This window comes from Vibrio cholerae, assembly GCF_008369605.1.
Taxonomy (GTDB): domain Bacteria; phylum Pseudomonadota; class Gammaproteobacteria; order Enterobacterales; family Vibrionaceae; genus Vibrio; species Vibrio cholerae.
In genome coordinates, this window is sequence record NZ_CP043554.1 from 1,856,957 (window position 1) to 2,087,642 (window position 230,686).

The window sequence follows — 230,686 nt, forward strand, 5'->3', positions numbered from 1 at the left end:
CTCTAGATTTTTGCCCTCTTCATAGCCTTTGGCTTTCAATCCATCGAGTAGCCCTTGACGTGTCGCATCTAAAGCGGGGTGTTCCACAATTTGTGATACCGCGACTTTGGCTGTTTTGGCCATGATACTCTGGGAAGACAGTAGTGCAGCTCCGGCTAGAACGGCGGTAGCAATAACTTTGCCTGCTCTCATCTTAACTCCTTGATATAAAGCATAGTTTTTATGATGTTGTGTGTGGGTGTAGCTTTAATAGTTGTTATTGGACACTTAGGGTGTCGCTGACAACATTATTACCAGTAACTTTAGGCAAAGGGAAGTAGGATTTAACAGTTAGATAACAGAAAAAAGCTCAGAATTTGGTCAATGTCGAAAATGGAAGTGAAGTTAACTATCTCTCTTCTCAAACGACGTGGAACGATAGAGGATGGTAGGCAAGTTCACTCTCATGAACCCAGATAAACGCTATGATTAAGGTGACCCCATAAAAGATGATCCCCATAACAGATAACCATAGGGATGTAAGATCAACTCTGCTAGAATGCGCCGCCGCGCAGGGATCAACAAGTACATGGCTCATCTCTGCCAAATCTTGGTATACCTACTCTATTTACCCTTAGGAGCCGATAATAATGATGACCGATCAAGAAAGAATCGAACTACAAAAAAATAACCCATTGCACGGCCTTAAGTTAGAAACCTTACTGCAAGAGCTGGTGGATTTTTATGGCTGGGATATTTTAGATACAGCAATGCGCTTTAACTGCTTTCATACCAAGCCTTCGATTGCCAGCAGCGTTAAATATTTAAACAAGACCGAGTGGGCACGAGAAAAACTAGAAAATTTTTATCTCTATCGCTTTAAACGCATGCCTCGCGCTTCCAGTGAAGAGTTTACTCTCCCGCCACGCGCAAGAACTTTCCCTCACGGCCTACTGCCTAAAGAGCCAATGCCATTGACGGTAGACTCTATTTTGAAATCTCAGGCGAAAGCGGCCTCTGCTCATAAAGAAAGAACGTCTCGCGGTCGCTACACTCAGCGCTAACTGATCTTGATCTAATGGGATAGGTTGACTTGGCACACGGCAGTTTCTGTGACCAACTATTCGATATGCTATTCGATATTCGTTGGTCACACTGATGGGACAAATAGCCTACGCGGCAGCATTAAAACCAGCGTTCTAGCGCAGTATCATCCAGTTGCCGAAACGCACGATTCAACACTTGCGCAAGCTCTTTATAGCGCGGTTTGCTTTTGATCGGCTCCAGTGCAAAACCGGTTTCGACGATCTTCATATAGAGTTCGCGATACCAGCTCGCAAGCGCCGGAGGCAATTGGGTATTGGCACGGTGACCGAGCCACCAAATGCCTTGCAGTGGCAAGCTCATAGCAAATAAAGCGACCACAATCGCTTGAGGCATGGCTTGCGTGTTGGTAAACACCATTTGTGTCAGCACGCTGATCGCCGCAACCGCAGGCATCACTTTAATCGCAAAGCGTGTGGCTTTAATCACGCGTTGCTCAGGGAACAGTGGATTTAACTCTTTGCGCATCGGCCAAATATCCATGTACTTCTGGCCATCCTTTAGGCTATGCACTATGCCGACTTTATTATTCATATCCACTTCCTCGCTGCTCTTTGCTCAACCCACTAAAATTTAGTTGAATGATTCAACAAAAGACGCAAAAATTTGACAAAAGCTAATATTGATTCAAATTTTTTTTGTTATATTTGTCCATTATCGCTATGCTTTGCGGACTCTCAATCTCATTGTTGCCCTTATTTACAATTTAGGCAACGTTGAGACGATTCCTGCACGGATTGCATCGACGACTTATACTGACTTTGTCACGTCTTCACGATACGGAAATTGACGTTTTATTGACCGAGATTAGGGCGCATTCATCGAGGCGTCATCTACTCTTGGTACTGATTTTTTTATCCCAACCGATTATTACAGGTAGTCACTCATGTCTAAGCTGGTTTTAGTTTTAAACTGCGGTAGTTCTTCACTTAAGTTCGCAGTTGTTGACGCTCAAAGCGGTGAACAACATCTTTCAGGTCTTGCTGAATGTTTACACCTTCCTGAAGCTCGTATCAAGTGGAAATTGGACGGCAAGCACGAAGCTCAACTGGGCGAAGGCGCTGCACACGATGAAGCTCTGTCTTTCATCGTTGAAACTATTCTTGCTTCTAAACCAGAACTGGCAGCTCAACTGAAAGCGATCGGTCACCGCGTGGTACACGGTGGTGAGCAGTTCACTCAATCTGCACTGATTGACGACGCTGTACTGAAAGGCATCGAAGATTGTGCAGCACTCGCTCCACTGCACAACCCAGCACACATCATCGGTATCAAAGCGGCGCAAAAAGCGTTCCCTGAGCTGAAAAACGTTGCGGTATTCGACACTGCGTTCCACCAAACAATGCCAGAAGAAGCGTACCTGTACGCTCTGCCATACAACCTGTACAAAGAGCACGGTATTCGTCGCTACGGCATGCACGGTACGTCTCACCTGTTCATCGCACGTGAAGCGGCTGAGCGTCTGGGCAAACCGGCAAACGAACTGAACATCATCAACTGCCACCTAGGCAACGGTGCTTCTGTTTGTGCGATCAAAAACGGCCAATCGGTTGACACATCTATGGGTCTGACTCCACTGGAAGGTCTGGTGATGGGTACTCGTTGTGGTGATATCGATCCTGCGATCATTTTCCACCTGCACGACACGCTGGGTTACTCAGTTGAGAAAATCAACACCATGCTGACCAAAGAATCGGGTCTGTTGGGTCTGACTGAAGTGACTTCTGACTGCCGTTTCGTTGAAGACAACTACGGCCAAAAAGAAGAAGCAACTCGCGCAATGGACGTATTCTGTCACCGCCTAGCGAAATACGTTGCTGGCTACACAGCAAGCCTAGACGGCCGTCTGGACGCGATCACCTTCACTGGTGGTATCGGTGAAAACTCTGCGCCAATCCGTGAAATGGTTCTGAACCGTCTAGCGATCTTCGGTATCACCGTTGACAGCGCAGCAAACCTGAAAGCCCGTTTCGGCGGTGAAGGTGTGATCACCACTGCAGACAGCCGTATCCCAGCGATGGTTATCGCGACTAACGAAGAGTTAGTGATTGCAGAAGATACCGCTCGTCTGACGAACATCTAATACGACTTACACTGGCTAACTCAGGTTAGCCAGTGTCATTTAGGGGCTCAGCGTAAGCCTGTCCTGCGTTTGAGCTTTGTCACTTTCAATCTAAGCACCTTAGATTGGTATCAATAGTGTTGAGGTACTTTACCAATGTCCCGTACTATTATGCTTATCCCAATCAGCGCTGGCGTCGGTCTGACCAGCGTGAGCATGGGTCTCCTGCGCGCCATGGAGCGTAAAGGGGTTAGCGTTTCTTTCTATAAGCCTATCGCGCAGCCACGTACTGGCGATGATCAACCTGACCTGACGTCTACTGTCATGAGCCGCAACAGCGACATCAAGATCGGCCAGCCGATGAGTATGTCTGCCGCCGAGACTCTGATCGGTAGCGAGAAGATGGACGTTCTGCTGGAAACCGTGGTTGAGCGTTACAACCAGATCAACAAAGATGCAGAAGTGACTCTGATCGAAGGTCTGGTTCCAACGCGTAAGCACCCTTTTGCTAACCAAGTGAACGCGGAGATCGCCAACACTCTCGGTGCAGAAATTGTGTTCGTTGCCACTCCGGGTACTGATAACCCAACGCAACTGAAAGAGCGCATTGAAGTCGCGTGCTCTAACTTTGGTGGCACCAAGAACAAGAGCATCTCTGGCGTTATCATCAACAAGCTGAATGCCCCTGTTGATGAAGCTGGCCGTACTCGTCCTGACCTGTCAGAGATCTTTGATGACGCTGACCATGCGAAACAAGCTAATCTTGAAGTGATGCAGATCTTCAACACCAGCCCAATTCGTGTGCTGGGCTGTGTGCCATGGAGCATCGACCTGATTGCGACTCGTGCTATCGATATGGCGAAGCACCTGAAAGCTGAGATCATCAACCAAGGTGATATCAATACTCGTCGTATCAAGAGTATCACTTTCTGTGCTCGCTCTATCCCGAACATGATTGAGCACTTCAAACCAGGCTCACTCCTAGTAACCTCAGCTGATCGCCCTGACGTGATTGTGGCTGCGGCACTCGCAGCAATGAACGGTGTGGAAATCGGTGCAGTACTGCTGACTGGCGGCTACGACATCCCACGTGAACTGGTTAGCCTATGTAAGCCTGCTTTTGACACGGGTCTGCCCATTTTCAAAGCGCAAGGCAACACTTGGCAAACGTCGCTGAACCTACAAAGCTTCAGCCTTGAAGTTCCAGCCGATGACAAAGAGCGTATCGAATTCATCAGCGAACACGTGGCAAGCCACATTGACGGCCCATGGGTAGACTCACTGACTGAGGGTGCGCAAGCGTCTCGTCGTCTGAGCCCACCCGCCTTCCGTTACCAGCTGACTGAATTGGCTCGTAGCGCGAACAAGCGTATCGTACTGCCAGAAGGTGATGAGCCACGTACTGTGAAAGCAGCTGCTATCTGTGCTGAACGCGGTATTGCACAGTGTGTACTTCTGGGTAACCCAGAAGAGATCAAGCGTGTTGCTGCTCAGCAAGGTGTTGAACTCGGCTCTGGTATCGAAATCATCGATCCAAAAGTGGCACAAGAGAAATACGTAGCACGTCTGGTTGAACTGCGTAAGAGCAAAGGCATGACTGAAGTGGTGGCGCGCGAGCAACTGGAAGATACCGTTGTTCTCGGCACTATGATGCTTGAGCGTAACGAAGTTGACGGTCTGGTTTCTGGTGCGGTTCACACCACAGCAAACACCATTCGTCCACCACTACAAATCATCAAGACTGCGCCGAATGCGTCTCTGGTTTCATCGATCTTCTTTATGCTGCTGCCTGATCAGGTACTGGTATACGGTGACTGTGCGATCAACCCAGATCCAAACGCAGAGCAACTGGCTGAGATTGCTATCCAGTCTGCCGACTCTGCAGCGGCCTTCGGTATTGAGCCTCGCGTAGCGATGATCTCTTACTCGACCGGTACTTCTGGTCAAGGTGCAGACGTTGATAAAGTGCGCGAAGCAACTCGCATCGCCAAAGAGAAACGTCCAGATCTCGTGATTGATGGTCCTTTGCAATACGACGCAGCAATCATGGAAAACGTAGCGGCTTCTAAAGCACCTAACTCGCCAGTGGCAGGTAAAGCGACCGTATTCGTATTCCCAGATCTGAACACAGGTAACACGACTTACAAAGCGGTACAACGTTCAGCGGATCTAGTGTCTATCGGTCCTATGCTGCAAGGTATGCGTAAGCCAGTTAACGACCTGTCTCGTGGCGCATTGGTTGACGATATCGTCTACACCATCGCCCTGACGGCTATCCAAGCGGGTCAAGAGCAGAAATAAGCGCTTGTCTCAGTAAGCTTTTCTGGTGACCAATAGGCAAAAGCCCCCGACATTCGGGGGCTTTTTTATGCGCTTTATAGATTGCTATCTACCCTTTTCAACCAATTCGTTCACGCTGGTGTGGACTGAGTAGATCCACTTGCGGGCCGACTGGCACAACTTGAGTGGGGTTGATCGTGGTATGACTGAAATAGTAATGGCGTTTAATGTGGTAAAAATCGACCGTCTCTTGGATGCCGGGGACTTGGTATAACTCCCTTAAATAGCCGCTCAGATGTGGGTAATCCGCAATACGCTGGCGGTTACATTTGAAATGCCCGACATACACCGCATCAAAACGCACTAAGGTGGTAAACAAACGCCAGTCCGCTTCGGTGATTTGGTTTCCCGCTAAATAGCGATGCGTTGCCAGATGCTGATCAACTTTATCTAGCGCCGTAAACAGCGCTTCAAACGCTTCTTCATAGGCTTTTTGCGTGGTCGCAAAACCACAACGATACACCCCATTGTTGATGTTGGGATAGATGAACTCATTCCACTCATCAATCACTGTGCGCAGCGCTTGAGGGTAATAATCGGTTTGATTGCCCGTTAACTCATTAAATGCACTGTTGAACATGCGGATGATTTCGGAAGATTCATTGCTCACAATCGTGTGAAGTTTTTTATCCCACAACACAGGCACCGTGACTCGTCCGGTGTAATCGGCTTTAGCATGGGTATAAAGTTGATGTAGTTGAGTGTAGCCGTACAGCGGCTCTGGTATACCAAACTGCCAACCATGTGAGAGCATATCCGGACAGACAATCGTCACATCAATATGCGCTTGCAGCCCTTTGAGAGCACGAAAAATCAAGGTGCGATGTGCCCACGGACACGCCAAAGAGACATAGAGATGATAACGGCCAGATTCTGCAGCAAATTGCGCATCAGGCGTCGCTTTCACCCAGTCACGAAACCCTGCATCTTCGCGTATAAATTCGCCATCATGTTGTTTGGTGTCGTACCAAACATCGTGCCATTTGCCTTTAATTAGCTTGCCCATCTTGCCCCCAAATTCTCATCTTTTAGGCATTATAAGCAACTGGGCACGCCACTTAACCCAAGGCGATTGGTCGTGTTGTTCAAAATATTCGAATACAAAAAAAGCGCGATCCGAACGAGGAATCGCGCTTGGCCCGTCACAGGCTGAATTTATGCCTCAGCGTATAAACAAGAGACTGAGTGAATATCCGAACCTTTAATCACTGGTTTCGTCTTCGCACACTCTGCCGTGGCTTGCGGGCAACGAGTACGGAACACACAACCTGAAGGCGGGTTCATCGGTGAAGGCAGATCCCCTTCCAACATCTGAATGGTCTTATTGCGCTCGATGTTGGGGTCAGGAATAGGCACTGCAGACATTAATGCCTTGGTATAAGGGTGTTTAGGGTTGGCAAACAGTTCTTTAGAGACGCCTAACTCTACCGCATTACCCAAATACATGACCAACACGCGATCTGAGATGTGCTTTACCACCGAGAGATCGTGCGCGATGAACACCAGACTTAAACCGAGCTCTTTTTGCAGCTCTTTGAGAAGGTTAACGACCTGAGCCTGAATCGACACATCCAGAGCGGAAACCGGTTCATCACAGATGATCATCTTAGGTTTGAGGATCAGCGCGCGAGCAATACCGATACGCTGACACTGACCGCCTGAAAACTCATGCGGATAACGGTTGATCACGTTAGGCAGTAACCCAACCTTGGCCATCATCTCTTTTACCCGATCTTTCACTTCTTGCTTGGAAAGCTCGGGATAGAAGGTTTGCAGTGGCTCAGCAATGATATCACCGACCGTCATTCTCGGGTTTAACGATGCCAGAGGGTCTTGGAAGATCATTTGGATTTGCTTACGCGTTGCACGGCGTTTGACTTCCTGCATACGTGTTAAATCCTGACCTAACCACACCACTTCACCGTGAGTCGCTTGCACCAAACCAATAATGGCGCGTGCAAACGTCGATTTACCACAACCAGACTCACCCACTACCCCTAGGGTTTCGCCTTCATACAGACGCACGTTAACCCCATCGACCGCTTTCAAGGTAACGGGTTTGGTCCATGGCCATGCCGATTTCGGGGTAATGTTGAAATGGACTTTAAGATCTTTAACGTCCAGTAATAATTTTTTCTCTACGCTCATTTTGTCCAAGCCTCCCAATCAGAAAAACACGCACGTTGACGGCCGTTACCAAACGGCAGCAAGATCGGAGCTTCTCGCTTACAGCGATCCGTCACGCGATGGCAGCGTTCTTGATAAGGACAGCCGACAGGCAAACGCAGCAAGTTAGGTGGGTTGCCCGGAATTGTCGGCAACACTTCCCCTTCGGTATCCAAGCGCGGGATCGCGCTCAGCAAACCTTCTGCGTAAGGGTGGCTTGGGTTATAGAAAATATCGTTTACTGAACCGTACTCCATTGTACGGCCGGCATACATCACCAGCACTTTATCGCAAGAGCCAGCCACCACCCCCAGATCGTGGGTGATCATGATGATTGCGGTATTGAACTCACGTTTCAGTTCGTTAAGCAGTTCCATGATTTGCGCTTGAACAGTAACGTCAAGTGCGGTGGTCGGTTCATCGGCAATCAGCAGTTTCGGACGACACAGCAAAGCCATCGCAATCATCACACGTTGACGCATACCGCCTGAAAACTCATGCGGATACATGGTGATACGCTTACGCGCTTCTGGGATCTTTACCGCTTCCAGCATGCGTACTGACTCTTCAAACGCTTCCGCTTTCCCCATACCTTTGTGCAGCATCAGCACTTCCATCAGCTGATCGCTCACTTTCATGTAGGGATTGAGTGAAGTCATTGGGTCTTGGAAAATCATCGCGATTTGCTCGGCGCGCACTTTATTCAGTTCACGCTCTGGCAAGTTGAGGATTTCTTTACCCTCAAATTTCGCGCTACCGGTGATTTTGCCGTTTTTGGCGAGTAGCCCCATGATGGCAAATACGGTTTGTGATTTACCTGAGCCGGATTCACCCACAATACCTAAAGTTTCTCCCTGCTTAAGAGAGAAATTGAGATCGTTCACTGCGGTGACAATACCGTCTTGGGTAGAGAATTCTACGCGCAGATCTTTGACATCTAATAAACTCATCATTGCTTCCTTTTTATTCTTCTTGGTTTATCTGTCTTTTGGATCGAGCGCGTCACGCAGACCATCGCCGACATAGTTAAAGCAGAACAAGGTCAACACCATGAATGCGGCGGGGAATAGCAGTTGCCAAATAGCCACTTCCATTGTGTTAGCGCCCTCTTGTAACAGCGCGCCCCAGCTTGTCATCGGCTCTTGAACACCAAGACCAAGGAAAGAAAGGAAAGATTCGGTCAAAATCATGCTTGGGATCAGCAGGGTGGAGTAAACCGCTACAATGCCCAATACGTTTGGCACAATATGGCGCGTAATGATGTTCCACTTACTCACACCACACACATGCGCCGCTTCGATAAACTCTTTGCTACGTAGGCTCAAGGTTTGGCCGCGCACAATACGCGCCATATCCAGCCATGCGATTGCCCCAATCGCGACGAAGATCAGTACGATGTTACGACCAAAAAACGTCACTAATACAATCACCAAGAACATGAATGGGATAGCGTACAGAATTTCCAGAATACGCATCATCACACGGTCAGTTCGGCCACCGATAAAACCTGAGGCCGCGCCATACAAAGTACCGATCAGTACTGCGACCAATGCCCCCATGATGCCGACCATCAGTGAGATACGACCACCCACGAGCGTGCGCACAAAGAGGTCGCGACCAAGAGCATCAGTACCAAACCAGTGCTCCGCTGAAGGTCCGGCGTGCATGGCATACCAGTCCGTATCTTCATAACTGTAAGCGGAAAACATCGGCAGAAAGACGACTGCCAGGGTGATTAACATCAAAACAAACAGGCTGACCATCGCGGCTTTGTTACGCATAAAGCGAATACGCGCGTCTTGCCACAGGCTGCGACCTTGAATCTCAAGGTTTTGTGAGAAGTTTTCAATCGCCGCTAAATTTTCTTTTTTCGTCAACATTATCTAAGTCCTATTAGTAGCGAATCTTCGGATCGATGTAAGCGAGGAGAATATCGACAATCGCGTTAAACAGAATAAATAGGAAACCGATCAGGATCGTTACCCCCATCACCAGAGAATAATCCCGGTTGAAGGCGGCGTTAACGAAGAGCTTGCCAATGCCGGGCAAACCAAAAATCGTCTCAATAACAACCGAACCTGTGATGATACCGACGAAAGCGGGTCCCATGTAAGAAACCACAGGTAGCAGTGCAGGTTTTAACGCATGCTTGACCACGATATAGCCATAGCTCAAACCTTTCGCACGTGCAGTACGAATGAAGTTACTGTTCAAGGTTTCAATCATCGAACCACGAGTAATACGCGCAAATGTCGCGACGTAGAGCAGTGACATACCCAAAACTGGCAACGCCATATACTCAAACCCACCGTCTTGCCAGCCACCGGCAGGGAATAAACTAAACTGGATAGCGAAGATATATATGAGTACTGGCGCTAACACGAACGAGGGCATCACCACCCCTAACATGGCGGTCGACATGATGGTGTAGTCTATCCACGTATTCTGCTTCAAGGCGGCAATGGTTCCGACCGTTACCCCCATGATCACAGTAAACACAAATGCGGCGAGACCAATTTTCACGGAAACAGGCAGTGCACTGGCGATAAGCTCATTCACCGTATAGTCTTTGTACTTAAACGATGGACCAAAATCACCCTGAACAATGTTGGTCAAATAGGTTAAATACTGTTCAGAAACGGGTTTATCTAGGCCATATTTGGCATTGATGTTGGCCATCACTTCTGGCGGCAGAGGGCGTTCTGAAGAGAATGGGTTACCTGGCGCGTAGCGCATAAGAAAGAAAGATATAGTAATCAACACCAACATCGTTGGAATTGCTTCAAATATCCTTTTTGCTATGAATTTAAGCATAAGCTCACTCTTTCAATCTGTGACAAGGAAATGCAAAGACCCTGCACGTGAATTTCACATGCAGCGTCTACGTTATTTATAGTTTTGTCCCCGACGAATGAAGTTGCAGTCATCACTGCAACTTCAACTCGTTAGGAATATGGCTCTATTATTGAGCTTTGATGTAAAGATCTTTGGCGTAGATCTTGTCTTCCGCGTTATTCGATGGGTAGCCACCGACGGTTGGAGAAACAAGACGCGATCTTACGTATTGGTAGATTGGCGCGATTGGCATATCACGAGCCAACAACTTCTCTGCATCCGCATAGAGTTTTTGACGCTCTTCTTCAGAAGTTGACGTTTTCGCTTTTTCAATCACGGCGTCGTATTCAGCACTGTGGTACTGCGGATCGTTTGAAGTGTTGCTCGACAACATCAGAGTCAAGAAAGAAGACGCTTCGTTGTAGTCACCACACCATCCCGCACGAGTCACATCAAAGTTGCCTTGACGACGAGTATCTAGGTAGGTTTTCCACTCTTGGTTTTCCAGTGAGATATCAACGCCCAGAGAAGTTTTCCACATAGATTGGATCGCAGTTGCAATCTTCTTGTGGTTTTCTGAGGTGTTGTACAGCAGAGTGAATTTCAGAGGGTTAGATTTGTTGTAACCCGCTTCTTCCAGCAGTTTCTTCGCTTCTGCAATACGCTCTTTCTGAGTCATTTTGCCGTAAGCTGGCATTTCTGGGCTAAATCCTGCGGTGATTTCCGGAGTCAGGAAGTAAGCCGGTTTTTGGCCTTGGCCTAGAATCGCATCAGAAACCACATCACGGTCAATCGCGTAAGAAAGGGCTTTACGTACGCGAACATCGTCAAATGGTGGCTTTTTGTTGTTGAAGCCATAGTAATAAGTACAGAGTTGGCCTTGTACTTGAACAGATTCTGGATGCTCTTTTTTCAGACGTTTGAAGTGCTCAAGTGGCAGTTCGTTCGTGATCTGAATTTCGCCCGATAGGAAACGGTTCATCTCTGCCACTTGGTTTTCGATGGGCAGATAAGTCACTTTATTCAGAACAGTATTTTTGTCGTCCCAGTATTGAGGGTTACGCTTGAGCTCTAAACGCTCGTTAACCACCCACTTGTCGAGAACGTAAGCACCGTTACCGACAAAGTTTTCAGGTTTGGTCCACTGATCACCAAATTTTTCTACTGTCGCTTTGTGAATCGGTTTCACCGTTGTGTGACCCATCATCATCACGAAGTAAGGAACGGCAGTCTCCAACTCAAAAACCAGAGTATGATCATCAACTGCTTTCGCACCCAGTGTTGATTTGTCTTTCTCTCCGGCAATGATTTCTTTCGCATTCTTCATCTTGGTGTATTCCATATACCAAGAGTAAGGAGAAGCGGTTGCAGGATCGACAGCACGTTGGAAGCTGTAGACGAAATCGTGTGCAGTAACAGGGTCACCGTTAGACCATTTCGCATCTTTACGAATATGGAAAGTAAAGGTTTTGTTGTCTGTCGTTTCCCAGCTTTCAGCGACACCCGGAACCACGTTACCGTTAGCGTCTTGGTTTACCAGACCTTCTAACAGATCACGAATCACGTTGGACTCAGGAACACCTTCCGTTTTGTGCGGATCAAGAGACGCGACTTCAGTACCGTTACCACGAACCAGCTCTTGAACAGGAGCAAGTTTGGTACCAGCAGGAACATTCGCTGCAAAAGAGGTGAATGACGTGGTAGCCACCGCTAAACCAGCACCTAACAGCAGTGCCTGGGTGATTTTGTTCTTATACATGCATAAACTCCAAGTTTTAGTATTGCATCCATGACTTCCATGTCAGGTATTCAGAACGGCTGATTGTTGTCGTTTGTCGTATAAGTTTTAAACAAAAACAACTTACACCTGACAGGGATTGCGGCACACATTAGCAATCATTGAATTAATTTGCCATAAAAATGTCTTAAAAACAGACTATCCTCTTTGGTTTTCTCAGACATTAGTAAAAAACTTCACCACTCATGATTATCTCTAGCGGATTAGAGCGTGGAAGCTGACCTAAACAGACAATGTGCCAGATTATCTAGTGCGCCCTCAATGTACAGCGCATTATGCTAGATAACTCTGATCTATTTAACATTTTGTACACAAACACACCAACTCTTAATGACAATGCGCTATCTCACAACACAAAAACGTGAGCAATATCAAACCTACGTTTCAAGCAATCGTTTGGTATAAGACGACGGATTTTGAGCCTCCTTCAAGCCTATCAATCTGTATTGAGTAAAAACGTAAATTTTGCTGAACAGATAGAGCAACACTTATTCATCACTTTTCTTTACCAGAAAATAATCACCAAGCTGATCAACCATTTTCTATACTTACCCCATTAGTATTAGAAACCCAAAGGTAACTTTATGCGCTACGGTTGGTTTATATTCATCTGGTGTGTTTCATCATTTACTTGGGCCTCCCCCCTCTCTTTTGGCGTCGTCCCACAACAATCCCCTGAAGAATTAGCGAAGCGTTGGGTGCCGATTCTGGAAAATCTTTCTGAAACGACAGGCTTCTCTATTGAGTTTCATACCGCGTCGACTATTCCTGAATTTGAACAGCGAGTGCTAAATGGCGAGTATGATTTGGTGTACATGAATCCTTATCACTACACCTTCTTTCATCAACAGCCGGGGTATGTCGCGCTGGCCAAGCAAAAAGATCAGAAGCTACAAGGCATCATAGTGGTTGCCCAAGAGAGCCCGATAAAGTCCATACAAGATCTCGATGGAAAAAGTCTCGCCTTTCCCTCTCCTGCAGCCTTTGCTGCCACCATCATTCCTCAAGCGCTGTTAAAAAAAGAAGGGATAAATATTGAGTCTCAATATGTCTCCTCACACGATTCCGTTTACTTGAATGTGGCGAATGGCTTTTTTGTCGCAGGTGGTGGTATTAAACGCACGTTTAACAATGCCCCAAAGGCCATCACCAGCCAACTCAGAATATTGTGGGAAAGCCCCAGCTTTACGCCGCACGCTTTCGCCTATCATCCAAGATTGCACTCAGATCAGGTGTCCGCTGTGCAAAATGCATTAGTCAACCTTGATCAGACCGAGAAAGGCCGTTTGCAGCTTAAAGCGATTGGGTTTTCCGGCATTGAAGCCGCTCAAGACAGTGATTGGGACGACATCCGTGAATTAGATATCCAAACCCTCTCTCATCTGCTTAAGGAATAAGCGATGTCGATACGCTTAAAGACCATGCTTGGTGTGGCGTTGATCGAAGCTTTGTTGCTGACGATTTTGATCACCTTCACCCTAAGCTATCTTGAGTCCACCAACTATGATGGATTACAAAAGCGCGCCCAAACGACCATTGCTCTATTTGCCACTATGGTGAAAAATCCAGTACTGGCTTACGATCTGGCCAGTATCGATTCTGCCGCCACGTTAATGATGTCCAATCAAGACATCGTCTATGTCGCGGTCGAAAATCCCCATGGAAAACTCTTAACCTTTAAAGGCAACCGCGATTTATTCGAGGCTTACCATACGATTAACGATCAAGATTTTTCTAAACTCCAATCCATCTATCCCATCACCGATGTTATTGAGGTGAGCGGCACTCTGTTTGGTACCGTATTTATCGGCTTTGATCTCTCTTATCTCGAGCAACAACTCGCTCACGCCCGTAAATGGACACTACTGATTGTGCTAGGGGAAATGGGCTTAGTCGCCCTGTTCTCTTACTTGTTGGGGAATGCCTTGACCCGACGTTTAACGGAACTCAAAACCGCAACCGATCAAATCACCTTCGGCAATCGTGAAGTCCTGCTTGAAATCCAAGGTCATGATGAAATCAGTCGCGTCGCCCACTCTTTTCAACAAATGGTGCAATCGCTGCGCCATTCAGAAGCGACCATGCGAGATTACCAACATCAACTTGAGCAGTGGAATTTGGAGCTTGAAGATAAGGTTAACCAGCGTACGGAAACCCTACTCGCAAAAAATCAGCAACTGGAAGAGATGAATACCAAGCTCACTTTAATGAAAGATAAGCTGGTTGAAACCGAGAAAATGATTTCGATTGGTACACTGGCTGCAGGCTTTGCTCATGAGATTAACAACCCTAATGGCGCACTGAAAAGCCACTTGCAGCTACTCCAACAAGACTTTAATCAACTTAAGGTGGGATTTGAACAGATTGATATTCTGCTAAGCGGAAGTGATTTTCATGGCAAGTTCACCCAAACCAAAAATGCGCTTTATCTCGAAGAGAGTTTTTCAGGGATTGAGGAAAGCCTTAGGGATGCGCTGCACTGTGTTGACCGAATAAAAACGATTGTCGATAAAGTTCAGCGTTGCCAAGCCGAACCCGCGCTCCATGACAGCAGTTGGGTTTCTCCACTCAGCTTAGTGGAACAAGCCATTCAAATTTGCGGATTACGAGAGTGGGTAGTCTGGAAAGAACAAACCCTCTATCCACCGTTGATTTATTGCTACAGCAACGATTTCGTGACCGCGTTGAGTGCGATTTTAAATAACGCCTATCAAGCTTACGCCTCCGATGACCCGATGCTCCGTATCGAACTTTCGCTGCGTCATGATCATCAACAGTTAGAAATTGAGGTGCGCGATTTTGGCCGCGGTATGAGTATCGAAGAAAAACAGCACGCTTTTGACCCCTTCTTTACCACTCATGATGTGGGTAAAGGTGTAGGCCTCGGTTTAACCGAGGCCTACAGCAGCATCAAAAAATACGATGGCGACATACAACTCTTTAGTGAACTGGGACAAGGCACCCGAGTGTTAATTACTCTGCCGTTAGCCCCCAACAAACCGTAACGACCTGACGAATCCTTATCCTATATAAACGGGGATCGGCATATTCATCTCTTGCTCTAACTCTTTGAGTTTACGTAATAAAGGCTCACTCATTGCGTTGCCAGCCGTTAGCATTAAATTGCCATTGGGTAGATAGATATCACGTTTGATAACCATGCCCGGACGTACTTCGCTCAGGCTGACACACAGCTCCATACCCTCTTCAATTCGAGTCACTGCACTCACAATCGTAATAAAGGCTTCCACAACTTTAGGATCGTAATAGACTTCGGACTGCTGACGCAAATAGCCTTGCGCACTTTTGGTGTGCATGCGTCTTGGGTTATTCGCCCCCGCAACGAAGAAGTCATAATCTTTGACGACTTTTATGATCCGCGCGCCAATCGGAATTTGCTCACCACGTAAATGATCCGGCTTCCCTGTACCATCATACAGCTCATCTTGATGACGGATAATTTCCATCAGCGGTTCAAAGCGCTTAATTCGGCCCACAATTTCTGCACCCAAAATTGGATTCACGTTCGGGGTAATGGGGATCTCCGAATCCTGATGCACCTTGACCACTTTCCAGTCATTACTGGTTTCAGCAATCAGGCCGATTTGATGCATAAGCCCACATAAATAAACATGGCTGGCAACGGCCTCTGATAATTTCAGTTTAAGAGCGACCGATTTGGCCTGATTCGCGATCCGCTCTGCATGATCCGCAGGGAACCCCGTACGATGCTGGATAATCGCGGTCACCATAGCCAAAATATCTTTAAACGTTTTATTGCGTGAAGCAAGCAAGGATTCTAAGCGCTTGTTACTCTCTTGTAAGGCGACGGTACGCTCTTGTACTTTCGCCTCCAATTCTTGATTAAATTGCGCAAGTTTATGGTTATTCTCAGCTAATGCCTGATTCGCAACTTCCAGTTCTTTATTGCGTTCTTCCAATTCAATAGTCAGGCGCTCTTTATCCCGACTTAAGCGATAAAACTCGGCGGCTTTTCCTACAATGAGCTTGAGGTTTTCGTTGTCCCAAGGTTTGCTGATGTAGGTATGAATCCCTCCTGCGTTAACCGCACGTACTGTCGATTGAATATCCGCATATCCGGTGAGCAGCAAACGCACCGTATCCGGCTGCATTTCTCGCGCTTTGGCAAGAAAATCTGCACCATCCATCTCTGGCATACGCATATCCGAGATGATGATGTGGATTGGGTTTTCCTGCAGATATTCCAACGCATCAGCGCCGTTATCGAAGGTCACTACGTTGTAATCCATCCGCAACACACGGTTAAGCGCTTTCAAAATATCGTTTTCATCATCAAGTAACAGGACGTTTAACTTCTCATCGTGCATGTTATCCATTTGCATAGCGCTCCCCTATTTTTTATGGAGATGGTTTGTTATGGAGATAGTTCAGGACTTGTTGTGGTGAAATAGCCGGGCTAACTAAATAGCCTTGCACCATGTCACATCCCATCTCTTGTAAAATTTGATATTGCTGAACTGAGTCGACCCATTCTGCAATCACCTGCATAGACAAGGATTTAATGCTAGAAATCATCGATTGTAAAATGACCGTACTTGATTCCGCCTTGCCCAAACTTTGAATGTATCGCCCATCAATTTTCACTACATCAAACGGAATTTCACACAAGTACTCATAACCAGAATATCCCGTACCAAAATCATCTAACGCGCAGCGTATTCCTAATGATTTTAGCTTATAAATCTCATGTTTAGCGGCATCAAAATCCGCAATCAAATCGTGTTCCGTGATCTCAACAGAGAGTCGATGCAACGCATGTTGCGCTTGCTTCTCCTCCGCTACGCTCAGTAACAAACGATAAAAACTGCCGTCAGTGAGCATTTTTCCCGGAATATTTACCCCTATGGTGATGTCTTGTAAGACCGCATCTTCCGTCGTTAAAAAGGTCAAAATGTCGCGCACCATGACTTCAGTTAACGTCGGGATCAAATGGTACTTTTCCAAGATCGGGAAAAAACGATCGGGCATTTCATACAATCCTTTGCCAATCACTCGTCTGGCTAAGGCTTCAAACGCTACGACGCCCCCAGAATCGATGTGCTTTTGAGGCTGATAGAAGGCACAAAAATGGCCGAGTTGGAGGTCACGATAAATATTCAATAGCTGTTTAATTTCCAGCGTCTCGTCCGCATTGCCCAACCCAAAGATAGGGAAATGATCAACCAACGCGCTTTTCTCACATGGCGGATTGACTAACTTCAACTCAACATCAGGCCAAGACTCAATATCGGCAATCCACCAATGCGGCGGCTGAGCAATATCAAAGGCCGCATTATCTGAAGGTGCTGGGTTCTGAAAGCTATCAATTAACTTAAATAATGTTTGATACCAAGGCGTTAAGCGGTGAGTAACCCAAAACCAACGTGCTCCATCTTGATAGATGTGCTCAGTTTCTGGAAGTTGCTGGATCACATGTTGCGAAATGGCTTGTTTTTGCAGGTCCTCCAGCGGCGCCGTCCACTCCATGATCAGCACAAGATAGGGGTGGTCAGCCAGTGACTGTAATAATGAGATCTGTTTGTTGAGTGCTTGCCATGTTTTCAGTCCGGAAACGGTATCAAACTCTTCACGGCGCTCTTTTTCACTAAAACACTGCAAGATAGTTTGCAACAGATAATTTCGCTCCCAAGGCTTGAGCAAAAATTTGTACAGATCGCCTTCATTCAAGGCTCGCGATAATCCATTCATATCCGCCTGCCCAGAGAGGATAAGCGACATGATGTGCGGATAGCGGCGATTAATCTCTATCACCAAATCCGCACCATTCATGCCCGGCATCCGATAATCGGAAATCACCATCTGTACTGGATGTTGCTTTAAAAGCTCTAACGCTTCTTGCGCACAAGTGGCGGTATGCAGATGGGGGAAATAAGGACGCAGCTCGCGCTTTAAGGCATTCAACACCGCAGGTTCATCATCCACTAGCAGAATTTCACGGTTGCTTTGCATCAGAAGGCTCCTTGAGCACGCACCGCTTGTGGCAGTGTCACAAAGACTCGCGTTCCGACCCCTTCTGTCGAACAGAGCTTTATTTTGCCATGGTGTTCTTCGATGATTTCACGTGCCACGGATAACCCCAAGCCCGCTCCGTCACCGACTTTTTTAGTTGTGAAAAAGGGATCAAACACTTTTTCAAGGTGCTCTGCACTGATCCCTTTGCCATTGTCTTCAATCAGCACTTGTACGCGTGGAATGCCTTCTCCCGGCCAACGGACTTCACAGAGTTCAAGACGCACGACCCCTTCTTGGGTTGCAGAGACGGATTGCACCGCATTAATAATCAAGTTGATAAACACTTGTTGCAGCTTGTTGTAGCTGCCACGAATGTAATAAGGCTTTTCTGGTGCGGGATACACAAACTGAGCTCGGTATTTCAGATCACCAATAATCAAAGCCAGTGCCGAACTCAGTACGTCACGCATATCAATTTCTGCCATATTTTCATGCGTATGTGAGTACACATTGAGGCTCGAAACGATATTTTTGATCCGCGACAGTCCCTCTAAGCTCTCCATCAAGATCGCTTCACTATCGGCGATCATCTCATGAAGCCTAGGGTCGGCTATCGGTTGAATTTGTGGATGCTGCCTTATCTGAGCAACGTATTCATTCAGGAAACTGAAGTTACTCATCACAAACCCAAGCGGGTTATTGATTTCATGGGCGACACCAGCGGCTAACTTACCTAAAGACGCCAATTTTTCTTCTTGCTGAACCTGATGCTTATCGATAACGGTTTTGCGAAATTGCAGCATGGAGTAAAGCGCACTTTTGGTAACATCAAATAGCGCATATAACTCATCGCGTTGTGAATGATTAAAACCATCCAACATCGGCTGCATAATCAGCAGGAGATAATGATTCTCGGCGGTGTGAAACTTCGCCGCTAAGGCGCTCTGACAGTCAGGAAAACAGTGTGCGTAATGCTCTCGCCACACCCTTTCCGTTTGCACATTCTGCATGCAGTACCACTCATCTTCAATAAATGGAGGTAATGCGGTTTTGAAGCGAGTCTCCACTGTCAAGCCACTGGTTTGAATAATACGCAAGTGCTCGTCGGATTGACGTTCAAGTAACGCAATCTGACACCCGGGCACTAAATCGCTGATGGTGGTCATTAAACTATCGAACTTACGCTTTGGCTTTACATTGGAAAACAGCACCTTGATAAAGGCCAACAGAGCAAAAGGAATATGGCAATCATTCTCTTGTTCTCGCATAGCTGCGCCAGAAGTGCGTAGTTTGTCTACCATAATGCCCCCATTTACATCGCTTTGGCATCGGTATTGTCTACCGCTTCGGCACTGGGATTCACCGGTAAACGAATGGTGAATTCGCTCCCCTTACCGACTTCGCTGGTGACGCTGATCGTACCATTGTGCTTATTGATAATGCCGTAGGAGACAGATAAACCTAATCCGGTCCCCGAACCGACAGGTTTTGTGGTAAAGAAGGGTTCAAAAATACGCTCGCGGATCTCCTCCGGAATACCGCATCCCGTGTCTCGAATGTGTATTTCAACAAAGTCGTCCCCCGCAGATTGTAAGGTAATGGTGATCGTCCCTTCGCCTTTGATGGCATGGCTGGCATTCACCAATATGTTGAGTAACACCTGATTGATCTGCATCGGCTGGCAAAAAACATCGGGCACATTGGCCGCGTAGTGTTTCTCCAACGTGATGTTGTACTTGATCTCGTTATTGATGATTTTCAACGTCGATTCGATACAGTTTTCTAGATTGGCGTAACTCCACTCTGAACGGTCAACGTGTGAGAACTCTTTGAGGTTTTTTACAATCGACATGACGCGTGAAGAGCCTTCGAGAGATTCGGTAATCAACTCCGCCGTGTCTTCCAAAATAAAATCTACTTGTCCTTGTTTAAGGATCTTCTGACAAGCTTCATTGAGTGCCGTGTCTTTACTCTGACCAATCGTCTGGGTAATGCTTTTCAGAACTTTCTCTAAGCTATTAAAGTAGTCGCTTAACGTTTGTAGGTTCGAGGTAATAAAGCCTACTGGGTTATTAATTTCATGGGCGATCCCCGCAGAAAGTTGACCAATTGAGGCCATTTTTTCCGATTGAATTAATTGCCCTTGTGCATCTTCCAGTTTCTTGATTAACACTTTTTGGGATTGATGCTCTTCTTCAAGCTTTTGCGATACTCGCTTAAGTTCCTGTTGCTGGCTCGCTTGAATCGTGACGTCATACACACAGAGACAGACATGCTCTATCGTCCCATCTTCACTGTGGATCGGGATCACTTCGAGGTTTTGATACATCTGCTCTTCTTCGCCCGACACTGGGCGAGAACTTTTGAAAGGCAAAAGATGCGGTTTCTGCTCCCAACTGCTGAAACTGGAGGATTCAATCACCAGCGCCGTATCAATTTTGCGCTTTAAATAATCGGCGGATTCAGGAAATAGCTCTAGGATGTTCTTCCCTTGCATGGTTTCCCCATCAAAAATGACACGTGATTCAAAATATTCATTCACTTTGACGATCACATAGTCATTACGCACGATACAGAGCGCAAAAGAGAGTTGATCCAGTAGTTCAGAGAGCAATAAACGACTCTTTGCCATACTCGTATCCTTACATCAAGAGTTCGTCGAGATGGGCAAATACCTTATCTAACTCTTTATCAGCAAAACAGATGATGGTTTTGGCAGAAAAAGAGGCCTTCTCAACCAGAAAATTGATTTCCATAATCAAAGACAGACGCCATTGCAAAATTGGCAAAGGCTGATGGGTCGGATCAAAGATGACTGGTGGTTGAATTTTGGTTTTCAATTCAATCTGTTGACATAGACCTTTTAAACTCGCCCCAGAAAGGATGTTGGAGATATCCAAAATGCTCTCTTCAATACTGACTAATCCATCCGCCATACCTTTCGAATGGTTAAGGTCATTGACCACTTGCTCACAACCGCAACGGCTCATTAAGGTGATCAGCTCTCCATCCATTCCGCCGTAGAAAGATTGTCGGGTGTAATAATAATCAGCGGCATAAGACTGCAGCGCACGCATATCTTCCTCTGTCGCGACCCGAATGTTGGGAACGGAGATGGTGACGTGCAAATTAAGCAAGGTCGCAAGCTTACTGGCGGCTCGACCCATAGAGATGTTCATGAATTCCTGCAATGCGTCTTTGTGATCTGCGGAAAGTACAATGCTCATAGCAACCCTGCCTCATGAAGTGTTTGTTCCAGTTGCGCTGGATCGAGTGGCTTTTGCAAAAAGTTCAGCGCGCCCAACTCTCGAACTCGTTGCTGAACCAAGGGTTGAATATCCGCACTAATCACGATAACTAAGCATTTCGCATCAATGCGGTGAAAGTGTTCCAAGACTTGTATCCCATCCATTTCAGGCATGGTGAGGTCGAGAAACATCACATCAGCAAGGCCATTGTTATAGTTCTCTACGGCTTCCTTTCCATTTTGAGCCTCGGTTATCTCTACATCCCAACCGGCAGGAATCGCCCTAATCACGGACTTGCGTGACATCTTTGAATCATCAGCTACCGTTAGTCGAATCGCCATAAACTCACTCCCTTAAAATTCAGTATTTCACTGACTAAGCTGGAAAAAATTGAGTTTCCAGTTCCTTGAGCGCACCTTGTATTGAGTCTGGTGCTTCTTGTACAAGCTGTCGGTATTCATTGATTTGCTTGCAATTTTCAATTCTATTCGCCAGACATGAAAGACTGCCTAGCTGCTCTAAATGCTCACCGCTAAACGAGGTCAATCTTTGGTTGAGAATGATATCCCCTATATCAATATCGTAGCCCCACATAATCAGTATGTATGCCGATATCACATCACAATCGGCATACCCAGGCTGTAAGTGGTAGTAATCCAAAAACTCTTTTTTACTTGCACCATCTTCGAGCAGCAGAATTTTGCCAATTGAGGTCAGTAAATTCGCCACAAAAATCCGGTCTTGATCCTGACGCGGAAAACCCAACTCTCTCACCAATGCTCTGGCAATGGAGCTGGATTTGAAGGCGCAATCTGCCACCCATTGATGATCTTCCGCTGAGTTCACATTACTGGGATGAATTGCGAGCAAAGAGATGGCGATAGACTCCACCAAAACCGCGCCCAAACGCGCAACCGCTTCATGCAGCGAATCGGTATTACGCCGAAAACCAAAGTAGGATGAGTTGGCGATTTGAATGATTTTGGCCACCAATACAGGCTCATGAACTATGGTTTCCGCAATCGCGTCCATACTGCAATTTGGCGAAGCAATCACTTGTTGTAACTTACGAACGGAGTTAGGCAGGATCGGAATTTCCTCTAACGCCCCCAGTCGCTTGCGGCATTCAATATTGAACGGCATTCGATACAGCCGTTCGACACATAAGAAAAGATGTTCAAAATCTTCGTGAGTAAAAGGTTTAGGAAGCACAAATTGCGCATAGGTGTGCGCTTTACGAGGCAATTCTTGGGTCGTATCTCCGGTTAACAGTACCCGCATAGTCTCTGGACAACGCGCACGTAATTCCGTCAGCAAGGCTTCACCATTTTTCCCCGGCATCAGCAGATCGGAAATCACCACGCTAGGCGCGTGCTCTACATCCACCACCCAATGGTTAGCATCTTCAACTAACTCAATCTCCCAATCAGGTCGCATGCGGCGAATCATACGTCCTAACGCTTTGAGCATAAAATCGTCGTCATCGACGCAAACAACTTTCATCGCTTCTACTGTCATCGATTACTCACTTTTTGCTGTTCTAGATAGATGGTGACTTGTTCAAGGACATCGCGACTTCGCTGGCATAATTCTTCCACTTGCCGCACATAGTCACTATGCCACTCTGGGTCGGCGGCCGTTTTCATCTCAAGTTGAAAACAGAATTCGGACAGAGCATCACTACCAATGAACCTTGCCGAGGATTTCATGCTGTGTGCCAAGCGATGCAGCTCACTGACGGACTGCGTTGCAACAATCGTGATTAATTTCGTCAACTGAGCTTGCGTGTTCTCTTGATAGCTCACCAACATAGGCTCTACCAGATCGCTGCCGACCATTTTGGCGATTGTCGAAATGTTAAATGCGACACTCTGCTCCATCTCTTTTTCATTCCAATGTTAGGGTTGCGATATAAACCAATACCTTAACCTCAGTGTAGTTCATTATCGGATATGTAAACGGTAGCGGTGCACACTTTTAGTTTTAAAGTTATCGATAAACTCCATACTAAGGTTTATCGTTCAAAAGCATTCTTGAGTAGGGATCTGGGTCAAATTTTGTTAGAATGCCGCCCTTCAAAACACCGGACACCCTTTCATCGGTGAATGGATGATGCGAGTAAGTTATGCCGAACCACGGAGATTTTTTGTTGAATACCCAACAGCTTTCAGCGATGACACCTGCTGATATTGAATGCGCAGCTCAGTTACTTAAGCAAGGCCAACTGGTTGCGATACCGACCGAAACCGTTTATGGACTGGCGGCCGATGCCACCCAACCTGAAGCGGTGAAGCAGATTTTTAGTGCCAAAGGTCGCCCAGCGAATCATCCGTTGATCGTCCATCTCGGGTCGGCAGAACAACTCTCTGAATGGGCGACCGATATTGCGCCAGAAGCGTATCAACTTGCCGAAGCTTTTTGGCCGGGGCCTTTGACGCTCTTGCTCCCCAAAGCCAAGCAGGTTTCACCTGTTGTGACTGGCGGTTTAGAATCGGTCGGCATTCGTGTTCCCGCTCATCCTGTCTTGCTGGATATTTTGAAGACGCATCGCTTAGCGGTGGCGGCACCTTCGGCCAACCCCTACAAAAAACTCAGCCCAACCTCAGCCCAGCAGGTGCTTGATGGTTTGAATGGCAGACTCGCCGCAGTCTTGGATGGCGGTGAATGCCAACACGGTTTGGAATCCACGATTGTCGATTTAACCAGCAAACCTTTTCGTGTACTGCGCGCAGGCCCGATAACGGCCAGTGAACTTAGCGCGGTATTGGGTCAAGAAGTACTGCAGCCACAAGTTCATCAAGTTGCGGTGCCGGGAAATGTCGATAGCCACTATCAACCGAAAACGCGCCTACGGGTGATTGATGACCTAGCCCGTGAGCTTGCCACTCAATCGGATGAGCTTCGCATCGCGCTACTTAATCTCTCTGCGCTGCAAGCCAGCGAGCAGCGTTTACTCAAGCCGATGCCGCAAGAAGCCAAAGCCTACGGCCAAGCCTTGTACCGCTCTCTGGCCGAAGTGGATAAATGGGGCGTAGATGAAATTTGGTTAGAGCGTCCACCACAAGGTGAAGCGTGGCTTGCCGTGCATGATCGGCTGCGTCGCGCAGCCAGCTAAGCCAATACCCACGCCGAGTACAGAGAAGAAAGGTCACCATTTTTGTGAGCTCACGCAGCAAACTAGACAACCAAACTGAGATGTCTGCAGATATCAGCTTGGTTTTGTCGATGTACATCCCCATTGATGTTCACAAAGCTGGTGAAAAAAACGTGCTTTTCAATCGCCCTTTCAATAAAGATTGATGCACCGCAATGCGCCGACTCGGCAGCCAGATTAATTAATAGCTTCTGTTTCGAAGCGCCACCGATAGGATTTGTAAGATGTCTGATGTTTCTACCACCGTCGATTTTGCCACACAAACCGTACAACCTGTAGTTGAGTCAAGCGGCTCCATTTGGGGTTATGTGGTCGGCGGGATCGTCATCGTGATTGCTGCGGGTTATTTTGGTTTTAGAAAAATTAACAAACCTGCGTTTATGATCAAGCAACTGCGTAAACGTAACCAAAAAGAGATGAAAAAGAATGGCGTGGAAAGTGCCGAAGCCATGAACGACCTCGATCTTGTGCTGGATGCCGTTGAAGCGTACGCCACTGAGAAAAAAATGAAAGGCACGGAAATGGTGAAATTGCTTGCGCCACTCAATGACGCCACCAAGATTAAATCTGCCAGCGATTTCTATCATGCGATGTCTTACATCGCCAAAAGCATTGATAACCAAACGTTAGCGAAAAATCTGCTCAACAAATCTAAGCAAGTGAAATCGAGCTCAGCGTTGATGGCAGGCCTTCTAAAGCGCGCGGGCATTTAATCTCGGTAATCCAATCCATAGTTCAAGAGCCACCTAAGGTGGCTCTTTTTATTTTTCCGGCTTATCCGTAATGGTTTGTAAATACTGATAAGGCGTAAGCCGATACTGCTGCTTAAAGCGCGCCGAAAATCGAGTCAATGATTGATACCCACAAGCCACCGCGACCTCCATCAAAGGACGTAGCTCTTGTAGCAGCGCAAGCGCGTAGTTCATCCGCACTTCACTGAGCACTTCTCGAAAACCCGTACCTTCCGCTGCCAAATGTCGAGCCAAGGTCGCTCGACTCATCGCAAAATGCGCCGAAACCGTTTCAATATTGTGTTCATCACCGGGATTAACACTTAAATAACGCGCTAAACGCTCTCGCATTGAGGCATTATCGCTTGGAAATAGGAGATGTAGCGCTTTCTCATCCCGCAGCTGCGCGTAAAAACCCAGCACAAACTGGCGCTGTGTCTCTTCACTGAGCGATTGTTGGTTCATCTCGTAAAGCAGCTCAAAACAGTAGGCCAGCTCAGCCGTCACTCTCACTCTAGGTTGTTCATTTCGCTCATATTGACTTGATTGAGTTATCCACTCTACAGGTGGCGCTTCATGTAAGGTCAAGGTGCGTGAATAAAACTGCGCCTGCTGCGGTACATTCACAAAGGTAAGATACTGATTGGCTGGCAACATCAGCCAATCAGCAGAATGAAAATTGAGCGTCGTGTCATGCCACCAGAGCTGTTTATTTCCATGTGTTACCCAAATAATGGTGGGCGCATAGATCAAGACATTATGCAGAGGCTGTTTACGCAAACCTTTAAACTGCCCAGTCTGCACGATCACTTTGCTCATTTCTCTTCCTTATTATTCATTCACATAGGTTGCGGTTAGCGTGGCCTGCTCAAGCGCATTAGCGCGCAGCATAAAACCCACTAAAGCATTAGAAGCCCCTTGTGGGATCTCCATTTTTTCAAACGGGAGTGCCCAAACCGTAAATTGATAACGGTGCATACCGTGACCTTGTGGAGGGCACGCACCACCAAAGCCGCTAAAGCCGTAATCGTTGTTCAGTTCACGTACGCCTTTAAGTTGCTTAGCTGCGCCACGCGCCACATTATGTTGATCCGCCGCGATATCCAGTGCTACCCAGTGCCACCAACCACTGCCAGTCGGTGCATCGGGGTCATAAGCGGTAATGGCAAAACTTTTGGTGCCTTTCGGGGCATTGTTCCAGCTCAGTTGTGGCGACAAATTATCACCGCTACAACCAAAACCATTAAACACAAAATGCTTCGCCATTCGTGAACCTTCTTGAATGTCTTGGCTAGTGAGCGTCATGACAGGGCTGCTCAGCGCAGGAAAAGTGATCGCGGCGGCGAGTACAGGTAAAAGATGACGTGCTTTCATTGAGATTCTCCTCGTTAAGTTGACGTGAATAATTTACCTTCTTCAATCACTCAATAAGCAACAATAAAACTCAAAAAACACTCAAGATTCGTTACTTTTGAGTTTTATCGTTACATTCAATCACTGTCAACGTGCAAAAAAGGCTCACGGTATAGCTGTTCAACAGGTTTAACCAGTAAGAAAGCCTGACTTCGTGGCTTGTCCTTGCTCGCTTAGCACGTCATTATCCCTGCCTTAAATACCTCAAGCTCTTGAAGCAAGAGGAAATAAATAGGATATCAATATGTTACTTTCTGCATCCGCTTTGCTTTGGCTACCGCTGGCCTTAGCGATCATGGCGGGCTTCGCTCGTTATCACCGCGTTAGTTGGGGACTACTGATCATCACTCTGCTCAGTGCATTAGGAAGTGGTTACCTCACCTTCGTTGGCGCTGGAATCATCTGTGTTGGTTTTGCCCTGGCGTATCTGGCTGCGAATGGTCAATCACACTGGCGCACGACCGCTTGGGTTGCTTTGCTGCTGTGGTGTTTAGCGCTATTTCTCCATTGGCTACCCGGTTTTTCTAACCTCAAAGTGCTGGATAAAGTGATCGCCAGTGCGCACAGTACCCCTTTCAGCCTTTATCTGAATTTAGATAAACCGCTGGTGTTTTTTGCTCTGTTACTCGCGTTTCCAGCACTACTGGGTCAGTCTAAAACTGCGAACATCAAGGCCACACTGCTGACCTTAGTGCCTTTATTTGCTCTCTTGCCGATCGCGGTTTGGTTAGGCGCGCTGGCATTTGAATGGTCACTACCGGAGTGGTGGTGGATTTTTGCCCTCAACAATTTGCTATTTACTTGTGTGGCAGAAGAAGCGCTATTTCGTGGTTTGATTCAGCAAAAAGCTCAGCAGCAGTTTGGCGCCATTGCCGGACTTTTGATCGCCAGTGCGCTGTTTGGTATGGCCCATTTTGCGGGTGGTCCATTACTAATGATCTTCGCCGCCCTTGCGGGGCTTGGCTATGGTTTGGTGTTCCATTTTACCGGGCGTCTTTGGGTCAGTGTTGGCGTGCATTTCTTATTTAACTTCGCTCACTTGCTGTTTTTCACCTATCCCATGCTGGCGCGTTAAACGCCTTTTCCATTTTTCTTATCCCTTTTTCCAAGCATAGAAAAGCCCAGCCAAATGGCTGGGCTTATGTTTCATGAACGGTAGTTAACTTAGATTTTGCACACCGCTTTCCATGATGCATCGGCGCTGGATGGTGTACTGTTCGTCCACCAGTTGGCTTGCCATACAGAACCATTGTGGATCAGTTGGTCACCGCCTGCCGCGTGGTCGCCACGTGGAAACTCTGGGTACACTTTCAAGCCATTAGGGTTGATGCCGGCATCGGCACAAGATTGACCCGCACCGCCTTCGTTCCCATTGCCGCCATCGGTGGCACCTTCAAACGCTGGCAATGTTGGGAAGTCTTTCTTCAAGCCGACCGTTTCGTTACCCACGATAAAGCGCACGCCGTTAGCCACGCCAGAGACTGGGGTGTAGTACACCATATCGACGCTGTACTCACCGCCCGCAGGGATCGTTTCGGTTGAGCGCAGTGTCACGGCCACTTTGTGGAACAGTTTCTTCTCACCATTCACCGAGAAGTTGCTGCCGGTATGACCGCTTTCAATCACTTTCAGACCAGCACCGCTCCAATCTTTGACGATATCACCGGTTGACGTTGGCATCAGGAACTCAATCGTAGAACCACCCGGAATCGCCACATTTGAGTGGTTGGTAAACACCAATTTCGGGTTGATTGGGTAGTTGCTATCGCCTTCTGGCCATTCTGTGGTCGATACCGTAACGTCAATCACCGAGTCTGGTTGTGGCAGATCGTTATGACGAATATCCATCGGCTTCGCCGCGGCAAACACTTCATGGGCATAAGAAGTCATGTCAGAACCGATCACGTATTCGCGTTTCACCGCATCATACGAGTAGTCACCCGCCATCTCCCAAATCATCATGCCGCCTAAACCGTTATCGACGATGTAATCCAGTTTTGGCTTCAGTGAGTCTTTATCTTCAATGCTCAGGAATACTTTTTTGGTGTCGTTCCAAAGCCATGCCGTTTGCAGCTCTTGACTCCACACACGCTCGTATTTGCCTTCAATCAGGTGTTTCGGGTTGTTTGGATCCATACCCCACGCTGGGCCGTAACTTGGCATACCGTCAATACCCAATTTTTCAGCGTGCATCAGGTTCATCGCGTGCCACATGGGTACCACACCGGCTTTGATTTCGTTACCGTTGGCATCCACATCATGCCAGATGTTATCGGTACCTTCCGCGCCCCAACCACAAACAGTGGTGCCTTCTGGACATGACGATTGGTTTGGCTCAACCGCACGACCCCATAGACCTTTATCGCCGCCGCTCACGCCTTGCCAGCCACGGGTGTAGTAAGGAATCCCCATGTTGATTTGGCTTGGTTTAAAGGCGCCACGGAAGAAGTGGTGCGTCCACGCTTGGTTTAAGTAGCCAATGCCTTGATACTCTGCGGCTGTGTACACGCCCCATTTGGCAAGCTCAGCATCTTTACCATCATCAAACAGTGCGGCTTGTGGGCCGACAAACTCGTTCCACGTACCATGCAGGTCGTAAGACATGATGTTGACGTAATCCAGTACATCTTGCATCGCGAAGTCTTGCATACCACGCAGCAGGTAAGCTGATGAAGGTGACGCGATGGTCAGCATGTAACGACGGCCATCTTCTTCGCCCGCTTTATCCAGCGCTTTGCGCAGTTCGGTCATCATCACCATGTAGTTATCCCACAACTGGCCACGACACTTGTTCGACTGCTCGAAATCGACCGGATTACCGGAATCTTTCATTGATGATGGGTATTCGTAGTCGATATCCACGCCATCAAAATCGTATTGACGAATGAAATCGACCGCCGATTTGTTGAACGCCTTGATGCCTTCCATATTCACTGAACAGGAAGCCAGATCCGTCGTCATTGGATAGAAACCACCGGTTTCCGCCCAACCGCCAACAGAAATCAGCGTTTTCACATCGGGGTACTGTTTCTTAAACTTGCTCAGCAGGTTGAAATGACCTTGGTATGGCAGTGAGGGATCCATCTCGGCACCCGGTACATTTTCCCACGTCATCTTGGTCGCGGAATCATCCACTTGCATGCTGAAATCAGACTTGTTGATGCTGGCGAACGCGTAGTTAATGTGGGTCAGTTTTTCCCAAGGCAAATCGCCGGCGAGGTACGCTGGCAGACCATTTTTACCGGTACGCCATGAGGTGTAGTAGCCGATGATACGGCGCGGGTGATCGTCACCCATACACTCAGTGCCATCTTCACGATAGATCTGTTTGATATCACAGCTTAGGTTGCCCGTGCCCATTTCTTTGGCGTTCACTGTCACCATTGGGGTTTGCGTTTGGTGCCCTGCCGCATCGTAAGCGATCGCTTCAATGGCGTATTGACCCAAAGCCATCGGAGTCCAAGCCATTTGATATGGAGCTTGCGTAACACGGCCAACCGATTCGCCATTCACCCAAAACTCAACTGCGGTGAGATCATTATTTTCGTCTGTCGCATTCGCAGCCAGTGTGGTGACTTTACCCAAAAATACGCTTTGCCCGTTACGTGGATTGGTCAACTCAATCACAGGTGCAACAGGAACTTCAGGCTCAACCGGTGGATCAATTTCTTCGGCCTTGACGGTAATACGTACCGCTTGCTCTTTTAGCAAACCCGAAGCATCTTCCACGATGGCTTTGATGGAGTGAGCACCCTCACCAGCCGCAGTCCAGTTCGCTTGGAATGGCGCTTGCTCAAGTAGTGCAATCTGCTCACCATCCACCAAGAACGTGACGGTTTTTACTGTCGTGTTGGTTGCCGTAACGTTAGCCACAATCGCAACGGTTTGGCCTTCAATGAACTCTGCACCTTGAACGGGTGAAGCCAGCTCTAGCGAAATTTCTGGCTGACCTGGCTCCACTTCACCATCAGTTTCCAGTGCGATCGTGCTTTGCAGCAGGCTCAGGTCAAGCACACCACTGACGCCTAAGGTAAGATCAATGCTTGCCCCCGGCAGCAGTTGCGTTTTTACCCAACTGCCTTGATCAAAGCTCAGCGCTAAGCGGTTGCTAAACACTGAACCTTGCGCGTTGCTGCTAAAGCTCATGCTTGGGTAAGAGATGCCTTGTGCCGACCAAGAAGGTGTTGAAAGTGAAAGGTTGGTATCAAACGCAATGCTCGCATCACGCAGTTCAACTGGCTGATTGCCGTTGTTAGTGAGCGTCACTTTGTAGGTATTCCACCACTGGCTTTCAGTGCCAACAACAGAAGCGTCACTATTGATTGCCGCCTGCGCTGCAGGCATCGCCATTCCCACTGCTAATGCAAGAACGGTCGGCATTAAAGTTAATGCTGATCTTTTCATTATTTCGAGACTTATTTTATTGAACAAAATTTATGTCTCATTATAGAAAAGAAACTGTTTCAGTCTGTTTCAAACGGATGTAAGAAAATGTAACGCGACTTTCATAATTTTAAATAAACTCATTGAGTTCTTGAAAACAATCAGAAAGAAATAATTCATAAAATCATTGAGATCACGGTTCAATAAAATTATCGCTCGCTAGAAAGAACTATAATTAAGATAAATACCCAAACAACAAAATAGGCACAAGATCAATACCACCCCTTTAAATTCAATGCACTAAACCTTAATCAATACAAATTTCAGTCACACTTAATTACATTTAAGGTCAATAATCACTCACGCCAAATAAGTCAGTCCCTTTATTTTTGATCATAAATAAAAAATCAGACAATACTGATATACAAAAACAACATGTTTTTATAAAGATAGCCGCCAAGTCATTAATCCCAGAGTCAGAATAACCTCACACAATAAAAAGTCGCCAATAAACATTTCCAATAAATAATTATCTGTGCATTCCCGTAAAAGCGGATTGGTAAATTATTGACTAGAGGTACATATCGACTACAAAAAATCGACCAAGCTCATTATTTCAGATTCACTTGTGACGTATACACACGATTCGGCAGCCAAAATGAGATCAGCGTCGTCAGCACTAAAAATCCGAAAGAGACCCACAAACAAGCTGCCAGCCCCCAAAGCTGGAAGACCCAGCCGGATAATATCGTGCCGATTAAGCGCCCCATCGCATTCGCCATGTAGTAGAAGCCGACATCAAGCGACACGCCATCGTCTTTGGCGTAGCTGACAATCAGGTACGAATGCAGTGAAGAGTTCACCGCAAATACCGCGCCAAACAGCATGAGTCCTCCGATGATCACCACTTCTGGGTGCCACTGTATCTGCACACCGTAAGCGATCAGCCCCGTGACCAAGGACAGTGCTAATGCCCAGCCAATAGCGGCTCGCCCTGCTGGTGGATTCTCCGATTTGCTGCCTGTGATTTTCGGCGCGAATCCTTGAATAACGCCGTAGCCAATCACCCAAAGCGCCAGAAAGCCCCCGACAGCACTGTGATCCCAGCCAAACACGCTGCCTAAATAGATAGGCAGTGCGATGACAAACCACACATCGCGCGCGCCAAACAGAAAGAGCCGTGCCGCCGACAAGATGTTCACACTCGCCGATTTAGAGAAAATATCGGAAAACTTGGGCTTGTTCTTGGCCTTGCCGAGATCGGATTTCAAACTCATTACGCTGCCAATGAAAACTAATAGCAGCACAACTGCCATAGTAGCCACCGCGTACTGGAAACCGATCAAAGACAACAACGCGCCGCCCAAGAAAAATCCAGCACCTTTTAAGGCATTCTTTGACCCCGTCAGGATCGCAATCCACTTAAACAACGCGCCTTGTGCATTTTCTGGCACTAAGGTTTTGATGGCGCTTTTGGCACTCATCTTATTGAGATCTTTCGCGATCCCCGACAGAGCTTGCGCGGCCATTACCCAAGGAATGGTCAGCCAGCTTGCTGGCACTGCCAGCATCAAGAGTGCGATGATTTGCAAACCAAGCCCGATGTTCATGGTGCGATTCAGCCCAAGCCAAGCTCCAAGCCAACCGCCAATTAAGTTGGTCACCACACCAAAAAATTCATAGAACAGAAACAGCGAGGCAATCGCTAAGCTGGAATAGCCTAAATCATAGAAATAGAGCACCACCAACATACGCAGCGCCCCATCAGTCAGGGTAAAGTTCCAGTAGTTGAACGTCACGAGCATGTACTGGCGAACATGGGCATTCAGTTGGGACAACATAAACACTCTCTTAAAAAGAGCCGCTTATGCGGCCCTTGATCTGGTTATGGTTTGACGATTTGGTGCACGTACTGCACTTGCACTTCTTTGGTAAATGCACCCGGCCTTAATGCTTGCACCTGAGTAATGATGCTTTCCAGCGGCCAGCCTTTTTCCAGCAGCAGATGCGCGGCCAGTAAACCAGTACGACCCGAACCGCCCATGCAATGCAAAGCGACTTTTTCACCGCGGCTGAGTGCCTGATGCAAAGCGGGTGAGCACTGTTGCCAATCTTGCGCAAAGGCGGCATCCGGCGCGCAATCATCTTCAATCGGCGCATGAAACCACTGTAATCCGGCTTTTTCGACTTCCTCAGGTAGCTCACCGACACCATGCTGCTCCATTTCTTCATGGCTCAGCGCCGTCACTACAGCCGAAACCCCTTGCGCTTTCAGTTGGGCAATGCTTTCCGACAGTGGTGTGCCTTTGGTTCCCGGACAAGGCGTGAGCACTAAGCTCGCCTGATTGTCAGCTACCGGTAATTCCCAAGTTGGATGCGTCATTTTTTACTACTCCTTATGCCAAACCGACTTTACGAGCCAATTCCGCGGTGCGCGTGGCGTAACCCATTTCGTTGTCATACCAAGCGTAGATTTTCACCATTCGCTTACCAACCACCATAGTGGAGAGCGCATCCACAATCGTTGAACGTTGATCGCCTTGGTAATCAATCGACACCAGTGGACGCTCTTCAAAACCCAAAATACCCTTAAGCTCGTTTTCTGAGGCTTGTTTTAACAGCTGATTGATCTCTTCCACCGTCGTATCACGCTCCACATCAAAAATGATGTCGGTTAACGAGGCATTCGCCAGCGGCACACGCACGGCGTGTCCATCAATCTTGCCTTTCAGATCTGGGAAAATTTCGATAATCGCTTTGGCAGAACCTGTCGTAGTGGGGATAAGGCTCATACCGCAAGCACGCGCACGGCGTAAATCTTTATGCGGTGCATCCAAAATGGTTTGCGTATTGGTTAGGTTATGGATGGTGGTAAAAGAGGCTTGCGCAATACCCAGTTTTTCGTGGATCACTTTCACCACAGGGGCAATACAGTTGGTGGTACAAGAAGCAGCAGTAACAATGCGATGTTGTTCAGGATTGAAGATATGGTCGTTCACCCCCACCACGATATTGGCGATCCCCTCTTCTTTGACAGGCGCTGAAACGACGACGCGTTTTACTCCTTGTGCCAAATACTGGTTCAAGAACTCGCCTTTACGGTGCTTACCCGTAGCCTCAATCACCACATCACAGCCCGACCAATCCACTGCATCAATCGCTTTTTCTTGTGTTGCGCGAATGCGTTTGCCGTTGATCAGGATCGCATCCGCTTCACTGCTCACGGCATGGTGCCAACGACCTTGTACCGAATCGAACTCCAAAAGGTGTGCCAATGTTGCAGTATCGCCCGCCACATCATTGATCTGTACAAATTCAATCTCAGGCCAATCAAACGAAGCTCTTAAAGCCAAACGCCCGATACGACCAAATCCATTAATTCCGACTTTAATTGCCATCTTCCTTTTCCTTTAAACTTGCTTTTATTCCTTCCCAACTAAGTAGCGACCTTGGCTGCAACGCTAAGCCATTGGGAGATAACTCAACTTGGTTCTCTACACACAGCACTGTGGGCGAGAGGTCATCTCGGCGAGGCGCTGAATATCTTGCTGGTATTCCTGTTTAAGACAGTTGGATTCCACCAACCCTTGGATCTGTTTGCGCATCCATCCCGGCAGTTGATCGGAAATACGATAAAACACCCACTGCCCCTGACGGATATCGACCACCACGCCGCTGGCACGCAGCAACGCCAAATGGCGAGAAATTTTCGGCTGACTCTCATTCAAGGCTTCGGTAAGTTCAGCCACACAAACCTTCTCTTCCCGAGCAATCATCAGTAAGCAGCGCACCCGCGTTTCATCGGCGAGTAATTTGAAAAACTGGTGGGGTAACATAATCAAACTCCAATATATGTGGATATGCAAATATCTTATTGAAGAAAAAATCGATGTCAATCAGTGTTTGATGTATTGGATAAAAATAAATCAACGATGACTGCAACATCTGTCATCAAAAATTAATAAAACCATGAGTAAACAATGAGGTAAGACAAATTGTGCTTGGATAAAAAATCATTCAGGCTAGAAAAATGAGTAGAACCGAGGGTAGGAAGTAGCAATAGCTTAGACTAGGTCAACTTATCCCTTGAACAAGGAAGCTCACAGAATTATTGGGGAAGAATTGGATTTTTAGAACGTCAGATGGGCGGAGACCCCAGCCACATCCCGGCACACACATCATCCGCTGTGGCTGCTTCCTTCCGGATCTGACCAGGTTCACGAACTAGTGTTGCGGGAGGACCAGGGCCCCCATCGATTTGAGTTTGGATTGCTCCAAAGCGGGTGCGATTATTAAACATCGACTTAGGCAATGCAAGCGATAATCCTGATTTACCCCCACATTGCTCATCAACCGAACAGCATTTCACCAGTTTGATTAAACGATGTGTAATCCTTTTACCTTGCTGGCAGCCTGAAATGGCGATTGCGTCGATTCCGCCTTAGCGCGATACATCGCAATATCCGCTTGGTGCATCACCTCATTGAGTGATTCGGTCCGCTCACGATTCTTAGCAATACCAATCGCCACACTCACTTCAAAACTGACATCGCGCTCTGAATCCACAAACATAAAACGTTCACATTGCGCAACCACATGTTCAAGCCGCTTAGCAGAACATTCACCGATTAAAATAAATTCATCCCCACCAATCCGATAGCTGCGCCCACGCCATACCGCTTCGATGCGCTGAGCCAACTGCTTAAGGACTTTGTCACCCACTTCATGTCCATACTGATCGTTGATCGATTTAAACGTATTCACGTCAAGATAAACCAAGCTTAGGCGAGGCGATAACCCGCGGCGGTATCGGTTATACAAAGCGCGACGATTGCGCAGCTTAGTAAGGTTATCGGTATGTGAGATGCCATGTAGGTAAAACGCCACCATAAACAACACGATGAAAGCCATGGCAAAAAGCCATTGAGTACTGCGCTGATATTTCTTTTCCGCAAGTAATGTGGCTCGCCAATTTGGCTGATAATCATAGGTATGTATGATCTGTTCGGTATTGAGCATTTTAATTGCCCGAGAGAAAAGAGGTGCCAGTGTTGCACCAAGTGGATTTTTAGCAAAACCTATCGCAATGTCATATTGGTAGAAACTGCCAATCATGGTGTCTTCTACAATCGGTAACATCTCCGTTGACTCGCGAAGCAAGAGATTAAAATTGGCTCGATTGAGCACTATGTAGTCCACCTCTTTATTCAGTAAGGCTTGAACTTTCTCTTCCTGACTTGCGTAGCTGAACAAGATCTTGTTCGGCAGCATCTGCTGTAACAGCTCTTCAAAAAAATCGTCTTTGATGACGCCAATACGTTCAGCCACCAACTCAGACACATTGCTATACACATCGTCTTTATAGTGTTCACGTTTGACCAAAATCGCTTGTGGGTGGTAGTAGCTTTCACTGAAGTAAGCGAGGTTTTTACGCTGCTGAGAAACCGTGACAGGAGCCAAAATATCGATGCTTTTATCCTGCAAATCATCAAACATGCTCTCCCATGTTTCTTGACCATTACTGACCAATTCGCATTTCAGCAGTAGCATCTCACAGGCCTGAAACACAACATCAGCACTGATCCCACGAACCGAACCGTCTGGCTGATAAAGTGCATATTGCGGGTTGTTCTCTAGCTTAACACGCAATACACGCTGCACGTTGAGTCCGCTCTCAACCACGGATTGACGCAGAGCTTGCTTACGGATGTCCAATTGATACTTTTGGATCGATTCACGCAATAAACGTTGTACGTGAGCCGAATGCGCGTATTTTTCAATCTTGCCCAATAGCGCTGAGTGTTTGCCTTTAGGCGTCACAATAGAAACAGGCTGAATCGGTAATTGGTCGTTAAGGAGTTGTACATCAAGCCCTTTCAGTAGCATAGGTTTGAGCTGATTGATCGCATCAACCACTCCGTCTACTCGGCCACTTTCCAGCAAAGTGAGCGCTTCTAAATGGCCTTCATACTCAACTTGCTGGATATAGGGGTAGTGTTCTTTTAACAAGGCCCCGTAGATGGTTCCTTTCGGGATACCCACGAGGCGCAACTCGGGTAAACGTAGGCCACCATAACTGTAGAGATAGGTGTACTCGATGTTGGTTGGTCTTGAAAAATCAAAACGTTGAGCACGCAAATCAGTGTAAGTAATGTTGGCAGCAAAATCGGCATTGCCAGTCTCTATCGCCACCAGAATATCGTTAAAACTGGGGTAGTTGACGTATTCAATTTCAAGGTTGAAGTGGTGAGCAATCGAATCAAAAAGCACGCGAGTCACCACGTCATCCGCTTCGGTGGCGACCTTATACGTCGTAGATGTTGCGGCTAAACTGCTGGTGGAAATCAATAGCCAACCTAGCCAAAGTAAGACTCGGCGTGAAAAAGCGTTAAGTAGCATAGACGTTGAATAATGGTATGTTGTATTTTTTGCTGCGCATTTTATCGTAAATACCCCCACCCCACTATCAACTTTAGGTAATAAATTTCATAGAGCCACCGATGCTTTATTAGGCTCTCATCTGGCTATTTGATGCACTCAATGGACTATTCGTGCGCTTCCTCTGTGCTTTTCAATACATAGTCTGTGGTCCAAGCTGTGACCAAAATGCAGATCCATACCACAAAGACCGGATTGGGCACTTCTGTCGCGGGTGAAACGACTAACGCAGCAAAACTGACACAAGGTAGGCTCCATCCCAACAAGCTTCCCCAGTTTAAGGAAGGGGTTGCTTTGGGGATCAGGTTTTCGCACGCAGCAATAATTCCGGTTATCAGTAACGCTAAGGTGACCGCATAAAATTGCTCGGCCACCCAGAGCGGAATCACTAAAGCCAATGCCCACCAACTGTGAGCATGATTTGGTTTCCAACCTCGAGCTGCCCACCAGATCAACATCACCATAACTATCTGCACCACAGTCACCATAGGTGAGCCTTCCAGTTTGCCCGCCGATTGCGTTACCATGATGCCCACTTGCAAAGTGAGTACAATCAAAGCACTGACTAAGATCACTCCCCAGTTACTACGTGGAGAAAACGCCACCATCAGCAGCGGAATAAGCACCCACTGACTGATAGACAACGCCACCGGTTGGAGTGGTAAGGTAAGGCCAAAGATCCCCATCGCGAGCAACATGACAACGCTGGAAAATCCTGATTTAGGCAATAGCCAGAGAGCAGGGATCAAAAATGCGATGATCGGAATATCGCCCTCACTCAAACCTGCCACATACGCAGCAACAATGGAAAACAGAATCGCGATGAGAAATTGTAAGGCAGACAGTATCATGCCAACTCCCTATACCTATCCTTGGTAAACTTGTTTCGGGCACTTGTATTATGGACCAGTTTTTACAACAGATCTTTGTCGTGATTCACCAAATTCCGGTTGGTCGGGTTTCGACTTACGGCGCTATCGCCAAAATGGCCGGTTATCCGGGCTATGCACGCCATGTGGGCAAAGCGCTGGGTCATTTACCTGAGGGGAGTCAGTTACCTTGGTTTCGAGTCATCAACAGCCAAGGCAAAATTTCACTACAAGGGGAAGATTTTGTGCGCCAGCGGCAATTATTGTTAGCCGAAGGGATAGAGGTGAGTGACACCGGGAAAATATCGCTACGTAAATATCAATGGCAGCCGTAATGGCTGCCATTGTGCAATCGAAAAAGCTTAACGCAATAACGCCTTATCGCGAGTTATTCGCCATGCACACCAATCAGCATCATAGGTACGTGTTTAGTTGCTTCAGGATCGGTGATCACACCGTAATGAGTATCCGTGATGAAACGTAGCTTACCATCGACTTCGATACGCGCACTCACACTGTAACGATGACTCGCTTTGATCTTGCGGCTGTCATACGCTAGGTTGAACTCAAGTGGTACTTGCATACCATTAGTGATGAAGTTCTGTTTTGCGATAACCGTCGCTGGCGCATCAGCCAAGGAAACGTCTTGTAGGTAAACTGTCACCACCGCATTATCCGGCAACGCAATGCGTTCACGGTATGCCACACTCCCCGTAATCGATTGGATTTTATCTTGTGTCTTGTTGGATTCATTCATTTGGCAGCCTACGAGTACAGAACCAAACAGGATAGAGATAACAATAAGTAGAACCTTTTTCATAGCGCCTCACTACACAACTGGGAAACATCACATTAGAAAACCAGCAAATTATATGCCACCACGGTATTTGTGTCATTGGACAGCAGGATTATTGACAAATGTCTGACTAACATCACAAAATCATCAAACTACAAAAGAGGGTCCTAAGTCATGAGTAAACCGTTAGACGAATTATTAAGTCTGCTGCAATTGGAGAAACTGGAAGAGGGGCTGTATCGCGGTGCCAGCGAAAATTTGGGGCTTCCTCAAGTCTATGGCGGACAAGTGATTGGCCAAGCCTTGTCGGCAGCTCGCTACACGGTCGAGTCAGATCGCACTGTGCACTCTTTCCATAGCTATTTTCTTTACCCTGGCGATCCAGAAAAACCGATTATTTACGATGTAGAAAATCTTCGTGATGGCAAAAGCTTCAGCACTCGCCGTGTTAAAGCGATCCAAAATGGTCGGCCAATTTTTTATCTGACTGCGTCCTACCATGGTGATGCACCGGGATTTGAGCACCAAAAAACCATGCCTGTGGTTCCAGGGCCTGAGAACTTTGCTTCCGAATCCGAACTCGCGGCGCAGATTGCGCATTTCTTACCAGAAAAACTGCAAAAAGCGTTTTGTGGTGAAAAACCGATTGAGATGCGTCCCGTTACTGTCATCAACCCCTTGAAGCCAGAAAAAGCGGAGCCTAAGCAGTATTTGTGGATCCGAGCCAATGGCGATATGCCCGATGACCAGCTCATCCATCAGTATTTGCTTGGCTACGCCTCTGACTGGGGCTTCTTAGTGACCGCCTTGCATCCACATGGTGTTTCTCTGATGACACCAAAATTCCAAGTGGCAACTATTGACCACTCTATCTGGTTCCACCGTCCGTTTAAGATGGATGACTGGCTACTGTTTGCCATCGAAAGTCCTACGGCGAGCAATACACGCGGTTTAGTGCGTGGTGAGATTTATGATCGCCAAGGTAATTTGGTCGCAACAGCCGTCCAAGAAGGCGTGATGCGCTTTTTAAGCTGATCTCACCCTTAGAGCGGCAACTGAGTCGTGTATTTAAGTGACTCCATCGCAAAGGTGGAGGTCACTTTGTTCAACCCTTCGATACTATTGACCAGTTTTTTATAGAATCGGTCAAAACACGGCATATCTTTGACCTGCACCTTCATCATGTAATCGTATTCTCCCGCCATGCGATAAAACTCCATCACTTCGGGAAACTCTTCCACGGCAGTCACAAAGCGGCAGTACCATTCATGGGAGTGGTTATTGGTCGTCACCATGACAAAGGCCGTGAAAGAGAGGTCAAGGGCTTGCGCATCAAGCAGTGCGACTCGCTCGCGAATCACGCCACCTTCTTCCATTTTTTTCAAACGCTTCCAGCAAGGCGTAGTGGTTAAATTGACCGCTTCGGCTAATTCATTGAGTGACACGGTGCAGTCTTGTTGCAAAATGGCCAAGATTTGCCGATCAACTTTGTCGAGCAACATACAAATCGCCTTTTTTAGAGAAAATTTTTCTACAAAACTACAAAAGCATAGGCAAAATGGCAAAGTTTTTCTCTCTAAGCCTAGCTAAACTGATTCGGTAACCTAAGGGAGAAACTGGATTATGTGTACCGACCATCAGTGGATTAACAGTGCAATTCGTAAAATTGAAGCAGACTATCAACGCTCCGCCGACACCCATCTGATTAAACTCGATTTACCTTGCGTCTCTGGTGTCGATATCTATCTGAAAGATGAAAGTACCCACCCCACCGGTTCTCTCAAACACCGCCTCGCCCGTTCACTGTTTTTATATGGACTGTGTAATGGCTGGATTGGCCCAGAAACTACCATTATTGAATCCTCATCTGGCAGTACTGCCGTATCGGAAGCTTACTTTGCTCGCTTGCTTGGCCTACCCTTTATTGCCGTGATGCCAAAGTGCACCGCGCGTAAAAAAATCGAACAGATCCAGTTCTATGGGGGCAAGGCGCATCTTGTAGACCGCTCCGATCAAATTTACGCAGAATCTCATCGTCTCGCGAAAGAGCTGAAAGGCCACTACATGGATCAGTTTACTTACGCCGAACGAGCGACCGACTGGCGGGGCAACAGCAACATCGCTGACAGTATTTTTAGCCAGATGCAGATGGAACAACACCCCGTTCCAAGCTGGATTGTGATGAGCCCGGGGACGGGAGGCACCTCAGCCACTATCGGCCGCTTTATTCGCTACCAACAATACAACACCAAACTGTGTGTGGTTGACCCGGAAAACTCGGTTTTTTATGACTACTACCGCACGCGAAATGCCGAGCTAACCCGTGACTGCGGCAGCAAGATTGAAGGTATTGGCCGTCCAAGAGTCGAGCCCAGTTTTATTCCTGATGTGGTGGATGAAATGCGTGCGATCCCTGATGCCGCGAGTGTAGCGACCATCTACTGGTTGGAGAAAATTCTTGGCCGTAAAGCTGGCGCCTCCACCGGCACTAACCTGTATGGCGCGCTGCAACTCGCCTGCGAAATGAAGCGCCGCGGCGAGCAAGGTTCGATTGTCACGCTCTTGTGCGATAGCGGTGAACGCTACCTTGATACCTATTACAACTCTGAGTGGGTCAAAAACAACATTGGCGATTTAAGTAAATATCTGCACAAGTTGGAAACATTCTCCGCGACAGGCTGTCTGGATTAAGTACTTACTCCATGCAAACCATCCCAGCGCAAAAAGCGATGATTTAGGGATGACCATGAAAAAACGCGCTTAGCAAACTAAGCGCGTTTTTTCATTACGGCAACGAACAGTAAACCAATCAACCTTAAACCAAGGGACGTTGGCCTCGACTGATCAGTTTCAGCAACACATTGTCGGCGGCATCACCGGCCACTCCGGCCAGTTTATCGGCCAGCTTTTTCTTTTGCGTATAACGCAGCAGAAGTACGGTTTTGCTCTTGCACGCGGCAACAATCAAATCATCGGACGTTTGAATCTCATCGACCAACCCCAGTGCTTTGGCTTGCGTGCCAAACCAGTGTTCACCTGTCGCGACTTTATCGAGATCCAACGCGGGGCGATGCTCGCGGATAAAGTCTTTGAACAGTTGATGTGTTTCTTCCAGCTCTTGCTTGAACTTTTCACGCGCTTTATCGGTATTTTCACCAAACATGGTTAAGGTGCGCTTGTATTCGCCCGCCGTGAGCTGTTCAAACTCGATATCGTTCTTTTTCAGCAGTTTATGGAAGTTTGGTAACTGAGCCACCACACCGATAGACCCGACAATCGCAAATGGCGCACTGACAATTTTATCGGCGATGCAGGCCATCATATAACCGCCGCTAGCCGCAACTTTATCTACCGCAATGGTCAGCGGTAAGCCAGCTGCTTTAAGGCGATCCAGTTGTGATGATGCCAAACCATAACCATGCACCATGCCGCCACCAGTTTCCAAACGCAGCAGCACCTCATCACCCGCTTGTGCCACCGCCAAGATCGCGCTCACCTCTTCACGCAGTGAAGCGACTTCTTTCGCATCAATACTGCCGTGAAAATCAAGCACAAACAGATGCGGATCGCGTTTGCTTTCCAATTCACCTTCTTTCGCCGCTTGCTTAAGCGACTTTTCACGACTTTTCTGCTCAGCTTTTTCTTTCTTCTTATCCGCTTTATCGCGCGCTTTTAAAAACGCTTCGTCATGCAGATAAGCCTCTAAACGCTCAACCGTCTCTTTATGCTGTTCGGTCAGATCGGTGATTTCCAACTCCCCTTTGGCACCACCACTGCGTCCGCCCAATGATTTTACTATCACTAGTACTGCGACCAATGCGACTACCACAGTCACAATCTTGGCCAAAAACAGGCCGTAATCTAACAAAAACTCCAAGTGACTCATCCTTCTTGAATACGAATTGGTGTATTGTAACCACCTTGTCACGAAGACTTAAAGCAAATCCTCTTCCAACTCGACTAACCTTGGATTTTTGACACGCCTCAGCCAGAGTTTGCCAGCAGGAAGAGCTAAAAAATAATAAGGAATAAGACGTGAATTATTCAGTCTCAACAGACGCTTTGAAAGAGAAAGTGATTTTAGTCACCGGAGCAGGTGATGGTATTGGTAAGCAAGCGGCGATCAGTTTCGCGGCGCACGGCGCGACCGTGATTTTACTTGGCCGTACCGTGAAAAAGCTCGAACAAACCTATGATGCTATTGAAGCAGCGGGTTATCCGACACCGGCGATTGTTCCTTTAGATATGAAAGGCGCAACCAAACAAAATTATCTGGATATGGTCGATACCATAGAAGATCAATTTGGCCGTTTGGATGGCGTATTACACAATGCCAGCTTGCTTGGCGTACTCAGCCCCTTCGATCAAATTGGCGAAGACAGCTTCGATGAAGTGATGCAAGTGAACGTGAAAGCACAGTTCCTTATGACTCAAGCGCTGCTACCGCTGCTGCACAAATCAGCCGATGCTCGAATTGTGTTTACCACGTCTAACGTAGGTCATATTGGCCGTGCTTTCTGGGCAACTTACGCGATTTCTAAGTTTGCGACTGAAGGTATGATGCAAATTCTGGCCGATGAATTGAGTGAAAGCACCATTCGAGTCAATGCGATTAACCCGGGCGGCACTCGCACCGCGATGCGCGCGAAAGCCTACCCAGCAGAGGATGCAGACAAGTTAAAAACACCGCTCGATATTATGCCACTCTATCTGTACTTGATGGCTCCAGAAGGCCGTGAAGTGCACGGTCAATGTATTGATGCCCAGCCAAAGAAATAACGCGGTTTAGTTTTGGCTTTTACACAAAGACAAACGCCTTGCAAGCAGCAAGGCGTTTAAGCTTTTATAAAAAACCAATCGATATTTCAAATACAGCTAAGATTATCTGTGACAGCCACCACAACCGCTACTACCGCTGCTGCTACCGCCATGACTACTAGAATTGCTAGAAAATGGAGATGGAGTAATCATTGGCGGTTTATTATTATTAGGAAATGGTCTAGGCAGAATAGTTGGTGGCTTAGATGTTATATTTCCTGTTACATCAATTGATGTTAATGGCGGACGAGGCTGACCTGCATTACTATTTATATTCTCAGTTATAGCAGAAGAAACCGCTGGACCAACAATTAGTGCAAGTGGTCCGCTGGCTACACCTACTGCAGTACCAAGTATACTTCCAATGACAACTGGAGCAATCTGAACATCATCACCTCCAGCAGCGGAGGTACCTGCCGCTGCACTCAGATTCTGTACAACTGCCAAACCTATATCCTTTAGTGGTTTTAAAGAACGTTTAGTCCGTTGTATCGGAGCATCATATATATATAACACCATTAACTTCTACTAAGTAAGAGTTTTGAAATGATGTAATCCTAAAAACTTTAGGCACCTCTAATATTTCACCTGGATATAAAATTTCAAAAACTGTTTTATCAAAATTAGAAACTTCTACAACTCCCAGACTATCTTCAGCACCATACATATAAATTGATTGATATTTAGTTTCAAGACAATACTCAACACCACTCGAAAGAAAATAGATATGGCTAGGTATAGCATCTAAGCACACTGATGCATTTGACGATAACGGAAATAAACACAAAAATAACAATAGCCTTGACATTTATAAGAATCCAAATAAAAATAAGAATAGTTATTATTAATAATGGACTGTATAATGTCAACATATAGAATCATCCAATACTTATTCGCCACTATAATGTCTTTTATCACAAGCTATCTGATAACTTTGTTATTTAAACATCAGAATTATTGGGGAATGGAAGAGCATGCTTCAACTATACATGCAGCTATAAATAGTTTAATTGCGATCATAGCAATAAGAACTATTGCTTATTTTGACAATAAAGAAGATAGTAAATGAAGGCTTAATAGTGATTGTTTACGACAATAAATAACCGCTTTGCTACGTAAAAATAATTCACTTATCCATTTACTCCCCAAGCGATGATAATCCACTAAAGCCTATCACTTGGTAGACATATTAAGTAAACGAAGAGTTTTATTATGAATTGATACACAATTCTTCGTGAGTTCCTTGCTACGCAAAAGCCCATGAGAACTATATTTTTATTAATAAACATTAGATCAGGACGATCGCACTTGTGTTTAATATTTGCGCTAATAGAGTGACTTGCTTGTCAAAGGTTTGATAAAAGAGCATATTGCGTTCAAATACCACTCACTTCTTGCTCAAAATATGGACTTAAGTTGGGCAAATAACCTCCATTCGTTCACCTTGGATATTAGAAAGCTTAATCTCGACTCATCAGCACAATGTGATCTTCCCAATCAATCACATCCACTTCATAAACGATCTTACCGCGCACACTTTCATCGGCGGCATGCATGGCGTCTTTCGACCCGGTCAGCAAAGGATGCCATTCTGGAAGTGTTTGACCATTACCAAGCAAACGGTAAGCGCAGGTATCAGGCAGCCAGTTAAACTCTTCAATCTTGTCGCGAGTGAGCTTTAAACACTCTTCACCTGAGCTAAAACGATTGGGGTAATCTTTACAAGAGCAGGTGTCGCTATTGAGCCAGCTACACGCCACATTGGTGTAGTAGATTTCATCCGTATCTTCGTCCATGAGTTTGTGCAGGCAACATTTACCACAGCCATCGCACAGCGATTCCCACTCGGCTTCGGTCATTTGGTCTAACGTTTTACTTTGCCAGAAGGGTGTACTCATTGCAGTGTCTTACGGTTTATCTATCGGGGGGACGATTTATACTCTTTACATCGCTAAAGTGCAAGAAAAGCGCAAGTCAGTGCATCCTATCGAGCTTTCTGTTAGGATGGCCGCCCATTTTTCCAGCGCAAAGAGATTATGATGGATTGTCGATTAGGCTGCGGCGCTTGCTGCATAGCGCCAAGCATCTCCTCCCCGATTCCAGGCATGCCGAATGGCAAACCTGCTGGAGTGCGCTGTGTTCAGCTTAATGAGGATAATTTGTGCCAACTATTTGGCCGCCCTGAGCGCCCAAAAGTGTGTCACGATTTCAAAGCCTGCCCTGTCGTGTGTGGAAAAACCAATCAGCAAGCCTTGGCTAACTTAACCGAACTTGAGCGATTAACTTAAGCATAACGTGGATTCCGCTACGCGACTTCGCCTCCGAACACAGATTAAAAGACAAGTACAGATAAAAGAATGCCGCTCATCGAGCGGCATTGTAATTTTTGAGGCTGAGTTAAAACAGTTTGTGACGGCCCAACAGCGAATGCGATAAGGTCGTGCCATCCACCAACTCAAGTTCGCCGCCCACGGGAACACCATGTGCAATGCGGCTTGCGGTGACTTGATGCTCACGACACAACTCGGCAATGTATTGCGCGGTCGCCTCACCTTCCACCGTCGGGTTAGTGGCGAGGATCACCTCACTGATATCACCGCGTTGCAAGCGATAATCCAGCGTATCGAGGCCAATATCGCTCGGACCAATACCATCCAGCGGTGATAAGTGCCCCATCAACACAAAATAGCGACCAGAAAATTGACCGGTAGCTTCTAGCGCCGCAATATCTGCTGGGCTTTCAACCACACACAACTGACCATTTTCTTTACGTTTTGGGTTGCTACAGATGTGGCAAACATCCTGCTCAGTAAAAGTTCGGCACTCCTGACAATGGCCGATTTCGACCATCGCCTGACTCAGTGCCTCAGCCAGTTGTAAACCACCTTTACGATCGCGCTGTAACAGATGGAATGCCATACGCTGCGCTGATTTTGGGCCAACACCCGGCAGGCAGCGTAATGCTTCCATCAAATGTTCCAGCATGTGACTGGTACGCATAAATTCAGCTCAGATTAGAATGGCATTTTCATGCCCGGAGGCAGTTGCATTCCACCGGTGATTGAAGCCATTTTTTCTTTTTGCGTCTCTTCGATACGACGAGCGGCATCATTGAATGCGGCAGCAATCAAATCTTCCAGCATCTCTTTGTCGTCTTCCATCAGACTTTCATCGATGTTGACACGGCGCACGCTGTGGCTGCCCGTGACGGTCACTTTCACAAGGCCAGCACCGGACTCACCGGTCACTTCCATGTTTGCGATCTCTTCTTGCAGCTTTTGCATACGCTCTTGCATTTGTTGGGCTTGCTTCATCAGGTTGCCCATTCCGCCTTTACCAAACATCTTTATCTCTCTGGTTATCGTTGAATGTTTCACATAGTGTGGGGGTGAGACACTTAGGTTTCAACCCCATTTAAATGGGTCGTACGCTGTCACTATCGAGCTGCGCATTAAATCGACGCTCAATAAACTGCACGTTGGGATCAGTTTGTAAACTGTGCAGCGCAGAAGTGAGTTTCTGCTGGTAGAGACGCTCACGTAGCTCAAGGGGGGTTTCACCCTCTTGCCCGACGGTAATGTTCAATGAACAAGCTTCACCAAGCACATGATTCAATGCCTGTTCTAACTCTTGCTGCGCTTTTTCGTTGTGCAGATGGGCATGACTTGGACGCAACGTTAGAGAAATCTGATCGCCTTGACGAACAAAAGCGGAATTCAGCGCCAATTGCTCAACCATTTTGGCAGTCTCTAGCCGTTGAACCAATGCCGACCACGCGTCTTGCGCGACCGCTTCTTCAATCAACTTCGCTACCATTTCCGGCGTTTTTTCATGCTCTAACGCTTTTTTCAGTTGCGTTGGCGTGACTTCACTTTTTACCGCCACTTCGATAGGTTGCATTGGGCGCCATTGATAGATTTCCTCTTCGGGCTCCAACTCATCTTCATCATTGCGTTCTGGCGACACCTGCACTTGTTGTGCTCTCTGCGCAATACGCTCTAGCGCCGACGCTGGAGTAGCAGATGTCGCGTCAGACTTTTTTCCATCCGCGCCTTTGTTTTGTACTTCTTGTCGCTTAGAGCGCAGTTGATGACGCAACCCTGCTAGGGCTGGCATGCTGGCTTGACTCTGCGTGTCGGTATTGGTGACAACAGAGACTTCTGGAGCGTTTATCGAGTGTGATGCTTCTCGCTGAGTGACTGACACCGCGCTTTCCACCACCGGTTGTGCTGCCATCATTGGCGGTGCGACAGGGTGAGGTATCGCTTGCGAGGCAGGTTGCGATACGTTTGACTGAGCAACAGGTTGTGATTTCGGTGCTGAAGCCGCCGTTTGAGAAGTCGGTGCCGCGATCGTGGGAGCAGTCACTGCCGTATTGGGTGGCAAAATTACACTCGCCAAGGAGACGTGAGAAGGACGAAACGCCATCATACGCAGCATCAACATTTCAATGCCAATTCGCGCCGTGGGTGACAGTGGTAAATCTTGTCGACCTTTGAGCGTAATTTGGTAGTAAAGCTGCACATCTTGCGGCGCTAAGGTTTTGGCCAACGACTCAATACGCGATGCCTCTGGCAGCGATTTATCCAAGGTGGCAGGCAACGCTTGGTACATAGCAATTCGATGCAGTTGAGTCGAAAGCTGTTGCAGCAATCCATCCCACTCTACGCCATTTTGGGCAAGCGTTTCAATGCAATCCATGACTGCTTGTGGCGTTTGCAGGCTGATGGCTTGCAAGAGATGTAGAGCATGATCCGTATCTAGCGTGCCGAGCATGTGCGCGACGATGTCACTTTTCACTACGCCATTGCCCAACGCAATCGCTTGATCGGTCAAGCTAAGAGCATCGCGCATACTGCCATCCGCAGCATGGGCGAGCAGATTGAGTGCTTTGCTGTCGCTCGAGATCTGTTCGGCGTGCAGCACTTTATCGAGCTGCTGCTGGATATTTTCTACACTGATCGGTTTGAGATGGAACTGCAAGCAGCGCGACAAGATGGTCACAGGCAGCTTTTGTGGATCAGTGGTTGCCAGCAAAAACTTCACATACTCAGGCGGCTCTTCAAGCGTTTTCAGTAGCGCATTGAAGCTGTGACGCGAGAGCATATGAACTTCATCGATCAGGTAAACTTTGAAGCGTCCACGCGCAGGTTTGTACTGCACGTTGTCGAGCAATTCGCGCGTATCTTCCACTTTGGTGCGTGATGCAGCGTCAATCTCGAGCAGATCCACAAAGCGTCCCTGATCAATTTCTTGACAGGTTGCACACTGGCCGCAAGGCGTAGCCGTTATGCCCGTCTCGCAGTTGAGCCCCTTCGCAAACAAACGACCTATGGTGGTCTTACCCACGCCTCGAGTGCCACTAAACAAGTACGCATGGTGCAAACGGTTTTGCGCCAAAGCGTTCTCTAAAGCGGTTAAAACATGGGATTGTCCGACCACTTCGCTAAATCGTGTCGGACGCCATTTGCGTGCTAAAGCAAGATAACTCATTCCAATATCCGTTGTCGGTTAGTGACCTTCAAATTCACAGATGCTGTAAACCTGCAAGCCTAACCCTTCAAGGCGCTTATCACCACCAATTTCTGGCAAGTTAATCACGAAAGCAGCGTGCTCGACTTCTCCCCCTAATTGACGGATAAGCTTAGTGGTCGCTTCAATCGTACCACCGGTCGCCAGCAGGTCATCCACCACCAGTACTTTGTCGCCCGGTTTGATCGCATCCACATGAATTTCCAGCGTATCAGTACCGTATTCCAGCTCATAAGATTGAGCGACGGTTTGACGCGGCAATTTACCCGGCTTACGCACAGACACAAAGCCGACACCAAGTTCTAGTGCCAGAGGAGCACCAAATAAGAAACCACGCGCTTCTGTGCCCACAACCTTGGTAAAACCCATGTCTTTGTACTTTTCAACCAGAAGTTGAATGGTCGCTTGGTAGGCTTGGGCATCTTCCAGCAAGCTGGTCACATCACGAAACAGAATGCCTTTTTTCGGGTAGTCAGGAATACTTTTGATGCTGGATTTGATCAGTGAAAGAGTTTCAGTTGTCATAGTTACTTTAACTTCAGTTGCTTCATCACCTTAGGTGATGACAGAACAATTTCGGAGCCGTCTGCCACAAGGGAACGACAGCACTGAAAAAACAAAGCCCACTCGAAGAGTGGGCACACTTCCCGCTAATGCTAGTGATTTTCTTGTTGGTTAGCAACCAGCTCATGGGTTGGTAAACGGATAAACCAAGTGATCAAAAGCACAAGCCAGATAAACAGCGCAACCTTGAGCCACAGCCAAGGAACCATCCAGATCGAAAAGGCAAAACTCAGCACGATAAAGAGTGTGGCACGCTTTTTCACCACTTTACTGACCGCGCCATGTTGTTGCCAGTTTTGAATCATAGGGCCAAATGTCGCATGTTGATTCAACCAGCGATAGAACCGAGGACTGCTGCGTAAAAAACAAGCACTAGACAGTAAGATAAAGGGTGTGGTGGGCAGAAGAGGAAGAAATATGCCCAGTATCCCTAGGCATAGACTGGTTATTCCAATAACACTGAACAAAAAACGTGGTAAGGATGAACGCATTAAAATCCAGCGTACCCGTTAAATACACGAATCCAAGTCAGTGTCGCAGGCAGAGTCGGGATCAGCAGGACTGCAACCACGCCTAGAAAGTAGTAGATATTGAAGGGTTCTTTGAACTCTTGGTTTGCCATTGTAATTTTCTCTTTTGGGTGACTTTAAACTGGGCAACTCTAAGGTAGCCTCATTAATTTTGTGGTCGGAACTATAACGAAAGCGAGCTGCAACAAACACTGACAATGTATAAGGTTATTAGCAGCTCGATGCAAAGTTACAATCACACTCACACTTTAGGCGGAAAAATCACCCCTCACAACCTTGATAGAGATCCAAAGTAAAACTGTAGGCACTGGGTTTACTTAAACTGATTTGACAAGCAGCACGAATCGGCAAATCTTTGGTGATGAAATTGCGTAGGCTATTATCACCTAGCTGAACACCAGAAGTAACCCGATTGTGTACGTAGCCGTTTGACCACTGGCAATCAAGCCCCGCAGGTAATAGTGACAAAGTACCATCGGCAAGATCAGCCACCCCAAACAGAGCAGAAACTTTACCAATACACTCAGAACAATGGATTCCCCGTTCGATGATTTCGGCAAGATCTTTTAGCTCGACACTAAAGTTACGCAGATTTCGCAAATAATCATGGAACAAGGCGCGCACCAGCAATGTAGAAGCTGCCCCACACTCACGATGGCTCGCGGCATCAACCACATAGAACACAAATTGACCGTTCATAAGCCAAGCGTAGTCAAAAACCAGTGGCATCAATTCAGCGGACTGTAGTAATCGATAGCTGCATTTCCAGCTCCCGAGCTGAGAATCCTTTTCTGGTAATAGTGCTTCGAGCAATTCTTTGGCAGCATTGGGGTTGTCTTTCAAATATTGTAAATGCCAATGCAACTCTTGCTCTTCAGGGATACTCCCTTGGCGATCAGCACCATACCAACAACTTGCAAAATCTCGTTGATGATCATCATTCGCCAACACTTTTTCTATTGCGCTCGCAAGATGCGAATGATTGGTGATCGGTTTGGGTAGAAAATCTTTAATCCCAAAGCGCAGCGCTTTAGCCACATCGGCCATTTCTTCGGTGGCTGAGACAACAACCAGAGGCCAAGAAGGATAGGACGAACTGACCTCCTCAACGAACTCAATTCCGTTAAGCACAGGCATGGACAAATCACACAGAATCAAGTCTGGCTCGTGATCACGCAATTTTCGCAAACCATCCAAACCGTTTTCAGCTTCGATCACTTGATAGCCATATTTTTGAAGATAGCCTTTGGTCATTCGTCGGAAAACAGGATCGTCATCCACCAGCAAAATCAGCTTTGCTGCCGTTATCTGCGCTTCTTCTTCGCAGTCTTCCGGGATGTGAGATTTATACATAAACATCGACCTCACTAGTAAAGTCTACCGCACAAGTCACCATTAGCTTGCGGCGGAAAAGTTGAATTATTGATTAATTAAAAAGTAGCCGCGAACTGGGCATTACACAAACCGTGGGGCCTGAAATTTAATCAATCACAAGATGTATGGTTTTCAATAAATCATCTTACAAGTTGACATCACGCAAAATTTATCGGCTTATATGTGTATAAATTAGCGATAGTTGCAACATAATGTGTCAGAAACGATGAAACTAGATGACCTAAACCTCTTTCGACTGGTTGTCGAAAATGGAAGCTATACCTCAACTTCAAAAAAAACCATGATCCCTGTGGCAACGATCACAAGACGGATTCAAGCCTTGGAGGATTCCCTAAACCTTAGGTTGCTCAATCGTCACGCTCGTAAACTGACTCTGACCGAAGCGGGCGAACGTTTCTACAAAGATTGCTCTCCCCTGCTGGAGCGTCTCGCTTCAATGACAGAAGAGATCACCGATGAATGTCGTGGTGCGTCGGGGCGCATTCGTATTTCTGCACCATCCAATCTGACAAAACGAATGATGATGCCGATGTTCAATGCCTTTATGGAAAAATATCCCGATATTCATATTGAGCTGATGATGAGTAACCAAGCCGACGATCTCGACCCCACTGAATGGGATGTGATTTTCCGAGTTGGCCCACAGCGTGATTCCAGCTTGATAGCTCGTAAAATCGGTGAAGTGAAAGACATTTTGGTTGCCAGCCCTCAATACTTGTCGAGCCATCCGCAACCGACTCATGCTGAAGAGTTGCATCAACATCAGTTGCTCAAAGGTTATCCATTGCTCAAATGGCAACTGACCAACAGCCAAGGTGAAACTGTCGTCAACAGTGATCGCGGCCGTTTTCAAGCCAGCGCACTGAATGTTGTTCGCAGCGCATGTTCAGAAGGTTTAGGCATTACGCTCATGCCCGATGTGATGCTGCGTGAATTTCTTGAGGATGGCAGTTTGGTACAAGTGCTGTCGGATTGGAGCTCAAATCCGCGGGATATCTACATGCTGTATAACCACAAAGATCACCAGCCAGAAAAAGTGCGCCTGTTTATTGATTTTGTGATTGGCTACCACCTGCAATAAACACTCGTCTTTTTATAAAGCATTTCAATAGAAAAAGGGCTTCGCGCCCTTTTTCTTTACTGCCAGAACTGCGTATTTAGAGATACTCCACGTACTTACTAAGCTCACGTTCGGGCACTTTAGCTGCAGTAGTCCCTGGAGTCCCAAGATAGAGAAAACCGACAATTTGGTCTTCGCCTTGTACATTGAAAGCACGACGGACAACCGGATTGAACATCCAGCTTCCAGAGCGCCAAATTCCCTGAAACCCTTGTGCTACGGCCGCCATTTGCATGGCTTGTACTGCACAACCGGCGGATAGATGCTGCTCAAACGCAGGGATCTTTTCACTGTGAGTGACTTTAGCGATCACGGTGATCACCATGGGTGCGCGAAAAGGCGCATTTTTCGCTTTACTGATCACCGCTTCATCACTGCCGTTGGCAATCTCCGCTTGCTCTAAAATGGCGGCAAGTTTGGCTAACCCTTCACCTTGTGCAACCACAAAACGCCATGGAGTCAAAGCACCATGATCTGGAGCGCGTAAACCCGCGCGCAGAATATTATCCAATGCCTCATTTTGTGGTGCTGGCGCATCCAATTTGGCAATTGAACGACGGTTGAGCAATAAATCGAGCGCTTCCATTTTGAATTCCTTGTTACTTCTTGATTTTATGTTTCATCCTAGCACAGATTTTTGAGAATCACTCGCAATAAGAAAGAGGCACTCGGCCTCTTTCTATTAGTGATAAGGGGATAGTCTCACCGGATACTAGGGGTAGAACTTCTCGCCCAATCCCGCTCTGGTCAACAAACCGTCACATGGAGCAAACCGCTCTCCATATTTCTCAGTGTGTTGGTTCATCATTTCCACCACTTTGGTTAAACCAAGCGTGTCCATGTAACGGAAAGGCCCACCTAAGAACGGCGGGAAACCGATGCCAAAAATCGCGCCCATATCGCCATCACGTGCACTGCGAATAATGCCTTCATCGAGACAACGAACCGCCTCATTGAGCATAGGCAACAAGCAACGCATCGCGATTTCTTTGTCGTTTAGCTTAGATTCCGGGGTTAACTTCAGCAGTTTATAAACGGATTTATCGACTTCTTTCTTCTTGCTGCCTTTGTAGGTGTAGAAACCTTTACCGCTTTTCCGGCCTTTACGGTTATCTTTCAACAACACATCAAACACGTCCGGTCCTTGGAAACGCGGCCCAAGCTCTTTAACCAAAATCGGCATGATCTTGGCTCCGATATCGACCCCTACTTCATCAAGCAAGGTGATAGGCCCCACTGGGAAACCAAAATCCAGTAACGCAGCATCGAGTTTTTCGATAGGTTCACCCGCCATCAGCACTTGCGCGGCTTCATTCATATAAGGCGCTAAAATGCGGTTGACATAAAAACCGGCACAGTCTTTAACAACAATCGGTGTTTTGCCCTGCTTACGTGCCAATGTCACCACGGTCGCAATGGTTTCATCCGAGGTGGTCGCGTGAGGAATCACTTCCACCAACGGCATTTTTTCAACTGGGCTGAAATAATGTAAACCCACAATATTTTGCGGACGCTGCGCTTGGCTCGCGATCTGATGGATCGGCAACGAGGATGTGTTGGTCGCAAAAATCGTTGTCGGTTTGGCATTCGCTTCAATATCCGCCACCATTTGTTGCTTAAGTTTCAGGTCTTCAAACACAGCCTCTATCACTACATCACAGCGATCAAAACCCACAAAGCCAGTCCCACCCGAGAGCTGCGACATCTGCGCTTGCACCTGTGCTTTAGTCAAAATCTTGCGCTGTCTCTGCTTATCAAACAGCTTGTAGTTGTAATTGAGGGCATTGAGCACACCATCATTCGCCACATCTTTGATGCGCACCGATGTTTTGGCTTTCGCCACAGTAACATGACTGATGCCAGCCCCCATCAAACCACCCCCGAGCACGCCCACAGCTGCCACAGGTGCGGGTTTGGCATTCGCACCGAGATCTTTTTTCATCTCTGTGGTCGCAAAGAAAATGGAGCGCAGTGCTTTCGATTCTCGGGTCATCACCAGTTCAGCGAAACGCTTGGCTTCATATTCCAAGCCAGCATGCATCCCTTTTTCTAGGCCATACTGAATGACCTCTAAAATGGCTTGCGCTGCGGGGTAGTTGCCACGGGTTTTCTGCTGCGTTTTCTTGGCCGCTTGGTCAAAAATCAACTTACGCCCCAAGCCGGTATTGACGAGCAGTTTTTCTTTGATCGGTAACGTAACTTGAGCGCGCTTTTTGTGCCCTTTTTCTTCTAGAAGACGTTTGGCCACATCCAACAGTACTGAGTGCGGAACACATGCATCAACCACACCCAATTTCTTGGCCTTTTTGGCACGCAATTGTTTGCCCGTTAAGATGAGGTCCAGCGCAGGCAGTAAACCAATCAAACGTGGTAAACGCTGTGTCCCGCCAGAGCCCGGAAGCAAACCCAACATCACTTCTGGTAAGCCTAGACGTGTTACCTCATCTTCAGTACAGACACGATAATCACACGCCAGAGCCAATTCTAAACCACCGCCTAAGCAAGGGCCGTGAATCGCCGCGACCACAGGGAAAGGTAAATCGGCAAGCTGCTGGAACATCTGTTGCCCCTGCGAGGCTAACGCTTGTGCTTCATGTACCGATTGGCAAGCTTCCAACATGCGGACATCCGCGCCCGTAATAAAGTTATCCGGCTTAAGAGAGTGGATAATCAGCCCTTTGATCTGTCCTCGCTTTTCATTGAGCGTTGCAAAAACGGCTTGCATCTCTTCTGCAAATGCCGCTTGCAGGGTATTCATTTTTTCGCCCGGGACATCAATCGCCAGCCAAGCGTAATGCTGCTCATCAAACGAGAGCTGAAATGCATTGTTGTTATCCATTATTCCACCTCCAGAATCATAGCAGCGCCTAAGCCACCCGCAGCACAAGCCGTATTTAAGGCTAAACCACCGCCACGGCGTTTTAATTCACGCAAAGTTTGAGTGATCATACGCGCACCTGTCGCCGCGAATGGGTGACCATAAGCCAGTGAGCCACCCAGCACGTTAAATTTACTCATATCCACTTCACCAATCGCTTGTGCGCGACCTAGCTGCTCTTGAGCAAACTTGTCACTGGCGAACATCTTCAAGTTCGCTAAGGTTTGCGCGGCAAAGGCTTCGTGCATATCAATCAAGGTGAGATCATTTAAGGTGATGCCTGCGCGATCCAAGGCTATCGGAGTGGCGTAAGAAGGCCCCATCAGCATATCTTTTTCTACGCCAATCGCGGCAAACGCATAAGAGCGGATATACCCCATGATCTCAAGACCAAGCTCTTTCGCTTTACCTTCACGCATCAACATAATCGCGGCGGCGCCATCCGTCAGTGGGGTTGAGTTTGCTGCGGTCACCGAACCGTATTGACGGTCAAAGGCAGGACGCAACTTTGCATAGCTCTCTAGCTTGGAGTCCATGCGAATGTTGTTATCCATATCCAGCCATTTTTTGTATGGCTCAGGAAAAGCCGTCATCACTTCATCGCGAATTTTGCCCTCTGTCCATGCTTGAGCCGCTAAAGTATGTGAACGATGTGCTAACGCATCTTGCTCAGCGCGCGAGATCGCATAACTTTTGGCCATCTGCTCAGCAGTTTGCCCCATCGAAAGACCCGTTGAATATTCCGCGACCGCAGGAGGTACGGGCATCAAGTCTTTAAAAGAGAGGTTACTGAGCAGTTTAAGTTTCTGCCCGACCGTCTTAGTTTTACTCAAGGCTAATAAAGAAGCCGCCAGTTTTTTAGAAACACCAATCGGCAGAACAGAAGAAGAATCCGCACCACCTGCAATACCAATATCTATGCTGCCAGCCATGATACTTTCGGCCACATTGACGGCGGCTTGAAAACTGGTGGCGCAAGCGCGAGTAACGCTGTAGGCATCCGTGTTAATCGACATTCCGGTACCTAGTACAATTTCTCGAGCAATATTCGGCGCTTCTGGCATCTGTACCACTTGGCCAAACACCACTTGCTCAATTAATTTAGGATCGATAGCGGTGCGCGCCATCATCTCTTGCACTACCATTTTGCCGAGATCGACTGCGGGTACTTGACCAAACTCGGTGCTTTGACGCGCAAACGGCGTACGTAGCCCGGCCACAATCGCCACTCGTTCTCCAGAACGAGTCCTGACTTCCTGTTTGCCCATGATTTCTCCTTCGAATAAGAGGTCTGACCTGGCGCATTGTAACGAGAATGTTAAACAAATCAAACAGCCGTTTAAATAATCGTGATTTAAACATTCCTTTCGAGATGAAAAACACTGGCAAACCGGTGTTGGTAGGATTTTTTGCAAAAAAAAACCACACAGAACTGCGTGGTCGGAATGGGTAAAGCAATTAACTTACGCCAATTGAAAAATCAGTTTCCTGATTAGGAGAAAGTAAAGTCAGCCTTCAAAAGGAAGTGTCATCTTTGCTCAACAATGTCAGTCGTAATGACTAACGAGATGACAGGAGCTACTATAACGGCTTCAGAGTATGAGATTTTGAATTAGATCAAGTTTAATGCGATTAAACGACTTGTTGAGGTAGAGAGCCATAACGCGCTGAAACTTCATAAGTCGTGAACTCCTTCGCATAATTTCTGTCCTATCACCATCTTCGAGTCAAACTGCATAGCGCAACAGGAATTTGGCAAAATGAATTGGAATAACACGACGCATACAGGGAGTCCTTGGTGTCGATATTGAATCTGTTTGGAAAGAAAGTTTCCCAACGTCCGGTCAATAATGACATGGACAGACAAAGAAAATACGAAGCACTGGTGCGAGCTTATCATCGCGACCTTTACCGATACGCCTATTGGTTGTGTAAAGATCGCTCGATTGCCGAAGACTTAGTGCAAGAAACCTGCTTGAGAGCGTGGAAATCGCTCGATAGCCTGCTGGATGAAAAAGCAGCCAAAGCTTGGCTAATTACGATTTTGCGCCGAGAAAATGCTCGCCGCTTTGAACGTAAACAGTTTGACTTAGTCGATATCGACGATCACGACTACGAAGCCAAATATAGCGATGATGAGCACCATCAAAATGAGTGGCTGCAAAGGCAAATTTTGAAGTTGGATGTCGAATATCGCGAGCCCCTCTTTTTACAAGTAGTGGGCGGATTCAGTGGTGAGGAGATCGCAGACATCCTTTCACTGAATAAAAATACGGTGATGACCCGTTTGTTTAGAGCACGTAACCAACTTAAAGAGATGATGGATGGTTCAGAACACTACCCGGAGCAGCAAAATGGATGAACTGGAATTTCGCCGCAAAGTCATGTCTGATCCTAAACAGCGCGATAACGACACACTGGATATGATGACCTCAAGTGAGGCTAACGCTAAGTTTGTCGATGATGTACTTCAGCTCGATAAACAGATCGCTCAGGCCTTCAAAGTCGATGTGCCGGATGATTTGGCCGATAAAATTTTATTCAAACAAACGACTTTAGTGGAAGATGAGAAAGTCATCCGCCCGCAGTTTGTTCGAAAAGCCATGGCGATCGCGGCATCGGTTGCCTTTACTGCTGGGCTGCTTGTTGGACAAATCCAGTGGGGCAACCTTTTGATCTCTCCCGCGCAAGCCAGCCTGTCTGACATGGCGGTGCAGCATGTCATCCATGAAGAAGGGTTCGTCAACCGGTTGGATGAGCAAGCAGACATGCAGCAAATCAATGCCAAGATGCGGCCTTTTGCCTACAAAATGGAAGGCGATTTTCCTTATCACGTCTATTACCTCAACCATTGTGGTTTTGGTAAAGACAATGCCGTACATATGGTATTTCAAGGTGAAAAAGGCAAAGTAACTCTGTTTTTTACGCCCATCCACAGCGCACAAAGCAGCTTATTCAAGCAAGATGGGATGGCAGGTATCATTGAACCCGTCGGAAATGCCAGTTTGATCTTGGTCGGCGAGAAGGATGAAAACCTGACCAACATTGCCAATAAGCTCATGCCCATGATCCAATCATCCATCTGATTTTTGCATACTCAACATGACACTGACGCATTGTTGTGAATAGTTAAAATAGAGCGAAAACTCTAAGTTTTAGAGTTTTCGCCTAAATTCCTGCCAAATAGCCATCATTTCAGTAATTTTCTCGCTCAATTAGACAATGGTCGGATTTCTATCTCCTATACTAGCGTCTAGGATCAGCCACCACTGAGCAATTGCTCAAATAAAGCAAAAGCTCATACAACAACGCCCATAAGAGGCGAAACCAAAAAGGAAAAGTCTAATGAACAACATGCGTCTGTTTAAAAAATCCCTGCTTGCCGTGACGGTAACGCTAGCCACACAACAAGCGTTTGCAGCAGGTTTCCAGCTCAACGCACAATCTGCTACCGGCCTAGGTCGCGCTTTTGCGGGTGATGCCGTTATCGCCGATAACGCAGCCGTAATGTCTCGCAACCCAGCGGCGATGGCACTATTTGATGAGATGGCGCTCTCTCTTGGTTTTGAAACTATTACCACCATGATTGACGTTAAAGATGCCAAATATAATGGTGTAAATATTTCAGATACAGATGATGTCGGTGGCACGTCCGTTGCTCCAAATATTCATCTGATAGTTCCAGTCAATGAACAGTTTGCTTGGGGTGTTAACGCTTATTCAAACTTTGGCACAAAAACAGAGTTTGCAGATAACTACCCTGCATCTGAATATGGCGGTCTTACGGATGTTAAAAGCTTTAACTTAGGCCTTTCAGGCTCGTATCGAGTAAATGAACAACTCAGCTTCGGTGCTGGCTTAGATCTTATCTATGGTCAAGGCACTATGAAACGTTTTGCCAGTGCACAATTAGCTGCTGGTTTATCTCAGAAACTAGGTACTACAATTCCAGCTGGCACAGCACTTCTTAACGTTGATAAAGCGGATGGTTGGGCGGTAGGTTTTAATTTGGGCACGGTTTACGAAATGGATGAGAATAACCGTTTTGGTTTGTCTTACCGTTATAGCCCAGAATTTAAAGCTAAAGACGATTACGGTCAGGAGATCACGCTACCACTACCGGATATTGCTGAGTTCTCTGGTTTCCACAAAATCGAAAATACTCAGTTTGCCGTGCACTATAGCGTACAGTGGATTGGCTGGAGTGCTTTCGATAAGATAGATTTTGAAAATCTAAGCTCTTCTCGCTCAACTATTGCAGCGCTTCAAGCTAAATCAACGGGTGGCGTCTTTGGTAAAAAATACGAATGGCAAGATGGCTGGCACTACTCAATTGGTGGTACCTATTATCTGAATAGTGATTGGACTCTACGTGCAGGTTATATGTACGACACTAGTGCGCAAGACTCACTAACGTCAATCTCTGTTCCTGATTCAGATCGTCAATGGCTCTCAGCTGGCTTCACCTATAACATCGATGACAAATCTAATGTTGACTTTGGCTTTACTTATCTAATGGGCAAGGATGTAGGAGTCAAAGAAGATTCTGCAGGAACTTTGTTAACTGCAACAACCCACGCAGACGCAATCCTGTTGGGCTTACAATACAGCCGTACGTTTTAATTAAAACGTCACAACCTATCGTTACTAAGGGGCTGATTTATCAGCCCCTTTCTTTTGCTCACTGCCTAGTTTTGCTTAATGTCAGCGTACAAGCGTGCTATTAACCACCTCAATATCACTACATCTGTACGCTGAACCTTTAATAACCTTTGTTTAATAAATAGAAATATCATCTATAAAATATCAATTTTACAGGTTAAAACTTCAAATCCTACACTTTCATTGATTTGAAGTTTTAAAGCAATTGCTCTAGCCGTAGACTTGCCGCAACAAAAACCAGCAAATTTCAGCGAACAATCCCAATGAAAACCAATAAGACTCTCCTCTCCTGTGCTGTGGCTTTCGGTTTAGCCAGCGTTTCTACCTTTACTCAAGCGGCGGGCTTCCAGCTTGCTGAGTATTCAGCAACAGGTCTTGGCCGTGCTTACGCCGGTGAAGCCGCGATGGCAGACAATGCCAGCGCACAATGGCGCAACCCTGCAATGCTGACCTATTTAGAGGGCACTCAAGTTTCTGCCGGCGCAATTTACGTGAATCCAAACGTGGATGTTGAGGGTACAGTAAACCACGCACAACTAGGTAAAACTCACGCATCTTCAAACGATTTTGCCCACGATGCCGTGATTCCGAATTTCTATCTGTCACACCAGTTAAACGAACAAATGGCACTGGGTTTTGCTCTTGGTACTAACTACGGTATGGAAACCGATCTGGGTACTGATTTTGCAGCCTCTCACTTTGGCAACCAAGCGAGCGTGATCAGCAAAGAAGCGAACCTCAATATTGCTTACCAAATCTTGCCTCAATTGAGTATTGGTGGTGGTGTGCGTTATGTGATGGGTGAAGGTCATTTCGGTGCAACTGCGCCAGCAAAAAATCTGATTCGTCATCCTGTTACTAACAACGTCATGACTTTACCTAAAGGTACAACCTTAAAATATATGGAAGGTGAAGATAACTCTTGGGGTTGGCAAGTAGGCAGTGCATGGCAAATCAATCAAGATCACCGCGTAGGTTTCGCCTATAAATCGGAAGTGGTGATGGATTTTGAAGGCCATGCAGAAGGAGTCAGTTACGGTAGTTATAAACCCGGCATGATGTCTGTGACTCTACCGGCGACGGCTGAACTGGCAAGCTTCCACCAACTCAATGACCAATGGGCGATTCACGCTAGCATTAACTGGACAGATTGGAGTTCATTCAAAGAGTTGACAGCTGTGTTCCCAGAAAAATCTGACCTCATCAAATCAGAAAACTGGGAAGACAACTACCGCTTTGCTTTGGGCACAACGTATCAATACGATGCTAAACTCGCTCTGCGTGCGGGCGTCGCATACGACACATCAGCGGTAGACGATAAAAACCGCACAGCAACCATCCCGGAAACAGACCGTACTTGGGTAAGTGTCGGCGGTAGTTATGTTGCAACGCCACAACTGACTCTCGATGCCGGTTTTACCTATATCTTTGCGAAAGATGCCACCATCAACGAACCTCGTGACGCTTCAGACCAAACTGCAGCCGCAATCGGTGGTGCATTTACGGGCAATGTATCAGGCAATGTATGGCTGATCGGTGTTCAAGCGAACTACCGCTTCTAAGGTCATTCTACTTTATCGAGGCCAGCTTAATGCTGGCCTTGCTGTTTTAGTTTCAGTAAAAACTGCTCTGCCGCGTCTTCAACCAAATCGAGCACCAGCTCAAAACCGCGTTCGCCACCATAGTAAGGGTCCGGAATTTCTTGGTATTCCGAGTCACTGTGGCTGAGCATCAATGACAGCTTATGTTGATGGGATTGAGGGCAGCGAGCTTTCAGCTCAGCTAAATTCTCTTTGTCAGCGGCTAAAATCCAATCAAATTTCACAAAATCTTCATCGCGGATCTTTCGCGCTTTGATGCCAGAAAATGAGTATCCCCGCTTCTCACCTGCCGCTTTTGAGCGTGCATCCGGTGGATTCCCTTGGTGATACCCAATCGTGCCTGCTGAATCGATTTCTACATCAACCTTGAGTTGTGCCGCCTTAGCACGCAATACCGCTTCTGCGGTCGGAGAACGGCAAATATTGCCCATGCACACCACAAGTACCTTCTGCATCTTATATCCCTATTTTTGTTTGGTGTTTGCCACTGACGAGTTGGGCTATCATAGCGACAAGTTTCAGATTGAAAAAGGATTTGCCATGTCCGGCGATGAAATCAAACAAGAGCGTCACAAAGCTCGTCAACAAAAAGTCAAAGAGCAAGTGGATGCCAAAATTGCCGCCGCTCAAGAAGAAAAAGGGTTACTGCTGATTATTACTGGCAATGGTAAAGGAAAATCTACCTCAGGTTTTGGCACCATTGCGCGCGCGGTAGGTCACGGTAAACAGTGTGCGGTGGCTCAGTTTATCAAAGGCACTTGGGAGAATGGCGAGCGTAATCTTTTAGAAAAGCTCGGCGTTGAATTTCAGGTCATGTCGACTGGCTTTACTTGGGAAACCCAGAACCGCGACAGCGATACCGCAGCGGCACAAGAAGTATGGCAACACTGCAAACGCATGTTGCAGGATGAATCGCTGGATGTGGTGCTGTTTGATGAGCTCACTTACATGGTGAGCTACGGTTACATCGAGTTGGATGAAGTGGTCGAAGCACTCAATCAGCGCCCGAAAATGCAATCGGTGATCATCACGGGGCGCGGCGCACACCGCACTTTGATTGAGATGGCCGATACGGTTTCTGAAGTGAAAAACATCAAGCACGCTTTCGAAGCCGGCGTGAAAGCCCTTAAAGGGGTCGATTGGTAAAACAATTAAAAAAATCAATAAGAAAGGGCTGATATTCAGCCCTTTTTAGTTTCATTAGCGATGCATAACCATCAGTTAAATAGACCTTTCAACAACCCATCCACCGCTTTTTTGGTGTCTTCATCTTTGATTTTATCGGTCAGTTTTTCCACGCCGCGATCCACTTCTTTCTTGGCTTTTTGTTTGAGTACATCATCAAATACCAAACGGAACTTCGGAGCACTCCACGCACCTGAAATATTGATCGGGATAGTCACATCGCGCAGCTCATCTAAACTCTTACCGCCCTGACCTTCCAAGGTTCCAACAATCGAAGTACGCACCAGAAAATCAACATTTTGCTGTAGGTAATTGGCTTTACCTTCACCATGAATGCGCAGCAATGGCGATTGCATCTTAAGATCGTTGGTCGTTACTTCACCTTTATTGAGTTTCAGCGTCGTCGTCATCGCACTAAAGTCGGTTTTCTTTACCGCATCCGCTTCTTCGACATTTTGGCCTTTGATCTTGGCGTAGTGGGTACGAATCAGGTGCGCCACGTTAATGCCCTTGACCGCACCATCGGCAAAGTTAATCGCCACAGTACCAACCAGATTTTTCTGGATGCCGCTTGGTGTTAAGCTCTGGCCTTGCACATTCACATCAATATTGCCTGTCCCTTCTAGCATTTCGTTGTTCAGCACATCTTTTAGTAAAGGCTTAACCTGTACCCCTTTGATCTGCTTCTTCACACTGTAAGTCGCGGGCGTTTTACGCGCATCCACTTGCGCGCTAGCTTGCACGGATCCTTGATACAGATTCGCGGTGAAGGATTTCAAATCCACCACACCACGATTGACCGCAAAAATCGCTTTTACATTTTGCAGATGGGCGTTGCTGGCTTTGAATTTATCAATACTGATCTCACCCGCCACATCCAAGGCGTTGAGTGCCGACAAGTCCGGTTCCACTTCTGCTGGGGCATTTGTCGCGGGTGCTGACGATGAGGATGCAGCCGCTTCCTTGGCTGGCGCAGGTTGCGACTCTTGAGCTTTCGTGCCTAAGAAGGCATCCAAGTCAATCTCAGGGCTGTGCAAGTTGAAACGCACTTTCGGAATATCTGCGAGGGTGACATCCGCTTTGCCATCGAAACTCAGCGCATTGGCCGTCAGTTTGTTGAGCAGCACACTAAGATGGTTTTGTGTCAAATCGAAAGCAATTTGCGAGTCTAAACTTAACTTCATCGGTGATTGCGGTAACGCAGCCCCTTCCAGTTCGGCTTGCAGTTTCAGCGCATCCAAACCAACTTTGCTGATCGCTTGATTGACCATCAGTGATGCAGAACCTTGCGCATTAAGCTTCATATCTGCCGCTTTACCCGCCACAGAGAAGGTCAGCGCATTGGCTTTATCAAACTCAAAGGTGTCGAGTTTCAGTTTGACTGAATCGATTTGGTTACTCGGATCACTAAAGCTCGCATCAAGCTTAATGTCACGCAGCGCATACTGCTTGAAATCCGCCGATAGGCGCACTTCCGCTTCACCTTGCGCGGCAAACTTTTGCTGATCTTTATCGCCTTTCGCGGCAAAGGTCGCTTTCGTCCAGCTGTCTGGCACAAACTCAGCAACGCTCAGTTGAACGTCATACAACTTGGCATGCGAACCCGCTTTTTTATCCGTTATTTCCAACACCGCATTGGAGACAGAAACACCCCCTAATTCAATACTCCACGCCGCGGCTGGCTCGCTTGAGCTTGGCTGAGAAGCAGGTGCAGAGTCAGTTGTCGCTAGCGCGGACGCGGACGCGGGTTTAGATTGCGCTTGCGTCAAGGCATCCAAATTGGAGCGACCATCTTTAAGCGTTTCCAGATGGAATTCTGCGCCATCCAAACGGATGTTGCCGATTTTGAGCTGTTTATCGAGCAGTGGCATCACTGAGACATCAATACCCACACTCTCAACTTTAAACAGGTTTGGGCTAGCAAAACCTTGCGGGTTTTTCAGCTCGGTTTTGCCTAACTCAAAACCGATAGATGGGAAAAATTGCCAGCCAATATCGCCTTCAATCACCAAATCTAAGCCAGTTTGTTTTTTGGCTTGCTCTACGATTAAAGGTTTAAATTGGTTGGGGTTAACCAACAACACTAAGGCCAGCAGTGCGCCAACAATCAGCACAACTAAACCGAGAAGAGAAATAAACAGTTTTTTCATCTGCTTTTCCTTGCTTGACGAGAAAAAGAAAGTGGCACTTAAAGTGCCACTTCTACTTTGAAAAATAAAGCTAAGCGATGCAAAGCTCTGGTCAAAATTACGATTTGAGCAATTTTGCGATATGCGCTTTGAGAACATCAATCGCGATACGGTTTTTACCACCACGCGGCACAATGATGTCTGCGTACTGTTTAGACGGCTCAATAAATTGCATAAACATAGGGCGTACCGTCTCTTGGTACTGCTTCAGTACAGATTCCATGGTGCGACCACGCTCTTGTACATCACGCTTCACACGACGCAGCAAGCAGATATCCAGCGGCGTATCCATAAATACGGTCGCGTGCATCAAATCTCGAAGACGTGGATCAGTCAGAAGCAGGATGCCTTCCAGAATGATCACTTTCTTCGGCGTCATGGTGGTGGTTTGCTCGGTACGTGTGTGCTCAGTGTAGCTGTATTCTGGCACTTCAACCGCTTCGCCACGCGCCAGCATTTGCAAATGTTGGCAAAGGAGATCGTGGTCTAGCGCACTTGGGTGGTCGTAGTTGGTTTTAACACGTTCTTCCATGCTCAGATGGCTCTGATCTTTGTAGTAGCAATCTTCCGTAATCACACCGATTTGATGGTCACCCACTTTGGCGCGTAGCTCATTATAAATCGTGCTCGCAATGAGACTCTTACCAGAAGCAGAAGCGCCAGCAATACCGACGATGACACATTGATTATTCTCAGACATGGTTATGCACCCGAACATGGTTGTGAGGAATGAAGGTAAACCGCCTGATTATAGGGAGAATGTGACCGAGATACCAGTTTGCATTAGGCAAAAACAGCCACATACATGTCGGATGGATAAGATTAAACCAGAGCAAACGATTACATTCACTCTGGCTGTTAGAGCAGGATGCTACTTTAATTAACCCACTGGATTTGAATGCTCTCCGGTTTGGCTTTGCCTTGCCAAAACAGCGAAGCACACACACGCTGCGCCAACGCTAAATAGCGTTCGGTATGCTCGCTATTGGGACGCGCCACCACAGTCGGAACTCCCGCATCAATATCCTCTCGCATGTCAATATGCAGCGGAATTTGTGCCAGCAGGGATAAGCCAAATTCAGCGGCAAGAGTTTGCGCTCCACCTACGCCGAAAATATGCTCTTTTTCGCCGCAATGACTACAGATGTGGTAACTCATGTTTTCCACCAGCCCAATCACGGGCACGTCTACTTTGGCAAACATCGCCGCGCCTTTGCGAGCATCGGCTAAAGCTAAATCTTGCGGTGTGGTTACAATCACTGCGCCGGTCACCGGAATTTGCTGCGCGAGGGTGAGTTGGATATCCCCCGTGCCCGGCGGCATATCGATCACCAGATAATCCAGATCCGGCCACTCGGTTTCATTGAGTAACTGTGCCAGCGCCTTAGAAGCCATTGGTCCACGCCAAATCGCCGCATCCGCCTCATCCACCAAATAACCAATCGAATGCGTGGCAATGCCGTGCGCCTCAATTGGCTGCATCCATTTATTGTCACGCACTACTGGTTTAGCTTTGGTTTTACCGAGCATCAGCGGTACTGAGGGGCCGTAAATATCGGCATCCAATAGACCGACTTTGCCTCCTGACTTCGCAATCGCGAGTGCAAGGTTTACCGCCGTGGTGGATTTACCCACGCCACCTTTGCCTGACGTCACCGCAATAATGTTTTTCACCCCTTTGACTGCCGCACTTACGCGAGTTTCCAGCACTTGAGGTTTCACTTGAATGTCAAAGGTTACTGGCGCAATCGCGCCGCTTGCCTGCTGCTTGGCGATCCAGTCACTCAATTCATTGATAAGAGTGTTCGCAGCAAACGGTAGTTGAATCGTGACTTGCTGATTGGGCGTTATCGTAACGACAGACGGTGACATTGCCCAATCTGCAATTAAATCGGGATGCGAAAATTGACTCAGCCATAGGCAGAGATCCTGTTTGGATTGAATAGATTGCATAACTTCCCCTTTTTTACCCATGCTATCACCGCTCAGCCTGCGACTGAACCCCGAAAAAGATAGGGGAATCAACTGTTGCGCGCCTTGGCGTGACTGCGTGCTTAGGGTAGTATTATCGCTTCAATTTGGTCCCTATCAAGAAAAGCGAATATTAAGTATGGCAAACGATCCAAGAAAACTTCTGGTAACTTGTGCCCTGCCTTACGCGAACGGTTCAATCCACCTTGGTCATATGCTTGAGCATATCCAAGCTGACATTTGGGTTCGTTATCAGCGTCTGCGTGGCAATACAGTAAACTTTATCTGTGCGGATGATGCGCACGGCACACCTATCATGCTGAAAGCACAGCAAATGGGTATGACACCAGAAGCAATGATCGAAATGGTGAGCGAAGAGCACCAACGCGACTTTGCTGGCTTCGATATTAGCTTTGATAACTACCACAGCACGCACAGCGATGAAAACCGCGAGCTGGCTTCACACATCTATCTGCAACTGAAAAAGAACGGTTTTATTTCAAGCCGCACCATTTCTCAGCTGTTCGATCCTGAAAAAGAGATGTTCTTGCCGGATCGTTTCGTAAAAGGCACTTGCCCGAAATGTAAATCGGAAGACCAGTACGGCGACAACTGTGACGCGTGTGGTGAGACTTACAGCCCGACTGAGCTGATCAATCCAAAATCCGCCGTCTCTGGTGCGACGCCAGTGATGAAAGATTCTGAGCACTTTTTCTTTGACCTGCCTCAGTTTGAAAGCATGCTCAAAGAGTGGACACGTTCAGGCTCTCTGCAATCAGAAACCGCCAACAAAATGCAAGAGTGGTTTGAAGGCGGCTTGCAGCAGTGGGATATTTCCCGCGATGCACCTTACTTTGGTTTTGAAATCCCGGGCGAGAAAGACAAATTCTTCTACGTATGGCTAGATGCTCCGATTGGTTACATGGGTTCATTCAAAAACCTGTGCGACAAGCGTGGCGATTTGAACTTTAACGAATACTGGAATAAAGACAGCAAAACCGAGCTTTACCATTTCATCGGTAAAGACATCGTTTATTTCCACAGCTTGTTCTGGCCTGCCATGCTCGATGGCTCTGGTTTCCGTAAACCGACCAACGTGTTTGTGCATGGTTATGTGACCGTCAATGGCGCGAAAATGTCTAAGTCGAAAGGTACGTTTGTGAAAGCCAGCACTTACCTGAATCACTTGGATCCAGAGTGTCTGCGTTACTACTACGCGGCAAAACTGAATAACCGCATTGATGATCTCGATTTGAACCTCGAAGACTTCACCCAACGTGTGAATGCGGATGTGGTGAACAAGATCGTAAACCTTGCGTCACGTAATGCAGGTTTCATCACTAAACGTTTTGATGGCAAGCTGTCTGCACACTTTGCGGAGCCTGAGCTGTACGCTGAATTTGCTGGCGCAGCCTATCGTATTGCTGAGCTGTTTGAAGCACGTGAGTTTGGTCGTGCCATCCGTGAAATTACTGCATTGGCAGATAAAGCCAACCAGTATGTGGATGAAAAAGCCCCTTGGGTTGTCGCGAAACAAGAAGGCCAAGACCAAGCACTGCAAGACATCTGTACGGTAGGCATTAACCTATTCCGCGTACTGATGACTTACCTCAAGCCAGTGATGCCTGCGTTGGCAGAGCGTACTGAAGCTTTCCTTAACCAAGAATTGACTTGGGAAGGCGTGGCAACTCCGCTAACAGATCATGCGGTTACGCCATTCAAAGCACTGTTCAACCGTATCGATCCGAAACAGGTTGAAGCTATGATTGAGGCGTCGAAAGCCGAGGCGGCAGCCGAAAAAGCCGCAGCAGATGCCGCAAAACCAAAGAGCGCAGAAACCGAGCTGAGCAAAGATCCGCTAGCGGCAGAGATTGAGTTTGATGATTTTGCGAAAGTGGATCTGCGGATTGCTAAGATTCTTTCTTGTGAAGCGGTCGAGAAATCGGACAAGCTGCTCAAGTTTGAACTCGATATCGGCGGTGAAACCCGTCAAGTCTTCTCTGGCATTAAGTCTGCCTACCAACCAGAAGATCTGATTGGTAAATACACTGTCGTCGTAGCAAACCTCAAACCACGTAAGATGAAGTTTGGTCTGTCTGAAGGCATGATCCTCGCTGCCGGCCCTGGCGGTAGCGACCTGTGGTTGCTTGAACCGCATCAAGGCGCTCAAGCGGGTATGCGTGTGATGTAATTATTGCGTCTTGATTAGCAAGCCAACACCTGAAAAGCCTTTGCAACTGCAAAGGCTTTTTTGTCATCACCCGCTTTCTCAAGCCAAGCATTTCTTTTCTTATCCAGCATGACTCTCTTTACCATTACACGGTCTAGCTCACATTTTTTGCGCATTATGCCCCATAAATGTGCATACCCAATCAACCAAAAACAATAACTTATTGATTTTTAATCATTAATTTTTTGGCATTCAAACTGCAATACTACTCTGTACCCTTCCACATAGGAATGGGATGGTCCAACACCAACACGGAGGTGGCTATGTTTGTGACAATTTCTCTGGTTCTGTCTTTAGCAATTCTTGGCTTGATCTATACGCTCTCTCAGCGGAAACATTCAACACAACAGCGTAAATTTGAACTGCTGATCTGTTTGCGCGAAGTGTTGGCGCTGTGCCGCCAGCACCGTAGTCTCACTCATCAAACACTCAGCCAACAAGAGACGCATTCGCAAACTGAGCACGATCTTTCCAAGCTGCAAAAGCGTTTGTTAGAAAAGTCGGAGCAACTGATCCAGATCGCCCACTTTGACAACAAACCCTCCTATCGAATTTTGCAAAACTCGTTGAAAACGGTGTTAAACGAATGGGAGCAAGCCAATGTGGGGAAAAATCAACGCTTACACGGTAAGTTAATACGCCACTGCATGTATTTGATGGATGATGTGGTGCTCGCTTGGCTTGCGGAATCAGGACGAGAAGAATTGAGTGATGAGTACCACATGAACTGGCAACAAATTTTTGATGCGATGGAAACACTCACCCAATTGCGCTTGTGCATTGATGACTCTCGAAATGAAAACAATGACTTACGTATTCGCCACTATTGTGAGCTGATGCAACGTAAGCTCAATCAGTTAGCGCTGATCAGCCCTTTAACGCTGGGATCACCAGTCTGCTCATCCGCGATGCGCCAATTGAACGAAATCACCGACAGCAGTGACTTAATGCCAGAGAGCCATAAACTCTATCAGTTAAGCACTGAACTTTCGGCCACCATTGCGCAGGTATACGACCATATGCTCAATGATTTGGTGGAAAGCCTCTATCACCCGTTACCACAGCTTGTTGTGGCTTAAACAGGCAGGTAAAAAATATAGGAAATAGAAAGCGCCACATCAAGTGGCGCTTTTTAATTCAGTGAAGAAGATATGCCGCTTATTTCAGCATCTTACGTGCAGCTTCCACCACAACTTTGATAGAACGCGCTTCGGTTTCTTTCAACGTCGCGTGATCTGGGATCTCTTTTTGAGTACGGTTGATGATCACACCCGCCACACAGCCCGCTTTCAAACCAGAGCTCGCGCACATGGTCAGCAGAGTTGCCGATTCCATTTCAAAGTTGAGCACGCCCATGTCTTGCCACTCTTTCATCGAGCCTTGGAAACGACGCACTACGCGACCAGTGAAAGTGTCGTAACGCTCTTGACCTGGGTAGAAGGTATCGGAGGACGCTGTCACACCCATATGGACTGTTGCACCGCTTTCTTGTGCTGCCGCTTTCATTGCGGTCGCCACATCAAAATCCGGTACCGCTGGGAATTCCATCGGCGCAAAGTGCAGACTTGCACCATCCAAACGCACAGAACCGGTTGTGACAATCATGTCACCGACATTCACATGAGGCTGGATCGCACCAGTTGTACCAACGCGCAAGAAAGTACGCACGCCTAATTGTGCTAACTCTTCAACCGCAATCGATGTTGAAGGTCCACCGATACCGGTTGAACACACCACCACAGACTGGCCATCCAGCTCTGCGCGGTATACGGTATATTCACGATGGCTTGCGAGGAAAACAGGGTTATCCATCAGCTCCGCGATTTTCTGCACACGAGCAGGGTCGCCCGGAATAATAGCGAGTGTGGCACCGTTTAAATCTGCTTCAGTCACACCAAGGTGGAATACGGTTTTGGTCATAGGGGGCTCCTTCAATTGCGTCTATTCAGCGCACTTATCATTTAGGGTACGGAGTTACTCTACCCGATAGCTTCGCGCAAATAAGTGACAGCAATCACACCAAAGACAGCAATAAGCATCAAACTTTCATAATTAATCGATTTGCATCACAAACAAATGTATCTGTAATGCAAGTCGATTCCTATTACAGAGAGATACCTCTATCCCCTTCCTACTTGAAGCTGCAGCGGTGTTGGCTACGTTCGCTCACCCCAATCACACTGTTTATCTATGCTCATGGGGATTATGAGAGCCATCCTTGGCTCTCACCAAAGGCCAGCCGATGGCTGTGCAAATTTGTTCCAGACAAATTTGTCACTCTCTTGCCGCCTACCTGCAACTCCAAGTAGTTTTGGTATAGTCGTTGAGACTTGAAACACATACGGAAAAACTAGGAGGCGAACCTCCTAGTTAAATGACCTTATTCCGAAGTCGAAGAGCGGAATTTAAGCAGACGCAGTGCATTGAGCGTGACCAGTGCGGTTGCACCGCTGTCGGCCAATACCGCCATCCATAATCCGGTGATGCCAAGTAAACTGGTGACTAAGAACACCGCCTTAAGTCCCAAGGCTAAGACCACGTTTTGGCGAATGATGGCCAACGTAGCACGAGACAGCTCAATCATCCCCGCCAACTCAATCAAGCGATTGTGAGTCAGTGCTGCATCGGCGGTTTCTAGCGCGACGTCGGTGCCGCCGCCCATTGCGATACCAATACTCGCCTCTTTCATGGCTGGGGCATCGTTAATGCCATCGCCCACCATGGCGACACGTTGATGTTGCGCCAACTGCTGAATGTAGCCGACTTTATCTTGCGGCAATAAACCTGCCCGAAAATCCATATTCAGTTGCTGGCTCATTGCGGCCGCGCTGCGTTCGTTGTCTCCCGTCAGCATCAAGGCGTTAATCCCGAGTTGATGTAAGGCGGCGACCGCTTGACGTGCATCACTGCGCAGCGTGTCTTGCCAAGCAATCACACCAACCACCGCGTCACTTGCCAGCATCACAACTACGGTTTTACTTTCAGCTTCAAGCATTTCGACATGCTGTTTCACCACGTCGGGCAATTTGGTTTCGACCCGATTTGGCGCAAGCAGACGATACTGAACACCATCAATCTGGCCGCTAATGCCTCGCCCAACCAAGGCGGTACGCTCTTGCGCTTGTCGGATGGTCAGTTGCTCCGCCTGCGCTTTTGCCACCAGCGAGGTCGCTAAGGGATGATGTGAGCCCATCTCAATCGCAGCAGCCCGAGCTAACAAGGTCGCGCTATCCCAACCTTGCAGCGGGATAAGGTCTGTGACTTGCGGTTTACCTTCGGTCAAGGTGCCTGTCTTATCAAAGGCAATGGTCTCGATTTTTCCCAATTGCTCTAATGCCGCACCACCTTTAATTAAAGCCCCACGACGCGCCGCCGCCGCTAAACCCGAAGTGATCGCCGCAGGTGTGGAGATCACTAGCGCACAAGGACAAGCGATGAGCAGCAAAGCAAGGCCACGGTAAATCCAAGTCTGCCAATCGGCACCAAACGCTAATGGCGGGACCACAATCACGGCGAGCGCGACCAGCATCATCAGCGGGGTATACCAACGACTGAATTTATCTAAAAAACGCTCCAGTGGTGCTTTGCGCGATTCAGCCTCTTCAATCATATGCAAAATGCGGTCGATGGCGTTTTCACCTTGTTTCGAGGTGATTTCAATCTGCACCACCTTATCCACGACCACACAACCTGCAGAAACCCGCTCCCCTGCTGTTAATTCTACAGGTAAGGATTCGCCCGTTAACGCACTGTTATCCAGACTGGCGGCGGCAAGTAAGCGCCCATCCGCTGGTAAACGACCTCCGGGAGCCACTTCAATGACATCGCCCAGTTGCAACTGCGCGGCAGGAACGGTGACACGCTCTCCATTTTCTATACGAATCGCCGTTTCTGGCACCAGCGCCATCAAGGCTTGTACGCCCGTACGTGCCCGAGAAGCGGCATAAGCCTCCAAGCGCTCACCAATCAAAAACAGCAGTAATACCATGGCGGCTTCTAAGGTTTCCCCCAAATAAAGCGCGCCAATTGCGGCAACCGACATTAAGGTTTCAATCGAGAAAGGAGAACCCGATTTGGCAAGACGCCAAGCTTGTTGAAGGATGGGGAACAGCCCCAATAGACAAGTCAGCGTATAAATCCAGCGGCTCATCTCGCTGGAGTTGACTAAGGCACCTATTGCCATCAGCGTAGCGATACCGATAATTCGTGCGTTTTCACTCTGCCAGAGGGGCGGCTTGGATTGGGATGGTGTTGCCGCTGAACTGGCGGCTGGGTTTAGGCTAAAACCGCTGTCGCGTACTGCTTGTTCGATAAGCGGCGCGGTTGAGGGTTGATTAAAGCCAACCACCAATTTCTGAGTAGCGAACATTACCTGCACTTGAGTGACATCACCCAACTGCTTAACGGCTTTTTCAATTTTTTGTGCGCAAGAAGGACAATCCATTCCTGCGATATACCAACTCTGCTGATAGTGTGATGAACGTGGTTCGTGACGTCGCTCGGGGTCTTCTTCCAACGTCGCACCGCCACCACCATCACTGGTACAGCAACTATCACCGTCACAAGAAGCGCTTACGCCTGCCGCACGAATGGCGACAATTTTGGGGCTTCCGTCACAGCTCGTTTGGTGGCTGTGCATAGGTTGAGTTAACGATTTTGAACGACAAGCATGGTGTTTAGTACACATATTTCCATCTCCTTTTTGTGTGCTGTGATCAGCTTACACCTTGGAGTCAACTTCAAGGTCAAGCGGATTCAAGCACAAAAGCATAAAAAGTTGGACATGCTCATCGGTCACATTAAACCGGATGTTGAAAACAGTTGGTTAAGGTTTTGCTCAAGGCTCGTAGCACATCACGCCGCGTGATCACACCAACCAATTTGCCATCACTCACCACAGGATACATTTTCGGTTTTCCGACCTTCATCATCGCCGCAAGCTCAATAATGGAAGTCTCTGGCGCAACCGAGAGCACCTCTTTGTGCATACAATCACTCACCAAATGGGCATCTTGGCAGTGATAACTGGCATGCACCAGCTTATCCAACAAATCCTGTTCGGATAAAAAGCCAATCACATGCCGCTGCGCATCAATCACAGGGCCGCCCATGTTGTCTGAACGCACCACTTTTTCGAGCGCCGCACTGAGCGACATATCTGGACTGAACGTTACCGCTTGTAGGGTCATATAATCGCTGACTTTCAGTGAGTCCATCCTGTTCTCCTTTATTAAACCCATCTCACGCTGATTGAGTTAAGTGTTGTTCAAAATGAGCCATTTATCCTGTTTCATTTTGTGGTTGCACCACACAATTTCCAAAAATTCATCCTTTTTTATGAACATGAGCTTTTGAGAATGAATGTGACGGCCTACCCGTATCCGTTCTGAGTAAGATCATCTATAAATAGAGTAATAAGCGATCACTCATTAGGAATCAGGTCGGTGACTTCTATTTTTTCCTCGACGATTATTGCCAATCCTGAAATTCTGCAGTTTATTTTTCAATCGCTGCCTGAACCCACTTTTCTTATTAATAAGCAAGGGGTGTATATCGAAGCATGGGGAGGAACAGACAGTGAACGCCATCACAACCCCTCTTATCTGGTCGGTTTAAACCAGTATGATGTGTTGCCGGCAGCACAGGCTGCTTGGTTTACTGACGTCATCCAACAAGCGATCGAGCAGGGCTGTGCCAAAGAGTTGGAGTATGAAATTGATCCAACCCAACTGCCCTGCTTTGAACAAGTGCCAGGCCCAACGAACAAGCAGTATTTCTCTGCATTGGTGATCCCTCTTCCCAACACAGACATGGTGTTGTGGACCGTGCGTAACATCTCTGATTACAAGCACACGGTTGAAAAACTCGCGCAGCATCAGCTGGAACTTGAGCACCTGACTCATATGGATCATCTGACCCAAGTGTACAACCGTTACGCAATGGATTCGTTGCTGCCGCAAGCACTGGACATCGCCCGACTCGATCGGGTCAGCAGCGCATTATTGATGATCGATATTGACTGTTTCAAAGAGTACAACGACGGATATGGCCATATTCAAGGCGATGATGTCCTGCGCAAGGTCAGCCAAACGCTGCGTCAATGGAAATCGAATCTCGATCTCTGCTTTCGCTACGGCGGGGATGAATTTTTGATTTTTATGACCAGAGTCGATGCAAAGCAGAGCCAGCAACGAGCCGAAAAACTGATGGCGATGATTCATGAGCTGAACATCCCACACCTGAGTTCTCGAGTGGCGGATCATGTGACGATTACCATAGGTATTCGCCACTGTGATCAAATAGAGAAAGAAATGACCGCGGAAAAGCTTGTGTTAGTGGCTGATAAAGCGCTGTTTCATGCCAAACATGAGCAACGTGGCACCATTCATATGTTTAGTAGTACCACTTGGCATGAATAGCCTTGTTACTCCCCTTATTCCCAGCGCTGCGCGGCTTGATGATCGCTGTCGCGTGAATCAATCCAGCGACTCGCTTCGGTCGTCAGCTCTTTTTTCCAAAATGGCGCGCGGGTTTTCAAGTAATCCATGATGAACTCGCACGCTGCAAACGCAGCATTGCGGTGCGCACTGCTGACACCAACCAACACGATTTGATCGCCGCTGAGCATATCGCCGATGCGATGAATAACGCGAACGCGTTGTAGAGGCCAACGCTCCTGAGCCATATCGCAAATCTCCAGCAAGGATTTTTCCGTCATGCCCGGATAGTGTTCAAGGTGTAATCCCACCACATTATCGCCCAAGTTCATATCTCGCACTTTGCCGACAAAAGTCACCACAGCGCCCGCTTGAGTCCCTTGCGCTAACGCTTCATATTCTTGAGCAACAGAGAAATCTTCCTTCTGCACCGATACGCGATGATCCATACTAGCCTCCGGTCACTGGTGGGAAAAAGGCCACTTCATCGCCATCGTTTAACTCTGTATCGAATGGCACAATCGATTGATTAACGGCCGCCAATAGCTTACCCGGTTCAAGTGCCATATCCCACTTACCCGGCTGCTGCGCTAAATGTTGGCGCAAGGCTTCTACCGTTGCAAAAGCGTGGTCAACCACCAGACTATCGCACTCCACCAACTCTCGAGTTTGGGCAAAAACAGCACCTTAATCATGCATCCACCTTAAAGTGTCCTGATTTTCCGCCCGATTTTTCAAGCAATCGCACGTTATCAATCACGATGTCTTTCTGGACCGCTTTGCACATATCGTAAATGGTCAGTGCCGCCACCGATGCCGCCGTCAGCGCTTCCATTTCCACTCCGGTTTTACCACTGAGTTTACACAGAGATTCAATGCGTACGCTGTTTTGTTCTAGCAAGGCTTCAAGCTGTACTTCCACCTTGGAAAGCAGCAACGGGTGACAGAGCGGAATAAGCTCCCACGTACGTTTCGCGGCTTGAATGCCCGCAATACGCGCCGTGGCAAACACATCCCCTTTATGGTGCTGGCCAGAGAGGATGAGTTGCAGCGTTTCGGGTGCCATGCGCACATAGGCCTCGGCACGAGCTTCACGGACAGTATCGGCTTTATTCGACACATCCACCATATTGGCTTCACCCGAAGCATTAATGTGAGTGAGTTGGCTCATCAAACCTCCCCTATACCGTTAGGTGCGGCATAAAGTTACATGGGCGATGGGAAGCATCCAATTGCTGTTTAATGATTTTTGTCCAACCGGTGCGGCATGCGCCAGTCGAACCCGGCATAGCAAAAATCACCGTGTGGTTAGCAAACCCCGCAACCGCGCGCGATTGAATGGTCGAGGTGCCAATCTCTTCAAAAGAGACCATGCGAAACAGCTCGCCAAAACCTTCCACTTCTTTATCAAACAGAGGCTTAAGTGCTTCAGGTGTGCTGTCACGTGACGTAAACCCAGTGCCACCGGTGATCAGAATCGCTTGAATGGTTTCATCCGCAATCCACTGTGAAACCACCGCACGGATTTTGTACATATCGTCAATCACGATCTGTTTATCTGCCAGTGTATGGCCTGCTTCTTGAAGCTGCTCTGCCAAGTAACGGCCTGAGGTATCGTTTTCTTCCGTGCGCGTATCTGACACGGTTAAAACGGCGATGTTTGCTGCTTGAAATTTGCTTTCTGCGTGACCCATTTGTTCACCTTTTCAAAATGGTTAAACCTCAATGGTGAGGTCAGATTATCGGTAGAAACTCAGCCGCCAATCGAGGCTAAATGCGGCGTCACACCCGAATTTCCATCATGTAGGAAGTGGGTTTCCGCCTTGTTGTGCAACTGAGTTTGAATTCGTTCAATCAATGCGTTTTCTTGGTGATCGTCTTGCAAAAGATCGCGTAGTTCGATGCCTTGTTCGCCAAATAAGCACAGATGCAGTCTGCCAAGTGCTGACACCCGAAGGCGGTTACAGCTGCGACAAAAATCTTTCTCATAAGGCATGATAAGGCCAATCTCGCCTTGGAAATCCGGGTGGATAAACACCTGTGCTGGGCCATCGTTATCGGCTCTGGCTTTGAGTAACCAGCCGTTACCGAGAAGATAGTCGCGGATCGAAATGCCAGAAACATGATGGCGAGCAAACAGCGCGTCCATTTCTCCGGTTTGCATCAACTCAATAAAACGCAGTTGGATGGGGCGAGTTTTAATCCACGCCATAAATTTGGGCAGTTCAAGGTGGTTAAGATTTTTCATCAGTACCACGTTGACTTTGACTTGCTCGAATCCAACTTCAAAGGCGCGATCGATGCCGGACATCACTTGCAGGAAGCGGTTTTCACCGGTGATTTGCGCAAACATACGCGGATCTAAGCTATCTACGCTGACATTCAGTTGAGTCAACCCCGCTTCGCGCCACTCACCAATATGTTTGGCTAAACGGTAGCCATTAGTGGTCGTCGCGACTTTTTGAATGCCGGGAGTTTGCGCTATGGTATGAATGATTTCGCCAAAATCTTTGCGCAGTGAAGGTTCACCGCCGGTAATTCTGACCTTGGAAGTGCCACAATGGGCAAACGCACTCACCACTCGGCGAATCTCATTCACCGTCAGAAAAGAGGCAGGGCGATCCGCTGATGGCTTGTAACCATCAGGTAAGCAATACGTACATTTGAAATTACAAACGTCGGTTATGGATAGACGTAAATAGTAAAATTTACGCTGAAATCTGTCTTCGAATTGTTGCGCCACAGAACACCTTTCCAAATACGGGAGGCAAAATCATTTCCAATTCTGCCCTTGTGACAAGCGGTCACTGGCTTACAACGCATATTTAAAGGTTTAAACTTAGCGCGGTAAGCTCGGAGTTAAGGCCAAGCACTATGATGTTGCCATCTCTTTAGCTCAGGCTGCTGGTAAAATACTTAATAATTGTACGTGATTCTAGCCTTAACCAGAAAAAAATGGTTACCTTGCAGAAATTAGCCCTAAATGGGTACTCATTATGAACCAAGTTAGCTAAATTGCTGCGAGTTATGAAAAAATAAGAAAAAACTTATGTCTCTATACGAAAACAAAAAAGTGGTTGCGATTGGCGGCGGCCACGGTCTTGGGCGAATGCTGGCAGCGCTCAAAGTGTTTGGTTCCAATGCCACAGGCATAGTCACCACCACAGACAACGGCGGCTCAACAGGACGCATTCGTCACTGCCAAGGTGGGATTGCTTGGGGAGATACCCGTAACTGCATCAACCAGTTGATTACCGAGCCGTCGATCAGTTCAATGATGTTTGAATACCGCTTTAAAGGCGCAGGGGAGCTCAACGGCCACAACTTGGGCAACCTAATGCTCACCGCATTAGATAACCTTTCGGTGCGCCCATTGGATGCGATCAATCTTATTCGCAACATGCTCAAAGTCGATGTCAATATCCTACCTATGTCTGAACATCCATCCGATCTGGCAGCCCTCGCTATGGATGGCAAATGGGTCACCGGTGAAACCAGCGTCGATGAGATGACTCAAGATTTGCGAAGACTTGACCTTGCGCCTGAAGTCCCGGCCACCAAAGAAGCGGTAACCGCTATTCAAGACGCAGACTGCGTGATTCTGGGCCCCGGGAGCTTTTTAACCAGCGTAATGCCTCCTCTTCTGCTGCCAGAATTGGGCAAGGCGATTGCTCGTAATCAAACTGCGAAAGTCATTTTTGTCGAGAACCTATCGCCAGAATATGGACCTGCAGGACGAATGAGTTTAGAGCAAAAATTGGAATGGTGTGAACGCGCCTGCCAAGGGCGCAAAATTGATGTGGTATTGGGCCATCACCCTCATCCAGAGTTAGAACAGCGTTGGAATTTTGTTACCCGAGATTTGGCTTCCGCCAACCGCGACTGGCGTCATGATCGGCAGAAGCTGAGACAAGCTATCGAAGAGCAGTTAATGAACTAAATCGGAGTAGCATTGATGCGTCTGCTTCAGTAACTCAAGCATGTGTTCCACCTCTAGCGAGATGTCCATCATCTCGCCAGATTTGGCGCGACTATCTAACTCCACCGCTTTGGCGCACAAGCGATCAGCCCCAAAACTGGCCGCACTGCTTTTCAGCGCATGGCTGATTTCCTTGAGATACCCGAGTTTGTCCGCGACCGTATCACTGACTAACTTACTTTGGTAATCATTGAGTTCACCAAGAAAAATGTTGACCAAGATCGGCACGTTTTCTTCACCGATCTCCTTCGCCAGTAAGTCGATTTTGCTTTGGTTGATCCATTCTCTCATCGCTTACCGTTCCTTCTCTTTTTCTTTCACTTTTTCATTCCAAGTTTGCAGCTTGCGATAGATGGTTGACGGGCTGACATCCAGATAGGTTGCGGCGCGAGGAATGTTGCCATCACACGCTTCGATGGCTTGTTCAATGGCTTGTTTTTCGGTCATCCACAGCGGAAAAATCTCATGCACGGATACTTTATTCTCATGCGCAAGCGGTAAAGCCCGATTGATCGGCGCGGACATTTGATTAAGAGGAGGAGGCAGCATATCTAGGGTGATTTCACGACCTTCATTGAGCACAACCACGTTGCGCAAAACGTTTTGCAATTGACGCACGTTGCCCGGCCACTCGTATTGGCGAAAACGCTCCACCACTTCAGCCGACAAACGGACAAAATCTTTGCCCTCTTCCTTGGACATAAAGCCAAGCAGTGAATAAGCAATCTCGATCACATCATCACCGCGCGCGCGCAATGGCGGTAAATGCAGCGGGATCACATACAAGCGGTAGTACAGGTCTTCACGAAAACGCCCTTCTTGCACTTCCTTCCACGGATCGCGGTTAGTCGCACACACAAAACGCACATCCACGCTTTTCATTTTGGAAGAGCCGACTTTTTGGAATGTCCCTGTCTGAATAAAGCGCAGCAGTTTGGTCTGCAGATCCAGATCCATTTCGCACAATTCATCCAAAAAGAGGGTTCCCCCATCAGCCGCTTCTGCCGCGCCTTGACGCTCAGTCGCCGCCCCAGTAAAAGCCCCTTTAACGTGACCAAACAACTCACTTTCAATCAGATCTTTCGGAATGGCCGCACAGTTGATGGCGATAAATGGCTTATCTCCACGCTTGCTCGCGGCATGAATCGCCTCCGCGCACACTTCTTTACCGGTACCACTTTCGCCGGTAATAAAAATACTGGCTTTGCTGCTCGCCGCAGAGTCAATGGTGCGGTACACCGCCTGCATGGTTTGACTGCTACCAATAAAGCCTTGATAGTTTTGGTTTTTATTATCAACATCGTTTTTGAGTTTCGAGGCTTTGCGAATCGCATTATTCACTGTGACCCGCAGTCGGTCCGCTTCACACGGCTTGATCAAAAAGTCTTGCGCACCATGACGCATGGCTTCAACCGCCGTATCAATCGAACCATGAGCGGTCATAAACACGATAGGCACATCCGGTGATTTCTCTTTCACTGCATAGAGTACGTCCATCCCCGTCATATCTGGCAAACGTAAATCCAGCAGGATTAAGTCAGGCTCGCGACGACCAATACTCTCGATGGCATCGCGTCCGGTACCCACGATATTGATATCAATATCCAGCGGTGTGAGGTAAGAACGATACAGCGCCGCCACCGATGCCGTGTCTTCTACCATGAGGACATATTTTGTTTTCTGCAAAGATTGATTATGTTGCATAGCCTAGCCATATTATTTTGCATTTTGCTGTAATAATTGCATTTAGAATTGCATTTTGCAAATTTGAATTAAAATTTCTTGATAAATGATGCCAAACATCACACATCTAGACCGATTTGAGTTGGCACGATATGTGCTTGATTACTACTGACCCGCAAGGGTCACCTAGCCAACTGACGTTGTTAGTGAATAATCAATGTTCACAAATAACAGCCAATAGACTCATTCTATTGGCTATTTTTTTATCTGCGTGTTTGAAATCGGTGTTTTTCTCTTCCTAAACACTTGCTCAGTGGCGCCTGATTTATCCCTAATTCACATAAAGATACCTATGATTGGCGAACACTGTCGTGTTATCGCGCAGCTTCCTTTAAAAATGAAAGCAAGGCTAACTATTGGCGATAAACTGCTGACGCAACTGATGAATTTCATCACGTTTTTGCGCCGCTAACTCAAACTCTAAGTTCTGTGCATGCTGATACATTGCGGCTTCTAATTTACTGATCTCTTTTTCAAGCTGCTGAGGAGTCAACACTTGGTAAGCCGCCGATTCTTCAGCTACTTTCGCCAATGGCACCACTTTGCTGTTCTTCTGTTTACGCGATTTCGCAATATCGCCCAGCTCCATGATGTCTTTAACGCTGCGTTTTAAAGGCTGCGGCGTGATACCGCGCTGCTCATTATAAGCCAGCTGCTTCTCACGGCGACGCTCGGTTTCATCGATCGCTTTACGCATGGATTTGGTGATCGAGTCGGCATACAAAATTGCTTTACCATTCACGTTACGTGCTGCACGACCCATGGTCTGAATGAGTGAACGCTCGGAACGCAAAAAACCTTCTTTATCAGCATCCAAAATCGCCACTAAAGCGACTTCTGGCATATCCAGACCTTCACGTAGCAAGTTGATCCCCACCAACACATCAAATACGCCTAATCGTAAATCACGAATAATTTCTACCCGTTCGACGGTATCAATGTCCGAGTGTAAATAGCGAACTTTCACACCATGCTCATGCAGATATTCGGTTAAATCCTCGGCCATGCGTTTGGTTAAGGTAGTCACCAAAATCCGCTCATCATTGGCCGCGCGAATGCGCGCTTCAGAAAGCAGATCATCCACCTGAGTGGCGACCGGACGTACTTCAATGATCGGGTCTAACAAACCGGTTGGACGCACCACCTGCTCGGCCACTTCACCACCCGATTTAGTGAGCTCATATTCACTTGGTGTTGCTGACACAAAGATGGTTTGCGGTGCTAATGCTTCAAATTCATCAAACTTAAGTGGGCGGTTATCTAAAGCTGACGGCAGGCGAAAACCGAACTCCACCAGCGTTTCTTTTCGCGAACGATCGCCTTTAAACATCGCGCCAATTTGCGGCACGGTGACGTGTGATTCATCGATGATCAGCAAGCCATCGTGAGGCAAGTAATCAAAGAGCGTTGGAGGCGGCTCGCCTTCTGCACGACCACTTAGGTAACGTGAGTAGTTTTCGATCCCTGAGCAGAATCCCAATTCGTTCATCATCTCAATATCAAACTGAGTTCGCTGAGAAATCCGCTGCTCTTCCAGCAATTTATTGTTATCCAGCAAATATTGGCGACGGACCTGTAACTCGCTCTTAATCTGCTCTATCGCCTCAAGAATGCGCTCGCGTGGGGTGACATAGTGAGTTTTGGGGTAAATCGTAAACCGAGCTAAATCGCGTAACGTAATCACGCCCGTCAGCGGGTCAAATAAGCTGATGCATTCGACTTCATCATCAAACATTTCCACTCGAACAGCTTCTTGATCCGATTCGGCAGGGAAAATATCAATCACTTCTCCGCGTACCCGGAACTGACCGCGCTCAAATGCCATATCATTGCGTGAATATTGCAGCTCCGCCAAACGACGCAACATGTCGCGTTGGTTAATCACATCACCACGACGCAAATGGAGCATCATTTTTAGATAAGAGTCCGGATCGCCCAGACCATAGATGGCAGAAACCGAAGCGACAATCACCGCATCTTTGCGCTCAAGTAAGGCTTTAGTGGCCGATAAGCGCATCTGTTCAATATGAGCGTTCACGGACGCGTCTTTTTCAATAAAAGTATCCGTGGTCGGCACATAGGCTTCTGGTTGATAGTAGTCGTAGTAAGAAACGAAATACTCCACCGCATTGTTGGGAAAAAAGGCTTTCATTTCGCCGTACAATTGAGCCGCCAGTGTCTTATTAGGCGCAAGTATAATGGTGGGACGCTGCGCGGTGGCAATCACATTCGCTAACGTAAAGGTTTTACCCGACCCCGTTACCCCAAGCAGAGTTTGATGAGCCAAGCCCGCTTCCAACCCCTCCAGCAATTGCTTAATCGCGGTAGGCTGATCACCAGCAGGTTGATAGTCTGAAACCAATTCAAATGCTTTGCTCATTGCATCCTCGTCACGCTTTTGTGTTGAGCGCTATTGTGGCGGGATGCTGACCGGATGATCAAGCACTTCTTCTCTCGCTTTTTGCCACGTACAACGTGGTGTAAACAGATTTCGTAGTTCCTGTGGGGCAGATCTTAATCTTCGTGAAAATATTCCTAGCTTCCTCAATAGAGGTTTGCTAACATCCTCAGCCCTACATCGGCCTAGCGCCACTCTTGATCCAAAAAATAATCCACCTGTTTTCCCCAGATTTTCTTCTGAACGCATTTTCTTGTCTGTAATTCATCGACCTACTGAGCTGAGTTACCACTGTGGAAAAGCTGGAAATTCCCAACAAAAGTAAACACTTAACGAAAATACCACACCAAAATCAAACTGAGTATTTACTCAAGACTTATTCGCTCAAACATTAACTCAAGATCCATCAACACACTTATCCACAATTTTGGTGGATAAGTGAACACAGCTCAATAGCGGTAAGGGATACAAAAAAGTAAACCCTTTACGACATAAAAAAGTGCGCTTTTTTCATTGAAAATCATTGACACTCACTAGCTGGGTCGTTAACATCCGCGCCGAAACTATTCCTCCTTAGTTCAGTCGGTAGAACGGCGGACTGTTAATCCGTATGTCGCAGGTTCGAGTCCCGCAGGAGGAGCCAAATTTAGAGCCCAGTCAGCAACCACTGGGCTTTTTTATTGATGTTTTTCTCTGCAAGATTCCCGTCAAGATCTCTTATCAATCCCTGCCATTCGCATCCCATTTGCCACTTATTGCGTATAATTTATCTCCATCTACCTAAAACCTTATCTTTCCTTGGTTGTTATTGCTTTGGCAAAGCAGGATAATGCCAGGATCGGAAGCAAACATTTATATAACTATGACCGAATATCTTTTGTTGTTAATCGGCACCGTGCTGGTCAATAACTTTGTACTGGTGAAGTTTTTGGGCTTATGTCCTTTTATGGGCGTATCAAAAAAACTAGAGACCGCCATTGGCATGGGGTTGGCGACGACGTTCGTCCTCACCTTAGCTTCGGTGTGCGCTTATCTGGTGGAAAGTTACGTATTACGTCCGCTCGGCATTGAGTATCTGCGCACCATGAGCTTTATTTTGGTGATCGCTGTCGTAGTACAGTTCACCGAAATGGTGGTGCACAAAACCAGTCCGACACTCTATCGCCTGCTGGGCATTTTCCTGCCACTCATCACCACCAACTGTGCGGTATTAGGTGTTGCGCTGCTCAACATCAACGAAAATCACAACTTTATTCAATCGATCATTTATGGCTTTGGCGCTGCGGTTGGCTTCTCGCTGGTGCTCATCTTGTTCGCTTCGATGCGTGAGCGAATCCATGTTGCCGATGTCCCCGCTCCCTTTAAAGGCGCATCCATTGCGATGATCACCGCAGGTTTAATGTCTTTGGCCTTTATGGGCTTTACCGGATTGGTGAAACTGTAATGAGTACCATCGTCATCGCTGTTATTGCGCTGGCGGCATTGGCCGCCGTGTTTGGAGCCATACTCGGCTTTGCTTCGATTCGCTTTAAGGTAGAAGCCGACCCTATCGTGGACCAAATAGATGCTATCCTGCCACAAACCCAATGTGGCCAATGCGGCTACCCCGGATGTCGCCCTTACGCCGAAGCCATTGCTAATGGGGATGCGATTAACAAATGCCCTCCGGGTGGCCAAGCGACCATTGAAAAACTTGCAGATTTGATGGGTGTCGAAGTGCAAGACTCCGCCCACGATCTGGACAACAAAGTCAAAATGGTCGCCTTTATCCATGAAGACATGTGTATCGGCTGCACCAAGTGTATTCAGGCTTGCCCGGTCGATGCGATTGTGGGCGGTAACAAAGCCGTACACACAGTGATCAAAAATGAGTGCACGGGTTGTGACCTGTGCGTCGCGCCTTGCCCGACCGACTGTATTGAAATGATCCCGGTACAAACCACACCAGAGAGCTGGAAGTGGCAACTCAATGCCATCCCTGTGGTCAATGTGACCGATTCTGCGCCTGCTGCGCAGAAAAGTGCGAATTAAGGATGGGTATGTTGTCATTAATCGAACAAATCAAATCAGGTAAGCTTTGGGACTTCCCCGGCGGCATTCATCCGTTTGAAAATAAACACCAATCCAACCGTCAGCCGATTATCAATGCGAGCATTCCGAATGAGCTGGTACTGCCGCTCAAACAGCATATTGGTAAGGCCGGCGATCTACTGGTGAAAGTGGGCGATCGCGTTTTAAAAGGCCAGCCGCTGACGCAATATACGTCGACCTTCATGTTGCCGATTCATGCGCCGACTTCTGGCGTCATTAGCGCTATTGAGCCGCGCACTGTCGCTCACCCTTCCGGTTTGAGCGAGCTGTGTATTGTACTGACACCAGACCAACAAGAAGAGTGGTTTGATTTACAGCCGCAGCCGGATTTTCGGCAGTTGTCCCCTGAAACACTGTTGGAGCTGATCCGTCAGGCTGGTATTTCAGGCATGGGCGGCGCAGGCTTCCCGACCGCGAAGAAACTGCAATCTGGGCTATCACGCACTGAAATCTTGATCATTAACGCCGCCGAGTGTGAGCCTTATATCACCGCGGATGATGTGTTAATGCGTCAATATGCCCATGAAATTATTCAGGGAATCGAGATTGTTGAGCACATTCTAAAGCCTAAACTCACCATCATCGGGATTGAAGATAACAAACCGGAAGCCGTTGCAGCGCTGCAACAAGCCGCGCAAGACAAACCGATGGTGATCCGCGTTATCCCAACCAAATACCCGTCTGGTGGTGAGAAACAACTCATCAAAATCCTGACTAACTTGGAAGTTCCGAAAGGTGGTATTCCTGCCGATATCGGTTTAATGGTGCAAAATGTCGGTTCATTGCAGGCGATTGCGCGCGCGATTGTACATGGTGAACCGCTGATCCGCCGTGTAGTGACACTCACCGGCGATTGTTTCCGTAAACCACGTAACGTTTGGGCATTGCTCGGCACGCCTGTCCAAGCGCTGCTCAATGAGTTTGGCTACAAAGCCGATAAAAAGCTGCCGCGTCTCATCATGGGCGGCCCGATGATGGGCTTCACTCTGCCCCATGCGCAAGTGCCGATCACTAAAACCGCTAACTGTATTCTTGCGCCAACACGCAATGAGTTAACCAGTAGTGATAATGAGATGGCGTGTATCCGCTGCGGTCAATGCGCCGAAGCCTGTCCGGTATCGCTATTACCACAGCAGTTACAGTGGCACGCGAAAGCCGAAGAATTTGATAAGTGCGAAGAGCTCAATCTAAAAGACTGTATTGAATGCGGCGCTTGTGCTTATGTCTGCCCGAGTGAAATTCCGTTGGTGCAGTACTATCGCCAAGCCAAAGCAGAAATTCGTACCCGCAGCTTAGAAGCGGAAGCCGCTGAACGAGCAAAAGCACGCTTCGAAGAGAAAAAAGCGCGTATGGAGCGGGATAAAGCGGAGCGTGAAAATCGCTTCAAGCAAGCGGCGGAAGATCGCCGCAAAGAGATGCAGCAGCAAGGTGGCTCCGATGCGATTGCGGCGGCCATTGAACGGGTTAAAGCGCAAAAAGCGCAGCTTGAGCCAACCGATAACAGCGTAAAACCGGCTATTGCGGCTGCGATTGCACGCGCTAAAGCCAAACAGGCAGAAGCAGCGCAAAGTGGTGCCAGTGAGCCTGATAATAGTGAAATGGCTAAACTGCGTGAAGAGCGCAAACGCCAAGCTCGGGAACGCAAGGCACAAAAAGGTGAAGTAACTGAAGCATCAACCAATGATGATGCGGACGATAAGCAATCGGCTGTCGCTGCGGCCATTGCTCGCGCTAAAGCACGTAAAGCGGAGCAGCAGGAAACCGAAAGCACAGCTCAGCCAGCAGCCACACCAAGCAGTGACGATGCTGACCCGAAAAAAGCTGCGGTCGCTGCAGCGATTGCTCGCGCTAAAGCGCGTAAAGCAGAGCAGGAAACCGAAAGTACAGCTCAGCCAGCACAAGCCACACCAAGCAGTGACGACGCTGACCCGAAAAAAGCTGCGGTCGCCGCCGCCATTGCTCGCGCTAAAGCGCGCAAAGCAGAGCAGGAAACCGAAAGCACAGCTCAGCCAGCACAAGCCACGCCAAGCAGTGACGATGCTGACCCGAAAAAAGCTGCGGTCGCTGCCGCGATTGCTCGCGCTAAAGCGCGTAAAGCAGAGCAGCAGGAGACCGAAAGCGCAGCTCAGCCAGAACAAGCCACGCCAAGCAGTGACGACGCTGACCCGAAAAAAGCCGCGGTCGCCGCCGCCATTGCTCGTGCTAAAGCGCGTAAAGCGGAGCAGCAGGAAACCGAACGCGCAGCTCAGCCAGCACAAGCCACGCCAAGCAGTGACGACGCTGACCCGAAAAAAGCTGCGGTCGCTGCGGCCATTGCTCGCGCTAAAGCGCGTAAAGCAGAGCAGCAGGAAACCGAAAGCGCAGCTCAGCCAACTCAAGCTACGCCAAGCAGTGACGATGCTGACCCGAAAAAAGCTGCAGTGGCCGCCGCGATTGCTCGCGCCAAAGCACGGAAAGCCGCCCAACAATCATCATCTAATTTAAACGCTGAGGAGAAAGACTAGTGGCCTTCTTTATTGCTAGCTCCCCACATTTACGCAGTAAGCGCAGCACGGCTGACGTTATGCGTTGGGTATTAGCCTGCGCACTGCCCGGCCTGATCGCTCAGACCTACTTTTTTGGCTACGGCACACTGATCCAGCTACTGCTGGCCATCTCGGTCGCGGTGGCACTCGAAGCAGGCATTATGCTGCTGCGTAAACGATCACCAATCTCAGCACTGCGCGATTACAGCGCGGTGGTTACCGCATGGTTACTCGCGGTCGCTATCCCGCCCCTCTCACCATGGTGGGTCGTCGTGATCGGTCTGATTTTTGCGATCGTGATTGCCAAACATTTGTATGGTGGACTTGGGCAAAACCCTTTTAACCCAGCGATGATCGCCTACGTAGTGTTGTTGATCTCCTTTCCGGTTCAGATGACCAGTTGGATGGCGCCCATCAAGTTAACCGCCGAACCCAGCTCACTGGTAGACTCGTTCTCACTGATCTTCGGCGGTTTTGACAGTGATGGTCTATCGCTACAGCAAATCCGTACGGGCATCGATGGCATTACCATGGCAACCCCGCTCGATGCGATCAAGACCTCGCTCAAAGCAGGACACACGATGAGTGAAACCTTGACCCAGCCTCAGTTTAGTGGCTTTGCGGGTATCGGTTGGGAATGGGTCAATATTGCCTATCTACTCGGTGGCCTGATTCTGCTGAAACTGCGTATTATCCGTTGGCACATTCCAATGGCAATGCTGGCAGGTTTGGTTTTCACAGCGTTACTGGCACAACTTTTTGCACCGGGAACAACCGCGTCCCCCATGATCCATCTACTCTCGGGCGCAACCATGCTGGGCGCATTTTTTATCGCGACCGATCCGGTCAGCGCCAGCACGACGGATAAAGGCCGCTTGATTTACGGTTTCTTCATCGGTGCAATGGTGTTTCTGATCCGTAGTTGGGGCGGCTTCCCTGATGGTGTCGCCTTTGCCGTACTGCTCGCCAACATGTGCGTACCGCTGATTGACTACTACACCAAACCGAGAACTTACGGACACTAAGAGCGCGACTTATGCTGACAGCAATTCGAAAAAATGGCCTGATTCTCGCCGTCTTTGCCTGTGTTTCAACGGGTTTGGTGGCGCTGACTTACGCCCTCACCGCAGAGCAAATTCAACAACAAGAGCAAAAGCAGCTACTGCAGGTTCTCAACCAAGTGATCCCACATAAGTATCACGATAACCCTCTGGCGCAAGCCTGTACTTTAGTCAATGATGACAAACTCGGTACAGCCAAAACCATGCATGCTTATCTGGCGCAACGTGACGGCCAGCCCACAGCCATTGCGATTGAGACCATTGCCCCCGATGGTTATAACGGTGAAATAAAATTGATCGTCGGGATCGCTAATAACGGCACCGTGCTTGGTGTGCGTGTACTTGCCCACCAAGAAACACCGGGGCTAGGTGATAAGATTGATTTACGGATCAGTAATTGGGTATTAGGCTTTAACGGCCAACAAGTCACCGCCGATAATCAGGATGACTGGAAAGTACGTAAAGATGGCGGTCAGTTTGACCAATTTACGGGTGCAACCATTACTCCTCGCGCTGTCGTACTGGCGGTCAAAAAAGCCGTGGAGTATGTCAACCAACATCAACAACAGCTGCACAATCAGCCGAATCCGTGTGAGGGTCAATAACATGAGTGAAAACCGAACTCTGATGTTAAATGGCATGTGGAATAACAACCCAGCCTTAGTGCAATTACTGGGATTGTGTCCGCTGCTCGCCGTTTCCTCCACCGTGACCAATGCCCTCGGATTAGGCATCGCTACGCTTCTTGTTCTCGTCGGCTCGAATGTCACCGTCTCTCTCGTGCGTGATTATGTGCCGAAAGAAGTCCGAATTCCGGTGTTTGTGATGATCATCGCTTCGCTGGTGACTTGCGTACAGTTACTGATGAACGCCTACGCTTACGGGCTTTATCTCTCGCTCGGCATTTTTATTCCGCTGATTGTGACCAACTGCATCATCATAGGTCGTGCTGAAGCGTTTGCTTCAAAAAATGATGTGCTCCCAGCCGCGTTAGACGGATTTTGGATGGGATTGGGGATGACCTCAGTACTGGTTGTGCTCGGATCACTGCGCGAAATCATCGGCAATGGCACGCTGTTCGATGGCGCGGACCTGCTACTCGGAGAATGGGCTAAAGTTCTACGCATCGAAGTGTTTCACTTTGACAGCGCCTTTTTGCTGGCACTGTTGCCCCCCGGAGCCTTCATCGGGGTGGGCTTTTTGATCGCCGCCAAAAGTGTGATTGATAAACAGATTGCCGCTCGCCAACCAAAACAACAAAAGCAAGCCATAGAGCGTGCACGCGTGACCAATGTCTAACCTGATCAAGGAAGCCAACCCGTCTAATGAATAACGCGAAACGGATTGAAATTTTAGAACGGCTGAGGGCTCACAACCCCAAACCCGAAACCGAATTAAACTGGAACTCCCCCTTTGAGTTGCTGATTGCGGTGCTGCTCTCCGCGCAAGCGACCGATGTCAGCGTCAACAAAGCTACCGATAAACTGTATGCGGTGGCCAATACGCCACAAGCCATGCTTGATCTGGGTGTGGATGGCGTCAAAGAGTATATAAAAACCATTGGCTTATTTAACTCTAAAGCCGAAAACGTCATCAAAACTTGCCGTATTTTGCTTGAAAAGCATCAAGGTGAAGTGCCGGAAGATCGTGAAGCATTAGAAGCGCTGCCCGGCGTTGGGCGTAAGACCGCCAATGTGGTGTTGAATACCGCCTTTGGCTGGCCGACTATTGCGGTCGATACGCACATCTTTCGCGTCTCCAATCGCACCAAATTTGCGGTCGGCAAAAACGTCGACGAAGTAGAGCACAAGCTACTCAAAGTCGTACCTAATGAGTTTAAACTCGATGTGCACCACTGGTTGATTCTGCATGGCCGTTACACCTGTGTCGCGCGCAAACCACGTTGTGGCAGTTGCATTATCGAAGATCTTTGTGAATTCAAAGATAAAGTGTACCCAGAAAGCTAATTTCCCAAAAAACCGTTATCCGGAAAGTAAGGAGCTCTTAATGTCCAACCATCGTATTTTGCACACCATGCTACGCGTCGGCGATTTGGATAAATCGATCGAATTCTATACTCAAGTGATGGGTATGAGCCTGCTGCGCAAAAATGAGAATACTGAGTACAAATACACCCTCGCCTTCTTAGGTTATGGTGATGAATCCCAAGGTGCGGTCATTGAACTGACCTACAACTGGGGCGTGGCGGACTATGAGAAAGGCAACGCATACGGCCATATCGCGATTGGGGTTGATGATATTTATGCGACTTGCGATACCATCAAAGCGGCGGGAGGCATTGTAACCCGTGAACCAGGCCCAGTGAAAGGCGGGACAACTCACATCGCTTTCGTGAAAGACCCTGATGGTTACATGATTGAGCTTATCCAAAACAAGCAAGCCCATGCAGGTCTTGAAGGCTAATCGCCGATTCTGATGCATGATGCCGTCTTATGGACGGCATTTTTTTGCGCGCTGTTCTTTCCCCCTTTCTCTGCAATGCGTAATTCCCACACAATTCCTGTCATTTACATGATAATAATTATCAATTAATCTGAGGCAACAGATAATCAAGGAGAAGGTGTGATGAATATAAAAGAGTGGGAAAGGCATACCCTATTAGCCGATATCGCTATGCAGGAGTCAGACCACCTGCGCAGCATTCTTCACTATCAACAAGCGCTCACCGTCAGCCAACAGTTGGATGAAAGTGAAGAGATTGACATGGAAGATCGCATGATGATCTCGGTTATCTCTTGCCACAACATGGCCAAGTTTTGGCGCACCATAGGCGATAACCAATACGAGCTTAAATACCTACAACTGGCCTCAGAGCGCGTCCTCACGCTCATCCCTCAGTGCCATAAACCGGGTTGTGAAGCTTTTGTTGACTCTCTAGGCTGCTGCCGTAAAGCGCTGCTCGATTTTATGAAGCGCCACCCTAATCCAGAGATCGCACGCATGGTGCAACATATAGATACCGCCTCAAAATGCGAGATTATTGCTCAGTTTCGCCTCAATTAACGGTATCACCCAACCAATGCGCTCTCCCAATTCAGGTGTGACTCGCTATCACACCTGAGTGCGGCCTAGTGAAATCACCACGCGGCGGTTTTTGTCTTTACCAATCGGCGAAGCGTTATCGGCAATCGGCCGCCGTTTGCCATAGCCCTGCACTTGAATGCGATCTTCCGGCAACCCAATCGATTTAAAGTATTCGCGCAGCACCTCAGCCCGTTGTTCCGACAGATTTTGGCTATTGTTATTGGTGTCTGTTGAATCGGTATAGGTGGAAACCAGAACCAAATCAATATCTTGATTATAGCGTACATATTCAGCGATCTGTGCCAAACGCTTTTGTGACGCCTTATTCAACTCAACACTGGTGCCTTGGTCGTAGTGTAAAATCGTAAACGAGATGTCTTCAAAGCTGTAAGGCAATAGCTTGGAAATACAGTCACTAAATTCATTGTAGGGTTGCTGAAACAGCACTGAAGAGAGCGCAACCTCAATACGTTGATCGCGGCTTTGCCAATCTTGATAACTGAAGGTCGGGTAGCGCCCCTTTTCCAGTTCACTGAGTAACGACCACGCGGTCTGTCCACCAATATAACCATCAAACTGTTTGAAAAACTGCAGATTCGTGATGCGATCTGCGCCTTCCCCCGGCCGCCAAACCGGAGGCATAGAGACTAAGCTGACATTACGGGTATCCCCCATTGGGCGACGCATTTTTAATTCAAAGTCGAGATTGATTTTCTTGCCAGCGCGAGACGAAAACTCGGCGTCACCATAGTTGGGGATCGGGTGCACAAGGCGGCATTCCAACGGAGTATTGGTTGCCATTTGCCACGTAGACTGTTGTGGTGTTGCCATATAACGCACTTCCAACGCCGAAGCGACAGACGCTGATAAGGTGCTTATGGCAAACAAACTTGTGATAACCCATTTATTCATAAATACTTTTTCTCACTACTGATACTGCATGCTCAGGCGATAATTTGCCGCCTGCGAGACTTGGTGGAGTTGATGCAAAAATCTAGCCAGCACGATACTGGCATGACGGTACCCAAACAACTTGCTTGCCGCAAAACAGCCTTGAATGAATCCCTTTCAACCTTATCGCTTCTCTTTATTGAACAATTAATTGCCGCGATTTAGATAAGCTAGGTTTTGCTCCACCGCAGAATCTGCAATAATGCCAGCCTTATCACATAATTTAGAACCCGCATGACTGATAAAAATGACGCGCTAACCTTGAAAAAACGCTTTCGTGGCTATTTTCCTGTGGTTATCGATGTAGAGACCGCAGGATTCAATGCGCAAACCGATGCGCTTTTAGAAATTTGTGCTGTCACCTTGAGTATGGATGAAAACGGCGATTTACACCCAGCAAGTACTATCCATTTTCATGTCGAACCCTTTGAAGGCGCGAATCTCGAAAAAGCCGCACTAGAATTTACCGGCATTTACGATCCGTTTAGCCCACTACGGGGGGCGGTGAGTGAAGATCATGCATTAAAAGAGATTTACAAACTGGTTCGCAAAGAGCAAAAAGCCGCAGATTGCAGCCGCGCCATTATTGTGGCGCATAACGCGCATTTCGATCACAGTTTCGTGATGGCAGCGAGCGAACGTTGTAAATTAAAACGTGTTCCTTTCCATCCCTTTGCCACGTTTGACACGGCAACGCTAAGTGGTCTTGCTTTCGGGCAGACCGTGCTGGCTAAAGCCTGTAAAACTGCTGGGATGGAATTTGACAATCGCGAGGCACATTCCGCCTTGTACGATACCCAAAAAACTGCAGAGCTGTTCTGCACCATTGTCAACCAGTGGAAAGCTTTAGGTGGCTGGCCATTGGTCAATGATGATGAGGACAATAACAACGATGCCGATTTAAATTGAAGCTCGTTCTACCCATGAACCGCTTTAACCAATCAGGCCCATCCCTACCCTTCTTGCTTCTTCAAGTGGGCTGGGGATACACAACATCCCGAGAAAAAATATGAATCCAGTAGTCATTTCCGTTTGTGTCATGCTGCTGCTAGCCCTGATGCGGGTGAACGTCGTGGTTGCTTTGACGTTCAGTGCCGTGGTCGGTGGTTTAGTCGCTGGTATGAGTTTGAATGAAACCGTTGCCGCGTTTGAAAGCGGTTTGGGTGGTGGCGCTACGATCGCCCTGAGTTACGCCATGCTTGGCACTTTTGCGGTGGCCATTTCGAAATCGGGGATCACCGATTTACTGGCGCAAAGCGTGATTCGTCGCATTCACGGCCAAGAAAGCCACGCAGCATCAACCGGGTTAAAATACCTCGTACTCATCTCTTTGCTGCTGATGGCGATGGCCTCACAAAACGTCATCCCCGTCCACATTGCGTTTATCCCCATTTTGATTCCGCCGCTCCTGAGTGTCTTTGCTAAGCTGAAACTCGACCGTCGCTTAGTCGCCTGCGTCCTCACTTTTGGCTTGATCACACCTTACATGGTGCTTCCTGTCGGTTTTGGGGGCATTTTCCTCAACAACATTTTGCTAAAAAACCTGCATGAAAATGGTTTGGAAAGCATCACCGCAAGCCAAGTTCCCACGGCGATGATTTTGCCCGCTGCAGGGATGATTTTTGGTCTGTTGCTGGCGGTACTTTTTAGCTATCGCAAACCTCGTGAGTATCAAGAAACGGAATTGACCGTAGTGCAACAAGAAAGCTCGTCGATCAATAAACAGCATATCGCGATTGCGGGTGTCGGCATTGTGGCTGCATTAGCGGTGCAATTGTTGACGGGGTCTATGATCATCGGCGCACTAGCAGGCTTTATGGTATTCACTTTTGGGGGCGTGATTGCGTGGAAAGAGACGCATGATGTGTTCACAAGAGGCGTGCATATGATGGCGATGATTGGCTTTATCATGATTTCTGCGGCCGGTTTTGCCGCAGTGATGAAAGCCACTGGCGGCGTTGAAACACTGGTCACTTCGCTTTCCACCAGCATTGGTGACAATAAAGCTCTAGCAGCTCTGCTGATGTTAGTCGTAGGCTTGTTGGTGACTATGGGCATCGGCTCGTCATTCTCGACCATTCCGATCATCGCAACCATCTATGTGCCGCTGTGTCTTTCGTTTGGTTTTTCCCCAATGGCCACCGTTGCTCTGGTCGGTACCGCCGCTGCGTTAGGAGATGCAGGATCTCCTGCGTCCGATTCAACCTTAGGCCCAACATCCGGCCTCAATGCGGATGGTCAGCACGAGCATATTTGGGAAACCGTTGTGCCAACCTTTATTCACTACAACCTGCCACTCATCGTATTCGGTTGGATTGCCGCCATGGTGCTGTAACCTCCGCTAACCAAGAGTCCAACCATCACCTCATCCCCTCACCAAAGCGTAGCGGTCGTGAGGGGGATAACGAAAAAGGCTTCCCGCAGGAAGCCTTTTTGATGATTATACGAACCCGTTTTTTGCTTAAGCGCCTTCGTTATGCAGCTCAAGGTTAGCCAGATCTTGTTGAATTTCACGCTGCACTTTCGCGTCATCACTGCGCATCGACTCGAGAAAATCTAAGTACTGCTGATCGATGTCACCCGTCACGTATTCGCCATTAAAGACCGAAGCTTCAAACTTGACGATATCAGGGTTGCCACAGCGAACCGCTTCCACCAAATCCTCTAAAGTTTGGAATATCAAGGCATCGGCACCAATCTGCTTACAGATAGCATCGTTATCACGACCATGAGCAATCAGCTCATTGGCACTTGGCATATCAATACCATACACGTTCGGGAAGCGAATCTCAGGGGCAGCAGAGACGATGTAGACTTTCTTCGCCCCAGAATCACGAGCCATCTCAATGATCTGCTCTGAGGTAGTGCCACGCACGATAGAATCATCCACCAGTAGTACGTTTTTATCTTTAAACTCTGAGCGAATCGCATTGAGTTTACGGCGTACCGATTTCTTACGTTGTTGCTGACCCGGCATGATAAAGGTTCGGCCAACATAGCGGTTTTTAACAAAGCCTTGGCGATATGGTTTATCAATCGCCTGTGCAATTTGTAGGGCGATATCACAAGAGGTTTCGGGAATCGGGATGACTACATCGATATCGAGATCGCTGTAATCATTTTTGATGCGCTCACCTAAACGCTTACCCATCTCTACACGAGCGCTGTAAACGGAAATCTTGTCGATAAACGAATCTGGGCGCGCAAAGTAGACAAATTCAAAGATGCATGGGTTGAGTGCTGGATTATCGGCACACTGTTTGGTGTATAGCTCACCATCGAAAGTGGCATAAATCGCTTCACCGGGCGCGACATCTCGCACGAAGTCGAACCCAACCGCATCCAGTGCGACCGACTCAGAGGCGACCATGTATTCGAGCTGACCATTGACTTCACGCTTACCGAGACACAATGGGCGAATACCGTGTGGGTCACGAAACGCAATCATACCGTGACCAATGATCATCGCCGCCACCGCATAAGCACCACGAATGGTACGGTGAACATTGCTGATTGCACGGAACACATCTTCGGCGGTGACATTGCCCTTTACGGTATCAATTTCATGAGCCAGGACGTTGAGCAACACCTCTGAATCCGAAGTGGTATTCACATGGCGACGGTCTTTTTCAAACAGCTTTTGACGCACTTGGTTCGCGTTGGTCAGATTACCGTTGTGAGCAAGTGTGATACCGAAAGGAGAGTTGACATAGAAAGGTTGAGCTTCTGAGGCGCTAGAGCTACCTGCGGTGGGGTAACGCACATGGCCGATCCCGACGTTGCCTTGCAGGCGTTGCATGTGTTTCGCTTCAAAGACATCCCTGACTAATCCGTTTGCCTTACGCAGACGAAAACGATTGCTTTCTATGGTACAAATACCCGCGGCATCTTGGCCACGATGCTGCAAGACCGTCAAAGCGTCATAAATTGACTGGTTTACAGGCGTTGTACCCACGATTCCAACAATACCACACATGTCCTAATCCTCGATTTCAACCGTCTCCGGCGCTAAATCGCGCCAGAGAGAAAACTTGATGTTGCTTTTAGGTGTTCAAAGAACGGAGCAATAACGCGACTGAATTCAGGCACTAGCTGCGAGCTTTTCCACCACTCTGTGTTTGGAAATGCGGTAAACGCATCCATGAAGAACAGACCTGCTGCGACAATCAACACTCCACGTAGTGCACCAAACACCACACCGAGAATTCTGTCGGTTCCTGATAGTCCTGTTTTTTCGACCAGTTGGGCAATCACGTAGTTAACGATAGCACCGACGATCAATGTCGCCACAAACAGAGCCGCAATCGCCGCTCCATTGCGAAACATGTCATCTTTAATGTTGGTGAAATACACCGCCAGTTTGGCGTAGTACTCCGAAGCGATATAAAACGCCCCAAACCAAATCACTAAAGATAAGGCTTCTTTGGCAAAGCCACGAACAAGACTGATCAGCGCAGACAAGCCGATCACACTTAAAATGACAATATCTAACCAGTTCATGAGTTCTTACATCTTAAGTTGGCGCGCATTTTAACAGAAAAAAACGCGACGCAAACGTTTTCTTATGGGTTTAGTGGTTTAAATTTGAGCAATTGACCTTTGGCACCGGTAATTTTTTCTAATTCCACGAGTTGGGTTTCTAACTTAGATTTTGAAACATCAGGGCCAATAATCACTCGGGTGAAATCATTCTCTTGTTTGACATGCGCTTGGTAACCACGCTTTTGTAAGTCAGCCACGAGATTGCGTGCATTATCGGCATTTTTCAGTGCCACTAACTGAATGATCCACGCGGAATCTTGGTATTCATTCGTTTCTGGAACCTCTGTGACCGTCACGGGCACAGGCTGCTCTGCTGCCACTTTGACTGGCGTACTGTTTTTCACCACCGTCGGCGTTACTGGTGCAACACTGGCTTGATTATCCTGACCGGTCTGAGTGACGGAAACCGGCGCTTCAGGTAAGGCAATGTCATCTTGCACCGGATCCAGCACTTCAAACTTTTCTACCTCGCCTTCCGGCTGCGGTTTAATTGGGACGCTGGCAATCTCTTCTTTAAAATGCGTTTTCTTACCATCAAGCACATCGGGCAGCACAATCACGCCGATGGCGACCAACACTATGGTGCCAACTAAACGGCTTTGAAATTTACTGGCCATTTATTCCCCTCTCTTTTGCCAATGTTCAAGCACTTCACCTACCGTATGGAAAGAGCCCGCAACTACAATGACATCTTGTGCCCCAGCCTGTGTCAACGCGGCTTCAAATGCCGACACTGGATTGGCATATTGAGTAATATCCGCAGGTAAATACTGACAGAGCTGCGCCGCGGTAGCCGCACGAGGGCCAGACAACGAAGCGGGATACCAATGCGTCACCGCCGGGCTTAACTCGGCCACCGTTGAAGCAATATCTTTGTCATGCAACATCCCAAACACCAGATGAATGGTGCGCTCTGGGTAGCGTTGTGTCAGTTGCTGAACCAGATAATGGGCTGAGTGCGGGTTATGTGCGACATCAAGCACTATCGTAGGTTGATGGCTAATCACCTGCATTCGTCCCGCTAATTGGGCATTCCGTAGCCCATCCACGATATTAATATCGCTGATGGCAAGCCCAGAGCAACCAAGCGCCATTAAAGCCGTTGCCGCATTCGGTAACGGCAGAGATGGGACAGGAAGATCGGTCAATTCAAAGCGGCCACTACGCCAATTCCAAGTCGTTGCTGAGGTTTTCTCATAACTAAATTGGATTTCCACCTGATGCAGTTTAGCGCCGATATCATCGGCATGCGCAGCAACGGTTGCGGGTGGCTTAGGCTGCCCACAAATCGCAGGCTTTCCTGAACGAAAGATGCCCGCTTTCTCATAACCAATCACAGCGATGTCATTGCCAAGCCAATCGGTATGATCCAGCGCTAAGCTGGTGATGACACTGACATCGTGATCGACAACGTTGGTCGCATCTAAACGGCCACCCAACCCCACTTCAAGCAGCAACACATCGACTTTCTGCTGCTCAAAAAGATAAAGAGCGGCGAGTGTACCGAATTCAAATAGGCTTAAGCTTATGTCACCGCGCTCTTGCTCAATATGCGCAAACGCTTGGGTGTGCATCTCATCGGCAAGATCTTGGCCATTGATGCGTACACGCTCGTTATAGCGAATCAAGTGCGGAGAACTGTACACGCCAACGGAATAACCCGCTTGCAGTAGAATCGCTTCCATTAATGCACAGGTGGAACCTTTACCATTGGTGCCCGCCACCGTGATAACGGTGGGCGCTGGTTTGGTGAGTTTGGCTTTTTGAGCGACGGCTTGAACACGTTCTAGGCCGAGATCAATGGCGGAAGTGTGTATGTGGGCTAAATAATCAAGCCACACCGCGAGTGGAGATGTGGCTTGAGGAACAGGCTTTTGAGTCATCTAACGTACAACCATAGAATCCGTTGGTTTAGTTAGCGCTTACTTTACCCTTTTTTATTGGCTTCTGGTACCGCATAAGGCGCTTCATTTGGCGCGTCGTTCACAGAAACTACGAGAGGAGACGCTTGGCCAGTCATTTTCGCCAGTAAGCTAGCGACACGCTGACGCATGTCTCGACGATCAACGATCATATCAATCGCCCCATGCTCTAGCAGGAACTCACTGCGTTGGAAACCTTCCGGAAGCTCTTCACGTACGGTTTGCTCAATAACGCGACGACCAGCAAAACCGATCAATGCTTTGGGCTCACCGATATTAATATCGCCCAGCATCGCCAAACTCGCTGACACCCCGCCCATGGTTGGGTCGGTCATCACGGAAATGAAAGGTAAGCCTTTATCCGATAAACGCTCTAGCGCGGCACTGGTTTTGGCCATTTGCATCAGAGACATTAATGCCTCTTGCATACGCGCACCGCCGCTGGCAGAGAAACAGATTAATCCGCAGTTGTGTTCAATCGCCGCTTCAACCGCACGCACAAAACGAGCACCAACCACAGAACCCATTGAGCCGCCCATAAAAGAGAACTCAAAGGCACACGCCACGACAGGAACACCAAGCACAGCACCTTTCATGACGACCAGAGCATCCTTCTCACCACTGGCTTTTTGCGCCGCAGCAAGACGCTCTTTGTAGCGTTTAGAATCTTTAAATTTCAGTTTGTCTTGTGGCTCGAGCTCTTCACCCAGCTCAACACGCTCACCTTGATCCAGAAACGTTTCCAAACGGCGACGCGCTTTCATGCGCATGTGATGATCACACTTAGGACAAACTTCTAGGTTACGCTCCAACTCCGCGTAATAAAGCACTTGTTCACACGATGTACACTTAGTCCAAACGCCTTCTGGGATAGAGGCTTTGCGTGAACTGACGATGTTGCTTTTCTCTAAAATCTTTTCGAGCCAACTCATGGAAGACCTTTTACTCTCAATCTCCCGCCATCAGCAGGAGAGATAAATTCGACAAAAAATGCGTGTGGATTAAAACACAGAAAATGCCAACTGTAGACAAAAAACTGGTTGTACCTATTTCTACGCTTTAGCCAAAGCACAATATTGTTTATTTTTGAGTCAATTACTAGCTGTTAGTTCAAATTATCAGGCAAGAAAAGTGGCCCAATTGGCATTTCGGGCAACCCAAAATGCGCAGGGTAATCGACAGAAACCAAGTAGAGCCCCTCCGCTTTGGCCGTCGCCGCCGCTAAGGTGCGATCTTTTTGTGCCAATAACCATTGAATCCACTCTGGCTTCTGCTCACCACGCCCGACGACTATCAAGCTACCCGTGATATTGCGTACCATATGATGCACGAACGCATTGGCTTTAATATCAATCACCACATAACGACCGTGACGCGTCACATTCAGATGCATGACGTTACGCCAAGGACTACGGGACTGACAATGCACCGCACGAAATGAGGTGAAATCATTTTCCCCCAGCAAGTACTGCCCTGCTTGCTGCATTTTTTCAACATCCAGCTCGTCGTGGTAATGGCTGACACCAGAATTCAAAATCCCCGGGCGATAAACATGGTTGTAAATGACATAACGATAACGGCGTGCAGTGGCACTGAATCGTGCATGAAATTCATCAGGAACCGCCATCGCCCAGCGTACTGCAATATCCTTCGGCAAATTCGCGTTGGCGCCCATGGTCCAAGCGACCATCTGCCGTTCGGCGGTGGTATCAAAGTGCACCACTTGCCCAGTACCATGTACCCCCGCATCAGTTCGCCCAGCACACTGCACTTCCACTGGATGGTTGGCAATCTTACTCAGCGCCTTTTCTAACGCTTCTTGGACACTTTTGACTTCTCTCTGGCGCTGCCAACCGTAGTAGTGAGTCCCGTCATACTCAATACCTAACGCGATTCTCATGCTGTTTGTCTCAATAAAAATGGGTCGGGAAGTATAAACAGTTTGCCAGTAAATTTCTAATCACTACAAAAGTAAAAGGCAGCTAAGCTGCCTTTTAAAGTGTCGAAAGAATCAGAGGGAGCTACACTCGCCCATTCAGCACATCGATCAGCCGTTTAGCTTGTTGGCGAATCTCATCATCGCCGTCAACAATCGCCTCTTCGAGCAGTTTAATCGCCCCTTTCTCATCGTTCATTTCAATGTAGATTTTGGCCAAATCCAGCTTACCTGCTGCTTCCGCACCACTATCCACATCAATATCTCGAATATCGCCAATCACATCAGGGAACTCATCCAGACCCACATCAAGCTTAAGCTCCTCTTCATCAGGGTTTAAGCCTTGCTCTTCCGATTCTACCTGTGCCATGAGCTCGTCGATGGTCATGTAGCCGTCACGCTGTGGGTCGAAATCCAGCAAATCCTCTTGCGATCCCCAGTTTTCAGGCTTCGCTTGCGGCTCTGGTGTTTCACTCGCCCAAATCGCTTGCTCATCCTCAGGTACATCATCCGGCAACTGCGCTTGCTGATCTGGGGTTAGGTGGAAACCATTCCAGTCTTCGCCGCCCATTTGCAACATGGCATCAATATCCATGCCCGCGCTATCAATCGTTTTAGCATCAAGTGGACGATCAAAGCTAAACGGTTTTTCACCATCGGGATTATCACTCAGCCAATCGTGCAGCGCTTCTTCATCAAATGCCTTGTTAGCCAAAGATTGTGTCGGTGGCACATCTTGAGTCGCGTCCAAAAGTTCAGGCTGAACCTCGTCTACTGCGCTTTCAACACTGGCCAGTAAATCCTCATCGGCAACCAGCGCATCACTTTCTGTCTCTTGTGCTAGCGTTTCTGTCTCATCACCGAGCTCTGGCTCAACTTCTGATTCAACGGCAGGCTCTAACTGCGCATCCGCCAAGGCATCTTCTTCGGTGTACTCAGGCAAATCGAGCTCATCAAGCTCGGTAAAGGCTTCTTCCTCTTCGAGATCGCTTGCCAGATCAAGCTCGGGTTCAACTTCCGATTCTGCAACAGGCTCTAACTGCGCATCCGCCAAAGCGTCTTCTTCGGTGTACTCAGGCAAATCGAGCTCATTAAGCTCGGTAAAGACTTCTTCCTCTTCGAGATCGCTTGCCAGCTCAAGCTCGGGTTCAACTTCCGATTCTGCGGCAGGCTCTAACTGTGCATCTGCCAAGGCATCTTCTTCGGTGTACTCAGGCAAATCGAGCTCATCAAGCTCGGTAAAGGCTTCTTCCTCTTCGAGAACGCTTGCCAGCTCAAGCTCTGGCTCAACTTCCGATTCGGCGGCAGGCTCTAACTGCGCGTCTGCCAAAGCGTCTTCTTCGGTGTACTCAGGCAAATCGAGCTCATTAAGCTCGGTAAAGGCTTCTTCCTCTTCGAGATCGCTTGCCAGCTCAAGCTCTGGCTCAACTTCCGATTCTGCGGCGGGCTCTAACTGTGCATCTGCCAAGGCATCTTCTTCGGTGTACTCGGGTAAATCGAGTTCATCAAGCTCGGTAAAGGCTTCTTCCTCGGCCGGCTCACTTGCTAGCTCAAGCTCTGGCTCAACTTCCGATTCTGCGGCAGGCTCTAACTGCGCATCCGCCAAGGCGTCCTCTTCGGTGTACTCGGGCAAATCGAGCTCATTAAGCTCGGTAAAGGCTTCTTCCTCGTCGAGATCGCTTGCCAGCTCCAGCTCGGGCTCAACTTCCGATTCAACGGCAGGCTCTAACTGTGCATCCGCCAAGGCATCTTCTTCGGTGTACTCAGGCAAATCGAGTTCATCAAGCTCGGTAAAGGCTTCTTCCTCGACTGGCTCACTTGCCAACTCAAGCTCGGGCTCAACTTCCGATTCTGTGGCGGGCTCTAACTGCGCATCCGCCAAGGCGTCCTCTTCGGTGTACTCGGGTAAATCGAGTTCATTAAGCGCAGTAAGGTCACTTTCATCATTAGATGCTTCTGCAGCCAACGGCTCCGACTCAGGCTCAATTTCGGTCTCAACTTGTTGTTCGTCGAATGCAGAAGACGGAGTGACTTCAGCCAATTGAGGCTCATCATTCTCTTCTGGCAGCTCCAAATCGTTAAGAGTGAGAGACTCCTCGACAGACTGAGAAAGCGCGTCAGGGGCTAACGCATCATCAGACGTATCCACTGTATTTGATTGCGGCTGCGCAGCCAAATCTGCCAGTAATTCATCCGCCGTTTCATTTGTGGCGGTAGTCTGCTCTGGCAAATCATCCTCAGCCGAAGATAGCTCAAGCTCAGCATTACCCTCTAAAGTTGGTGAGGAGTCATCCTCATCAAATACCCAATCCTCATCTTGAGGAGTACCAAACTCATTGGCGGGTAGCGCACTTGGCTGCGGTAAGTCGTCTTCCAGACCACCTTCAATTTCAGGATTGAAATCAAAATCATCCGCTTGTGCGAAAGCTTCATTTTCATCGAGTACAGGTTCAAGTAACGGATCTTTTGCGGGTGCCGAGTTGAGTAAGTCGTCAATGAAGGTATCGCTATTAAACTCATCTTCGGTTGCCAACTCCGGGAGTGATTCTGCTGGCTCTGGATGCTGCTCAATTTCAAGCAACTCATCAAAAAGCTCAGTACCATCTTCTACACTGAGTTTTTCCGGTGCCACTGAGAATTCTGTAGCTTCGATGGATTCATCATCCAAGTCCAGATCATCCAGTAATTCATCCAAAAGCTCAGTGCTGTTTTGGTCAATTTCAAGCCCAGAGGCAAGCTCTTCGGGCACGGGTTCCCCCAACACCTCATTGAGTAACTGAGTGCTATCTTCCTCTAAATCTAAAATGGGCTCTTCAGGTTGAAGAAGATCCGCAGTTTGGGCATCAAACTCATCGTTTTCTGGCTTATCAAAATCATCTAACAACTCATCTAAAAGCTCGATACTCTCTTCGCTCAGAGGAGCATCTTGTTCAGCGAGTATTTCATCAAGTAATGCCGTTTCATCTATCGCTTTGGCTTCAAGTTGCTCAAGGTCAGCTTGCTCTTCGATAGAGGCAAACAGGTCATCCAAATCTTGGTCACCCGCTACGCCTGCACCGCTGAGATCAAATTCGTCATTATCCTCTTCACTGAGCGACGCCAGCTCATCATTGAGTAGCGTATCCAAGGTTTCGGTATCTTGGATCGCGGGTTCATCATCTAATGCGTCGAGTTCACTGGCGAGTAAGTCATCCAGCAGCGATTGATCCACTTTGCCATCGCTAAGCAGCTCATTCTCTTCATCACCGGATAACAGCGCTTCGATGTCATCCTCCGACATTTGATTTTCATCAGCCAAGTCAAAAGAATTCAGATCATCGTTGTCGGTTGGTTCACTAACATCATTTAGTGCGCGCTCCATCTCCTCAAGTCCGAGCGCTTTATCATCAGCGTTAACAGAAATGCCGTTGGCACTTTCATTTAGAGCATCAAATTCGGTATCGAGATCGCCATCATCATCAATTCCTACAAACAGATCATCGCTGTCCTGTCCATCAAGATTGAAATCAAGATCGGTTTCGTTCAGATCGGCGAAGACATCATCTTCATCCGAGAACGCTTTTTCAGCGTCATTTTCTTCTTTGTCGTCGGTGGTACTGAAGAGGTCATCATCCAACAGCAGGTCATCACCAATATCTTCCGTCTGTTCTGGACCTAAAGTGACAGGCGCCGCGGTTGGCATTTCAGAAGTGATATTGTTTTGCGTTGGATTCTCTTGCTGAGCACTTGAGCGACGGTTAAGCAGCAGAAGCACTACGATAGCAATAAGCAGACCGGGGATTAGCGCTAACAATGCCACTAACCAGCCATTAGAAAGCAAATTATCTAAAGCTGATGGCGCAAGACGCGAAGCTTCTTCCGCTTTACGGCGTTCTTCTTCCAACAATCTCTCGACTTCACTGCGGATGCGGTTCTCATCACCCAGTTCTTCTTTGAGAGTGCTGACTTCCGATTGCACTTGCGAAAGCATCAAGCGCAAGGTGTGATTCTTCTCTTCCAGAGCCATCACTTCAGCATCTGTTGATTGGCTGGGTTTAGCGGGTGTCTTGAGCTCAGTAGGCGCTTTCTCTTGCGGCGCGGTCGTAGGGGTGACTTGAGGTGGCGTTTGCGCGACCGCTTCTACTTTTGGCGTTGCAACAGGAGCAGGACGAGGAGGAGCCACAGGCCTCACTGGCGTATCGGGTGTTTGGTTTAATTTTGCTTGGTGAGACGCCATGATGTTGACAGCGTCTTGAGTACTATTGCGACTGATTTGTGCCAGTGACGGAACACGTAGAGTACTACCTGGGATCAGAGTGTGAATATTCTGATTTTCAAACGCCTGAGGATTGAGCTGATAAATGGCCAATAACGTTTGTTGCACCGTGACGCTGGAAGAAGGCCGTAACTGGCTGGCTATCGACCACAAAGTCTGGTTGGCTGAGATCGGCCCGAAAAATCGACCGGGTTCATTATTAGCCGAATTGCGAACAATATTTTCACTATATTGGGGCGTGGGTTGTACTTGGCCATCAGGGCCAACAAGACGAATGCTTTCTGCACTGACGAAAGAAGTCTGAGTCACGACCATTACTGCCACTGGCAGCAGGAGTCGTTGGAAAAATCGACGCATAAAAGGCTCAGTATGTGCTTTGAATTTTGAAGTACGGAGATTGGTTAAATATATCGGATCCACCTAGCAAAACTATAGACTGGCTGGCAAAAAATGTGTCACGACCGGAATAATCGCAGGAATCTCACACAAATTTCAGTCCTAGCGTGAGGCAACACCGCTTTCTCCACGCCTAAAAACAAAGCCAGCACGTTGGCTGGCTTTGCATTTTACTCTCGTTTTTCGGCTTACTCTTCGTCAATTTTGGCGAAACTATCGCGCAAACCAACAGTGCGGTTAAAGACCAAAGCCTGCGGGCTAGAGTCTTTGTTATCGGCACAGAAATAGCCCATACGCTCAAACTGATAACCAAATTCAGGTTTTGCTTCCACTAAGCTTGGCTCAACATAACCTTGAACTTTTACCAGAGATTCTGGGTTAATGGTTTCGGCAAAGTTATCCGCCGCACCTGGATTGGGTACAGTGAACAGACGCTCGTAGAGACGAAACTCAGCAGGAACGCCTTTTTCAGCAGATACCCAGTGAATAACACCTTTCACTTTACGACCATCGGCTGGGTTTTTACCCAAGGTTTCAGGATCGTAAGAACAGAAGATTGTGGTGATATTACCTTGTTCATCTTTTTCGATGCGCTCAGCTTTGATGACGTAAGCACCACGCAGACGCACTTCTTTGCCTAACACCAAACGCTTGTATTTCTTGTTGGCTTCTTCGCGGAAATCTTCGCGTTCAATCCACAACTCACGGGTAAATGGCACTTCGCGATCGCCCATCTCAGGTTTGTTCGGATGGTTAGCCAGCGTCAAAGTTTCCACTGTGCCTGCGGCGAAGTTCTCAATCACCAGTTTAACCGGATCCAGAACGGCCATCGCACGTGGCGCATTTTCGTTAAGATCATCACGAATACAAGACTCTAATGCACTGTATTCAATCATGTTTTCTTGCTTAGTCACACCAATGCGCTTACAGAATTCACGAATAGCGCTTGGCGTGAAGCCACGGCGACGCAGGCCTGAAATGGTCGGCATACGTGGATCATCCCAACCTGTGACCAATTTTTCGGTCACTAGCTGGTTCAGTTTACGCTTAGACATCACGGTATATTCGAGATTTAAGCGGCTGAATTCATACTGGCGTGGATGGCATGGAATCGTGATGTTATCAAGAACCCAATCATACAGACGGCGGTTGTCTTGGAATTCCAAAGTACAAATAGAGTGCGTAATGCCTTCGAGCGCATCAGAAATACAGTGTGTGAAATCGTACATCGGATAGATGCACCACTTGTCACCCGTTTGGTGGTGTTCAGCAAAACGCACACGGTACAAAACAGGATCACGCATTACGATAAAAGACGATGCCATATCGATTTTTGCACGTAGACAAGCTTGACCTTCTGCAAATTCACCCGCACGCATTTTTTCAAACAGCGCTAGGTTTTCTTCTACGCTACGATCGCGGTATGGGCTGTGCTTACCAGGCTCAGTTAGAGTGCCACGGTATTCACGAATTTGCTCAGGCGTCAGTTCATCAACATACGCCAAGCCTTTTTGAATCAGCTCAATCGCGTATTCATACAACTTGTCAAAATAGTCAGAGGAGTAACACACCTCACCTGACCAATCAAAACCTAGCCAAGTCACATCTTTTTTGATCGACTCAACATATTCAAGGTTCTCTTTTTCTGGGTTTGTATCATCAAAGCGCAGGTTGCACTGCCCTTGATAATCCTGAGCAATACCGAAATTCAGACAGATTGACTTGGCGTGACCGATGTGCAGGTAGCCATTCGGCTCCGGCGGGAAACGAGTATGCACGGTCGTGTGTTTACCATCCGCAAGATCTTTATCGATAATTTGGCGGATGAAGTTCGATGGACGAGCCTCAGCTTCACTCATCTATAGCACCTCAAAATTCATTTAGTATTGTCAGAAAGCGTTTCTGCTTCTTGTACCATCAAGGCTAGAAAACAGAAAATATTGCCGCTAATCATCCACAATTCTTGCGGTGGGCACAATAAAAACTATGGATTTCTTGTGATTATTTCTACGGTTCGATGCTTATATCGCCACTTATCAAACGGGAAATAAGTAAAAAGCCTTCGCTTTCGCGAAGGCTTTGATTCAGGCTAGGGTTTAAACTCGATTAAGGCAGTTTAACGTCAGAAAGATCTTCTTTCGGGCTGATGGCTTTCATCTCACCCGCGACGATTTCTGCTAGAGGGCCAAGGATAACTTGCAGGTTATTTTCACCCAGTTTCACAACACCTTTCGCGCCCAGTTTCTTCAGTACCGCTTCATCTGCAACAGAGCGGTCTTTCAGAGTCAGACGTAGACGTGTGATACACGCATCGATAGATGTCAGGTTTTCATGACCACCCAGTGCTTTCAGGTATTGGCGAGCCAAATCACCTTTAGATGCATCAGCGGAATCTGTTTCTGTTTCCACTTCTTCGTCTTCACGACCTGGAGATTTCAGGTTGAACGCACGAATGGCGAATGTGAACGTAAAGAAGTACAGAGCAAAGAACGCTAGACCAATCACAAACAGAGTTGCAGGTTTCGTTGCTAGACCCCAGTTCAACAGGAAGTCGATAAGACCTGCTGAGAAACCGAAACCATGCAGTGTGCCAAACATGTTAGCCACAACCAGTGACAGACCTGTAAATACCGCATGCATTGCATACAGCGCAGGTGCTAGGAACACAAACATGAACTCTAGAGGCTCAGTGATACCTGTTAGGAATGAACAGAACGCAACAGAGAACAGTGCACCACCCACTTGGTGACGACGCTCAGCTGGAGCGGCTAGGTACATAGCAAGTGCAGCACCTGGTAGACCGAACATCATGACAGGGAAGAAGCCGTTCATGAATACCCCTGCGCTCTTATCGCCGCCGAAGAAACGGTGTAGGTCGCCAGATTTAACCACTTCAGTCACTTCTTTTACCACAGCTGTGATTTCAGGCGTTACTGCATTTTTGAACGCAAAAGTATGCTCTTGACCCACAACTAGGGTTTTCGCTAGAGCTGGATCCACACACAATTTTTCGAGTGCAGGCAGTGCTTGACCAGCGGCTTGAGCACCTGAAACTAGGATCTCTTGACAGGTACCCATGCCGAACCAGAAGTAAGAGTTCAGAACGTGGTGTAAACCTACAGGGATCAGAGCACGGTTCAGAGTACCGTAAACAAATTGGCCTAAAGCACCTGATGTAGAGACGGCATGCGCCAGCGCATCTAATCCACCTTGAATTGATGGCCAGATAACGCCAGAAAGCGCACCAGCAACCAGAGCGAACAGACCCGCCATAATTGGCACTAAACGCTTACCAGCAAAGAATGCTAGCCACTCTGGCAGACGTGTAGCATGGAACGCGTTGTAAGAGTGCCCTGCGATGATACCTGCGAAGATACCGCCGAAGAAAGACATGTTGATTGAAGCATCAATCGTTTTTGCTGTTGCAGTCAGAACAAAGTAAGCTACTGCACCCGCTAGACCTGCGGCGCCAGATCCATCTTTCGATAAACCAATGGCAATACCTAAACCAAACAGTAGTGGCAGTTGGCTAAAAATTGCATCGCCCGCTGCAGCCATGAATGGAATGCCTAACAGGTCTGGTTGACCTAAACGAAGTAAGAGCGCCGCTACAGGTAGCGTAGCGATAGGTAGCATCAATGCTTTACCTAACTTTTGCGCATATCCAAGAATATTCACCTTAAGTTCCCCCTATAGGATTTTTGTATAGTATTGAGAGACTTTTTTTAGTCGCCCAATTTAGTCCTGGTCAGTTTATGACATTAATTTTGCTCCGCAAATTAAAACCTCATCATTTGTGATCCTAATCACCCGTGGTTCTAAGAACGAAATGATTTTGCTAGCCAGATCATAAAACTTATTTTATGATGTAAAAAAACAACTTTTGGACGCTAATATTACAGCGTTTGTTGGTCAGACAGTCACCGTGTTACACTCGTTAACATAGTGCATTTCTCTTAATGCCCTTAGGTTAAACACCGCGAAGAGTGGATTGACCAATGACTTATTTTTAGCCGCAGTTGCTGTGGCCTTTTGCACAAAAGATAATTCGCGACCTGATTGAAGTGAAGCAGCTTGCGCTTTGGCTGTAACCTCGGTGAGTCGCTAAAATGAATCTAAAAATATCGACAAGAGGATTAGCTGATTATGTATGCGCTAACGAACTGCAAAATCTACACAGGCAATGATGTGCTTGTGAAACATGCGGTAATCATCAACGGTGACAAAATTGAAGCCGTTTGCCCTATCGAATCTCTTCCATCTGAGATGAATGTGGTCGACCTAAACGGTGCAAACCTCAGCCCTGGTTTTATCGATTTACAGCTGAATGGCTGTGGTGGCGTGATGTTCAATGATGAAATCACAGCGGAAACCATTGATACCATGCACAAAGCTAACCTTAAATCGGGCTGTACCAGCTTCCTTCCAACGCTGATCACCTCTTCCGATGAGAACATGCGCCAAGCAATTGCCGCCGCTCGCGAATATCAGGCGAAATACCCAAATCAATCGCTTGGTCTTCATTTAGAAGGGCCTTATCTGAATGTCATGAAAAAAGGGATCCACAGCGTTGACTTCATCCGCCCCTCTGACGATACGATGATTGATACGATTTGTGCCAATAGTGATGTGATCGCCAAAGTCACTCTCGCGCCAGAGAATAATAAGCCTGAACATATTGAGAAGCTGGTTAAAGCTGGGATTGTTGTTTCGATTGGACACACAAACGCGACCTATAGCGAAGCACGTAAAAGCTTTGAATCCGGCATTACCTTTGCGACCCACCTCTTTAATGCAATGACCCCGATGGTAGGTCGTGAACCAGGAGTGGTCGGGGCGATTTATGATACACCTGAGGTGTATGCGGGCATCATCGCCGATGGCTTCCATGTTGATTACGCAAACATCCGAATTGCCCACAAAATTAAGGGTGAAAAGCTCGTATTAGTGACCGATGCCACAGCTCCTGCAGGCGCTGAAATGGATTACTTTATTTTTGTCGGTAAGAAAGTATATTACCGAGATGGCAAATGTGTTGATGAAAATGGCACGCTTGGCGGTTCAGCCCTAACAATGATTGAAGCAGTTCAAAATACGGTTGAGCATGTCGGTATCGCTTTAGATGAAGCTCTGCGAATGGCTACTCTGTATCCAGCGAAAGCAATCGGTGTTGATGAGAAACTCGGTCGTATCAAGAAAGGTATGATCGCCAACCTGACTGTTTTTGATCGTGACTTCAACGTAAAAGCGACGGTAGTTAACGGACAATACGAGCAGAATTGATAATGAATGGCGGACAGATTGGTAACGTAGATTTAGTTAAACAGCTAAACAGTGCGGCGGTTTACCGCTTGATTGACCAACAAGGCCCAATCAGTCGGATTCAAGTCGCTGATGTAAGCCAACTGGCTCCGGCCAGTGTTACCAAGATTACCCGCCAATTGCTTGAACGTGGATTAATCAAAGAAGTCGCGCAACAAGCTTCTACAGGTGGTCGGCGAGCCATTTCGCTGACCACAGAAGTCAAGCCGTTCCACTCTATTGCCGTGCGTATCGGACGTGACTATATTCAACTCAGCCTCTATGACCTAGGTGGAAACTCACTGGTTGATGAGCATCATGAATTTCACTACAACACGCAAGACGTGTTGATGTCGAGCCTGATTAAACAGATCAAACAATTTATTCAACAACACACCGCATTAATTGATCAGTTGATTGCGATTGGTGTGGCCTTACCCGGTTTGGTAAATCCAGAAACAGGTGTTGTTGAGTACATGCCTAATGTCGCGATCAATGAATTACCTCTCGGCGCAACCATTCGTGATGAGTTCCATGTTGAATGTTTTGTGGGTAACGACGTTCGTGGTATTGCCTTAGCGGAGCACTATTTCGGAGCCAGCCAAGATTGCCAAGACTCCATACTAGTCAGTGTACACCGTGGCACAGGTGCAGGGATTATCGTTAACGGTCAAGTCTTCTTAGGCTATAACCGCAACGTCGGTGAAATTGGCCACATCCAAATCGACCCTCTTGGTGAGCAATGTCAATGTGGCAACTTTGGTTGTCTAGAAACCGTTGCGACCAACCCTGCTATCACTTCTCGTGTGAAAAAACTGATCGCTCAGGGGTATGAATCTTCGCTCTCTACTCTCGATACGATTACGATTGATGATGTCTGTGAGCACGCAAATGCTGGGGATGAACTGGCGAAACAAGCGTTGGTTCGTGTAGGTAATCAGTTGGGTAAAGCGATTGCGATTACCGTAAACCTATTCAACCCACAAAAGATCGTGATTGCTGGGCAAATCACCGCCGCCAAAGAGATCGTATTCCCCGCGATTCAACGCAACGTAGAAAATCAGTCACTGAAAACGTTCCACCAACATCTGCCGATTGTGTCTTCACAAGTCTACAAACAACCCACTATGGGCGCTTTTGCTATGATCAAACGTGCGATGTTAAATGGGGTTCTGTTACAAAAATTGCTTGAAGACTGAGCTTTTTAGTTAAGCTTACGCAACCGATTGACCTATAATGACGGTGGTATTTTTATACCACCGTTTTTTTATTATTAAATTAAGAACATAGCTCATGGATTTGATACTTCTTTCTGCCGCATTTTTAGCAGGTTTTATCGCTTTAAAATGCCATTTACCGCCACTGGTTGGTTTTTTGATTGCAGGTTTTGCGCTCAATGCCTACGGATTTACCAGTAATGACACCCTTTCTCTGCTCGCCGACTTAGGGGTAACTCTACTTCTTTTTACTATTGGTTTAAAACTGGAAGTCAAAACTTTACTCGCCAAAGAGATTTGGGCAGGGTCAACCATTCATAACTTGCTCTCTACCGCACTGTTTACGCTTCTCTTACTCATTTTTAAGCAGTTAGGGCTCGATAGTCTGGCGGATCTTTCTTTTGATAAACTCATTTTGATCGGATTTGCCCTATCCTTCTCTAGTACCGTATTTGCCGTCAAATCGCTGCAAGAAAAAGGGGAAATGAATGCGACCTATGGCACCTTAGCCATTGGTATTCTGGTTATGCAAGATATCTTTGCTGTGGTGTTCTTAACCGCATCGACCGGCAAACTCCCAGAATGGTATGCGATAGGCTTATTTGTACTCCCTTTACTCCGTCCGCTCTTTTATGAGTTATTGGATTGGGTCGGCCACGGCGAGATGTTGGTTCTGTTTGGGATTTTCTTTGCATTGGTTGTGGGAGCCGGATCCTTCCAGCTCGTCGGAATGAAACCCGATCTTGGAGCACTGATCTTAGGGATGATGCTCGCCAGCCACCACAAAGCCTCTGAATTATCGAAAGCACTATTTAATCTCAAAGAGCTGTTTTTAGTCTGCTTCTTCCTGAACATCGGGCTTTCTGCTCACCCGACTACCACAGGAATTATGCTCGCTCTACTGCTCCTGTTACTGCTACCAATAAAAGGCGTGCTGTATTTTTGGGTCATCCACCAGTTCCATTTCCGTGTCCGCACGTCACTACTGGCCTCGCTATCCCTATTCAACTTTAGTGAGTTTGGCCTGATCGTGGGTGGACTTGCTTTCAAAATGGGCTGGATAAACAGTGACATTCTGGTGGCTCTCGCCGTTTCCGTCCCCTTATCGTTTATCTTAGCCGCTCCGATTGAACGTAAAGGACATGCCATTTATCAACGTTCGGCCAAATGGCTGAAAGAGCAAGCGGCTGAATCCTTACACACCAGGGATCGCCTAATTGATCCTGGAGAAGCGCAAGTTCTTATCTTAGGTATGGGACGTATCGGCCGCGGCGCCTATGAAGAGCTCACTTCACGTCACGGGGAAATCTGCCTTGGGGTAGAAATTCGTGAAGAGGCGGCCAATAGCCATCGTGAAGAAGGCCGTAATGTGATTTCTGGCGATGCAACCGACCCCGATTTTTGGGAACGCATTTTCGATACCGGCAAAGTCAAGCTGGTGCTGCTGGCTATGCCTCACCATCAAGCTAACCAAATTGCCCTTGAGCAACTGCAAAAGCGCCACTATCAAGGCCAAATCGCAGCCATTGCAGAATACCCGGATCAGATAGAAAGCTTGCTTGAGCATGGTGCTCACGCAGCATTCAACATTTACAGTGAAGCGGGTACGGGTTTTGCTCGCCATGTATGCGAACAGCTCAAACCAAACTTCACTCGCCGCTAAAAGATAGGGCGAATATCGCCCTATCGTTTCTTTTTTCACCACTTTTTAAAGCTCATTTAAACAACACGAAGATTAAATAGAAAATTTCCAATCAAAATCTTTTTATTTAAAATAAAACTCAGCATGGGGTTGAAGTTTTTAATCAGAATGGCAAATTAAGTCCAACAGATTAAAAAACATTTAAAAGGAATTCATATGTGCTCTATCTTTGGCATCTTAGACATTAAAACTGATGCAGCAACGCTAAGACCTATCGCCCTCGAAATGTCGAAAAAACTGCGCCATCGCGGTCCAGACTGGTCAGGTATCTACGCTTCTGATAAAGCGATTCTGGCCCATGAGCGTCTGGCCATCGTGGGTTTAAATAGTGGCGCACAGCCTCTTTATAGCCCAGATCGTAAGCTCATCCTTGCCGTGAATGGTGAAATCTATAACCACAAAGAAATTCGTGAACGTTACAAGGGTCAATATGAATTCCAAACCGATTCTGATTGTGAAGTTATCTTGGCACTATACCGCGATAAAGGAGCTGATCTCCTCGAAGAGCTCAATGGTATTTTTGCTTTTGTTCTCTACGATGAAGAGAAAGATGAATACCTGATTGGACGCGACCATATCGGCATCATTCCTCTTTATCAGGGTCATGATGAACACGGTAACTTCTATGTAGCGTCAGAGATGAAAGCACTGGTTCCTGTGTGTAAAACATTGAGTGAGTTTCCTCCTGGCAGTTATTTGAGCTCAAAAGATCAAGCGGTGACACGCTACTATGTGCGTGATTGGAATAGTTTTGATGAAGTAAAAGATAACGTCAGCAGCAAAGAGGAGTTAACTCAAGCCTTAGAAGCTGCCGTGAAACGCCAACTGATGACAGATGTTCCTTATGGCGTACTGCTATCTGGTGGCCTGGATTCATCGATTACCTCTGCGATTGCGAAGCGTTTTGCCGCAATGCGTATTGAAGATGATGAGAAAAGTGCGGCATGGTGGCCACAACTTCACTCTTTTGCGATCGGCTTAGAGGGAGCTCCAGATCTTAAAGCCGCTCGTGAGGTTGCAGAGAAAATTGGTACCGTGCACCACGAAATGACTTACACCATTCAAGAGGGACTTGATGCGATTCGTGATGTGATTTACCACATCGAAACTTATGATGTCACTACGATTCGTGCTTCTACTCCCATGTTTTTGATGGGGCGTAAAATCAAAGCCATGGGCATCAAAATGGTGCTTTCTGGTGAAGGAGCAGACGAAATTTTCGGTGGCTATCTCTACTTCCATAAAGCGCCAAACGCTAAAGAGTTTCACGAGGAAACCGTACGCAAACTGCTGGCGTTGAACTTATTTGACTGTGCGCGTGCCAACAAATCGCTGGCAGCATGGGGGGTAGAAGGTCGTGTGCCTTTCCTAGATAAAGAATTTATTGATGTTGCGATGCGCCTCAACCCAGCCGATAAAATGTGTGGTAATGGCAAAATGGAAAAACACATCCTGCGTGAGTGCTTTGAGCACTATCTGCCCGAGTCGATTGCATGGCGTCAAAAGGAGCAGTTTTCTGATGGCGTAGGTTATGGCTGGATCGATACGCTAAAAGCTACCGCAGAAGCGAAGATCAGTGATCAACAAATGGAAACTGCGAAATTCCGTTTCCCATACAATACTCCAACCACCAAAGAAGGTTATGTGTACCGGGAAATTTTTGAGGAACTATTCCCACTTGAATCTGCGGCACGCTGCGTACCGGGAGGCCCTTCCGTCGCTTGCTCTTCAGCCAAAGCGATTGAGTGGGATGAGTCATTCAAAAACTGTATTGACCCATCAGGCCGCGCGGTGAAAGCCGTCCACAAACAAGCCTACTAAGACTTGAAGTTCTAGCCAGCAGCGCTGCTGCTTCAAGTAGGGCGAGTATAGTGATTAAAAAAGCCAGAGTGATGACTCATTCTGGCTTTTTAATTCCTTCATCACCCGATGATTCATCAACAGAAAAATCAAGACGGTAAAGATAAGATTAGGTGACTTCCCAATCGGTATTTTCAATACTCATTGGTACTTGCTGACTGATCATCTTCACCAGCATGATCGAGCGAGTATCACCATCCGGCTCTAAATAAATCGCTTCAATGCCCGCAAACTGACCTCTTGCGACTCGAACGGTTTGCCCTTTTTCTGGCAATTGTTTGGTGGTGTGCTTCAATTGCTCACAATCAAGCTGTTTCAATTGATAAATCAAATCGCCTTGCAGTTCACGTGGATGAGGCCCCAAGCGGACAAAATCTACGACACCACGCGTAGAACGTACGGTCGTAAATGAAGGTCCATTTTCGAAATCGAAACGCACAAACATATAAGAAGGGAATAACGGCTCCTGAACCATTTGCCGCTTACCACGTAGAATTTTTTCAACGCACACTTCGGGGTAGAAGCATTCAACACTTTGATTTTCTAAGTGCATCTTCGCGCGCTGCTGCTCGCCTCGTTTGCAGTAAAGTAGATACCAACGTTTCATTTATATTCTGTTATGCCAACCTTTTTCGGCATGCTACCACACCCACAGAGCAAATATGAAATGCACTCTTGTAAAAAGCGTTGAGTCCCCCGCACCTGATTTAAATGCATAAATTAGCTTAATCTGTGCATTTTCCAAGCAAACATCCAGTAAGAAATCACCTACCAAAACAATAAAAAATACAAATTAATCATATCGATAGATTCAAAAAACCCATCAAATGGAGCATTCACGCCCAAGTTTGATGACAAGTCCTTTTTATGAAAAATTAGTTTACGCAACAAAAATCACGATTCATTTCTAGGAAGTTTTATTAATTTTCATTGAGTTACATTTATTTACAACTGAATCCTGAGAAAACCTGTATTGCTCATCATTTATTTTGAATGTATAGGTATCAGCCGAATAAAAAACTCTCATGGATGAGTTGAATAAATATAATGTTTGACGGTTGGAGCTTCACGACAGACTTCAACCATTGCACTGCACAATGATACAGGAATGCTTATGTCCAACCTTAATATCTTTAAACAACCGAATGCCTTCTATTTGATCTTCTCTATCGAATTTTGGGAACGATTTGGCTTCTACGGTATGCAAGCCATTCTGACGGTTTACATGGTCAAAATTATGGGCATGGATGAGTCCGCTTCTTTCGTACTCTTCGGTGCCTTTTCAGCGTTAGTGTACGGCTTTGTCGCAATTGGCGGTTGGATCGGCGATAAAGTCATTGGAACAAAACGTGCTATTACTCTCGGCGCGATTGTCATGATGGTCGGTTATGTTCTGCTTGGACTCTCCACCGCAGATCATCCGCTTGTTGGGCCAACGTTAATCTACATCGCGATGGGCTTTATTACGGTTGGTAACGGCTTGTTCAAAGCAAACCCTTCGAGTCTACTTGCAAAAATTTACCCAGAGAATGATCCTCGCTTAGATGGTGCTTTCACCATGTACTACATGGCGATCAATTTAGGCTCTTTCTTCTCAATGATCATTACTCCACTCGTAGCAATCAAGATGGGCTATGGAATGGCATTTGGGGTGAGTGCAGTCGGCCTTGCCATCACTGTGGTGAACTTCCTATTTTGCTTACGCATGTTAAAAGGCACAGGCTCTCCAGCCGACCTTATGCCAGTGAACAAAATGTATCTGGTTCTTGTCGCCGTGGGTTCTATCATTGCCAGCCTAGTGTGTAGCTACTTACTACAAAACCTCACCCTAGCACACGCTATTTTAGTTGTTGCGGGCCTGTTTATTCTGGGATGTTATTTTAAAGAAGCGTTCTCTATGTCTGGGATTGAACGCGCCAAAATGCTGGTTGCCTTCATCTTGATGCTGCAAGGAGTCGTGTTTTTCGTACTCTATTTCCAAATGCCAACTTCACTGAATTTCTTTGCTATCAATAACGTTGAGCACCATATCTTTGGTTTTGATGTCGCGCCAGAGCAGTTTCAAGCACTCAATCCGTTTTGGATTATGATTGCTAGCCCTATTTTGGCGGCGACTTACGGCAAACTGGGCGATAAATTGGCGATGCCTTTCAAGTTCGCTTTCGGGATGGCTTTATGTGCGCTCTCCTTCTTAGTATTAAGCTGGGGAACCTTGTTTGCTAACGAACAAGGCATCATTAGCTCAAACTGGCTTATCGCAAGTTATGCTTTCCAATCCATCGGTGAACTCCTAGTCTCTGGTCTTGGTTTAGCTATGGTCGCGCAATTGGTACCACAACGTATGATGGGTTTTGCAATGGGTATGTGGTTCCTCACTTCGGCCTCTGCCGCGGTCATTGCAGGTTGGGTCGCTAGCCTGACTTCAACGCCGGCTAATGTGTCTGGCGCCACCGAATCACTGCATGTTTATGGTGAGGTATTTGCGCAAATTGGTTATGTGACTGCCGGAATTGCCATCGTCACCTTCATGATTGCACCTAAGCTGACTCGCATCTGCCGGGGTGAATCAGAGCCGTTAGAGCTGGTGACGCAATAAAGATTGAATCATAAATACGCCGTAAAACTGAAAACAGCGCCGAATGAGGCGCTGTTTTTGTATGGCGGCTTTATGCATGACTCGCTCACGTTGAAGCTTAACAATGGGCTTTAACCAGCGCGGCCATCAGCTCAATGTGGCTCTGACTGTCATTCAAACAGGGGACATAGTGGAACGCTTCGCCACCACTGTGCAAAAAGATTTCTTGGTTCTGCTCAGCAATTTCTTCCAGCGTTTCTAAGCAGTCCACTGAAAAGGCAGGGCAAATAACATCAAGCTTTTTAATGCCTTGGCGAGGAAGCGCTTCCATCGTCTTGTCCGTGTATGGCTGCAGCCACTCTTCCTTACCAAACTGAGATTGGTAAGTCATCATGACTTTATCTTGAGGCAATCCTAATGCTTGGGCCAGTAACTCTGTGGTTTTTTGGCAATGCTCTGGGTAGATATCGCCATTTTGCGCATAACGTTTGGGAATACCATGGTAAGAGCAGAGTAACAGATCACCTTGTCCATTTTGTTGCCATGAAGCACGAACGCTTTCCGCGAGGGCTTGGATATAGAGTGGATGGTCATGATAATCACGAATAAAGTGCAATTCAGGGACAACAGGTAACTGACGCAACGCTTTGGCGAGACCATCAAACACCGCCGCCGTTGTCGTCGCGGAATATTGCGGATAAAGCGGCAGCACCACTATCTGTTCAACACCTTGTTGCTGCAACTTGCGTACACCCTCCAATAAACTCGGCTCTCCGTAGGTCATCCCTAGCTCAACAGGCCGTTGGCTAAGCTCTGCCAATTTATCGCGTTGACGTCGAGAGTAGACCATCAAAGGCGACCCCTCATCCATCCAGATTGATTGATACAGCTTAGCCACCTTAGGCGATCGCGTTGGCAAGATAATACCATGTAAAAGTGGGCACCATAGCCAGCGACTCATGTCTACCACTCGCTGATCATGCAGAAATTGGCTCAAAAACGCTTTTACCGCTTGAGAGGTTGGCGCTTGCGGAGTACCTAAGTTGGCAAGCAAAATGCCAAGTTTTTTATGATTATTCATGGCTTCCTTCAAAATGCACTGTTGAATACGTTATTACGTCTCTTTCTGGTAAAAAGTTTATAAAAAAAGCGGCTTTACTGCCGCTTTATTTCACCTATCAATGCAATCAGCACATCACAATAATGATTAAGCCAACGCTTTAGCAATATCAGCACTCACTTCGCTCACTTGCTTAGTGCCGTCAAACTTCAGGTATTGAGTTTTACCTGCAGCCGCTTCTTTACCGTAGTATTCGATAAGCGGCGCAGTTTGGGTGTGGTAAACATTCAGACGCGCACGTACGGTTTCTTCTTTGTCATCTTCACGGATCACCAGGTCTTCACCCGTTACGTCATCTTTACCTTCAACTTTAGGTGGATTGTACACTACGTGGTACGTACGGCCTGAAGGTAGATGAGCACGACGACCCGCCATACGCTCAACAATCACATCATCCGCTACGTCAAATTCAATCACATAGTCAACATTGATACCCATCGCTTTTAGGCCATCGGCTTGTGGAATCGTGCGTGGGAAACCATCTAGCAGGAAACCTTTCTCACAGTCAGCCTGAGCAATGCGCTCTTTGATAAGGCCTAAAATGATGTCATCCGATACCAATTGTCCTGCATCGATTACCGCTTTCGCTTGCTTACCGAGCTCAGTGCCCGCCTTAATGGCTGCACGCAGCATGTCACCAGTAGAAATTTGTGGAATACCAAATTTTTCCATGATGAATTGAGCTTGTGTGCCTTTACCTGCACCCGGAGCACCGAGAAGAATGATGCGCATGTTTTATCCTCATACTAATTGATTTTTATACCGAAGCTCACAGCGCTTGCCAATACTCACGGTAAGTTTCGGTATAACAGACAGAACAGCCCGCACAGCGAGCTGGCGTGCAAAAATACACGCGTTAATGACCACATTCAAGTGCCGCATTCTATCACAGAAATCGTTTGGCATACCGCTCTAAGACTAAAGAATGTGATGGGTAAAATTGAGATAGACCTCATGATACTGACGCAAAACAGCCATTCACCTGTTTAGTCACTAATCCGTCCTTCGATAACTTAAAGGCAGAAAAAAGCCCGCCGAAGCGGGCTTGAGATACGATAAGGAATTAGTGGCTAGGTGCAAGCAGTTGGTTCACCGCACTTAAGAATTGTGATGGATCTTCCATCGAGCCACGTTCGGCAAGCATAGCTTGACCCAGTAGCACTTCCGCCCAACGGCCAAAAGTTTGCTCATCCGCTTCATCAGCCATGCGTTTTACCAAAGCATGTTCAGGGTTAACTTCAAGGATGTACTTCACTTCAGGCACAGGCTGGCCAGCTGCAGCCAATAGTTTTGCCATTTGGGTACCCATTTCATAATCATCGGTCACCACGACTGCTGGTGTGTTAGCCAGTTTGAATGTGGTACGAACCTCTTTCACTCGGCTACCTAAATAGCCTTTGAGGCGTTCAACCACAGACTTAAATTGCTCTTCCGTCTCTTTATGTTTCTCTTTTTCGGCTTCATCTTCGAACTGGCTGAGATCCAAGCCTGCTTTGGTGATGGACTGGAACGCTTTACCCTCAAACTCTGGCAAATAATTCATCAACCATTCGTCAATGCGATCAAACATCAGAATGACTTCAATCCCTTTTGACTTAAACTGCTCCAAGTGTGGGCTGTTTTTCGCAGCGGTATAGCTGTCTGCCGTCAGATAGTAGATCTTGTCTTGACCTTCTTTCATGCGCTCGACATAAGAAGCAAGGCTGATGGTTTGCTCTGCCGAATCGACATGAGTAGAGGCAAAACGCAGCAAGCTAGCGATTTTCTCGCGGTTCGCAAAATCTTCTGCCGGACCTTCTTTCATCACCAAGCCAAACTCTTTCCAGAATTTCTGGTAATTGTCAGAATCATTGCTCGCCATGCGCTCAAGCATGGTCAATACGCGCTTAGTACAAGCTTGGCGCAGTGACTGAGTGATCTTGTTATCTTGCAGAATTTCACGCGATACGTTGAGCGGCAGATCGTTTGAATCAATCAAACCACGTACGAATCTGAGGTAAGAAGGCATGAATTGCGCCGCATCATCCATAATAAAGACGCGTTGCACATACAGTTTTAAACCATGCTTATGTTCACGATTGAACAGATCCCAAGGCGCTTTCGCAGGAATGTAAAGTAAGCTGGTGTAGTCATTTTTACCTTCGACTTTGTTATGACTCCACACGAGTGGATCAGCAAAATCGTGTGATACATGCTTGTAGAACTCTTTATATTCCTCATCGGTAACTTCCGATTTAGCACGCGTCCACAGAGCTTGAGCCTTGTTGATCTGCTCCCATTTGGTTTCTTCTGTCGCTTTCCCTTCTTCATCCATCACTGAGGTTTGGATATAGACAGGAATACCGATGTGATCAGAGTATTTGGAAATCACATCGCGCAAACGCCATTCGGACAAAAACTCTTTACCTTCTTCACGCAGATGCAAAATGATGTCGGTACCACGAGACTCTTTATTGATAGTTTCAACCGTGTACTCGCCCTCACCTTTTGAGTACCACTGTACTGCATCTGCTGGTGCACTACCTGCAGCGCGAGTCCGCACCGTCACCGCATCCGCCACGATGAAAGCCGAGTAAAAACCCACCCCAAACTGACCAATGAGCTGCGAGTTTTTAGACTGCTCTTGAGAAAGTTTTGAGAAGAATTCAGCCGTACCCGATTTAGCAATCGTACCTAAGTTTTCGATGACTTCATCACGGGTCATACCGATCCCGTTATCCGAAATGGTCAACGTATTTTTGTCTTTATCAAAAGAGAGTTTTACGCCTAATTCAGCGTCGCCCTGATAGAGTTCAGGATGAGAAAGTGCTTGAAAACGCAACTTATCAACGGCATCGGAGGCGTTAGAAATCAACTCACGCAGGAAAATTTCTTTGTTGGAGTACAAAGAGTGAATCATCAGGTGCAGCAGTTGTTTAACTTCCGATTGAAAACCACGCGTTTCTTTATTAGTGGTTGCAGTCTCGCTCATAATCGCTCCGTTTACTTCTGTTTCAAACAATTGATCCATTGAGACTCAATGGAATTACCTTGATGTGCAAGTGAGATATGGACAAAAAATGTAAATTCAAGGTCAAAACTCATAAAAACACTGTTTTTTGATCAAGATTGGATTATTCTAAGTCTGCATTTTTATCAAAGAAGATAAAAAAACCAGTAAAGTCTGAGTGTTGGGACAGGGAGATGCTGGGACATTAGATGTTCGGATTAGGACACAACTCAAAAGAGATATCGATGAGTCATATTGGTACTAAATTCATTCTTGCTGAAAAATTTACCTTCGATCCCCTAAGCAATACTCTGATTGACAAAGAAGATAGTGAAGAGATCATTCGATTAGGCAGCAACGAAAGCCGAATTCTTTGGCTACTGGCCCAACGTCCAAACGAGGTGATTTCTCGCAATGATTTGCATGACTTTGTTTGGCGAGAGCAAGGTTTTGAAGTCGATGATTCCAGCTTAACCCAAGCCATTTCGACTCTGCGCAAAATGCTCAAAGATTCGACAAAGTCCCCACAATACGTCAAAACGGTTCCGAAACGCGGTTACCAATTGATCGCCCGAGTGGAAACGGTTGAAGAAGAGATGGCTCGCGAAAGCGAAGCTGCTCATGACATCTCTCAACCGGAATCTGTCAATGAATACGCAGAGTCAAGCAGTGTGCCTTCATCAGCCACTGTAGTGAACACACCGCAGCCAGCCAATGTCGTGGCGAATAAATCGGCTCCAAACTTGGGGAATCGACTGCTTATTCTGATAGCGGTCTTACTTCCCCTCGCAGTATTACTGCTCACTAACCCGAGCCAATCCAGCTTTAAACCCCTAACGGTTGTCGATGGCGTAGCCGTCAATATGCCGAATAACCACCCTGATCTTTCAAATTGGCTACCGTCAATCGAACTGTGCGTTAAAAAATACAATGAAAAGCATACTGGTGGGCTCAAGCCGATAGAAGTGATTGCCACGGGTGGACAAAATAACCAGTTAACGTTGAATTACATTCACAGCCCTGAAGTTTCAGGGGAAAACATAACCTTACGCATCGTTGCTAACCCCAAAGATGCCATCAAAGTGTGTGAGTAGGATCTTGCTATGCAAAATAGACACATCGCCATGGGTATTCTTCTGCTCTCTCTGCTGCTCAGTAGCTGGTTATATTGGGGGAGTGACTTCAAACTTGAGCAAGTGTTAACCTCTCGAGAATGGCAGTCCAAAATGGTCTCTCTGATTAAGACCAACAGCAACAGTCCGGCTATAGGGCCACTCAGTCGGGTAGACGTCACTTCCAATGTGAAATATCTGCCTAATGGCACTTATTTGCGGGTTTCAATCGTAAAGCTATTTTCCGATGACAATAGTGCAGAAAGCGTTATTAATATCTCCGAATTTGGTGAATGGGATATCAGCGATAATTACCTTTTGGTTACGCCAGTCGAGTTTAAAGATATTTCGTCCAACCAAAGCAAAGACTTTACTGACGAGCAATTGCAGCTGATTACTCAACTGTTCAAGATGGATGCGCAACAAAGTCGTCGAGTCGACATTGTTAACGAAAGAACCATTCTCTTTACCAGTTTAAGTCATGGTTCTACCGTACTGTTCAGTAATTCTTAACCTGACTGAACGTAGAATAGGACATAACAAGGACGTCACCATGAACAAAGCCCAAATCGAGATTTATTACTGCCGCCAATGCAATTGGATGCTGCGGTCTGCATGGCTGAGTCAGGAGCTACTGCATACCTTCAGCGAAGAGATTGAGTATGTCGCCCTGCACCCCGATACGGGCGGACGCTTCGAGATTTTTTGTAATGGCGTGCAGATTTGGGAACGTAAACAGGAAGGGGGATTTCCAGAAGCCAAAGTGCTGAAGCAAAGAGTACGTGATTTAATTGATCCTGAGCGCGATCTTGGGCATGTTGATCGCTCCTCTTCTACGCAAAGTTAAGCGATTCCCAAACGACTCGGAATAAAATACGGCCAACATCGCTCAGCTTCAAGTCGCAAGGGGATGTCGAACTTTAGATTTATTGAAGGAGGCAACTGGCCAGCGTTTCGCCAGCAACCGATATCACCTTCATTGTATCGCCTTCCAACACGCCATAGCTCGCGGCATAATCACCGCGGGGAAACGTCATAGAACCCGGGTTAACTAGGTATATTGAGCCAACTTGTTCGGCCACAGGAATGTGCGTGTGGCCATGCACCAAAACATCCCCATCGCTAAGCGGCGGCAGCTTATCTTTATGGTAAAGATGCCCATGAGTTAAAAATAAGCGTCGCCCTGAACTTAACAGTACCCATGCTGAGTCACTCATCATAGGAAAACTCAACAGCATCTGATCGACCTCACTATCACAGTTCCCACGCACAGCAATGATCTGCTGAGCAAACTGATTCAATTTTTCAGCGACGGCTACGGGGTTGTACCCTTGCGGGATAGGATTACGTGGCCCGTGATTTAATACATCGCCCAATAAAATCAGAGATTGCGCCCCCGATGCTTGATAAAGCGCAAGTGCTTGTTCGGTCGCAGGTAAAGAACCATGCAGATCTGAGACAAAAAATAGTTTCATGGTTAACCTCTTAAAATACACTGCGTAATTGTAAGGCTTTCTTTTCTACCGTGCACCGTTGTTTTGTCACCCAACTCACCGTAAACAAACTCTATCTTAGGATGAATAAACCTAGCCAACAGCACTACGATCTTAAATAAGGAACCGATACCGCTTCAAATTGAGCAGGATAAACGGGTAGATGCCCGCATAACCCATGAGCCAGATTTGACAAAGCCCCCTTTCACTCTTCACTATTTCAATACTGCGTTATACCCAAACGACTTGGAGTTGCAGGTAGGCGGCAAGTGAGAAATCACCATCAGCATAGATAAACTATGTGATTGGGTGAGCAAGCGTAGCCTGCACCGCGGCAACTTCAAGTAGAAAAGGTATAGTTCGAATCACCGAACCCGCTTCACACAAGGAGTCACCATGAGAATTTTAATTACGGGAGGAACCGGATTTGTCGGTTTTGAGCTGATAAAGTTGCTCAGTAGTCATGAGCTGCTGGTTCTCACGCGTGACCTAACCAAAGCCGCTCAGCGCTTTGCGCACATTCCAAGTCAGAATCTTCAATTACTGCGCTCGTTAGACGAGCTCTCTGATTTCAACGGGATAGATGCCATCATCAATCTTGCCGGAGAACCGATTGCCGATAAACGCTGGAGCAAAAGTCAAAAGCAGCGTATTGCCCGTAGTCGCCTAGACATCACGGAACAATTAGTCGAGAAAATTCACGCTAGCGCTCACCCACCCGCCGTATTTTTAAGTGGATCTGCCGTGGGTTTTTATGGCGACCAACAACAGCATGCCTTTGATGAAAGCCTTCAGGTAAGAAGTGACCATTTTTCTCACCAAGTTTGCCAGCAGTGGGAACAGCGCGCCCTCAAAGCACAATCTGAACAGACGCGGGTCTGTTTATTACGTACAGGAATCGTGCTAGCACCGGAAGGTGGGGCACTCAAAAAAATGCTCCCCCCTTATCGACTCGGGTTAGGAGGGCCGATTGGAGATGGGCAACAATACATGCCTTGGATCCATATGCAGGATATGGTGCGCGCCATCCTTTTTCTGCTTGAAACCGAACACGCTCAAGGTCCTTATAACCTTTGTGCCCCACATCCTGTGACCAATGCCGAATTCAGCCTCACATTAGCCACCACATTGAAGCGTCCGCACCTTTTTAAAACGCCGCAATGGCTCATAAAAATGTTATTGGGTGAAGCCTCTGAATTGCTGCTCGATAGCATTAGAGCCAAGCCGAAAAAACTGACCGACCTTGGCTTTCAGTTCCACTATTCACGCATTGATCGAGCCTTTAATCAGCTCCTTACGGCATCACAATAAGCCATAACGGACACAAGCAAACGCATACATAATAGGATTGCGATGACCAAATCGATTTTCATTACTGGCTGCTCAAGCGGCATTGGTTACATGGCGGCGAAACAATTGCAGTTACGGGGTTATCAGGTGATAGCATCATGTCGTGATGCACAAGATGTTGCGCGCCTATCCCAAGAGGGTTTGACCTGCATTCAACTGGATCTCACCTGTGAAGCCAGCATCAACCAAGCGGTAGAGCAAGCGCTAGAACTTTCCAACCATCGGCTTTATGCACTGTTTAATAACGGAGCTTATGGCCAACCGGGCGCTTTGGAAGACTTACCCGTACAAGCTATGCGCGAACAGTTCGAAGCCAATTTTTTTGGCTGGCATCATCTGACGACCCGCTTGCTTCCTCACTTTCGTCGTCAAGGTTACGGACGCATTATTCAAAACAGCTCTGTACTCGGCTTTGCCGCCATGAAATATCGCGGTGCTTACAATGCCTCCAAGTTTGCCATCGAGGGCTGGACAGATACCTTAAGACTGGAATTGCAAGGGTCGGATATTCATATCAGTTTGATTGAACCTGGTCCGATTGAAACTCAATTTCGCGCCAATGCCTTACACGCCTTTAAGCGCTGGGTAAACATCGAACAAAGTGTTCACCACCTCGCCTACCAACAACAAATGCAACGTTTGAGCAAAACGCACTCCAACAACCGCTTTGTCTTACCGCCAGAGGCTTGTCTAACACCCCTTTGCCATGCTCTGGAAGCACGCAAACCGAAGATCCGTTATCGCATTACGATGCCAACCAAAGTCTTTGCAGTATTAAAGCGACTTTTACCCACACGCTGGCTAGACAAATTATTATTTAAAGCCGCATAAATTATTTAATTGTCATTATTTGGTAACAATTGCGCGGCAAACTTCATAATGCTCACTGGATTAATTCCTAGACATTGAGTAAAAATATCAATATTTATCAAGCGTTGCATGTGGTTCGACAAAAAATGACATTAAACCAATGGAATTGGATCGGTGTCGGTGTTGCGCTGACCTTATTTATACTGCTTTAAACACCTTTGCTTGCTCGCTCGTAAGAGCCACAAAATCACCACCTTCGGGTGGTGATTTTGTTTTAATCCTTGCATACACCAACCTCTTGCATCACTGTTCGACGACTCAGTTCAAACAAGAGAACCGATCCCATCACGCGATCACTTTATCTAGGAAGGAACTTACCTAGGCTTGAGTTTTGAAGCCTTCATCCCCATAGTTTATTCAGCGATGTGCCATCCAAACCAAGGATTTGCTATGCAAGCAGCCAAGATTATTGACGTTTCTCAACATAACTTTCACCAAGTGCTCCAACACTCCACCCTCTCACCAGTACTTTTTTATTTTTGGGCTCCAATAAGTCATGAGAGTGCCGAGCTGTTACCCGCGATTGAACAACTCACAGAACGTTATCAAGGAGCCTTTGTTCTTGCACGCTTAAATTGCCAAGAAGAACAAGGGATTGCTGCGCAGTTTGGGATCCAAGCGATTCCGACCATTGCGCTGTTTATTGAAGGTAAACCCGTCGATGGATTAGGCGGCCCCCAGCCAATTGAAGCGGTTGAGGAAATGCTTAAGCGTCATTTGCCAAGCGATGAAGAGCGCCTCATGTACCAAGGATTCGAGCTTGCAGAGCAAGAGCAATTTAGTGAAGCATTATCTCTGCTCAGCACATTGAGTGATGAGTGGCGCAATAAAGGTGAGGTCAAACTCACTCTAGCTCGCTGTTATCTAGAAACCGGCGCAGTAGAAGCGGCGCAAACCGAGCTGGCCAACATGCCACTTGAATACCAACAAGGTGAATACAAAACGCTGATCGCGAGACTCGAATTACATCAACAAGCCGCGAATAGCCCAGAAATTATCGCTCTTGAGCAAGAGTGGAATAGTGACCCGCAGAATCCCAATATTGCTATAGAGCTTGCCAAACAATATCACCATGTCAAACGCGACGAGGAAGCCCTCTCCTTACTCTGGTCTTGGCTCAGTAAAAATCTAAACACCTTAGATGGTGAAATGAAAAAAACCTTTATGGATATCCTAACCGCCCTAGGTCAAGGTCATCCATTAGCGAATCAGTATCGTAAAAAACTCTATTCACTTCTTTACTAACCCAAGTCCAACCGATTCACGACGTGAAGCATACAGCCAACACTGCGGCTGCTTGAAATAGGAAAAGACATATGGCGCTCTAATATGAGCGCCATATTTATATCCTCAAACGACTTGAAGTTGCAGGTAGGCGGCAAATAAGTGAATCCCCACCAACACTGGTACACGAAGTAATTGGGTTGAGCGAATACTGCCAACACCACTGCAGCTTCAAGCAGGAAGTATAATCATCAGCTATAAAATTGATTGTTAACCCTTCTCTAGGATAGTAAATAGCATTAGTTGCTGTTAACTTAGTCACAAGTCACTGATTGGGAACGTTTTCGGCTATTTTTTTAGGCAAGAGGCGCTCATTCTTAGCTGACTAAATATTCGCTCATCGCTTTAACGGCAAGTAGCAAGCTATTACTTTAAAAAACAAGGATACGTCATGGCTATTGATTCATTGATCACTATCGCAGTTCTCGTACTGGCTGTGGTTATTTTCATCTCCTCTGCAGTAAAAACCGTGCCTCAAGGTAATAACTGGACGGTCGAAAGATTTGGGCGCTACACACAAACACTCAAGCCCGGACTCAACCTAATCATCCCTTTTATTGACCGTGTTGGTCATAAAATCAATATGATGGAACAAGTTTTAGATATCCCAGCTCAAGAAGTCATTTCCAAAGACAACGCGAATGTTGTGATTGATGCGGTCTGTTTTGTACAAGTCATTGATGCAGCGAAAGCCGCTTATGAGGTTAGCCAACTGCAACATGCTATCCGTAACCTCACCCTCACCAATATGCGTACCGTATTAGGTTCAATGGAGCTGGATGAGATGCTCAGTCAACGTGACATGATTAATACCAAGCTGCTGTCAATTGTTGACCATGCCACCAGCCCGTGGGGTGTAAAAGTGACACGTATTGAAATCAAAGATGTACAGCCACCTGCTGATTTGACCGCTGCAATGAATGCTCAGATGAAAGCTGAACGTAACAAACGGGCTGAAGTCCTTGAAGCTGAAGGGGTGCGCCAAGCGCAAATCTTACGTGCGGAAGGTCAAAAACAATCCGAAATATTGAAAGCTGAAGGAGAAAAGCAAGCCGCTATTTTACAAGCTGAAGCGCGCGAGCGTGCTGCCGAAGCGGAAGCCAAAGCAACCACTATGGTTTCAGAAGCCATCGCTAAAGGTGATATGCAAGCGGTCAATTACTTTATTGCTCAAGGCTATACCGAAGCGCTGAAAGCCATTGGTCAAGCAGAGAATGGTAAGATCATTATGCTGCCACTTGAAGCAACAGGCCTAATGGGTTCTGTCGCAGGAATTGCAGAAATGTTTAAATCATCACAAACCACTAAGTAGGTGCCCCGTGGTAGAGCTACTCTCACAATTGAATTTCTGGCATTGGTTGGCCTTGGGCCTACTTCTATTAGCCGCTGAGCTACTCGGCACTGCAGGTTATTTTTTGTGGCTTGGCCTATCAGCACTATTAGTTGGGGTATTGCTGGCCGTAATGCCTTTTGGTTGGCAACTGCAGTGGCTAGCTTTTGCGAGTTTTTCTCTGGTCACGACTTGGCTTTGGTGGCGACGTCAATTTAGCCGAGATAAAAAGCAAGATACAGAACGCGACCTTAACCAGAAAGAAAAACAGTTACTCGGACGTATTATTCCGATAACCGAAGATACCCCAGCAGGAGAGTTTCAAGTAACACTGGGTGATACGGCTTGGACAGCGCGCTGCGATCAGCAGCTTGCGGCTGGGAGCCGTGTTTCTGTCGTTGCTGTGGATGGGATTATCTTAGTCGTCCAACCTATCGAAAAGTCTATCATTCTGTAGGCAACTTCAAGTCGGAACTAAGACCCTACGGGGTCTTAGTTTTATTGTTTGAACAACAATGTCCCTTCAACTGTTCTATGATTGGGCAATCGCTGCCTTGATCTCCGGGACAAGAGGCAATCCACTCTTCTAGCTGCTGCTTAATCATGGTGAGCTCGGAGAGTTTTCTCGAGACTTCTTGCCACTTTTCTTGCGCTCGCGCGCGCACCGCTGCGCTCGTTCGGTTTGGATCATTGGCAAGAGTGAGCATGGCTTTACACTCATCCAAACTAAAACCGACTCGCCGACAGCGAGCAATCAGCAGTAAATCATCCACATGCTGCTGAGTGTAAGTGCGATAACCACTTTCAGAGCGCAATGGAGGGGTGATGAGACCTTTCTCTTCGTATAGACGAATCGACTTGGCAGTCAGCGAGGTGAGTTTGGCAATCTGGCTAATATTCATAATGACACCTCTTTATTTAGCAAAAATAAAAACCAATATTTCAGAAAGCTATTTCACAATATACCTACTAATCACTAAGCGTATTAACCACTTGCAGGAGGAGGCGATACATCATGTGTTGCCCATCAAGAGAGAAGATTGGGCATACCCAAGAAATATACACCAATAAAAAAACCAGTCAGATTAACTGACTGGCTTTAGCCGCTAAGGATCTATTAATAGGCGTTATTAATGGAAGCTGTAAGGGATGATTACTTGTAGACGTAAATCTGTTTCATCTGCATCAGATGCGCCCTCAAATTCATCACGCTCTAAGATTGTTCCATGCAGACGAACAGTTGTACCCTTTAACGCACCAGCTTGAACAGAATAAGCAACAGTAGCATTTACTGCATATTCACTTTCGTAATCCCAATCACCGGATGCGCCACTCGCAGCTGAGTCAGAGCCCGTACCAAAGCCAAACCCTAAGTAGTAGCTCCAACCATTACCTTGATCGTAAGATACACGGTTGTACCATGCAACTTCACCTGATTTGTTCCAATCAGACAATGCATCCCACCATTGAGACCAGTTACCATTATTCATACCATAAGTATGAATTGTACGAGGAACAAAGTCAGAACGATTGTCTGTATCTGTATACATCAACTCAGACATCCATGAAAATTGTCCGAATGATTTGTTTAGTGATAGACCTGTATGGAAACCTAAGCCATCATATTTGACTTCATCATCAACACCATAGAAGTCAAATGCCACTGTTGTAGTATCGTTAACAGTGTATTTTAAGTAGGCTTTATACGATGTATTATCTGTTTCAGCGTGATAACTAGTAACCTTACCAGCACCCCAATCAACATTGTTTGCGTATTGAACACCTGTCGCCTGACCTACACCTAACTGCATAAATAAACTGTCAGTGAGGTTGCCATTTAAGCCCAGCGAATGCAAATAACTCCAAGAAGTATCAGACCATAATGCAGGCGCGTAATCGTCTTGGCTTAAAAGCCATGGTGCAGTAAATTGGTCCGCTCCAAAATACGTTAGATTGAAATTACCAATTTTTCCATTTAGTTCAAAACCACGGTATGTACCAGGTACAAAACTCCATACGTTACCAATAGTGCCATTACCATTGGCTTGAATCATACCAAAACGACCATCAAAGTTTTCGTTAGCTTTAAACTTCAAAGCAGCCTTGTAAATTTTTAATTGTTGGCCGTCACCAGCCCCCCAATCAAGGTTATTACAGGTGGAAATTTCATTACAAAGATACCCTTCACTATCACTATAACGGCTCTCGTTGTACAAATCGCCGGAATAATAACCAGCAATATCTGCACCTAGCCATCCATCATGATAACCAGAAGTGAAATCTAGAATAGCGTTATAAGACGAATAATTTAATCGACTCCAGCGATCGCCATTTTCACCACCTGGTTTCCCAGTAGTCCGTGTACGTGAACGAGTATCTACAATGAATGCAGCATTAAGACTCGAGTCTTGCATAAATTCATTTACTTTCTCTACATACTCACCACCGCCAGCAGATTCAGTGTTTGCTGAAGCGGGAGCAACAGCAACAACACCAAACATGGCTGCTGTTAGCGCAGATATCTTGAAAAATTTGTCCATGGATAACTCCTAAAAATGGATATAGCTGTTTTTTGAGTTTCTCCCTTAAGTTGGCCGCCGAAGGGAGAAGTCATTTCCTTTTCGAGTATCGAAACCGATTCTCTTAGTTGTTGGCACACTGACCGTGTATCCATATCCGTAGACTAACTCTCGGTTAGAAAACATCAATCAGAACTTAATTTTTATCTAAAAAAATATGAGCCACGGCAAACTTCTGGGGAGTAAGTGATCGAGATCCAATTATTACTAGCACAAAGCCAGAGCAAACCTAAATAACTGATAAGTATAAATTTTTATTATTGGTCAATGTATTTTATTTGAAATGCGTCGAATAAAAACAAAATGAGGGATGACTTTTAAAAACAATAAAAGTCCTGAACTTGATATAAATTGGCGAGTTGTTTCTGAGCAAAAATAAACCCCAGCACAGGCTGAGGTTTAGACTTGGGATGAGCAAGAAGTTCAATCTATTTATAAAAAATGCAGCAGATCCAACATGAAACATACCGAATCGAGTTGGAATTGTAGGTAGGCTGCAAGTAAATTCATCCCTATAAGCATAGGCAGGCGATGTTGGAGTGAACACACATCGCCAACACCACTGCCGCTTCAAATATTAAGTGAATAGGCTTATTTCAAAAATTCGATTAATGCTTGCTCATCGAAAACTTGGATACCCAACTCGGTCGCTTTGGCTAGCTTAGAGCCCGCTGCTTCTCCTGCAAAAACAATATCAGTATTTTTTGATACGCTCCCCGTCACCTTAGCACCTAAAGCTTGTAGTGCGGCTTTCGCATCATTACGAGACAATTGAGTAAAACTGCCGGTTAACACAACAATTTTGCCCGCTAGAGCAGAGTCTACCGCCACGGGCGCAGCCGTTAGCGCCGGCCATGTGATGCCTTGTTCTAGCAATTCATTGATCACTTGTTGGTTACGGTCTTGCGCAAAGAAGGCCTGTAAATGGCTTGCAACAACCACTCCGACATCGGGGACTTCGATAAATTGTTCTAAACTCGCTTGTTGAATCGCTTCCAAACTTAAAAAGTGCTGAGCCAAGTTGAGTGCGGTAGCCTCGCCGACTTCACGAATACCCAGTGCATATAAAAACTTAGGTAATGTGGTTTGCTTCGCTTTATTGAGAGCATCAATCACATTCTGCGCCGATTTGGGGCCCATTCGCTCCAAAATCGTGAGCTCTCCCGCTCTTAACCGGAATAAATCAGCAGGTGTACTCACCATTTCTCGGTCAACCAGTTGCTCAATCACTTTATCGCCCAAGCCTTCTACATCCATGGCCTTGCGAGAAACAAAATGCTTCAATGCCTCTTTGCGCTGAGCTTGGCAAATCAGTCCACCGGAACATCGAGCAACCGCTTCTCCTTCAACCCGTTCAACATCCGATTGACAAACTGGGCAACGAGTAGGAAATACAATAGATTTTGCATTCTCAGGGCGTCGCTCTAATACCACCGAGACGATTTGTGGGATGACATCCCCAGCACGGCGGATCACCACCGTATCTCCGACCATCACTCCCAAACGCTCAATCTCATCGGCATTATGTAATGTGGCATTACTTACCGTAACACCACCGACAAACACAGGTTCCAACTTAGCAACAGGGGTAATCGCGCCAGTACGACCTACCTGAAATTCAACATCATTGAGCAAAGTAAGCTCTTCCTGCGCAGGAAATTTATAGGCAATCGCCCAGCGCGGCGCTCTAGCCACGAACCCCAATCGCTCTTGCAACTGGATATCGTCAACTTTAATGACGACGCCATCAATCTCATAAGCCAAAGACTGGCGACGTTGCAAAATGTCTTGATAAAAAGCTTTGACTTCGGCGAGAGAAGTTACCAGTTTGGTTTCTGGACAAATCGGCAGCCCCCAGCCCTTTAATTGTAAAAATCGTTGATAGTGGCTGGTCGCTAACTCTCCGCCTTCAATAACACCAACACTGTAAGCATAAAAAGCCAGTGGACGTTGAGCGGTAATTTTAGAGTCGAGTTGACGTAGGCTCCCCGCCGCGGCATTACGAGGGTTCACAAACTGCTTTTCACCTTTTTTAAGCGCTCGTGCGTTAAGTGCTTCAAACCCCGCTTTAGGCATAAACACTTCACCGCGCACTTCAAGACGAGTTGGAAAATCTGCGCCTTGCAGGCGTAAAGGGATTGATTTAATGGTACGTACATTTTCTGTGATGTTTTCGCCGGTCGTACCATCACCACGAGTCGCCGCGCGGGTCAGAACACCATTTTCGTATAGTAAACTGACCGCCAAGCCATCCAGTTTCGGCTCACAACAAAAGGCACTATGCTGTACCGCCGGGATCCTATCCGTCATACGGCGATAAAAGCTTTCTAATTCACCATCATCAAAGGCGTTATCGAGCGATAACATCGGAATTTCATGCACGACAGATTCAAATGCATCAAGCGGACGTCCTCCGACTCGTAAACTGGGCGAGTCCGAGCTCATCAATTCCGGGTGAGCCGCTTCCAATTCCAGCAGCTCGCGCATTAAGCGATCGTATTCTGCATCCGGAATGCTGGGGGCATCTTCTACGTAATAGCGGACACCATGCTCATGCAAGGTTTTTCTTAATTCTGTTAATCGTTGCGCGACATCTGACATCGTAATTCTCTCGGATGATGAAAAAAGGCTCCGCTACGGAGCCCTTTTAGTATAACTAGGGATATCTCTATCTTGTTACTGACGAAGTAAAGCAGCGCGCTATCGCGTGGTGCTTGAATGAATACCCAAAACTTAGGCTTGAGCGGCTCGAACTTTAAACTCTTGAATTTGCTTACGATAAGCATCAAGTCGGTTCGGAGTCATTAAGTTACGAGCATCGTCCAACACATGCCCACCAAGATCATCGGCAATTTGTTGAGCGGTTTTTAGCATCAACTTGAAGTTTTGCTCAGGATCGCCAAAACACGGCAGTGTCATAAAAAAGGAGATGCCTTTGGTTGAAAAGTCCGCAGGATCATCATGCATCAGCGTACCAGGTTGCATCATATTCGCGACACTAAACAACACTTTCCCCGTTCCAGAGAGATCCGCATGGCGATGGAAAATATCCATCTCACCAAACAACAAACCATTTTGCTGCATGCTATCGAACAGTTTGGTTCCGATAAAAGGCTGGTTACCAGCGCAGTGTACATTGAGCACAATCACATCCAGCTTTTCTTCCTGCGGCTCTTGTACCTCAATCTCGGTCACCGCTTCAGGTTGCCCCTTAGCCATTGGCACGTTTGGCACAACTCGAGGCATCTCAACCTGAGGTTGAACCTTTCTAGGTTGAGGTTGGGATTGAGGCTGAACCGGAATGCGCGCTTCCTCATCCTCTTCTTCATCCAGCTCATCATGGGCCGCGAAATCAGAGATCAGAGGATCATGCTGTTGATTCGGAATGCCAAAATCAGGCTCTTTGCGTTCCTTGCGGATGATTTCGAAATCGTCTTCCGCCGCAAAGGCACGCGAAGGCGGATCATCACTTTCGACTTTCATCTTGCGCAGAGGTTTATCACCAAACTTGGACTTTCCCTCTTTTTTGCTGGTCCACAGACCATGAAACAGCAACGCCGCTATCGCCAACGCGCCAACAATTATCAATACGAATCGCAGTTCCTGCATCTTAAACTCTCAGTATCCCGTTTGATGTTCTGAGCTCTAGCGCCCGACAGGACGTTTATCAGGGTGTGTTTTTGACTTGTCGGGGTACTTTACCAAAACTCTCGTTGAATTTAGAACAACTTAATGTGAGAAGTTGAAAAGATGACGCGTTTTTTGCAGTTTCGTCATTTCACTTCAGTATCAATCAAGTACAATCTTCACTCGGTTTATCAAGGAGAATACCGTTTTTATGCAGATCAGCTCACGTTCCGGGTTCGGCTACTTCTCTTACGGCATACGTTTGGCTTTAACGCCAGGCATACGTCGGTTCGTTGTTCTTCCGCTACTGGCTAACATCATCTTAGTCGGCGGTGCTATGTACTACTTATTCAGCCATTTAGACACTTGGATCAGCGAGTGGATAGGACAATTACCTTCGTTTCTCTCTTGGCTAAGTTATGTACTTTGGCCGCTGTTAGCATTAACCATTCTCGCTACTTTCTCCTATTTTTTTAGTACCTTAGCCAACTTTATTGCCTCGCCATTTAATGGTCTATTGGCCGAAAAGGTGGAGCAGCATCTATCAGGTGAACGCATCGGTGAGGAAGGTGTCTGGGCACTGGTCAAAGACGCTCCTCGAATCCTTAGTCGAGAATGGCGTAAACTGCTTTACGTGCTTCCCAAAGCACTTGGCTTATTCCTGCTATTACTGATCCCAGCACTTGGGCAAACCCTAGGCCCTATTGCTTGGTTCCTGTTCACGGCTTGGATGTTGGCTATACAGTATTGCGACTATCCCTTCGATAACCACAAAATCAGCTTCCATGACATGCGTAACACTTTGAAACAAAATCAAAGTAAGGCCTATGGATTTGGTATGCTGGTCGCTTTTTTCACAAGCATTCCGATTGTGAACCTCTTCATCGTCCCAATTGCCGTGTGTGGCGCGACGGCGATGTGGGTGATGGAATTTAAGACACAACACTCCCCTGTGCGCCAATAACAAGCACCACATAAGTTATAACTTTTTAATCCTTTTCGCTTAGTGAATATGAACTTATTCTCTGTCCATATTCACTAAGTATTCACGCACACTCACTGCGTAACGAATGAAGGAACATCGCCATGAGCAAAATCTACGAAGACAATTCACTGACTATTGGTAACACTCCACTAGTGCGCTTAAACAAAGTCTCTAACGGCAAAGTGCTGGCTAAGATTGAAGCACGCAACCCAAGCTTCAGCGTAAAATGCCGAATCGGCGCCAATATGATTTGGGAAGCTGAAAAGCAAGGCAAACTCAAGTCTGGCGTTGAATTAGTAGAGCCAACAAGTGGTAATACTGGTGTTGCCCTAGCGTTTGTTGCTGCAGCTCGTGGATACAAGTTAACTCTGACCATGCCTGAATCGATGAGTTTAGAGCGTCGTAAGCTACTCAAAGCACTTGGCGCCAATTTAGAACTGACTGAAGCAGCAAAAGGCATGAAAGGCGCGATTGCGAAAGCAGAAGAGATTGTTGCCAGCAACCCAGAAAAATATTTGCTCCTCCAGCAATTCAATAACCCAGCTAACCCGCAGATCCATGAAAAGACGACAGGCCCAGAGATTTGGGATGCAACAGATGGTCAAATTGATGTGTTTGTTGCTGGTGTTGGTACTGGCGGTACATTGACGGGTACCAGTCGCTACATCAAAGGCACTCAAGGTAAAGCCATTCTTTCTGTTGCGGTTGAACCGGCTGAATCACCGGTCATCACACAAGCACTGGCGGGAGAAGAAATCAAACCTGCTCCACATAAAATTCAAGGTATCGGTGCCGGTTTTATCCCTGGTAACTTAGATTTAAGCTTGATTGATCGTGTTGAGCGTGTCACCTCAGATGAAGCGATTGAAATGGCGCGTCGCCTAATGGAAGAAGAAGGCATTCTCGCGGGGATCTCTTCTGGTGCTGCGGTTGTTGCCGCTAACCGAATCGCACAATTGCCTGAATTTGAAGGAAAAACTATAGTCACTGTGTTACCAAGTTCAGGTGAACGTTACTTGAGCACAGCTCTATTCGCAGGCATTTTCACTGATAAAGAAAACCAGCAGTAATACGTGGTTAAATCAAATTTTCGTTTAAAAAAGCCCCAGTCAGGGGCTTTTTTGTTGATCCCTGCCTCACCTTTGGTAATATCGGCATGTTTTATTTTTAGCTTCAAAATAAAGAAGCAGACGGTTTACGCTCAATTGATCAAATTGCAAAAAATAGCAAAGGCAATTGATAAAATTTTGACCAGCCTTAGTTCTAACACGAAAAGCCTGTGACAGTGCTAGCACAAAGCAGTTTATGCGGTTAAGCTAAATCTGGTTAACAAACTTACAAAAAATAAACTCATTGGGGTATAAAACATGTACGAGAAGCAAGTAGAAATCACTGCAGAAAACGGCCTTCACACTCGTCCTGCTGCACAGTTTGTTAAAGAAGCAAAAGCCTTCGATGCAGACATCACTGTGACTTCTAACGGTAAAAGTGCAAGCGCGAAAAGTCTGTTCAAGCTGCAAACGCTAGGTCTGGTAAAAGGTACTGTCGTGACTATCTCTGCCGAAGGCCCTCAGGCAAAAGAAGCTGTTGAGCACCTAGTTGCTCTGATGGACCAACTTCACTAATCCGGTCTTCCTTTCAAAGCCATTTTGTTCACGCAAAATGGCTTTGTTGGAAATAACCCGAGAAATACGCTAAACGTTACGGTTAGCGATTGTCCACTCTCCCGTTTACAGTTGACCAGTTTAAGGTAAGGCTATGATTTCAGGCATTCTAGCATCTCCAGGTATTGCTATTGGTAAAGCATTACTTCTTCAAGAAGATGAAATTGTCCTAAACACAAACACCATTTCTGACGATCAAGTAGAAGCCGAAGTTGAGCGCTTTTACACTGCGCGTGATAAATCTTCTGCGCAGTTAGAAGTGATCAAACAAAAAGCACTTGAAACTTTTGGTGAAGAAAAAGAAGCCATCTTTGAAGGCCATATCATGTTGCTTGAAGATGAAGAGCTAGAAGAAGAGATTTTAGCCCTCATCAAAAAAGAAAAAATGTCTGCCGATAACGCAATTCATACCGTTATCGAAGAGCAAGCCACTGCGCTTGAATCTTTAGACGATGAATATCTCAAAGAACGTGCAACAGATATCCGTGATATCGGTACACGTTTTGTGAAAAACGCTCTGGGCATGCACATCGTATCGCTGAGCGAAATCGATCAAGAAGTTGTCCTTGTTGCCTACGATTTAACGCCTTCTGAAACTGCGCAGATTAACCTGAACTACGTTCTCGGTTTTGCATGTGATATTGGCGGCCGTACCTCTCACACTTCTATCATGGCTCGCTCTCTAGAGCTGCCAGCGATTGTCGGTACTAACGACATCACTAAGAAAGTGAAAAATGGCGACACATTAATTCTGGACGCAATGAACAACAAGATCATTGTGAATCCAACTCAAGCACAAATTGAAGAAGCCAAAGCGGTTAAAGCGGCTTTCCTAGCGGAAAAAGAAGAGCTCGCTAAGCTGAAAGATCTTCCAGCAGAAACGCTAGACGGCCATCGCGTTGAAGTGTGTGGCAACATCGGTACCGTGAAAGACTGTGACGGTATCATCCGTAACGGTGGTGAAGGTGTCGGCCTATACCGTACTGAATTCCTGTTCATGGATCGTGATGCCCTGCCAACAGAAGAAGAACAGTACCAAGCCTACAAAGAAGTCGCGGAAGCGATGAATGGCCAAGCGGTTATCATCCGCACCATGGACATCGGCGGCGACAAAGATCTGCCGTACATGGATCTCCCAAAAGAGATGAACCCATTCTTGGGTTGGCGTGCCGTGCGTATCAGCTTAGATCGCCGTGAAATTCTACGTGACCAGCTACGCGGTATTCTGCGTGCTTCTGCACACGGCAAACTTCGCGTTATGTTCCCAATGATCATTTCAGTAGAAGAAATTCGTGAGCTGAAAAATGCGATTGAAGAGTACAAAGCTGAACTGCGCACCGAAGGTCATGCTTTCGATGAAAACATCGAAATCGGTGTGATGGTAGAAACGCCAGCTGCAGCAGCGATTGCTCATCACTTGGCAAAAGAAGTCTCTTTCTTCTCTATCGGTACCAACGATTTAACTCAGTATACCCTAGCGGTAGACCGTGGTAACGAGATGATCTCTCACCTCTACAACCCACTCTCTCCAGCGGTTCTGACCGTGATCAAGCAGGTGATTGATGCTTCTCACGCAGAAGGCAAATGGACTGGTATGTGTGGTGAATTAGCGGGTGACGAGCGTGCAACGCTACTCCTACTCGGTATGGGTCTGGATGAGTTCTCAATGAGCGGCATCTCGATTCCAAAAGTGAAGAAAGTGATCCGTAACGCCAATTATGCGGAAATCAAAGCGATGGCTGAAGAGGCGCTTGCCCTGCCAACGGCTGCAGAAATTGAAGCTTGCGTAGATAAATTCATCGCAGCGAAAGCGTAATTATCGGTTGATACCAAGGAGATAGGCGATGAAAATAGTCGTCTATCTTTAGCGATTGGTATACTATACTTCGACAGAACAAATTTAAAACGTTAGGAGCATGACACAATGGGTCTGTTTGACAAACTTAAGAAGCTAGTCTCTGACGACAGCGCTAACGCAGGTGCAATCGACATCATCGCACCTCTTTCTGGTGAAATTGTAAACATCGAAGATGTACCAGATGTGGTTTTCGCTGAGAAAATCGTTGGCGACGGTATCGCGATCAAGCCTGCTGGTAACAAAATGGTAGCTCCTGTTAACGGTACTATCGGCAAAATCTTCGAAACCAACCACGCGTTTTCTATCGAATCAGATGACGGCGTTGAGCTGTTTGTTCACTTCGGTATCGACACGGTTGAGCTGAAAGGTGAAGGCTTCAAGCGTATTGCTGAAGAAGGCCAATCAGTGAAAATCGGCGATACTATCATCGAATTCGATTTGGCACTGCTCGAAGAGAAAGCAAAATCAACTCTGACTCCTGTTGTTATCTCTAACATGGATGAAATCAAAGAGCTGAACAAACTTTCTGGTTCAGTGACCGTAGGTGAAACACCGATCCTACGCGTGACCAAGTAATCGCTTGGTTCGATTTAAAACGTTCGATGTAAAAAACGCTGCCGAGTGCAGCGTTTTTTGTTTTTACGGCCGAGTCTTTTGACATAGCCAATAGCGCCTAACTAGCGCTCATCTCAAACAACATTCAATTCGTAAAACCAAGGGCATAACGCAGCACTTGCGTTTTCAGTGGGCCAGAACGCTCAGCCAATGCCAACGCAGCATTACGCAGAAACTTCACTGGTGTCATTGAGTTACTGAAGGTTTTGTAGAACAAGTCCATCCCTGTTTGCATCAGTAAATTATCGGGACGACGGCAGCGTTCATAGCGTTCAAAAGATGCCTGATTTAACGCCTGCTCTTGAGTTTGCGCCAGCAACACGGCCACATCTTTAAAGCCCAAATTGACGCCCTGCCCTGCTAATGGGTTTATGGTGTGTGCTGCATCCCCAATCAAAATACAGCGATTTTTCACATACTGCTGAGCATGACGGCGCGTTAATGGGAAAGCACCGTGTTGCAACACTTTAATATTCCCCAACTCGGCCGGAAAATACTGCAGAATTTCGCTACGCAATTGCTCCGGATTAAGACCGCTGAGCTTGCGAATACGCTGCGGTGTGTCATACCACACCAAAGACGCCTGATTGCCGCCCAAAGGTAAGTAGGAGCGCGGCCCTGTTGGAAAAAATTGCTGCCACGTGGTTTCTTGTTGGATCTGCTCCGTCTGCACATTAATCAACATACAGTGTTGACGATAATCCCACGCCGTTACACCGATATGCGCCAGTTGGCGCACCTGGGAATTTGCGCCATCCGCACCGATTACCCAATCACACTCAATTTCAGCGCCCGATTGCAAGGTAACACGGCATCCCTCTGCACTCACATTCAACTGCGCCAATTGTTCGGGACACATTAAGGTCAACTGCGGATAAGCTGCAAATTGCTGCCATAGTGCTAATTGAATGACTCGGTTTTCTACCATGTAACCTAATTGTGGCAACCCGAGCGACTCACAAGAAAAATGCGTTCGACATTCTGGGTGTTCCCACGTTTCTAAGTGACGATAAGGACAAGCACGCATACCAACAACACTTGACCAAGCACCCAGTTCTTCTAGCAGTGCTACCGAGGTTTGCGAAATCGCAGAAACACGCACATCCATAGGCTGACTGGGCTCAAAAGCGTGCGGCGCGCCAGAATCAATTACCGCAACCTTGCGTCCTTGGCGAGCAAAGCCCAGTGCAGCAGCCGCGCCCACCATGCCGCCCCCCACCACGAGGATGTCAAATTTGTTGCTACTCATACCTTTTCCCACCCAGTATTTTCTCTTCACGGCATTGTACGGAGTAAGGGAAATATTGCGACATTTTTTACGTTAAATCCTTGCTCGTAATAAGGTAAAAAGCCAATCACAACAAGGGTTACAAGAGAATTCCGCCAATTACTAGTCAGTCGGTTTTTAAAGCAGTACAATACGCCGCTTACCGCCGAGAGGGCGGCTAGAATGTGAGCTACAGCTCAAATGATTGAAGAACTATTGAACGAGCGAAAGTGAGATGAGTAAGAAACTGCTAATTAAAACTTGGGGCTGCCAGATGAACGAGTACGATTCATCGAAAATGGCTGACCTGCTTAATGCTGCAAACGGCTATGAGCTGACAGAAATACCCGAGGAAGCTGACGTTTTACTCCTAAACACCTGTTCGATTCGTGAAAAGGCACAGGAAAAAGTCTTCCACCAACTCGGTCGTTGGAAAACCCTGAAAGACAAAAAACCCGGAGTCGTGATCGGTGTCGGTGGCTGTGTTGCCACTCAAGAAGGTGACTCGATTCGCGATCGTGCACCTTATGTGGATGTCATCTTCGGCCCACAGACACTCCATCGTCTGCCTGAAATGATTAAACAATCGCAAACCAGCGACGCGCCCGTGATGGATATCTCTTTCCCTGAGATTGAAAAATTCGACCGCCTGCCTGAGCCACGTGCGGAAGGCCCAACTGCGTTCGTTTCAATCATGGAAGGCTGCTCAAAATACTGTACTTACTGCGTAGTGCCTTACACACGCGGTGAAGAAGTCAGCCGTCCTATGGACGATGTCCTGTTCGAGATCGCTCAGCTTGCCGAGCAAGGGGTGCGTGAAGTTAACCTGCTGGGTCAAAACGTCAACGCTTACCGTGGTGCCACTCACGATGGCGGCATTTGTTCTTTCGCTGAATTACTGCGTTTGGTCGCCACCATTGACGGCATCGATCGTATCCGCTTTACCACTAGCCACCCACTCGAATTTACGGATGACATTATTGCAGTGTACGAAGACACGCCTGAGCTCGTGAGCTTCCTGCACTTGCCAGTACAAAGTGGGAGCGATCGCATTCTGACTATGATGAAGCGTCCACATACGGCGATTGAGTACAAATCCATTATCCGTAAGCTACGTAAAGCACGCCCAGATATTCAAATCAGCTCTGATTTTATCGTTGGCTTCCCTGGGGAAACCGACAAAGATTTCCAAGACACCATGAAGCTGATCCGCGATGTCGATTTCGACATGAGCTTTAGCTTTATTTTCTCACCTCGTCCAGGCACACCCGCCGCTGACTATCCTTGCGATCTGTCGGAAGAAGTGAAGAAAGAACGTCTGTACGAATTGCAACAGCAGATCAACAGCCAAGCTATGCGTTATTCACGCCTGATGCTGGGTACTGAACAGCGTATTTTGGTTGAAGGCCCATCGAAAAAAGATCTGATGGAGCTGCGTGGCCGTACTGAAAATAACCGTGTAGTGAACTTCGAAGGCTCACCGGATCTGATCGGTCAATTTGTTGATGTGAAGATCGTTGACGTTTTCCCGAACTCACTGCGCGGTGAACTGCTGCGTACCGAACAAGAGATGAATCTGCGTATCGCGACCTCTCCCTCTGAAATGAAAGCGAAGACTCGCCGCGAGGATGAGCTTGGGGTTGCTACATTTACTCCTTAATCTCGTATACACTGTCAATAAGCGTCCGGTCAAAATCGGACGTTTATTGACATACTGAGAGGCAAATTTGAGCAATAAAATCATAACCTTAGAAATTAATTTAGAACCATCCGATAACCACCGACTCGCCAGCCTATGCGGTCCTTTTGATGACAACATCAAGCACCTTGAACGTCGCTTGGGTGTCGAAATCAACTACCGCGGCAACTTCTTCACTATCGTGGGTCAACCTCATACTGCCGCTGCTGCACTCGACATCATCAAAACACTTTACGTTGAAACGGCTCCGGTGCGTGGTCAGATTACCGATATTGAACCTGAGCAAATTCACCTTGCCATCAAAGAATCCGGCGTGCTTGAACAACACAGCGAATCCAGCATTGCTCACGGCAAAGAAGTGTTTGTCAAAACCAAAAAAGGCGTGATCAAACCGCGGACACCGAATCAAGCTCAATACTTGATGAATATGGTGACCCATGACATCACCTTTGGTGTTGGTCCTGCTGGTACCGGTAAAACTTACCTTGCGGTCGCGGCTGCTGTGGATGCGCTTGAGCGCCAAGAAATTCGCCGAATTCTATTGACTCGTCCAGCGGTTGAAGCGGGCGAAAAGCTCGGTTTTCTGCCGGGCGATCTAAGCCAAAAAGTCGACCCTTATTTGCGCCCACTTTACGATGCTCTATTCGAAATGCTTGGTTTTGAGCGGGTAGAAAAGCTGATTGAGCGCAATGTGATTGAGGTCGCTCCGCTGGCGTACATGCGTGGTCGTACCTTAAACGACGCGTTTATTATTCTCGATGAAAGCCAAAACACGACCGTTGAACAGATGAAAATGTTCCTGACGCGGATTGGTTTTAATTCGCGCGCCGTCATTACTGGTGACGTGACGCAAATCGACTTACCGCGCGGCGCAAAATCCGGTCTGCGCCATGCGATTGAAGTGCTCAATGAAGTCGATGAGATCAGCTTTAACTTCTTCCAAGCTGACGATGTGGTGCGCCACCCTGTGGTTGCTCGTATCGTTAACGCTTATGAAAAGTGGGAAGCGCAAGATCAAAAAGAGCGCAAAGAGTATGAGCAGCGTCGTCGTGAAGAACGTGAAAATAAATTACTCGAAATGCAGCGCGCGGAAATGACGCTAAGCCACAACAATGAGTCAAATCCCTCATGAGTATTGAACTGGATTTGCAATTGGCAGTCGAAAATGAACATGGGCTACCAAGCGAAGCGGAGTTTGCGTTGTGGCTCACTCGAACCATCACACCGTTTCAGCCACAAGCTGAGGTGACGATTCGGATTGTCGATGAAGCAGAAAGCCATGCGCTGAATTTGAACTACCGTGGTAAAGATAAACCGACCAATGTGCTGTCTTTTCCATTTGAAGCTCCTCCGGGGATGGAAATGGATCTGCTTGGCGACTTGGTGATTTGCCGCCAAGTCGTTGAGCGTGAAGCGATTGAGCAAAATAAGCCTTTGCAAGCACATTGGGCGCATATGGTTGTACATGGCAGCCTGCATCTGCTAGGTTATGACCACATCGAGGATGATGAAGCCGAAGAGATGGAATCTCTCGAAACCGAAATTATGCAAGAGATGGGATTTACCGACCCATATCTGGCAGAAAAAGAGTAACCCTTATCCTTTTAGATAAGGCCTATGTGAGCTATCACACATCTGATAGCGTTAGTGAATTGAGACATAATGAACGAAGACAATTCTCAGAATTCGGAAGGTCCGAGTAGAAAGTCCTTCTTTGAACGCCTAAGTCAACTTTTTCAGGGAGAGCCGAAAGATCGCCAAGAGCTGGTCGATGTGATTCGCGACTCTGAAGTCAATGACTTGATTGACCATGACACCCGCGACATGCTCGAAGGTGTGATGGAAATCGCCGAAATGCGCGTGCGCGATATCATGATCCCACGCTCACAAATGGTCACTATCGATCGTACTCACAACCTAGATGCTTTGGTTGCCATCATGACAGATGCGCAGCACTCACGTTATCCAGTGATCAGCGAAGATAAAGACCATGTGGAAGGTATTCTGCTTGCGAAGGACTTACTCAAATATCTAGGCTCTAACTGTGCCCCATTCAACATCCAAGAAGTGATCCGCCCTGCGGTCGTGGTTCCGGAAAGCAAACGGGTTGACCGTCTGCTCAAAGAATTCCGTGAAGAGCGTTACCACATGGCAATTGTGGTGGATGAGTTTGGCGGCGTATCTGGTCTAGTCACCATTGAAGATATTCTGGAAGAGATCGTCGGCGACATCGAAGATGAATTCGACGACGAAGAGCAAAAAGACATTCGCCAACTGAGCAAACACACCTTCTCGGTGAAAGCGCTCACCACAATTGAAGACTTTAACCACACTTTCGGCACCAAATTCAGTGATGAAGAAGTGGATACGGTCGGTGGTTTGGTGATGACGGCATTCGGCCACTTACCCGCGCGCGGTGAAGTCGTAGATATTGCAGGCTACAACTTCAAAGTGACGGCGGCGGATAGTCGCCGAGTGGTGGCTCTTCAAGTGACCGTTCCCGATCTGGAAGCCCTTTCGCACGTTGCGGAAGAGTAGTCCCCACTCTCTTACTAAGTAAGAGTAAAGAAAAGAGACGATGAACAGCGTATTATCTCATCGCCTAATGCGGCCGCTTGCGGCCGCTTTTGTTGGCGTCATAACTCCTCTGGCTTTTGCCCCGTATCAATTTTGGCCTTTGGCTCTACTCAGCCCATTTATCCTACTGCTTCTGCTCCACCAACAAAGCGCCAAGCGAGCGGCTTTGATTGCTTATCTCTGGGGGATTGGCCAATTTGCGGTGGGTATCAGTTGGGTACACGTCAGTATTGATACCTTTGGTGGCATGCCCAAAATCGCTAGCCTGTTTTTAATGACTCTATTGGTCGGCTATCTGGCGCTTTATCCAAGCCTTTTCGGCTGGCTACTTAATCGCTTGTTTCCGAACAACTCACGCAGTAAATGGCTGTGTGCTGCCCCAGCTTTGTGGCTGATTACCGATTGGCTACGTGGTTGGGTGATGACGGGTTTTCCTTGGCTGTGGCTTGGTTACAGTCAAATTGATAGCCCTCTTGCCAACTTTGCCCCCATCGGTGGCGTAGAGCTCATCACTCTGTTACTGCTGTTTTGTGCAGGTAGCTTAGCTTATGCCGTGCTTAATCGCCGTTGGCTGATGGCTTTCATCCCTCTTGTGGTTTACGCAACCGGTTATGGCCTCCAAGCCATGCAGTGGGTCACCCCACAAACTGAGCGCACAGCCTCACTGGCCTTGATTCAAGGCAATATCGAACAGGGATTGAAATGGCTGCCTAGCCAGCGCTGGCCAACCATCATGAAATACACCGATCTTACTCGCGAAAACTGGGATGCCGATGTAATCATTTGGCCAGAAGCAGCGATCCCCGCTTTTGAATATGAAATCTCCTCATTTCTGCATAATCTTGATGCTGCAGCTCGTATGAATCAAAGCGCGGTGATTACTGGCATCATCAATCAAAGTGAAAATAAGCAGTACTTCAATAGCGTGCTGACCGTCGGTGATACGCCTCATGGCGAATACCGTTATGACCTGACCCAGCGCTATCATAAGTACCACTTGTTGCCTTTTGGCGAATTCGTGCCGTTTGAAGAGATCCTGCGTCCATTAGCACCCTTCTTTAATTTGCCGATGTCCTCCTTTAGCCAAGGGGCTTACGTGCAACCGAATTTGATTGCAAAGGGATTCGCATTTGTCACCGCACTCTGCTACGAAATCATCTTCAATGAGCAGGTACGCGATAATGTGACGCCGGAAACCGACTTCCTACTGACGCTTTCGAATGATGCTTGGTTTGGTCGTTCGATAGGCCCATTGCAACACATGGAAATCGCTCGCATGCGCGCCTTAGAATTGGGCAAGCCGCTGATCCGCGCCACCAACAATGGAGTGACGGCCGTCACCGATGAGCGTGGACGCATTATGGCTCAACTGCCACAATTCGAAACTGGCGTGCTAAAAGTAACGGTCACCCCGACTCGCGGTAGTACACCTTACTTCCTATGGGGCACAACGCCACTCTATCTCTGGGTAGGCTTAGCGATTGGGTTCGCTTTCTGGCGCCAGCGCCGGGCTAGATAAGTAAAAGCAAAACGGGAAGTTATCTTCCCGTTTTTTTATTCTAACTAGGGTTTGAGAGGTTGGCGGCTAAACGCTTTACCGCCACATTGCGAACAGGGTTCAATTTCCGTTGGATGATTAAATTCGGTTTTATGACCGCACTGGTCACAGATCAACACGCCCAAACCAATCATTTCTCCCGCCTGATACAGCCCTTGGTGTTCTAAATCAGCAAACAGCTCGACCCATTCCACTTTGGTGCGGTCGGTAATATCCAGTAGCCCCTGCCAGATAGAATTGGTGATCATCAGATAGAATGGGCTGCTTTTGCTTTGCTCAAAACTTTGCGAGAACTCTTTAAGGTCAGCTTTTACATAAGCGGAGATCAGCGCAAGCTCATCCTTGGTCAAATCATTCGCCGCATCAACGTATTTCGCAGAGGATTCAACGATCTCATTCACGCCATCTGGGCTGTGTTTGAGCGTTTCTACGACCTCTTCCAGTAAGGCTTCATAACTTGCTTTCTGTTTTGGCATCTCTCACCTCTCTCAAGCCTGATGGCTGCCGGATTAGCTATTGTTGTAACCCCCTGCTTTCTGTATTCTATGCCGAACCGAAAGACTTCGTTCCTACTGAACTCACAAATTCCAAGATGGATGTCATCGATGCAAGAGCAATACAACCCGCAAGATATTGAACACAAAGTTCAACAGCACTGGGACAACAACAAAACCTTCGTTGTAAGTGAAGACCCAAATAAAGAAAAATTCTACTGTCTTTCCATGTTCCCTTATCCAAGTGGCCGACTGCACATGGGTCACGTGCGTAACTACACCATCGGTGATGTAGTCTCTCGTTTCCAACGTCTGCAAGGCAAAAACGTACTGCAACCAATCGGTTGGGATGCGTTTGGCCTGCCAGCTGAAAACGCAGCGGTAAAAAACAATACTGCGCCAGCACCTTGGACATACGAAAATATCGAATACATGAAAAACCAGCTCAAGCTACTGGGTTTTGGTTATGACTGGAATCGTGAATTCGCGACTTGTCGCCCTGAGTACTACCGCTGGGAACAAGAGTTCTTCACTAAGCTGTTTGCAAAAGGTTTAGTGTACAAAAAAACCTCATCAGTCAACTGGTGTCCAAACGACCAAACGGTTCTGGCTAACGAACAAGTGGAAGATGGCTGTTGCTGGCGTTGTGACACTCCGGTTGAGCAAAAAGAGATCCCACAGTGGTTTATTAAGATCACCGCCTATGCTCAAGAGCTGCTTGACGATCTGGATAACCTAGACGGTTGGCCTGAAATGGTTAAAACCATGCAGCGCAACTGGATTGGCCGCTCTGAAGGTGTGGAACTGAAATTTGCCGTTAAAGGTGAAAACACCGACCTTGAAGTGTACACCACGCGTCCAGATACTCTGATGGGGGTTACTTATGTCGGTATCGCTGCAGGCCACCCTCTAGCGACAAAAGCGGCAGCGAATAACCCAGCCCTCGCCGCCTTCATCGATGAATGTAAAAACACCAAGGTTGCAGAAGCTGAAATCGCGACCATGGAAAAGAAAGGCATGGCGACAGGCCTAACGGCGATCCATCCTCTCAACGGCCGTGAAGTACCTATCTATATCGCGAACTTCGTGTTGATGGATTACGGTACTGGTGCGGTAATGGCTGTGCCTGCGCACGACCAACGTGACTTTGAATTCGCGACCAAATATGGCCTAGACATCATCCCTGTGATTAAGCCTGCCGATGGCAGCGAGCTGGATGTCTCTGAAGCGGCTTACACTGAAAAAGGTGTTCTTTTCGCTTCTGGCGAATTTGATGGTTTGGATTTCCAAGCTGCCTTTAATGCGATTGCTGCCAAATTGGAAGCAGAAGGCAAAGGTAAGAAAACCGTTAACTTCCGTCTGCGTGACTGGGGCGTGTCTCGTCAACGTTACTGGGGGGCTCCAATCCCAATGGTGACCACTGAAGATGGTCAAGTACACCCAGTACCAGCAGACCAGCTGCCCGTTATCCTACCAGAAGATGTGGTGATGGATGGCGTGACTAGCCCAATCAAAGCCGATAAAGAGTGGGCAAAAACCACCTTTAACGGTGAGCCGGCCCTGCGTGAAACCGATACCTTCGACACCTTTATGGAGTCTTCATGGTACTACGCGCGTTACTGCTCACCACAAGCGGATGACATTTTAGATCCAGAGAAAGCCAACTACTGGCTGCCGGTTGATCAGTACATCGGTGGTATTGAACACGCGTGTATGCACCTGCTCTATTCACGTTTCTTCCACAAACTGCTGCGTGATGCAGGTTATGTGAAGAGTGATGAACCGTTCAAAAAGCTACTGTGCCAAGGCATGGTACTGGCGGATGCGTTCTACTACACCAATGACAAAGGTGGTAAAGAGTGGGTGTCGCCAACTGAGGTTAAAGTAGAACGTGATGGCAAAGGCCGCATTGTTTCTGCAGTGGACACCACTGGTCGCCAAGTTGAACACTCAGGCATGATTAAAATGTCTAAGTCGAAAAACAACGGCATCGACCCACAAGAGATGGTCGATAAGTACGGTGCTGACACAGTACGCCTGTTCATGATGTTCGCTTCACCAGCAGACATGACATTGGAATGGCAAGAGTCTGGTGTGGAAGGTGCAAACCGCTTCCTGCGCCGCGTATGGAAACTGGTGCGTGAGCACACTGAGCTCGGCCAAGCTCCAGCTTTAGATGCTTCAGCACTGAATGCAGACCAAAAAGCACTGCGCCGCGATGTGCACAAAACCATCGCTAAAGTGACCGATGACGTAGCACGTCGCCAAACTTTCAACACGGCGATTGCGGCAATCATGGAGCTGATGAACAAGCTGACGAAAGCGCCGATGACTGAAGCGCAAGATCGCGCGATTCTGGATGAAGCACTCAAAGCCATCACGCTCATGCTTTACCCAATCACACCGCATATCTGTTTCGAAATGTGGGTGGCACTGGGTCAAAGCAATATCGATACAGCAAGCTGGCCGACGTACGATGAAGCCGCACTGGTCGAAGATGAAAAGCTGATCGTGCTGCAAGTCAACGGCAAACTGCGCGGTAAACTCACTGTTGCTGCCGATGCTACTCAACAACAGGTTGAAGCGCTCGGTATGCAAGATGAAAACGTACAGAAGTTCATTGATGGCCTCACCGTACGTAAAGTGATTTACGTACCGGGCAAACTGCTGAACATCGTTGCCAATTAACTCACATTTTATCGATGAGTCACTAAGCCATGAGAACACTCGCTGAACTGATGGCTTATTTTAATGTCAGTAAACAGGGTTCGCCCTGTTTACTTATCTCAGCTTATCGCACAGCAAGTTTTCGCTCTTGGTGAGCTGAGATAAGTATTTTGCCTAATAACGAGACTGAAGCATCCATGCGTAACACTCTTTTCCCTACTTTGAAATGGTCACTCTTGGTTCTGATGACAAGCTTACTCACGGCTTGTGGTTTCCACTTGCGCGGTGATTACGATATTCCCCAAGAACTCTCTCGTATGTCACTGACCAGCTATGACCAATACAGCACCTTTACTCGTATGGTGCACCGTCAGTTACGTTTGAATAAAATCGATCTTCAAGCTCCAGCTGAAGATCTACCTAATCTACATCTACTCAGTGAAAGTACTGGTGAACGCACCCTATCGCTTTATCAAAACACGCGTGCAGCCGAAATTGAGCTGACCTTTGTCGCAAGCTATCGCGTCACCGTACCTGAGCTGGGCAGCCGCACCTTTACCACTAGCGTAACACGCAGCTACTTAGATAACCCACTGACTGCATTAGCAAAATCCGTTGAGCGCGACATGATTGAAGATGAAATGCGCAAGCTAGCTGCCAGCCAAATTGTGCGCCAGATGGCACGTTTAAAAGCAGACTTTGCACGTAAAACGTTGGATGATGAAAGTATTGAAGACGAAGGGATCACTGACTATCGCGTTGATACGCAAGAAGTAGCCAACCCAGTGTCAACAGAAGGCAGCAGTGAGTAGTTTCGATGCGCATTTACGCTGAAAAACTGGCTGAATCACTGCACAAAACGCTCTATCCGATTTACCTCGTATTCGGTAATGAGCCACTGCTGCTCCAAGAAGCCAAAACCGCCATCGAAAAAACGGCACAAGCGCAAGGTTTTTTGGAAAAACACCGATTTAGCGCGGATGCCGGGCTCGATTGGAGCGCGGTGTATGACTGTTGCCAAGCTCTGAGTCTGTTTTCATCTCGCAAACTTATCGAAATTGAGATCCCAGAATCTGGGGTCAATGCTCAAACGGCAAAAGAACTTAGCGCACTGGTAGGCCAACTTCACCAAGACATTCTCTTGCTGGTGATTGGCCCCAAACTGACTAAGGCGCAAGAGAACGCAGCTTGGTTCAAAACGCTTGCGCAGCAAGCCTGTTGGGTTAACTGCCTCACGCCAGAATTGAGCCGTTTACCTCAGTTTGTTCAGCAGCGCTGTTTTGCCCTCGGTTTAAAACCGGATGCCGAAGCGGTACAAATGTTGGCGCAGTGGCATGAAGGTAATCTCTTTGCATTAGCCCAGAGTCTCGAAAAATTAGCGTTACTCTACCCCGATGGTCTACTGACTTTAGTGCGCTTGGAAGAGTCGCTGAGCCGCCATAACCATTTCACGCCTTATCACTGGATGGATGCGCTATTAGAAGGCAAAGCCAACCGAGCTCAGCGTATTTTGCGCCAGCTCATGCTCGAAGAGAGTGAGCCAATTATTCTGATCCGCACCGCGCAAAAAGAGCTGATCCAACTGCTTAAATGGCAACAAGAGCGCCAACAGCTAGGTAATTTGGGGAGTCTTTTTGATCGCTATCGTGTCTGGCAGAATCGAAGACCACTCTACTCTGCCGCTTTACAGCGCTTACCGAGTCGCGCCCTACTTCGGTTGGTCGGAATATTAACTCAGGCTGAATTACTGGCAAAAACGCAATACGAACAGCCAGTATGGCCAATCTTGCAGCAACTAAGCCTTGAATGCTGCAATCCTCAGGCAAACCTACCTTTGCCTCACTAAAAGCGTGATATACTGCGCCCTTTTAAGCGAAAGCTGTATTTTATTGATGATTTTCAGAGGACATTCTCTTGCAAGGTGAAGCACTTAAAGACTTTCTTTTCGACAAAGCTGACGACATGAAGGCGGTCGATATCGTAACTCTAGATGTAAAAGAGAAATCCAGCGTTACTGATTACATGATTGTCTGTACTGGCACATCCAAAAGACATGTCGCCTCTATCGCTGAACACGTGGCCAATGAAGCCAAACTTTCTGGCCTGCAACCACTGGGTATGAACGGCGAAAATGAAGGTGAATGGGTCGTTCTGGATATGGGTAGCGTAATGTTGCATGTGATGCAAGAAGCGCCACGCGAACTCTATCAATTGGAAAAACTCTGGGGTTAAGTGTGAAGATTCAACTGATCGCCGTCGGTACTAAGATGCCTAAATGGGTCGAAGAAGGCTTCCAAGAGTATCGTCGTCGCTTCCCTCATGATATGCCTTTGGAATTGGTAGAAATTACCGCCGGTAAACGTGGTAAAAATGCTGATATTGCGCGTATCTTACAAAAAGAGGGCGAAGCGATGCTGGCCGCAGTGCCCAAAGGCAATCGAATCGTCACCTTAGATATTCCCGGCAAACGTTGGGATACGGAAGAGCTCGCAGTACAGTTGGAAAGCTGGAAACTGGATGGGCGTGACGTGTCGATCCTGATTGGTGGACCAGAAGGCCTTGCGCCCGCCTGTAAAGCCGCGGCAGACCAAAGTTGGTCTCTTTCTCCACTGACCTTGCCTCATCCACTAGTGCGCGTGGTGATGGCAGAAAGTTTATACCGTGCGTGGAGCATTACTACTAACCACCCTTACCACCGAGAATAGAGTGACATGTTACGCCAGCATACCCCTATCCGCGACCATCAAGCCGAAACGCATCTGTTTCGTAATCGTGCCATCGTCTCTTTTGTCGGGATCTTGATCTGCATGGGTCTGCTGGTGACCAACTTGTACAATATTCAGATCAACCAATATCAAGACTACAAAACGCGATCCAACGATAACCGCATCAAAGTCGTTCCGATTGCGCCTAACCGCGGGCTGATTTTTGACCGCAACGGTGTGCTTCTGGCGGAAAACCGTCCGGTATTCAACTTAGAAGTGATCCCAGAAAAAGTGCCAAATATGGAAGAGACCATTGCGCGCTTGCAACAACTCATTGAGATCAGCCCAGAAAAGCTTGCCGCCTTTGAAAAGGAACGCAAACAGACTCGCCGCTTTAATTCTGTACCGCTGCTGACTCAGCTTACCGACGATGAAGTGGCGAAATTTTCCGTTAATCAACATAAATTCCCCGGCGTTTCAGTCACCGCGAACCTCAAACGCTATTACCCCTATGGCGAAGTGCTGACCCACGTGATTGGTTATGTATCGCGGATTAACGATAAAGATCTCGAACGCTTGGACAAAGAAGGTAAAAAAGCCAACTACCAAGCCACCCGAGACATCGGCAAACTGGGGATTGAACGCTACTATGAAGACTTACTGCACGGTACCGCTGGTTATCAGGAAGTCGAAGTCAACAGCCGTGGACGTGTCATTCGCACCCTTAAATACGTCCCCCCCATTCCGGGAAAAGATATCGTGCTCAATCTCGATATCGAACTTCAGCTCTATGCCTACAAGCTGCTCGAAGGTCGCCGCGGCTCGATTGTCGCTCTCGATCCTAAAGATAATGGTGTGCTCGCCATGGCATCGAGCCCAAGTTACGACCCCAATGCATTCGTGCATGGTATTTCAGGTAAAGCCTACAGCGATTTACTCAATGACAAACGTCGTCCATTAGTAAACCGCACCACGCTTGGCATTTATCCGCCGGGGTCAACCGTCAAACCGTTTATTGCGGTGTCCGCACTGCAAGATGGGATCATTACACCCAATACCACCCGTAATGATCCGGGTTACTGGCGCATTCCCAATACCGATACTCGGCCTTTCCGCGACTGGCTACGTTGGGGCCACGGCCGGGTAGACATCATTAAATCTCTCGAAGAATCGGTAGATACCTTCTTCTATCAAATCGCCTATGACATGGGGATAGATAAACTCTCCAGTTGGATGATGCGCTTTGGCTTTGGGGATCTGACGGGGATTGATATTTACGAAGAGAGTAAAGCTAATATGCCAACACGCGAGTGGAAAATGGCACGTCACAAAGTGCCTTGGTATCAAGGTGACACCATTCCGGTTGGGATTGGACAAGGCTATTGGACTGCCACACCGATGCAAATTGCTAAAGCGACGTCGGTTTTAGTTAACCACGGTAAAGTGATTGCCCCGCATCTGCTGCGTGCCACCATAGATAACGGTGAACAGTTCTCAACCCAAAAAGAGACCGAGTACACCACTTACCCACCGATTGATGGCGTGCCGAAAAAGTATTGGGACATGGCTATCCATGGCATGTATCTGGTTAACCATGGTGCTAAAGGAACCGCACGTCGCGCCTTCCAGAATATGCCTTACGAAAGTGCGGGAAAATCAGGGACAGCGCAAGTATTTGGTCTGGCGGAAGGCCAAAAATATAACGCAAGTGAGTTAGCAGAGCACTTACATGACCATGCTCTGTTTACGGGCTTTGCCCCCGTCAAAGATCCCAAAGTCATCGTCACCTTCGTATTGGAAAATGGCGGTGGCGGCTCCAGTAATGGTGCGCCAGTCGTGCGACAAATTTTCGATCACGTGATTTTGGGCAAAAAAGAAGAAGAGCCAAAAGCAGAATCAAAAGAAGAGGTAATACAGCCATGAAGATGGATCCTGCAACCGGACAAAACCGGGCGCTGTTTGAGCGTTTTCATATTGATCTGCCTCTACTGCTTGGCGTTCTTGCCCTAATGGGATTTGGCTTAGTGGTGATGTACAGCGCCAGTGGTCAGAGCCTAGCGATGATGGATCGCCAAGCCATGCGCATGGCCATGGCTCTCATCATCATGGTGATTCTGGCGCAAATTCCACCGCGTACCTATGAGAGTGCTGCGCCTATCCTATTTTTTTGCGGCGTCATATTGTTGGTGTGTGTACTGCTGTTTGGGGAAATCTCCAAAGGCGCGCAACGTTGGCTAGATCTCGGTTTTGTCCGTTTTCAGCCTTCAGAACTGCTCAAACTCGCCGTACCTTTGATGGTGGCACGTTACATCGGCAAACACGCCCTGCCACCGTCGTTCAAAACCTTATTCGCCTCGTTGGTAATGGTGTTCGTTCCAACCATTTTAATTGCGAAACAGCCCGACCTTGGCACCTCAATTTTGATTGCAGCCTCGGGCATTTTTGTAATCTTCTTGGCGGGCATTAGCTGGAAGCTGATTACTGCAGCGGCCGTGGCCATCGGCGCTTTTGTGCCTGTGCTGTGGTTCTTCCTGATGCACGAATACCAAAAAACCCGCGTGCGTACTTTGTTTGATCCTGAATCTGACCCTCTTGGCGCTGGCTATCACATCATCCAAAGTAAAATTGCGATTGGTTCAGGTGGCTTGTCAGGAAAAGGCTGGTTACACGGCACACAATCACAACTTGAATTTCTTCCTGAACGACATACTGACTTTATCTTTGCAGTCATTGCCGAAGAATGGGGTATGATCGGCATCTTAGTCCTACTCAGCCTCTATTTATTTATTATTGGTCGTGGACTTTATCTCGCTAGCCATGCACAAACGTCCTTTGGGCGTATGATGGCTGGCAGTATCGTATTGAGCTTCTTTGTTTATGTGTTTGTGAACATAGGCATGGTGAGCGGAATTTTACCTGTGGTGGGTGTTCCACTACCACTGATTAGTTATGGTGGAACGTCGATGGTGACACTGATGGCCGGTTTCGGTATTTTGATGTCCATCCATACGCACCGCAAAGCGTTTTCGAAGACGATTTAATGAACCGAATTTATTTATACTTACTGCTCGTTTTAATCCTCGCTGGATGTAGCTCTCCGGGGGGGCGCTATGATATGTCTGACGATCAAGCACCCGATACACCACTGTCTGTCGAACATATTGAAGATGCACATCCGCAATATGAACCGTACAGCTTCGGGGGTAATAAAGATTACAATCTGCGTGGTAAGAGCTATCGCATCATTAAAAACCCTAAAGGATTTACCGAAAGTGGCAAAGCCTCTTGGTACGGCAAAAAATTCCATGGCCACCTCACCTCAAACGGTGAGATTTACGACATGTACTCGATGACGGCAGCGCATAAAACGCTACCGATCCCCAGTTATGTCAAAGTGACCAATACGGACAATGGCAAATCGACCGTGGTAAGAGTCAATGACCGTGGGCCTTTCCATGATGGAAGAATCATCGACCTTAGCTATGCAGCCGCCTATAAAATTGGGGTGGTCCAAGCAGGAACCGCCAATGTGCGCATTGAAGTGATTACCGTCGATAAACCCACTAAACCGCGCCCGAAAAGTAAAAACAACGCCCTCGAATATGTGATTCAGGTAGTTTCATCACAACATATCGAACGCGTGCGAACTTTAGCGCAAAACCTCGGTCAGAACTTATCGGCACCGAGCTTCGTCGAGAGTACAAATAATACGCATCGCTTATTCCTCGGGCCATTTACTGACGATGACCTGACGCAGACTTTACTTGAACAAGTAAAATCCGCAGGCTATGACAGCGCATTTATCAAGACGATTAATAAACGTGCTAAATGACCACTCAAACCTGACCTGAGTCTATCTGGTCTGGTTTGAGACGTTATTTTTGTTAAGATTACGGACACTTAAGTAGAACTAAGCATTCACCATGAAAAAATCAATCCTCAAATCTGTGTTAGCGTCTTCTATTACGCTTTCTATCACGCTAAGCAGCACTGCTTTCGCCTCTCCTATCGTGACACCAGACGCACCACAAATTGCCGCTAAAGGCTATGTACTGATGGATTACCATTCAGGAAAAGTGTTGGCTGAAAAAGAGATGGATACCAAACTCTCTCCTGCCAGCCTAACCAAGATGATGACCAGTTACGTGATCGGTCAAGAAGTAAAGCGTGGCAATATCTCGCTGAATGACGATGTCGTGATCAGCAAAAATGCTTGGGCGAAAAACTTCCCTGATTCTTCGAAAATGTTCGTTGAAGTCGGAACCACGGTTAAGGTCAGCGATCTCAACCGCGGCATCATCATCCAATCGGGTAATGATGCGTGTGTAGCGATGGCAGAGCACGTCGCAGGGACTGAAGATGCGTTTGTTGACCTGATGAACGCTTGGGCAAGCTCACTTGGGATGAAGAATTCGCACTTCACTAACTCTCACGGTTTGGACGATCCTAATCTTTACTCTACGCCATACGATCTGGCTTTACTTGGCCAAGCTCTGATCCGTGATGTTCCTGAAGAGTACGCGATCTACTCCGAGCAAAAATTCACCTACAACGGCATCACTCAATACAACCGTAACGGTTTGCTTTGGGATAAAAGCATGAATGTGGACGGCATTAAAACCGGCCATACGAGTGGTGCTGGCTATAACCTCGTGAGCTCTGCTACAGAAGGCAACATGCGCTTGGTTGCGGTGGTGATGGGTACTGACAACGAAAACGCGCGTAAAGCGGAAAGTAAGAAGCTACTGAGCTACGGTTTCCGCTTCTTTGAAACCGTGGCACCACACAAAGCGGGTGAAACTTTCGTGAATGAAACCATCTGGATGGGCGATAAAGACACGATTGCACTCGGTGTTGATAAAGATACTTACGTAACTTTGCCACGCGGACAGGCCAAAGATCTCACCGCCAGCTTTGTACTTGAAAAACAATTGAAAGCACCGCTGAAGAAAGGCGATGTCGTCGGCACACTTTACTATCAATTAGCTGGTAACGATATTGCTCAATACCCATTGCTCGCACTGGAAGATGTGCAAGAAGGCAGCCTATTTAGCCGCCTATGGGATTACTTGGTTCTGCTGTTCAAAAGCTGGTTTTAAACCGTTCACTCAGTAAAGCCAATACTGTCTAAAGAGATTTATCTCCCCAAAAGCCGCTGCGTGCGGCTTTTTTGTGAGCTTGAGATCACGCCCGAATGGCTGTAGTATTTCGTCCCGTTTTTCCAATGCTCAAACTGGAGTTTCACCATGCTGAACATCAACTCTGATGCGAAATTAAAAGATCTGCTCGAATTCCCATGCTCCTTTACCTACAAAGTGATGGGACACGCTAAGCCTGAGCTGCCAGAACGTGTGTTGGAAGTGATTCAACGTCATGCTCCTGGTGACTACAGCCCGCGCGTTAAACCCAGCGCTAAGGGTAACTACCATTCGGTGTCGGTGACTATTCACGCGACCTCAATTGAACAAGTAGAGATCCTTTATAAAGAGCTCGGTGAAATCGATATCGTGCGTATGGTTCTGTAAAACCACGCTATTATTTTATTTATTCAAATATTTTTGAAAGCAGCTTCGGCTGCTTTTTCTTTATTTTTCAAAAAATTAATAAAACCACCTTGTTATCAGGGTCAAAAAGTTCCCCCTGATGTGTAGTTCATTACAGGTAAGCAGTTTATAATCGAAAAACTTTATATATCTCTGGCGGATGACAATAATGGAAAACCAGCTGTTGGTGAGACGCCTTGGCAGACAGGACTACACTCCCGTTTGGCAGGCAATGCATCAATTCACTGATCAACGTGACTCCACAACGCGTGATGAAGTGTGGCTTGTCGAACACAACCCCGTGTTTACTCAAGGACAAGCCGGCAAAGCTGAGCACCTCCTCAATACTGGAGATATTCCTGTTGTACAAAGTGATCGGGGTGGGCAAGTCACCTACCACGGACCGGGGCAATTAGTCGCCTATTTTCTGATTGACTTACGCCGTAAAAAGCTCGGCGTCCGTGAATTAGTGACACACATTGAAAATTTGGTTATTCACACCTTAAAACATTATCAAATTGAGTCAGCCGCACGACCCGATGCCCCCGGAGTTTACGTAAAAAATAGAAAAATCTGCTCTTTAGGTTTGCGTATCCGTAAGGGATGCTCTTTCCACGGACTCGCACTCAATATTCAGATGGATCTTGCTCCATTTTTACGTATTAACCCTTGTGGGTATGCTGGAATGGAGATGATTCAAGTGAGTGACCTGCATCCGGTCAGCATGGAACAGGTTGAAAAAGTATTAATCCAAGAACTCGTTACTCTACTGGACTACGAGCAAGTCGAATTCAGCACAGAAGCATACAATCATGAGTAAACCAATTCAGATGGAACGCGGCGTTAAATATCGTGACGCCGACAAAATGGCTTTGATTCCCATCAAGAACATGCCGACAGAGCAGAAAGAAGTTCTGCGCAAACCAGAATGGATGAAGATAAAGCTACCTGCGGATAGCCAGCGCATTCAAGACATCAAGGCCGCCATGCGTAAAAATAATCTTCACTCAGTCTGTGAAGAAGCCTCCTGCCCTAACTTGGCTGAGTGTTTTAACCATGGTACGGCGACCTTTATGATTTTAGGTGCTATCTGTACCCGTCGCTGCCCATTCTGTGACGTTGCCCATGGCCGCCCCAATGCACCAGAAGCGGAAGAGCCGAAAAAGCTTGCACAAACCATTCACGATATGAAGCTCAAGTACGTGGTGATTACTTCGGTGGACCGTGATGACTTGCGTGATGGTGGTGCACAACATTTCGCCGATTGTAACCGTGAAATTCGCGCTTTGAATCCGCACATCAAGATTGAAACCTTAGTGCCTGATTTCCGTGGTCGTATGGAAGTGGCTCTTGAGGCCTTAAAAGACAATCCGCCCGATGTGTTCAACCACAATTTGGAAACCGCACCACGCCTGTATCGTAAAGTGCGCCCAGGCGCTAACTATAAGTGGTCTTTAGAACTGCTGCGTCAATTTAAAGAGCAGCATCCTCATGTACCGACTAAATCCGGTTTGATGATGGGTTTGGGTGAAACTAAAGAAGAGATCGTCGAAGTATTGAAAGATCTCCGTGCTCATGGCGTCACCATGCTGACTCTTGGCCAATATCTCGCACCAAGTCGCCACCATCTGCCGGTTGAACGCTACGTGCCCCCCGCAGAGTTTGATGAGCTGAAAGAGATTGCTCTAGAACTCGGCTTTACTCATGCAGCCTGTGGACCCTTTGTACGTTCCTCTTACCATGCTGACTTACAAGCCAAGGGTTTAGAAGTCAAATAAGCTTCCTCATCAAGCCTGCACCTCGCAGGCTTGATGCTTTTCACGGGGATGAGATCCTTCACCATAATCTCAACCAATTCCCTGATTTAACCTTGAATCCTACGCTTGGCTTCTATAGGCTTAGGCTAAAGTTTCGATTAATTTTCGCTCGCCCGATGGTGCTTTTGAGTGAATCCTGACCACAAGGAAATAATAATGAATCATATCGGCTTATTTGCCCTCACTGCTGCAGCGCTATTGGCTGGTTGTTCATCGAATACCCAGCAAGATAACTATCGTGAAGCCTCTTTTGAGCTGTGTAATACCGAAGTGAACATTTACTCAGTCAGCGATGATGGCCAAGTACGCATTGTGTGCGCTGATGGCGCGAAGTTTGCCCTGAAAACTGAGAAAACTCTCGATATCATGCGCGATATCAACGTGGATTATTGTGATGGGGAAGGCTTAGGTAAGTTTACCGAAAGCAACAAGTACTACATGTTCAAGTGTAAATCCGGCACCATGATCAGCGTCAGTAAGTAAATACTGACGCGATTGACCAAACAATCACCGCCACTAAAAGCGGTGGTTTAGGGATGACAAACAAAAAAGCCTGCGAACTTCGCAGGCTTTTTTATCAGGACAACCTACCCAAAGAAAGTTGCAACCATAGCGTTGCAACTTCACATGGTTGGGTTTTAGCGCTTAAGCGTAAACAGGCAGACGTTGACAAATCGCCAATACTTTTTGTTTCGTCGCTTCAATCACACCTTGATCATTGATGTTGTCTAGAACATCACACATCCAGTTGGCGAGATCTTTTGCGTCTTGCTCGGTAAAACCACGGCGAGTGATCGCTGGTGTACCGACACGGATACCTGAAGTCACAAACGGGCTGCGTGGGTCATTTGGTACCGAGTTCTTGTTAACCGTGATATTGGCAGCGCCCAGAGCGGCATCGGCTTCTTTACCTGTGATGTTTTTATCAATCAGATCAACAAGGAACAAGTGGTTTTCCGTGCTGTTAGAGACGATCTTGTAACCACGTTCTTGGAACTGCGCCACCATGGCTTTGGCGTTTTTCACCACACGCGCTTGATACTCTTTAAACTCAGGCTCCATCGCTTCTTTGAACGCCACCGCTTTAGCCGCAATCACGTGCATCAAAGGACCACCTTGGCCGCCAGGGAATACTGCGGAGTTCAGCTTCTTGTACATCTCCTCACCGGCATTTGACAAGATCAAGCCACCGCGTGGACCTGCCAACGTTTTATGCGTAGTGGTCGTGACAACGTGTGCAAAAGGCACTGGGCTTGGGTAAACACCCGCCGCAATCAGACCCGCAACGTGCGCCATGTCAACAAACAGGTAAGCACCCACTTTATCGGCGATTTCACGCATGCGTTTCCAATCCACGATTTGTGAGTAAGCCGAGAAGCCACCGATGATCATCTTTGGCTTATGCTCCAGTGCTAAGGCTTCCATTTCATCGTAGTTAATTTGACCCGCTTCATCGATACCGTAAGGGATCACATTGTAGTGCTTACCCGAGAAGTTAACCGGTGAACCGTGAGTCAAATGACCACCGTGAGCAAGGCTCATACCTAGCACGGTGTCACCTGGGTTGAGCAGCGCCATGTACACAGCACTGTTCGCTTGAGATCCAGAGTGCGGCTGAACGTTCGCGTATTCACAGCCAAACAGTTGGCAAGCACGATCAATCGCTAAAGCTTCTGCTTTGTCCACGTACTCACAACCACCATAGTAACGCTTACCTGGATAACCTTCGGCGTACTTGTTGGTCAGTTGAGAACCTTGTGCTTGCATTACACGCGGGCTGGTGTAGTTTTCTGAAGCAATAAGTTCAATATGTTCTTCTTGACGAAGCGTCTCTTCCTGAATGGCAGCGTATAGCTCCGGATCGTAATCAGCGATGTTCATATCACGCTTAAGCATCTGTATCTCCTGACTCAGATTGACTGAAATTGCAAAAAAACCACACAATGACTTCACGCAAACGTTTTCGTCATCACTTTATGGCGCGCATTCTACATAATTTGATCTTTATCATAAAGCCCAAATTCATGAATTTATCATGCAGTTTTTTCATAACCACTACGACAGTATTCATGCTCTAGGTATAAAACCTATCTAAACAACAAAACTGTCAATTTTTTGCTTTACACCCTGTAAAGCGGATGTGACATAGGTTTACCTCAATTTTCCATCCCTAGCTACCGAAAATATCCGCTTTTCATTAACATCCGCGCCATTCTCTCTCCTGATAACGGAATTTATGGAAAAACATTCACATAAAGAAGATTGGATCGCGATTCTGACTGGGACATTTCTTGTCGCACAGGGCGTCTATTTTCTACAAGCGGGACAACTGCTAACCGGAGGAACCACAGGATTAGCGCTGCTAATGACCCAATTTTTGCCGCTGACCTTTGGCGTGCTCTATTTTCTCTCGAATTGCCCATTTTATCTGTTGGCTTGGAAGCGCTTTGGTGCTCGTTTTGCGTTTAATAGCGCGATTTCTGGCGCTTTAGTCTCGATCTTTGCCGATCACCTGGCCATGTTGATTACTCTTGAAAAAGTGAATGTGGTTTATTGCGCGGTAGCCGGAGGGCTATTGATGGGCTTAGGGATGCTGATTTTGTTTCGTCATCGCTCAAGCCTTGGCGGCTTTAATGTGCTGTGCCTCTTTATTCAAGACAGATTTGGCATCTCAGTCGGGAAAAGCCAGATGGCGATTGACGGTTTAATCTTGCTCGCCTCGTTCTTTTTTGTTTCTCCACTGACCATAGGTTTATCGATTTTGGGGGCGTTTTTACTCAATATCGTGCTGGCAATGAATCACAAACCGAGCCGTTATCGCGTCATCTATTAGTCTGTTCTGCTAGTTATACCAAAACTACTTGGAGTTGTAGGTAGGCGGCAAGAGAGTGGATCCCCATGAGCATAGATAAACTATGTGATTGGGGTGAACGAACACAACCACCACCGCTGCAGCTTCAAGTAGGTATAGTGAAAAGAGAGCCTAATAAGGCTCTCTTTGCTTACGTTGCAGTAAACCCGCGAGCATAGTGTTGATCACACTCGCCAGTGTCACCCCAATGAAACTGGCTAAGATGTCTTGAATAGAAAAAGTGCGAAGTGGTGTGAAGGCTTGCATACCTTCATCAATCAAACAGCAAATCGCCACCAACAAACCTGTGAATACGACCGGCTTATAGCTGTGGCTCGTGGCAGAAAGCACTCGATACAGCGCCAACGTCAGCAACATGGCTAATAGGCCATGCAAATGGGTGTCTCCACCCACTGCCCTTTCTAATTGGTAAATATAATCGGCATGCCAGCCGGAAGATTTCAACCAAGAAGCCAAAGCCGTTGACAAGGCTAACAAGCCAAACAACACCAAAGAAACTGGACGCTGTTGATAGATTTGACGGCCTATTTTAAGACGCTTTCGCAAATGGAAATCTCTAATTTGGGCTCACGGCGTGAGGCTAAAGTGCAAGCCAGTTTGAACTGATGCGCCGATTTTAGGTAATCCGCCAAAAGGTGTCGACTGTTTTTGCCGTCTAGTCCGCGCGCCAGATGTTCAATCACCAACCACTTTTGTTCACTATCCCACTGTTTCCAGTGTGCTAACCCCACCTGCGAGATGGCAATATTCACGGCTGGTGTATACGGCCCATACCGGTCAGCATTGCGCATAAATTTATCGAGAGAGTCCTTGCTCGAATGAGGCTGCGTTGCATCGTGAGCAGATAACTGAGCTTCAATCTTTAACAATTCAGCCCAAGTGTCAGGCCAAGTTGGGCGCCGCTCGGCGCTGTACAGAAACGCGGTTTTAGCCGCATGCAACGCTTGCTGCGTATCTTGCTCCTGAGCAAGATACGCTTGCCACTGAAAAATCCGTCCCTGTAAGAAATAATACTGCGGATGTTCAGGGCTATACTCAATCGCACTCTGGATAGCCTTGTGCGCATCATCCACGGCCGAGAGCGTCGCCGGAGAATGATTCCAAGCTAGCAGAGCCTTCTCAGCGGTAACACCATACAAGGAGGCGATCCCTTGCTGGAAGGCGAAATAGATCACCCACAACGCAGAACTCGCCACCCCGACACGCCATCCATACTGAAAAAAAGCGTTCACTTTGCCGCGCCCGATTTCGTCTCTTCGCCATAGTAAGCTTGGTAGTGATAATAGCCGCTGTAGCGTGAAGCCTTTTTCGCATTAAGACGATTGAGTATCACACCATCAATACGACTGCCCTGCTGAGTCAATTTACCCACCACATCCCGCACGACTGGCGTTCGAGTATGGTTGGCATCAATCACCAAAATCACCGAGTCCACGTATTGCGCCAACATAAAGCTATCGCTCACTGCGAGACAGGGTGGTGTATCAATCACAATACGTTGATAGCGAGTACGTAAATCGGCCAACAGTTCACTAAATTTGCTTGAAGAGAGCAGCTCTAACGGGTTGGAGGCATAAACACCCGCAGTGAGAATATCGAGCCCGGATTGCTCATCATGGTAGACGCAATCTTCTAAGCTTTGCGTGCCATTGAGTAAATTGGTGACGCCCGGTTGTGAGCCAGAAATGCCAAAACGGTGCGCAATCGCCGGTTTGCGTAAATCACAGTCAATCAGCAAGGTTTTTTCCATTTGCGCCAATGACAAGGCCAAGTTCAGGCTAGATGTCGTCTTCCCCTCTCCGGGTAGACAAGATGTAAGCATCACGACATGCTGATCTTGATTGACATGCGCAAGCAGATAGCTGGTCCGTATCGTACGCACCGCTTCGGTTAGCTCACGCAGTTTCTCATCAAAATAGGCTTTCGCATCCAGTTTGCCACGCTGTTTACGTACCACAGGAACAACGCCCAATAAACTCAGTGCCAGCTGTTTCTCGACCTGTTTGATGTCGGCAAAGGTATCAGTCATCGCATCAGCGATAAACGCCACTACACAAGCAAAACCAAACGACACCACAAAGGCAAGCAATACAATCAATTTTTTATTGGGTTTACTCGGCGCTAACGGTGCACTGGCTTGGTCAGTAAAGCGAGCGATCGTGGTATTAAAATCCCCCGAAGCACTGGTCTCTTTTTGACGCGCTAAAAACAGGTCAAACAATTCACGGTTAGTTTGTACTTCGCGCTTCAGCTCAGAATACTTAGCATTTTTTACCGTCAGGGTCTGGAACTCAGATTTACGCTGATTAAATTCCGTTTGTAATGACCGCTCAGACTGTTTGGCCGCTTGCAGCTCGTTATTGATACCATTTAACAGCTGTCTCAGCTCTGCACGCAGATTTTTACGCACCGCTTCTAACTGTGCTGATGCCGATTTCAATTTCGGGTGTTTAGGGCCGTAACGCTTAGAAAACTCAGAGACTTTCCGCTCAGCATCCACTTCAGCGACTTTCAAATCACGGATGGTTGGGTGATTGGAAATTTCAGGAATCGACGACAAAGCCGTCAAGTCACTGTCATTTTTACTGTAGCTGTTCGCCACTTGATACAGGGTTTCCGCGGCCACGCGGCGATCACGCGCTTTGTTCATCTGCGAAGTCAGCTCTTCCAACTCTTGCGTTGCGAGCCCTTCAACACCTTGCACATCAACCAAACCTTCCGCTTGCAAAAACGCTTGTAACTTAGCTTCCGATTCTCGTAATTGAGTACGCAGCTCTTCCATACGGGTATTTAGCCAAGTATTCGCCTTTAGCTCTACCTCTAACTTGGCTTCCAAATGGCTGTCCATATACACCCGCGCAATCTCATTCGCGATTTTCGCCGCCAACTTAGGATCACCTGCGGTGTAGTAGATATTCACCAACTGGGTTTTGCGGATCGGGCTAATCTCCATTCCGCGTTTGAACTTATACAAGATCAGCCGATTTTGGCGATACGCTTCCAAATCAGGATCGGCGACAGTCTCTTCCTGCTTAAATCCCTGTAGGAATGGCATCCACTCTACCAAGCGTTCTTTTAAGCTTGGAGAAGCGTCGCTCTCTGGGCTTAAGTCGAATTCAGGATCGGAGGCTAAATCAAGCCGTTCAATGACTTCTTGAGCGATCGTGTCAGATTTGAGGATCTCAATTTGGGTCAGGTAATACTCCTGACTTTTGGTATCGAGCCCATACACTTCTTCAATGGATACCGCTTTCGCTTGCGTCGATTCAATCAAAATAGTCGCACGCGCTGTGTATTCTGAGCGCATTGAGAGCACGAACAGTAAGGTGATCGCCGTCACCATCACGGAGAAAAGTAAGATGCGCCACTTATAGTTAAGTAGCACATTAAAATACTGACGAATATCGATCACTTCTTCTTGAGTGAATTGTTTGCCTGTCATCTTGTGTACCGTTACACCCTAAAATTAAAAGAAGCTTTCGGCGACTGTCAGTATGTCACCGGGTTGAAGTTTACTCAGCAATGTGGCTTTGGTCGGTTTGGCTTCCGGATCGTCACTACTGGAGATAAACAGATTGGTTTTTGAGGCACGCTCCGTAAACCCACCTGCAATAGTGATCGCTTTGTTCACCGTCAAACCGGGATGATAAGGATAACTTCCAGGCTTCATTACCTGACCATTCACAAAGAAAGGACGGTATTCCAAGATCGAGACGGAGACATTAGGGTTGATCAAATAACCATCCAGCAAACCATCGTGAATCGTGGTTTTGACTTCTTCCAAGGTTTTACCTTTCAAGCGAATTCGGCCAAGGAAGGGATAATCAATGTTGCCGTTGTCACTCACCCGCGTCTCAAATGAGAGTTCGGGCTCATCATAGACTTGAATACGGATCTGATCGCCAACACCGAGACGATAAAAATCGTCATTGGCGACAGCCAATGACGGCCATACCAATAGGCACAGCAAAAAAGAGAGTAGGTACTTCATCATGGGTTACATCACGCCCTGAACAGACAGGTAATACACATTTTGACTATAGCTTAACGAGTCGATATTGGAGTCTTTCCGCTCACGTCCTACACCCAACTCAAAGGTCAGCCAACGGCGAAAATCATAGCTGGCACGTAAACTTGCATTCGTCGTTTCATCATCACGATTCGATGCCGTGTAGTCTTCCTCTAAACGCGTTAATGCGGCTTCAGTCGTCCATTGGGTATTCCAATTGTGTGACCAGTTGACTTGATAGGTCGCTGCGTCAATCGCGTCACCATCGCCATCAGAGTCGGTCGAACGTCGATTGGTCACCAGTTGGAGCGCTGAGTAGGTGCGAACCAGATAAGTCACATCCACATCCCATGAAAAAGAGTCAAAGTCTTTACGGCTGGCTGCATCAAAATCTTTTTGCTGGTAACCAAGCTTTGCGTTGCCTCGCAACTTACCTGTGGCATCCCAAGAAGCACCGAGATAACCAAAGTAGTGATTATTATCTTTGCTGCTGGTTCCCGGTGCGATCAGGTCATAACGACGAGAGTTAGCAATCACTTGCGCGATAAACGAGGTGCGCGGTAATGCCTGATAATAAAAAGTGGAGTTAAAGCGCAGCTCATCCCAATCCTGATATTGAGTAATGGTGCGGTTATTTTGATAAGTAAAATCTTGCCAACCGATATTGGTTTCAATCCGACCAATCGCTTCTGTTGAACCAAAACCATACCCAAGATTGGCACTGTGGCTCTCATATTGGTTGTAATCAAGTCCGAGTGTCGTATCGTTCTCGCCACGGCCTTCATGGGCTAAAGCTAAGTTATACTCAAACCCAATGCGGTGGCGGGAGTTCAATTCCCAATCACTGGTCAAATCAAGGTAGTGATCGGTAAAGTTATCTTGTTGAGAACTAAAATACGTTCCGTTGCGAAAACGGTATCCCAATTGGGTTTTACTGCTTTGCGGCTCGACTATAAAACCGACTCCCGATTCAATCACCGAGAAGGCCGAGCTGTCTTGCTGCTGGTTTGATTTGGCCAAGTTATCGTTATAGCCCGTCGAAAGATTAAGAAACGGCACTACCGCCATCCCAGATTCCGTCACGATAGGATTCGGCGTTGGCTTCGCAACCCCTAATGGCGCATAAGTCACAGCCAGCGTGACCAAGCTGGCTGAAAAAAGAGAAGTCAGTTTAATCGGTTCCATTTGCCTGCACTTATTTAAATCGATATTTATTCAAGAGTAGCACTCGCACTTGCGACGCAAGTGCCCTGTCTTAATACGCGTTTTTTCCAACAAATCCTTTGAAAATAGTCAGGAAGACGATTTTCAGATCAAACCACAGCGACCAGCGATGAATGTAGTCCAGATCGAACTGCACTCGCTTCTCCATCTTGTCGAGCGTATCAGTTTCACCACGCCAACCATTGATCTGTGCCCATCCAGTAATGCCGGGCTTCACTTTGTGACGCAGCATGTAGCGATTCACTATGGTGCGATATTGCTCGTTGTGCGCAACGGCATGTGGCCTTGGCCCCACGATCGACATACTTCCTTGCAACACATTGAAAAACTGCGGTAATTCATCCAGCGATGTTCGACGAATGAACGCACCAAATCGTGTAACTCGTGGATCGCCTTTGGTAGCTTGCTGCACATGAGTGCCATTATCCATCACTCGCATACTGCGAAATTTCCAAACTTGGATTGGCTTGCCATCTAAACCATAGCGGTTTTGTTTAAAAATGATGGGGCCAGGCGAGCTCAGCTTAACGCCAATAGCGACGGCCAATAACACTGGGCTGATCAAGAGCAAAATCAAGCTGCTCAGCACCAGATCTTCAAAGCGTTTCACCCAGTTGAGCAAACCATTAAAGGGGGTATCAAAAATGCTAAACGCGTTGACATCACCAATCGTGTACCAGCGTGAGTGCAGTAAATTAAAAGTAAAAAAGTCAGGCACTATGTAGGTATTGACCGTACTGTCCGAAAACGCATCCAAAATTTGGTTGATACGGCGCTGCGCTTGCATCGGCAAAGCAATATAGACATTTTGCACCTGCCCAGTTTTCGCAAGGCTTAATGCATCATTGATATTGCCCAGCACAGGCGCCCCCTCTTTAAGGCGCTCAGGCGCACGGTCATCATAAAAACCTTGCATCACAATCCCTAGTTCAGGGTTTTTGAGCAGATTATTTGATAACTCTTGCCCTTGAGTAGTCATACCGATAATGACCGCGTTCTTGGTATGCAGACCCTTTTTGTGCATGTAGTGAATGGTCGCAAATGCCAATACACGCCAACCAATCAAGCCAATAAAAGAACCGACAAACCAAGCGCCCATCACCATGCGAGAAAACTCGATCCCCGTTTTGGAGAAGTAAGCCAATAGGGTCAAGCTAGCGATGGTCGCAGCCCAACAGAATGCCGTATGTAAAGAAAGTGAACGCAGCTTTGCTGTTCGCCAACCACTGTAAATATCTAAACTTTCTGCAATGTAGGAGTAAAAAAGCACCCCTAGCAAGGCAACCGAAATATAAGACATGGTAACAACATGCTGATTCGACTTAATCGATATATACATAATTACTAATATAAAAATGCTATCAATTAATCGGTAGAAAAATTTACCGTGATAGTTAGTAATGCGTATTCTGCTTTTTTCCTTCATCACTAGACGCTCCTAACCGATGTAAGATTTCCCGAAGAATAATTGGAATGTATTAAATTCTTTTTTAAAGACTACATCTTTATCAATAGAAATATCTGCATCAATTCTAAGACTGAATAAAAATAAAAAACATGATGAAACCAATTGAAAACAACCAAGTTTCATATAATCCAGTGTTGGCATTAAATTAAAAAAATAAATATAAAACAAACACTTAATCAAATAAAACCTTGAGACTCACTTATTAACCACCATGAAAATAAACTTTAGTTTACTTTTATGATGGTTAATAGGTTAATCAAAACAGATAAATAAAAACGAAAGAACCAATTTAAATAAAAATAAGATTTGTATTACATTTTGGATTTACATTGAATTATTTTTGAGAAAAGTAAAAAACAAATTATTTAACAAGCCACATAGACCAGCCGTGATTTAAAATACCATAAAGAAATAATATGTATCGTTTATCGAAAGGAAAAACAGAACAATATGAAACCCGTACCGTTACCACTAGTGCTATTGATTGCATTTTTTCCTAGCATGAATGCATTCGCAGAATCTGAAATAAACACTACCGCTTCATTTGATCCTGCTCTATGTACACAAGAGAGTCAGTTGAACAGCGCTTTAAATCAAACTACCGATCTACTGACAACGGTGGCATCACTCATGGTGACATGTCCTGAGAATGCCGTGCAAATCGCAGCCCTTGCGAGCAACCTAAATCCGTCACTAACACGAGAAATTTATCTCGTGCTTTTTAGTGATGTTGTGGATGACCAACGAGTACAACTCGCCGTTGACGCAGTGCGCAGTATCGTTCAAGAACAACGTGCCGATGTGGTACAAGCCGCGATTGAAAGTGCTCCACAAGAGCTTGCTCAAGCGATCGTTGATGCCGTTGCCGAAGCTGGGTTGATGGACCCTACCGAGATTATCATCGCCGCCATCGCGGGAGGTGCCGACCCAGGTTCAATCACTGAACCAACCGCGGCAGGTATTGCTACGCCACCACCAATTGCATTGGCTCCGGGCTTAACCAATACCTTTGGAACAGGTAACGGTAATGGTGGTGGTACTGCATCACCAAACTAACCCACATCACTGACTTGATATTCCTACCATACAGCGCGGAAACACCGAATCAACGCAACCGCGAGTTATGAGCCGGCCATGACATGGCGGAGCAAGTTGAAGGATTTCCCTCATTACCCACTTAAATCGATAGAATTTTTAAGTGGGTAAACTGCTATTTTGAGCCACCGAATTTATGCTTTCGTTTCACAAAACTCTATTTTTCGCTTTTTTACTGTTTGTTTTCTGGTTACCAATCCCTCTTGGCAGTAATCGTCCTTGGGCATGGTCGATCAATGAAATTTACGTAGCCTTCTTATTATTAGGCTGTTTGTTTATGCTCCCCGCTGCACAATGGTGGCTAGCTATACAACGAGCGAAAGTCATTCTCATTCCAGTGGCGCTTTTTACTCTATGGTCTTGGGTGCAAAGTTGGCCAAGTTTGGGGCTATCATCCGATCAAGCTTTGGTGTTTATCTCTGCCGTTAAATCCTTACATTACCTACAAATCTGCTTGGTTGCCGCGTTATTGGTCGATACCCCTCAGAAGCTCAAAATACTGGCGATCACTATGATCGCAAGTGGTATCTGTCAGGCCTTCTATGCTGGCGTAATCCTGCTGCTCGAATTGCAAACCTCACCGTTTTTTTCCTTACCGTTAAGCCAACGAGCCTCGGGAAGTTTTGTCTATCATAACCATTTAGCCAATTTTCTAATGCTCAATCTCTGTCTTGGTTTTGGTTTGTTGATTGCTGAGCTCAATCAACAAACAACACAAGGTTGGAGAGAGACCCTAAAAAAATTATTAGCGATACTCCTCTCTGACAAAGCATTTATTCGTCTGGGTTTGGTCATTATGGTGATCGCTCTGGTACTCACCCGCTCAAGAATGGGCAATGTCGCCTTTTTTGTCGCACTCAGTATCGGAAGCTTGCTCATCCTTCTCTTCTATAAAACGAAGCCGAAAAGCCTCTATCTGTTGATCGTGAGCTTATTTATTGTGGATGCTTTGATTGTCAGTAACTGGTTTGGCTTAGATAAGGTTCGCCAACGTTTAGCTGAAACCAGTTTGCAAAATGAATCGCGGGATGATGTGGTTAGTGATGCCTTAAACGCCATTCAAGAGCGTCTCCTTACCGGTTTTGGCAATGGCACGTTTTACTCCACGTACCCCTCTTACAATCAAGGCGAAGTGGCGCTTTTTTATGACCATGCACACAACGATTATGTGCAGTTCACCTTGGAGTCAGGCCTGATTGCCACCAGCGTATTTGGCATCATGGTTTTGTTTTGTGCATGGCGGGCTTTGTCGGCCTTTCGCAATCGAACCAATAAAACTATGCGTGGTATTGGCCTTGGCAGTTTAATGGCGATCATCGGGATGCTGTTACACATGAGTGTGGATTTTCCACTGCAAGCCCCAGCCACGGCGCTCTACTTTCTATTTTGTCTATTAATTGCCAATTGGAGCATGACGCTTCCTACCCCGAAATACCGCTCATCCAGAACCTGATTGCTCTTCATCTCCTGCATGTTCACTGCGAAAGTGATGACTTACAGATTAGAAACAATCACTTACGTTCAACGCGGAGTTTAGGGATGACAATAAAAAATACCCCGATGCATCGGGGTATTTTTATTCGCAGTTCAGTAAAGCGATGAGTCGTTAGTCAACTCGAGGCTAGTAGACAAACTGGAAGCCTTCAACTAACCAACCGCCGGTCCATACATTAATCTGCTTGATACGTTTACCTTGCGGCACAGTGTATGTTTCCACTTTCTTATTGCTCGCATAGTGGGTTGAGCCCAATAACACGCTAGAGCCATCCTTCATCGTGAATTTAATCGCCACGATGTGGTAACCACCCCAGTTATAAAGGCCAGAAGTGACCTCCACTGATTGTAATTGATCAAGTGCAATCGGTGCTCTTAACACACCACCGTTAGTGCCTTGCACCGGCCCGCCGACTAAGTTGTTGGCGGTAGTACCAATGGCATCGATCGCAAAACCTGAACGCAGATACATCTGGTTATCCGCCGTCACGACACGTTGCGATTGTTGAGTATTTGAGTAACCGAAAATTGGAGACTCACCACCCACTGCAGCGCGTAATGTGCTTGAACGGTACGTATTATGGCTCAACCAACTTGGCTCAACAAAAGTCGGCAAAGTGCCATCTTGATTGATGTTGGTGAGATGGAAAGCATGCTGGTTCCAAATACGAGTCGCATTCTTCCAAGGTTTCGCACTGTCCGCTGATTGGTAAACATAAACCCCGTGGTTAATCGAATATTGGCGATCGAAATCGTTCGCTGCAACGATCAACTCAGCGTTGTTATCACCTTCCAGATCGACCACGATAGGGTATTCCCAAAGTGTTGCCGTGGAGTGCGCTAGCGACGCACGTTCTTTGCCCGTTTTGCCATCTAATACACGCACGCGTGCATGATCTTGCACGAGTACTTCATCGATACCATCGTTATCAAAGTCATACGCAGAGACACCAATTTTACCGCTGCCAGTGTCGTCATTCGCTACAGACCAAACACGCTCGCCTTTGCTGTTATACATATCGACAGCGGCATAGCCTGCGTAAACAATCCCTTTTACATCCAGATCATTGGTACCATTTTGCGTAGCTAACTCAAATTGAACACCGTCCAACAACCAACCCGCGGTCCAAGCTTTGATGCCTTTAATTCGGCTACCTGCTGGTACAGTAAAACGCTCGGTCTGCTTGGAATAAGCATAGTTTTTAGAGCCCATAGAAATCACGCTACCATTGCTCATTCTAAAATCGAGCGCTAATAGATGATAACCACCCCAATAGTATTTACCCCAAGTCAGGTCAATCGCTTTAATATCTTTGACGTTAACCGCGGCATTAAGATTGCCTCCCGTACCACCGACTAACGTCGAAGCAGAAGCACCAATCGCATCAATCGCGAATCCTGAACGAACCGAGATCTTACCATCGACGGCCAAAGCAATCGAAGCAGGATTGTTATTAGGCTGATAACCATAGACTTTTGAGAACTCACTCGTTTCAACGGCTTGAGCTTTACCTAAAAAGTTAGATACCGCCTGCACACCACCACCAGGGTTTGCTGTGTTGTTGATTTCCCATTTAATGGTGCCATCGTGTTCTAGCACAGCAAAACGTGCGTTATCGCCTGTCGCAAAAGTGGCAGGTACAGAGGCCACAATCTCAGGCTCAGCATCATTATCTAAGTTAACTAGCGAAGAGAACCAAACCGCATCGTTCGCTTGATACTGCCAATTGATCGCACCGTTATTTTGAAACAGAGTACCACCCGAAAAAACTTCTTGTTGCTGATCGCCATCGACATCAACGTTGATCGAGGACGGCGCCCAAGGATGATTAAAGACCAATCCGCTGTGGTAGTTATACACACCATCTGCAGCCAGAATTTCTACACTGCCATCGTGGTCTAAATCCGCCAACGTGATATCACCGACAATACGCCAGCCACTTTCTGTCGTTGGGATCTGTTTTTTAATGTTGCCTTGGTTATCCAAAATCGTGATGAATTGATCGCGATTGTTGGTAGTCACAATCTCAACGATTCCGTCACCGTCCAGATCGCCTACCGCTGGCGAATAACGCGCATCCGCGATCACACCACCATTCGCATAGCTCCATAGCTCAGAACCATCCACACCACTTAAAGCACGCACTAAGCCGCCATTGGCGTATTTGTTTCCTTCAAACGTCACTACGATCAAATCTGCGACATCTTTTTCATCAATCTTGCCATCACCATTGTCATCGTTCAGTTGCGCGACAATAGGCGTTACCATCACTTGGTTAGAGTTAGGTTGGAAAGCGCTGCCTTGCCAAGACCACTTAAGTTTCATATTGAGTGCCGAGCTGTCACCGTCATAAGGGACAACGCGCATTGAGCGTGGCTTTGAGAAATCAAGCGTTTCGCCATTGTAGGCTTTGACTGCACGCATTTGCTCGTTCTGGGTGTTACCACCAAACACCGCAAGACGGTTGTATGAAAGGTTATCCCAATCACTCAGCATGACCCCCAAACCTAGAGGTGCTTCAACATCAACCTCATGGCCATAAATGTACGCTGGTAGCGAGTAACCAGAGCGCTCACCCTCTTTTAAACAGAAACGTTCACCCGTTTGACGACTCACAATACAAGCCTCAGGATAAGTTTCAGAAGCCAGTACTCGCATTGAACGTGGTTTAGAAAAATCTAAATAAGCACCGTTGTAGGCTTTGACATTCTTAAGATCTTCGTTACCAGTATAACGATCGAACACCGCCAAACGGTTATAAGACAGGTTATCCCAATCACTTAGCATGACAGAGACACCACTCGGAGCCTGAACATCTACTGGATGAGCATAAATCCAACTAGGGAGGGAGTAGCCCGAGCGCTCTCCCACTTTTAAACAATATTTTTCGCCATTCAGGCGGCTGATAATACACCCCTCGGCTTCATTCGTTGTGGCTTGAGCCACGGTACTACTTAACGACAAAAGACCGACAGCAAGTGCAATATAGTGAGACGTCATTTGTAAGACTCCCTTTACCTTGTGTTAATTTTATTCAAAGCCAGAAACAATATGCATCCGGTTGATTGTTGTAATTATTATTTTAAAACCTAGGAACTGGTATCGCGGATTGCTAATAACAACCTGACGGAATTATCAATACCTGAAAGAGCCATTTCAACACAGCACACCTATTTTCACGCCTCAGTAATGAGACATCTCAAAGTTGAGAAATAAGCCGACTACAATGAATCTCTTTCTCTTTTTCAAGAAGCATTTTCTAGGTGCTGTTATACTTAAATCAATTCAATAAAGAGGGTGGCATCTTGCGTTACATATTTATTTCACTTGTTCTGTTTAGCCCAGCTATTTTTTCAGAGGTTAACTCTCACAATGTCATAGAATATGGCGCCATCGCGAATGATGGAGAGGATGATTCGAACGCATTTCAACATGCACTTAATCAATTAAACAATGGTGATGCCTTAATTATCCCTACAGGAGAATATCAAATTTGCAAAACGCTTTATTTAAAAGAAAAGAATAACATTGAAATTATTGGTTCTATAAACAGTAAATTAAAGAAGTGCCGTTCATTTAATGGGGAATACTTACTCCATATCACCTACACACAAAATCTGAAGATACAAGGCCTCAGTTTTGAAGGACTGAATAATGGTGACCTCAAACCTTTGTGGGGAGAGCAAGGTGTCTACCTTGGCAGCACTAAAGGTACCTTAGTGGTTCAAAATCAATTCGCTCGCTTTGGTGACGCCGCATTGCGCATGACGACGGCAAGTCAGGACCACTCGATACCACCAGGCTCTATGGCAATAAAAGTGAGTCATAATCACTTCGAAGACTGCGCTCAAGTCACTACAACACAAGCGACAGCAGGAACAGAAATGCCCGGTACACAGGATATTATTATTGATAACAATCAATTTAATGCTTGTAAATTAAAATTATCTGCACGCGCAGATACTAGAGGAGCTAAGGTCATTAATAATCAATTTGAAAATATTAATGGTACTTCAAATGAAGTCAGTTATTATTCTGACGTTTATTACTCAGGAAACACATTTTCAAATATCAATGGGTTCGCTATCAACATTTACCCAAACTCTAGAACGGAACAAAATGTTCAGTGGGGAAATATCTCCATTATAGGTAACACTTTTGATACCATCCAACAAGGTATACGTTTGCAAAGCTTTAGCATCAATGACTCAAACAACCAATCCATCAAAAACATTCAAATTAGTGATAACACATTTGAAAACATTTACTTTGGGAATAAAATTGAAAGTCAATATAAAGCCATTATTAGAACCAATAGCCAAGATAATCTCGTTTCTTTCGAACATGTCAATATAACTGGTAATCAATATCAATTAAAACCTTATAGTAAATTCATTTCAATTGATCATAAAAGCAAGTCCATCAATATTCAAAACAATGACAGAATTTATAGTGACCATTATTATATGCAGCACTTTATTAAAGATTGATATATAGCTAATGACTTGGATTGACAAGTAGAGAGACAGTGGGTGAATGGAAGAAGAATAGATCATCGGGATGATTAATGAGGAAAGCGATAAACTCACCCCCTAAAATGCCTCATCACATCATTCACTATAATTTAAATAAGAAAATAAAAACCGCCATAGGCGGTTTTTATACATACGACTAAGTGACTAGGTAAATTTATTTTTTTACCACTGTCATTGACTGTTCCACTCGCTCACCAGAAACAATATCTACAACTTGAGCATTAATTGTGTATTCACCCGCTGGATAGCTTTTATCAAAATTAATGCCACGCACTTTTGAATAAGTATTACCAGAAGCAATAACCCATTTCTCTCTCGCGTTGACAGGAATAATCAAACCATCAGGACCTACCGCAGTCATCCAGAACTCGACGTTAGCTTCTCCCTCTCGGCCATTATTTAAATCAACGGTGAATGGAACAAAACCGCCGGTACTTTCCACACTATTAATGCCAAATTGATTTTTGATATCAATAGTCAAACCATTGAGTTCAGGTAAGCTATTTAAATCGACCCCTTTCACAAATTCTTGGTTGGCTTTAAATACTTCTCCATTTTCTGCAACGACTTGAAGAGAAACAGTATATTTACCATCAGCCATATACTCTGGAACCCAGAAACCACGTGTAACGTTCAACATACGACCATCAGTAAGAGCATCAGACTCTTGCTGCGCTGTATCAACTCCAACTACCGCTTTGGCTGGGAAGTAGATACCTTCTGGACCTTTAATCGATAGCCAGTATTTGAACTTCACTGTTTCACAGCTTTCATTACGGATCCCTAGCTGACTAGAGATGTATCCACCGTTACTTGCCAACTGGTTTTGATTTAATGAAAGATTTGCTTCAATCACTGGCTGTAACTCACAATCCACTTCCGCATAAGAAGCCGTTGAAAATAACAATGCCAAGCATGAGGCCAGATAATAATGACGTTTGTTCATGATAGATCCTTTAAAGTTAGACAACCATTTGTTTTTACAACTGGCGCTAAGGCTAATTCATAACTATAGAAAATACATCCGCTTTTTATTAAAGGATCTACCTTTATCAAATCTAAGACAATTGCATTGGCTAAGCATTAATAATATTAAAAAACTTGATTCAACGAATAAAACCCAGAAAGCAAAAATAAACCAAAGTTTATTTTTCACCCAAAGGTTAATTCTTTGGTTTTATTTTTTCATTGAGCAATAACCAAGCATAGCGGCTATTAGTAATTAAATAACGCTTCCACATTCTTCCGGGTTCTTGTAATACACGATATAGCCATTCCAATCCGGCTTTTTGCATCCATAAGGGAGCACGAGAAACATGACCGGCGACAACATCAAATGTCCCGCCAACCCCCATCACAAATAACACCCCTAACTGCTCTTGCCAGCGGTTGATAAAGTTCTCTTTTTTCGGGGATGTGATCGCCACAAACAGAAGTTTTGCACCTGACTGACGAATTTTTTCAACTATCGCTTGCTCATCATCCCAAAAATAACCGTGGTGATAACCTGCGATCACTAATTGTGGGTGTTTTGCCTGCATCACGGCTGCCGTTTTTTCAACAATCTCCGGCTTTGCACCGAGGTAGAATACGGGCATTTGTTCTTGTGCGGCCATTGCATTGAGCTCAAGAAATAAGTCAACGCCCGCCACTCGTTCGGGAACCTGGTGACCTAAAAAGCGTGCGCCCCAAACCACCCCCATACCATCGATATTGATAATGTCACACTCGGTCACGGACTGAGCCAATTCTGGATCCTTACGCATATTGACCAACTTAGCGACATTGACCACCACGTGCTGGGTAAACTCTTGGCGCAAAATGCGATCGCGGATCAGCGCAACCGTTTCACTCATCGAAGCCACATCCATTGGGCTACCCAGAAAATTAATGCGTTTCAATCGGTTATTCCTCATTGGTAATTCTTAAATAAAAACGGAATGAAAAGTACATCCACGCCTGAGTCCAGCGCGCGTAGTGAATTCGGTTAACCCAACGTTTGTTACGTTGATAAACAAACTGATCCCGCTCAGGCATGTATAGCGTTTGAATTGCACGTTGGATGACGCGTTTAACCAAAACAACATCACTCTCCTCACCACCAACACTGAGCAAGGTAATAATGGCCTGTGATACTGAGTGCGGATCCAGTGGATAAGGATTGTTGTGGTAATACTTCGCCGTTCCATCGGCTTCAAATAGATACTGCTTGTAAAAATGAAAACCGCGTGCAATCACCTCATCAAATTCGTTTGTCGCTAAAGTCGTTCGTATAAGGTGTAGCGCTTCTAAGTTGTAGCCAGTATGAAATCCGTCAATAAATCCATGGTGATGACGAGTGCCATAGGCCCAGCTACCATCGGCAGCTTGAGCTTGAGCACTGTTACGCGCAATGCGTAATGCCAACTCGGTGTAATCAGGGCGAGACGTTTCGCGGCCAACCACCGCCAGCCAAGCAGCCGCCCACAAACTGGCGTTGTGTACAAATGCCGTTTCACCGGGGATATACGCAAAAAACTCCCCGCTCTCATTTTGAGTCAATAAATGGCCAGCAATAAAATCACCACTGCGCAGCGCCAAGTCGACCCAATCAGCTCGCCCCGTCAGTTGCCCCAATTGGTGTAAGGCACGGCTGACATAGACTGTCGTGATCACATTAGGCTTCCCCTTAGGAACAAAGAATGCACGCGCTTTCCAATCAAAATGATATCCCCAACAGGCACCATGCCAGATTTGCTCATCACAACGCTGAGTCACTAGCCACTGCGCCAGTTGCTCCGCTTCTGTGAGCAAAGCGGGATCTCTTGTCACTTGATACTCTTCGATTAATCCGAGGATAAACAGAGCCACGCCTTTAGGGTTTCGCGCTTTGGGCACACCTAGCCATGGGCGAAGATTAATCGGTGAGCGTTTGAACAACTGGATCCACGCTAAACCAAGAGTCGAATCTTTGCTTATCGGTAAGCGCTTGAACCAGCTTGAATTGAGCCCATCAAAAGGGTCGTATCCTGCGAATTGTTCTGTGCGAGCTTTATTCAATAAGCATTGGCTAATGTCAGCTACAGTCGTTGATTTCATGATTTTAAAAGCTCATCGTAAAGTGTTTGTAGACGCGGGATCACCGCTTGCAAAGAGAAGTTTTCAGCAAACTTTTGCTTCGCCGCGGTCGCAATACGTTGATTTTCGGCACGCTGTTCAATCAGATCTCCGAGTGCTTGCGCTAAAGCAACCACATCACCGGCCTCAATTAAACGACCTTGCTCACCATCACTGATCGCATCAGGAATTCCGCCTGCTCGACTTGCGACGACGGGAATCCCTGCCGACATAGCTTCTATAACGCCCATAGGAAAACCTTCGTTATAACTGGGTAAGCAGTAAATATCAGTTTGGGTCAATAATTTGAGCTTAGCTTCGCCAGCTATCCAGCCTAAACAGTGAACGGACCCGTTCAAGCCAAGCTGCTCAGCCATCGCTTGATAGGTTTCAATCTCACCATCGCCAGCAAGATACAGCTGTGCTTCAGGGCAGCGCTGCTTAACCAATGCAAAGGCTTGAATCAAATCACCAACTCCTTTGCGCGTTCCTAAACGGCCAAGGAAGGCAATACGGCCAGGTTGAGCAAGGTGGCGATCTAAAGCCAAACTGGGTACGGCGTTATACAGAACAGAAACGCCTTGTCTTCTACCTATGACCTCTTGTAGCCATGCGAGCCATTGAGTTGAAAGAACCAGCACATGATCCGCCAGGGCAAAAGTGTGTCGAATATGCCTTTGCTGATCCATATTGCATTCATCTCGATAGAAATCACGAAACTCGGCACCATGCAGATGCAAAACAACCTTTCCTTTCAAAAACTTAACCAGACGCACAATCACAGACTTACGTCGATAGCTTCCCCTTGATGACATGTGTATATGCACTATGCCGACTCGGTAACGCATAAAGCAGTACAACAATTGGCAGAGTGCCAGCATATAGCGCAATGTCATTCGCCATTTCTGCCCGTGGTCCAAACTTGAGTGTGAGGCAATCAACTTAATGTGGTTTTCTTCTAGAAAACCACAATCCGCGTAGGTTGAGACCACTGTTGCCACACCACCTTGTCCTTTCAGATCTGTGGCGATCATTAGATTAATGTTTTTTCTCACTGTACATCCTTGATGGTACAAATCGCTTGGCGAATCTTACCGTTTGCAGTGCGCTCAAGTGCTGACACTATGTCTATCGTGACATTGAGAGAGCTTCCTAAGCGAGCTTGAGTATTGCTGATTAACTGTTTTTGCTGCTCTTGATTAAATTGCTCAGCATCAGCCACCACTTTCACCACAATCTGCCCTCGTTCATTCTGCACAAATTGGCATGCCATAATCCCAGCGATACCTTTAGGTATATGGTTAAGAATATGCACTTTTTGATCATCTTCACCGACGAGATAATCACCAATCCTTCCCTCAATACGCTCAATCACAGGAAAGACTCGACCACAAGGGCAGGCCTCGTTTTCCGATAAATGCACATGATCACCGGTCTTATAGCGGATCAAAGGGAAATATTGATTATTAAAGTTAGTGCCGACCAACTCGTAACGCCCGTCGCCTGCGGCTAATAATTCCACATGCGAATAGTCGGAGAGCAAATGGTAGCGACCATGCTCACACTGCCCTATCGCAACCACTCGCTCAAATAGGCCATACCAGTCAAAAACTTTGCAGCCAAAGCGTGTCTCAATCACCTGCCTATCTTCTGCTGACAACGATTCTGATGAAGTGATAATGGATTTAAGCTTCGCCGGATAATAACTTTGGTTGGCTTCTAAATAGCGGGCTAACGTAGCAATCGAAGAAGGGTATGCCTGAATCACTTCAACCCCAAAATCGACCATGGCCTGCAGGTAACTCGACATCGTTTGCGGTGTCAGATGGAAAGAGGAAAGCACTATCATCTGCTCAAACCAAGAGTAGCGCCAGAATGGTCCTTGCTTTTGACTTAATGGCACCACCATATCGCCACGGATCCACGCTCGTTTATCCCCTTTACGATATCCCGCCCAAGCCAACTGTCTTGCGACAAAGGCTTGTTCACGAATAACCGAATGCCTATCTTGCAAAATAGTCAGAGGCGTACCCGTTGTGCCACTGGTCGCCCCTTTCACCACCACTGACGGTTTATTTTGTGAGATAAACTGTTTGTGATCACGGCGTAATACGGATTTATCCAGATAAGGGAAAGCCTCAAGCTCAAGATTAGGCACCTCTAAATCCTGATAAAACGGCACATGGTTACGAGCATTCGCCAAGGTTTTTTGTAGCTGCTTGTGTTGATAATCCGCTAAATGAGTACGTGAAAACTCGTTAGCTTGGATCTCTTGCAACACCGCGCGCATCTCACCATTTTCTCTGACCATTTTGCGTGACAGCGCCCGCACAGAAAGCATGACATTTTGCAGCCAGATTGGTGCTTTAACATAAAGTGAACTGGTAAACATCTATTTAAGCGCCTCCATGAAGCTAAATTTTATTTTTTGTCTCCATACTGGATTGCTAAATGTTTCTGAAACTTTTTCATAAGCATTTTCGCCAAGAGTTTGGGCGAGAGAATTATTTATAAGAACATCAACTATTGTCTCTGCATATGATTCAGTATCTCCTAAAGGAATAAGTAAACCATCCACACCATTATCAATAATTTCATTTGCTGACACAGATGAAAATGACAAAGTAGGAAGCATATAGTTCATGGACTCAAGGAGTGACACACCAAAAGGTTCAGCTAGAGAAGTAAGCATACTTAAATCAGCGGCAGCCAAGTATTCAGATACATTATTGACATGACCTGGCATGAGTATATCTTCTTGTAAATTTAATCGTTCCACTTCAGATAAATAAAACTCAAATAAATCACCTACACCAAGAAATACGTATTTTATTTTTAGATCAGATCTACATTTTATTTTACTTATAATATTCAGTGCCAAATCGTGCCTTTTCATATCACGAAATGCAGCAACCATAACTACGATTTTTTCGAAACCACCAGATAAAATATCTTCTCTTAATTTAGCCGCATCTTGTTTTTCCTCTAGAATTTTATTTCTATCTTTAACGTCGATAGAATTATAGACAACCCAAGTTGGTTTGCTTTGAGGCAGCTCATTTGCAACAAAATTCGATATTGTCAAGAATCTATCAACAAATAGTTGATAGAATATCTTTCTAATCCGTGGGTATTTTAAAGCCGGGGGATATCCATGTTCATGGTAGATAACTTTGACCCCTAATATTTTTGACAATATAGGAATAAGATAACGCTCATACCCAAATTGAACATAGACATATTCAACTTGGTGCTTCTTAATAATATTCTTTAGCAAAAGATAGAATTTATGAACATTCCATTTAGAGCAACTATAATAATACAGCTCCGCTTTATCATTATTTATTTTATCAATAAATAATGGTCTACGAAGGCTAAAACGACTACCTTCATGCTTAAATTTATTAGATGGTGACTCAATTGAAGGTACGAACCAGATTACATTACATTCGTCACTTAACTCATTAGCCAGATCTATTGTATATTTTTCAATAGGAGACCATGTATCACACACAAATCCAGGAACGAATAAGACATTTTTCATTTTTCATACCTATAAATCTGATAATTTGCAGATAGAACTAACATTAAAAAAAGTATTGCAGGCGTCTTTACACTTAGTGAGTTGTTAGTCACGCTGGCTAAAATAAACACTCCAATCATGACCATCAATGGCATTCTAGATTGAGTTAAGTGCATAAGGATGGCTAACAAACAATAAATCAATAATAAAGAAAGTGGTAAGCCAAACTTTAAAATCCAATCTATAAAGAAATTTTCGACGACCAATACACCAGATATATAGAAAATGTTATCTAAAAACTGTCGGGAAGCCCCAAAAAACCATTCACTCATAGAGAGAGAATCTAATAATATAAAAACATCAAACCTAGCCTGCGCGCTATTATCAACATAGAGTTTACTAAGTATACGCTCCGATATACCCGTATACATAACAATATACACAACTAATATTATGCAAATGAAAACCACTAGCTGAGTAGTAGCAAGCCTAATTTTTGTAGTTCTGACACCAACTGTTAAAAATTGATATAACGCAGGTAGAGAGACTACAAATAAACCTATCATAAATGCCCCCATTGAGCCTCTCCCCCCAAAACAAAAAAGAGCCAGAAGAGCGGTAGACACATATATTATCGGTGGAATTCTTGTTTTATCACTAAGAATATAGGCTAAAGTTGCTGTAATAAGTGCATTATTTAGAGGATGAGCCATAAATGCAGTGGATCTAAAAAATGAAAAACTTGAAAACTCTACTGGTATAATGCTTTTAGAAAGAACAAATTCAGAAATAGCCAATAATGAGTTTATAAAAATAAGATAAGCCATAATTCTCATAAGACTTTCTTTATAAGACTCATCCAAGCTAATAACCAAAGATATTAGAAGCAAAGGGGTAAATATAGTGTCAATCATATATGCCATACCAGATGTGCCAAATCTGTATAGCCCGTAGCACATAACAATAATAGTTGCCCCCATGGCCGACAGCCAGTATTTCTTTATATAACCAAGTTTATAAAGAAAACCACTCACACCAAACTTGGAGAGATTGTTTATAAATACAGCTATAAGAATATAAGAGTAAACATGGATCTTAAATAAAACAAACCCTCCTTCAGAAACATATTTAATACCAATAGATTCTAATAGATAGGCTCCGAAGAAGTAAGCAAGATATAAGACTAGGCATAACCATAAATAGACTGTTTTCTCCTTCATCTCATCACCATTATTCTTGTAAGGAAATCTTTTATTTTTAAAGCATTTAGGATGAACATTGATATACTATAAACTAAAAATCCAAGACAAACCGAAATAATAATATCTATCCATGGCTCTAAATTCTGGAAAAATGCTTCTTTTAACAATAATGCCACTAACATTAGCCCACATGAGAGCATAACTTTAGCTATATTCAATCCAAATCTATAACGATAGCCAAAGTATAGTGCGATAAACATAGCTAAAATTAGTCCTATAGTATTTGAAATAAGTATTATCCAAGCAGCCCCGTAAACTCCTAATGTTCGTAGAGTAAGGCTCAATAAAGTGATATTCACTAGTATTGATACGAAAGCTACAAACGGGAAGTACTTTGTTTTATTTAAAAACTGTAGACCATGATCTATATAATGCATTTTTAAATTTAAAACATATACTGAAACAGCTAAAATCCAAAATAGCTCTACACCTTGATTCAGATATTCTTGTGATAAAAAAACCTTAATAAGAGGTTCTGCTATGAAACAAATTCCAAGAAGTGATGGTAAAGTTATTGCCACAAGAACATCTAAGTAGTATTGGTGCTTATTTATTAATTCACTTTTATTATTCGTACTTTTTGTCAACTCTGGATATAGCGGAACTGATATAACCATAAAAACCAAACTAATTATACCCATTAAAGTATTTGAGAAAGCAGAGTATATACCAGTCTCTTCAAGACCAATAAACTTACCAATAAATAGCCTATCCAACCTTGAACCAATCGCAATAATGCCACCAGAAATCATAATTGGTAAACCATAAGATATAATTACCTTAAAGGTTTTTATTTCAAAATTGGCTTTTAATTCATTTTTCAAAAAGAACAAGGCAAATAAATTAGATAATCCTAGTGAAAATATAGCAGAAGTAATACTAGGCCATATGTAAAGAATCAAAAAAGAGCAAACAATAGATGATATAGAATTAACCAGGACTCCTTTCCTGTATTTATCGATATCTTCATTCAACCGACATAATTCAACTCTATACATGTATGCTACTTTCATCAAAAGCAATAATGATGATGAGCATAAAATATTTACTGTAAATATTTCATAAACGTACAATGCAATAAAAATAGTAATCAATGCAGGAATCGCGAGCAGTAAAGTCATAACAGAAGTAGTTGAGACTAGATTCGCTTTCTCTGTTATATCAGAAGCAGGGTAATATCTTAGTAATGTAACAATTAGCCATTGCGATGATATTGCTCTTACACCTTCAATAAAAACCATAATTATGGCCAAGATTCCATAATCCTCTATAGAGAGAAAATGAGTCTGCACTGCAATCAAAGCAAATAGGCAAAGCGACGAGAAAACTTGCACCGGAGCATATTTGAATAGACTCGATATCATACTACTACCTTTGAGTACATAGTTTCATATTGTTTAATCACATCAGAAACGGAGAAGTTATCTTCTACATATTTAACAATTTCATATGAACTACTACAGTTATTACTTAAGAATACATCCACTAATTCATCATTATTTTCTATATCTTCAAAGAAGTGCACACCAAGCAATTTAAATTCAGAGTACCTCTCTTTAAAAATACCGACTCTAGTAGTAATCAATGGTAATTTAGCGGCCAGCATTTCCATTGGTGCCAAACCAAAAGTTTCCTCTTCAGAGCAAAAAATTCCAAAATTAGAACTTTTATAAACTCCAATGATCTCAGCACTGTTCATTGCACCAAGAAATCTAACTCTGTTTGATAACCCTAACATTTCAACTTGTTTAACAAGCTCGCTATAGTATTCAATATCAGAGACTGGCCCGATAACACTTAATTGGGAATCTATGCCACTGCTATTCAATAATGCAACAACATCTATAGCCTTATCAATTCTCTTTCTCTTTGTTATTAAAGCACATGTTACTAGTTTTAATTCCTTGTTATCTTTTATATTTCTAGAGCAATAGAAGTAATCACTTGATATTGGATTTTCAATCAATGAAATAGGTTTATTTGTATCTCGAACAAGACTATCTTTTAGGATATTACCAACACAAGTATATTCATCTATATATAAATTAGAAAGCCAAGGAACGATCCTAATATGAAATAGATCATTCATTTTTGAAACCGACTTTCTACCAATTCCTTTATAAGAGTGTAATGTCGCTATCCTTCTTAATTTATTATTAACACCAATAAGCCAAGAATTAATATGAGAATGTACAATATCTGGATTGAATAGTTTCACTTGCTCTAGAACTCGTAAGTTTGTCGAAATAATACCTGGCAATGGAATTATTCTTTTTTCATTTGATGGACAACGTATTACCTGTACATTTTCTGATAGATTGATCACTTCTCCCGTATACTTAACCTGACAAAATGGATCGAAAGCTAAAACTCGATAAAAATAATTACCAGAACTCTTAGCTAACTCGCGAACCAACATCTGGCATACTGAATCCACACCACCTGCATTTTTCTCTCCCCAGTTAAGGGTTGAAATAGGCATGATCAGTAATACTTTTTTCATCAGTTCTCTTCCATCTTCTTCTATGAACTAAATATTTAACTCAGACCGCTTTGTTCAAGTGGTCTGAGTCCTGTCGACATTGGTATCTATTTTTGGGGCTTAAGGTGAACTCATGCCACCACTCCGCGAGTATCAATCACCACTTTCTTAGCAAACTCGGTTTTATCCGCCGCTTTAAATTCTTTGTGATCGACCAGCACGACAACGATATTGGCGAGCTCAAGCGCGCGCTCTAGAGAAACCAACTCGATACCTTGCTTCACAAGTTTGCTTGGTAACTCAGTAATATTAGGTTCAACCGCCAACAGTTGACCCACTTTGCTCTCAGCCAGATGTTTAGTGATATCTAATGCTGGACTTTCACGCAGATCATCAATATCCGCTTTAAACGCTAAGCCTAAGCAAGCAATGATTGGCTTTTTGAATTGGTCAGCCGCTTGTTTAACTTGATCCACAACCCAATGAGGTTTGCCATCATTGACTTCACGTGCAGTACGGATCAATTGCGCTTCATCTGGACAGCTATTAACGATAAACCACGGATCAACCGCAATACAGTGACCACCAACACCTGGGCCTGGGTTAAGAATGCTCACACGAGGATGACGGTTGGCTAAGCGGATCAACTCCCATACATTGATTTTCAGCTTGTCGCACACCAAAGAGAGCTCATTGGCAAAGGCAATGTTGACATCACGGAATGAGTTTTCGGTCAATTTAGCCATTTCCGCCGTACGCGCATTGGTGACAATGCACTCACCTTTTACAAAGGTTTTGTACAGGGCAACCGCCTTTTCGCTACAAGCTTTACTCACGCCACCAATCACACGGTCATTACTCACAAGCTCTTGTAGGACATAACCCGGCAACACTCGCTCAGGGCAGTACGCAATCTTCACATCCGCAGCGATGCCTTTTTGCTGAGGAAACGTCAGATCCGGACGCGCTTCTGCAAGCCATTGCGCCAATTTTTCTGTTGTGCCTACTGGGGAAGTACTCTCTAAAACCACCAAGTTCCCTTTAGCAAGAACGGGAGCGATGGTTTTTGCCGCTGCTTCAATGTAGCTAAGATCAGGTTCGTGGTTATCCCCTTTAAAAGGTGTAGGAACGGCCACCAAAAACGCATCGGCAGGCTCTGCGCTTAAAGTCGCTTTGAGTTTCCCGGTCATGACAGCACTGCGTACCACGATATCAAGATCCGGCTCCACAATGTGAATTTCACCTTTGTTGATGGTATCCACTGCATGGGCGTTGACATCAACACCGACCACATCTAAACCACGAGAGGCCAAAACGGCTGCTGTTGGCAGACCAATATAACCTAGGCCAATCACTGAAACTTTATTAAACATCTGTCATCCCCTGATGAGTCTATTTCGCTAAAATGTCCGCAATACGTTGACAAGCTTTACCATCCCCATAAGGGTTGTGTGCCTGACTCATGGCTTGATAAGCCTGTGGGTCAGTCAGTAGTAAGCTTAACGCATCACAAATTTGTTGTTGGTTGGTACCGACTAATTTCACCGTGCCCGCAGCCACCGCTTCAGGACGCTCAGTCGTTTCACGCATCACCAGCACTGGCTTACCCAGCGAGGGCGCCTCTTCTTGAATGCCGCCAGAGTCAGTCAAAATAATGTGCGCGCGGTCCATCAAGTAAACGAAAGGCAAATACTGCTGCGGTTCAATCAAGACAATATTGCTGACACCTTTTAGAAGCTTATTGACTGGTTCACGCACATTCGGATTGAGATGCACGGGATACAAAATTTGGCATTCGGGATGCTGTTCTGCGGTAGTGATCAGCGCTTGGCAAATACGCTCAAAGCCACCACCAAAACTTTCACGGCGGTGTCCTGTTACCAGAATCAGCTTTTTGCTCGCATCAAGCATTGGAAACTGACTCTCTAAAGTGGCTTGCAGATCCATATCGGTATGGATCTTTTCACGCACAGCCAACAACGCATCAATCACCGTATTGCCAGTGACGAAAATATTCTCTGCGTTATAGTTTTCTTGCAGCAGATTGGCACGCGAAGTATCTGTAGGTGCAAAGTGGTACTGCGTGAGTGCAGCCGTGAGTTTACGGTTGCCCTCTTCAGGCCAAGGGGAATAGATATTGCCCGTTCTCAGACCCGCTTCAACATGACCTACCGGAATTTGTTGATAATACGCGGCTAAAGAGGCAGCAAACGTGGTAGCGGTATCACCATGTACTAAAACCACATCTGGCTGTTCACTACTCAACACTTGCTGCATACCGAGCAAAATTTTGCTGGTCACGCCATTGAGTGTTTGCCCAGGCTCCATGATGTTGAGATCAAAATCAGGCGTAATCGAAAACAGCTCTAATACCTGATCTAACATCTCACGGTGTTGGCCCGTTACACATACCTTGGCGACAAAACGATTGTCTTGACAGAGTCGCTGCACCAGAGGTGCCATTTTGATTGCCTCTGGGCGCGTACCAAATACGATGAGAACTTTTTTCACTTCCCCACATCCTCTTTAAAAAAGAAATTTCACAAAATTCAAGCAATAAAGTCCCACTGCTCCTTAAATGAGGAACATATACATAAGCGAACACTGAATTATTTCGTGTTGTTGTATTAAATCTCAACGAGGGAGATTACCCATGTATGTCAGCTTATTATTTAAATTCGTCGTTATAAATAATCTTATTTACTTGAAAATTTATGGCCTTCTTAAAGGAACAGAAAAATAAACATATAGTTTAAGCGCGATATAAACTTTAGTTTATTTTCATTCCAACTTATCTTTTAGACACACCCAAAAGCGACTAAGTTATTGAGATAAATTTTCGTTGCACGCATTTATCCCCAGCTCTTGCCAAGAATCAACCAAAGCCACCGCTCCAGATTCAATCAACAAAGCTGTACGTTGGAAAAATTCACTACTGCGCCGATAGGGATCGGGTACTTCTTTTTCTTGTCGATTCGCCTTGCTAAGAAAAAGAGCCAGCTTGTTTTTATGCTCAGCAGGACAGATATCGAGTAAATCAGCAAGATTGGTCCTATCCATTGCATAGATAAAATCATGCTCGATAAAGTCTTGTTGAGTCACTTGCTGGACTGGGTTGACCATAGGGTGATACCCATAATCCTGCACCGCTTGTAACGCTTTATCATCAGGCATTGTTTTTCCTGTCTTTAGCGTGCCAGCACTACGCACTTGGATATTCAAGCGTTTTTGCCGAATCTTATCGCGTAAAATAATCTCTGCCATTGGCGAACGACACAAATTACCTGTACACACGACTAATACTGATAAACCTTTAACCTTCATACCCTAACTACGCACATGATTTAATATTGTTAAAGCAATACGCAACCTACTCATTATTAGAGTATCCCAAGCTTACCAATAATGTCTGTCTCATAATTGAGCTGGATATTAATTAGAACTAAAGCAGTAAAACGAAAGTAGTTTTATTTATTTTATTAGTATTAAAAGCCATCGATTTGAATCAATAATACGACAGGGCATATTTACTAATAAATGAAGGTTGACATCTTCGTTAAATGCCCAAAAGACTTAAAGTTGCAGCTAGGTGGTTATCGAGTGCATAAGCATCAACGTAAATAACACGGCTGCATCAATAGGATAAGGATAGGAAAAAAATGAATGGATATTGCCAATACAACAATATCCATCCATTGCAGCAGATATAAATCTTCCCACCGCACAAAGCGATGGGATAACCAAATTTAGTGTTGAGCGCGGCCTTTCACATCTTGTTGCAACTCATGATTGAGCTCTGCTTCAACATGACCGGGGGCTTGGGTTGAACCGGAAATCAAGCGATACATGGCAGGAATAACCAACAAGGTCACTAAGGTTGCAAACCCCATCCCAAAGAAAATCACCGTACCGACCGCAATTCGGCTCTCATAGCCTGCACCTGTTGAGACGATCAAAGGAATAGAGCCAGCCAGTGTCGTAAAAGCCGTCATCAGGATTGGACGCAAACGGCGCGCCGATGCATCAATGATCGCCTTTTCAAACTCAACACCGCGATCGCGCAGTTGGTTAGCAAATTCGACAATCAAAATGCCATTTTTGGTGACCATACCAATCAGCATGATCATGCCAATCTGGCTGTAAATGTTCATCCCTTGTCCCATCACAAACAGCCCAAGGAAACCGCCAAACACCCCCATAGGTACCGTCAGCATTACCACCAGCGGGTTGATAAAGCTTTCAAACTGAGCAGCCAGTACCAAATAGGCAACCAGCAGCGCCAGAGCAAACACAATGGCCACGCTTGATTGATTCTCTTTGAAATCTTTCGACTCACCCGAGTAGCTAACAGAGATATCATTTGGCAGTATTTCTTGCGCTTTTTGGTCAAGAAAATCGAGCGCTTGCCCTAACGTGTACCCTGCCTCTAGGTTTGCAGTAATGGTGATGGATTTCTGTTTATTGTAGTGCGCTAAACGAATCGCTGACGCCACTTCATCAATGCGCGTCACCGTATCCAGTGTCACCAGTTCACCGGTTGCGGTTCGCATATAGATTTGGCTTAAATCCGCCGCATTGTTGAAGCTGTTTTCATCCCCACGCAGATACACATCATACTCTTCACCACGCTCAACGAAGGTCGTCACTTTTTTGCCACCCAGCATCACCTCTAGTGTATCGGAGATCGATTTTACGCTGATTCCTAATTCCGCCGCGCGCTGCTTATCAATCGTCACCACCAACTCTGGCGTTTTTTCTGAGTAATCGATATCAGCCCCCGTCATAAACGGTGACTTCTCCGCTTCCTCTTCTAACTTCTCAGCCCACGTTTTGAGCTCGCTATAATCCGAGCCACCAAGCACAAACTGTACAGGCTCATTAGAGCCCCCACGAAAACCGGGCATGAATGGGAATACTCGCACATCAGGAATACCCGCTAAGGCTTTACGTACTTGGCTTAATGCTTCCTGAGCAGTAACGGTGCGATCATTCCAATCCTCAAGGATCATGATCACGAAACCGGTTTGGTCACCGGCGTTACCACCAAAAGCAGGTGATTGAATACTAAACGATTTCAAAAAGCCTTGGCCCAATAAGGGCATCAACCGCTGCTCAACCAAATCCATATTAGCCGCCATGCGGTTATAACTGGTGGCATCAGCACCACGCACAAAAGAGAAAATCACACCGCGATCTTCGGAAGGGGTTAGCTGAGCTGGCACCAGTTGCATCAAACCATAACTACCACCAATACAAGCCGCAATCACAACCGGCGCCGCCCAACGCCAACGAATGGCTCGGCTTACCACTTGGCGATAGCCCGATTCCAGTCGTGCGAACAGCCTATCAATCAACTGATTAAAACGTCCCGGTTTTAGATTGGCTTTTAAAAGCTTACTGCCAAGCACTGGCGTCAGCGTTAACGCGATCAGAGAAGAGAAAATCACGGCCATCGCCAGTAGTACGGAGAATTCAGTAAACAGGAGTCCGACCATCCCGTCCATAAACGAGATCGGCAGAAACACCATCACCAGTACCAAAGTCGTGGCTATCACGGCAAAGCCAACTTCTCGTGTACCTTTGTAGGCGGCTAAAAGAGGTTTTTCGCCCCGTTCAATGTGGTGAAAAATATTTTCCACGACCACGATGGCATCATCGACCACCAGACCAATCGATAAGATCAGCGCCATTAAGGTGATGAGGTTAATAGAAAATCCGAAGTAGTACGCAGCCATAAAGGCCGAGATCAGCGAAACCGGAACCGTTACCGCAGGAATTAAGGTAGCTCGCAACTGGCCGATAAAAATGTACAACACCAAAATCACTAAACCACCCGTGATAAAGAGTGTGCTATACACCTCGCTTATTGAGCGCTCAATAAACACCGTTGAGTCATAGTCAATGGCTAAACGGGTACCCTTGGGTAAAAATTGCTGAACCTTATCCACTTCTTCATGCACGCGCTTCGCCACTTCCAGCGGGTTCGCGTCGGATTGCGGCACAATCCCCATGCTCACGTTGACGATGCCATCACTTTTAAAGGTCGAGTTTTCGTTTTCCGCCCCAATAAACACATCCGCGACATCTTTGAGGTAGATGGGGGTACCATCACTGGCACGTTTCACCACCAGATACTCAAAATCTTCAGCAGATTGATAACCACGGGCGGTACGCACCGACATCACGGTCGAATCGTTGCGAACCTGCCCCCCGGGACTTTCGAGGTTCTCTTTGTTGAGTGCATCGGAAATATCGCTGGTCGCAACGCCGCGCCCCGCCATCAGCTCTGGCTTGATGCGTACATACATCACTTTATAGAGGCCGCCAGAGACATCCACCGAGCTCACACCGGAGATCAAGCTAAACCGATCGAGCAACACCCGCTCGATGTAATCGGTCAACTGGGTGCGATCCATTTCTGAGGAGCTGAGATTGATGTAGACCGACGCCTGACCAGAGCCATTATTCTTGAACACCTGCGGATCGTCCGCTTCTTCAGGCAGTGAACGCTGCGCCCGAGCTACCGCATCACGAATGTCACTCACACCGGTATTGAGATCATAACCAAGCTCGAAAGTCACCGTGATACGAGACATACCGTTGCGGCTAACTGAGGTAATCTCATCAATCCCACTGATGCCCGCCAATTGATCCTCCAGCACGCTGGTGATCTGACTTTCAATAATGGTGGCCGAAGCGCCTTGATAACGGGTGGAAACCGATACCACAGGGCTTTCAATATCCGGCATTTCACGTACTGCAAGTTTAGTGAAAGAGACCACACCAAACACGCACAGCAACATACTCAGTACTAACGCCGCGACAGGGCGCTTTACCGATACATCTGACAACCACATTATTTGTCATCCTTCTTCAGCGGACGCCCTTCTACGGTGACTTCGCTAACACGCGCGTTGTCACGCATATTGACTATGCCTTGAACGACAATTTTCTCACCAATCTGTAAGCCTTTCTCAATCACGACCTGATTTTCAACCCGAGCGCCCAGACTCACTTCACGTCGTTTGGCTACATTGTCTTCACCAATCACGTAAACAAAACGTTTGGTGCCGGAATATTCAAGGGCCTGCACAGGAATAATCGGCGCACTAATCGCGGGGAAATGGATGCGTGCCGACATCAACATGCCCGGCTTGAGGCGCTGATCTGGATTGGGGAAATGCACGCGCACTCGTAAATTTAAGGTTTCTTGATTGATACGCGAATCCACAGCCACCACCGAACCTTCAAACTGCACGTTTGGCCACGCTTCGCTACTGCCTTGCACCTTCATGCCCTTGCTTAACTGTGGCAGATAACGTTCTGGAATTTGCAGATCAAGCTGCATCAAGGAAAGATTATCCAGCGTCAGTAATTCAGAGCCCGCGCTCACCCACTTACCGCGGCTAAAATCGATAAATCCCACCGTGCCATCAAAAGGAGCAGTAATGTGTAAATCGGCCAAATTGGCCTGAGCGGCATTCAATCTCGCTTGACCAATCTCCACGCGGGCGCGCTGTGCATCAATTTCCGTGGGCGTAATCGCATTACGTTTTAGCAAGCGCTCGTATTCCGTCAGTTTACGCTGCTCATCTTGTAAATAAGCTTTCGCTTCCACCAAGGCCGCTTGAGCTTTGTCATCATCTAATTTGATCAGAATCTGACCTTTTTTAACTTGCTGATTGGCTTGCACCGCAATCATGTCCACTTTACCCGCCACTTCAGCGGCAATGTCGACCGATTGCTCGGCTTTAAGCTTGCCCACAACAGAAAGAGATTGAGAAATTTGCTGAGATTGAACCAACTCTGTCACAACAGAAATCGCGGGCGGCTGGTTCGGCTCTTTGGCCGATAGCACAGCGCTGTTCATTAGCAGAGTCAGTAAGGTCAATGAAAGTACAGTGTTTTTGTTCATGATTTGGCTTAGTGTCTAAAAAATCCGTTTATATTGTAGCGAGTTATACGCAACTGAAACGTCAAGGAACGTAAAGATTGCCAGTAAAAGTGTAAGGTTCGCTGTGACTTAAGCAGCTAAAATGGTCAATTATTTGCGTCTTTGCCCAAAAAGCCATCATTCGATTCAATTTGCTAAAAAAACAGTTTACAGAGAGAGCGAGTTTGATAAGATGCGCTCCGCACTTGAGCGATGTGTTGGGAAAACATCACTTAAGCTTTTCAGAAAATGAAAAGAAAACACCCTGGAGGGGTTCCCGAGTGGCCAAAGGGAGCAGACTGTAAATCTGCCGGCTCCGCCTTCGATGGTTCGAATCCGTCCCCCTCCACCATATTCTTCTCGTAAGAGAAACCCTTGATTGATGCGTTGGGAAAACGTCAGTTAAGTCTTTTCAAAATTGAAAAGAAAAACACCCTGGAGGGGTTCCCGAGTGGCCAAAGGGAGCAGACTGTAAATCTGCCGGCTCCGCCTTCGATGGTTCGAATCCGTCCCCCTCCACCATATTCTCTCGTAAGAGAAACCCTTGATTGATGCGTTGGGAAAACGTCAATTAAGTCTTTTCAAAACTGAAAAGAAAAATACCCTGGAGGGGTTCCCGAGTGGCCAAAGGGAGCAGACTGTAAATCTGCCGGCTCCGCCTTCGATGGTTCGAATCCGTCCCCCTCCACCATATACAGAAAGCCAGCTCATCGAGCTGGCTTTTTTGTTAGCTAAGCATTTTGCTGACCAAACTCAAGGTTGAGAAAATAATCCATCCCTTGTCACCCACCCTGTCTATTTTCACTACCTATATTTTCCACTCTCCATAAAAAAGCCCCGACGATGCGGGGCTGAAAAGTGATTGAATCCTATAGGGGTGACTCAATCAGGATGATGCGTGTTTCGTATGGACGTAACACTTGGTGCGCCAACACGCGCTGTAATTCAATACCCGGATAGTTGCCTAGCAAGTAGAGCGCATCATCGAGCGGTAATTCTGGCAGAACGCATTCGGTTTCGTGACCGTAATAGTTGTTCAAACAGATCAACACTTGTTTCTGATTACGACGCTGATAAGCAAAAATCTCTTTATGCTCAGGCAACAAGTCGGTGTAATCACCGTCCGTAATCACCGCCACTTTCTTACGTAGCGATAGCAAACGACGGTAGAAATAGAACACCGAATGCGGGTCTTCTAACGCGGCCTGTGCATTGATTTCAGGGTAGTTATGCGCCACTTCAATCCAAGGTTCTCCACGAGTAAATCCAGCGTTGAGACTGGCATCCCACTGCATTGGCGTGCGTGAATTATCACGAGATTTTTGCGCCAAAATCGCCAGCATGTCACTTTCAGAGACACCTTGTTGCTGCACCATGATTTGGTGAATGTTGATGCTTTCAACATCGCGATACTGCTTGATCGACGTAAAGCCAGGGTTAGTCATTCCAATCTCTTCACCTTGGTAGATATAAGGTGTGCCTTGCATTAGGTGAATGGTGGCCGCCAGCATTTTGGCTGACTCAACTCGGTACTGCTGATCATCACCTAAACGGCTCACAATTCGCGGCTGATCATGGTTACACCAAAACAGCGCGCCCCATCCTTTGCCATTCAGCCCCGTTTGCCAATGATTGAAAATTTGCTTGAGTTGCAGAAAATCAAACGGCGCTTTCGTCCACTTTTCGCCATTCGGATAATCGACTTTCAAGTGATGGAAATTAAATACCATAGAAAGCTCTCGACCATCGAGCGCAGAATATTGTTGGCAATGTTCTAAGGTGGTTGAAGACATTTCGCCGACAGTTACGCTGCCATAACGCTGGAAAACATCACGGCTGATCTCTTGCAGATACTCATGCACTCTTGGGCCATCGGTGTAAAAACGACGACCATCACCGATTTCATCATTGGCAAAATCTTGTTGCTTGGAAATGAGGTTAATCACGTCAAGTCGGAAACCATCGACACCTTTTTCAGCCCAAAATCCGATGATGTTTTTTACTTCTTCTCGAACTTGCGGATTTTCCCAGTTCAAATCGGCCTGCTCTTTGGCAAACAGATGCAAATAATACTCACCGGTCGCTTCATCCAGCGCCCACGCACTCCCGCCAAATTTGGACTGCCAGTTGTTCGGCACACCACCGTTAACCGGTTTGCGCCAAATATAGTAGTCACGGTAAGGGCTATTGCGATCGCCCAATGCAGATTGGAACCAAGCGTGTTCGGTTGAGGTGTGGTTAACCACGATATCCATGATGATGCGAATACCACGACGATGGGCTTCTTTCAGCAGTTGTTCGAAATCTTGCATCGTGCCAAAGTCTGGATTAATCGCGTAATAATCGGCAATGTCATACCCATTATCGACCATAGGCGATTGATAAATCGGCGTCAGCCAAATCGCTTCAATCCCAAGCTTTTGCAAATAATCGAGCTTGCTGATAATGCCTTGCAGATCGCCCACGCCCTTCGCGCCACTATCGCAAAAACTTTTCGGATAAATTTGATAAATTGCAGCGGTTTTCCACCAAGGCATGGATTGGGTTGAGCTACTCATACTACTCTCACTTACTCAAAAAAATTGACTCAAAAACAGAGAAAGGAGTGGCGCAAACCACTCCTAAATCGGGTAGAGATTAGGCAGCCGAAACGGCCAGTTTGCCTGAACTCTGTGCGCGCTTGTACATCAGCAGAGTCAATGCTGCAGGTACCAAAATCGCAATTAGCATGGCGACGAGGTAAATACTCCAAAACTGCGGCTGAATCGAGAGAATACCCGGCAAGCCGCCGACACCGATACCGTTGGCCATTACACCTGCGCTACCACAGACTGCGGCAGCCAAAGCACTGCCGATCATTGCGCTCAGCATAGGGAATTTGTATTTAAGGTTGATACCGTACATAGCAGGTTCAGTTACACCAAGGTAAGCGGAAATCGCCGCCGGTACAGAAATGTCCCGTTCGCCCTGCTTTTTACTGATGATAATGATGCCCACTACTGCCGATGCTTGCGCAATGTTAGATAGCGCGATCAATGGCCAAATCGGCGTACCACCAAGCTCTTGCATCAGCTGCAGATCCACCGCGTTAGTGGTGTGGTGAATGCCAGTAATCACGAGAGGAGCATACAGGAAGCCAAACAGCGTCGAACCAATCACCGCGAAATCACCCGTCATTGCCGCTTTCGCTGCAAATGCCACACCATCACCAATCACGCGACCAAATGGGCCGATGAAGGCGTGAGCAAGCACCACTGACACAATGATTGATACAAACGGCACCACTACCAGATAGAGGTAAGAAGGCACCACACGTCTTAAATTATTTTCAATAAAGGCTAATGCCACACCAGCCAAGATAGCAGGGATAACCTGAGCTTGGTAACCCACTTTTTCAATCGCAAACAGCCCGAAATCCCATACTTCTGGCACTTCTTTACCGATCAGGTAAGCGTTCATCAATTGCGGAGAAACCAGTGTTACCCCAAGGGTAATACCGAGGATTGGCGTACCGCCAAGTTTTTTCACGGTTGACCAGCAAACACCGACAGGTAAAAAGAAGAAAATCGCTTCGCCAATCAGCCACAAGAACGCATGAACCGATGCCCAAAACTGACTGATTTCAGTCAGCGTTTTGCCATCAAACATGCGAATGTCACCTATCACATTACGAAAACCGAGGATCAAACCACCGGTGATGATCGCAGGCAGCAGTGGCACAAAAATTTCAGCCAAATGGGAAATACCACGCTCTAGCACATTCATGTTTTGACGCGCTGCGACTTTGGCATCGTCTTTGGAAACGGCTTGTTTCCCGGTTTGTTCCAGCAGCATTTTGTACACTTGATCAACTTCAGTGCCAATGACTACCTGAAATTGCCCCGCATTGGTAAAGCAGCCCTTTACCATGCTCAGCGCTTCCAAACCCGCCTTGTCAGCCTGCTCTGGCTGATTCAGCACAAAGCGTAAGCGTGTCAAACAGTGAGTAACGCTCGCAATATTGCTTTCGCCTCCCACCAATTCGATAAGACGCGTCACGTCTTGTTTCGCTATCTTGCTCATATCCTCGTCCACCCTATTGAATTATTATCATTGCAGCAATTGGGAACAGTCCCAAATCAATTGGTGCGATATTGACACAATGCATAACAGATAAAAATGGGAACAATCCCATTAATTGAATGGGATCACACTGTGCGTTATTTATGCGTCAATTTAGTGTAGTAAAAAGAGAGGCAAAATCACGAAAGTGGCGAAAAAGCCACTGATGAGGAGCCGAATGAAAGCACCGAATTAAAGAAAGAATAGGCTTAGCGTGACACTGGCATTTGGGTCAAATGCACACAGCCATGGTCAGAGCCGCATAGCTGCTCAATCAGCAGATCTGCCGCCAGTTTTCCGGCCTCACGATAACCAGGATCGACACTGAATATGTTCGGAAACAGGAAAGAGAGCAACTCATTACCACCAACCCCCGTCACCACTACGTCATCTCGCTGCAGCTCTTGCAAACGCTTAATCACACCGAGCGCCAAAGTATCACTCGCGCACACAATCGCTTGGGTTTGCTCAGTCAGCACTTTATCTACCAGCAGATAAGCACTTTCATGATGCAGTTGTCCGGTTTGGTAATTCGCCACAATCTCATGCTCAACACACCAATTGAGATAGGCGTTGAGTCGCTGCTCACCCGTGGTTTTGTCACGTGGGTCGACCCCAATGAAGGCAATATCGCGTAACTGTTTTTGTGCCAAATGCTGCAGCGCACGCTCAATCACCCCAGCATTATCATAATTGATAGAGGAAATCTCATCACTGTGCATGGCCAAGAGCACGCAGCGATGCTGCCAACTGAGTAAGGCATCATGATCGATGTCGGTAAAGCCAAACACAATGACGCCATCCACTTGCCGCTTGGCGAGCACTTTTAAGTGAGCATTGGTTTTTTCGCGGCTAAATTGGCTTTCCATGATCACCACATCGTAGCCGTGAGCATAGAAAGCTTGCAGCATAGTGCTGACTGCTTTGTTTTCAGAAGGAGAATCCAGACGTGAAATAATGATGCCCACGACTTTCTGACTACCACCACGCATGGTTTGTGCCGATTTAGAGGGCACATACCCCGACTCTGCAATCACCTGCTCTACTTTAGCGCGGGTTTCAGGCTTCACTTTAGGATCATTGGTTAACACGCGCGAAACGGTAGATTTACCGACGCCTGAAAGTCTAGCAATGTCTAAAATAGTCAGTTTTCGATTCATGCGTTTGTATTGGTATTCATTGATAAGAAAAGAATGAGCGGTCAATAAGGTCACTGAAGCGACCTTATTTTTTCACTCGCAGTAGATAATGAGGCACATCGCGAATGCTATCGAGCACCACGGTCGCTAAGGCTTCACCTTGCTCTGTGATTGGCTTACCGGTGCGCACCAAAATCTTAGTGCCTACACCCGCCGCTTCAGCTGCCATCATATCTTCGGCTTTGTCACCGACCATCACCGAATTGGCCATGTCGATGTTCAGGAAATCACGCGCCGAAAGAAACATGCCCGGCTTAGGTTTACGGCAATCACACTCTTCTTTGTATTGCCCAATACCATGTTCAGCATGGTGCGGACAGTAATAGATACCATCAAACTCAACACCATTATCGGCAAAGTTCCAGTCCATCCATTGGGTGAGAGAAATGAAACGCTCTTCGCTAAATTTGCCGCGCGCAATACCGGATTGATTGGTGACCAGCACCAACAAATACCCCATACGCTGCAAAGCCGCAGTCGCTTCAAATACACCTTCAATAAATTGGAAATCGTGCTCATCATGCACGTAACCATGATCGACGTTGATCACGCCATCACGATCCAGAAATACGGCGGGTTTGGCCAAAATGCTATCTCTTTCAAGTCACTTTGCGCGAATTATTGCACGCTTTATTTTTTTCATCACTATCTATATTTTTTTCGTCACTATCTAATAACCTTCTCGTCTAATCACTCATAACCATTTAGACGTCTAGACGTAAAAATATCTATTGACTTAAACTCAGCAAGCCCATAGCATCGACTACCAATTGAGGAAGAGGCCGATAGATTATTCTGCCTTGAGCAGTACAGGGTTGCACATGATTGAGATTAAAAGCGTAAATAAGGTGTTCTATCAGGGGGATAAGCAAATCCACGCCCTGAAAGATATCAATTTATTGATTCCACAAGGTACAATTTTTGGGGTGATTGGCTCATCCGGTGCTGGGAAAAGTACGCTGATCCGTTGTGTCAACATGCTAGAAAAACCGACTAGCGGCCAAGTGATTGTCGATGGCGTAGATTTAACCACGCTCAATAATCCACAACTGTGCGCAGCCCGCCGTAACATCGGCATGATTTTTCAACATTTTAATCTGCTTTCATCACGCACTGTGTTTGAAAATGTGGCTCTGCCGCTGGAGTTAGCGAGTCAATCACAACAACGGATAGAAACTAAAGTCACGGAATTGCTGGCACTGGTTGGTCTCTCTGAGAAAAGAGAGAGCTACCCGGCGAATCTTTCTGGCGGCCAGAAGCAACGTGTCGCGATTGCTCGCGCTTTGGCAAGCGATCCCAAAGTATTGCTGTGTGATGAAGCCACCAGCGCACTAGACCCAGCGACAACGCAGTCGATTTTAGAACTGCTTAAAGAGATTAACCGTCAGCTTAACCTGACCATTTTGCTGATTACCCATGAAATGGATGTGGTGAAAAGCATCTGTCATGAAGTGGCGATCATTGGTGGCGGTGAGCTGGTTGAGAAAGGCACGGTCGGCGATATTTTTGCCCACCCGAAAACCGAGCTGGCACATCAATTCATCCGCTCAACCTTGGATTTATCGATTCCTGAAGATTACCAAGTGCGCTTACAGCCAACTCGCGTGGCAGGCAGCTACCCACTGGTGCGTTTGGAATTTACCGGCGCCACCGTGGATGCACCACTGATGACGCAAATTGCTCGCAAATACAATATTGATGTCAGCATTCTTAGCTCAGATCTGGATTACGCCGGCGGCGTGAAGTTTGGCATGATGGTCGCTGAAATTTTTGGTAATGCCGACGATGATGAAGCCGCGATTCGTTATCTGCGCGAAAACAACGTTAAAGTAGAGGTGCTAGGTTATGTCCTTTAATACGATTGCACAATGGTTTGCACTCAATAGCGACCTACTGTTAACCGCCACATGGCAAACACTGTATATGGTCGCGATTGCCGGTGCGGTGGGTTTTGCGCTCGGGATTCCGCTAGGTGTGATTCTCCATACCACCAAAAAAGAGGGCTTACTGGAAAACCTACCGCTGAACCGTGTACTCGGCGCCGTGGTTAACATCGGTCGCTCGGTGCCCTTTTTGGTGTTGATGGTCGCCATCATCCCTGTCACCAAACTGATTGTCGGCACTTTTATCGGTACCACTGCGGCCATTGTGCCACTCACGATTGGGGCGATTCCGTTTGTAGCGCGCCTGATTGAGAGTGCGCTGCTTGAAGTGCCAACCGGCTTAGTGGAAGCGGCGCAATCTATGGGTGCGACGCCACTGCAAATCATTCGTAAGGTACTGCTGCCTGAAGCGCTGCCGACGATTTTAAACTCAGTCACGATTACTCTCGTGACACTGGTCAGCTACTCAGCCATGGCGGGTACCGTTGGCGGTGGTGGTCTGGGCGATGTGGCGATCCGCTATGGATTCCACCGTTACGACATCACCATCATGGCGGTCACTGTGGTCATGCTGATTGTACTGGTACAAATTATTCAATCCATCGGTGATGCGTTGGTACGCCGCGTCGATCATCGATAAGTAAAACAAAAGCCTTTTTTGAACAAGGAGTTCATCATGAAGTTTAGCCTGAAAAGTTTACTGACTATCGCTGCTGCAGCCTCAACCCTAATTTTGGCCGGCTGCGGTGAAAAAGCCGTAGATAACAACAAAGTGAAAATTGGTGTTATGGCAGGGGCGGAAGCACAAGTTGCGGAAGTGGCAGCCAAAGTGGCTAAAGAAAAATACAATCTGGATGTCGAATTGGTGACTTTCACCGACTACGTAACACCAAACGCGGCATTAGATGATGGTTCTATCGATGCGAACGCATTCCAACACAAACCTTATCTCGATAAGCAAATTGCCGATCGTGGTTACAAGCTAGCGATCGTCGGTAACACCTTTGTTTACCCGATTGCAGGTTACTCAAAACAGATCAAATCGGTTGATGAACTACAAGATGGCGCGCGCATTGCGGTTCCAAACGATCCAACTAACCTAGGTCGCTCACTGCTGCTGTTGCAACAACAAGGTCTGCTCAAACTGCGTGAAGACGTCGGTCTACTAGCAACCGTACGTGACATCGTTGAAAATCCAAAGAAACTTGAGATCCTCGAGTTAGATGCAGCCCAGCTACCACGCTCACTGGATGATGTGGCTCTGTCTATCATCAACACCACTTACGCGAGCTCAATCAACCTGACCCCAGAAAAAGATGGCATCTTCGTTGAAAACAAAGAGTCACCTTACGTCAATATTTTGGTTGCCCGTGAAGCAAACGTGAACGCCGAAAACGTACAAAACTTCAAGAAAGCCTACCAAACCGATGAAGTCGCTAAAGCCGCGTCTGAAATCTTCCAAGGTGGCGCCGTAAAAGGCTGGTAATCGCCATTTCTAATGGTCTTCCCGCTTAAAAACAGAAAAGGTTGGCGCTACGCCAACCTTTTTTATTACTGAGTGCTTTGAATACGAATAGAGAAAAGATGAATGCGGGGGCATGAAGGTGCATCCAGCACTCTATTTCAAGTGATCCCAAGAAATATTGGAGACAATCCGGCACGGCTCACAACGGAAATGGAAGATGTCGTGCAGTGGCTCATCCAATAACCACTCTCCGCCGCACTTAGGGCAAGGGCGCGCTTTTTCTTGCGCAAGGCTACTGCCTCCCACCCGATACTGATAGTAATAGGTCGGCACTTGAGTCAAAAATTCAATCCGGCCACGTAAATCCCAACCTCGGCGGAACAAATCACTGTCCACATCGCAAATCTCATGCAGCGCAGCATGCTCCGCTTTGCACGCTCCGGCCATTTGCAATTCATCACACGCTTGCCACTCGGTTTGCCATTTGATCACCGCTTTGTGATCACCATTAAAGGTCGGCGGATTACGATACAGAGGAATAGGCAACAGACTTTCACCGCTGCGCAGTGGTGAACACGTATGCACATAGGTGGTGTAAAGCACCTGCCAACTCGGCATTTCCTCTTCCGCGGCTTGTTCTGAGTTGATGTCTAACCCCAGCACGCGAACTTTCGGCGCGAGCAAACTGGCCTCACTCAAACGGCTCACACAAACTTCAACGTATTCGGAATGAAATTTCGGGTGCAAGCTCTCTTTTTCAGGGCAGACGGCGCGCACGTAAAACACTCCGTCACCCAGCACAATCGGAAACTCGCGCCCCAATACTTGTCCGTTATAGCGCAGCGCATCCATCAAGCCGTTGATGGCTTTATCCACGGCGCTGATGGTGGTGTTATCAAAACACTCAAACTCCAACTCAACCACGTACATCTCAATTCACCTTTGGTTCAAGCTGTTCTAAAAACGTCTCAAGATCGGCAGTCAATACTTCACGCTGCGCTGTCCCTAATTTCTCGAGGATCACATTACCACTCAGGTTACACACTGAAATCACTGCCATTTCATCCTCGGTAGTGGCGATAAATACGGTTGGCTTTTGCTTTAAGCGGCGCTGCATCACCAAATGCCCCAAGATGTTTTCCTGCAGGCGGGTGAAATCGTCTTCACTCCATACTTGCAGCAAAGTCAGCTCTCGGCCTCGCCACTGCGCAGGCATATCAGCACTAAACTGGCTGGCGTAAAATGCTTTAATATCCTCGTGCAGCGTGAGCTCAATCGCCCGCTCGACATTACTGAAATCTGCCCAAACCTCACGATTGACGGGACGCCAGCGCACCACATCGGTCAGCTCTTCGACCACACAAGGCGAAGACAGTCCCAATAATTCATCATTTTCCGGTAATTGGCCGGTTTGCTGGGCACAATGTTGTAGAAAACGCTGACTGAATGCACTCAATGCTTGCACTACGCTTTGCGTCATAATCATCTCCATGTTGAGTTTGCGCCGCCTCGTTAATGACACTGGCACTGGGATTGCGTAAAATTCTGCACATTCTAATTGAATCGACTGAAAAACATGAGCAAATATTCCGATGCCAAAGAGCTGGCAAGCTTAACTCTGGGTAAAAAAACCGAGTATGCCAACCAGTATGACCCAAGCTTACTGCAACCTGTGCCACGCAGCTTGAACCGCAATGATCTGCATCTTAGCGCGACTCTGCCTTTTCAAGGCTGCGATATTTGGACGCTGTATGAGCTCTCTTGGCTCAATCAGAAAGGCCTGCCCCAAGTGGCGATCGGAGAAGTGTCGATTCCAGCGACCAGTGCCAATTTGATCGAATCCAAATCGTTCAAGCTCTATCTCAACAGCTACAATCAGACTCGTTTTGCGTCTTGGGATGAGGTGCAAACGCGCTTAGTGCACGATCTTTCGGCCTGCGCCGGTGAAACCGTGACCGTAAAAGTCAAACCACTGAGTGATTACACCGCAGAGCCGATAGTGACCATGCAAGGCGAGTGCATTGATGATCAAGATATTGAAATCGCTAACTACGAGTTTGACGATGCCTTGCTGCAAGGTGCAGCACAGGGTGAAAAAGTCAGCGAAGTACTGCACAGCCATTTGCTTAAATCGAACTGCCTAATCACCAATCAACCCGACTGGGGGAGCGTCGAAATTGCGTATCACGGCGCTAAGATGAATCGTGAAGCCTTACTGCGTTATCTTGTCTCTTTCCGTGAGCATAATGAGTTTCATGAGCAGTGTGTTGAGCGTATTTTCACCGACATTATGCGCTACTGCCAACCACAGAGTTTGACCGTGTATGCGCGTTACACTCGACGCGGTGGTTTAGATATCAACCCATTCCGCTCCAGCCACCAGTCAGCACCGAACCATAATCAACGCATGGCGCGACAATAAGGATACGACTTAGGATGAGATTTCTGCGCTGGATAACCATAGCGACCTTACTTCTGGCTTCAAGTTGGGCTCAGGCCACGATTTACTCTTCACCTATGCTCAATGAAGCTAGCGGCTTGGTCGAGGTCTCACCCTTACAAGCAAAAAAAATGGCGCAGCAGTACCTTAATGAGCGCCATTTAGCCGAGAAACAGGAAAAACACCCCGCCACAATTGCTCGAGATGAAGCCGACAGCCGGACACGCACACCCGGCAGTACGGTCGATGCCTTGATGATTTTGGCGCTCGCCTTGGATAATCTTGGTGAACATGAACAAGCGCAACAGATTTTGCGCGATGCCAATGCACTGACTGAACAATACCAACTCCCCTATCTACACCTCGATGTGCAAATCCTTAGCACTCGTCTTATTTGGCAAAAAGAGGGCGATGCACAGGCCGCGCGCGAAAGAATACAGAAGATCAATGAGCAGTATCAGGTGATCGAAAATGCCGATCAAATCGCCAAAGGCATTGATTACAAACTTACGTTACTCAGTGCCGAAATCGCCTCAAAAGCCAATGAGCTTGAATTGGCCGATAAGCTGTTTGCCAAGGCCAAACCCTATCTTGACACCTTACAAAACGAAAAACCGGCCATTGAGTATCACCTAACCTTAGGTGAGCACAATCTTAGCCATGGACGTTACAACCTGGCGCTTTCCGAATTGCTGATCGCCTACTGGAGTGCTATTGAGAACAACGCCGGCGTGCTGTTAGCGCAAGCAAACACACTGCTAGGCAAACTGTTTTTCAATCGCCAAGTGTTAGATAAAGCACTCGATCACTTCTCACAAGCGGCAGACTTTTATGGCCGCTACGAACAATCGCCATTTTTATCTGCTGTTCTCAAACAAATGGGTGATGTCTACTACCAGCAAGGCAAATATAACTTAGCTTTGGTGCATTATTTCAATGTGATTGACCATCAAAATAATCAATCGTCACTCAGTGATGAAATTGAAATTCGCATCAATCTCTCCGCTACCTATTTACAACTCTACAACTACCCCGTTGCTGAGCAGTATTTAACCAGCGCTGAAGAGCTATTAGGAATGGCTGATATTCCTCGTTTAAATGGGCACGCCGCCTTACTGCATTCAGGGTTGGCTTATTATCAAGAAATAAATCAGGATATCGTTCGTTATGCAGAAATGGCACTGCATATTGGTCAATCGATTCAAGATGACGAACTTCAAGAGCAAGCTTACCGTTTACTTTCTCTCGGTTATGAAAGAACCGGCTCAGCCGCCAAAGCGCTAGACAATTTTAAAAAGAGTCAGGTTCTCGCCCAAAAACGACAAAATAAGCTTAACCAAATCAGTGAAGATGCATTTCGTCAGCAACGGGAGTTTATTGAACAGACCTTGCATTTAGTTGGACAAGAAAAACAGCTGCAAGAGACCAACAATCAATTCAGCCAATTACGTAAAGTGGCTTTGTTTTTACTGAGCATTAGCTTAGTACTTTTTCTGATTACTTTGCGACGCGGTTATCTTATTCAAGGCTTTCAAGATCAAATCTCTGAGTTGCATGACACTTTATTTACTCATTCGAGATCGCGCCTAAGCAATCTACGTATGCTGAATGCGAAGTTACCCAGTTCATTAGAAAACAGTAACCGTAACTATGAACAGTGGCAGCTAGGGGAGCTCATTCGTCAACCGCTCAACGATAGACTGCGTTTTGTGCTGATCGATATTCCTTTCATGCGCAACATGTATCTGCAAAATGGTTATACCGCCGGTTTAGAATTAGAGCGCGCTTTTGGTAAATTTCTTAAAACTAAAATAAAAGAACCCGATCGGTTGTACCATTTTTCAGATGCAAGCCTGTTGTATATCGAAAAAAATGGCAGCGAGCGAAGTGAACCAGAAATATTATTCAACCAGATTCAATCTTGGCTGAATGATTTTGCACCAGAAAGAAAAATAAACCGAATAGTTCGAATTGGTATTGCCGATTACCCATTTTTACCGCGGGCTTATACCGCCATCAATGATAAAGAATTGTTGGATATTTTGTTGATGGCAACCAATATCGCCAGAGAGTTAAGCTTGAGTGAAGGCCAAAGTCATTGGGTCTATTTTAAAGCGATTGATAATGCCCCAGCCGCCAGCTTTGCTTCGGAAAATATTCGACTTTCTTGTAAACAAGCAATAAATCAAGGGCTGATCAAAGTTCACTCTTCTTATAAGAATGAGGACAACATCAAAAAACTCTTAAAAGATGGATAAATGCTGCCCAGTCGGCATAAACACTGGGTGACGCCAGCAAAATATTTGTTATTATCGACAAATCAATAAATAGGATCAGGATTGATCCTCAACTATCCAGTTTGTTGTACATGGGCGTTCTAGAACAAGATATCCAAGCAGAGCTTCAAAAACTGAAATCTCAGTTAGAACAAGTACGTTTGACACAAAGGGATACTTCGTTCAAATTTAACCGAGAGCAGCAAGTTCTTAAACGAATGGTCACTTCCTTGGCTACGACTTGCCGCGGCAGTAGCTCTCGACTAAACCAAAGTTTAGAAGAACTCTGTTTTGCATTAGAACAACAAAAAGACATCAGTACGCTGATCCCGAAATTAGCCGTACTGGAACGCATGTTGAAACAACAGTCATTGGCCATGGACAAACAAACGAGTCATCTGGATAGCCAGCTACAGCACAGTGGTGAAACGCTACTGCGCGTCCCCGGCTTACCCGCCAAGATCAAACGCGATCTTCGAGATCTGCTGAGTTTTAGCGCCGCACAGCCGCTGGAAAAAACTCAGCAAGCTTTGCGTTTGCTGGAAATTTATGAACGCGCGGTCAAAATTCAATGTGCCAATCCCAATCTGGCGCTCAATGAGCTTACTCAACAAGCGGATCGAGAACTGCTGCATCGACTTGCCGTTGATTTACAACACTTGATTACTGAGTTGGATTTCAATGGTGAATCGGGTGATCAACTGACCGATATCCGAACCAAGCTTCTGCTTGGCGTCAATACCCATACCCTGCTTGAGCTCACCCTTGAAGTACTGCGTTTAGTCGTCGATGGAAGCCATGCTGAGCGCAAAGCAGCCGAAGCCTTTCTCGAGCAAGTGAATCTCTCGATTGGCAATAACCTAAAAAGCGCGACTCAAAATCTTGAGCAAAACCAGAGTTACATGGCACACCGCCAAGAGATGAATGGCGAGCTGAGCAGTTTAGTGGCTCGTAGCCAGACCGCGCTCAAAGAACAGACGGAGCTAGAACAGCTCAAGCTGAAAATGGCGCCTTTACTGCGCGAGATGTCTTCACTTTCTGAACGCTTACTCTTAGCGGAGCAACGTGAGCAAGCCCTACTTGAGCGTATGCGCTATAGCAAAGATCAGATGGAAGCCCTGTCTGATTTGGCACAAGATTATCGTCGCCGCCTTGAAGATCAAGCATTGCGCGCGCAACTCGATCCTCTGACCAAAGTGTACAACCGCAGTAGCTTTACTGAGCGACTTGAACATGAGTATCGCCGCTGGATCCGTACGCAACACAATTTGCGGGTAGTGCTGTTTGATATTGATAAATTCAAATCGATCAACGACAGCTTTGGCTATACCGCAGGCGATAAGGCCTTGAGTATCATTGCTCGCACCATCAAAAAAGAATTACGAGACAGTGACACCGTGGCTCGCTTCTCTGGTGAAGAGTTCATTCTGTTACTGCCTGAACGCTCCGATAATGAGAGTTACCAGATTATTCACCAGATCCAGCTCAACGTGTCGAAACTACCGTTCAAGTTCCGCGATAAGAGCCTAACCATCACGCTGTCTGCGGCGAGTATCCGCTTCATGGATTCAGATACCCCCGAAACGGTTCTTGATCGTTTAAATCTGACGCTAAGTGAAGCCAAACATATCGGTCCAAGTCAGTTAGTTTGGAAATAACTGATTAATATTTAAGCTAATTAACTATTAATTTGTGCTCAATTTCACAATTACCCCCTCACTCTATTTTCTTACCTGACTAGATACCTCTAGATTGAAGCCAGATATATCAAGAGGTTATCACCCCCTTCTCTGGGTATCTCTGCTACTCTTGTTTTATAACAAATGCTCAACATCATGCTCTAGCATGACCTCAACCTCAGGTTGAAGGAGGACACTATGATTATTCAAGTCAGCCCAGCCGGCAGTATGGATCTACTGTCACAACTCGAAGTAGAACGTCTGAAAAAGACCGCCTCGAGTGATCTCTACCAACTTTATCGCAATTGCAGCCTTGCCGTGTTGAACTCAGGTAGCCACACGGATAACTCGAAAGAGTTGCTCGATAAATATAAGAATTTCGATATCACCGTCATGCGCCGTGAACGCGGCATCAAACTTGAGCTGGCGAATCCCCCCGAACATGCCTTTGTCGATGGACAGATCATTAAAGGGATCCAAGAACACCTCTTTTCTGTGCTGCGCGATATTGTTTACGTCAATATGCATTTAGCCGATAGCCAGCGCCTGAACCTGACTAACGCGACGCACATAACTAACCTCGTGTTTGGTATTTTGCGCAATGCCGGAGCACTGATTCCCGGAGCGACACCCAATCTCGTTGTATGCTGGGGTGGACATTCGATTAATGAAGTTGAGTACCAATACACTCGTGAAGTCGGCCATGAGCTCGGTTTACGTGAACTGAACATCTGTACTGGTTGTGGCCCCGGTGCGATGGAAGGCCCAATGAAAGGTGCGGCGGTCGGCCACGCCAAACAGCGTTATTCGGAATACCGCTACCTCGGATTGACCGAACCTTCAATTATTGCCGCCGAGCCGCCCAACCCTATCGTTAATGAGCTGGTGATCATGCCAGATATCGAAAAACGTTTGGAAGCGTTCGTGCGTATGGCACATGGCATCATCATTTTCCCCGGAGGTCCAGGTACGGCAGAAGAGCTACTGTATATCTTGGGCATTATGATGCACCCAGAAAACGCCGATCAGCCAATGCCTATTGTGCTGACAGGGCCAAAACAGAGTGAAGCGTATTTCCGCTCTTTGGATAAATTCATTACCGATACCTTGGGTGAAGCCGCTCGTAAGCATTACAGCATCGTCATCGATAATCCAGCGGAAGCGGCACGTATTATGAGTAATGCCATGCCACTGGTGCGTCAACATCGTAAAGATAAAGAAGATGCGTACAGTTTTAACTGGTCACTCAAAATTGAGCCGGAATTCCAACTGCCGTTTGAGCCTAACCACGAGAGCATGGCGAACCTTGATTTGCACTTAAACCAACGCCCAGAAGTGCTTGCAGCCAATCTGCGTCGAGCCTTCTCTGGCGTTGTGGCAGGCAACGTCAAAGCGGAAGGGATCCGTGAAATTGAACGCCACGGCCCCTTTGAAATGCATGGTGACCCAGTGTTAATGAAAAAAATGGATCAGCTACTCAATGATTTCGTTGCCCAAAACCGGATGAAACTTCCAGGCGGCAGCGCATACGAACCTTGCTATAAGATAGTGACTTAAACCTAAAGCCAATGTCTGCTCAAGCCAGAACTCGTCGCTTGGGTAGTAATCTTGACGGATTTGATTACAATAAGGGCCTCACAAGCCCTTATTTTTTATGGTTTTTGGTTATGTCTCTTCATCTTGTCATTATTGATGCGCTTAATTTGATCCGCCGCGTTCACTCCGCGCAACCCGATCCCAACGACATCACCAGAACCGCGGAAACCACAACACGCACTCTGCAGCGCATCATTAATGAAGCGCAGCCCAGTCATATGATCGCGGTGTTTGATCATCATTTATCTGATCGTGGCTGGCGCGCTGAGTTACTCCCAACTTACAAAGCCAATCGCAAACCCATGCCAGACGTTTTGCAGCAAGGACTAGACTCGATTCAAGATGCGTGGTGGCAACTGGGGATTGATTCGCTGTTATCGGAAGGCGATGAAGCGGACGATCTGGTTGCAACACTGGCTTGTAAAGTGGCGGCTCATCAAGAAAAAGTGACAATTATCTCGACCGATAAGGGCTACTGTCAGTTACTTTCTCCGACCTTACAAATCCGCGACTACTTTCAACAACGTTGGTTAGATGAGCCTTTTATCGCTCAGGAGTTTGGCGTTACTCCCGCACAATTAACCGACTATTGGGGATTAACGGGCGTCAGCTCAAGCCAAATTCCCGGCGTGGCCGGTATTGGCCCGAAAGCGGCGAAAGAGATTTTAAACCAGTTCTCGAGCATTGAAGAGGCGTATGCTAGCCCTGAACTACCGGCAAAATATCGCAAAAAACTCGATCCTCACATTGAAATGGCGCGCATCTGTAAACAAGTCAGTGCCTTGAAAACGGACATCGAGCTTGGGTTTAACTTGCAAGATATCCGTTTTAACTCATCGTCCGCGGACTAAATCCCCTCTGATTAGGCATCACAACACAGACTACTGACTTTTCCACGCCGCGTAACTAAACCAGATCCAGCCTAAGATGAACATCACGCCACCAAAAGGCGTGATAGGACCAAACCACTTCACTCCAGTGAGTGCGAGCGCGTACAAGCTACCGCTAAAACAGACGATCCCGACCAAGAAAAACTGTGCCGCGCGGCGAAAGCCTTTATGCGCGGCTTCATGGAGCGGCAGCAACAATAATATGCCGCACACGAGCAGAGCTAATGCATGGATAAATTGATACTGCACGCCCGTCTCAAACACATCGAGTAAATACGGGCTTAACATCTTTTTTAAACCGTGCGCCGCAAAGGCGCCTAAACCCACCGCAACACCCGATAGCAAGCCCCCGAGAGCGAGTAAATACTTACTGTTCATCCTTTACCTCATAACCCGAATTTACTGGTTGTGCTTATGTTGCAAAATATCCACTTGCTCACTGCGCGCCTTTTTCAGCATCCAATCGCGGAAAGTGGCGATCCGTCCCATATCCGCCTGCTTTTCATGGCACACCACATAGAAGGCGTTATTGGTCATCAATACCTCATCAAAAGGGGCAATCAAGCGACCAGCATCAATTTCTGGTTGCGCTAACACGTTATTGCCTAACGCAACACCTTGCCCATGCGCAGCCGCTTGCAACACCATGGTTGAGTGACTGAAGATCGGCCCATGGTTAACATTAACGTTATCAAGGCCGTTCTCTTTAGCAAATTGTTTCCAGTCTTTACGCGAGGTATCGTGCAACAAGGTGTGATAAGCCAAATCGCTTAACTTCTCCATTGGCTTGTTACCCAGCAACAACGCCGGAGAACAGAGAGGGATCAAAAACTCCTGATACAATTTATCGGCACGTAAGCCCGGCCAACTACCTCGGCCATAATAAATCGCCACATCCACATCATCAGTCAGCGAACCTTCATCCATATCGACGGCCTTAATGCGCACGTCAATATCCGGCTCTTGCTGGTTAAAATCCGCTAAACGTGGGACTAACCATTGAATCGCAAAACTCGGCGGCAAACTAATGGTCAGCGCCCCTTTTTCACTGCGCTCAAGTAATTTATCGGTCGCTTCAGCTAATGAACTAAAAATATCTTTTATGTCGAGGAAGTAACTTTGCCCTTCTTCGGTCAGCAATAAAGAGCGATTACGACGACGAAAGAGTTTCAAGCCTAAAAACTCTTCTAATGCTTTGATTTGGTGGCTAACTGCGGCCTGTGTCACAAATAATTCTTCAGCAGCTCGGGTAAAACTCAAATGGCGAGCGGCCGCTTCAAACACTTTTAACGAATTAAGGGGAGGCAATCTTCTGGACATAGCGGTACTCGGTTAAAGATTAGTTTTTTTAATCTGAAACATTATAAATTGTCCGTTGCTAACCGACCAGAGAAAATCTATATTTCACCGCGCAACGGCGGCCTGAACGGCTTGATTTCCTTGTAAATCAATAGGCTTAGTTGTTGCGATGTTGTGTTTGCAAACTCGAAATTCGAGTTAGGTAGTTTCTACCACCCGTTTTGTGCAGTTATCCCTGCCACAAAACAAATACTTCCTGTATTTATTTTTGACCTGTCTGTCAAATTTTTAGCACCGCCTTTAGGCGGTGTTTTTTTATCTGCATTTTTAGCTCCAACCAGTAAATACTACACTTATACACAAACTACTTGGCGTTGCAGATAGGCGGCAAGAGAGTGACAAATTTGTCTGGAACAAATTTGCACAGCCATCGGCTGGCCTTTGGTGAGAGCCAAGGATGGCTCTCATAATCCCCATAAGCATAGGCAAACTATGTGATTGGGGTGAACGAGCGTAGCCAACATCGCTGCAGCTTCAAGTAGGAAGGAGATAAAGCGAAAAAAACGCAGAGCCTGCTGAGCAAACTCTGCGTTTTATCCATTCATGATCGCGTTATGGGCAATGAACTATGGGCGATAAACTTTCACATTGTTAAACCCTTGCTCTTGCAGGTACAGCGCTTGTAAGCGGCTCATCACGCCACGTGAGCAGTACAGCAAGTAGGTTTTTGACTGATCGAGGTCACCAAATTGAGTCGCAAGCTTATAGAAAGGCAGATGCTTCACTTCCACACCCGCAATCTCTAGCGGGCTTTCGTCCTCTTCGTCTGGGCTACGAATATCCAGTACGACGGCGTTACCCTCTTCTGCGCTGTTAACCAACTCCACTTCAGGGGCTTTTTCCAGCGACTCTTTACCAATATCACGAATGTCGATTTGGCGCGCGTTGTACACCACTTGATCAAGCAGAGCAAAATCGAATTTGGCTTCTTCTTCTTCCAATTTCTCTTTTACCGCTTTTACGGTTGGGCTTTTTGAAATCACCCCGCAGAATTCAGGCATGGTTTTGGCGAAATCTTCCGTACCAATTTCACGCGCCAGACGGATGATGTCTTCTTTATCCCAGTTGATGAGCGGACGCAGAATCAAAGTATCGGTCACGTTATCGATATGGCGCAGGTTAGTCAGGGTTTGGCTAGAAACCTGGCCTAGCGCTTCACCCGTAACCAAAGCTTGAATGCCAAACTTCTCAGCCACCATACCGGCGGTGCGCATAAACATACGCTTGAGCACCACGCCCATTTGACCATCATCGATCTTCTCGAGGATCTCAGCCACCACAGGAGCAAAATCGATCGCGATAAATCGCACTTTGGCCGATGAACCGTATTTTTGCCACAGGTAGTAAGCGGTTTGCTTCACACCAATTTCGTGGGCGGGTCCCCCCAGATTAAAGAAGCAGTAATGCACTTTTGAACCACGTTTAATGTGCAGATAGCTCGACACACCGGAGTCGAAGCCACCAGAAATCAGGCTCAATACATCTTCTTGGGTACCCAGAGGGAAACCACCTAAACCTTTATGACGCGCAATCACTTGGTTGAGCAGCTCATCGACCACTTCCACTTGCACGGTCACGTCAGGGTTAATCAATTTTACCTTGGCACTGGCGATGGCTTGATTGAGGCCACCCCCAACATAACGTTCGAGTTCAATAGAGGTAAAATCATGCTTACCACGGCGTTTCGCGCGCACAACAAAGGTTTTGTTTTCGAGGTTAGCGCGATTTAGCTCCAGCACTTGCTCGTAGATGTTGTGCAGATCGGTAAAGGTTGATTGCTGCACTTCCAACACTTGCTGGATACCCGGTGTGGTCGTCAGAATCTCCAACACTTCGGCGTAATAAGTATCGCTGTTTGACGTCACTTCAATATGATCACGACGATTGAATACCGCCACCCCTTGTGTGCGGGCTTTCACAATAATTCGAATATTGCTCTCAAGGATCTTTGTGAAACGCTTACGTACCGATTCACTTTTCACAAAAATTTCCGGATGGGGTTTAACGATAAATTTCATACAGTTATTCGCAATCTGAGTTAGACAATCTGGCGAGCAGCAGGTAAACCTTGGCAAGGCGCTTACCGCTAAAGGGGCGCGATTATACACGATCACACTTTATTGAGAAAAGCCCATAAAAAAGACAAGCCCAATGGCTTGCCTTTTTTAGTTTACAGTCGGTGTGTATATACCCAAACTACTTGGAGTTGCAGGTAGGCGGCAAGTGAGTGAGTCCCCATGAGCATAGATAGACTATGTGATTGGGGTGAACGAACGTAGCCAACACCGCTGCAGCTTCAAGTAGGAAGGGTATACCTTCGGTTATTGTTGTCCACCGCCTAGTGAAGGAACCTCGTCACTGTAGACTGGATCGCCTTGCAAGATACTGATCTCAACGCGGCGGTTGGTTGCCCGTTGCGCTTCAGTATCATTGGGCCCTAACGGTTGGGTATCAGCCAATCCACGCACTTGCAGTCGTAGATGGTCAAAATCTTTGACCTTTTCCATCTCTTGCGCCACCGAAACTGCACGCTGTGCAGAGAGATCCCAGTTCGAGCGATACAGTTCAGAGTCCAGTTTCTGGTTATCGGTATGCCCTGTCACCCGCACTTTACCGGGAATGTCTTTGACCAACTCAGCGATTTGGCGTACCAGAGGACGGAACTTAGGTTGTAAGAATGCGGAACCTTCTGGGAACGCGCCTTTTTCGCGGATCCGAATGTCAATCTGCTGCCCCAAGTTTTCCACTTCAATGGCTCCTTGCTCAATCTCTCTAGACAGCGCTTTTTTGATGCTTTCCGCCACGGTTTCCATCTGCTCTGACATCGCTTGAGCTTGCTGCTGTTGCATTTCAGATTGAGTGTTTTGGTTATCTTGCACCGAAGTTTCTGCCGATTGACCGCCAGTAAGCTGACCGGAATCACGTTGATTACCGCCAGCTCGGTCTGATTCACCCTCTTGGAATTCCAAGGTTTGTTGGGTGATATCGATGGTTTGCTGCATGATCACATCAATCGGCGTCGGCTCTGGGCGACCGGGACGAAATTCTTGGGCAATAATACTGGTTCCTTTGGGAATATCTTTCACTTCCAAACGGTTTTGCACACCAAAGGCAAACTTCATTGAGCCAGCGATCTGCTTAAATTTCAGTACGTCCATCTCCGAAAACGAGAGCAAGAGTACGAAGAAGCACATCAGCAGTGACATCAAGTCCGCAAACGTCCCCAGCCATGCGGGCAAACCGGGAGGGGGACATTTACATTGTTGTTCGTCATCCATAGTCGGCTCCGCTACTCTTTATCAACATCAAGAATACGTTTACTTGCGTTGAGGTAGTTCTTCAAATAACTATCGATAACCCTTGGGTTCTGCCCATCTTGAATCGCTAAAACACCGTCCATGATCAGACGACGGTTGAGGGTTTCCTGATCACGACGCAGCGCGAGCTTGTCGGCAATCGGGAAGAAAATCATATTGGAAAGTACCGCACCGTACAGAGTCGTCAGCAAAGCAACCGCCATTGCAGGACCGATTGACTTGGGGTCGTCCATGTTAGATAACATGGCAACCAGACCAACCAGTGTCCCGATCATCCCCATCGCGGGTGCAACGTCACCAAAGGCGCGAAAAACTTGGGTTCCTTTGCTGTGGCGCTCATCGGTCAAGACAATATCTTTTTGCAAGGTGGCACGCACCACATCCGCATCATGGCCGTCCACCAAAAGGTCGATCCCTTTTTGCATGAAAGGATTGGGGATCTCCATCTCTTCCAACGCTAAAAAGCCACCTTTACGTGCGGCATCCGCCATCTCGACGATTTTGGCAATCAGATCTTCGGGAGCATCAGCTTTAAACATAAAGGCTTTACCAGCGATTTTGGCCGCACCAAAAAACTGCCCCATCTCGAACTTCATGAGTACGACGAAGACCGAACCGCCGACCACGATAAGAACTGATACCACGTCAACGAACATCATGATGCTGCCGCCTAGCACCATCGCCATGATAACGAAAGCCATGCCACCAATAAGACCAACCAGTGTTGCTAAATCCACGAAGCACTCCTCAGGCTACACATTCGCGATAATGAAAATCTTACCTTCATTATCGGCAACAGAATAAATTCTTTAACGAAATTGTCAGAATAGACGGTGAAAACCTTAGTCAAGTGTATACGTAAAACTGGCAGAGATGCACCTGTCACGCGCAGAGTTTTTAGCCTTCGAATTATGACTTTGTGGACTTTTTTCCATTTCGTTATCTGGCGCGGTAAAAAAGCCTTCTATTTCTGACAAAATCGCTTGGTTAAATTTGACCAGCCAAGCCCCCTGAGGTAACTTTCGTGCATCTTAAGTAAGGCATAAAAAATATGGCGAGCAAGAAACCGGAAAACATGTCCTTCGAGTCAACCATCGAAGAGCTGGAACAGTTGGTCGAACAGCTAGAAAGTGGCGATCTGGCACTGGACGAGGCACTGCGCAAATTCGAGCGTGGCATCTCTTTAGCCAGAGCTGGCAAGCTCAAACTAGACGATGCTGAGCAGCGTGTGCGGATTTTGCTCAGTAACAGTGATGATGCCCCGCTCAGCGATTTTAGCGATGTAGCAGAGTAAGCCGCTCCACCAGCCAGAACAACCGACAAAGATGAGTGTCCTATGATTGAGGCGTTATCCTCATACCAACAGCGAAATAACCAGCAACTGGATCAGTGGCTGAACCGTATTCCCTTTCAAACCTTGCCTTTAATCGAGGCGATGCGTTACGGGCTACTGCTCGGCGGCAAACGGGCACGGCCATATTTGGTTTACATCACGGGGCAAATGCTCGGCTGTGAGCTTAGCGACTTAGACACTCCTGCCTCAGCCGTGGAGTGTATTCACGCTTATTCGCTGATCCATGATGATTTGCCCGCCATGGATGATGATGAGCTGCGCCGCGGCAAGCCCACTTGCCATATCCAGTTTGATGAGGCCACCGCCATTTTGACCGGCGACGCCCTGCAAACCTTGGCGTTTACTATTTTGGCGGAAGGCGCTCTTTCTGCTGCAGGCGAAACACAGCGCGTCGCCATGATCCAAGCTCTTGCCGAAGCTTCTGGCGCACAAGGCATGTGCCTTGGTCAAGCGTTAGATCTGGCGGCGGAAAATCGCTTAATTTCGCTAGAAGAATTGGAAACCATTCATCGCAATAAAACCGGCGCTTTAATGCGCTGCGCGATCCGTTTAGGTGCTTTAGCCGCCGGTGAAAAAGGCCGCGCCATGCTACCGCATCTTGATCGCTATGCAGAAGCGGTTGGCCTCGCGTTTCAGGTTCAAGATGACATTCTTGATATCATTAGCGATACCGAAACCCTTGGTAAACCACAGGGTTCTGACCAAGAATTAAATAAAAGTACCTACCCTGCTCTTTTAGGCTTAGAGGGAGCACAACAAAAAGCACACACTCTGTTACAAGAAGCGCTTCTGGCTTTAGAAGCAATTCCCTACAATACGGAGCATCTGGAAGAGTTCGCCCGATATGTCGTCGAGCGCAAGAACTAAACAATAAGCGCGCATACTTATGACTCTTGATATCTCAAAATACCCAACACTGGCTCTGGCCAATACGCCAGACGAACTGCGCAGCCTTCCAAAAGAAGTGCTGCCTAAGCTGTGTGACGAGTTACGTACCTATTTGCTCAACTCGGTGAGCCAATCCAGCGGTCATTTGGCCTCAGGATTAGGCACCGTTGAGCTGACGGTTGCGCTGCATTACGTCTACCACACCCCATTTGATCATCTGATCTGGGATGTGGGTCATCAGGCTTACCCACATAAAATTTTGACTGGTCGTCGTGATCAGATGCCCACCATTCGCCAGAAAGATGGATTACACCCTTTCCCATGGCGTGAAGAGAGTGAATACGACACCCTCTCGGTGGGTCACTCCTCCACCTCGATCAGTGCCGCACTCGGCATGGCAATCTGCGCTGGTAAAGAAGGTAAAGACCGTAAAGTGGTCAGTGTGATTGGCGATGGCGCGATCACCGCCGGTATGGCGTTTGAAGCGATGAACCACGCGGGGGATGTGCACCCTGATATGCTGGTCGTACTCAATGATAATGAAATGTCGATTTCAGAGAATGTCGGCGCACTGAACAACCATTTAGCGCAAGTGCTGTCTGGCAGTCTGTACACTTCTATTCGCGAAGGCGGCAAGAAAGTGCTGTCTGGCATCCCGCCAATCAAAGAGCTGGTTCGTCGCACCGAAGAGCATCTCAAAGGCATGGTGGTCCCCGGTACGCTATTTGAAGAGCTCGGCTTTAACTACATTGGCCCTGTGGATGGCCATGACGTACTGGAACTGATCAAAACCCTGAAAAACATGCGTGAGCTAAAAGGGCCACAGTTCCTCCACGTGATGACCAAAAAAGGCAAAGGCTATGCGCCTGCGGAAAAAGATCCGATTGGCTATCACGGCGTGCCTAAGTTTGATCCAAGCCACCACAGCTTGCCCAAAAGCAGCAATACTAAGCCCACCTTTTCGAAAATCTTTGGCGATTTTCTGTGTGATATGGCGGCGCAAGATCCTAAGTTGATGGCGATTACCCCAGCCATGCGTGAAGGCTCTGGCATGGTGCGTTTCTCCAAAGAGTACCCAAGCCAATACTTTGATGTGGCGATTGCCGAACAGCACGCAGTCACGCTGGCAACCGGTATGGCTATTGCGGGGTATCACCCGATTGTGGCGATTTACTCCACCTTCTTACAGCGTGGTTACGATCAACTGATCCACGATGTGGCGATCATGAACTTGCCGGTGATGTTTGCCATCGACCGCGCGGGGATTGTCGGAGCCGATGGTCAAACTCACCAAGGTGCGTTTGATTTAAGCTACATGCGCTGCATCCCCAACATGCTGATCATGGCTCCGGCGGATGAAAATGAATGTCGCCAAATGCTCTATACGGGTCATCAACATCAAGGCCCAAGTGCCGTTCGTTACCCGCGAGGTAATGGCATGGGCGTTGAGCTAGAGAGCAACTTTACCGCGTTGGAAATCGGCAAAGGCCGCTTAATGCGTGAAAGCACGGCCTGCGAAGGTGAGAAAGTCGCAATTTTGAGTTTCGGTACTCTGCTGCCTAACGCTTTAGAAGCCGCTGAAAAACTCAACGCGACAGTGGCTGACATGCGCTTTGTTAAACCACTGGATGAAGCCCTCATCAAGCAACTCGCCCAAACTCATGATGTCCTCGTGACATTGGAAGAAAATGCGATTGCCGGTGGCGCAGGGGCTGGCGTGATTGAGTTTCTGATGAAAGAGAAGCAGCTCAAGCCGGCTCTCAATCTCGGCCTGCCAGATCAGTTCATCGTGCAAGGCACGCAAGAAGAGATGCATGCAGAACTAGGCCTAGATGCAGCAGGCATTGAGCGCGCAATTCGCGACTATCTGGCCAAATAGTCCTTTCCACCCGCCGCTTAACGTCGCTGAGGTAGAAATCAGAAAGAGAAAAGCCTTCATGATGAAGGCTTTTTTATTGGGCTGATTGAGAAAATCATCAAGCGTTGATTAACAGCGACTCTTGCCAACCAAACTCACTAAGCAAGCCTTGCCACACTTCATCTAGTCCAGCGCGAATCACTAACGGTTGCTGAGTATAAGGATGCATAAAACGTAACTCGCTGGCATGCAGCATCAAACGTTGCGCGGAAAAGTGTTCACGAAACAGTCGATTATGCACACCATCCCCATGCGTGGTATCACCCACTATCGGATGACGCAGATGTGCCATATGACGACGCAGCTGATGTTTGCGCCCGGTCTTCGGTTGCATCTCCATCAAGCAATAGCGGGTAGTGGCAAACTTTCCTGTGGAAATGGGCAGTTCCACTTTGGCGAGTGGCCGATAAGCTGTCACCGCCGACTGCGCTTCTTTATCTTGCTTGGCAAATTTATCGGCAATTTTGTCGAGCTCTTCTTTGAGTGGATAATCGAGCACATTCGCCTCTTCTATCCAGCCGCGCACAATGGCGTGATAGGTTTTCTCCATCTCATGATTGGCAAACATCGGCATCACTTCAGAGGCAATCTGACTAGAGAGCGCAAACACCAACACGCCAGATGTCGGGCGATCCAAACGGTGTAGCGGGAAAACGTGCTGACCAATTTGATCGCGCAGGGTCTGCATTACAAACTCGGTTTCATGCTTGTCGAGCCATGAACGGTGCACCAACATGCCAGCCGGTTTATTGACCGCCACCAAATATTCATCTTGATAAACAATCTCGAGCATCTATTGGCACACCTTGTCGATTTGTTGAATGACCGCAAGCACCGCTTGATAACGGGCCTCACCTTGCCACACTTCAGAGAAATACGGCTCCAGCGCGAAACCACGCGGTACCGCATTTTGGGCGATCGCCTGTTGCATTTTGGGCAGAAAAATCCACTGCAGCCACTCATGGGGCAGCAGAGTATCCACTGCAAAGGGCTCTTGGCTGGCGAGAGCTTGTGAAGAAGGCGGTGTCGCTTGCCACAATTGCGCAGCACGCAATCTGACTTCCAACTCATCGAGTAACTTCACCAATACGGCGTTGAACTGCATAATTCGTCCGGTTTATTTCTATGATGACCTTGAAAAAGTTCCATAGAGTACCATTTATTGGAGAAAGAAAGTTAGGATCAATTTCCGCATGGACACTATTCGTACCCTCACGGCTCTGCTGCAAAATAGCGGCTGCCAGTACCAAATTTTTGATCTCGGACGCCGCGTGCAAGCGATGGATAACCGCCAATTTGCTCAAGTGGAGTTAGGTCAACAAGCTTACCCGTTTCCGCTACAACGTCATGCACAATTCGCTATCGTGTATTGGAATGAACAGCGTCAACCTTGGATCTGGATGCTCAAATTTGCACTTGATGAACGTGGCTTACTGCAACAAGCCGATGTTGGGCAATTTATTCAATATCTGCTCGAAGCAATGGGCAGCCGACTCCATCAATCTTTGACGGAAGAGCAGCAACAGAAGCTCGCCAATAATCCTTACACTTTCAAACCCAGTGAAGACAAACTCGCGATGCTGCATAGCCATATTCGCATGCAGCTTGGTCTAGCCTGCAGCCAATACTACGAACACGCTCAGCACTATTTTTCAGGCGGTTTAGGCTGGGATAAGTGGCATACGGTGGGTTTGCAAGGGATTACCGATCTTTGTGCCCGTTTAGAGCAAGAACAAAACGGCGTATTGCTCCGTAAAGCCCTGACTCATTTGCCCGCTCAGCCACTTTACGCTGTGCTCGGGGCATTAGAGCATGTCACCTTACCGGAAAAACTGGCGAAACGCTTAAGTGAGCTTGCGGAGGCGGAAGTCAAAGCCAGCGATCCAGATCTGTTTTTGCTCGCGGCTCTAGTGAGAGCCTTGGCCGGATCGCCTGCCAATATCCTTGATGCGACTTGCGATGCGATTCTCGCCTCGCCCGCACTTTGCCACCAAGAAGTGCTGATTGCGCTTGCAGGACGCAGTTGGATGAGCCTAGAAAATAGCGGCCGTGCGCAACGCTTTTTAGTTCGCTTAGCGCAAACTCATAATCAACCCTTATTTAATCAATTGTTCGCGGACGTGGTCATGCTGCCCGCACTACGGGGAGTGATACTGCCTTTATTGCACGCCAGTCCATCGCCAGAGTTGGCGCAGGCTCTAGAGCAGTTACAGCAGATGACGCGAGGATAATTCATGATTGGCGATTTGCTCTTGATACTGGCGCTCTGTTTTGCGGGATTTCTGTTTTGGCAGCAGCGCCATCAAGCGGAAATCGCCAAACAAGCGATTCAACGCCACTGCGACAAGCTTGATTTACAGTTACTCAACGTCGCTTTTGGCCAGCATAAATTCAAAACGCCCTCTGGCCAGTGGCGTTGGCACACCATTTATTTGTTTGAGTTTTCCTCACTTGGCGACGATTGTTACCAAGGTCAGTTAGAAATGCGGGGATTTAGAACGGTAGGTTTTTCTCTGCCACCGCACCGGATGGGCTAAGCCTATCCGCTTCAGCCGTCCAGACAAATTGGCTACATGGGCCATAAAATTCATCCACATCCATGGCGTGGATAAAACCGAGCTTTTGCAAAATAGTACGCGCAGCTTCATGTTGCGCTTTAATGGTTGCGACCACACGCTGTAAACCAAAACGCTGACACATATTGGGGAAAAAGGCATTCAACGCTTCACTGGCGAATCCTTGTCCCCAGTAGGCTTTATCAAATAAAAAGCCCAACTCAGCGCGCCCTTCACTCTCAAATTCGATGAAGACATGCCCCATGTACTCACGGTTGTAGTTATCCAGCACGGCCATCGCGTACAGTGAAGAATCATGCAATACCCGCTGAAAAAGCTGTTTCGCTGCCGCTACGGTCGTCGGCCCGTTCATCAGGGCACGGTTTTTCGCACAGTAATTGAGCACCAGAAAATCTGACTCAAACGCCTCTGTGTAAGGGATAAGTAGCGTTCTTCGGGTCGCTATGGTCACGGACATTCCTTGTATAGCAGAAAAATCAAACGGAAATAGCGCCTTCCCAGATAGAAAGGCGCTATTTTATTTACAATGACCTCGTCCATATCAAGGTTCGAATGACACGAGGTAAAGCCTGCTGACGTTGTTATTTTTATGGTTTATCAAGAACCTGATATGCGCTTATTTTTTGTTAGCCAATATTGTGACCAATTTGGCCTGATTAACGCAGGTTCTTATGCTCGAAAGGAAGATTAAGGAAAGCCCCGACACAGGTGTCGGGGCTTAATCTTAGTCGCAGCATCCGGCTACTTGAATGTGCTCCATGCATCATCCTTAACGGGCTGATCCTTTCAGCGAACTCCGAGCATCGCCATCCTAGCGGTGTCCTATTCGTCCTGATGCCGAATAATCCTATTCAGCCTTCATCACTTGTTCCTTGAGCGGTGTCCTTGCCATCGTCCTGATGGGGTTCCCTCTCACATCCCTAGAGTATCCTGAATCATCCTTGCAGCTCACCTCACTGTGCGCTGACGCATTCCTTACGCGTGTCCGGCTTCCTGCTTGTGGTCATCCTCACCACTTCTCATCCTGAGAATCACAGTTCCTAGGTCATTTCCTTCGACAAGAGATAATTTACCCGTTTTGCTTTTTCGTACAAGCGGCTGCTGGCCTACAGGCTAAGCCCCCAAACCCAATCAACAAAATAGACATTAAAAATCAAATAGATAAATAACACCCCTCGTTATTCCTGCATCAATTCACTGTTTTTGCTTACACAAGGTGTAAGCGATCTCTCACAAACGATTGCCCCTTTTGCTCGCGAGTGTTTCTCAGTAAGATGGCGGCAAACCCGAATAAGGAAAGATTATGCTGACCAAAGACGTGTCTCAAGAGCTGGAAAAGATCCTCAATAGCCTGCAGCAGCAAGGCAAAGAGCCTTCTGTCGCACTGGTCAAAGCGCGTTTAAAAACGCCAGTGCCAATGCCTGCGATTATTGCCACGATAAAAAGTTGGAAAAGTACCCAACGCATCCCCAAAGTCGAGGTCGCCACGACAAATACTGACCCGAGCCTTGAGCAGCGCATTGAACAGTTAGAACAGACGATTTTACAGCTTACAGCGCGTATTGAAGCGCTCGAAAGCACAAACAAAGGAGGGCAAGCATGAAGATTTGGGTAGACGCCGATGCGTGTCCGAAAGTGATCCGTGAAACGCTGATCCGCGCCGCTGAGCGTACAGGCGTTGAATGTACCTTTGTCGCCAACCATCTGATCCCACTGCCCAAACGCGACAACATTCGCGCGCTACAAGTCTCTTCAGGGTTTGATATTGCCGACAATGAGATAGTCAGACGCACCGAAGTGGGTGATTTGGTCATAACGGCAGATATCCCCCTCGCCGATGAAGTGATCAGCAAAGGCGGTTTGGCGCTCAATCCACGCGGTGAGCTGTACACCAAAGAGACCATCAAAGCGCGCCTGAACATTCGCGATTTTATGGATACCATGCGCGCCAGCGGCATTCAAACCGGTGGCCCTGCCGCCCTTTCGCAGACCGAACGGCGCGAGTTTGCCAATCATCTGGACAGAATTTTGGCTAAGCGCACTGGGTAATGAGATTTTCTGATGTGTAAAAAAGCCTGCGATATGCGCAGGCTTTTTCGTATGCAGAACAAACACTATGGCGTGTAGTAAGTGGCGGCGCCAGGGCCAACCGGCAGACCTAACACAAATACCCACACGTAGAACAGTAAGCTCCAACCCACCATAAACACCACCGAATACGGCAACATGGTTGCGATCAAAGTACCGATACCGAGGTTTTTCATATAACGCGTCGCCACCGCCAGAATCAAGCCAAAGTAGCTCATCATCGGAGTGATGATGTTAGTGACCGAGTCACCGATACGATAGGCCGCTTGAATCACTTCTGGAGCATAGCCCACCAACATCAGCATAGGCACGAAAATCGGCGCGGTGACTGCCCATTGCGCAGAGGCAGAGCCAATCATCAGGTTGATGTAGCCACACATCAAAATGAAGGCGAAGAACAGCATGGGTCCCGTCAGTCCGATGTCTTTCAGGAAATCCGCGCCGAGTACCGCCAATACTTGACCAAACTTAGTCCAACTAAAGAAGGCAACGAACTGCGCCGCAAAAAATACCAGCACAATGTACATGCCCATAGAAGACATCGATTTCGCCATCGCATTAATCACATCACGATCGGTTTTCATCGTACCTACCACACGGCCATAGACATAGCCGGGAATGGCAAAAAAGATAAAGATAAAGGCGACGATGCTCTTTAAAAATGGCGAACCAGAAACGAGGCCATCCTCTCCGCGCAGCACGCCATCCGCCGGTACAATTGTCCAAGCCAATAATGCGCTCACCACAACAACCGCTAATCCAGCATAGGCCAGCGCTTTTTTCTCTAGCACCGTCAGAGAACCCATTTTGTCTTGGCTTAAGTCATCGCTGGCTTCTGATACATCATATTTGCCCAATTTGGGCTCAACGATTTTCTCGGTCACGAATGCACCTAAAATCGCAATCACAAAGGTAGAAGCCGCCATAAAGTACCAGTTGACTTCAGGACCAACGCTGTAAGTAGGATCAATCATACGAGCGGCGGTTTCGGTAATCCCTGAAAGCAAAGGATCGACGGTGCCAATTAACAGGTTTGCCGAATAACCACCAGAAACACCTGCAAACGCCGCAGCGAGTCCCGCGAGCGGGTGACGACCTAGCGAATGGAACAGCATGGCTGCCAGTGGAATAAGAACCACGTAGCCTAATTCAGATGCCGTGTTAGAGATAATACCGGCAAACACGACAGTGAAGGTGACCATGCGCTTTGAAGCGCCCATCACCAGACCACGCATTGCCGCAGAGAGCAACCCAGAGTGCTCCGCAATGGCGACACCCAGCATGGCCACCAACACGGTGCCTAAAGGAGCAAAGCCGACAAAGTTTTTCACTAAGTTGGTTACGATAAGCTCTAATCCATCGGCATTGAGTAAGCTGACAACATGGATCATGCCATCTGCAGCACGACCTTTCGCGCCTTCTGGACGAGGGTCCACAACTGACAACTCGAAGTACCCAGCGATACCCGAAGCAACCAGTAGTACAACACAGAAAATAGCAAATAATGTGATGGGATGGGGTAATAGGTTCCCCAAATAT

The 230,686-nt window shown here is 46.9% G+C and carries 206 protein-coding genes, 4 tRNA genes, 1 other RNA gene and 1 riboswitch (2 of these 212 cut by a window edge); of the genes, 96 read left to right on the forward strand and 115 right to left on the reverse strand.

The window, feature by feature from the left end:
• Window positions 1-192, reverse strand: the start of a protein-coding gene (locus F0316_RS08600) for an ABC transporter substrate-binding protein (protein ID WP_001201234.1). Its footprint begins 774 nt before the window's first position; 192 of the gene's 966 nt are visible here — the first part of the coding sequence; its start codon is at window positions 190-192; the stop codon falls past the left edge of the window.
• A 440-nt stretch (window positions 193-632) separates the two neighbouring features.
• Between F0316_RS08600 and F0316_RS08605 the strand changes: the two genes are divergently transcribed.
• The gene (locus F0316_RS08605) at window positions 633-1,043 is read left to right on the forward strand and encodes a VF530 family protein (protein WP_001929674.1); all 411 of its coding nucleotides are present in this window, start codon (window positions 633-635) and stop codon (window positions 1,041-1,043) included.
• Window positions 1,044-1,164: 121 nt separating this feature from the next.
• On the opposite strand, the gene yfbV is transcribed toward F0316_RS08605, so the two are convergent.
• On the reverse strand, window positions 1,165-1,617 hold the full coding sequence (gene yfbV / locus F0316_RS08610) for a terminus macrodomain insulation protein YfbV (RefSeq protein WP_001060892.1): 453 nt from the start codon (window positions 1,615-1,617) through the stop codon (window positions 1,165-1,167).
• 352 nt (window positions 1,618-1,969) lie between these two features.
• Here yfbV and F0316_RS08615 point away from each other — a divergent pair, with 352 nt between their 5' ends.
• On the forward strand, window positions 1,970-3,166 hold the full coding sequence (locus F0316_RS08615) for an acetate kinase (RefSeq protein WP_000041130.1): 1,197 nt from the start codon (window positions 1,970-1,972) through the stop codon (window positions 3,164-3,166).
• Window positions 3,167-3,301: 135 nt separating this feature from the next.
• Complete coding sequence (gene pta, locus F0316_RS08620; RefSeq protein WP_000091710.1) at window positions 3,302-5,446, forward strand: phosphate acetyltransferase; 2,145 nt, start codon at window positions 3,302-3,304, stop codon at window positions 5,444-5,446.
• Between the two features lie 97 nt (window positions 5,447-5,543).
• Here the strand turns inward: pta and F0316_RS08625 are convergent, their stop codons facing one another.
• The 6 genes from F0316_RS08625 to F0316_RS08650 all read right to left on the reverse strand — a co-directional run bounded on the left by F0316_RS08625 (window position 5,544) and on the right by F0316_RS08650 (window position 12,245).
• Window positions 5,544-6,491, reverse strand: a complete 948-nt coding sequence (locus F0316_RS08625; RefSeq protein WP_101410765.1) for a glutathione S-transferase family protein — start codon at window positions 6,489-6,491, stop codon at window positions 5,544-5,546.
• A 149-nt stretch (window positions 6,492-6,640) separates the two neighbouring features.
• Entirely contained in the window at window positions 6,641-7,633 is a 993-nt protein-coding gene (gene oppF / locus F0316_RS08630) for a murein tripeptide/oligopeptide ABC transporter ATP binding protein OppF (protein ID WP_000110064.1), read from the reverse strand.
• Window positions 7,630-8,601: an ABC transporter ATP-binding protein gene (gene oppD, locus F0316_RS08635; protein WP_000054405.1), complete on the reverse strand. Its 972-nt coding sequence runs from the start codon at window positions 8,599-8,601 to the stop codon at window positions 7,630-7,632. Before oppD ends, oppF begins: the two co-directional genes overlap by 4 nt.
• Before the next feature lie 27 nt (window positions 8,602-8,628).
• Entirely contained in the window at window positions 8,629-9,531 is a 903-nt protein-coding gene (gene oppC, locus F0316_RS08640) for an oligopeptide ABC transporter permease OppC (RefSeq protein WP_000956294.1), read from the reverse strand.
• 13 nt (window positions 9,532-9,544) lie between these two features.
• Window positions 9,545-10,465: an oligopeptide ABC transporter permease OppB gene (gene oppB, locus F0316_RS08645; RefSeq protein WP_001880879.1), complete on the reverse strand. Its 921-nt coding sequence runs from the start codon at window positions 10,463-10,465 to the stop codon at window positions 9,545-9,547.
• Between the two features lie 148 nt (window positions 10,466-10,613).
• On the reverse strand, window positions 10,614-12,245 hold the full coding sequence (locus F0316_RS08650; protein ID WP_000277616.1) for an ABC transporter substrate-binding protein: 1,632 nt from the start codon (window positions 12,243-12,245) through the stop codon (window positions 10,614-10,616).
• Between the two features lie 623 nt (window positions 12,246-12,868).
• On the opposite strand from F0316_RS08650, the gene F0316_RS08655 reads away from it, so the two are divergent.
• Window positions 12,869-13,681 (forward strand): phosphate/phosphite/phosphonate ABC transporter substrate-binding protein, encoded by an 813-nt coding sequence (locus F0316_RS08655; RefSeq protein ID WP_001268835.1) that lies wholly within the window; start codon window positions 12,869-12,871, stop codon window positions 13,679-13,681.
• A gap of 3 nt (window positions 13,682-13,684) precedes the next feature.
• Entirely contained in the window at window positions 13,685-15,289 is a 1,605-nt protein-coding gene (locus tag F0316_RS08660; protein WP_149560413.1) for a sensor histidine kinase, read from the forward strand.
• Between the two features lie 15 nt (window positions 15,290-15,304).
• Here the strand turns inward: F0316_RS08660 and F0316_RS08665 are convergent, their stop codons facing one another.
• From F0316_RS08665 to F0316_RS08700, 8 genes are read right to left on the reverse strand one after another with little or no spacing between them, the layout of a single operon-like run.
• Window positions 15,305-16,648: a response regulator gene (locus F0316_RS08665; RefSeq protein ID WP_001177846.1), complete on the reverse strand. Its 1,344-nt coding sequence runs from the start codon at window positions 16,646-16,648 to the stop codon at window positions 15,305-15,307.
• A gap of 16 nt (window positions 16,649-16,664) precedes the next feature.
• Window positions 16,665-18,275 (reverse strand): EAL domain-containing response regulator, encoded by a 1,611-nt coding sequence (locus tag F0316_RS08670; RefSeq protein WP_149560414.1) that lies wholly within the window; start codon window positions 18,273-18,275, stop codon window positions 16,665-16,667.
• Entirely contained in the window at window positions 18,275-19,579 is a 1,305-nt protein-coding gene (locus tag F0316_RS08675) for a sensor histidine kinase (protein WP_149560415.1), read from the reverse strand. The genes F0316_RS08670 and F0316_RS08675 overlap by 1 nt, the downstream gene beginning before the upstream one ends.
• A gap of 11 nt (window positions 19,580-19,590) precedes the next feature.
• Window positions 19,591-20,910: a sensor histidine kinase gene (locus F0316_RS08680; protein ID WP_001130104.1), complete on the reverse strand. Its 1,320-nt coding sequence runs from the start codon at window positions 20,908-20,910 to the stop codon at window positions 19,591-19,593.
• A 10-nt stretch (window positions 20,911-20,920) separates the two neighbouring features.
• Window positions 20,921-21,505 (reverse strand): chemotaxis protein CheC, encoded by a 585-nt coding sequence (locus F0316_RS08685; RefSeq protein ID WP_000029435.1) that lies wholly within the window; start codon window positions 21,503-21,505, stop codon window positions 20,921-20,923.
• Window positions 21,502-21,867 carry a response regulator gene (locus F0316_RS08690; protein WP_001007798.1) on the reverse strand — a complete coding sequence of 122 codons (366 nt, stop codon included), beginning with the start codon at window positions 21,865-21,867 and terminating at the stop codon, window positions 21,502-21,504. The genes F0316_RS08685 and F0316_RS08690 overlap by 4 nt, the downstream gene beginning before the upstream one ends.
• A gap of 34 nt (window positions 21,868-21,901) precedes the next feature.
• A complete protein-coding gene (locus tag F0316_RS08695) occupies window positions 21,902-23,044 on the reverse strand; it encodes an HDOD domain-containing protein (protein WP_000215322.1) in 1,143 nt (380 codons plus the stop codon).
• Window positions 23,041-23,406, reverse strand: a complete 366-nt coding sequence (locus tag F0316_RS08700; RefSeq protein ID WP_000438236.1) for an Hpt domain-containing protein — start codon at window positions 23,404-23,406, stop codon at window positions 23,041-23,043. The genes F0316_RS08695 and F0316_RS08700 overlap by 4 nt, the downstream gene beginning before the upstream one ends.
• 245 nt (window positions 23,407-23,651) lie before the next feature.
• Here F0316_RS08700 and F0316_RS08705 point away from each other — a divergent pair, with 245 nt between their 5' ends.
• Together F0316_RS08705 and F0316_RS08715 are read left to right on the forward strand one after the other, a co-directional pair.
• Window positions 23,652-24,641: an L-threonylcarbamoyladenylate synthase gene (locus tag F0316_RS08705; RefSeq protein WP_001132585.1), complete on the forward strand. Its 990-nt coding sequence runs from the start codon at window positions 23,652-23,654 to the stop codon at window positions 24,639-24,641.
• A gap of 263 nt (window positions 24,642-24,904) precedes the next feature.
• A complete protein-coding gene (locus F0316_RS08715; RefSeq protein WP_001286335.1) occupies window positions 24,905-25,393 on the forward strand; it encodes a hypothetical protein in 489 nt (162 codons plus the stop codon).
• Window positions 25,394-25,441: 48 nt separating this feature from the next.
• On the opposite strand, the gene F0316_RS08720 is transcribed toward F0316_RS08715, so the two are convergent.
• Entirely contained in the window at window positions 25,442-26,230 is a 789-nt protein-coding gene (locus tag F0316_RS08720; protein WP_000048790.1) for a helix-turn-helix transcriptional regulator, read from the reverse strand.
• A 12-nt stretch (window positions 26,231-26,242) separates the two neighbouring features.
• Window positions 26,243-26,785, reverse strand: coding sequence for a YbhB/YbcL family Raf kinase inhibitor-like protein (locus F0316_RS08725; protein ID WP_000647512.1), 543 nt, complete (start codon window positions 26,783-26,785; stop codon window positions 26,243-26,245).
• Between the two features lie 283 nt (window positions 26,786-27,068).
• Between F0316_RS08725 and F0316_RS08730 the strand changes: the two genes are divergently transcribed.
• Window positions 27,069-27,899 carry a CPBP family intramembrane glutamic endopeptidase gene (locus F0316_RS08730; protein WP_000926911.1) on the forward strand — a complete coding sequence of 277 codons (831 nt, stop codon included), beginning with the start codon at window positions 27,069-27,071 and terminating at the stop codon, window positions 27,897-27,899.
• An 89-nt stretch (window positions 27,900-27,988) separates the two neighbouring features.
• Here F0316_RS08730 and F0316_RS08735 read toward each other — a convergent pair whose 3' ends face one another.
• From F0316_RS08735 to F0316_RS08770, 8 genes are all read right to left on the reverse strand, one after another.
• On the reverse strand, window positions 27,989-31,204 hold the full coding sequence (locus tag F0316_RS08735) for a glycosyl hydrolase family 18 protein (RefSeq protein ID WP_172626045.1): 3,216 nt from the start codon (window positions 31,202-31,204) through the stop codon (window positions 27,989-27,991).
• 614 nt (window positions 31,205-31,818) lie between these two features.
• Window positions 31,819-33,048: an organoarsenical effux MFS transporter ArsJ gene (gene arsJ / locus F0316_RS08740; protein ID WP_000952210.1), complete on the reverse strand. Its 1,230-nt coding sequence runs from the start codon at window positions 33,046-33,048 to the stop codon at window positions 31,819-31,821.
• 44 nt (window positions 33,049-33,092) lie between these two features.
• Window positions 33,093-33,590 carry a cyclin-dependent kinase inhibitor 3 family protein gene (locus F0316_RS08745; protein WP_002043617.1) on the reverse strand — a complete coding sequence of 166 codons (498 nt, stop codon included), beginning with the start codon at window positions 33,588-33,590 and terminating at the stop codon, window positions 33,093-33,095.
• Window positions 33,591-33,603: 13 nt separating this feature from the next.
• A complete protein-coding gene (locus F0316_RS08750) occupies window positions 33,604-34,605 on the reverse strand; it encodes an ArsJ-associated glyceraldehyde-3-phosphate dehydrogenase (RefSeq protein WP_033928332.1) in 1,002 nt (333 codons plus the stop codon).
• Window positions 34,606-34,701: 96 nt separating this feature from the next.
• The gene (locus tag F0316_RS08755; protein WP_000936745.1) at window positions 34,702-35,043 is read right to left on the reverse strand and encodes a metalloregulator ArsR/SmtB family transcription factor; all 342 of its coding nucleotides are present in this window, start codon (window positions 35,041-35,043) and stop codon (window positions 34,702-34,704) included.
• Between the two features lie 314 nt (window positions 35,044-35,357).
• An RNA gene (gene ffs / locus F0316_RS08760) (signal recognition particle sRNA small type) lies at window positions 35,358-35,454 on the reverse strand.
• A 130-nt stretch (window positions 35,455-35,584) separates the two neighbouring features.
• The gene (locus F0316_RS08765; RefSeq protein WP_172626000.1) at window positions 35,585-37,606 is read right to left on the reverse strand and encodes a GGDEF domain-containing protein; all 2,022 of its coding nucleotides are present in this window, start codon (window positions 37,604-37,606) and stop codon (window positions 35,585-35,587) included.
• Between the two features lie 146 nt (window positions 37,607-37,752).
• Window positions 37,753-38,496, reverse strand: a complete 744-nt coding sequence (locus F0316_RS08770) for a VP0952 family biofilm-associated protein (protein ID WP_000603545.1) — start codon at window positions 38,494-38,496, stop codon at window positions 37,753-37,755.
• A 50-nt stretch (window positions 38,497-38,546) separates the two neighbouring features.
• Between F0316_RS08770 and F0316_RS08775 the strand changes: the two genes are divergently transcribed.
• Complete coding sequence (locus F0316_RS08775) at window positions 38,547-38,849, forward strand: DNA base-flipping protein (protein WP_000371949.1); 303 nt, start codon at window positions 38,547-38,549, stop codon at window positions 38,847-38,849.
• A 53-nt stretch (window positions 38,850-38,902) separates the two neighbouring features.
• Here F0316_RS08775 and F0316_RS08780 read toward each other — a convergent pair whose 3' ends face one another.
• Window positions 38,903-39,334, reverse strand: a complete 432-nt coding sequence (locus F0316_RS08780; protein ID WP_000756880.1) for a YbaY family lipoprotein — start codon at window positions 39,332-39,334, stop codon at window positions 38,903-38,905.
• Window positions 39,335-39,484: 150 nt separating this feature from the next.
• On the opposite strand from F0316_RS08780, the gene tesB reads away from it, so the two are divergent.
• A complete protein-coding gene (tesB, locus tag F0316_RS08785) occupies window positions 39,485-40,345 on the forward strand; it encodes an acyl-CoA thioesterase II (protein WP_000042747.1) in 861 nt (286 codons plus the stop codon).
• Between the two features lie 8 nt (window positions 40,346-40,353).
• Here tesB and F0316_RS08790 read toward each other — a convergent pair whose 3' ends face one another.
• Window positions 40,354-40,812 (reverse strand): Lrp/AsnC family transcriptional regulator, encoded by a 459-nt coding sequence (locus F0316_RS08790; protein ID WP_000923262.1) that lies wholly within the window; start codon window positions 40,810-40,812, stop codon window positions 40,354-40,356.
• Window positions 40,813-40,933: 121 nt separating this feature from the next.
• Between F0316_RS08790 and F0316_RS08795 the strand changes: the two genes are divergently transcribed.
• Entirely contained in the window at window positions 40,934-42,001 is a 1,068-nt protein-coding gene (locus F0316_RS08795) for a PLP-dependent cysteine synthase family protein (protein ID WP_000337335.1), read from the forward strand.
• Window positions 42,002-42,125: 124 nt separating this feature from the next.
• On the opposite strand, the gene sohB is transcribed toward F0316_RS08795, so the two are convergent.
• Window positions 42,126-43,187 (reverse strand): protease SohB, encoded by a 1,062-nt coding sequence (gene sohB / locus F0316_RS08800; protein ID WP_000394900.1) that lies wholly within the window; start codon window positions 43,185-43,187, stop codon window positions 42,126-42,128.
• Between the two features lie 158 nt (window positions 43,188-43,345).
• Between sohB and F0316_RS08805 the strand changes: the two genes are divergently transcribed.
• Window positions 43,346-44,089, forward strand: coding sequence for a YciK family oxidoreductase (locus F0316_RS08805; protein ID WP_149560418.1), 744 nt, complete (start codon window positions 43,346-43,348; stop codon window positions 44,087-44,089).
• Between the two features lie 102 nt (window positions 44,090-44,191).
• Here F0316_RS08805 and F0316_RS19985 read toward each other — a convergent pair whose 3' ends face one another.
• The 3 genes from F0316_RS19985 to F0316_RS08815 all read right to left on the reverse strand — a co-directional run bounded on the left by F0316_RS19985 (window position 44,192) and on the right by F0316_RS08815 (window position 46,026).
• A complete protein-coding gene (locus F0316_RS19985; RefSeq protein ID WP_232510596.1) occupies window positions 44,192-44,575 on the reverse strand; it encodes a hypothetical protein in 384 nt (127 codons plus the stop codon).
• Between the two features lie 52 nt (window positions 44,576-44,627).
• Window positions 44,628-44,936, reverse strand: coding sequence for a hypothetical protein (locus F0316_RS19990; RefSeq protein WP_229767848.1), 309 nt, complete (start codon window positions 44,934-44,936; stop codon window positions 44,628-44,630).
• 652 nt (window positions 44,937-45,588) lie between these two features.
• Complete coding sequence (locus F0316_RS08815; RefSeq protein WP_001880862.1) at window positions 45,589-46,026, reverse strand: YcgN family cysteine cluster protein; 438 nt, start codon at window positions 46,024-46,026, stop codon at window positions 45,589-45,591.
• Between the two features lie 141 nt (window positions 46,027-46,167).
• Between F0316_RS08815 and F0316_RS08820 the strand changes: the two genes are divergently transcribed.
• On the forward strand, window positions 46,168-46,416 hold the full coding sequence (locus F0316_RS08820; RefSeq protein WP_000340598.1) for a YkgJ family cysteine cluster protein: 249 nt from the start codon (window positions 46,168-46,170) through the stop codon (window positions 46,414-46,416).
• A gap of 109 nt (window positions 46,417-46,525) precedes the next feature.
• On the opposite strand, the gene recR is transcribed toward F0316_RS08820, so the two are convergent.
• The 7 genes from recR to F0316_RS08855 form a co-directional block, all read right to left on the reverse strand.
• Window positions 46,526-47,128 carry a recombination mediator RecR gene (recR, locus tag F0316_RS08825; RefSeq protein WP_001260579.1) on the reverse strand — a complete coding sequence of 201 codons (603 nt, stop codon included), beginning with the start codon at window positions 47,126-47,128 and terminating at the stop codon, window positions 46,526-46,528.
• A 14-nt stretch (window positions 47,129-47,142) separates the two neighbouring features.
• On the reverse strand, window positions 47,143-47,472 hold the full coding sequence (locus F0316_RS08830; RefSeq protein WP_000467102.1) for a YbaB/EbfC family nucleoid-associated protein: 330 nt from the start codon (window positions 47,470-47,472) through the stop codon (window positions 47,143-47,145).
• 70 nt (window positions 47,473-47,542) lie between these two features.
• The gene (gene dnaX, locus F0316_RS08835; protein WP_149560419.1) at window positions 47,543-49,621 is read right to left on the reverse strand and encodes a DNA polymerase III subunit gamma/tau; all 2,079 of its coding nucleotides are present in this window, start codon (window positions 49,619-49,621) and stop codon (window positions 47,543-47,545) included.
• Window positions 49,622-49,639: 18 nt separating this feature from the next.
• The gene (gene apt, locus F0316_RS08840; RefSeq protein ID WP_149560420.1) at window positions 49,640-50,185 is read right to left on the reverse strand and encodes an adenine phosphoribosyltransferase; all 546 of its coding nucleotides are present in this window, start codon (window positions 50,183-50,185) and stop codon (window positions 49,640-49,642) included.
• Between the two features lie 131 nt (window positions 50,186-50,316).
• The gene (locus tag F0316_RS08845; RefSeq protein ID WP_001892232.1) at window positions 50,317-50,715 is read right to left on the reverse strand and encodes a YbaN family protein; all 399 of its coding nucleotides are present in this window, start codon (window positions 50,713-50,715) and stop codon (window positions 50,317-50,319) included.
• The gene (locus F0316_RS20310) at window positions 50,715-50,846 is read right to left on the reverse strand and encodes a hypothetical protein (RefSeq protein WP_000013199.1); all 132 of its coding nucleotides are present in this window, start codon (window positions 50,844-50,846) and stop codon (window positions 50,715-50,717) included. The genes F0316_RS08845 and F0316_RS20310 overlap by 1 nt, the downstream gene beginning before the upstream one ends.
• A 169-nt stretch (window positions 50,847-51,015) precedes the next feature.
• Window positions 51,016-52,107: a response regulator gene (locus tag F0316_RS08855; protein ID WP_172626001.1), complete on the reverse strand. Its 1,092-nt coding sequence runs from the start codon at window positions 52,105-52,107 to the stop codon at window positions 51,016-51,018.
• Window positions 52,108-52,354: 247 nt separating this feature from the next.
• On the opposite strand from F0316_RS08855, the gene F0316_RS08860 reads away from it, so the two are divergent.
• Entirely contained in the window at window positions 52,355-53,230 is an 876-nt protein-coding gene (locus tag F0316_RS08860; RefSeq protein ID WP_000762360.1) for a LysR family transcriptional regulator, read from the forward strand.
• Between the two features lie 76 nt (window positions 53,231-53,306).
• Here the strand turns inward: F0316_RS08860 and F0316_RS08865 are convergent, their stop codons facing one another.
• From F0316_RS08865 to fadI, 3 genes are all read right to left on the reverse strand, one after another.
• Window positions 53,307-53,855: an NAD(P)H nitroreductase gene (locus F0316_RS08865; protein WP_000387682.1), complete on the reverse strand. Its 549-nt coding sequence runs from the start codon at window positions 53,853-53,855 to the stop codon at window positions 53,307-53,309.
• Between the two features lie 126 nt (window positions 53,856-53,981).
• Complete coding sequence (fadJ, locus tag F0316_RS08870) at window positions 53,982-56,108, reverse strand: fatty acid oxidation complex subunit alpha FadJ (RefSeq protein ID WP_149560422.1); 2,127 nt, start codon at window positions 56,106-56,108, stop codon at window positions 53,982-53,984.
• Window positions 56,108-57,415, reverse strand: coding sequence for an acetyl-CoA C-acyltransferase FadI (gene fadI, locus F0316_RS08875; RefSeq protein WP_000517924.1), 1,308 nt, complete (start codon window positions 57,413-57,415; stop codon window positions 56,108-56,110). Before fadI ends, fadJ begins: the two co-directional genes overlap by 1 nt.
• Window positions 57,416-58,002: 587 nt before the next feature.
• Between fadI and F0316_RS08885 the strand changes: the two genes are divergently transcribed.
• From F0316_RS08885 to F0316_RS08900, 4 genes are all read left to right on the forward strand, one after another.
• Window positions 58,003-58,509: a sigma-70 family RNA polymerase sigma factor gene (locus F0316_RS08885; RefSeq protein WP_000375854.1), complete on the forward strand. Its 507-nt coding sequence runs from the start codon at window positions 58,003-58,005 to the stop codon at window positions 58,507-58,509.
• Window positions 58,502-59,233 carry a DUF3379 domain-containing protein gene (locus tag F0316_RS08890; protein WP_032474583.1) on the forward strand — a complete coding sequence of 244 codons (732 nt, stop codon included), beginning with the start codon at window positions 58,502-58,504 and terminating at the stop codon, window positions 59,231-59,233. Before F0316_RS08885 ends, F0316_RS08890 begins: the two co-directional genes overlap by 8 nt.
• Before the next feature lie 259 nt (window positions 59,234-59,492).
• Entirely contained in the window at window positions 59,493-60,770 is a 1,278-nt protein-coding gene (locus tag F0316_RS08895; RefSeq protein ID WP_001061931.1) for an outer membrane protein transport protein, read from the forward strand.
• Window positions 60,771-61,072: 302 nt separating this feature from the next.
• Window positions 61,073-62,371, forward strand: coding sequence for an outer membrane protein transport protein (locus tag F0316_RS08900; protein WP_001929650.1), 1,299 nt, complete (start codon window positions 61,073-61,075; stop codon window positions 62,369-62,371).
• A 26-nt stretch (window positions 62,372-62,397) separates the two neighbouring features.
• On the opposite strand, the gene F0316_RS08905 is transcribed toward F0316_RS08900, so the two are convergent.
• Window positions 62,398-62,841: a low molecular weight protein-tyrosine-phosphatase gene (locus tag F0316_RS08905; RefSeq protein ID WP_000526745.1), complete on the reverse strand. Its 444-nt coding sequence runs from the start codon at window positions 62,839-62,841 to the stop codon at window positions 62,398-62,400.
• Here F0316_RS08905 and cobO point away from each other — a divergent pair.
• Window positions 62,840-63,556 (forward strand): cob(I)yrinic acid a,c-diamide adenosyltransferase, encoded by a 717-nt coding sequence (gene cobO, locus F0316_RS08910; RefSeq protein WP_306299545.1) that lies wholly within the window; start codon window positions 62,840-62,842, stop codon window positions 63,554-63,556. The genes F0316_RS08905 and cobO overlap by 2 nt on opposite strands.
• Window positions 63,557-63,627: 71 nt before the next feature.
• Here the strand turns inward: cobO and F0316_RS08915 are convergent, their stop codons facing one another.
• The 3 genes from F0316_RS08915 to apbC form a co-directional block, all read right to left on the reverse strand.
• The gene (locus F0316_RS08915) at window positions 63,628-65,745 is read right to left on the reverse strand and encodes an AsmA family protein (protein ID WP_149560423.1); all 2,118 of its coding nucleotides are present in this window, start codon (window positions 65,743-65,745) and stop codon (window positions 63,628-63,630) included.
• A gap of 97 nt (window positions 65,746-65,842) precedes the next feature.
• Complete coding sequence (gene udk, locus F0316_RS08920) at window positions 65,843-66,484, reverse strand: uridine kinase (RefSeq protein WP_001293736.1); 642 nt, start codon at window positions 66,482-66,484, stop codon at window positions 65,843-65,845.
• Window positions 66,485-66,660: 176 nt separating this feature from the next.
• A complete protein-coding gene (gene apbC, locus F0316_RS08930) occupies window positions 66,661-67,737 on the reverse strand; it encodes an iron-sulfur cluster carrier protein ApbC (RefSeq protein ID WP_172626002.1) in 1,077 nt (358 codons plus the stop codon).
• 157 nt (window positions 67,738-67,894) lie between these two features.
• Between apbC and metG the strand changes: the two genes are divergently transcribed.
• The gene (gene metG, locus F0316_RS08935; protein ID WP_148531311.1) at window positions 67,895-69,946 is read left to right on the forward strand and encodes a methionine--tRNA ligase; all 2,052 of its coding nucleotides are present in this window, start codon (window positions 67,895-67,897) and stop codon (window positions 69,944-69,946) included.
• Window positions 69,947-70,248: 302 nt separating this feature from the next.
• A complete protein-coding gene (locus tag F0316_RS08940) occupies window positions 70,249-71,064 on the forward strand; it encodes a hypothetical protein (protein WP_000498214.1) in 816 nt (271 codons plus the stop codon).
• 79 nt (window positions 71,065-71,143) lie between these two features.
• Here the strand turns inward: F0316_RS08940 and udp are convergent, their stop codons facing one another.
• The 3 genes from udp to F0316_RS08960 form a co-directional block, all read right to left on the reverse strand.
• On the reverse strand, window positions 71,144-71,905 hold the full coding sequence (gene udp / locus F0316_RS08945) for a uridine phosphorylase (RefSeq protein ID WP_000169476.1): 762 nt from the start codon (window positions 71,903-71,905) through the stop codon (window positions 71,144-71,146).
• A 460-nt stretch (window positions 71,906-72,365) separates the two neighbouring features.
• Window positions 72,366-74,672 (reverse strand): zinc/cadmium/mercury/lead-transporting ATPase, encoded by a 2,307-nt coding sequence (locus tag F0316_RS08950; RefSeq protein WP_149560426.1) that lies wholly within the window; start codon window positions 74,670-74,672, stop codon window positions 72,366-72,368.
• 112 nt (window positions 74,673-74,784) lie between these two features.
• Window positions 74,785-75,201: a CBS domain-containing protein gene (locus F0316_RS08960; protein ID WP_000377741.1), complete on the reverse strand. Its 417-nt coding sequence runs from the start codon at window positions 75,199-75,201 to the stop codon at window positions 74,785-74,787.
• A gap of 228 nt (window positions 75,202-75,429) precedes the next feature.
• Here F0316_RS08960 and F0316_RS08965 point away from each other — a divergent pair, with 228 nt between their 5' ends.
• A complete protein-coding gene (locus tag F0316_RS08965; RefSeq protein WP_000200631.1) occupies window positions 75,430-76,404 on the forward strand; it encodes a GGDEF domain-containing protein in 975 nt (324 codons plus the stop codon).
• 14 nt (window positions 76,405-76,418) lie between these two features.
• On the opposite strand, the gene moaE is transcribed toward F0316_RS08965, so the two are convergent.
• The 5 genes from moaE to moaA all read right to left on the reverse strand — a co-directional run bounded on the left by moaE (window position 76,419) and on the right by moaA (window position 79,165).
• Window positions 76,419-76,871 carry a molybdopterin synthase catalytic subunit MoaE gene (gene moaE, locus F0316_RS08970; RefSeq protein ID WP_001914666.1) on the reverse strand — a complete coding sequence of 151 codons (453 nt, stop codon included), beginning with the start codon at window positions 76,869-76,871 and terminating at the stop codon, window positions 76,419-76,421.
• Between the two features lies 1 nt (window position 76,872).
• Window positions 76,873-77,082, reverse strand: coding sequence for a molybdopterin synthase sulfur carrier subunit (moaD, locus tag F0316_RS08975; protein ID WP_149560427.1), 210 nt, complete (start codon window positions 77,080-77,082; stop codon window positions 76,873-76,875).
• Window positions 77,083-77,113: 31 nt separating this feature from the next.
• Complete coding sequence (gene moaC, locus F0316_RS08980) at window positions 77,114-77,593, reverse strand: cyclic pyranopterin monophosphate synthase MoaC (RefSeq protein ID WP_000080907.1); 480 nt, start codon at window positions 77,591-77,593, stop codon at window positions 77,114-77,116.
• A 10-nt stretch (window positions 77,594-77,603) separates the two neighbouring features.
• A complete protein-coding gene (gene moaB / locus F0316_RS08985; RefSeq protein ID WP_000509705.1) occupies window positions 77,604-78,116 on the reverse strand; it encodes a molybdenum cofactor biosynthesis protein B in 513 nt (170 codons plus the stop codon).
• A gap of 59 nt (window positions 78,117-78,175) precedes the next feature.
• Window positions 78,176-79,165: a GTP 3',8-cyclase MoaA gene (moaA, locus tag F0316_RS08990; RefSeq protein ID WP_172626003.1), complete on the reverse strand. Its 990-nt coding sequence runs from the start codon at window positions 79,163-79,165 to the stop codon at window positions 78,176-78,178.
• Window positions 79,154-79,293: riboswitch (molybdenum cofactor riboswitch) on the reverse strand. It overlaps the preceding gene by 12 nt.
• A 178-nt stretch (window positions 79,294-79,471) precedes the next feature.
• Between moaA and F0316_RS08995 the strand changes: the two genes are divergently transcribed.
• Window positions 79,472-80,362, forward strand: a complete 891-nt coding sequence (locus F0316_RS08995) for a YvcK family protein (protein WP_000061070.1) — start codon at window positions 79,472-79,474, stop codon at window positions 80,360-80,362.
• Here the strand turns inward: F0316_RS08995 and luxU are convergent.
• From luxU to uvrB, 3 genes are all read right to left on the reverse strand, one after another.
• Complete coding sequence (gene luxU / locus F0316_RS09000) at window positions 80,351-80,692, reverse strand: quorum-sensing phosphorelay protein LuxU (protein WP_001209531.1); 342 nt, start codon at window positions 80,690-80,692, stop codon at window positions 80,351-80,353. The two genes, F0316_RS08995 and luxU, sit on opposite strands and share 12 nt — an antisense overlap.
• A gap of 3 nt (window positions 80,693-80,695) precedes the next feature.
• The gene (gene luxO, locus F0316_RS09005; RefSeq protein ID WP_001164507.1) at window positions 80,696-82,105 is read right to left on the reverse strand and encodes a quorum-sensing sigma-54 dependent transcriptional regulator LuxO; all 1,410 of its coding nucleotides are present in this window, start codon (window positions 82,103-82,105) and stop codon (window positions 80,696-80,698) included.
• Between the two features lie 388 nt (window positions 82,106-82,493).
• Window positions 82,494-84,524, reverse strand: coding sequence for an excinuclease ABC subunit UvrB (gene uvrB / locus F0316_RS09015; protein WP_149560429.1), 2,031 nt, complete (start codon window positions 84,522-84,524; stop codon window positions 82,494-82,496).
• 585 nt (window positions 84,525-85,109) lie between these two features.
• Between uvrB and F0316_RS09020 the strand changes: the two genes are divergently transcribed.
• From F0316_RS09020 to F0316_RS09065, 10 genes are all read left to right on the forward strand, one after another.
• Window positions 85,110-85,185 (forward strand) — tRNA-Asn (locus tag F0316_RS09020).
• Window positions 85,186-85,404: 219 nt separating this feature from the next.
• A complete protein-coding gene (gene rsxA, locus F0316_RS09025; RefSeq protein WP_000141550.1) occupies window positions 85,405-85,986 on the forward strand; it encodes an electron transport complex subunit RsxA in 582 nt (193 codons plus the stop codon).
• Complete coding sequence (gene rsxB / locus F0316_RS09030; protein WP_000104488.1) at window positions 85,986-86,573, forward strand: electron transport complex subunit RsxB; 588 nt, start codon at window positions 85,986-85,988, stop codon at window positions 86,571-86,573. Before rsxA ends, rsxB begins: the two co-directional genes overlap by 1 nt.
• Before the next feature lie 8 nt (window positions 86,574-86,581).
• The gene (gene rsxC, locus F0316_RS09035; RefSeq protein WP_172626004.1) at window positions 86,582-89,137 is read left to right on the forward strand and encodes an electron transport complex subunit RsxC; all 2,556 of its coding nucleotides are present in this window, start codon (window positions 86,582-86,584) and stop codon (window positions 89,135-89,137) included.
• Window positions 89,137-90,183, forward strand: coding sequence for an electron transport complex subunit RsxD (rsxD, locus tag F0316_RS09040; RefSeq protein WP_000863732.1), 1,047 nt, complete (start codon window positions 89,137-89,139; stop codon window positions 90,181-90,183). Before rsxC ends, rsxD begins: the two co-directional genes overlap by 1 nt.
• 11 nt (window positions 90,184-90,194) lie before the next feature.
• Complete coding sequence (gene rsxG, locus F0316_RS09045; protein WP_000954368.1) at window positions 90,195-90,824, forward strand: electron transport complex subunit RsxG; 630 nt, start codon at window positions 90,195-90,197, stop codon at window positions 90,822-90,824.
• A 1-nt stretch (window position 90,825) separates the two neighbouring features.
• Window positions 90,826-91,518 carry an electron transport complex subunit E gene (locus F0316_RS09050; protein ID WP_001293888.1) on the forward strand — a complete coding sequence of 231 codons (693 nt, stop codon included), beginning with the start codon at window positions 90,826-90,828 and terminating at the stop codon, window positions 91,516-91,518.
• A gap of 26 nt (window positions 91,519-91,544) precedes the next feature.
• Window positions 91,545-92,186 (forward strand): endonuclease III, encoded by a 642-nt coding sequence (nth, locus tag F0316_RS09055; protein WP_001057739.1) that lies wholly within the window; start codon window positions 91,545-91,547, stop codon window positions 92,184-92,186.
• Between the two features lie 40 nt (window positions 92,187-92,226).
• The gene (gloA, locus tag F0316_RS09060; RefSeq protein ID WP_000064966.1) at window positions 92,227-92,643 is read left to right on the forward strand and encodes a lactoylglutathione lyase; all 417 of its coding nucleotides are present in this window, start codon (window positions 92,227-92,229) and stop codon (window positions 92,641-92,643) included.
• 162 nt (window positions 92,644-92,805) lie between these two features.
• On the forward strand, window positions 92,806-93,243 hold the full coding sequence (locus F0316_RS09065; protein ID WP_001021926.1) for a DUF2753 domain-containing protein: 438 nt from the start codon (window positions 92,806-92,808) through the stop codon (window positions 93,241-93,243).
• A 48-nt stretch (window positions 93,244-93,291) separates the two neighbouring features.
• Here the strand turns inward: F0316_RS09065 and motY are convergent, their stop codons facing one another.
• Window positions 93,292-94,176, reverse strand: coding sequence for a flagellar protein MotY (gene motY, locus F0316_RS09070; RefSeq protein WP_001045946.1), 885 nt, complete (start codon window positions 94,174-94,176; stop codon window positions 93,292-93,294).
• Window positions 94,177-94,248: 72 nt separating this feature from the next.
• On the opposite strand from motY, the gene F0316_RS20315 reads away from it, so the two are divergent.
• The 3 genes from F0316_RS20315 to F0316_RS09080 all read left to right on the forward strand — a co-directional run bounded on the left by F0316_RS20315 (window position 94,249) and on the right by F0316_RS09080 (window position 96,550).
• Window positions 94,249-94,380 (forward strand): hypothetical protein, encoded by a 132-nt coding sequence (locus F0316_RS20315; RefSeq protein ID WP_001172781.1) that lies wholly within the window; start codon window positions 94,249-94,251, stop codon window positions 94,378-94,380.
• A gap of 69 nt (window positions 94,381-94,449) precedes the next feature.
• Entirely contained in the window at window positions 94,450-95,124 is a 675-nt protein-coding gene (rnt, locus tag F0316_RS09075) for a ribonuclease T (RefSeq protein ID WP_000130224.1), read from the forward strand.
• 100 nt (window positions 95,125-95,224) lie between these two features.
• Window positions 95,225-96,550, forward strand: a complete 1,326-nt coding sequence (locus F0316_RS09080) for a Na+/H+ antiporter family protein (protein ID WP_001880817.1) — start codon at window positions 95,225-95,227, stop codon at window positions 96,548-96,550.
• A 126-nt stretch (window positions 96,551-96,676) separates the two neighbouring features.
• Here F0316_RS09080 and purF read toward each other — a convergent pair whose 3' ends face one another.
• The 7 genes from purF to F0316_RS09115 all read right to left on the reverse strand — a co-directional run bounded on the left by purF (window position 96,677) and on the right by F0316_RS09115 (window position 106,978).
• Complete coding sequence (gene purF, locus F0316_RS09085) at window positions 96,677-98,191, reverse strand: amidophosphoribosyltransferase (protein WP_000334237.1); 1,515 nt, start codon at window positions 98,189-98,191, stop codon at window positions 96,677-96,679.
• A 32-nt stretch (window positions 98,192-98,223) separates the two neighbouring features.
• The gene (locus tag F0316_RS09090) at window positions 98,224-98,715 is read right to left on the reverse strand and encodes a CvpA family protein (protein ID WP_001104251.1); all 492 of its coding nucleotides are present in this window, start codon (window positions 98,713-98,715) and stop codon (window positions 98,224-98,226) included.
• A gap of 62 nt (window positions 98,716-98,777) precedes the next feature.
• Window positions 98,778-99,374 carry an SPOR domain-containing protein gene (locus F0316_RS09095; RefSeq protein WP_000157056.1) on the reverse strand — a complete coding sequence of 199 codons (597 nt, stop codon included), beginning with the start codon at window positions 99,372-99,374 and terminating at the stop codon, window positions 98,778-98,780.
• Entirely contained in the window at window positions 99,375-100,640 is a 1,266-nt protein-coding gene (folC, locus tag F0316_RS09100) for a bifunctional tetrahydrofolate synthase/dihydrofolate synthase (protein ID WP_000192379.1), read from the reverse strand.
• Between the two features lie 44 nt (window positions 100,641-100,684).
• On the reverse strand, window positions 100,685-101,611 hold the full coding sequence (gene accD / locus F0316_RS09105) for an acetyl-CoA carboxylase, carboxyltransferase subunit beta (protein ID WP_000118592.1): 927 nt from the start codon (window positions 101,609-101,611) through the stop codon (window positions 100,685-100,687).
• Window positions 101,612-101,784: 173 nt separating this feature from the next.
• Entirely contained in the window at window positions 101,785-102,579 is a 795-nt protein-coding gene (gene truA / locus F0316_RS09110; protein WP_001216993.1) for a tRNA pseudouridine(38-40) synthase TruA, read from the reverse strand.
• Between the two features lie 121 nt (window positions 102,580-102,700).
• A complete protein-coding gene (locus F0316_RS09115) occupies window positions 102,701-106,978 on the reverse strand; it encodes a FimV/HubP family polar landmark protein (protein WP_233447417.1) in 4,278 nt (1,425 codons plus the stop codon).
• Here F0316_RS09115 and F0316_RS19995 point away from each other — a divergent pair.
• Window positions 106,956-107,174 (forward strand): hypothetical protein, encoded by a 219-nt coding sequence (locus F0316_RS19995; RefSeq protein ID WP_230612183.1) that lies wholly within the window; start codon window positions 106,956-106,958, stop codon window positions 107,172-107,174. The two genes, F0316_RS09115 and F0316_RS19995, sit on opposite strands and share 23 nt — an antisense overlap.
• A gap of 280 nt (window positions 107,175-107,454) precedes the next feature.
• Here F0316_RS19995 and glnS read toward each other — a convergent pair whose 3' ends face one another.
• Together glnS and nagE are read right to left on the reverse strand one after the other, a co-directional pair.
• On the reverse strand, window positions 107,455-109,125 hold the full coding sequence (gene glnS, locus F0316_RS09120; RefSeq protein ID WP_001287115.1) for a glutamine--tRNA ligase: 1,671 nt from the start codon (window positions 109,123-109,125) through the stop codon (window positions 107,455-107,457).
• Between the two features lie 247 nt (window positions 109,126-109,372).
• Window positions 109,373-110,944 carry an N-acetylglucosamine-specific PTS transporter subunit IIBC gene (nagE, locus tag F0316_RS09125; protein ID WP_001023169.1) on the reverse strand — a complete coding sequence of 524 codons (1,572 nt, stop codon included), beginning with the start codon at window positions 110,942-110,944 and terminating at the stop codon, window positions 109,373-109,375.
• Between the two features lie 468 nt (window positions 110,945-111,412).
• Between nagE and nagA the strand changes: the two genes are divergently transcribed.
• The 4 genes from nagA to asnB all read left to right on the forward strand — a co-directional run bounded on the left by nagA (window position 111,413) and on the right by asnB (window position 117,307).
• The gene (gene nagA / locus F0316_RS09130; protein WP_000271133.1) at window positions 111,413-112,549 is read left to right on the forward strand and encodes an N-acetylglucosamine-6-phosphate deacetylase; all 1,137 of its coding nucleotides are present in this window, start codon (window positions 111,413-111,415) and stop codon (window positions 112,547-112,549) included.
• 2 nt (window positions 112,550-112,551) lie between these two features.
• A complete protein-coding gene (nagC, locus tag F0316_RS09135) occupies window positions 112,552-113,766 on the forward strand; it encodes a DNA-binding transcriptional regulator NagC (protein ID WP_001013118.1) in 1,215 nt (404 codons plus the stop codon).
• A gap of 94 nt (window positions 113,767-113,860) precedes the next feature.
• A complete protein-coding gene (locus F0316_RS09140; RefSeq protein ID WP_000364240.1) occupies window positions 113,861-115,447 on the forward strand; it encodes a cation:proton antiporter in 1,587 nt (528 codons plus the stop codon).
• A gap of 195 nt (window positions 115,448-115,642) precedes the next feature.
• Window positions 115,643-117,307: an asparagine synthase B gene (gene asnB, locus F0316_RS09145; RefSeq protein WP_000337015.1), complete on the forward strand. Its 1,665-nt coding sequence runs from the start codon at window positions 115,643-115,645 to the stop codon at window positions 117,305-117,307.
• 148 nt (window positions 117,308-117,455) lie between these two features.
• On the opposite strand, the gene rfaH is transcribed toward asnB, so the two are convergent.
• Entirely contained in the window at window positions 117,456-117,953 is a 498-nt protein-coding gene (gene rfaH, locus F0316_RS09150) for a transcription/translation regulatory transformer protein RfaH (RefSeq protein ID WP_000833006.1), read from the reverse strand.
• A 507-nt stretch (window positions 117,954-118,460) separates the two neighbouring features.
• Between rfaH and dtpA the strand changes: the two genes are divergently transcribed.
• Window positions 118,461-119,942, forward strand: coding sequence for a dipeptide/tripeptide permease DtpA (gene dtpA / locus F0316_RS09155; protein WP_172626006.1), 1,482 nt, complete (start codon window positions 118,461-118,463; stop codon window positions 119,940-119,942).
• A gap of 97 nt (window positions 119,943-120,039) precedes the next feature.
• Here dtpA and hemH read toward each other — a convergent pair whose 3' ends face one another.
• The 3 genes from hemH to htpG form a co-directional block, all read right to left on the reverse strand.
• Window positions 120,040-121,002, reverse strand: coding sequence for a ferrochelatase (gene hemH / locus F0316_RS09160; protein ID WP_032482133.1), 963 nt, complete (start codon window positions 121,000-121,002; stop codon window positions 120,040-120,042).
• Window positions 121,003-121,128: 126 nt separating this feature from the next.
• Window positions 121,129-121,773, reverse strand: coding sequence for an adenylate kinase (gene adk, locus F0316_RS09165; protein WP_001220218.1), 645 nt, complete (start codon window positions 121,771-121,773; stop codon window positions 121,129-121,131).
• A 331-nt stretch (window positions 121,774-122,104) separates the two neighbouring features.
• Window positions 122,105-124,012, reverse strand: a complete 1,908-nt coding sequence (htpG, locus tag F0316_RS09170; protein WP_046127344.1) for a molecular chaperone HtpG — start codon at window positions 124,010-124,012, stop codon at window positions 122,105-122,107.
• A gap of 263 nt (window positions 124,013-124,275) precedes the next feature.
• Here htpG and F0316_RS09175 point away from each other — a divergent pair, with 263 nt between their 5' ends.
• Genes F0316_RS09175 through F0316_RS09185 form a run of 3 tightly spaced genes read left to right on the forward strand, consistent with a single transcriptional unit; the run spans window position 124,276 to window position 125,989 of the window.
• Window positions 124,276-125,124: a winged helix-turn-helix domain-containing protein gene (locus tag F0316_RS09175; protein WP_000018134.1), complete on the forward strand. Its 849-nt coding sequence runs from the start codon at window positions 124,276-124,278 to the stop codon at window positions 125,122-125,124.
• A 9-nt stretch (window positions 125,125-125,133) separates the two neighbouring features.
• On the forward strand, window positions 125,134-125,655 hold the full coding sequence (gene toxS, locus F0316_RS09180; RefSeq protein ID WP_001181147.1) for a transmembrane regulator ToxS: 522 nt from the start codon (window positions 125,134-125,136) through the stop codon (window positions 125,653-125,655).
• Between the two features lie 40 nt (window positions 125,656-125,695).
• Window positions 125,696-125,989 carry a SelT/SelW/SelH family protein gene (locus F0316_RS09185; protein ID WP_001030452.1) on the forward strand — a complete coding sequence of 98 codons (294 nt, stop codon included), beginning with the start codon at window positions 125,696-125,698 and terminating at the stop codon, window positions 125,987-125,989.
• A gap of 79 nt (window positions 125,990-126,068) precedes the next feature.
• On the opposite strand, the gene yfcE is transcribed toward F0316_RS09185, so the two are convergent.
• Window positions 126,069-126,617 (reverse strand): phosphodiesterase, encoded by a 549-nt coding sequence (yfcE, locus tag F0316_RS09190; RefSeq protein ID WP_000765084.1) that lies wholly within the window; start codon window positions 126,615-126,617, stop codon window positions 126,069-126,071.
• A 414-nt stretch (window positions 126,618-127,031) separates the two neighbouring features.
• On the opposite strand from yfcE, the gene F0316_RS09195 reads away from it, so the two are divergent.
• From F0316_RS09195 to F0316_RS09220, 5 genes are all read left to right on the forward strand, one after another.
• The gene (locus F0316_RS09195; RefSeq protein ID WP_001221396.1) at window positions 127,032-127,946 is read left to right on the forward strand and encodes a TIGR01777 family oxidoreductase; all 915 of its coding nucleotides are present in this window, start codon (window positions 127,032-127,034) and stop codon (window positions 127,944-127,946) included.
• Between the two features lie 42 nt (window positions 127,947-127,988).
• Window positions 127,989-128,816, forward strand: coding sequence for an SDR family oxidoreductase (locus F0316_RS09200; RefSeq protein ID WP_149560433.1), 828 nt, complete (start codon window positions 127,989-127,991; stop codon window positions 128,814-128,816).
• A 429-nt stretch (window positions 128,817-129,245) separates the two neighbouring features.
• Entirely contained in the window at window positions 129,246-130,100 is an 855-nt protein-coding gene (locus F0316_RS09210; RefSeq protein ID WP_001147250.1) for a co-chaperone YbbN, read from the forward strand.
• A 430-nt stretch (window positions 130,101-130,530) separates the two neighbouring features.
• Window positions 130,531-131,451, forward strand: a complete 921-nt coding sequence (locus F0316_RS09215) for an SPFH domain-containing protein (RefSeq protein WP_000963390.1) — start codon at window positions 130,531-130,533, stop codon at window positions 131,449-131,451.
• Window positions 131,452-131,458: 7 nt separating this feature from the next.
• Window positions 131,459-131,926, forward strand: a complete 468-nt coding sequence (locus F0316_RS09220; protein ID WP_000229925.1) for an NfeD family protein — start codon at window positions 131,459-131,461, stop codon at window positions 131,924-131,926.
• Between the two features lie 25 nt (window positions 131,927-131,951).
• On the opposite strand, the gene cueR is transcribed toward F0316_RS09220, so the two are convergent.
• From cueR to zipA, 4 genes are all read right to left on the reverse strand, one after another.
• Window positions 131,952-132,371: a Cu(I)-responsive transcriptional regulator gene (gene cueR / locus F0316_RS09225; RefSeq protein ID WP_001027397.1), complete on the reverse strand. Its 420-nt coding sequence runs from the start codon at window positions 132,369-132,371 to the stop codon at window positions 131,952-131,954.
• A 228-nt stretch (window positions 132,372-132,599) separates the two neighbouring features.
• Window positions 132,600-134,009 carry an OprD family porin gene (locus tag F0316_RS09230; RefSeq protein ID WP_000357097.1) on the reverse strand — a complete coding sequence of 470 codons (1,410 nt, stop codon included), beginning with the start codon at window positions 134,007-134,009 and terminating at the stop codon, window positions 132,600-132,602.
• A 630-nt stretch (window positions 134,010-134,639) separates the two neighbouring features.
• Window positions 134,640-136,649 (reverse strand): NAD-dependent DNA ligase LigA, encoded by a 2,010-nt coding sequence (gene ligA, locus F0316_RS09240; protein ID WP_001286039.1) that lies wholly within the window; start codon window positions 136,647-136,649, stop codon window positions 134,640-134,642.
• Window positions 136,650-136,781: 132 nt separating this feature from the next.
• Window positions 136,782-137,657 (reverse strand): cell division protein ZipA, encoded by an 876-nt coding sequence (gene zipA / locus F0316_RS09245; protein WP_001157060.1) that lies wholly within the window; start codon window positions 137,655-137,657, stop codon window positions 136,782-136,784.
• Between the two features lie 229 nt (window positions 137,658-137,886).
• Between zipA and cysZ the strand changes: the two genes are divergently transcribed.
• From cysZ to crr, 5 genes are all read left to right on the forward strand, one after another.
• Window positions 137,887-138,639: a sulfate transporter CysZ gene (gene cysZ, locus F0316_RS09250; RefSeq protein ID WP_001167404.1), complete on the forward strand. Its 753-nt coding sequence runs from the start codon at window positions 137,887-137,889 to the stop codon at window positions 138,637-138,639.
• Window positions 138,640-138,761: 122 nt separating this feature from the next.
• A complete protein-coding gene (gene cysK / locus F0316_RS09255; RefSeq protein WP_000036923.1) occupies window positions 138,762-139,730 on the forward strand; it encodes a cysteine synthase A in 969 nt (322 codons plus the stop codon).
• Between the two features lie 297 nt (window positions 139,731-140,027).
• Window positions 140,028-140,285, forward strand: coding sequence for an HPr family phosphocarrier protein (locus F0316_RS09265; RefSeq protein ID WP_000273061.1), 258 nt, complete (start codon window positions 140,028-140,030; stop codon window positions 140,283-140,285).
• Window positions 140,286-140,418: 133 nt separating this feature from the next.
• Complete coding sequence (gene ptsI, locus F0316_RS09270) at window positions 140,419-142,140, forward strand: phosphoenolpyruvate-protein phosphotransferase PtsI (protein ID WP_000623159.1); 1,722 nt, start codon at window positions 140,419-140,421, stop codon at window positions 142,138-142,140.
• Between the two features lie 108 nt (window positions 142,141-142,248).
• A complete protein-coding gene (gene crr / locus F0316_RS09275; protein WP_000522238.1) occupies window positions 142,249-142,758 on the forward strand; it encodes a PTS glucose transporter subunit IIA in 510 nt (169 codons plus the stop codon).
• Window positions 142,759-142,882: 124 nt separating this feature from the next.
• Here the strand turns inward: crr and F0316_RS09280 are convergent, their stop codons facing one another.
• The gene (locus F0316_RS09280) at window positions 142,883-144,046 is read right to left on the reverse strand and encodes a 2-octaprenyl-3-methyl-6-methoxy-1,4-benzoquinol hydroxylase (RefSeq protein ID WP_032473850.1); all 1,164 of its coding nucleotides are present in this window, start codon (window positions 144,044-144,046) and stop codon (window positions 142,883-142,885) included.
• 253 nt (window positions 144,047-144,299) lie between these two features.
• On the opposite strand from F0316_RS09280, the gene miaB reads away from it, so the two are divergent.
• The 5 genes from miaB to lnt all read left to right on the forward strand — a co-directional run bounded on the left by miaB (window position 144,300) and on the right by lnt (window position 149,859).
• Window positions 144,300-145,724: a tRNA (N6-isopentenyl adenosine(37)-C2)-methylthiotransferase MiaB gene (gene miaB / locus F0316_RS09285; RefSeq protein ID WP_000038553.1), complete on the forward strand. Its 1,425-nt coding sequence runs from the start codon at window positions 144,300-144,302 to the stop codon at window positions 145,722-145,724.
• Window positions 145,725-145,791: 67 nt separating this feature from the next.
• The gene (locus F0316_RS09290) at window positions 145,792-146,895 is read left to right on the forward strand and encodes a PhoH family protein (RefSeq protein ID WP_000066204.1); all 1,104 of its coding nucleotides are present in this window, start codon (window positions 145,792-145,794) and stop codon (window positions 146,893-146,895) included.
• On the forward strand, window positions 146,892-147,356 hold the full coding sequence (gene ybeY, locus F0316_RS09295) for an rRNA maturation RNase YbeY (protein ID WP_000021209.1): 465 nt from the start codon (window positions 146,892-146,894) through the stop codon (window positions 147,354-147,356). Before F0316_RS09290 ends, ybeY begins: the two co-directional genes overlap by 4 nt.
• A 69-nt stretch (window positions 147,357-147,425) precedes the next feature.
• On the forward strand, window positions 147,426-148,301 hold the full coding sequence (gene corC / locus F0316_RS09300; RefSeq protein WP_001001301.1) for a CNNM family magnesium/cobalt transport protein CorC: 876 nt from the start codon (window positions 147,426-147,428) through the stop codon (window positions 148,299-148,301).
• Window positions 148,302-148,341: 40 nt separating this feature from the next.
• The gene (lnt, locus tag F0316_RS09305; RefSeq protein ID WP_071919559.1) at window positions 148,342-149,859 is read left to right on the forward strand and encodes an apolipoprotein N-acyltransferase; all 1,518 of its coding nucleotides are present in this window, start codon (window positions 148,342-148,344) and stop codon (window positions 149,857-149,859) included.
• Between the two features lie 44 nt (window positions 149,860-149,903).
• Here lnt and F0316_RS09310 read toward each other — a convergent pair whose 3' ends face one another.
• Window positions 149,904-150,374 carry a zinc ribbon-containing protein gene (locus F0316_RS09310; RefSeq protein WP_001125920.1) on the reverse strand — a complete coding sequence of 157 codons (471 nt, stop codon included), beginning with the start codon at window positions 150,372-150,374 and terminating at the stop codon, window positions 149,904-149,906.
• 129 nt (window positions 150,375-150,503) lie between these two features.
• On the opposite strand from F0316_RS09310, the gene leuS reads away from it, so the two are divergent.
• The 13 genes from leuS (at window position 150,504) to F0316_RS09375 (ending at window position 163,607) form a co-directional block, all read left to right on the forward strand.
• Window positions 150,504-153,080: a leucine--tRNA ligase gene (leuS, locus tag F0316_RS09315; RefSeq protein ID WP_001157867.1), complete on the forward strand. Its 2,577-nt coding sequence runs from the start codon at window positions 150,504-150,506 to the stop codon at window positions 153,078-153,080.
• 176 nt (window positions 153,081-153,256) lie between these two features.
• On the forward strand, window positions 153,257-153,871 hold the full coding sequence (locus F0316_RS09320; RefSeq protein WP_071919558.1) for an LPS-assembly lipoprotein LptE: 615 nt from the start codon (window positions 153,257-153,259) through the stop codon (window positions 153,869-153,871).
• A 5-nt stretch (window positions 153,872-153,876) separates the two neighbouring features.
• Complete coding sequence (gene holA, locus F0316_RS09325) at window positions 153,877-154,905, forward strand: DNA polymerase III subunit delta (RefSeq protein ID WP_114717322.1); 1,029 nt, start codon at window positions 153,877-153,879, stop codon at window positions 154,903-154,905.
• Between the two features lie 68 nt (window positions 154,906-154,973).
• Window positions 154,974-155,291: a ribosome silencing factor gene (gene rsfS / locus F0316_RS09330; RefSeq protein WP_001161137.1), complete on the forward strand. Its 318-nt coding sequence runs from the start codon at window positions 154,974-154,976 to the stop codon at window positions 155,289-155,291.
• Window positions 155,292-155,293: 2 nt separating this feature from the next.
• Window positions 155,294-155,764 (forward strand): 23S rRNA (pseudouridine(1915)-N(3))-methyltransferase RlmH, encoded by a 471-nt coding sequence (rlmH, locus tag F0316_RS09335; RefSeq protein WP_000701620.1) that lies wholly within the window; start codon window positions 155,294-155,296, stop codon window positions 155,762-155,764.
• 6 nt (window positions 155,765-155,770) lie between these two features.
• Window positions 155,771-157,687: a penicillin-binding protein 2 gene (gene mrdA / locus F0316_RS09340; protein ID WP_000945987.1), complete on the forward strand. Its 1,917-nt coding sequence runs from the start codon at window positions 155,771-155,773 to the stop codon at window positions 157,685-157,687.
• Complete coding sequence (mrdB, locus tag F0316_RS09345) at window positions 157,684-158,805, forward strand: peptidoglycan glycosyltransferase MrdB (protein ID WP_000781440.1); 1,122 nt, start codon at window positions 157,684-157,686, stop codon at window positions 158,803-158,805. Before mrdA ends, mrdB begins: the two co-directional genes overlap by 4 nt.
• On the forward strand, window positions 158,805-159,596 hold the full coding sequence (gene rlpA / locus F0316_RS09350; RefSeq protein ID WP_001080121.1) for a septal ring lytic transglycosylase RlpA: 792 nt from the start codon (window positions 158,805-158,807) through the stop codon (window positions 159,594-159,596). Before mrdB ends, rlpA begins: the two co-directional genes overlap by 1 nt.
• A 91-nt stretch (window positions 159,597-159,687) precedes the next feature.
• Window positions 159,688-160,863, forward strand: a complete 1,176-nt coding sequence (locus F0316_RS09355) for a serine hydrolase (protein ID WP_000748292.1) — start codon at window positions 159,688-159,690, stop codon at window positions 160,861-160,863.
• 147 nt (window positions 160,864-161,010) lie between these two features.
• Window positions 161,011-161,289 (forward strand): DUF493 family protein YbeD, encoded by a 279-nt coding sequence (gene ybeD / locus F0316_RS09360; protein ID WP_000932180.1) that lies wholly within the window; start codon window positions 161,011-161,013, stop codon window positions 161,287-161,289.
• A gap of 187 nt (window positions 161,290-161,476) precedes the next feature.
• A complete protein-coding gene (lipB, locus tag F0316_RS09365; protein WP_000431344.1) occupies window positions 161,477-162,127 on the forward strand; it encodes a lipoyl(octanoyl) transferase LipB in 651 nt (216 codons plus the stop codon).
• Complete coding sequence (gene lipA, locus F0316_RS09370) at window positions 162,120-163,085, forward strand: lipoyl synthase (protein ID WP_000042590.1); 966 nt, start codon at window positions 162,120-162,122, stop codon at window positions 163,083-163,085. The genes lipB and lipA overlap by 8 nt, the downstream gene beginning before the upstream one ends.
• A gap of 195 nt (window positions 163,086-163,280) precedes the next feature.
• A complete protein-coding gene (locus F0316_RS09375; protein WP_001015526.1) occupies window positions 163,281-163,607 on the forward strand; it encodes a hypothetical protein in 327 nt (108 codons plus the stop codon).
• A gap of 162 nt (window positions 163,608-163,769) precedes the next feature.
• Here the strand turns inward: F0316_RS09375 and glyA are convergent, their stop codons facing one another.
• Window positions 163,770-165,020: a serine hydroxymethyltransferase gene (gene glyA, locus F0316_RS09380; RefSeq protein ID WP_000919132.1), complete on the reverse strand. Its 1,251-nt coding sequence runs from the start codon at window positions 165,018-165,020 to the stop codon at window positions 163,770-163,772.
• Between the two features lie 340 nt (window positions 165,021-165,360).
• On the opposite strand from glyA, the gene F0316_RS09385 reads away from it, so the two are divergent.
• The gene (locus F0316_RS09385; protein ID WP_000410937.1) at window positions 165,361-165,957 is read left to right on the forward strand and encodes a YitT family protein; all 597 of its coding nucleotides are present in this window, start codon (window positions 165,361-165,363) and stop codon (window positions 165,955-165,957) included.
• A gap of 150 nt (window positions 165,958-166,107) precedes the next feature.
• On the opposite strand, the gene vpsQ is transcribed toward F0316_RS09385, so the two are convergent.
• The 6 genes from vpsQ to vpsL all read right to left on the reverse strand — a co-directional run bounded on the left by vpsQ (window position 166,108) and on the right by vpsL (window position 172,658).
• Window positions 166,108-166,542, reverse strand: coding sequence for an exopolysaccharide biosynthesis protein VpsQ (gene vpsQ, locus F0316_RS09390; RefSeq protein ID WP_032475494.1), 435 nt, complete (start codon window positions 166,540-166,542; stop codon window positions 166,108-166,110).
• Window positions 166,521-167,192, reverse strand: a complete 672-nt coding sequence (gene vpsP / locus F0316_RS09395) for an exopolysaccharide biosynthesis protein VpsP (RefSeq protein ID WP_233447418.1) — start codon at window positions 167,190-167,192, stop codon at window positions 166,521-166,523. Before vpsP ends, vpsQ begins: the two co-directional genes overlap by 22 nt.
• Before the next feature lie 32 nt (window positions 167,193-167,224).
• Window positions 167,225-169,438 (reverse strand): exopolysaccharide regulatory tyrosine autokinase VpsO, encoded by a 2,214-nt coding sequence (gene vpsO / locus F0316_RS09400; protein ID WP_000147060.1) that lies wholly within the window; start codon window positions 169,436-169,438, stop codon window positions 167,225-167,227.
• Between the two features lie 24 nt (window positions 169,439-169,462).
• The gene (vpsN, locus tag F0316_RS09405; RefSeq protein ID WP_000978825.1) at window positions 169,463-169,990 is read right to left on the reverse strand and encodes an exopolysaccharide export protein VpsN; all 528 of its coding nucleotides are present in this window, start codon (window positions 169,988-169,990) and stop codon (window positions 169,463-169,465) included.
• A gap of 3 nt (window positions 169,991-169,993) precedes the next feature.
• Window positions 169,994-171,190 carry an exopolysaccharide biosynthesis beta-barrel protein VpsM gene (gene vpsM, locus F0316_RS09410; protein WP_000433343.1) on the reverse strand — a complete coding sequence of 399 codons (1,197 nt, stop codon included), beginning with the start codon at window positions 171,188-171,190 and terminating at the stop codon, window positions 169,994-169,996.
• Between the two features lie 70 nt (window positions 171,191-171,260).
• Window positions 171,261-172,658, reverse strand: coding sequence for an exopolysaccharide biosynthesis glycosyltransferase VpsL (gene vpsL, locus F0316_RS09415; RefSeq protein WP_001891523.1), 1,398 nt, complete (start codon window positions 172,656-172,658; stop codon window positions 171,261-171,263).
• A 489-nt stretch (window positions 172,659-173,147) separates the two neighbouring features.
• On the opposite strand from vpsL, the gene F0316_RS09420 reads away from it, so the two are divergent.
• Window positions 173,148-173,753, forward strand: coding sequence for a hypothetical protein (locus tag F0316_RS09420; RefSeq protein WP_000805820.1), 606 nt, complete (start codon window positions 173,148-173,150; stop codon window positions 173,751-173,753).
• A gap of 175 nt (window positions 173,754-173,928) precedes the next feature.
• The gene (locus F0316_RS09425; protein WP_149560436.1) at window positions 173,929-175,245 is read left to right on the forward strand and encodes an O-antigen ligase family protein; all 1,317 of its coding nucleotides are present in this window, start codon (window positions 173,929-173,931) and stop codon (window positions 175,243-175,245) included.
• Between the two features lie 168 nt (window positions 175,246-175,413).
• On the opposite strand, the gene F0316_RS09430 is transcribed toward F0316_RS09425, so the two are convergent.
• The gene (locus tag F0316_RS09430; RefSeq protein WP_000200584.1) at window positions 175,414-178,287 is read right to left on the reverse strand and encodes a beta-prism lectin domain-containing protein; all 2,874 of its coding nucleotides are present in this window, start codon (window positions 178,285-178,287) and stop codon (window positions 175,414-175,416) included.
• 263 nt (window positions 178,288-178,550) lie between these two features.
• Between F0316_RS09430 and F0316_RS09435 the strand changes: the two genes are divergently transcribed.
• Window positions 178,551-179,777: a right-handed parallel beta-helix repeat-containing protein gene (locus F0316_RS09435; protein ID WP_149560437.1), complete on the forward strand. Its 1,227-nt coding sequence runs from the start codon at window positions 178,551-178,553 to the stop codon at window positions 179,775-179,777.
• A 199-nt stretch (window positions 179,778-179,976) separates the two neighbouring features.
• Here the strand turns inward: F0316_RS09435 and F0316_RS09440 are convergent, their stop codons facing one another.
• The 14 genes from F0316_RS09440 to vexG form a co-directional block, all read right to left on the reverse strand.
• Entirely contained in the window at window positions 179,977-180,768 is a 792-nt protein-coding gene (locus F0316_RS09440) for an RbmA family biofilm matrix protein (protein ID WP_001042214.1), read from the reverse strand.
• Window positions 180,769-180,985: 217 nt separating this feature from the next.
• Window positions 180,986-181,738 (reverse strand): exopolysaccharide biosynthesis glycosyltransferase VpsK, encoded by a 753-nt coding sequence (vpsK, locus tag F0316_RS09445; RefSeq protein WP_001245629.1) that lies wholly within the window; start codon window positions 181,736-181,738, stop codon window positions 180,986-180,988.
• On the reverse strand, window positions 181,728-182,900 hold the full coding sequence (gene vpsj, locus F0316_RS09450) for an exopolysaccharide biosynthesis protein VpsJ (RefSeq protein ID WP_149560438.1): 1,173 nt from the start codon (window positions 182,898-182,900) through the stop codon (window positions 181,728-181,730). Before vpsj ends, vpsK begins: the two co-directional genes overlap by 11 nt.
• Window positions 182,897-183,973, reverse strand: coding sequence for a glycosyltransferase family 4 protein (vpsI, locus tag F0316_RS09455; protein WP_205352220.1), 1,077 nt, complete (start codon window positions 183,971-183,973; stop codon window positions 182,897-182,899). The genes vpsj and vpsI overlap by 4 nt, the downstream gene beginning before the upstream one ends.
• Window positions 183,970-185,310 carry an exopolysaccharide biosynthesis protein VpsH gene (vpsH, locus tag F0316_RS09460; protein ID WP_114726029.1) on the reverse strand — a complete coding sequence of 447 codons (1,341 nt, stop codon included), beginning with the start codon at window positions 185,308-185,310 and terminating at the stop codon, window positions 183,970-183,972. Before vpsH ends, vpsI begins: the two co-directional genes overlap by 4 nt.
• A complete protein-coding gene (locus F0316_RS09465; RefSeq protein ID WP_114726030.1) occupies window positions 185,311-186,462 on the reverse strand; it encodes a glycosyltransferase family 4 protein in 1,152 nt (383 codons plus the stop codon).
• Window positions 186,459-187,661, reverse strand: coding sequence for a VpsF family polysaccharide biosynthesis protein (locus F0316_RS09470; protein ID WP_114726031.1), 1,203 nt, complete (start codon window positions 187,659-187,661; stop codon window positions 186,459-186,461). Before F0316_RS09470 ends, F0316_RS09465 begins: the two co-directional genes overlap by 4 nt.
• Window positions 187,658-189,067: an oligosaccharide flippase family protein gene (locus tag F0316_RS09475; RefSeq protein ID WP_114726032.1), complete on the reverse strand. Its 1,410-nt coding sequence runs from the start codon at window positions 189,065-189,067 to the stop codon at window positions 187,658-187,660. The genes F0316_RS09470 and F0316_RS09475 overlap by 4 nt, the downstream gene beginning before the upstream one ends.
• Window positions 189,064-190,206, reverse strand: a complete 1,143-nt coding sequence (locus tag F0316_RS09480; protein ID WP_114726033.1) for a VpsD family glycosyltransferase — start codon at window positions 190,204-190,206, stop codon at window positions 189,064-189,066. Before F0316_RS09480 ends, F0316_RS09475 begins: the two co-directional genes overlap by 4 nt.
• A gap of 110 nt (window positions 190,207-190,316) precedes the next feature.
• Window positions 190,317-191,558, reverse strand: coding sequence for a UDP-N-acetyl-D-mannosamine dehydrogenase VpsB (gene vpsB / locus F0316_RS09485; protein ID WP_000482524.1), 1,242 nt, complete (start codon window positions 191,556-191,558; stop codon window positions 190,317-190,319).
• A gap of 19 nt (window positions 191,559-191,577) precedes the next feature.
• Entirely contained in the window at window positions 191,578-192,696 is a 1,119-nt protein-coding gene (gene vpsA, locus F0316_RS09490) for a UDP-N-acetylglucosamine 2-epimerase (non-hydrolyzing) VpsA (RefSeq protein ID WP_149560439.1), read from the reverse strand.
• Between the two features lie 312 nt (window positions 192,697-193,008).
• A complete protein-coding gene (gene vpsU, locus F0316_RS09495) occupies window positions 193,009-193,509 on the reverse strand; it encodes an exopolysaccharide regulatory protein-tyrosine phosphatase VpsU (RefSeq protein ID WP_149560440.1) in 501 nt (166 codons plus the stop codon).
• Window positions 193,510-193,931: 422 nt separating this feature from the next.
• Window positions 193,932-197,042 (reverse strand): vibriobactin export RND transporter permease subunit VexH, encoded by a 3,111-nt coding sequence (gene vexH / locus F0316_RS09500; RefSeq protein WP_149560441.1) that lies wholly within the window; start codon window positions 197,040-197,042, stop codon window positions 193,932-193,934.
• The gene (vexG, locus tag F0316_RS09505; RefSeq protein ID WP_001039252.1) at window positions 197,042-198,100 is read right to left on the reverse strand and encodes a vibriobactin export RND transporter periplasmic adaptor subunit VexG; all 1,059 of its coding nucleotides are present in this window, start codon (window positions 198,098-198,100) and stop codon (window positions 197,042-197,044) included. The genes vexH and vexG overlap by 1 nt, the downstream gene beginning before the upstream one ends.
• Before the next feature lie 285 nt (window positions 198,101-198,385).
• Here vexG and F0316_RS09510 point away from each other — a divergent pair.
• The 3 genes from F0316_RS09510 to F0316_RS09520 all read left to right on the forward strand — a co-directional run bounded on the left by F0316_RS09510 (window position 198,386) and on the right by F0316_RS09520 (window position 198,809).
• Window positions 198,386-198,470: transfer RNA gene (locus F0316_RS09510), tRNA-Tyr, on the forward strand.
• An 85-nt stretch (window positions 198,471-198,555) separates the two neighbouring features.
• Window positions 198,556-198,640 (forward strand) — tRNA-Tyr (locus F0316_RS09515).
• A gap of 84 nt (window positions 198,641-198,724) precedes the next feature.
• A tRNA-Tyr gene (locus tag F0316_RS09520) sits at window positions 198,725-198,809 on the forward strand.
• A gap of 178 nt (window positions 198,810-198,987) precedes the next feature.
• Here the strand turns inward: F0316_RS09520 and treC are convergent.
• From treC to gmhB, 4 genes are all read right to left on the reverse strand, one after another.
• The gene (treC, locus tag F0316_RS09525; RefSeq protein WP_000099334.1) at window positions 198,988-200,676 is read right to left on the reverse strand and encodes an alpha,alpha-phosphotrehalase; all 1,689 of its coding nucleotides are present in this window, start codon (window positions 200,674-200,676) and stop codon (window positions 198,988-198,990) included.
• Window positions 200,677-200,755: 79 nt separating this feature from the next.
• A complete protein-coding gene (gene treB / locus F0316_RS09530) occupies window positions 200,756-202,180 on the reverse strand; it encodes a PTS trehalose transporter subunit IIBC (RefSeq protein WP_000034054.1) in 1,425 nt (474 codons plus the stop codon).
• A gap of 248 nt (window positions 202,181-202,428) precedes the next feature.
• On the reverse strand, window positions 202,429-203,379 hold the full coding sequence (treR, locus tag F0316_RS09535) for a trehalose operon repressor TreR (RefSeq protein ID WP_001080438.1): 951 nt from the start codon (window positions 203,377-203,379) through the stop codon (window positions 202,429-202,431).
• Window positions 203,380-203,443: 64 nt separating this feature from the next.
• The gene (gene gmhB / locus F0316_RS09540) at window positions 203,444-204,004 is read right to left on the reverse strand and encodes a D-glycero-beta-D-manno-heptose 1,7-bisphosphate 7-phosphatase (protein WP_001108094.1); all 561 of its coding nucleotides are present in this window, start codon (window positions 204,002-204,004) and stop codon (window positions 203,444-203,446) included.
• Window positions 204,005-204,239: 235 nt separating this feature from the next.
• On the opposite strand from gmhB, the gene metN reads away from it, so the two are divergent.
• From metN to metQ, 3 genes are read left to right on the forward strand one after another with little or no spacing between them, the layout of a single operon-like run.
• Complete coding sequence (metN, locus tag F0316_RS09545) at window positions 204,240-205,274, forward strand: methionine ABC transporter ATP-binding protein MetN (protein ID WP_149560442.1); 1,035 nt, start codon at window positions 204,240-204,242, stop codon at window positions 205,272-205,274.
• Window positions 205,264-205,941: a methionine ABC transporter permease gene (locus F0316_RS09550; RefSeq protein WP_000009572.1), complete on the forward strand. Its 678-nt coding sequence runs from the start codon at window positions 205,264-205,266 to the stop codon at window positions 205,939-205,941. Before metN ends, F0316_RS09550 begins: the two co-directional genes overlap by 11 nt.
• Window positions 205,942-205,977: 36 nt before the next feature.
• Window positions 205,978-206,787: a methionine ABC transporter substrate-binding lipoprotein MetQ gene (metQ, locus tag F0316_RS09555; protein WP_000672706.1), complete on the forward strand. Its 810-nt coding sequence runs from the start codon at window positions 205,978-205,980 to the stop codon at window positions 206,785-206,787.
• Window positions 206,788-206,919: 132 nt separating this feature from the next.
• Here the strand turns inward: metQ and F0316_RS09560 are convergent, their stop codons facing one another.
• Together F0316_RS09560 and syd are read right to left on the reverse strand one after the other, a co-directional pair.
• Window positions 206,920-207,696, reverse strand: coding sequence for a Zn-ribbon-containing protein (locus tag F0316_RS09560; RefSeq protein ID WP_000289667.1), 777 nt, complete (start codon window positions 207,694-207,696; stop codon window positions 206,920-206,922).
• Window position 207,697: 1 nt separating this feature from the next.
• Window positions 207,698-208,246, reverse strand: coding sequence for a SecY-interacting protein (syd, locus tag F0316_RS09565; protein WP_172626007.1), 549 nt, complete (start codon window positions 208,244-208,246; stop codon window positions 207,698-207,700).
• Between the two features lie 96 nt (window positions 208,247-208,342).
• Between syd and queF the strand changes: the two genes are divergently transcribed.
• The 5 genes from queF (at window position 208,343) to xni (ending at window position 215,608) form a co-directional block, all read left to right on the forward strand.
• Window positions 208,343-209,188 carry an NADPH-dependent 7-cyano-7-deazaguanine reductase QueF gene (queF, locus tag F0316_RS09570; protein ID WP_000049894.1) on the forward strand — a complete coding sequence of 282 codons (846 nt, stop codon included), beginning with the start codon at window positions 208,343-208,345 and terminating at the stop codon, window positions 209,186-209,188.
• A 14-nt stretch (window positions 209,189-209,202) separates the two neighbouring features.
• On the forward strand, window positions 209,203-211,464 hold the full coding sequence (locus tag F0316_RS09575) for a tetratricopeptide repeat protein (protein WP_001211755.1): 2,262 nt from the start codon (window positions 209,203-209,205) through the stop codon (window positions 211,462-211,464).
• Between the two features lie 110 nt (window positions 211,465-211,574).
• Window positions 211,575-213,140 carry a GGDEF domain-containing protein gene (locus F0316_RS09580; RefSeq protein ID WP_000538431.1) on the forward strand — a complete coding sequence of 522 codons (1,566 nt, stop codon included), beginning with the start codon at window positions 211,575-211,577 and terminating at the stop codon, window positions 213,138-213,140.
• 219 nt (window positions 213,141-213,359) lie between these two features.
• Window positions 213,360-214,718, forward strand: coding sequence for a nucleotide 5'-monophosphate nucleosidase PpnN (gene ppnN, locus F0316_RS09585; protein WP_000586703.1), 1,359 nt, complete (start codon window positions 213,360-213,362; stop codon window positions 214,716-214,718).
• A gap of 110 nt (window positions 214,719-214,828) precedes the next feature.
• Complete coding sequence (xni, locus tag F0316_RS09590) at window positions 214,829-215,608, forward strand: flap endonuclease Xni (RefSeq protein ID WP_000052134.1); 780 nt, start codon at window positions 214,829-214,831, stop codon at window positions 215,606-215,608.
• Between the two features lie 30 nt (window positions 215,609-215,638).
• Here the strand turns inward: xni and F0316_RS09595 are convergent, their stop codons facing one another.
• From F0316_RS09595 to pomA, 5 genes are all read right to left on the reverse strand, one after another.
• Window positions 215,639-216,025, reverse strand: coding sequence for a DUF423 domain-containing protein (locus F0316_RS09595; protein WP_001086368.1), 387 nt, complete (start codon window positions 216,023-216,025; stop codon window positions 215,639-215,641).
• 21 nt (window positions 216,026-216,046) lie between these two features.
• A complete protein-coding gene (locus F0316_RS09600) occupies window positions 216,047-216,967 on the reverse strand; it encodes a transcriptional regulator GcvA (RefSeq protein ID WP_000091135.1) in 921 nt (306 codons plus the stop codon).
• Window positions 216,968-217,572: 605 nt separating this feature from the next.
• Window positions 217,573-219,024: a tRNA uracil 4-sulfurtransferase ThiI gene (thiI, locus tag F0316_RS09610; RefSeq protein WP_000668924.1), complete on the reverse strand. Its 1,452-nt coding sequence runs from the start codon at window positions 219,022-219,024 to the stop codon at window positions 217,573-217,575.
• 303 nt (window positions 219,025-219,327) lie between these two features.
• On the reverse strand, window positions 219,328-220,284 hold the full coding sequence (locus tag F0316_RS09615) for a flagellar motor protein MotB (protein WP_000340821.1): 957 nt from the start codon (window positions 220,282-220,284) through the stop codon (window positions 219,328-219,330).
• Between the two features lie 11 nt (window positions 220,285-220,295).
• Window positions 220,296-221,009, reverse strand: a complete 714-nt coding sequence (pomA, locus tag F0316_RS09620) for a flagellar motor protein PomA (RefSeq protein ID WP_001922974.1) — start codon at window positions 221,007-221,009, stop codon at window positions 220,296-220,298.
• Here pomA and F0316_RS20000 point away from each other — a divergent pair.
• The 4 genes from F0316_RS20000 (at window position 220,918) to dxs (ending at window position 224,444) form a co-directional block, all read left to right on the forward strand.
• Window positions 220,918-221,127, forward strand: a complete 210-nt coding sequence (locus F0316_RS20000) for a hypothetical protein (protein ID WP_001885989.1) — start codon at window positions 220,918-220,920, stop codon at window positions 221,125-221,127. The two genes, pomA and F0316_RS20000, sit on opposite strands and share 92 nt — an antisense overlap.
• Window positions 221,128-221,374: 247 nt before the next feature.
• A complete protein-coding gene (gene xseB, locus F0316_RS09625) occupies window positions 221,375-221,617 on the forward strand; it encodes an exodeoxyribonuclease VII small subunit (RefSeq protein ID WP_149560444.1) in 243 nt (80 codons plus the stop codon).
• A 42-nt stretch (window positions 221,618-221,659) separates the two neighbouring features.
• On the forward strand, window positions 221,660-222,544 hold the full coding sequence (ispA, locus tag F0316_RS09630; RefSeq protein ID WP_000568613.1) for a (2E,6E)-farnesyl diphosphate synthase: 885 nt from the start codon (window positions 221,660-221,662) through the stop codon (window positions 222,542-222,544).
• A 19-nt stretch (window positions 222,545-222,563) separates the two neighbouring features.
• Window positions 222,564-224,444, forward strand: a complete 1,881-nt coding sequence (dxs, locus tag F0316_RS09635; RefSeq protein ID WP_142625627.1) for a 1-deoxy-D-xylulose-5-phosphate synthase — start codon at window positions 222,564-222,566, stop codon at window positions 224,442-224,444.
• Between the two features lie 97 nt (window positions 224,445-224,541).
• On the opposite strand, the gene truC is transcribed toward dxs, so the two are convergent.
• Together truC and F0316_RS09645 are read right to left on the reverse strand one after the other, a co-directional pair.
• Window positions 224,542-225,276: a tRNA pseudouridine(65) synthase TruC gene (gene truC, locus F0316_RS09640; RefSeq protein ID WP_000890135.1), complete on the reverse strand. Its 735-nt coding sequence runs from the start codon at window positions 225,274-225,276 to the stop codon at window positions 224,542-224,544.
• Complete coding sequence (locus tag F0316_RS09645) at window positions 225,277-225,588, reverse strand: YqcC family protein (RefSeq protein WP_001160165.1); 312 nt, start codon at window positions 225,586-225,588, stop codon at window positions 225,277-225,279.
• A gap of 88 nt (window positions 225,589-225,676) precedes the next feature.
• Between F0316_RS09645 and F0316_RS09650 the strand changes: the two genes are divergently transcribed.
• Window positions 225,677-226,714 (forward strand): DUF3549 family protein, encoded by a 1,038-nt coding sequence (locus F0316_RS09650; protein WP_149560445.1) that lies wholly within the window; start codon window positions 225,677-225,679, stop codon window positions 226,712-226,714.
• 3 nt (window positions 226,715-226,717) lie between these two features.
• A complete protein-coding gene (locus F0316_RS09655; protein ID WP_142741017.1) occupies window positions 226,718-227,020 on the forward strand; it encodes a DUF3301 domain-containing protein in 303 nt (100 codons plus the stop codon).
• On the opposite strand, the gene F0316_RS09660 is transcribed toward F0316_RS09655, so the two are convergent.
• Window positions 226,977-227,510: a GNAT family N-acetyltransferase gene (locus F0316_RS09660; protein WP_142741016.1), complete on the reverse strand. Its 534-nt coding sequence runs from the start codon at window positions 227,508-227,510 to the stop codon at window positions 226,977-226,979. The two genes, F0316_RS09655 and F0316_RS09660, sit on opposite strands and share 44 nt — an antisense overlap.
• Before the next feature lie 852 nt (window positions 227,511-228,362).
• On the opposite strand from F0316_RS09660, the gene F0316_RS09665 reads away from it, so the two are divergent.
• The gene (locus F0316_RS09665) at window positions 228,363-228,662 is read left to right on the forward strand and encodes a hypothetical protein (RefSeq protein ID WP_142741015.1); all 300 of its coding nucleotides are present in this window, start codon (window positions 228,363-228,365) and stop codon (window positions 228,660-228,662) included.
• Window positions 228,659-229,108, forward strand: a complete 450-nt coding sequence (locus F0316_RS09670) for a YaiI/YqxD family protein (protein ID WP_000708229.1) — start codon at window positions 228,659-228,661, stop codon at window positions 229,106-229,108. The genes F0316_RS09665 and F0316_RS09670 overlap by 4 nt, the downstream gene beginning before the upstream one ends.
• Before the next feature lie 65 nt (window positions 229,109-229,173).
• Here F0316_RS09670 and F0316_RS09675 read toward each other — a convergent pair whose 3' ends face one another.
• On the reverse strand, window positions 229,174-230,686 hold the 3' portion of the coding sequence (locus F0316_RS09675) for an AbgT family transporter (protein WP_142741014.1). It continues 74 nt past the right edge of the window; 1,513 of the gene's 1,587 nt are visible here — the last part of the coding sequence; its start codon lies beyond the right edge, outside the window; its stop codon occupies window positions 229,174-229,176.

Coding starts and splice junctions, on each gene's coding strand:
- F0316_RS08605 (WP_001929674.1), top strand. CDS start 633: ATGACCGATCAAGAAAGAATCGAACTACAAAAAAATAACCCATTGCAC.
- yfbV (WP_001060892.1), bottom strand. CDS start 1,617: ATGAATAATAAAGTCGGCATAGTGCATAGCCTAAAGGATGGCCAGAAG.
- F0316_RS08615 (WP_000041130.1), top strand. CDS start 1,970: ATGTCTAAGCTGGTTTTAGTTTTAAACTGCGGTAGTTCTTCACTTAAG.
- pta (WP_000091710.1), top strand. CDS start 3,302: ATGTCCCGTACTATTATGCTTATCCCAATCAGCGCTGGCGTCGGTCTG.
- F0316_RS08625 (WP_101410765.1), bottom strand. CDS start 6,491: ATGGGCAAGCTAATTAAAGGCAAATGGCACGATGTTTGGTACGACACC.
- oppF (WP_000110064.1), bottom strand. CDS start 7,633: ATGAGCGTAGAGAAAAAATTATTACTGGACGTTAAAGATCTTAAAGTC.
- oppD (WP_000054405.1), bottom strand. CDS start 8,601: ATGAGTTTATTAGATGTCAAAGATCTGCGCGTAGAATTCTCTACCCAA.
- oppC (WP_000956294.1), bottom strand. CDS start 9,531: ATGTTGACGAAAAAAGAAAATTTAGCGGCGATTGAAAACTTCTCACAA.
- oppB (WP_001880879.1), bottom strand. CDS start 10,465: ATGCTTAAATTCATAGCAAAAAGGATATTTGAAGCAATTCCAACGATG.
- F0316_RS08650 (WP_000277616.1), bottom strand. CDS start 12,245: ATGTATAAGAACAAAATCACCCAGGCACTGCTGTTAGGTGCTGGTTTA.
- F0316_RS08655 (WP_001268835.1), top strand. CDS start 12,869: ATGCGCTACGGTTGGTTTATATTCATCTGGTGTGTTTCATCATTTACT.
- F0316_RS08660 (WP_149560413.1), top strand. CDS start 13,685: ATGTCGATACGCTTAAAGACCATGCTTGGTGTGGCGTTGATCGAAGCT.
- F0316_RS08665 (WP_001177846.1), bottom strand. CDS start 16,648: ATGCAAATGGATAACATGCACGATGAGAAGTTAAACGTCCTGTTACTT.
- F0316_RS08670 (WP_149560414.1), bottom strand. CDS start 18,275: ATGCAAAGCAACCGTGAAATTCTGCTAGTGGATGATGAACCTGCGGTG.
- F0316_RS08675 (WP_149560415.1), bottom strand. CDS start 19,579: ATGGTAGACAAACTACGCACTTCTGGCGCAGCTATGCGAGAACAAGAG.
- F0316_RS08680 (WP_001130104.1), bottom strand. CDS start 20,910: ATGGCAAAGAGTCGTTTATTGCTCTCTGAACTACTGGATCAACTCTCT.
- F0316_RS08685 (WP_000029435.1), bottom strand. CDS start 21,505: ATGAGCATTGTACTTTCCGCAGATCACAAAGACGCATTGCAGGAATTC.
- F0316_RS08690 (WP_001007798.1), bottom strand. CDS start 21,867: ATGGCGATTCGACTAACGGTAGCTGATGATTCAAAGATGTCACGCAAG.
- F0316_RS08695 (WP_000215322.1), bottom strand. CDS start 23,044: ATGACAGTAGAAGCGATGAAAGTTGTTTGCGTCGATGACGACGATTTT.
- F0316_RS08700 (WP_000438236.1), bottom strand. CDS start 23,406: ATGGAGCAGAGTGTCGCATTTAACATTTCGACAATCGCCAAAATGGTC.
- F0316_RS08705 (WP_001132585.1), top strand. CDS start 23,652: ATGCCGAACCACGGAGATTTTTTGTTGAATACCCAACAGCTTTCAGCG.
- F0316_RS08715 (WP_001286335.1), top strand. CDS start 24,905: ATGTCTGATGTTTCTACCACCGTCGATTTTGCCACACAAACCGTACAA.
- F0316_RS08720 (WP_000048790.1), bottom strand. CDS start 26,230: ATGAGCAAAGTGATCGTGCAGACTGGGCAGTTTAAAGGTTTGCGTAAA.
- F0316_RS08725 (WP_000647512.1), bottom strand. CDS start 26,785: ATGAAAGCACGTCATCTTTTACCTGTACTCGCCGCCGCGATCACTTTT.
- F0316_RS08730 (WP_000926911.1), top strand. CDS start 27,069: ATGTTACTTTCTGCATCCGCTTTGCTTTGGCTACCGCTGGCCTTAGCG.
- F0316_RS08735 (WP_172626045.1), bottom strand. CDS start 31,204: ATGCCGACCGTTCTTGCATTAGCAGTGGGAATGGCGATGCCTGCAGCG.
- arsJ (WP_000952210.1), bottom strand. CDS start 33,048: ATGTTGTCCCAACTGAATGCCCATGTTCGCCAGTACATGCTCGTGACG.
- F0316_RS08745 (WP_002043617.1), bottom strand. CDS start 33,590: ATGACGCATCCAACTTGGGAATTACCGGTAGCTGACAATCAGGCGAGC.
- F0316_RS08750 (WP_033928332.1), bottom strand. CDS start 34,605: ATGGCAATTAAAGTCGGAATTAATGGATTTGGTCGTATCGGGCGTTTG.
- F0316_RS08755 (WP_000936745.1), bottom strand. CDS start 35,043: ATGTTACCCCACCAGTTTTTCAAATTACTCGCCGATGAAACGCGGGTG.
- F0316_RS08765 (WP_172626000.1), bottom strand. CDS start 37,606: ATGCTACTTAACGCTTTTTCACGCCGAGTCTTACTTTGGCTAGGTTGG.
- F0316_RS08770 (WP_000603545.1), bottom strand. CDS start 38,496: ATGATACTGTCTGCCTTACAATTTCTCATCGCGATTCTGTTTTCCATT.
- F0316_RS08775 (WP_000371949.1), top strand. CDS start 38,547: ATGGACCAGTTTTTACAACAGATCTTTGTCGTGATTCACCAAATTCCG.
- F0316_RS08780 (WP_000756880.1), bottom strand. CDS start 39,334: ATGAAAAAGGTTCTACTTATTGTTATCTCTATCCTGTTTGGTTCTGTA.
- tesB (WP_000042747.1), top strand. CDS start 39,485: ATGAGTAAACCGTTAGACGAATTATTAAGTCTGCTGCAATTGGAGAAA.
- F0316_RS08790 (WP_000923262.1), bottom strand. CDS start 40,812: ATGTTGCTCGACAAAGTTGATCGGCAAATCTTGGCCATTTTGCAACAA.
- F0316_RS08795 (WP_000337335.1), top strand. CDS start 40,934: ATGTGTACCGACCATCAGTGGATTAACAGTGCAATTCGTAAAATTGAA.
- F0316_RS19990 (WP_229767848.1), bottom strand. CDS start 44,936: ATGTCAAGGCTATTGTTATTTTTGTGTTTATTTCCGTTATCGTCAAAT.
- F0316_RS08815 (WP_001880862.1), bottom strand. CDS start 46,026: ATGAGTACACCCTTCTGGCAAAGTAAAACGTTAGACCAAATGACCGAA.
- F0316_RS08820 (WP_000340598.1), top strand. CDS start 46,168: ATGGATTGTCGATTAGGCTGCGGCGCTTGCTGCATAGCGCCAAGCATC.
- recR (WP_001260579.1), bottom strand. CDS start 47,128: ATGCGTACCAGTCACATGCTGGAACATTTGATGGAAGCATTACGCTGC.
- F0316_RS08830 (WP_000467102.1), bottom strand. CDS start 47,472: ATGTTTGGTAAAGGCGGAATGGGCAACCTGATGAAGCAAGCCCAACAA.
- dnaX (WP_149560419.1), bottom strand. CDS start 49,621: ATGAGTTATCTTGCTTTAGCACGCAAATGGCGTCCGACACGATTTAGC.
- apt (WP_149560420.1), bottom strand. CDS start 50,185: ATGACAACTGAAACTCTTTCACTGATCAAATCCAGCATCAAAAGTATT.
- F0316_RS08845 (WP_001892232.1), bottom strand. CDS start 50,715: ATGCGTTCATCCTTACCACGTTTTTTGTTCAGTGTTATTGGAATAACC.
- F0316_RS20310 (WP_000013199.1), bottom strand. CDS start 50,846: ATGGCAAACCAAGAGTTCAAAGAACCCTTCAATATCTACTACTTTCTA.
- F0316_RS08855 (WP_172626001.1), bottom strand. CDS start 52,107: ATGTATAAATCTCACATCCCGGAAGACTGCGAAGAAGAAGCGCAGATA.
- F0316_RS08860 (WP_000762360.1), top strand. CDS start 52,355: ATGAAACTAGATGACCTAAACCTCTTTCGACTGGTTGTCGAAAATGGA.
- F0316_RS08865 (WP_000387682.1), bottom strand. CDS start 53,855: ATGGAAGCGCTCGATTTATTGCTCAACCGTCGTTCAATTGCCAAATTG.
- fadJ (WP_149560422.1), bottom strand. CDS start 56,108: ATGGATAACAACAATGCATTTCAGCTCTCGTTTGATGAGCAGCATTAC.
- fadI (WP_000517924.1), bottom strand. CDS start 57,415: ATGGGCAAACAGGAAGTCAGGACTCGTTCTGGAGAACGAGTGGCGATT.
- F0316_RS08885 (WP_000375854.1), top strand. CDS start 58,003: ATGGACAGACAAAGAAAATACGAAGCACTGGTGCGAGCTTATCATCGC.
- F0316_RS08890 (WP_032474583.1), top strand. CDS start 58,502: ATGGATGAACTGGAATTTCGCCGCAAAGTCATGTCTGATCCTAAACAG.
- F0316_RS08895 (WP_001061931.1), top strand. CDS start 59,493: ATGAACAACATGCGTCTGTTTAAAAAATCCCTGCTTGCCGTGACGGTA.
- F0316_RS08900 (WP_001929650.1), top strand. CDS start 61,073: ATGAAAACCAATAAGACTCTCCTCTCCTGTGCTGTGGCTTTCGGTTTA.
- cobO (WP_306299545.1), top strand. CDS start 62,840: ATGCACACCACAAGTACCTTCTGCATCTTATATCCCTATTTTTGTTTG.
- F0316_RS08905 (WP_000526745.1), bottom strand. CDS start 62,841: ATGGGCAATATTTGCCGTTCTCCGACCGCAGAAGCGGTATTGCGTGCT.
- F0316_RS08915 (WP_149560423.1), bottom strand. CDS start 65,745: ATGAAAAAACTGTTTATTTCTCTTCTCGGTTTAGTTGTGCTGATTGTT.
- udk (WP_001293736.1), bottom strand. CDS start 66,484: ATGTCTGAGAATAATCAATGTGTCATCGTCGGTATTGCTGGCGCTTCT.
- apbC (WP_172626002.1), bottom strand. CDS start 67,737: ATGCAATCTATTCAATCCAAACAGGATCTCTGCCTATGGCTGAGTCAA.
- metG (WP_148531311.1), top strand. CDS start 67,895: ATGGCAAACGATCCAAGAAAACTTCTGGTAACTTGTGCCCTGCCTTAC.
- F0316_RS08940 (WP_000498214.1), top strand. CDS start 70,249: ATGTTTGTGACAATTTCTCTGGTTCTGTCTTTAGCAATTCTTGGCTTG.
- udp (WP_000169476.1), bottom strand. CDS start 71,905: ATGACCAAAACCGTATTCCACCTTGGTGTGACTGAAGCAGATTTAAAC.
- F0316_RS08950 (WP_149560426.1), bottom strand. CDS start 74,672: ATGTGTACTAAACACCATGCTTGTCGTTCAAAATCGTTAACTCAACCT.
- F0316_RS08960 (WP_000377741.1), bottom strand. CDS start 75,201: ATGGACTCACTGAAAGTCAGCGATTATATGACCCTACAAGCGGTAACG.
- moaE (WP_001914666.1), bottom strand. CDS start 76,871: ATGGATCATCGCGTATCGGTGCAGAAGGAAGATTTCTCTGTTGCTCAA.
- moaC (WP_000080907.1), bottom strand. CDS start 77,593: ATGAGCCAACTCACTCACATTAATGCTTCGGGTGAAGCCAATATGGTG.
- moaB (WP_000509705.1), bottom strand. CDS start 78,116: ATGGGTCACGCAGAAAGCAAATTTCAAGCAGCAAACATCGCCGTTTTA.
- F0316_RS08995 (WP_000061070.1), top strand. CDS start 79,472: ATGTCTCTATACGAAAACAAAAAAGTGGTTGCGATTGGCGGCGGCCAC.
- luxU (WP_001209531.1), bottom strand. CDS start 80,692: ATGAGAGAATGGATCAACCAAAGCAAAATCGACTTACTGGCGAAGGAG.
- luxO (WP_001164507.1), bottom strand. CDS start 82,105: ATGCAACATAATCAATCTTTGCAGAAAACAAAATATGTCCTCATGGTA.
- uvrB (WP_149560429.1), bottom strand. CDS start 84,524: ATGAGCAAAGCATTTGAATTGGTTTCAGACTATCAACCTGCTGGTGAT.
- rsxA (WP_000141550.1), top strand. CDS start 85,405: ATGACCGAATATCTTTTGTTGTTAATCGGCACCGTGCTGGTCAATAAC.
- rsxB (WP_000104488.1), top strand. CDS start 85,986: ATGAGTACCATCGTCATCGCTGTTATTGCGCTGGCGGCATTGGCCGCC.
- rsxC (WP_172626004.1), top strand. CDS start 86,582: ATGTTGTCATTAATCGAACAAATCAAATCAGGTAAGCTTTGGGACTTC.
- rsxG (WP_000954368.1), top strand. CDS start 90,195: ATGCTGACAGCAATTCGAAAAAATGGCCTGATTCTCGCCGTCTTTGCC.
- F0316_RS09050 (WP_001293888.1), top strand. CDS start 90,826: ATGAGTGAAAACCGAACTCTGATGTTAAATGGCATGTGGAATAACAAC.
- nth (WP_001057739.1), top strand. CDS start 91,545: ATGAATAACGCGAAACGGATTGAAATTTTAGAACGGCTGAGGGCTCAC.
- gloA (WP_000064966.1), top strand. CDS start 92,227: ATGTCCAACCATCGTATTTTGCACACCATGCTACGCGTCGGCGATTTG.
- F0316_RS09065 (WP_001021926.1), top strand. CDS start 92,806: ATGAATATAAAAGAGTGGGAAAGGCATACCCTATTAGCCGATATCGCT.
- motY (WP_001045946.1), bottom strand. CDS start 94,176: ATGAATAAATGGGTTATCACAAGTTTGTTTGCCATAAGCACCTTATCA.
- F0316_RS20315 (WP_001172781.1), top strand. CDS start 94,249: ATGCAAAAATCTAGCCAGCACGATACTGGCATGACGGTACCCAAACAA.
- rnt (WP_000130224.1), top strand. CDS start 94,450: ATGACTGATAAAAATGACGCGCTAACCTTGAAAAAACGCTTTCGTGGC.
- F0316_RS09080 (WP_001880817.1), top strand. CDS start 95,225: ATGAATCCAGTAGTCATTTCCGTTTGTGTCATGCTGCTGCTAGCCCTG.
- purF (WP_000334237.1), bottom strand. CDS start 98,191: ATGTGTGGTATTGTTGGAATCGTGGGTACAACGCCTGTAAACCAGTCA.
- F0316_RS09090 (WP_001104251.1), bottom strand. CDS start 98,715: ATGAACTGGTTAGATATTGTCATTTTAAGTGTGATCGGCTTGTCTGCG.
- F0316_RS09095 (WP_000157056.1), bottom strand. CDS start 99,374: ATGGCCAGTAAATTTCAAAGCCGTTTAGTTGGCACCATAGTGTTGGTC.
- folC (WP_000192379.1), bottom strand. CDS start 100,640: ATGACTCAAAAGCCTGTTCCTCAAGCCACATCTCCACTCGCGGTGTGG.
- accD (WP_000118592.1), bottom strand. CDS start 101,611: ATGAGTTGGCTCGAAAAGATTTTAGAGAAAAGCAACATCGTCAGTTCA.
- truA (WP_001216993.1), bottom strand. CDS start 102,579: ATGAGAATCGCGTTAGGTATTGAGTATGACGGGACTCACTACTACGGT.
- F0316_RS19995 (WP_230612183.1), top strand. CDS start 106,956: ATGGCCAATAACGTTTGTTGCACCGTGACGCTGGAAGAAGGCCGTAAC.
- glnS (WP_001287115.1), bottom strand. CDS start 109,125: ATGAGTGAAGCTGAGGCTCGTCCATCGAACTTCATCCGCCAAATTATC.
- nagA (WP_000271133.1), top strand. CDS start 111,413: ATGTATGCGCTAACGAACTGCAAAATCTACACAGGCAATGATGTGCTT.
- nagC (WP_001013118.1), top strand. CDS start 112,552: ATGAATGGCGGACAGATTGGTAACGTAGATTTAGTTAAACAGCTAAAC.
- F0316_RS09140 (WP_000364240.1), top strand. CDS start 113,861: ATGGATTTGATACTTCTTTCTGCCGCATTTTTAGCAGGTTTTATCGCT.
- asnB (WP_000337015.1), top strand. CDS start 115,643: ATGTGCTCTATCTTTGGCATCTTAGACATTAAAACTGATGCAGCAACG.
- rfaH (WP_000833006.1), bottom strand. CDS start 117,953: ATGAAACGTTGGTATCTACTTTACTGCAAACGAGGCGAGCAGCAGCGC.
- dtpA (WP_172626006.1), top strand. CDS start 118,461: ATGTCCAACCTTAATATCTTTAAACAACCGAATGCCTTCTATTTGATC.
- hemH (WP_032482133.1), bottom strand. CDS start 121,002: ATGAATAATCATAAAAAACTTGGCATTTTGCTTGCCAACTTAGGTACT.
- adk (WP_001220218.1), bottom strand. CDS start 121,773: ATGCGCATCATTCTTCTCGGTGCTCCGGGTGCAGGTAAAGGCACACAA.
- htpG (WP_046127344.1), bottom strand. CDS start 124,012: ATGAGCGAGACTGCAACCACTAATAAAGAAACGCGTGGTTTTCAATCG.
- F0316_RS09175 (WP_000018134.1), top strand. CDS start 124,276: ATGAGTCATATTGGTACTAAATTCATTCTTGCTGAAAAATTTACCTTC.
- toxS (WP_001181147.1), top strand. CDS start 125,134: ATGCAAAATAGACACATCGCCATGGGTATTCTTCTGCTCTCTCTGCTG.
- F0316_RS09185 (WP_001030452.1), top strand. CDS start 125,696: ATGAACAAAGCCCAAATCGAGATTTATTACTGCCGCCAATGCAATTGG.
- yfcE (WP_000765084.1), bottom strand. CDS start 126,617: ATGAAACTATTTTTTGTCTCAGATCTGCATGGTTCTTTACCTGCGACC.
- F0316_RS09195 (WP_001221396.1), top strand. CDS start 127,032: ATGAGAATTTTAATTACGGGAGGAACCGGATTTGTCGGTTTTGAGCTG.
- F0316_RS09200 (WP_149560433.1), top strand. CDS start 127,989: ATGACCAAATCGATTTTCATTACTGGCTGCTCAAGCGGCATTGGTTAC.
- F0316_RS09210 (WP_001147250.1), top strand. CDS start 129,246: ATGCAAGCAGCCAAGATTATTGACGTTTCTCAACATAACTTTCACCAA.
- F0316_RS09215 (WP_000963390.1), top strand. CDS start 130,531: ATGGCTATTGATTCATTGATCACTATCGCAGTTCTCGTACTGGCTGTG.
- cueR (WP_001027397.1), bottom strand. CDS start 132,371: ATGAATATTAGCCAGATTGCCAAACTCACCTCGCTGACTGCCAAGTCG.
- F0316_RS09230 (WP_000357097.1), bottom strand. CDS start 134,009: ATGGACAAATTTTTCAAGATATCTGCGCTAACAGCAGCCATGTTTGGT.
- ligA (WP_001286039.1), bottom strand. CDS start 136,649: ATGTCAGATGTCGCGCAACGATTAACAGAATTAAGAAAAACCTTGCAT.
- zipA (WP_001157060.1), bottom strand. CDS start 137,657: ATGCAGGAACTGCGATTCGTATTGATAATTGTTGGCGCGTTGGCGATA.
- cysZ (WP_001167404.1), top strand. CDS start 137,887: ATGCAGATCAGCTCACGTTCCGGGTTCGGCTACTTCTCTTACGGCATA.
- cysK (WP_000036923.1), top strand. CDS start 138,762: ATGAGCAAAATCTACGAAGACAATTCACTGACTATTGGTAACACTCCA.
- F0316_RS09265 (WP_000273061.1), top strand. CDS start 140,028: ATGTACGAGAAGCAAGTAGAAATCACTGCAGAAAACGGCCTTCACACT.
- ptsI (WP_000623159.1), top strand. CDS start 140,419: ATGATTTCAGGCATTCTAGCATCTCCAGGTATTGCTATTGGTAAAGCA.
- crr (WP_000522238.1), top strand. CDS start 142,249: ATGGGTCTGTTTGACAAACTTAAGAAGCTAGTCTCTGACGACAGCGCT.
- F0316_RS09280 (WP_032473850.1), bottom strand. CDS start 144,046: ATGAGTAGCAACAAATTTGACATCCTCGTGGTGGGGGGCGGCATGGTG.
- miaB (WP_000038553.1), top strand. CDS start 144,300: ATGAGTAAGAAACTGCTAATTAAAACTTGGGGCTGCCAGATGAACGAG.
- ybeY (WP_000021209.1), top strand. CDS start 146,892: ATGAGTATTGAACTGGATTTGCAATTGGCAGTCGAAAATGAACATGGG.
- corC (WP_001001301.1), top strand. CDS start 147,426: ATGAACGAAGACAATTCTCAGAATTCGGAAGGTCCGAGTAGAAAGTCC.
- lnt (WP_071919559.1), top strand. CDS start 148,342: ATGAACAGCGTATTATCTCATCGCCTAATGCGGCCGCTTGCGGCCGCT.
- F0316_RS09310 (WP_001125920.1), bottom strand. CDS start 150,374: ATGCCAAAACAGAAAGCAAGTTATGAAGCCTTACTGGAAGAGGTCGTA.
- leuS (WP_001157867.1), top strand. CDS start 150,504: ATGCAAGAGCAATACAACCCGCAAGATATTGAACACAAAGTTCAACAG.
- F0316_RS09320 (WP_071919558.1), top strand. CDS start 153,257: ATGCGTAACACTCTTTTCCCTACTTTGAAATGGTCACTCTTGGTTCTG.
- holA (WP_114717322.1), top strand. CDS start 153,877: ATGCGCATTTACGCTGAAAAACTGGCTGAATCACTGCACAAAACGCTC.
- mrdA (WP_000945987.1), top strand. CDS start 155,771: ATGTTACGCCAGCATACCCCTATCCGCGACCATCAAGCCGAAACGCAT.
- mrdB (WP_000781440.1), top strand. CDS start 157,684: ATGAAGATGGATCCTGCAACCGGACAAAACCGGGCGCTGTTTGAGCGT.
- rlpA (WP_001080121.1), top strand. CDS start 158,805: ATGAACCGAATTTATTTATACTTACTGCTCGTTTTAATCCTCGCTGGA.
- F0316_RS09355 (WP_000748292.1), top strand. CDS start 159,688: ATGAAAAAATCAATCCTCAAATCTGTGTTAGCGTCTTCTATTACGCTT.
- ybeD (WP_000932180.1), top strand. CDS start 161,011: ATGCTGAACATCAACTCTGATGCGAAATTAAAAGATCTGCTCGAATTC.
- lipB (WP_000431344.1), top strand. CDS start 161,477: ATGGAAAACCAGCTGTTGGTGAGACGCCTTGGCAGACAGGACTACACT.
- lipA (WP_000042590.1), top strand. CDS start 162,120: ATGAGTAAACCAATTCAGATGGAACGCGGCGTTAAATATCGTGACGCC.
- F0316_RS09375 (WP_001015526.1), top strand. CDS start 163,281: ATGAATCATATCGGCTTATTTGCCCTCACTGCTGCAGCGCTATTGGCT.
- glyA (WP_000919132.1), bottom strand. CDS start 165,020: ATGCTTAAGCGTGATATGAACATCGCTGATTACGATCCGGAGCTATAC.
- F0316_RS09385 (WP_000410937.1), top strand. CDS start 165,361: ATGGAAAAACATTCACATAAAGAAGATTGGATCGCGATTCTGACTGGG.
- vpsO (WP_000147060.1), bottom strand. CDS start 169,438: ATGACAGGCAAACAATTCACTCAAGAAGAAGTGATCGATATTCGTCAG.
- vpsN (WP_000978825.1), bottom strand. CDS start 169,990: ATGATGAAGTACCTACTCTCTTTTTTGCTGTGCCTATTGGTATGGCCG.
- vpsM (WP_000433343.1), bottom strand. CDS start 171,190: ATGGAACCGATTAAACTGACTTCTCTTTTTTCAGCCAGCTTGGTCACG.
- F0316_RS09420 (WP_000805820.1), top strand. CDS start 173,148: ATGAAACCCGTACCGTTACCACTAGTGCTATTGATTGCATTTTTTCCT.
- F0316_RS09425 (WP_149560436.1), top strand. CDS start 173,929: ATGCTTTCGTTTCACAAAACTCTATTTTTCGCTTTTTTACTGTTTGTT.
- F0316_RS09430 (WP_000200584.1), bottom strand. CDS start 178,287: ATGACGTCTCACTATATTGCACTTGCTGTCGGTCTTTTGTCGTTAAGT.
- F0316_RS09440 (WP_001042214.1), bottom strand. CDS start 180,768: ATGAACAAACGTCATTATTATCTGGCCTCATGCTTGGCATTGTTATTT.
- vpsK (WP_001245629.1), bottom strand. CDS start 181,738: ATGAGGAATAACCGATTGAAACGCATTAATTTTCTGGGTAGCCCAATG.
- vpsj (WP_149560438.1), bottom strand. CDS start 182,900: ATGAAATCAACGACTGTAGCTGACATTAGCCAATGCTTATTGAATAAA.
- vpsH (WP_114726029.1), bottom strand. CDS start 185,310: ATGTTTACCAGTTCACTTTATGTTAAAGCACCAATCTGGCTGCAAAAT.
- F0316_RS09465 (WP_114726030.1), bottom strand. CDS start 186,462: ATGAAAAATGTCTTATTCGTTCCTGGATTTGTGTGTGATACATGGTCT.
- F0316_RS09470 (WP_114726031.1), bottom strand. CDS start 187,661: ATGAAGGAGAAAACAGTCTATTTATGGTTATGCCTAGTCTTATATCTT.
- F0316_RS09475 (WP_114726032.1), bottom strand. CDS start 189,067: ATGATATCGAGTCTATTCAAATATGCTCCGGTGCAAGTTTTCTCGTCG.
- F0316_RS09480 (WP_114726033.1), bottom strand. CDS start 190,206: ATGAAAAAAGTATTACTGATCATGCCTATTTCAACCCTTAACTGGGGA.
- vpsB (WP_000482524.1), bottom strand. CDS start 191,558: ATGTTTAATAAAGTTTCAGTGATTGGCCTAGGTTATATTGGTCTGCCA.
- vpsU (WP_149560440.1), bottom strand. CDS start 193,509: ATGAAGGTTAAAGGTTTATCAGTATTAGTCGTGTGTACAGGTAATTTG.
- vexH (WP_149560441.1), bottom strand. CDS start 197,042: ATGTGGTTGTCAGATGTATCGGTAAAGCGCCCTGTCGCGGCGTTAGTA.
- vexG (WP_001039252.1), bottom strand. CDS start 198,100: ATGAACAAAAACACTGTACTTTCATTGACCTTACTGACTCTGCTAATG.
- treC (WP_000099334.1), bottom strand. CDS start 200,676: ATGAGTAGCTCAACCCAATCCATGCCTTGGTGGAAAACCGCTGCAATT.
- treB (WP_000034054.1), bottom strand. CDS start 202,180: ATGAGCAAGATAGCGAAACAAGACGTGACGCGTCTTATCGAATTGGTG.
- treR (WP_001080438.1), bottom strand. CDS start 203,379: ATGAATCGAAAACTGACTATTTTAGACATTGCTAGACTTTCAGGCGTC.
- metN (WP_149560442.1), top strand. CDS start 204,240: ATGATTGAGATTAAAAGCGTAAATAAGGTGTTCTATCAGGGGGATAAG.
- F0316_RS09550 (WP_000009572.1), top strand. CDS start 205,264: ATGTCCTTTAATACGATTGCACAATGGTTTGCACTCAATAGCGACCTA.
- metQ (WP_000672706.1), top strand. CDS start 205,978: ATGAAGTTTAGCCTGAAAAGTTTACTGACTATCGCTGCTGCAGCCTCA.
- F0316_RS09560 (WP_000289667.1), bottom strand. CDS start 207,696: ATGTACGTGGTTGAGTTGGAGTTTGAGTGTTTTGATAACACCACCATC.
- syd (WP_172626007.1), bottom strand. CDS start 208,246: ATGACGCAAAGCGTAGTGCAAGCATTGAGTGCATTCAGTCAGCGTTTT.
- queF (WP_000049894.1), top strand. CDS start 208,343: ATGAGCAAATATTCCGATGCCAAAGAGCTGGCAAGCTTAACTCTGGGT.
- F0316_RS09575 (WP_001211755.1), top strand. CDS start 209,203: ATGAGATTTCTGCGCTGGATAACCATAGCGACCTTACTTCTGGCTTCA.
- F0316_RS09580 (WP_000538431.1), top strand. CDS start 211,575: ATGGGCGTTCTAGAACAAGATATCCAAGCAGAGCTTCAAAAACTGAAA.
- ppnN (WP_000586703.1), top strand. CDS start 213,360: ATGATTATTCAAGTCAGCCCAGCCGGCAGTATGGATCTACTGTCACAA.
- xni (WP_000052134.1), top strand. CDS start 214,829: ATGTCTCTTCATCTTGTCATTATTGATGCGCTTAATTTGATCCGCCGC.
- F0316_RS09595 (WP_001086368.1), bottom strand. CDS start 216,025: ATGAACAGTAAGTATTTACTCGCTCTCGGGGGCTTGCTATCGGGTGTT.
- F0316_RS09600 (WP_000091135.1), bottom strand. CDS start 216,967: ATGTCCAGAAGATTGCCTCCCCTTAATTCGTTAAAAGTGTTTGAAGCG.
- thiI (WP_000668924.1), bottom strand. CDS start 219,024: ATGAAATTTATCGTTAAACCCCATCCGGAAATTTTTGTGAAAAGTGAA.
- F0316_RS09615 (WP_000340821.1), bottom strand. CDS start 220,284: ATGGATGACGAACAACAATGTAAATGTCCCCCTCCCGGTTTGCCCGCA.
- F0316_RS20000 (WP_001885989.1), top strand. CDS start 220,918: ATGAGTACGACGAAGACCGAACCGCCGACCACGATAAGAACTGATACC.
- pomA (WP_001922974.1), bottom strand. CDS start 221,009: ATGGCGATGGTGCTAGGCGGCAGCATCATGATGTTCGTTGACGTGGTA.
- xseB (WP_149560444.1), top strand. CDS start 221,375: ATGGCGAGCAAGAAACCGGAAAACATGTCCTTCGAGTCAACCATCGAA.
- ispA (WP_000568613.1), top strand. CDS start 221,660: ATGATTGAGGCGTTATCCTCATACCAACAGCGAAATAACCAGCAACTG.
- dxs (WP_142625627.1), top strand. CDS start 222,564: ATGACTCTTGATATCTCAAAATACCCAACACTGGCTCTGGCCAATACG.
- truC (WP_000890135.1), bottom strand. CDS start 225,276: ATGCTCGAGATTGTTTATCAAGATGAATATTTGGTGGCGGTCAATAAA.
- F0316_RS09645 (WP_001160165.1), bottom strand. CDS start 225,588: ATGCAGTTCAACGCCGTATTGGTGAAGTTACTCGATGAGTTGGAAGTC.
- F0316_RS09650 (WP_149560445.1), top strand. CDS start 225,677: ATGGACACTATTCGTACCCTCACGGCTCTGCTGCAAAATAGCGGCTGC.
- F0316_RS09655 (WP_142741017.1), top strand. CDS start 226,718: ATGATTGGCGATTTGCTCTTGATACTGGCGCTCTGTTTTGCGGGATTT.
- F0316_RS09665 (WP_142741015.1), top strand. CDS start 228,363: ATGCTGACCAAAGACGTGTCTCAAGAGCTGGAAAAGATCCTCAATAGC.
- F0316_RS09670 (WP_000708229.1), top strand. CDS start 228,659: ATGAAGATTTGGGTAGACGCCGATGCGTGTCCGAAAGTGATCCGTGAA.